Annotated in this window: 236 protein-coding genes, 3 tRNA genes and 5 pseudogenes (2 of these 244 only partly in view); 124 read left to right on the forward strand and 120 right to left on the reverse strand. The window is 62.1% G+C overall.

The features are described 5' to 3' along the window. Positions 1 to 41 carry the 3' portion of a peptidase C39 family protein gene (locus N805_RS03435; protein WP_019473609.1) on the forward strand. Its footprint begins 694 nt before the window's first position, so only the last 41 of its 735 coding nucleotides appear in the window; its start codon lies off the left edge, out of view; it ends in the stop codon at positions 39 to 41. 94 nt (positions 42 to 135) lie between these two features. On the opposite strand, the gene N805_RS03440 is transcribed toward N805_RS03435, so the two are convergent. Next, a complete protein-coding gene (locus N805_RS03440; protein WP_016498973.1) occupies positions 136 to 1,419 on the reverse strand; it encodes an NAD(P)/FAD-dependent oxidoreductase in 1,284 nt (427 codons plus the stop codon). A gap of 203 nt (positions 1,420 to 1,622) precedes the next feature. Here N805_RS03440 and N805_RS03445 point away from each other — a divergent pair. Together N805_RS03445 and N805_RS03450 are read left to right on the forward strand one after the other, a co-directional pair. Beyond that, positions 1,623 to 1,699: transfer RNA gene (locus tag N805_RS03445), tRNA-Val, on the forward strand. 171 nt (positions 1,700 to 1,870) lie between these two features. Beyond that, positions 1,871 to 1,947 (forward strand) — tRNA-Val (locus tag N805_RS03450). A 48-nt stretch (positions 1,948 to 1,995) separates the two neighbouring features. Here the strand turns inward: N805_RS03450 and N805_RS03455 are convergent. Genes N805_RS03455 through N805_RS03470 form a run of 4 tightly spaced genes read right to left on the reverse strand, consistent with a single transcriptional unit; the run spans position 1,996 to position 5,671 of the window. After that, complete coding sequence (locus N805_RS03455) at positions 1,996 to 3,276, reverse strand: TRAP transporter large permease (RefSeq protein ID WP_019473947.1); 1,281 nt, start codon at positions 3,274 to 3,276, stop codon at positions 1,996 to 1,998. Continuing rightward, entirely contained in the window at positions 3,270 to 3,875 is a 606-nt protein-coding gene (locus tag N805_RS03460) for a TRAP transporter small permease subunit (RefSeq protein ID WP_019473948.1), read from the reverse strand. Before N805_RS03460 ends, N805_RS03455 begins: the two co-directional genes overlap by 7 nt. A gap of 25 nt (positions 3,876 to 3,900) precedes the next feature. Continuing rightward, entirely contained in the window at positions 3,901 to 4,950 is a 1,050-nt protein-coding gene (locus N805_RS03465; RefSeq protein WP_019473949.1) for a TRAP transporter substrate-binding protein, read from the reverse strand. 49 nt (positions 4,951 to 4,999) lie between these two features. Beyond that, complete coding sequence (locus tag N805_RS03470) at positions 5,000 to 5,671, reverse strand: RraA family protein (RefSeq protein ID WP_019473950.1); 672 nt, start codon at positions 5,669 to 5,671, stop codon at positions 5,000 to 5,002. 112 nt (positions 5,672 to 5,783) lie between these two features. Between N805_RS03470 and N805_RS03475 the strand changes: the two genes are divergently transcribed. Continuing rightward, positions 5,784 to 6,683 carry a LysR family transcriptional regulator gene (locus N805_RS03475; RefSeq protein WP_016487907.1) on the forward strand — a complete coding sequence of 300 codons (900 nt, stop codon included), beginning with the start codon at positions 5,784 to 5,786 and terminating at the stop codon, positions 6,681 to 6,683. 77 nt (positions 6,684 to 6,760) lie between these two features. Here N805_RS03475 and N805_RS03480 read toward each other — a convergent pair whose 3' ends face one another. From N805_RS03480 to N805_RS03500, 5 genes are read right to left on the reverse strand one after another with little or no spacing between them, the layout of a single operon-like run. Next, positions 6,761 to 7,561 carry an HpcH/HpaI aldolase family protein gene (locus tag N805_RS03480; RefSeq protein ID WP_019473951.1) on the reverse strand — a complete coding sequence of 267 codons (801 nt, stop codon included), beginning with the start codon at positions 7,559 to 7,561 and terminating at the stop codon, positions 6,761 to 6,763. Positions 7,562 to 7,579: 18 nt separating this feature from the next. After that, entirely contained in the window at positions 7,580 to 8,383 is an 804-nt protein-coding gene (locus N805_RS03485) for a carbon-nitrogen hydrolase family protein (RefSeq protein WP_019473952.1), read from the reverse strand. Between the two features lie 51 nt (positions 8,384 to 8,434). Further along, positions 8,435 to 9,430 (reverse strand): TRAP transporter substrate-binding protein, encoded by a 996-nt coding sequence (locus N805_RS03490; RefSeq protein WP_019473953.1) that lies wholly within the window; start codon positions 9,428 to 9,430, stop codon positions 8,435 to 8,437. Between the two features lie 29 nt (positions 9,431 to 9,459). Beyond that, positions 9,460 to 10,743 carry a TRAP transporter large permease subunit gene (locus N805_RS03495; RefSeq protein WP_019473954.1) on the reverse strand — a complete coding sequence of 428 codons (1,284 nt, stop codon included), beginning with the start codon at positions 10,741 to 10,743 and terminating at the stop codon, positions 9,460 to 9,462. Next, a complete protein-coding gene (locus N805_RS03500) occupies positions 10,743 to 11,258 on the reverse strand; it encodes a TRAP transporter small permease (protein ID WP_019473955.1) in 516 nt (171 codons plus the stop codon). Before N805_RS03500 ends, N805_RS03495 begins: the two co-directional genes overlap by 1 nt. Positions 11,259 to 11,587: 329 nt before the next feature. Here N805_RS03500 and N805_RS03505 point away from each other — a divergent pair, with 329 nt between their 5' ends. Both N805_RS03505 and N805_RS03510 read left to right on the forward strand, forming a co-directional pair. After that, entirely contained in the window at positions 11,588 to 12,157 is a 570-nt protein-coding gene (locus N805_RS03505; RefSeq protein ID WP_019473956.1) for an SPOR domain-containing protein, read from the forward strand. Positions 12,158 to 12,404: 247 nt separating this feature from the next. Then, positions 12,405 to 12,830: a bifunctional (p)ppGpp synthetase/guanosine-3',5'-bis(diphosphate) 3'-pyrophosphohydrolase gene (locus tag N805_RS03510; RefSeq protein ID WP_028613309.1), complete on the forward strand. Its 426-nt coding sequence runs from the start codon at positions 12,405 to 12,407 to the stop codon at positions 12,828 to 12,830. 3 nt (positions 12,831 to 12,833) lie between these two features. Here N805_RS03510 and N805_RS03515 read toward each other — a convergent pair whose 3' ends face one another. Beyond that, entirely contained in the window at positions 12,834 to 13,526 is a 693-nt protein-coding gene (locus N805_RS03515; RefSeq protein ID WP_028613308.1) for an endonuclease, read from the reverse strand. Between the two features lie 6 nt (positions 13,527 to 13,532). After that, positions 13,533 to 13,775 (reverse strand): DUF1654 domain-containing protein, encoded by a 243-nt coding sequence (locus N805_RS03520; RefSeq protein WP_028613307.1) that lies wholly within the window; start codon positions 13,773 to 13,775, stop codon positions 13,533 to 13,535. Between the two features lie 200 nt (positions 13,776 to 13,975). On the opposite strand from N805_RS03520, the gene N805_RS03525 reads away from it, so the two are divergent. Beyond that, on the forward strand, positions 13,976 to 16,021 hold the full coding sequence (locus N805_RS03525) for a TonB-dependent receptor family protein (protein WP_028613306.1): 2,046 nt from the start codon (positions 13,976 to 13,978) through the stop codon (positions 16,019 to 16,021). 65 nt (positions 16,022 to 16,086) lie between these two features. Here the strand turns inward: N805_RS03525 and N805_RS03530 are convergent, their stop codons facing one another. The 6 genes from N805_RS03530 to N805_RS03555 form a co-directional block, all read right to left on the reverse strand. Then, positions 16,087 to 17,382, reverse strand: a complete 1,296-nt coding sequence (locus N805_RS03530; RefSeq protein WP_028613305.1) for an NAD(P)/FAD-dependent oxidoreductase — start codon at positions 17,380 to 17,382, stop codon at positions 16,087 to 16,089. 54 nt (positions 17,383 to 17,436) lie between these two features. Next, positions 17,437 to 17,859, reverse strand: coding sequence for a RidA family protein (locus N805_RS03535; RefSeq protein ID WP_028613304.1), 423 nt, complete (start codon positions 17,857 to 17,859; stop codon positions 17,437 to 17,439). 31 nt (positions 17,860 to 17,890) lie between these two features. Continuing rightward, the gene (locus N805_RS03540) at positions 17,891 to 19,030 is read right to left on the reverse strand and encodes a tyramine oxidase subunit B (protein ID WP_028613303.1); all 1,140 of its coding nucleotides are present in this window, start codon (positions 19,028 to 19,030) and stop codon (positions 17,891 to 17,893) included. Positions 19,031 to 19,155: 125 nt separating this feature from the next. After that, positions 19,156 to 20,373, reverse strand: a complete 1,218-nt coding sequence (locus tag N805_RS03545) for a multidrug effflux MFS transporter (protein ID WP_028613302.1) — start codon at positions 20,371 to 20,373, stop codon at positions 19,156 to 19,158. Positions 20,374 to 20,623: 250 nt separating this feature from the next. Continuing rightward, the gene (locus tag N805_RS03550) at positions 20,624 to 21,934 is read right to left on the reverse strand and encodes an alginate export family protein (RefSeq protein WP_028613301.1); all 1,311 of its coding nucleotides are present in this window, start codon (positions 21,932 to 21,934) and stop codon (positions 20,624 to 20,626) included. 177 nt (positions 21,935 to 22,111) lie between these two features. Continuing rightward, positions 22,112 to 23,599, reverse strand: coding sequence for an aldehyde dehydrogenase family protein (locus N805_RS03555; RefSeq protein ID WP_028613300.1), 1,488 nt, complete (start codon positions 23,597 to 23,599; stop codon positions 22,112 to 22,114). Positions 23,600 to 23,863: 264 nt separating this feature from the next. Between N805_RS03555 and N805_RS03560 the strand changes: the two genes are divergently transcribed. The 3 genes from N805_RS03560 to feaR all read left to right on the forward strand — a co-directional run bounded on the left by N805_RS03560 (position 23,864) and on the right by feaR (position 26,966). Beyond that, positions 23,864 to 25,360, forward strand: a complete 1,497-nt coding sequence (locus N805_RS03560) for an APC family permease (RefSeq protein WP_028613299.1) — start codon at positions 23,864 to 23,866, stop codon at positions 25,358 to 25,360. Continuing rightward, positions 25,341 to 25,910, forward strand: coding sequence for a DUF3156 family protein (locus tag N805_RS03565; RefSeq protein ID WP_028613298.1), 570 nt, complete (start codon positions 25,341 to 25,343; stop codon positions 25,908 to 25,910). Before N805_RS03560 ends, N805_RS03565 begins: the two co-directional genes overlap by 20 nt. A gap of 114 nt (positions 25,911 to 26,024) precedes the next feature. Further along, complete coding sequence (gene feaR, locus N805_RS03570) at positions 26,025 to 26,966, forward strand: transcriptional regulator FeaR (protein WP_028613297.1); 942 nt, start codon at positions 26,025 to 26,027, stop codon at positions 26,964 to 26,966. 18 nt (positions 26,967 to 26,984) lie between these two features. On the opposite strand, the gene N805_RS03575 is transcribed toward feaR, so the two are convergent. After that, complete coding sequence (locus N805_RS03575) at positions 26,985 to 28,283, reverse strand: NAD(P)/FAD-dependent oxidoreductase (RefSeq protein ID WP_028613296.1); 1,299 nt, start codon at positions 28,281 to 28,283, stop codon at positions 26,985 to 26,987. 107 nt (positions 28,284 to 28,390) lie between these two features. Between N805_RS03575 and hpaR (N805_RS03580) the strand changes: the two genes are divergently transcribed. Then, positions 28,391 to 28,813, forward strand: a complete 423-nt coding sequence (gene hpaR / locus N805_RS03580) for a homoprotocatechuate degradation operon regulator HpaR (protein WP_028613295.1) — start codon at positions 28,391 to 28,393, stop codon at positions 28,811 to 28,813. 11 nt (positions 28,814 to 28,824) lie between these two features. Here the strand turns inward: hpaR (N805_RS03580) and N805_RS03585 are convergent, their stop codons facing one another. Continuing rightward, a complete protein-coding gene (locus N805_RS03585) occupies positions 28,825 to 29,424 on the reverse strand; it encodes a TetR/AcrR family transcriptional regulator (RefSeq protein WP_033741991.1) in 600 nt (199 codons plus the stop codon). 202 nt (positions 29,425 to 29,626) lie between these two features. On the opposite strand from N805_RS03585, the gene N805_RS03590 reads away from it, so the two are divergent. Together N805_RS03590 and N805_RS03595 are read left to right on the forward strand one after the other, a co-directional pair. After that, positions 29,627 to 30,796, forward strand: a complete 1,170-nt coding sequence (locus tag N805_RS03590) for a p-hydroxyphenylacetate 3-hydroxylase oxygenase component (protein WP_028613293.1) — start codon at positions 29,627 to 29,629, stop codon at positions 30,794 to 30,796. Positions 30,797 to 30,875: 79 nt separating this feature from the next. Beyond that, positions 30,876 to 31,805, forward strand: a complete 930-nt coding sequence (locus tag N805_RS03595) for a p-hydroxyphenylacetate 3-hydroxylase reductase component (RefSeq protein WP_028613292.1) — start codon at positions 30,876 to 30,878, stop codon at positions 31,803 to 31,805. Positions 31,806 to 31,954: 149 nt separating this feature from the next. On the opposite strand, the gene hpaI is transcribed toward N805_RS03595, so the two are convergent. From hpaI to N805_RS03635, 8 genes are all read right to left on the reverse strand, one after another. Further along, a complete protein-coding gene (hpaI, locus tag N805_RS03600) occupies positions 31,955 to 32,758 on the reverse strand; it encodes a 4-hydroxy-2-oxoheptanedioate aldolase (protein WP_028613291.1) in 804 nt (267 codons plus the stop codon). Positions 32,759 to 32,768: 10 nt separating this feature from the next. After that, on the reverse strand, positions 32,769 to 33,572 hold the full coding sequence (gene hpaH, locus N805_RS03605) for a 2-oxo-hept-4-ene-1,7-dioate hydratase (protein ID WP_028613290.1): 804 nt from the start codon (positions 33,570 to 33,572) through the stop codon (positions 32,769 to 32,771). Between the two features lie 17 nt (positions 33,573 to 33,589). Then, entirely contained in the window at positions 33,590 to 34,897 is a 1,308-nt protein-coding gene (locus tag N805_RS03610; RefSeq protein WP_028613289.1) for an MFS transporter, read from the reverse strand. A gap of 55 nt (positions 34,898 to 34,952) precedes the next feature. Beyond that, positions 34,953 to 35,357: a 5-carboxymethyl-2-hydroxymuconate Delta-isomerase gene (locus N805_RS03615; protein WP_028613288.1), complete on the reverse strand. Its 405-nt coding sequence runs from the start codon at positions 35,355 to 35,357 to the stop codon at positions 34,953 to 34,955. Positions 35,358 to 35,419: 62 nt separating this feature from the next. Then, on the reverse strand, positions 35,420 to 36,343 hold the full coding sequence (hpaD, locus tag N805_RS03620) for a 3,4-dihydroxyphenylacetate 2,3-dioxygenase (RefSeq protein WP_028613287.1): 924 nt from the start codon (positions 36,341 to 36,343) through the stop codon (positions 35,420 to 35,422). 193 nt (positions 36,344 to 36,536) lie between these two features. Then, positions 36,537 to 37,997, reverse strand: coding sequence for a 5-carboxymethyl-2-hydroxymuconate semialdehyde dehydrogenase (hpaE, locus tag N805_RS03625; protein WP_028613286.1), 1,461 nt, complete (start codon positions 37,995 to 37,997; stop codon positions 36,537 to 36,539). 5 nt (positions 37,998 to 38,002) lie between these two features. Continuing rightward, the gene (locus N805_RS03630) at positions 38,003 to 38,767 is read right to left on the reverse strand and encodes a fumarylacetoacetate hydrolase family protein (protein WP_028613285.1); all 765 of its coding nucleotides are present in this window, start codon (positions 38,765 to 38,767) and stop codon (positions 38,003 to 38,005) included. Positions 38,768 to 38,777: 10 nt separating this feature from the next. Continuing rightward, positions 38,778 to 39,437, reverse strand: coding sequence for a fumarylacetoacetate hydrolase family protein (locus tag N805_RS03635; protein WP_028613284.1), 660 nt, complete (start codon positions 39,435 to 39,437; stop codon positions 38,778 to 38,780). Positions 39,438 to 39,608: 171 nt separating this feature from the next. On the opposite strand from N805_RS03635, the gene hpaA reads away from it, so the two are divergent. Next, on the forward strand, positions 39,609 to 40,514 hold the full coding sequence (gene hpaA, locus N805_RS03640; RefSeq protein ID WP_028613283.1) for a 4-hydroxyphenylacetate catabolism regulatory protein HpaA: 906 nt from the start codon (positions 39,609 to 39,611) through the stop codon (positions 40,512 to 40,514). Positions 40,515 to 40,668: 154 nt separating this feature from the next. Beyond that, entirely contained in the window at positions 40,669 to 41,091 is a 423-nt protein-coding gene (gene hpaR, locus N805_RS03645) for a homoprotocatechuate degradation operon regulator HpaR (protein ID WP_028613282.1), read from the forward strand. 162 nt (positions 41,092 to 41,253) lie between these two features. Here the strand turns inward: hpaR (N805_RS03645) and N805_RS03650 are convergent, their stop codons facing one another. Next, on the reverse strand, positions 41,254 to 42,342 hold the full coding sequence (locus N805_RS03650; RefSeq protein WP_028613281.1) for an asparaginase: 1,089 nt from the start codon (positions 42,340 to 42,342) through the stop codon (positions 41,254 to 41,256). A gap of 404 nt (positions 42,343 to 42,746) precedes the next feature. On the opposite strand from N805_RS03650, the gene N805_RS03655 reads away from it, so the two are divergent. The 7 genes from N805_RS03655 to N805_RS03685 all read left to right on the forward strand — a co-directional run bounded on the left by N805_RS03655 (position 42,747) and on the right by N805_RS03685 (position 49,778). Then, the gene (locus N805_RS03655) at positions 42,747 to 43,706 is read left to right on the forward strand and encodes a sugar ABC transporter substrate-binding protein (RefSeq protein WP_028613280.1); all 960 of its coding nucleotides are present in this window, start codon (positions 42,747 to 42,749) and stop codon (positions 43,704 to 43,706) included. Between the two features lie 20 nt (positions 43,707 to 43,726). After that, a complete protein-coding gene (locus N805_RS03660; protein ID WP_028613279.1) occupies positions 43,727 to 45,280 on the forward strand; it encodes a sugar ABC transporter ATP-binding protein in 1,554 nt (517 codons plus the stop codon). Next, positions 45,277 to 46,272, forward strand: coding sequence for an ABC transporter permease (locus tag N805_RS03665; RefSeq protein WP_028613278.1), 996 nt, complete (start codon positions 45,277 to 45,279; stop codon positions 46,270 to 46,272). Before N805_RS03660 ends, N805_RS03665 begins: the two co-directional genes overlap by 4 nt. 4 nt (positions 46,273 to 46,276) lie before the next feature. Further along, positions 46,277 to 47,299 (forward strand): LacI family DNA-binding transcriptional regulator, encoded by a 1,023-nt coding sequence (locus N805_RS03670; protein ID WP_028613277.1) that lies wholly within the window; start codon positions 46,277 to 46,279, stop codon positions 47,297 to 47,299. A gap of 15 nt (positions 47,300 to 47,314) precedes the next feature. Beyond that, entirely contained in the window at positions 47,315 to 48,223 is a 909-nt protein-coding gene (gene rbsK, locus N805_RS03675; RefSeq protein ID WP_028613276.1) for a ribokinase, read from the forward strand. After that, positions 48,220 to 48,618, forward strand: coding sequence for a D-ribose pyranase (gene rbsD / locus N805_RS03680; RefSeq protein WP_028613275.1), 399 nt, complete (start codon positions 48,220 to 48,222; stop codon positions 48,616 to 48,618). The genes rbsK and rbsD overlap by 4 nt, the downstream gene beginning before the upstream one ends. A gap of 158 nt (positions 48,619 to 48,776) precedes the next feature. Continuing rightward, complete coding sequence (locus tag N805_RS03685; protein WP_019471871.1) at positions 48,777 to 49,778, forward strand: nucleoside hydrolase; 1,002 nt, start codon at positions 48,777 to 48,779, stop codon at positions 49,776 to 49,778. Here the strand turns inward: N805_RS03685 and N805_RS03690 are convergent. Continuing rightward, a complete protein-coding gene (locus N805_RS03690) occupies positions 49,750 to 49,962 on the reverse strand; it encodes a hypothetical protein (RefSeq protein WP_016487888.1) in 213 nt (70 codons plus the stop codon). The two genes, N805_RS03685 and N805_RS03690, sit on opposite strands and share 29 nt — an antisense overlap. Before the next feature lie 275 nt (positions 49,963 to 50,237). Between N805_RS03690 and N805_RS03695 the strand changes: the two genes are divergently transcribed. Further along, a complete protein-coding gene (locus N805_RS03695; RefSeq protein WP_019471870.1) occupies positions 50,238 to 50,567 on the forward strand; it encodes an I78 family peptidase inhibitor in 330 nt (109 codons plus the stop codon). A 132-nt stretch (positions 50,568 to 50,699) separates the two neighbouring features. Here the strand turns inward: N805_RS03695 and N805_RS03700 are convergent, their stop codons facing one another. Continuing rightward, on the reverse strand, positions 50,700 to 50,912 hold the full coding sequence (locus N805_RS03700; RefSeq protein ID WP_016499013.1) for a cold-shock protein: 213 nt from the start codon (positions 50,910 to 50,912) through the stop codon (positions 50,700 to 50,702). Positions 50,913 to 51,075: 163 nt separating this feature from the next. Then, positions 51,076 to 51,381: a hypothetical protein gene (locus N805_RS03705; protein ID WP_019471869.1), complete on the reverse strand. Its 306-nt coding sequence runs from the start codon at positions 51,379 to 51,381 to the stop codon at positions 51,076 to 51,078. A 338-nt stretch (positions 51,382 to 51,719) separates the two neighbouring features. On the opposite strand from N805_RS03705, the gene thrS reads away from it, so the two are divergent. The 9 genes from thrS to N805_RS03750 all read left to right on the forward strand — a co-directional run bounded on the left by thrS (position 51,720) and on the right by N805_RS03750 (position 59,220). Further along, positions 51,720 to 53,642, forward strand: a complete 1,923-nt coding sequence (gene thrS, locus N805_RS03710) for a threonine--tRNA ligase (protein ID WP_019471868.1) — start codon at positions 51,720 to 51,722, stop codon at positions 53,640 to 53,642. Further along, complete coding sequence (gene infC, locus N805_RS03715) at positions 53,642 to 54,193, forward strand: translation initiation factor IF-3 (protein WP_016499016.1); 552 nt, start codon at positions 53,642 to 53,644, stop codon at positions 54,191 to 54,193. The genes thrS and infC overlap by 1 nt, the downstream gene beginning before the upstream one ends. Before the next feature lie 61 nt (positions 54,194 to 54,254). After that, positions 54,255 to 54,449, forward strand: coding sequence for a 50S ribosomal protein L35 (rpmI, locus tag N805_RS03720; RefSeq protein WP_003250667.1), 195 nt, complete (start codon positions 54,255 to 54,257; stop codon positions 54,447 to 54,449). Between the two features lie 27 nt (positions 54,450 to 54,476). After that, positions 54,477 to 54,833, forward strand: coding sequence for a 50S ribosomal protein L20 (gene rplT / locus N805_RS03725; protein ID WP_009394046.1), 357 nt, complete (start codon positions 54,477 to 54,479; stop codon positions 54,831 to 54,833). 109 nt (positions 54,834 to 54,942) lie between these two features. Then, positions 54,943 to 55,959, forward strand: coding sequence for a phenylalanine--tRNA ligase subunit alpha (gene pheS, locus N805_RS03730; RefSeq protein WP_016487883.1), 1,017 nt, complete (start codon positions 54,943 to 54,945; stop codon positions 55,957 to 55,959). Between the two features lie 31 nt (positions 55,960 to 55,990). After that, positions 55,991 to 58,384 carry a phenylalanine--tRNA ligase subunit beta gene (gene pheT, locus N805_RS03735; protein WP_019471867.1) on the forward strand — a complete coding sequence of 798 codons (2,394 nt, stop codon included), beginning with the start codon at positions 55,991 to 55,993 and terminating at the stop codon, positions 58,382 to 58,384. Between the two features lie 4 nt (positions 58,385 to 58,388). Further along, positions 58,389 to 58,691, forward strand: coding sequence for an integration host factor subunit alpha (gene ihfA / locus N805_RS03740; protein WP_003250679.1), 303 nt, complete (start codon positions 58,389 to 58,391; stop codon positions 58,689 to 58,691). Then, the gene (locus N805_RS03745; protein ID WP_003250681.1) at positions 58,672 to 59,028 is read left to right on the forward strand and encodes a MerR family transcriptional regulator; all 357 of its coding nucleotides are present in this window, start codon (positions 58,672 to 58,674) and stop codon (positions 59,026 to 59,028) included. Before ihfA ends, N805_RS03745 begins: the two co-directional genes overlap by 20 nt. 115 nt (positions 59,029 to 59,143) lie before the next feature. Further along, positions 59,144 to 59,220 (forward strand) — tRNA-Pro (locus N805_RS03750). Positions 59,221 to 59,301: 81 nt separating this feature from the next. On the opposite strand, the gene N805_RS03755 is transcribed toward N805_RS03750, so the two are convergent. The 9 genes from N805_RS03755 to N805_RS30895 form a co-directional block, all read right to left on the reverse strand. Next, the gene (locus tag N805_RS03755; protein WP_230685727.1) at positions 59,302 to 60,450 is read right to left on the reverse strand and encodes a tyrosine-type recombinase/integrase; all 1,149 of its coding nucleotides are present in this window, start codon (positions 60,448 to 60,450) and stop codon (positions 59,302 to 59,304) included. Next, the gene (locus N805_RS30890) at positions 60,351 to 60,767 is read right to left on the reverse strand and encodes a hypothetical protein (protein WP_230685703.1); all 417 of its coding nucleotides are present in this window, start codon (positions 60,765 to 60,767) and stop codon (positions 60,351 to 60,353) included. The genes N805_RS03755 and N805_RS30890 overlap by 100 nt, the downstream gene beginning before the upstream one ends. A 10-nt stretch (positions 60,768 to 60,777) precedes the next feature. Then, a complete protein-coding gene (locus tag N805_RS30690) occupies positions 60,778 to 60,954 on the reverse strand; it encodes a hypothetical protein (protein ID WP_019471865.1) in 177 nt (58 codons plus the stop codon). Between the two features lie 38 nt (positions 60,955 to 60,992). Further along, the gene (locus tag N805_RS03760; protein WP_026034494.1) at positions 60,993 to 61,310 is read right to left on the reverse strand and encodes a hypothetical protein; all 318 of its coding nucleotides are present in this window, start codon (positions 61,308 to 61,310) and stop codon (positions 60,993 to 60,995) included. A 52-nt stretch (positions 61,311 to 61,362) separates the two neighbouring features. Then, positions 61,363 to 61,581: a hypothetical protein gene (locus N805_RS03765; protein WP_019471863.1), complete on the reverse strand. Its 219-nt coding sequence runs from the start codon at positions 61,579 to 61,581 to the stop codon at positions 61,363 to 61,365. A gap of 43 nt (positions 61,582 to 61,624) precedes the next feature. After that, entirely contained in the window at positions 61,625 to 62,197 is a 573-nt protein-coding gene (locus N805_RS03770) for a hypothetical protein (RefSeq protein ID WP_019471862.1), read from the reverse strand. Next, entirely contained in the window at positions 62,194 to 62,445 is a 252-nt protein-coding gene (locus N805_RS03775; RefSeq protein WP_019471861.1) for a hypothetical protein, read from the reverse strand. Before N805_RS03775 ends, N805_RS03770 begins: the two co-directional genes overlap by 4 nt. Continuing rightward, positions 62,442 to 63,236, reverse strand: a complete 795-nt coding sequence (locus N805_RS03780) for a hypothetical protein (protein ID WP_019471860.1) — start codon at positions 63,234 to 63,236, stop codon at positions 62,442 to 62,444. The genes N805_RS03775 and N805_RS03780 overlap by 4 nt, the downstream gene beginning before the upstream one ends. 79 nt (positions 63,237 to 63,315) lie before the next feature. After that, positions 63,316 to 64,173, reverse strand: coding sequence for a hypothetical protein (locus N805_RS30895; RefSeq protein ID WP_019471859.1), 858 nt, complete (start codon positions 64,171 to 64,173; stop codon positions 63,316 to 63,318). Between the two features lie 99 nt (positions 64,174 to 64,272). On the opposite strand from N805_RS30895, the gene N805_RS30425 reads away from it, so the two are divergent. Further along, on the forward strand, positions 64,273 to 64,557 hold the full coding sequence (locus N805_RS30425) for a hypothetical protein (RefSeq protein ID WP_155412667.1): 285 nt from the start codon (positions 64,273 to 64,275) through the stop codon (positions 64,555 to 64,557). A 17-nt stretch (positions 64,558 to 64,574) separates the two neighbouring features. Here the strand turns inward: N805_RS30425 and N805_RS03790 are convergent, their stop codons facing one another. Beyond that, positions 64,575 to 65,498, reverse strand: a complete 924-nt coding sequence (locus N805_RS03790) for a DNA cytosine methyltransferase (protein WP_019471858.1) — start codon at positions 65,496 to 65,498, stop codon at positions 64,575 to 64,577. Between the two features lie 55 nt (positions 65,499 to 65,553). Here N805_RS03790 and N805_RS30430 point away from each other — a divergent pair, with 55 nt between their 5' ends. Both N805_RS30430 and trbK read left to right on the forward strand, forming a co-directional pair. Next, positions 65,554 to 65,811 (forward strand): hypothetical protein, encoded by a 258-nt coding sequence (locus tag N805_RS30430; protein ID WP_155412668.1) that lies wholly within the window; start codon positions 65,554 to 65,556, stop codon positions 65,809 to 65,811. Positions 65,812 to 65,955: 144 nt separating this feature from the next. Then, complete coding sequence (gene trbK, locus N805_RS03800; protein ID WP_019471856.1) at positions 65,956 to 66,180, forward strand: entry exclusion lipoprotein TrbK; 225 nt, start codon at positions 65,956 to 65,958, stop codon at positions 66,178 to 66,180. Between the two features lie 83 nt (positions 66,181 to 66,263). On the opposite strand, the gene N805_RS03805 is transcribed toward trbK, so the two are convergent. The 15 genes from N805_RS03805 to N805_RS03880 all read right to left on the reverse strand — a co-directional run bounded on the left by N805_RS03805 (position 66,264) and on the right by N805_RS03880 (position 75,358). Continuing rightward, complete coding sequence (locus N805_RS03805; RefSeq protein ID WP_019471855.1) at positions 66,264 to 66,887, reverse strand: hypothetical protein; 624 nt, start codon at positions 66,885 to 66,887, stop codon at positions 66,264 to 66,266. A 358-nt stretch (positions 66,888 to 67,245) separates the two neighbouring features. Further along, positions 67,246 to 67,761 carry a hypothetical protein gene (locus tag N805_RS03815; RefSeq protein ID WP_019471853.1) on the reverse strand — a complete coding sequence of 172 codons (516 nt, stop codon included), beginning with the start codon at positions 67,759 to 67,761 and terminating at the stop codon, positions 67,246 to 67,248. After that, on the reverse strand, positions 67,736 to 68,101 hold the full coding sequence (locus N805_RS03820) for a hypothetical protein (RefSeq protein WP_019471852.1): 366 nt from the start codon (positions 68,099 to 68,101) through the stop codon (positions 67,736 to 67,738). The genes N805_RS03815 and N805_RS03820 overlap by 26 nt, the downstream gene beginning before the upstream one ends. Positions 68,102 to 68,182: 81 nt before the next feature. Beyond that, positions 68,183 to 68,716 carry a hypothetical protein gene (locus N805_RS03825; RefSeq protein WP_019471851.1) on the reverse strand — a complete coding sequence of 178 codons (534 nt, stop codon included), beginning with the start codon at positions 68,714 to 68,716 and terminating at the stop codon, positions 68,183 to 68,185. Beyond that, a complete protein-coding gene (locus N805_RS03830; RefSeq protein WP_019471850.1) occupies positions 68,713 to 69,342 on the reverse strand; it encodes a lambda exonuclease family protein in 630 nt (209 codons plus the stop codon). The genes N805_RS03825 and N805_RS03830 overlap by 4 nt, the downstream gene beginning before the upstream one ends. Continuing rightward, positions 69,329 to 70,273, reverse strand: a complete 945-nt coding sequence (locus N805_RS03835) for a recombinase RecT (RefSeq protein WP_019471849.1) — start codon at positions 70,271 to 70,273, stop codon at positions 69,329 to 69,331. The genes N805_RS03830 and N805_RS03835 overlap by 14 nt, the downstream gene beginning before the upstream one ends. A gap of 7 nt (positions 70,274 to 70,280) precedes the next feature. Further along, positions 70,281 to 71,411 carry a hypothetical protein gene (locus tag N805_RS03840; RefSeq protein ID WP_019471848.1) on the reverse strand — a complete coding sequence of 377 codons (1,131 nt, stop codon included), beginning with the start codon at positions 71,409 to 71,411 and terminating at the stop codon, positions 70,281 to 70,283. A gap of 157 nt (positions 71,412 to 71,568) precedes the next feature. After that, complete coding sequence (locus N805_RS30695; RefSeq protein ID WP_019471846.1) at positions 71,569 to 71,745, reverse strand: hypothetical protein; 177 nt, start codon at positions 71,743 to 71,745, stop codon at positions 71,569 to 71,571. Beyond that, complete coding sequence (locus N805_RS03850; RefSeq protein ID WP_019471845.1) at positions 71,742 to 72,284, reverse strand: hypothetical protein; 543 nt, start codon at positions 72,282 to 72,284, stop codon at positions 71,742 to 71,744. Before N805_RS03850 ends, N805_RS30695 begins: the two co-directional genes overlap by 4 nt. Further along, positions 72,281 to 72,475, reverse strand: a complete 195-nt coding sequence (locus tag N805_RS03855) for a hypothetical protein (RefSeq protein WP_019471844.1) — start codon at positions 72,473 to 72,475, stop codon at positions 72,281 to 72,283. Before N805_RS03855 ends, N805_RS03850 begins: the two co-directional genes overlap by 4 nt. After that, positions 72,472 to 72,888 carry a hypothetical protein gene (locus N805_RS03860; RefSeq protein WP_019471843.1) on the reverse strand — a complete coding sequence of 139 codons (417 nt, stop codon included), beginning with the start codon at positions 72,886 to 72,888 and terminating at the stop codon, positions 72,472 to 72,474. Before N805_RS03860 ends, N805_RS03855 begins: the two co-directional genes overlap by 4 nt. A gap of 23 nt (positions 72,889 to 72,911) precedes the next feature. Beyond that, positions 72,912 to 73,199, reverse strand: a complete 288-nt coding sequence (locus N805_RS03865) for a hypothetical protein (RefSeq protein WP_155412669.1) — start codon at positions 73,197 to 73,199, stop codon at positions 72,912 to 72,914. 20 nt (positions 73,200 to 73,219) lie between these two features. Continuing rightward, positions 73,220 to 73,459, reverse strand: a complete 240-nt coding sequence (locus N805_RS03870; protein ID WP_019471841.1) for a hypothetical protein — start codon at positions 73,457 to 73,459, stop codon at positions 73,220 to 73,222. A gap of 440 nt (positions 73,460 to 73,899) precedes the next feature. Further along, entirely contained in the window at positions 73,900 to 74,166 is a 267-nt protein-coding gene (locus tag N805_RS03875) for a hypothetical protein (RefSeq protein ID WP_019471840.1), read from the reverse strand. A gap of 481 nt (positions 74,167 to 74,647) precedes the next feature. Further along, positions 74,648 to 75,358, reverse strand: coding sequence for an XRE family transcriptional regulator (locus tag N805_RS03880; RefSeq protein WP_026034493.1), 711 nt, complete (start codon positions 75,356 to 75,358; stop codon positions 74,648 to 74,650). A 106-nt stretch (positions 75,359 to 75,464) separates the two neighbouring features. On the opposite strand from N805_RS03880, the gene N805_RS29610 reads away from it, so the two are divergent. From N805_RS29610 to N805_RS04105, 46 genes are all read left to right on the forward strand, one after another. Next, positions 75,465 to 75,668, forward strand: coding sequence for a transcriptional regulator (locus tag N805_RS29610; RefSeq protein ID WP_033692338.1), 204 nt, complete (start codon positions 75,465 to 75,467; stop codon positions 75,666 to 75,668). A 30-nt stretch (positions 75,669 to 75,698) separates the two neighbouring features. Then, positions 75,699 to 75,887, forward strand: a complete 189-nt coding sequence (locus N805_RS03890) for a hypothetical protein (protein ID WP_019471838.1) — start codon at positions 75,699 to 75,701, stop codon at positions 75,885 to 75,887. 260 nt (positions 75,888 to 76,147) lie between these two features. Then, entirely contained in the window at positions 76,148 to 76,354 is a 207-nt protein-coding gene (locus tag N805_RS03900) for a hypothetical protein (RefSeq protein ID WP_019471836.1), read from the forward strand. A 20-nt stretch (positions 76,355 to 76,374) separates the two neighbouring features. Then, positions 76,375 to 76,587 (forward strand): hypothetical protein, encoded by a 213-nt coding sequence (locus tag N805_RS03905; RefSeq protein WP_019471835.1) that lies wholly within the window; start codon positions 76,375 to 76,377, stop codon positions 76,585 to 76,587. Between the two features lie 129 nt (positions 76,588 to 76,716). After that, the gene (locus N805_RS03910) at positions 76,717 to 77,511 is read left to right on the forward strand and encodes a Rha family transcriptional regulator (RefSeq protein ID WP_019471834.1); all 795 of its coding nucleotides are present in this window, start codon (positions 76,717 to 76,719) and stop codon (positions 77,509 to 77,511) included. Beyond that, positions 77,508 to 77,822: a hypothetical protein gene (locus N805_RS03915; protein WP_019471833.1), complete on the forward strand. Its 315-nt coding sequence runs from the start codon at positions 77,508 to 77,510 to the stop codon at positions 77,820 to 77,822. The genes N805_RS03910 and N805_RS03915 overlap by 4 nt, the downstream gene beginning before the upstream one ends. Next, a complete protein-coding gene (locus N805_RS03920; protein ID WP_019471832.1) occupies positions 77,819 to 78,016 on the forward strand; it encodes a hypothetical protein in 198 nt (65 codons plus the stop codon). The genes N805_RS03915 and N805_RS03920 overlap by 4 nt, the downstream gene beginning before the upstream one ends. Beyond that, complete coding sequence (locus N805_RS03925) at positions 78,013 to 78,768, forward strand: hypothetical protein (RefSeq protein ID WP_019471831.1); 756 nt, start codon at positions 78,013 to 78,015, stop codon at positions 78,766 to 78,768. Before N805_RS03920 ends, N805_RS03925 begins: the two co-directional genes overlap by 4 nt. After that, entirely contained in the window at positions 78,765 to 79,526 is a 762-nt protein-coding gene (locus N805_RS03930; protein ID WP_019471830.1) for a replication protein P, read from the forward strand. Before N805_RS03925 ends, N805_RS03930 begins: the two co-directional genes overlap by 4 nt. After that, the gene (locus N805_RS03935; protein WP_019471829.1) at positions 79,523 to 79,783 is read left to right on the forward strand and encodes a hypothetical protein; all 261 of its coding nucleotides are present in this window, start codon (positions 79,523 to 79,525) and stop codon (positions 79,781 to 79,783) included. The genes N805_RS03930 and N805_RS03935 overlap by 4 nt, the downstream gene beginning before the upstream one ends. Continuing rightward, a complete protein-coding gene (locus N805_RS03940; RefSeq protein WP_019471828.1) occupies positions 79,783 to 80,112 on the forward strand; it encodes a hypothetical protein in 330 nt (109 codons plus the stop codon). Before N805_RS03935 ends, N805_RS03940 begins: the two co-directional genes overlap by 1 nt. Continuing rightward, positions 80,109 to 80,579 (forward strand): hypothetical protein, encoded by a 471-nt coding sequence (locus tag N805_RS03945; protein WP_019471827.1) that lies wholly within the window; start codon positions 80,109 to 80,111, stop codon positions 80,577 to 80,579. The genes N805_RS03940 and N805_RS03945 overlap by 4 nt, the downstream gene beginning before the upstream one ends. Next, positions 80,576 to 80,875, forward strand: coding sequence for a response regulator transcription factor (locus N805_RS03950; RefSeq protein WP_019471826.1), 300 nt, complete (start codon positions 80,576 to 80,578; stop codon positions 80,873 to 80,875). The genes N805_RS03945 and N805_RS03950 overlap by 4 nt, the downstream gene beginning before the upstream one ends. After that, the gene (locus N805_RS03955) at positions 80,866 to 81,468 is read left to right on the forward strand and encodes a recombination protein NinG (protein ID WP_019471825.1); all 603 of its coding nucleotides are present in this window, start codon (positions 80,866 to 80,868) and stop codon (positions 81,466 to 81,468) included. Before N805_RS03950 ends, N805_RS03955 begins: the two co-directional genes overlap by 10 nt. Then, the gene (locus N805_RS30700; protein WP_019471824.1) at positions 81,465 to 81,614 is read left to right on the forward strand and encodes a hypothetical protein; all 150 of its coding nucleotides are present in this window, start codon (positions 81,465 to 81,467) and stop codon (positions 81,612 to 81,614) included. The genes N805_RS03955 and N805_RS30700 overlap by 4 nt, the downstream gene beginning before the upstream one ends. Then, on the forward strand, positions 81,611 to 82,297 hold the full coding sequence (locus N805_RS03960; protein WP_019471823.1) for a hypothetical protein: 687 nt from the start codon (positions 81,611 to 81,613) through the stop codon (positions 82,295 to 82,297). The genes N805_RS30700 and N805_RS03960 overlap by 4 nt, the downstream gene beginning before the upstream one ends. A 168-nt stretch (positions 82,298 to 82,465) precedes the next feature. After that, the gene (locus tag N805_RS03965) at positions 82,466 to 82,792 is read left to right on the forward strand and encodes a hypothetical protein (RefSeq protein ID WP_026034491.1); all 327 of its coding nucleotides are present in this window, start codon (positions 82,466 to 82,468) and stop codon (positions 82,790 to 82,792) included. Further along, positions 82,789 to 83,100, forward strand: coding sequence for a hypothetical protein (locus tag N805_RS03970; RefSeq protein WP_019471821.1), 312 nt, complete (start codon positions 82,789 to 82,791; stop codon positions 83,098 to 83,100). Before N805_RS03965 ends, N805_RS03970 begins: the two co-directional genes overlap by 4 nt. Before the next feature lie 70 nt (positions 83,101 to 83,170). Next, positions 83,171 to 83,419 (forward strand): hypothetical protein, encoded by a 249-nt coding sequence (locus N805_RS03975; RefSeq protein ID WP_019471820.1) that lies wholly within the window; start codon positions 83,171 to 83,173, stop codon positions 83,417 to 83,419. A gap of 49 nt (positions 83,420 to 83,468) precedes the next feature. Next, positions 83,469 to 83,681: a hypothetical protein gene (locus tag N805_RS29615; RefSeq protein ID WP_026034490.1), complete on the forward strand. Its 213-nt coding sequence runs from the start codon at positions 83,469 to 83,471 to the stop codon at positions 83,679 to 83,681. Between the two features lie 8 nt (positions 83,682 to 83,689). Further along, positions 83,690 to 84,286, forward strand: coding sequence for a putative metallopeptidase (locus tag N805_RS03985; RefSeq protein ID WP_019471819.1), 597 nt, complete (start codon positions 83,690 to 83,692; stop codon positions 84,284 to 84,286). A gap of 31 nt (positions 84,287 to 84,317) precedes the next feature. Beyond that, a complete protein-coding gene (locus N805_RS03990; protein ID WP_019471818.1) occupies positions 84,318 to 84,779 on the forward strand; it encodes a DUF2280 domain-containing protein in 462 nt (153 codons plus the stop codon). Continuing rightward, positions 84,766 to 86,052, forward strand: coding sequence for a terminase large subunit domain-containing protein (locus tag N805_RS03995; protein ID WP_019471817.1), 1,287 nt, complete (start codon positions 84,766 to 84,768; stop codon positions 86,050 to 86,052). Before N805_RS03990 ends, N805_RS03995 begins: the two co-directional genes overlap by 14 nt. Next, positions 86,052 to 87,371, forward strand: a complete 1,320-nt coding sequence (locus N805_RS04000; protein ID WP_019471816.1) for a DUF1073 domain-containing protein — start codon at positions 86,052 to 86,054, stop codon at positions 87,369 to 87,371. Before N805_RS03995 ends, N805_RS04000 begins: the two co-directional genes overlap by 1 nt. Positions 87,372 to 87,379: 8 nt before the next feature. Continuing rightward, a complete protein-coding gene (locus tag N805_RS04005; protein WP_019471815.1) occupies positions 87,380 to 88,483 on the forward strand; it encodes a DUF2213 domain-containing protein in 1,104 nt (367 codons plus the stop codon). A 3-nt stretch (positions 88,484 to 88,486) separates the two neighbouring features. Further along, positions 88,487 to 88,921, forward strand: coding sequence for a structural cement protein Gp24 (locus N805_RS04010; RefSeq protein WP_019471814.1), 435 nt, complete (start codon positions 88,487 to 88,489; stop codon positions 88,919 to 88,921). Between the two features lie 12 nt (positions 88,922 to 88,933). Next, positions 88,934 to 89,860 (forward strand): DUF2184 domain-containing protein, encoded by a 927-nt coding sequence (locus tag N805_RS04015; protein ID WP_019471813.1) that lies wholly within the window; start codon positions 88,934 to 88,936, stop codon positions 89,858 to 89,860. Positions 89,861 to 89,862: 2 nt separating this feature from the next. Further along, positions 89,863 to 90,255: a hypothetical protein gene (locus tag N805_RS04020; RefSeq protein WP_019471812.1), complete on the forward strand. Its 393-nt coding sequence runs from the start codon at positions 89,863 to 89,865 to the stop codon at positions 90,253 to 90,255. A gap of 42 nt (positions 90,256 to 90,297) precedes the next feature. Continuing rightward, on the forward strand, positions 90,298 to 90,816 hold the full coding sequence (locus tag N805_RS04025; protein WP_019471811.1) for a DnaT-like ssDNA-binding protein: 519 nt from the start codon (positions 90,298 to 90,300) through the stop codon (positions 90,814 to 90,816). Continuing rightward, positions 90,813 to 91,814, forward strand: a complete 1,002-nt coding sequence (locus N805_RS04030) for a phage minor head protein (RefSeq protein ID WP_019471810.1) — start codon at positions 90,813 to 90,815, stop codon at positions 91,812 to 91,814. The genes N805_RS04025 and N805_RS04030 overlap by 4 nt, the downstream gene beginning before the upstream one ends. A gap of 1 nt (position 91,815) precedes the next feature. After that, on the forward strand, positions 91,816 to 92,199 hold the full coding sequence (locus N805_RS04035) for a hypothetical protein (RefSeq protein WP_019471809.1): 384 nt from the start codon (positions 91,816 to 91,818) through the stop codon (positions 92,197 to 92,199). Beyond that, the gene (locus N805_RS04040; RefSeq protein ID WP_019471808.1) at positions 92,199 to 92,618 is read left to right on the forward strand and encodes a hypothetical protein; all 420 of its coding nucleotides are present in this window, start codon (positions 92,199 to 92,201) and stop codon (positions 92,616 to 92,618) included. The genes N805_RS04035 and N805_RS04040 overlap by 1 nt, the downstream gene beginning before the upstream one ends. Next, a complete protein-coding gene (locus N805_RS04045; RefSeq protein WP_019471807.1) occupies positions 92,615 to 93,028 on the forward strand; it encodes a phage tail terminator-like protein in 414 nt (137 codons plus the stop codon). Before N805_RS04040 ends, N805_RS04045 begins: the two co-directional genes overlap by 4 nt. A gap of 120 nt (positions 93,029 to 93,148) precedes the next feature. Next, positions 93,149 to 93,328 carry a hypothetical protein gene (locus tag N805_RS04050; RefSeq protein WP_019471806.1) on the forward strand — a complete coding sequence of 60 codons (180 nt, stop codon included), beginning with the start codon at positions 93,149 to 93,151 and terminating at the stop codon, positions 93,326 to 93,328. Continuing rightward, positions 93,321 to 93,521 carry a hypothetical protein gene (locus N805_RS04055; RefSeq protein WP_019471805.1) on the forward strand — a complete coding sequence of 67 codons (201 nt, stop codon included), beginning with the start codon at positions 93,321 to 93,323 and terminating at the stop codon, positions 93,519 to 93,521. The genes N805_RS04050 and N805_RS04055 overlap by 8 nt, the downstream gene beginning before the upstream one ends. Positions 93,522 to 93,615: 94 nt before the next feature. Continuing rightward, complete coding sequence (locus N805_RS04060; RefSeq protein ID WP_019471804.1) at positions 93,616 to 94,779, forward strand: phage tail tube protein; 1,164 nt, start codon at positions 93,616 to 93,618, stop codon at positions 94,777 to 94,779. 76 nt (positions 94,780 to 94,855) lie between these two features. Continuing rightward, positions 94,856 to 95,329, forward strand: a complete 474-nt coding sequence (locus N805_RS04065; RefSeq protein ID WP_019471803.1) for a hypothetical protein — start codon at positions 94,856 to 94,858, stop codon at positions 95,327 to 95,329. 47 nt (positions 95,330 to 95,376) lie between these two features. Further along, positions 95,377 to 95,586 (forward strand): hypothetical protein, encoded by a 210-nt coding sequence (locus tag N805_RS04070; RefSeq protein WP_019471802.1) that lies wholly within the window; start codon positions 95,377 to 95,379, stop codon positions 95,584 to 95,586. Positions 95,587 to 95,596: 10 nt separating this feature from the next. Then, entirely contained in the window at positions 95,597 to 95,755 is a 159-nt protein-coding gene (locus N805_RS30435; RefSeq protein ID WP_019471801.1) for a hypothetical protein, read from the forward strand. 56 nt (positions 95,756 to 95,811) lie between these two features. Then, positions 95,812 to 96,108 (forward strand): hypothetical protein, encoded by a 297-nt coding sequence (locus N805_RS04075; RefSeq protein WP_019471800.1) that lies wholly within the window; start codon positions 95,812 to 95,814, stop codon positions 96,106 to 96,108. 7 nt (positions 96,109 to 96,115) lie between these two features. Further along, complete coding sequence (locus N805_RS04080; RefSeq protein ID WP_230685704.1) at positions 96,116 to 99,760, forward strand: phage tail length tape measure family protein; 3,645 nt, start codon at positions 96,116 to 96,118, stop codon at positions 99,758 to 99,760. Positions 99,761 to 99,772: 12 nt separating this feature from the next. Continuing rightward, on the forward strand, positions 99,773 to 100,225 hold the full coding sequence (locus tag N805_RS04085) for a hypothetical protein (protein ID WP_019471798.1): 453 nt from the start codon (positions 99,773 to 99,775) through the stop codon (positions 100,223 to 100,225). Further along, the gene (locus N805_RS04090) at positions 100,222 to 100,701 is read left to right on the forward strand and encodes a DUF1833 family protein (RefSeq protein WP_019471797.1); all 480 of its coding nucleotides are present in this window, start codon (positions 100,222 to 100,224) and stop codon (positions 100,699 to 100,701) included. Before N805_RS04085 ends, N805_RS04090 begins: the two co-directional genes overlap by 4 nt. A gap of 2 nt (positions 100,702 to 100,703) precedes the next feature. Further along, positions 100,704 to 101,081, forward strand: coding sequence for a hypothetical protein (locus tag N805_RS04095; RefSeq protein WP_019471796.1), 378 nt, complete (start codon positions 100,704 to 100,706; stop codon positions 101,079 to 101,081). Continuing rightward, complete coding sequence (locus tag N805_RS04100; RefSeq protein ID WP_019471795.1) at positions 101,078 to 104,131, forward strand: host specificity factor TipJ family phage tail protein; 3,054 nt, start codon at positions 101,078 to 101,080, stop codon at positions 104,129 to 104,131. Before N805_RS04095 ends, N805_RS04100 begins: the two co-directional genes overlap by 4 nt. 56 nt (positions 104,132 to 104,187) lie before the next feature. Beyond that, entirely contained in the window at positions 104,188 to 106,152 is a 1,965-nt protein-coding gene (locus N805_RS04105; RefSeq protein ID WP_155412670.1) for an SGNH/GDSL hydrolase family protein, read from the forward strand. Between the two features lie 36 nt (positions 106,153 to 106,188). Here the strand turns inward: N805_RS04105 and N805_RS04110 are convergent, their stop codons facing one another. Beyond that, the gene (locus N805_RS04110; RefSeq protein ID WP_019471793.1) at positions 106,189 to 106,647 is read right to left on the reverse strand and encodes a hypothetical protein; all 459 of its coding nucleotides are present in this window, start codon (positions 106,645 to 106,647) and stop codon (positions 106,189 to 106,191) included. Positions 106,648 to 106,789: 142 nt separating this feature from the next. On the opposite strand from N805_RS04110, the gene N805_RS04115 reads away from it, so the two are divergent. The 4 genes from N805_RS04115 (at position 106,790) to N805_RS04130 (ending at position 108,445) form a co-directional block, all read left to right on the forward strand. Further along, positions 106,790 to 107,278 (forward strand): glycoside hydrolase family protein, encoded by a 489-nt coding sequence (locus N805_RS04115; protein ID WP_019471792.1) that lies wholly within the window; start codon positions 106,790 to 106,792, stop codon positions 107,276 to 107,278. Further along, entirely contained in the window at positions 107,275 to 107,790 is a 516-nt protein-coding gene (locus tag N805_RS04120) for a DUF2514 family protein (protein WP_019471791.1), read from the forward strand. The genes N805_RS04115 and N805_RS04120 overlap by 4 nt, the downstream gene beginning before the upstream one ends. A 65-nt stretch (positions 107,791 to 107,855) precedes the next feature. Continuing rightward, positions 107,856 to 108,149, forward strand: a complete 294-nt coding sequence (locus N805_RS04125; RefSeq protein ID WP_019471790.1) for a hypothetical protein — start codon at positions 107,856 to 107,858, stop codon at positions 108,147 to 108,149. Continuing rightward, positions 108,146 to 108,445: a hypothetical protein gene (locus N805_RS04130; RefSeq protein WP_019471789.1), complete on the forward strand. Its 300-nt coding sequence runs from the start codon at positions 108,146 to 108,148 to the stop codon at positions 108,443 to 108,445. The genes N805_RS04125 and N805_RS04130 overlap by 4 nt, the downstream gene beginning before the upstream one ends. Before the next feature lie 292 nt (positions 108,446 to 108,737). Here the strand turns inward: N805_RS04130 and N805_RS30900 are convergent. From N805_RS30900 to N805_RS04145, 3 genes and pseudogenes are all read right to left on the reverse strand, one after another. Next, positions 108,738 to 108,851 (reverse strand): annotated as a pseudogene (locus tag N805_RS30900) (integrase); the annotation flags it as partial. A gap of 470 nt (positions 108,852 to 109,321) precedes the next feature. Next, positions 109,322 to 113,905: an RHS repeat domain-containing protein gene (locus N805_RS04140; protein ID WP_019471788.1), complete on the reverse strand. Its 4,584-nt coding sequence runs from the start codon at positions 113,903 to 113,905 to the stop codon at positions 109,322 to 109,324. Then, positions 113,902 to 118,773: a hypothetical protein gene (locus tag N805_RS04145; protein WP_019471787.1), complete on the reverse strand. Its 4,872-nt coding sequence runs from the start codon at positions 118,771 to 118,773 to the stop codon at positions 113,902 to 113,904. The genes N805_RS04140 and N805_RS04145 overlap by 4 nt, the downstream gene beginning before the upstream one ends. 187 nt (positions 118,774 to 118,960) lie before the next feature. Between N805_RS04145 and N805_RS29620 the strand changes: the two are divergent. The 5 genes and pseudogenes from N805_RS29620 to N805_RS04165 all read left to right on the forward strand — a co-directional run. After that, positions 118,961 to 119,201: pseudogene (locus N805_RS29620) on the forward strand (SbcC/MukB-like Walker B domain-containing protein); the annotation flags it as partial. Beyond that, positions 119,198 to 119,635: pseudogene (locus tag N805_RS31150) on the forward strand (hypothetical protein); the annotation flags it as partial. The pseudogenes N805_RS29620 and N805_RS31150, both read left to right, overlap by 4 nt. 21 nt (positions 119,636 to 119,656) lie before the next feature. Next, positions 119,657 to 120,208, forward strand: a complete 552-nt coding sequence (locus N805_RS04155) for a hypothetical protein (RefSeq protein ID WP_019471786.1) — start codon at positions 119,657 to 119,659, stop codon at positions 120,206 to 120,208. Between the two features lie 23 nt (positions 120,209 to 120,231). Beyond that, positions 120,232 to 120,423 carry a hypothetical protein gene (locus N805_RS29625; RefSeq protein ID WP_080956776.1) on the forward strand — a complete coding sequence of 64 codons (192 nt, stop codon included), beginning with the start codon at positions 120,232 to 120,234 and terminating at the stop codon, positions 120,421 to 120,423. Positions 120,424 to 120,684: 261 nt separating this feature from the next. Next, the gene (locus N805_RS04165; RefSeq protein WP_019471424.1) at positions 120,685 to 121,758 is read left to right on the forward strand and encodes an aldo/keto reductase; all 1,074 of its coding nucleotides are present in this window, start codon (positions 120,685 to 120,687) and stop codon (positions 121,756 to 121,758) included. A 165-nt stretch (positions 121,759 to 121,923) separates the two neighbouring features. Here the strand turns inward: N805_RS04165 and N805_RS30445 are convergent. The 4 genes and pseudogenes from N805_RS30445 to N805_RS04185 form a co-directional block, all read right to left on the reverse strand. Next, positions 121,924 to 122,055, reverse strand: a pseudogene (locus N805_RS30445) (purine permease); the annotation flags it as partial. Between the two features lie 303 nt (positions 122,056 to 122,358). Next, positions 122,359 to 122,628: a DUF3077 domain-containing protein gene (locus tag N805_RS04175; protein WP_019471426.1), complete on the reverse strand. Its 270-nt coding sequence runs from the start codon at positions 122,626 to 122,628 to the stop codon at positions 122,359 to 122,361. Positions 122,629 to 122,790: 162 nt separating this feature from the next. Continuing rightward, positions 122,791 to 123,033: a hypothetical protein gene (locus N805_RS04180; RefSeq protein ID WP_019471427.1), complete on the reverse strand. Its 243-nt coding sequence runs from the start codon at positions 123,031 to 123,033 to the stop codon at positions 122,791 to 122,793. A gap of 481 nt (positions 123,034 to 123,514) precedes the next feature. Beyond that, a complete protein-coding gene (locus N805_RS04185) occupies positions 123,515 to 123,694 on the reverse strand; it encodes a hypothetical protein (RefSeq protein ID WP_019471428.1) in 180 nt (59 codons plus the stop codon). Positions 123,695 to 123,909: 215 nt separating this feature from the next. On the opposite strand from N805_RS04185, the gene N805_RS04190 reads away from it, so the two are divergent. Next, positions 123,910 to 124,626 carry a hypothetical protein gene (locus N805_RS04190; RefSeq protein WP_026034453.1) on the forward strand — a complete coding sequence of 239 codons (717 nt, stop codon included), beginning with the start codon at positions 123,910 to 123,912 and terminating at the stop codon, positions 124,624 to 124,626. A gap of 151 nt (positions 124,627 to 124,777) precedes the next feature. Here the strand turns inward: N805_RS04190 and N805_RS04195 are convergent, their stop codons facing one another. Continuing rightward, positions 124,778 to 125,941, reverse strand: coding sequence for an AAA family ATPase (locus N805_RS04195; protein WP_019471430.1), 1,164 nt, complete (start codon positions 125,939 to 125,941; stop codon positions 124,778 to 124,780). Positions 125,942 to 126,048: 107 nt separating this feature from the next. Further along, positions 126,049 to 126,876 carry a helix-turn-helix transcriptional regulator gene (locus N805_RS04200; protein ID WP_019471431.1) on the reverse strand — a complete coding sequence of 276 codons (828 nt, stop codon included), beginning with the start codon at positions 126,874 to 126,876 and terminating at the stop codon, positions 126,049 to 126,051. A 475-nt stretch (positions 126,877 to 127,351) separates the two neighbouring features. Between N805_RS04200 and N805_RS04205 the strand changes: the two genes are divergently transcribed. Continuing rightward, positions 127,352 to 127,552: a DUF1737 domain-containing protein gene (locus N805_RS04205; protein WP_019472616.1), complete on the forward strand. Its 201-nt coding sequence runs from the start codon at positions 127,352 to 127,354 to the stop codon at positions 127,550 to 127,552. Here N805_RS04205 and N805_RS04210 read toward each other — a convergent pair. Next, positions 127,549 to 128,931 (reverse strand): PLP-dependent aminotransferase family protein, encoded by a 1,383-nt coding sequence (locus N805_RS04210; RefSeq protein WP_019472615.1) that lies wholly within the window; start codon positions 128,929 to 128,931, stop codon positions 127,549 to 127,551. The genes N805_RS04205 and N805_RS04210 overlap by 4 nt on opposite strands. 121 nt (positions 128,932 to 129,052) lie before the next feature. On the opposite strand from N805_RS04210, the gene N805_RS04215 reads away from it, so the two are divergent. Then, positions 129,053 to 129,922 carry a DMT family transporter gene (locus N805_RS04215; protein ID WP_026034595.1) on the forward strand — a complete coding sequence of 290 codons (870 nt, stop codon included), beginning with the start codon at positions 129,053 to 129,055 and terminating at the stop codon, positions 129,920 to 129,922. A gap of 487 nt (positions 129,923 to 130,409) precedes the next feature. Further along, positions 130,410 to 131,318 (forward strand): glutaminase B, encoded by a 909-nt coding sequence (gene glsB, locus N805_RS04220; RefSeq protein WP_019472613.1) that lies wholly within the window; start codon positions 130,410 to 130,412, stop codon positions 131,316 to 131,318. Here glsB and N805_RS04225 read toward each other — a convergent pair whose 3' ends face one another. Then, a complete protein-coding gene (locus N805_RS04225; RefSeq protein WP_026034594.1) occupies positions 131,319 to 132,242 on the reverse strand; it encodes a LysR family transcriptional regulator in 924 nt (307 codons plus the stop codon). A 138-nt stretch (positions 132,243 to 132,380) separates the two neighbouring features. Here N805_RS04225 and N805_RS04230 point away from each other — a divergent pair, with 138 nt between their 5' ends. Both N805_RS04230 and N805_RS04235 read left to right on the forward strand, forming a co-directional pair. After that, the gene (locus tag N805_RS04230; RefSeq protein WP_019472611.1) at positions 132,381 to 133,205 is read left to right on the forward strand and encodes a phytanoyl-CoA dioxygenase family protein; all 825 of its coding nucleotides are present in this window, start codon (positions 132,381 to 132,383) and stop codon (positions 133,203 to 133,205) included. Positions 133,206 to 133,284: 79 nt separating this feature from the next. Continuing rightward, positions 133,285 to 134,676, forward strand: a complete 1,392-nt coding sequence (locus N805_RS04235; protein ID WP_019472610.1) for an amino acid permease — start codon at positions 133,285 to 133,287, stop codon at positions 134,674 to 134,676. Between the two features lie 189 nt (positions 134,677 to 134,865). Here N805_RS04235 and N805_RS04240 read toward each other — a convergent pair whose 3' ends face one another. The 5 genes from N805_RS04240 to N805_RS04260 all read right to left on the reverse strand — a co-directional run bounded on the left by N805_RS04240 (position 134,866) and on the right by N805_RS04260 (position 142,615). Then, positions 134,866 to 135,330 carry a DUF6708 domain-containing protein gene (locus tag N805_RS04240; RefSeq protein ID WP_019472609.1) on the reverse strand — a complete coding sequence of 155 codons (465 nt, stop codon included), beginning with the start codon at positions 135,328 to 135,330 and terminating at the stop codon, positions 134,866 to 134,868. A 347-nt stretch (positions 135,331 to 135,677) separates the two neighbouring features. Continuing rightward, the gene (locus N805_RS04245) at positions 135,678 to 138,890 is read right to left on the reverse strand and encodes a T6SS effector BTH_I2691 family protein (RefSeq protein ID WP_028613273.1); all 3,213 of its coding nucleotides are present in this window, start codon (positions 138,888 to 138,890) and stop codon (positions 135,678 to 135,680) included. Between the two features lie 414 nt (positions 138,891 to 139,304). Continuing rightward, positions 139,305 to 140,594, reverse strand: coding sequence for an MFS transporter (locus N805_RS04250; RefSeq protein ID WP_155412671.1), 1,290 nt, complete (start codon positions 140,592 to 140,594; stop codon positions 139,305 to 139,307). Between the two features lie 126 nt (positions 140,595 to 140,720). Continuing rightward, positions 140,721 to 140,903: a hypothetical protein gene (locus tag N805_RS04255; protein WP_028613272.1), complete on the reverse strand. Its 183-nt coding sequence runs from the start codon at positions 140,901 to 140,903 to the stop codon at positions 140,721 to 140,723. An 11-nt stretch (positions 140,904 to 140,914) separates the two neighbouring features. Next, positions 140,915 to 142,615: an FAD-dependent monooxygenase gene (locus tag N805_RS04260; protein ID WP_028613271.1), complete on the reverse strand. Its 1,701-nt coding sequence runs from the start codon at positions 142,613 to 142,615 to the stop codon at positions 140,915 to 140,917. A gap of 277 nt (positions 142,616 to 142,892) precedes the next feature. Here N805_RS04260 and N805_RS04265 point away from each other — a divergent pair, with 277 nt between their 5' ends. After that, the gene (locus tag N805_RS04265) at positions 142,893 to 143,117 is read left to right on the forward strand and encodes a hypothetical protein (protein ID WP_028613270.1); all 225 of its coding nucleotides are present in this window, start codon (positions 142,893 to 142,895) and stop codon (positions 143,115 to 143,117) included. A gap of 151 nt (positions 143,118 to 143,268) precedes the next feature. After that, a complete protein-coding gene (locus tag N805_RS04270; protein ID WP_028613269.1) occupies positions 143,269 to 143,631 on the forward strand; it encodes a hypothetical protein in 363 nt (120 codons plus the stop codon). Between the two features lie 55 nt (positions 143,632 to 143,686). On the opposite strand, the gene N805_RS04275 is transcribed toward N805_RS04270, so the two are convergent. From N805_RS04275 to N805_RS04285, 3 genes are all read right to left on the reverse strand, one after another. Next, complete coding sequence (locus N805_RS04275; RefSeq protein ID WP_028613268.1) at positions 143,687 to 144,145, reverse strand: GNAT family N-acetyltransferase; 459 nt, start codon at positions 144,143 to 144,145, stop codon at positions 143,687 to 143,689. 205 nt (positions 144,146 to 144,350) lie between these two features. Continuing rightward, positions 144,351 to 145,115, reverse strand: a complete 765-nt coding sequence (locus N805_RS04280; protein ID WP_028613267.1) for a hypothetical protein — start codon at positions 145,113 to 145,115, stop codon at positions 144,351 to 144,353. A gap of 64 nt (positions 145,116 to 145,179) precedes the next feature. Further along, a complete protein-coding gene (locus N805_RS04285) occupies positions 145,180 to 146,457 on the reverse strand; it encodes a bifunctional O-acetylhomoserine aminocarboxypropyltransferase/cysteine synthase (protein WP_028613266.1) in 1,278 nt (425 codons plus the stop codon). A 229-nt stretch (positions 146,458 to 146,686) separates the two neighbouring features. Between N805_RS04285 and N805_RS30710 the strand changes: the two genes are divergently transcribed. After that, a complete protein-coding gene (locus tag N805_RS30710) occupies positions 146,687 to 146,854 on the forward strand; it encodes a hypothetical protein (protein ID WP_165605167.1) in 168 nt (55 codons plus the stop codon). A 65-nt stretch (positions 146,855 to 146,919) separates the two neighbouring features. Here N805_RS30710 and N805_RS04290 read toward each other — a convergent pair whose 3' ends face one another. The 8 genes from N805_RS04290 to N805_RS04325 all read right to left on the reverse strand — a co-directional run bounded on the left by N805_RS04290 (position 146,920) and on the right by N805_RS04325 (position 158,325). Then, on the reverse strand, positions 146,920 to 147,690 hold the full coding sequence (locus tag N805_RS04290; RefSeq protein WP_028613265.1) for an SDR family NAD(P)-dependent oxidoreductase: 771 nt from the start codon (positions 147,688 to 147,690) through the stop codon (positions 146,920 to 146,922). A 119-nt stretch (positions 147,691 to 147,809) separates the two neighbouring features. Beyond that, positions 147,810 to 148,847: an NADP(H)-dependent aldo-keto reductase gene (locus tag N805_RS04295; protein WP_028613264.1), complete on the reverse strand. Its 1,038-nt coding sequence runs from the start codon at positions 148,845 to 148,847 to the stop codon at positions 147,810 to 147,812. Between the two features lie 41 nt (positions 148,848 to 148,888). Further along, on the reverse strand, positions 148,889 to 150,247 hold the full coding sequence (locus tag N805_RS04300; protein ID WP_033741966.1) for an MFS transporter: 1,359 nt from the start codon (positions 150,245 to 150,247) through the stop codon (positions 148,889 to 148,891). Positions 150,248 to 150,619: 372 nt separating this feature from the next. Beyond that, the gene (locus tag N805_RS04305; protein WP_019473957.1) at positions 150,620 to 153,064 is read right to left on the reverse strand and encodes a TonB-dependent receptor plug domain-containing protein; all 2,445 of its coding nucleotides are present in this window, start codon (positions 153,062 to 153,064) and stop codon (positions 150,620 to 150,622) included. Between the two features lie 98 nt (positions 153,065 to 153,162). Further along, positions 153,163 to 153,660, reverse strand: a complete 498-nt coding sequence (locus tag N805_RS04310) for a RidA family protein (protein ID WP_019473958.1) — start codon at positions 153,658 to 153,660, stop codon at positions 153,163 to 153,165. Positions 153,661 to 153,676: 16 nt separating this feature from the next. Further along, complete coding sequence (locus N805_RS04315; protein WP_019473959.1) at positions 153,677 to 155,257, reverse strand: flavin monoamine oxidase family protein; 1,581 nt, start codon at positions 155,255 to 155,257, stop codon at positions 153,677 to 153,679. Between the two features lie 46 nt (positions 155,258 to 155,303). Further along, on the reverse strand, positions 155,304 to 157,463 hold the full coding sequence (locus tag N805_RS04320; RefSeq protein ID WP_019473960.1) for a TonB-dependent receptor: 2,160 nt from the start codon (positions 157,461 to 157,463) through the stop codon (positions 155,304 to 155,306). 391 nt (positions 157,464 to 157,854) lie between these two features. Further along, entirely contained in the window at positions 157,855 to 158,325 is a 471-nt protein-coding gene (locus tag N805_RS04325; protein ID WP_019473961.1) for a MarR family winged helix-turn-helix transcriptional regulator, read from the reverse strand. Positions 158,326 to 158,524: 199 nt separating this feature from the next. On the opposite strand from N805_RS04325, the gene N805_RS04330 reads away from it, so the two are divergent. From N805_RS04330 to N805_RS04350, 5 genes are all read left to right on the forward strand, one after another. Further along, positions 158,525 to 159,355 carry a p-hydroxycinnamoyl CoA hydratase/lyase gene (locus tag N805_RS04330; protein WP_019473962.1) on the forward strand — a complete coding sequence of 277 codons (831 nt, stop codon included), beginning with the start codon at positions 158,525 to 158,527 and terminating at the stop codon, positions 159,353 to 159,355. 73 nt (positions 159,356 to 159,428) lie between these two features. After that, the gene (locus N805_RS04335) at positions 159,429 to 160,877 is read left to right on the forward strand and encodes an aldehyde dehydrogenase (protein ID WP_028613263.1); all 1,449 of its coding nucleotides are present in this window, start codon (positions 159,429 to 159,431) and stop codon (positions 160,875 to 160,877) included. Between the two features lie 74 nt (positions 160,878 to 160,951). After that, positions 160,952 to 162,835, forward strand: a complete 1,884-nt coding sequence (locus tag N805_RS04340) for a feruloyl-CoA synthase (RefSeq protein ID WP_028613262.1) — start codon at positions 160,952 to 160,954, stop codon at positions 162,833 to 162,835. After that, positions 162,832 to 164,073 carry a thiolase family protein gene (locus tag N805_RS04345; RefSeq protein WP_028613261.1) on the forward strand — a complete coding sequence of 414 codons (1,242 nt, stop codon included), beginning with the start codon at positions 162,832 to 162,834 and terminating at the stop codon, positions 164,071 to 164,073. Before N805_RS04340 ends, N805_RS04345 begins: the two co-directional genes overlap by 4 nt. Before the next feature lie 14 nt (positions 164,074 to 164,087). Then, positions 164,088 to 165,818: an acyl-CoA dehydrogenase gene (locus tag N805_RS04350; RefSeq protein WP_028613260.1), complete on the forward strand. Its 1,731-nt coding sequence runs from the start codon at positions 164,088 to 164,090 to the stop codon at positions 165,816 to 165,818. On the opposite strand, the gene N805_RS04355 is transcribed toward N805_RS04350, so the two are convergent. Together N805_RS04355 and N805_RS04360 are read right to left on the reverse strand one after the other, a co-directional pair. Continuing rightward, complete coding sequence (locus tag N805_RS04355) at positions 165,799 to 166,824, reverse strand: formylglycine-generating enzyme family protein (RefSeq protein WP_028613259.1); 1,026 nt, start codon at positions 166,822 to 166,824, stop codon at positions 165,799 to 165,801. The two genes, N805_RS04350 and N805_RS04355, sit on opposite strands and share 20 nt — an antisense overlap. Continuing rightward, positions 166,821 to 168,503: an arylsulfatase gene (locus N805_RS04360; RefSeq protein WP_028613258.1), complete on the reverse strand. Its 1,683-nt coding sequence runs from the start codon at positions 168,501 to 168,503 to the stop codon at positions 166,821 to 166,823. Before N805_RS04360 ends, N805_RS04355 begins: the two co-directional genes overlap by 4 nt. A gap of 249 nt (positions 168,504 to 168,752) precedes the next feature. Between N805_RS04360 and N805_RS04365 the strand changes: the two genes are divergently transcribed. Together N805_RS04365 and mhpT are read left to right on the forward strand one after the other, a co-directional pair. Then, positions 168,753 to 170,144, forward strand: coding sequence for an alginate export family protein (locus N805_RS04365; protein ID WP_028613257.1), 1,392 nt, complete (start codon positions 168,753 to 168,755; stop codon positions 170,142 to 170,144). A gap of 33 nt (positions 170,145 to 170,177) precedes the next feature. Then, positions 170,178 to 171,410, forward strand: a complete 1,233-nt coding sequence (gene mhpT / locus N805_RS04370; protein ID WP_033741959.1) for a 3-(3-hydroxy-phenyl)propionate transporter MhpT — start codon at positions 170,178 to 170,180, stop codon at positions 171,408 to 171,410. On the opposite strand, the gene N805_RS04375 is transcribed toward mhpT, so the two are convergent. Continuing rightward, on the reverse strand, positions 171,407 to 172,417 hold the full coding sequence (locus tag N805_RS04375) for a 5'-nucleotidase (protein ID WP_028613255.1): 1,011 nt from the start codon (positions 172,415 to 172,417) through the stop codon (positions 171,407 to 171,409). The genes mhpT and N805_RS04375 overlap by 4 nt on opposite strands. Before the next feature lie 179 nt (positions 172,418 to 172,596). Here N805_RS04375 and N805_RS04380 point away from each other — a divergent pair, with 179 nt between their 5' ends. Next, positions 172,597 to 173,106: a hypothetical protein gene (locus N805_RS04380; protein ID WP_028613254.1), complete on the forward strand. Its 510-nt coding sequence runs from the start codon at positions 172,597 to 172,599 to the stop codon at positions 173,104 to 173,106. A gap of 174 nt (positions 173,107 to 173,280) precedes the next feature. On the opposite strand, the gene N805_RS04385 is transcribed toward N805_RS04380, so the two are convergent. From N805_RS04385 to N805_RS04395, 3 genes are all read right to left on the reverse strand, one after another. Beyond that, positions 173,281 to 174,258 (reverse strand): D-2-hydroxyacid dehydrogenase family protein, encoded by a 978-nt coding sequence (locus N805_RS04385; protein ID WP_028613253.1) that lies wholly within the window; start codon positions 174,256 to 174,258, stop codon positions 173,281 to 173,283. 61 nt (positions 174,259 to 174,319) lie between these two features. Further along, positions 174,320 to 174,811, reverse strand: coding sequence for a DUF1543 domain-containing protein (locus N805_RS04390; RefSeq protein ID WP_028613252.1), 492 nt, complete (start codon positions 174,809 to 174,811; stop codon positions 174,320 to 174,322). Between the two features lie 215 nt (positions 174,812 to 175,026). Further along, positions 175,027 to 175,938 carry a LysR family transcriptional regulator gene (locus N805_RS04395; protein WP_028613251.1) on the reverse strand — a complete coding sequence of 304 codons (912 nt, stop codon included), beginning with the start codon at positions 175,936 to 175,938 and terminating at the stop codon, positions 175,027 to 175,029. A 94-nt stretch (positions 175,939 to 176,032) separates the two neighbouring features. On the opposite strand from N805_RS04395, the gene N805_RS04400 reads away from it, so the two are divergent. Further along, positions 176,033 to 177,208, forward strand: a complete 1,176-nt coding sequence (locus N805_RS04400; RefSeq protein ID WP_028613250.1) for an MFS transporter — start codon at positions 176,033 to 176,035, stop codon at positions 177,206 to 177,208. 164 nt (positions 177,209 to 177,372) lie between these two features. On the opposite strand, the gene N805_RS04405 is transcribed toward N805_RS04400, so the two are convergent. From N805_RS04405 to N805_RS04420, 4 genes are all read right to left on the reverse strand, one after another. After that, a complete protein-coding gene (locus tag N805_RS04405) occupies positions 177,373 to 179,856 on the reverse strand; it encodes a TonB-dependent siderophore receptor (RefSeq protein ID WP_028613249.1) in 2,484 nt (827 codons plus the stop codon). A 96-nt stretch (positions 179,857 to 179,952) separates the two neighbouring features. Further along, on the reverse strand, positions 179,953 to 180,921 hold the full coding sequence (locus N805_RS04410) for a FecR domain-containing protein (RefSeq protein WP_028613248.1): 969 nt from the start codon (positions 180,919 to 180,921) through the stop codon (positions 179,953 to 179,955). Next, on the reverse strand, positions 180,918 to 181,424 hold the full coding sequence (locus N805_RS04415) for a sigma-70 family RNA polymerase sigma factor (protein ID WP_028613247.1): 507 nt from the start codon (positions 181,422 to 181,424) through the stop codon (positions 180,918 to 180,920). The genes N805_RS04410 and N805_RS04415 overlap by 4 nt, the downstream gene beginning before the upstream one ends. Before the next feature lie 81 nt (positions 181,425 to 181,505). Further along, the gene (locus tag N805_RS04420; RefSeq protein ID WP_028613246.1) at positions 181,506 to 182,129 is read right to left on the reverse strand and encodes a glutathione S-transferase family protein; all 624 of its coding nucleotides are present in this window, start codon (positions 182,127 to 182,129) and stop codon (positions 181,506 to 181,508) included. 198 nt (positions 182,130 to 182,327) lie between these two features. On the opposite strand from N805_RS04420, the gene N805_RS04425 reads away from it, so the two are divergent. From N805_RS04425 to N805_RS04450, 6 genes are all read left to right on the forward strand, one after another. Further along, on the forward strand, positions 182,328 to 182,627 hold the full coding sequence (locus N805_RS04425; protein WP_028613245.1) for a DUF3077 domain-containing protein: 300 nt from the start codon (positions 182,328 to 182,330) through the stop codon (positions 182,625 to 182,627). 79 nt (positions 182,628 to 182,706) lie between these two features. Then, complete coding sequence (locus N805_RS04430; RefSeq protein ID WP_028613244.1) at positions 182,707 to 183,429, forward strand: hypothetical protein; 723 nt, start codon at positions 182,707 to 182,709, stop codon at positions 183,427 to 183,429. A 292-nt stretch (positions 183,430 to 183,721) separates the two neighbouring features. Further along, positions 183,722 to 184,642: a LysR family transcriptional regulator gene (locus N805_RS04435; protein ID WP_028613243.1), complete on the forward strand. Its 921-nt coding sequence runs from the start codon at positions 183,722 to 183,724 to the stop codon at positions 184,640 to 184,642. Positions 184,643 to 184,812: 170 nt separating this feature from the next. Then, positions 184,813 to 185,589, forward strand: a complete 777-nt coding sequence (locus tag N805_RS04440; RefSeq protein WP_028613242.1) for an SDR family oxidoreductase — start codon at positions 184,813 to 184,815, stop codon at positions 185,587 to 185,589. A gap of 93 nt (positions 185,590 to 185,682) precedes the next feature. Continuing rightward, positions 185,683 to 186,132: an antitoxin Xre/MbcA/ParS toxin-binding domain-containing protein gene (locus N805_RS04445; protein WP_016487684.1), complete on the forward strand. Its 450-nt coding sequence runs from the start codon at positions 185,683 to 185,685 to the stop codon at positions 186,130 to 186,132. Then, entirely contained in the window at positions 186,129 to 186,566 is a 438-nt protein-coding gene (locus N805_RS04450) for an RES family NAD+ phosphorylase (RefSeq protein WP_028613241.1), read from the forward strand. Before N805_RS04445 ends, N805_RS04450 begins: the two co-directional genes overlap by 4 nt. Positions 186,567 to 186,573: 7 nt before the next feature. Here N805_RS04450 and N805_RS04455 read toward each other — a convergent pair whose 3' ends face one another. Beyond that, the gene (locus N805_RS04455; protein WP_028613240.1) at positions 186,574 to 187,728 is read right to left on the reverse strand and encodes a cysteine desulfurase family protein; all 1,155 of its coding nucleotides are present in this window, start codon (positions 187,726 to 187,728) and stop codon (positions 186,574 to 186,576) included. A 194-nt stretch (positions 187,729 to 187,922) separates the two neighbouring features. After that, positions 187,923 to 188,849, reverse strand: coding sequence for a LysR family transcriptional regulator (locus N805_RS04460; protein ID WP_046811294.1), 927 nt, complete (start codon positions 188,847 to 188,849; stop codon positions 187,923 to 187,925). A 138-nt stretch (positions 188,850 to 188,987) separates the two neighbouring features. Here N805_RS04460 and N805_RS04465 point away from each other — a divergent pair, with 138 nt between their 5' ends. From N805_RS04465 to N805_RS04475, 3 genes are all read left to right on the forward strand, one after another. Then, complete coding sequence (locus tag N805_RS04465; RefSeq protein ID WP_028613239.1) at positions 188,988 to 190,217, forward strand: acyl-CoA dehydrogenase; 1,230 nt, start codon at positions 188,988 to 188,990, stop codon at positions 190,215 to 190,217. Between the two features lie 163 nt (positions 190,218 to 190,380). Then, positions 190,381 to 191,781, forward strand: coding sequence for a PAAR domain-containing protein (locus N805_RS04470; protein ID WP_028613238.1), 1,401 nt, complete (start codon positions 190,381 to 190,383; stop codon positions 191,779 to 191,781). Beyond that, the gene (locus tag N805_RS04475; RefSeq protein ID WP_028613237.1) at positions 191,774 to 192,163 is read left to right on the forward strand and encodes a hypothetical protein; all 390 of its coding nucleotides are present in this window, start codon (positions 191,774 to 191,776) and stop codon (positions 192,161 to 192,163) included. The genes N805_RS04470 and N805_RS04475 overlap by 8 nt, the downstream gene beginning before the upstream one ends. A 21-nt stretch (positions 192,164 to 192,184) precedes the next feature. Here N805_RS04475 and N805_RS04480 read toward each other — a convergent pair whose 3' ends face one another. The 7 genes from N805_RS04480 to ribBA all read right to left on the reverse strand — a co-directional run bounded on the left by N805_RS04480 (position 192,185) and on the right by ribBA (position 200,319). Then, positions 192,185 to 193,240, reverse strand: coding sequence for a TerC family protein (locus tag N805_RS04480; protein WP_028613236.1), 1,056 nt, complete (start codon positions 193,238 to 193,240; stop codon positions 192,185 to 192,187). A 184-nt stretch (positions 193,241 to 193,424) separates the two neighbouring features. Continuing rightward, on the reverse strand, positions 193,425 to 194,732 hold the full coding sequence (locus N805_RS04485) for a substrate-binding domain-containing protein (RefSeq protein ID WP_028613235.1): 1,308 nt from the start codon (positions 194,730 to 194,732) through the stop codon (positions 193,425 to 193,427). Between the two features lie 185 nt (positions 194,733 to 194,917). Further along, complete coding sequence (locus tag N805_RS04490) at positions 194,918 to 196,066, reverse strand: ABC transporter ATP-binding protein (protein WP_028613234.1); 1,149 nt, start codon at positions 196,064 to 196,066, stop codon at positions 194,918 to 194,920. A 19-nt stretch (positions 196,067 to 196,085) separates the two neighbouring features. Then, positions 196,086 to 196,895 carry an ABC transporter permease gene (locus N805_RS04495; RefSeq protein ID WP_028613233.1) on the reverse strand — a complete coding sequence of 270 codons (810 nt, stop codon included), beginning with the start codon at positions 196,893 to 196,895 and terminating at the stop codon, positions 196,086 to 196,088. Positions 196,896 to 196,901: 6 nt separating this feature from the next. Then, positions 196,902 to 197,819 carry an ABC transporter permease gene (locus tag N805_RS04500; RefSeq protein WP_016499075.1) on the reverse strand — a complete coding sequence of 306 codons (918 nt, stop codon included), beginning with the start codon at positions 197,817 to 197,819 and terminating at the stop codon, positions 196,902 to 196,904. Next, a complete protein-coding gene (locus tag N805_RS04505; protein ID WP_028613232.1) occupies positions 197,816 to 198,841 on the reverse strand; it encodes an ABC transporter substrate-binding protein in 1,026 nt (341 codons plus the stop codon). Before N805_RS04505 ends, N805_RS04500 begins: the two co-directional genes overlap by 4 nt. A 356-nt stretch (positions 198,842 to 199,197) precedes the next feature. After that, positions 199,198 to 200,319 carry a bifunctional 3,4-dihydroxy-2-butanone-4-phosphate synthase/GTP cyclohydrolase II gene (gene ribBA / locus N805_RS04510; protein WP_028613231.1) on the reverse strand — a complete coding sequence of 374 codons (1,122 nt, stop codon included), beginning with the start codon at positions 200,317 to 200,319 and terminating at the stop codon, positions 199,198 to 199,200. A 78-nt stretch (positions 200,320 to 200,397) separates the two neighbouring features. Between ribBA and N805_RS04515 the strand changes: the two genes are divergently transcribed. Then, positions 200,398 to 200,691, forward strand: coding sequence for a DUF1330 domain-containing protein (locus tag N805_RS04515; protein WP_028613230.1), 294 nt, complete (start codon positions 200,398 to 200,400; stop codon positions 200,689 to 200,691). Between the two features lie 153 nt (positions 200,692 to 200,844). On the opposite strand, the pseudogene N805_RS04520 reads toward N805_RS04515, so the two are convergent. Continuing rightward, positions 200,845 to 201,183 (reverse strand): annotated as a pseudogene (locus N805_RS04520) (alpha/beta hydrolase fold domain-containing protein); the annotation flags it as partial. 228 nt (positions 201,184 to 201,411) lie between these two features. On the opposite strand from N805_RS04520, the gene N805_RS04525 reads away from it, so the two are divergent. Continuing rightward, positions 201,412 to 202,299, forward strand: coding sequence for a LysR family transcriptional regulator (locus N805_RS04525; RefSeq protein WP_028613228.1), 888 nt, complete (start codon positions 201,412 to 201,414; stop codon positions 202,297 to 202,299). Between the two features lie 198 nt (positions 202,300 to 202,497). On the opposite strand, the gene N805_RS04530 is transcribed toward N805_RS04525, so the two are convergent. Genes N805_RS04530 through purU form a run of 6 tightly spaced genes read right to left on the reverse strand, consistent with a single transcriptional unit; the run spans position 202,498 to position 209,320 of the window. Then, positions 202,498 to 203,103, reverse strand: coding sequence for a sarcosine oxidase subunit gamma (locus N805_RS04530; RefSeq protein ID WP_028613227.1), 606 nt, complete (start codon positions 203,101 to 203,103; stop codon positions 202,498 to 202,500). 2 nt (positions 203,104 to 203,105) lie between these two features. After that, positions 203,106 to 206,009 (reverse strand): 2Fe-2S iron-sulfur cluster-binding protein, encoded by a 2,904-nt coding sequence (locus tag N805_RS04535; protein WP_028613226.1) that lies wholly within the window; start codon positions 206,007 to 206,009, stop codon positions 203,106 to 203,108. After that, positions 206,006 to 206,311, reverse strand: a complete 306-nt coding sequence (locus N805_RS04540; RefSeq protein ID WP_028613225.1) for a sarcosine oxidase subunit delta — start codon at positions 206,309 to 206,311, stop codon at positions 206,006 to 206,008. Before N805_RS04540 ends, N805_RS04535 begins: the two co-directional genes overlap by 4 nt. Positions 206,312 to 206,322: 11 nt before the next feature. Then, a complete protein-coding gene (locus tag N805_RS04545) occupies positions 206,323 to 207,564 on the reverse strand; it encodes an FAD-dependent oxidoreductase (protein WP_016499086.1) in 1,242 nt (413 codons plus the stop codon). Further along, the gene (gene folD, locus N805_RS04550) at positions 207,546 to 208,457 is read right to left on the reverse strand and encodes a bifunctional methylenetetrahydrofolate dehydrogenase/methenyltetrahydrofolate cyclohydrolase FolD (RefSeq protein ID WP_028613224.1); all 912 of its coding nucleotides are present in this window, start codon (positions 208,455 to 208,457) and stop codon (positions 207,546 to 207,548) included. The genes N805_RS04545 and folD overlap by 19 nt, the downstream gene beginning before the upstream one ends. Next, a complete protein-coding gene (purU, locus tag N805_RS04555; RefSeq protein ID WP_028613223.1) occupies positions 208,454 to 209,320 on the reverse strand; it encodes a formyltetrahydrofolate deformylase in 867 nt (288 codons plus the stop codon). Before purU ends, folD begins: the two co-directional genes overlap by 4 nt. Positions 209,321 to 209,530: 210 nt before the next feature. On the opposite strand from purU, the gene N805_RS04560 reads away from it, so the two are divergent. The 5 genes from N805_RS04560 to N805_RS04580 all read left to right on the forward strand — a co-directional run bounded on the left by N805_RS04560 (position 209,531) and on the right by N805_RS04580 (position 212,815). Next, a complete protein-coding gene (locus N805_RS04560) occupies positions 209,531 to 209,932 on the forward strand; it encodes a hypothetical protein (protein ID WP_028613222.1) in 402 nt (133 codons plus the stop codon). A gap of 257 nt (positions 209,933 to 210,189) precedes the next feature. After that, positions 210,190 to 210,411 carry an MbtH family protein gene (locus N805_RS04565; RefSeq protein ID WP_016499090.1) on the forward strand — a complete coding sequence of 74 codons (222 nt, stop codon included), beginning with the start codon at positions 210,190 to 210,192 and terminating at the stop codon, positions 210,409 to 210,411. After that, positions 210,408 to 211,127: a thioesterase II family protein gene (locus N805_RS04570; protein WP_028613221.1), complete on the forward strand. Its 720-nt coding sequence runs from the start codon at positions 210,408 to 210,410 to the stop codon at positions 211,125 to 211,127. The genes N805_RS04565 and N805_RS04570 overlap by 4 nt, the downstream gene beginning before the upstream one ends. Before the next feature lie 57 nt (positions 211,128 to 211,184). Next, the gene (locus tag N805_RS04575; protein WP_028613220.1) at positions 211,185 to 211,736 is read left to right on the forward strand and encodes a hydrolase; all 552 of its coding nucleotides are present in this window, start codon (positions 211,185 to 211,187) and stop codon (positions 211,734 to 211,736) included. 26 nt (positions 211,737 to 211,762) lie between these two features. Further along, positions 211,763 to 212,815: a DUF1615 domain-containing protein gene (locus N805_RS04580; RefSeq protein WP_028613219.1), complete on the forward strand. Its 1,053-nt coding sequence runs from the start codon at positions 211,763 to 211,765 to the stop codon at positions 212,813 to 212,815. A 173-nt stretch (positions 212,816 to 212,988) separates the two neighbouring features. Here the strand turns inward: N805_RS04580 and N805_RS04585 are convergent, their stop codons facing one another. From N805_RS04585 to N805_RS04625, 9 genes are all read right to left on the reverse strand, one after another. Continuing rightward, a complete protein-coding gene (locus N805_RS04585; RefSeq protein ID WP_028613218.1) occupies positions 212,989 to 213,852 on the reverse strand; it encodes a metal ABC transporter substrate-binding protein in 864 nt (287 codons plus the stop codon). Continuing rightward, positions 213,849 to 214,748 (reverse strand): metal ABC transporter permease, encoded by a 900-nt coding sequence (locus N805_RS04590; protein ID WP_028613217.1) that lies wholly within the window; start codon positions 214,746 to 214,748, stop codon positions 213,849 to 213,851. Before N805_RS04590 ends, N805_RS04585 begins: the two co-directional genes overlap by 4 nt. Then, positions 214,745 to 215,494: a metal ABC transporter ATP-binding protein gene (locus N805_RS04595; RefSeq protein ID WP_028613216.1), complete on the reverse strand. Its 750-nt coding sequence runs from the start codon at positions 215,492 to 215,494 to the stop codon at positions 214,745 to 214,747. The genes N805_RS04590 and N805_RS04595 overlap by 4 nt, the downstream gene beginning before the upstream one ends. Beyond that, positions 215,491 to 216,393 carry a metal ABC transporter substrate-binding protein gene (locus N805_RS04600; protein WP_028613215.1) on the reverse strand — a complete coding sequence of 301 codons (903 nt, stop codon included), beginning with the start codon at positions 216,391 to 216,393 and terminating at the stop codon, positions 215,491 to 215,493. Before N805_RS04600 ends, N805_RS04595 begins: the two co-directional genes overlap by 4 nt. A gap of 16 nt (positions 216,394 to 216,409) precedes the next feature. Beyond that, on the reverse strand, positions 216,410 to 216,979 hold the full coding sequence (locus tag N805_RS04605; protein WP_028613214.1) for a DUF6162 family protein: 570 nt from the start codon (positions 216,977 to 216,979) through the stop codon (positions 216,410 to 216,412). Beyond that, positions 216,976 to 217,296: a hypothetical protein gene (locus N805_RS04610; protein WP_028613213.1), complete on the reverse strand. Its 321-nt coding sequence runs from the start codon at positions 217,294 to 217,296 to the stop codon at positions 216,976 to 216,978. Before N805_RS04610 ends, N805_RS04605 begins: the two co-directional genes overlap by 4 nt. After that, entirely contained in the window at positions 217,293 to 217,832 is a 540-nt protein-coding gene (locus N805_RS04615; RefSeq protein ID WP_028613212.1) for a hypothetical protein, read from the reverse strand. Before N805_RS04615 ends, N805_RS04610 begins: the two co-directional genes overlap by 4 nt. Then, complete coding sequence (locus N805_RS04620; protein WP_028613211.1) at positions 217,829 to 219,022, reverse strand: PepSY-associated TM helix domain-containing protein; 1,194 nt, start codon at positions 219,020 to 219,022, stop codon at positions 217,829 to 217,831. The genes N805_RS04615 and N805_RS04620 overlap by 4 nt, the downstream gene beginning before the upstream one ends. Positions 219,023 to 219,197: 175 nt before the next feature. Then, positions 219,198 to 219,780, reverse strand: partial view of a lysine N(6)-hydroxylase/L-ornithine N(5)-oxygenase family protein gene (locus N805_RS04625; protein ID WP_028613210.1) — the end only. Its footprint extends 752 nt past the window's final position; the window shows 583 of its 1,335 coding nt (coding positions 753-1,335); its start codon lies off the right edge, out of view; the stop codon is at positions 219,198 to 219,200.

Genomic DNA, 219,780 nt, shown 5'->3' on the forward strand with positions numbered 1-219,780 from the left:
AAATTGCGGCGAAGCAGGCTATCAGCAGCCTGAACAAATAGCGGTGCCTGTTCCCACAGGTAGCGCACTGGGTTTGACGCCTGTGCGGTACCTGTGGGAGCTGGCTTGCCGGCGTTAGGGCCAGGCCTGCTTACATCAGAAGCCCAAGCGATCGCGCAGGCTGTAGTACCAGGCGCCAATGGCGCTGAACGGCACGCGCAGCATCTGGCCACCCGGGAACGGGTAGTGCGGCAGGCCGGCGAAGGCGTCGAAACGCTCAGCCTGGCCGCGCAAGGCCTCGGCCAGCACTTTGCCCGCCAGGTGGGTGTAGGTCACGCCGTGGCCCGAGCACCCCTGCGAGTAGTAGATGTTGTCGCCGATACGGCCAACCTGCGGCAGGCGCGACAGGGTCAGCAGGAAGTTGCCGGTCCAGGCGTAGTCGATCTTCACGTTCTTCAGCTGCGGGAAGGCCTTGATCATCTTCGGACGAATGATCGCCTCGATGTTGGCCGGGTCACGCGCGCCGTACACCACGCCACCGCCGAAGATCAGGCGCTTGTCGCTGGTCAGGCGGTAGTAGTCGAGCAGGTAGTTGCAGTCCTCGACGCAGTAATCCTGCGGCAGCAGGGTGCGCGCCAGTTCTTCGCCCAGTGGTTCGGTGGTGATCACCTGGGTACCGCATGGCATGGACTTGGCGGCCAGTTCTGGCACCAGGTTGCCCAGGTAGGCGTTGCCGGCGACGATGATGAACTTGGCGCGCACCTTGCCTTGTGGGGTGTGCACGACCGGGTTGGCACCGCGCTCGATGCGGATTGCCGGGGTTTGCTCATAGATGATGCCGCCCAGCGACTCGACCGCAGCAGCTTCACCCAGGGCCAGGTTCAACGGGTGGATGTGGCCGCCGCTCATGTCGAGCATGCCGCCGATATAGCTGTCGCACGCGACCACTTCACGGATGCGCTTCTGGTCCATCAGCTCGAGCTGGTTGTGGCCGAAGCGTTCCCACAGGCGCTTTTGCGACTCCAGGTGGCCCATCTGCTTGCTGGTGATGGCGGCGAACACGCCACCGTCTTTCAGGTCGCACTGGATATTGTACTTGGCCACGCGCTCACGAATGATGCGCCCGCCTTCGAAGGCCATGTGGCCCAGCAGTTGTGCCTGCTTGGGGCCGACAGTGCGTTCGATGACGTCGATGTCGCGGCTGTAGCTGTTGACGATCTGGCCGCCGTTGCGGCCCGACGCGCCGAAACCGACCTTGGCCGCTTCGACGATGCTCACCTTGAAGCCGTTTTCCAGCAGGAACAGGGCGCTGGACAGGCCGGTGTAGCCGGCACCGATGATGCACACATCGGTTTCCACCTCACCCTGCAGCGCCGGACGTGGCGGCACCGGGTTGGCCGAGGCGGCGTAGTAGGACTGGGGGTAGGGGGTGTTAGCCATGCTGCAGGAACCTCGTGTTTTATATTTTTAACGAATGTACCGATGCTATCAATAATAATAAACACCCGCTAGTCGTCTGGTGAAAATCCTTTACGGCCAACCCTCCAACCAGCCTTTATATAAAGGGTTTAAGATTCAGTAGCTTAGCGCGAAAAAAAGTGTTGACAGGGCTTTTGGAATGCGTAGAATGCGCACCACACGACAGGCACATAGCTCAGTTGGTTAGAGCACCACCTTGACATGGTGGGGGTCGTTGGTTCGAGTCCAATTGTGCCTACCAAATCGAAGAAGGGGTGATCCGAAAGGGTCACCCCTTTTTTCATTGTCCATTGTTGAGGGTAGCGTAAACCGCGGTACGGGCGCGCAGCGCTCACATTCCAAAGTTTTTGATTTTTCTCAAAAAAAAGCTTTACAGGTACGCATCGGATCACTAATATGCGCACCACACGACAGGCACATAGCTCAGTTGGTTAGAGCACCACCTTGACATGGTGGGGGTCGTTGGTTCGAGTCCAATTGTGCCTACCAAATCCCAAAAAGGGCGATCAGAAATGATCGCCCTTTTTGCATTCTCCGCTAGAACGCCTTTGGCAGCCACAGCGCCAGTTGTGGGAAGGCAATCAGCAAGCCGATCAGCACCAGCAAAGCCAGGCAGAACGGCAGCGCGCCGTACACCACGTCCATGAAGTTGCCGCGGCCACGGATGCTCTGCACCACGAAAAGGTTCATGCCGAACGGCGGGGTGATCTGGCCCATTTCGCACAGCACGATCAGCACCACCCCGAACCACAGTGGGTCAAAGCCCAGGGCGACGACGATCGGCACGATCAGCGGCGCCGTGGTGATCAGCATCGCCAGGGTGTCCATGAAGCAGCCGAGCACGATATAGAACACGATGATCGCCAGCAGCGTGGCCGTAGGTGACAGGTTCAGGTCGGTGACGAAGTTGACCAGGGTGGTGGTCAGCCCGATGGACGCCAGCACGAAGTTGAGGAAAAACGCCGACAAAGTGATGAAGATGATCATGCCGGTGGTGCGCAGCGTGGCTTCGAAGGCCTGGCCCAGGCTTTGCCAGGTGAGAGCCCGGCGCCACAGGCCCAAGCCCAAGGCGCTGAGTACCCCCAGTGCCGCCGACTCGCTGGCAGTGGCAAAACCGCTGTAGATCGAGCCGATCACCAGGGCGAAGATGGCCAGTGGCGGCAGCAGGTCGGGGATGCAGGCCAGGCGTTCTGCCCAGCGGGTGTGTTCTTTGCGCCCACCCAATTGCGGGCGCACCAGGCAGGCCAGCACGATCAGTGCGACGAACAACAGGCTGAGGATGATGCTGGGGATGGTTGCAGCCAGATACAGCTTGGGCACCGACACGTTGGCGATCAGGGCGAACAGGATCATGTTGATCGATGGCGGAATCAGGATACCCAGCGTGCCGCCAGCGGCGATCGAGCCCAGGAACAGCGGGGCGTTGTAACCTTTGCGTTCCTGCTCCGCAATGGCCAGGGTGGAAATGGTTGCGGCGGTTGCCACGCTGGAGCCGCTGGTGGTGGCAAACAGTGCGCTGGCGCCGATGTTGGAGTTCATCAGCCCGCCCGGCAGCCAGGACAGCCATTTCTCGACCGCCTGGTACATGCGCCCGGCCACCCCCGAACACACCAGCAGTTCACCCATCAGTATGTATAGAGGGATGGCCACCAGCAGGAACTCGGCGCTGGTGTTCCAGGCGATTTCGCCCATGGCATTGCTCAATGGCAGGGTCGAGAACAACTGCGACAGCGACATCCCCAGCAGGCCGACACTGACGGCGGCGGCCACGCTCAGCGCCAGCAGGGCCAGCAGCAGGAACAAGGTGATGCTCAGCATGGCGTGTGCTCCTTGGCGGTGTTGGCCGCGGGGTGCAGTTCTTCCTCGATTTCCTGCTCGACCGTGTTGATACCGATCAGTGCACTGACCGCCCCCCAGCGCTCGTGCAATAAATGCCCCAGGCTCACCAGCGCCAGGCTGAGCAGGGTCAGGGCGAAGAACAGGTAGCCGGCAAACCAGATGGATTGCGGTATCCATTGCGGTACTTGCAACGGCGTGTTGGACACTGAGCGGTATTCGATGGAGTCCTGCAGCACATTCCAGGCGTGAAAGGCCAGGGTGCTGACCAGCACGGCCATGCAGGCCAGGGCGAACAGGTCGAGCGCCACCCGTGGCTTCAGGCCAAGGCGAGCGTAGAGGATGTCGACGCGGATGTGCGAGCGCTTGAGCAAGGTGACCGGAAACGCCCAGGCGCTGGTGACTGCCAGAACATAGCCGGCAATCTCATCGGCGCCGCCCATGGAGATGCCCAGGGTCTTGCGCAAGATCAGGTCGATGCCAATCAGCAGGGCGCAGCCGAGCAGGGCAAAGCCACCTACCCAGGTGCTGGCCTTGGCGATGGCGGTGATGGCCGCCAGGCCGGAATGGGCCGTATTCATCACTGTCTGCTCCGAGGGAAAGGGCTTATGGGGCCAGGCGCATGCCGATGGCGCGGCCTGCGCTGGCATTCCATTGCTCGACACAAACTGGGCCGCAACGCTTGCCCCAGTTGTTGGCGATTTCCAGCGCCGCCTGGCGCACGCGCTGTTGTTCTTGCGGGTCGGGTGCCGACGCGCTCATGTGCGCCGGTTGGTGGATCTGGCAGTCGGGGCTGCCGATATTGCATGCCTTGGCGTAACGGTTTTCCCTGGCTGTCTCCTGCCACAGGGCATCTTCCAGCACCTTCGACTGCGCCTGCAGCAGTTGCTGCACCTCAGGCGGCAACTGTTGCCAGCGCTTGAGGCCGATGCCATAGAAGCCGACCGACCAGTCCACCGGCAGGTCGTACAGGTACCCGGCCACGTCGTACCATTTGGCGGCGTTACCCGAGCCGATGCCGGTAATGGCGCAGTCGATGACGCCGGTCTGCATGGCGGTCACCACTTCGGCAAAGGGTAGGGTGACCGGGGCAGCGCCAATGGCCTTGACCAGCTCGGCCATGTTGCGCCCGCGCGTGCGGATTTTTCGGCCTTTGAGGTCGGCCAGCGATTGCACGGGCGCGCGGCAGAAAAACACCTGCGCAGTGTACGGCACGGTGGCCAGCAGCTTTATGCCATGGCGCTCGGCCATACGCTGTTCCAGCACCGGCTTGTAGGCGTTGGCAATGCGGCGGGCGGTGCCGATGTCGGCGGCCATGCCCGGCAGGTCGATGCCTTCGAAGGTGGCATCGTCACCAGCGACGAATGCGAACACGCCCATGCCGATGTCTACCGCGCCAAAGCGCATCAGGCGGATGATTTCCGGGCCCTTGAGGCCGCTCTCCGACAGCCCCAGCAGCTGGGCGGTGACCTTGCCGTGGGATGCGGTGGGCAAGGTGTTGGTCCAGAACGGCTGTTCAACGGCGCGGAACGTGTAGTTGTGGCTACCGCCACCGATCACGTTGAAACGGATTTGCGGGTAGTCCTGCGCCTGTGCGGCCGGGCTGCCCATCAGCGCGCCAAGCGCCAGCGGTATGAGCCGGGAGATGAGCTTCACGGTAGTCCTCTTGTTGTTGTTCGGGAGCTACTTCAGGTACGGTCTGGCGCTATTGGCGAGGGCGGGTCGCCGCCTCGATGGTCGACCGCGACCCGACGATATCGGGAAACTTCTCGCCCTTGGCCAGCCGGGCAAGGGTGTGCTTTTCGTTGCGCTGGAAGTCGATTGCCCGTTGCGCCAGTTCCACCACCTTGCCTGGGCGCAGGAATACGATGCCGTTTTCATCCGCCACCACGGCGTCGCCCGGGCGCACGATGACCCCGCCGCACTGGATGGCAGTGCAGAACTCGCCTTCGTGGCCGATCACCCGCGTGGTGATGGCACTGGCACCGCGTGACCATACCGGTACGCCGTGCTCGCGCAATTCGCCAAGGTCGGTGACATAACCGTCGACAATGATCCCGGCTACCCCGGCCTGCTTGGCGGCGTAGGCCATGGCCCCACCCAGCGCGGCGGTGATGCGCTCGCCGCAACGGTCCACGACCAGGAAATCGCCGGGGCGGGCGCAGCCCATGGCGTAGTGCAGGATGCCACCGTCATTGCCGGGCATGCGTACGGTTACGGCGGTGCCCACCGCCCGTACATTCTGCAAGTGTGCCTTGATTTCCGGGTGGGGTATGCCGTGGGTAATGAAATGGCCGATAGTTGCCGGTTCGGCATTGATCAGTATTTCAAGTTCGTGGGCGTTAACCGGGGCAGGTAGAGCTTCGATGATATACATAGGGAGTTGTTGTTATGCCGGATGCTTTTTCGAAGGGTTTCGGTCATCCTAACAAGCGCCCTGAACGGTCGATAATAAAAATCCGTAAGCAGTAGCCGGAGCAGTTTTTATCATGCGTATCACGCTGATGCAGATCGAGGCATTCTACTGGACCGCCCGCCTGGGCGGTGTGCACGCGGCCTCACGGCATCTTCACCTGACGCAACCTGCGGTGTCGGCGCGCATCAAGGAAATGGAGTCGTTGCTCAGCGTCAAGCTGTTCGACCGCAGCAAGCAGCGCATGAGCCTCACCGCCGACGGCCACACCGCGCTGCGTCATGCCGAACTGGTACTGAACAACAGCACGCAGCTGGAGCAGTTTGCTGCCCAGCAGAAGCAACACCGGCGCCTGCGCCTGGGCGCAGACGAGTGCTCGGCCATGGTCGGGCTGACTGCGGTAATAAGCGAAATCAAGGCGCACTTCCCGGAAATCACCCTGGAAATCACCATCGATGTGGGCGCCGCGCTCAACCGCAAACTGAACGATCACGAACTGGACATCGCCCTGCTGACCAACCCGGCCACACGCGAGGATGTGACCGATGTGTTCCTTGGCTGGATGACATTTCAGTGGGTGGCGGCGCGGCACCTGGAGATTGCCGACGGGCCGTTTCTGCCGCAGCAGGCGCGGCAGTATTCGATCGTTACCCACAGCGCGCCGTCGACATTGTATTCGGTGGTGGACCGCTGGTTGCAGGAAAGCGGCTCGGCGAGCCACGCTTTTCATTCCAGCAACTCGCTGGCGTTTATTGCCAAGATGGTATCGGCGGGGCATGCCATTGGCATATTGCCGGTGCCACTGATTCGCGACATGTTGGCGGTGGACATGTTGAAGACATTACCGTGCGACCCGGCGATCCCTGCGGCAAAGTTCTGCCTTTCCTATTTGACTGAACGGCCAGACATGCAACTGGGTGAACTGGTATCGATCATTCGGGCGACACTGGTAAAACAGAACTTTCTGGTGGATTAGTCCCGCACCCGCAGGCACCGTAGCAGCCCGAAACTGCGCGGTGCCTGCAGGCGCCGGTTGTGTGGCGTGTCAGCCGGTCAGGTGAGCGCCTGTTTTACTGCAGCGATATGTTGCCCGGCCTGGTTGAGCCATGACAGATCGCTGCCCATCAGCAGCATGTCGCTGCCCATGTCCAGCAACCGCCTGGCGGTGACCCGGTCGGCCGGAAAGCACGGCACCATCACCTTGATCGAGCGGGCATGGCATTTCTCGATCAGCAACTGCAAGCGTTGCAGCACCTCGGGGTTGCCCAGGCGGTAGTCGACCGGCAACCCGCGTGAAAGTGAGTAGTCCGCCGGCCCGAAGTGCACTGCATCGATCCCTTCCACATCGAGAATCTCATCGATGTTGTCGAAAAACTCATAGCTTTCGGCCATAGGCACGATCACGCTGCGGTCGTTTTCTGCCTGCGTATAGCGCGCCCAGTCGAAACCTGGCCCGGCGAACCCGGCCGAGCGCACCGAGCTGTCGCCACCGCGGCGTCCCAAGGGCGGGAACTTGCTGTAGTGGATGATCTGGCGCATCTGCGCGGCGTTGTGCACTTGCGGCACGATCACCCCGGCAGCGCCCATTTCCAGGGCCTTGCGTATATCCCATTCCAGCGTCCCCCGCACCCGTACCAAGCTGGGGATTGCAGCGCTGCTGGCGGCCAGCAGCAGTTTTTCCATGTCGCGGTCCACGCCCAGCGCGGTGTGCTCGGCGTCAATGAAGACGAAGTCCAGGCCCCAGTTGCCGGCCACCTCGATGGCCATGCAGGCGGTGCTGTAGATGTTTATGCCGAAGGTGGCACCGCGCGCCATGCGGGCCTTCAGCAAGGTGTGTGTGGTGCTTTGGTTCATGTTCGATGCCGCCTTGGGTCAGATGCGATAGGTTTCAGGCAGCCGGTCGCGGAACGGGTGCACTTCGAATATGCCCGGGTCACGGATCAGCGACTTGTTGCGTGCCTTGGCCAGGTCGATCTCGGCGGTGTACACGCCGTCTTCCAGGCCGGCGCGCACCAGGGTGTTGCCAGACGGTTCGATGATGTGGCTGGTGCCGATGAACTGCATGCCTTCGTCCATGTCGTTGCGGTTGGGAGCAACGAAGTACACCATGTTTTCGGCGGCGCGCACGGTGCTGAAAATGTCCGGCAGCATGCGTGCCTGTTCTGGCCAGGCAGCAGGCAATACGACGATGTCGGCACCTTCCAGGGCCAGGGTGCGTACCACTTCGGGGAAGCGGATTTCGTAGCAGATGGCCAGGCCGATGCGGCCGATGTCGGTATCGAACACAGGCGGTGCCCATTCGCTGGGGCGGTCGGTGAAGCGGTCGCCGATCATGAACGGCAGGTGGCGCTTGCGGTGCAGGCCGATGATGCCCTGCGCGCCGATCAGCGCAGCCGTGTTATACACCGAGCTGGCGTGCCGCTCGTAGAAGCCGACCACGATCAGGATGCCGGTCTGCGCCGATACCTCCAGCAGCGGCGCCAGGGCGTCGAGGCTGATGGCGCCGCGCTCGAGGTCTTCACGGCTGTCGAACGCGCCACCGGTGATCAGGCATTCGGCAAAGGCGATCAGCCGCGAGCCTTCTGCAGCGGTCTGGCGTGCCAGCGTGGCAACCTTGTCGACGGTCAGGGCCGGGTTACCGGCCACCGGGTGAATCTGGGCTACGGAGATTTTCATGCTGTTCCTTGATGGCAGTTGAAAGGCGCCGCAATGCGCGGCGCGAGGGCGTCACTGTGGCTGGTAGCCCATGGCCTGGTAGACCTTGCTGACCAGTTCGGGATTGATCTGTGCGGCGTACTTGTCGACCACGGGGCGGATTTTGGCCTGGATGCGCGCCACCTCTTCGGGCGGCAGCTGGTTGACTTGCATGCCCGCGCCCTGCAGCTCGGCGATGGCCTTGCTGTCGGCCTCCCGGGAGATGCGCCGTTGTTCCAGGCGCACTTCCTGGGCAACCTCGGTCAGCAGTTGCTGCTCGTCCTTGTTGAGGCTGTCCCAGAACGTCTTGCTGATCAGCACGATCTGCGGGTTGTAGTTGTGCCGGGTCAGGCTCAGGTACTTCTGCACCTCGTTGAAGCGCGAGGCGAGGATCAGCGCCGCCGGGTTTTCCTGGCCGTCCACGGTGCCGGTCTCCAGCGCCGTGTGCACCTCGGTGAAAGGCAGCGGTGTCGGGTTGGCACCGAGTGCCGCCCACACGTCGAGGAACAGCGGCGATTGCTGGGCGCGAATCTTCAGCCCGGCGATGTCTTCGAGCTTTTGCACCGGCCGCGCATTGTTGGTCAGGTTGCGCTCGCCCAGCTCCCAGAACGCCAGGCCTACCAGGTTTTTTGCCGGCAGCTGGTCGGTGAGCATCTTGCCCACCTCGCCGTCGAGCATGGCATCGACCTTGGCGGTGTCGGTGTACAGGAACGGGAAGTCGAGGATGCCGAAGTCGGTGACGTGGTTGAGCATCAGCCCGGCGTTCCAGGTCATCATTTCCACCACGCCACCCTGCAGGGACGACAGCACCTGCACGTCGCCGCCCAAAACACCGTTGGGGAAGGTGCGCACCTTGATCTTGCCTTCGCTGCGCGCCTGAACCTTCTTGGCGAACAGTTCCATGCCGATGGCCGGTGGCGTGCCCTTGGGGCTGGTGGCGGCGAACTTGATGACGCGGGCGTTGTAGTCGGCGGCCATGCTCAAGCTGCTGGACAGCAACAGGGCGGTGATGAGGGCGAGTTTCTTCATGGGCAGTACCTTTATTGTTATAGGGGGGGTCAATGCCCGAACCACTGGGCGGGAACGGTGACCAGTTCGGGGAAGATGACCAGCAGGAACAGCACGATAATTTCCGCGATCAGGAACGGGAACGTGCCTTTGAGCAGTGCCTCGTAACGCATGCGGCCGATGCCGCAGACCACGTTGAGCACCGTGCCCACCGGCGGGGTGATCAGGCCGATCGAGCAATTGATCATGAACAGCACGCCGAAGTAGATCGGGTCGATGTTCGCAGCAGTCACCACCGGTACCAGGATCGGTGCGAGCAGCAATACGGTGGGGGTGAGGTCCATGACCATGGAAATCACCAGGATCAGCAGCATCAGCACTACGATCAGCAGCCGCGGGTTGTCCATCACTGGCTGGATCAGGTCGATGATTTGCCCGGGGATATCGGCGATGGTGATCATCCAGGCCGGGATCGAAGCGGCAGCCACCAGGAACATCACGGCAGCGGTGGTCTTGCCGGCGCGCAGCAGCAGTTCGTTCAGTGACTTCAGGCTGAGCTCGCGGTAGATCAGCGACGACACCAGCAGGGCATAGACACTGGCCACCGCACCGGCCTCGGTCGGGGTGACCACGCCAAAGCGCAGGCCGACGACGATGATCACCGGCAGCATCAGCGCCCAGAAGCTGTCAACCAGGGCCTTGAGGCGCTCCTTGCCGCTGGCCTTGGGGCTCAGTTCCACATCGTTGTTACGCCGCGACATCAGCCACCAGGCCACCACCAGTGCGGCGGCGATCATCAGGCCCGGGGCGATGCCGGCGAGGAACAGCTTGGTGATCGACAGCCCCGAAGCCACGCCCAGCACGACGAAACCGATGCTGGGTGGAATGATCGAACCCAGCACCGACACCGATGCGATCAGGCCCCCGGAGCGGTCACGGTTGTAGCCGGCGATAACCATCATCGGCAGCAACAGGGCGGTCAGCGAGGCGGCGTCGGCCAAGGCCGAACCGGACAGGCTCGACAGCAGCACGCCGGCAAAAATAGTGACGTAGCCCAGGCCGCCGCGCAGGTGGCCGACCAGGGTGATGGCCAGCTTGATGATGCGCTTGGACAAGCCGCCGCTGTTCATTACCTCGCCAGCAATGATGAAAAGCGGAATTGCCAGCAGCGGGAAGCTGCCCGCCGAGTTGATGATGTTCTGCGCGATGATCTGGCCATCGAACAGGCCCAGCAGCCACATCAACGCCACGCCGCAGAGGATCAGGGCATAGGCGATGGGGGCGCCGATCAGGATGGCGGCCATCAGCACGCCGACGAAAACAGACAGGGCCATTATTCGACTGCTCCGTCATTGAGCGAAGTTTCGGTCTGGGCGGGTGCCGGGAGGGTGCCCGTGAGGTTCCTGACCAGTTGGGTGCAGATCAGCAGCGCGCTGAGGATGCAGAAGACCAAGCCCGCGCCGTAGAACAGCGCCATGGAAATACCCGTGGAGGGAGCGCCGACATGCAGGTTGATCAGGGTCTGCTTCCAGCTGCCGTCGAGAAACAGCCAGGTCACATACAGCATCAGCAGTTGCGTCAGTGCCAGCAGGCAGCGGGCCACGCCAGGCGAGACGCGGCGGGTGACGATGTCGACGCCGATGTGGCCGTGTTCGTGCAGCATCAGCTGCGCGCCAGCAAACACCAGCCAGACAAACGCCAGGCGGGAAATTTCTTCGCTGAAGAACAACCCCGAGTTGAAGCCATAGCGCAGCACGACGTTGGTGAAGATCAGGCAGGTGATGCCGACCAGGCAACCTACCACCAGCGTCTTGAGGATGATGAAGTAACCATCGACCAGGGTTTTCATGGCGCCTCCTGGGGCAGGGCTGCCCAGGAAGCGCCAAAAGCGCCCGGTGCGATCATGCGGACGTGAGCATCCACCTGTATGTATGAACGGGACATGGGTTCACCTTTATTATTATTCGACATACGTCGTCGTATGACTGCCCCGATTCTTGTACGAAACGCCCGGTTTGCGCTGCCTCAAGTTTTTTATCAGCGGGATAAGAAATGGCGATCAGCGCCGCCGTCGGTGGTGTCGTCCGATGACTTGGTTGCAAGGTGTAACGTATGGTCGCGGTCCTTGCGCGGGGCCCTCGTGCTAGAATCCGCCCCTTCGAATCTGGAGGTACACGCGTGCGCAAACTGGCTGTGGTAATGGCAGTGCTTGCCTTGGCGGGCTGTGAGAACGAGGTGGAAGGCGTGCACAAGCAGGTGGCCGAACACCTGCACAACCCCAAGACCGCCAAGTTCGGCAACGTGCGGATCGACACCCAGGGCACCCTCTGCGGCCAGGTCCGCGGCAAGGACGATGCCGGGCAGTACGAAGCCTACCGCAGCTACGTGGCGATCAAGCGCGATGGCCAGTACGACATCATCGTCGACGACACCGGCAACAACCTGCGCATCCGCGAGCTGTGCGGCGGCGCCGACCTGCAACGCCGTGCCGATGCACTGGCTGGCCAGCCGGCACCCGAGGGCTGGGATGTGGAAGTGATCCAGGGCGCCAACATGGGCGCGCTGAGCGACATGACCGCACGGCTGATCGAAAAGGGCATCCCCTCTTCGGTGGAATACCGCAACGGCAAGCCGGTGGTGCTGATGGGGCCGTTCCCTAGCCGTGAAGAAGCACAAGCGCGCAAGGACGAAGTGATGGCCAAGCTGGGCACCGATTCGGTTGTTATCCAGCACGGCGCAGCCCGCTAGAACTGCAGCAGTGGGTGGGAGCCCGGAGCCTTCGCGGCACCTGTTGGAGCGGGCATGCCCGCGAAGAACCCGGCGCGGTGTATGGCACCGGCGTTGCCGGTGTTCGCGGGCATGCCCGCTCCCACAACATTTGCCTTCATAAGGCCGTGCCAACCGGGTGTGTGTAGCTTTGTCAGGCGTGTGTTAGACATTGTTCACACAAGTTTGGCTATGCTTGGGTGGAAGATGCCGAACGGGGAGGGGCCTCATGTCTACACTGGAGCGGGCCATTGCCGTGGCCGCCAGAGCGCATGAAGGGCAATACGACAAGGGTGGGGTGGCGTACATTCTCCACCCGCTACGCGTGATGATGCGGGTGTCCACACCCGAGCAGCGGATTGTCGCAGTGCTTCACGATGTGATCGAGGACACCCCGCTGACCCTGTCCGACCTGGCGCGCGAGGGGTTTGCGCTGAAAATCCTTGCCGCCTTGCTGGCGCTCAGTCGCCGTGAAGGCGAGCCGTACCAGGACTTCGTGGTACGCCTGGGCGACGACCCGTTGGCGCGAACCGTCAAGCTTGCCGACCTGGCCGATAACAGTGACCTTTCCCGCATTCCTTGCCCTGGCCCCGCCGACCTGGCGCGGCTGGCCCGTTATCGGGAAGCCAGCGCCTATTTACAAGCGCTGAGCTGAGGATCAACCACACGCCTTGAGGTTGACCGGCCCCACGAACTCGTTGCCCCGCCCCATCACGCAGGCCACCTGTTGGTTGCGTTGGCGCTCCCATACCTGCGGCGGGTAGGTCTTGTTCCAGGCCTCGAACAACTGCCGGTCCTGTTTGGACAGGCGCAGGTTGTACTGCTTGCTCATGTAGAAGTAGGTGCGGGCGATCATGCCGCGGATCGACGGGCGTGGCATCACCTTCTTGGCCTTGAAGTCGACCTGGGTCAGGCAGCTGCCATACTGGCCGCGTTGTTCCGGCAGCCAGCCGAAACTGAAGTTGCTGCGGTCGCCGTTGACCTCGCCAATGCTTGGCACCAGGTTGTGCAGGTCGGCTTCGGCGCGTTTGTACACTTCGTCATGCTGCGAGCACTGCTTACGCCCGCCGCTCTGCCAGCACTGGCGCTGATGGCCGATCTGCCAGGCGGGTACGATGTGTTCCCACTCGATGCGTGACGCGCGCTGGGGATTCTTGCGAGGGGCATAGCCGCAGGACGCCAGGTCGACCTTGTTGCCCTTGTATTTGCAGCCGCAATAAAACTCGGTCGATTGCGGCGCATAGAGCTTCCAGGCGACCTTCTTGGCTTCCTGGAAGGTGCGTGGGGCATCGGCTTGCACAAGTGGAGTGGTCAGTAACAGGCAGGCTGCCGCAAAAAGCGAAACTCTCATGCGTGGTCAGTCTTCCTTCGGCACAGTCCAGAAAATCTGCACGCCGCCATCGTCGCGGTGGGCGAGTGTGACGTTGTCGTTTTCTGCGATCTCCTCCAGCAGGCTGTCCCAATCTTCCGGGCTTTCCTGTTCCAGCCGAAAGATCAGCGCCGCACGGCTGCGCTGGGCGGTGGGGCTGTTGATGATCTTCTGGATGCGTACACCCAGCTGTTCATAGCTGCTCGGGGTGGCGGAGGCGGTGCTGGACACAGGAAATTCCTTGTTTTGCTGTATGCGTATACAGTATTTCAGCGTAAGTAAATTCGCAACAGCTTGCCAGGAAAAATCCTGCGTTCGCGCTGCCGCTGCTGGTCTGGTGTAATACCGGCAATTTCTGGAAGCTGCGCATGTATCGATTTCTTTCTCGTTTTCCCTCATCTACAAGCCTGGTCCTGCTGTTTGCAGGTGGCATGAGTGCCAATGGCGATGCCAAGGCCAGTTCACCCGATGTAGTCGTCATGGCACCGCTGGTGGTGACCGGTGCCTATGCGCCCACCAGCACATTCGACCTGCCGTTTTCGGTGGATACCGTTGACCTGTCCCACGGCACCGATGGCCAACTTGGCGTCAACCTGTCGGAAGTGCTCAGCAAAGTACCTGGGCTGGTGGTGCAGAACCGGCAGAACTATGCGCAAGACCTGCAGATTTCTTCACGGGGTTACGGTGCACGCTCGGCCTTCGGCGTGCGTGGCATCAAGCTGCTGAGTGACGGCATACCGGCCAGTACGCCCGACGGGCAAGGCCAGGCCGCTACGCTGAACCTGGACGTGGCCGACCGTATCGAAGTGCTGCGCGGCCCGGCAGCGACGCTGTATGGCAGCAACGCCGGTGGTGTGATCCAGATGTTTACCCGGGACGGGCAGGGGCCTGCACGCGTGGGGGCCGAAACCACCTTTGGCAGCGACGGCTTCAACAAGAACCACCTCTCGGCAGAGGGCGGTAACGACAGCGCAGGGTTCGTACTGGATGCCTCGCGCCTGGATACCGATGGCTACCGCGACCACAGTGCTGCGCGCCGTGACCAGACCTTCGCCAAGGTCAATTTCAAGCCCGATGAAGACTCGCGCATGGCGCTGATCTACAGCAGCCTGGAGCAGAACAACACGCAGGACCCGCTTGGGCAGACCTGGGATGCCTACAAGCATGACCCACGTTCCACGGCGGCAGTGGCCGAAACCTACAACACCCGCAAAAGCATCGACCACCAGCAACTGGGCATGAACTACGAGCGCTACTTTGGCGATGCCACGCTGCAGTTCAACCTGTATGCGGGGCGGCGCAGCGTGGTGCAGTATTTGTCCATCCCCAGAACGGTAGCCTCGAACAGCCAGCGTGGCGGCGGGGTCGTAGACTTCGACCGCGAGTTCCACGGCGGCACCCTGCGCTGGATACAGCCGGTTGCGGACGTGCCCGGCAATCTCACCTTCACTGTCGGCGCCGATTACGACCAGAGCAAGGACGACCGTCGCGGTTATCAGAATTTCAGCGGTGACCAACTGGGCGTCAGAGGTGAGCTGCGCCGTGACGAGAAAGACACCGCTACCAGCCTGGACCCGTACCTTCAGGCGCATTGGGAAATCGGCAACTGGACCAGTGAGCTGGGGCTGCGCTACAGCACCATGGAAATGCGTGTCGACGACCACTACCTGGCCAACGGTGACTCAAGCGGCTCGAAGAAGTACCAGCAGGCCACGCCATCGCTGTCGGTGATGTACGCGTTCACGCCTGATTTGCGCGGTTACGTGAGCGTCGGCAAAGGCTTCGAAACCCCCACGCAGGCCGAGATGGCCTATGCGCCGGGCGAGGTCGAAAGCTTCAACTTCGGCCTCAAGCCCGCCACCAGCATGCAGTACGAAATGGGCGTGAAGTACCGGCTTGGCGAGCGCACGCGCCTGAATGCGGCGGTGTATGAGATTCACACCGATGACGAAATCGTCGTTGCCAGCGCTACGGATGGTCGAACCAGCTATCGCAATGCGGGGCGTACTGTACGACGCGGCTTTGAGGCGAGCCTGCAAAGTGACTTGGGCGAGCAGTGGCAGACCACCTTGGTGTATACCCGCACTGATGCCCGCTATGCCGATGACATCAGCCAGACCATCGAAAGTGGCAACCGCTTGCCCGGTGTGCCGCTGGACAACCTGTATGGCGAGCTGGTCTGGAAGCCGGTGTCGTCCATCAGCATGGGGGTTGAAGGGCAGTACCGCAGCAAGGTGTATGTGGACGACAGCAACAACGCCAAGGCCGCACCTGCGTATGCGGTATTCAACTGGCGGGCCCGGTTCGAGCAACATGTGGGGCCCTGGACGTTCCACCAGTTGCTGCGGCTGGACAACCTGTTTGACCGGCAGTATGTGGGGTCGGTGATTGTCGGCGACGGCAACGGGCGTTACTACGAGGCAGCGCCTGGGCGGTCGTGGTATGCGGGGGCGGGGTTGGAGTACCAGTTCAGGTAGCCGGCAACATCCTCACCAGGCAGGCCGCGCGGTGTATTGCACGGGCTTGCCCACTCCCACAGGTGTCAGGCAAAACGCTCGAAGCGGTACGGGGCCGGGTCGATCAGCGGGGTGGCCTGGGCCACCAGGTCTGCCGCCAGCTGACCAGCCGCAGGCGAGGTGCCGAAGCCATGCCCGGAAAAGCCGGTGGCCAGGGTCAGGCCCGGGATACTGGCCACCGGGCCGATGACCGGATTGGAGTCGGGGGTGACGTCAATCGTGCCGGCCCAGGCGCTGGCGATACGGGCCTGTTCGAACACCGGCCAGGCCGCTTTCAGGTTGCGCATGGCCTCGTCGTTGAGTGCCGGGTTGGCGTGCGGGTCTTGTACCCGTACACGCTCGAAGGGGGTTATATCCGTGGCCTTCCAGCGCCGGGCCAGGGCCAGGTCCTTGAAGAAGTATTTGCCAAAACTGATCCGCAAAAAGTCCCGCTGGGCACGCAGCTGGGGCAGGTAACGCTTGCCCAGCAGCAGGTGATCGAGGGTAAGGAAGGCATCCAGCGCGCCACGCTGAGTGATGATGTAGCCGCCGTCCTTGTGCTTGCGGAAGGAAAAGTCTGGTGCGCCAACGGCGATGTCGGTTGGCCCGTCCAATGGCTGTGTGCGCAGCACGGAACAGGTCAGCGGCAAGGTCGGCAGGTTGATGCCCAGGTTGCCGAGAAACTTGCGCGACCACAGGCCACCGGCCAGCAACACCTGGTCGCAGCGGATTTCGCCTTGCTCGGTGACCACCCCGCTGACACGGCCGGCTGCGGTGACCAGGGTGCGTACTGCGCAGTTCTCCACCACCACCGCACCTTTGGCAATCGCCGCTCGGGCGATGGCGCTGGCGGCCAGGGTCGGTTCGGCGCGGGCGTCGGAGGGGGTGAAGATGCCACCAGCCCAATCCGCCCGACCACCCGGCACCATCTGCGCGATTTCCCGCGTGCTCAGCAGGCGCGAATCCAGCCCCAGCGCCTCGACGCTTTTCAGCCAGCCTTCGTGCATGCCCATCTGCGTGTCGTTACGGCCGATGAACATGATGCCGGCTTGGCGATAGCCAACGTCGCTGCCAACCCGTGCGGGCATCTCGGCCCAAAGCCGATCAGCCGCCAGTGCCAGGGGAATGTCATGGGCGTGGCGGTTGGTCTTGCGCACCCAGCCCAGGTTGCGCGACGACTGCTCGCCAGCGATGCGCCCCTTTTCCAGCACCACCACCGGTATGTTGCGTTCGGCGAGGCTCAGTGCGGCGGTGAGGCCGATAATGCCGCCACCGATGATCACCACGGTAGTGGCGTCGGGCTGGCGGGTGCTGGTTTGCACAGGGGCGATCGTGGGAGACATGGCTTTACTCTTTGTTGTTCGTGCAGGGGGAGTGCTCAGCGCCAGCCGGTGGCCTCACTGGCCAAGGCGGATCAGGGTTACTTGCGCTTGCCCCGCACCGCGGTAGGCGGTGACCTCCAGCTCGACCTTGTAAACGGTGGAGCCCAGCGGCGGGCAGGTGACCGTGGTGGCCGGGTCGATGCCGCGGAACTTCTCGCCGATCACGTCCATGACCCGTGGTACATCGGCAGGGTCCTGGATGAACACGCGTGAGTTGATGACATCGGCCAGGCTGGCATCGACTGCGGCCAGGGCGGTTTCGATGTTGGCGAACACCTGGTGGGTCTGTTCGATGACGTCCTCGGGAATGACCTGGGTGTGCGGGTTGCGCCCGGCGGTGTTGGACACGTGAATCCAGTTGTCCACCGCCACCAGGCGGGAGTAGCTGGCCATGTCTTCGAACTTGGAGCCGGTTTTCAGTTTGATGATCTGTGTCATGGGCTTTGCCTTGTTATCCGGTTGCGGGGGATCAGCTGAGAACGGGGGTTTCCCAGAGGTTGAGCTTTACGCCGATGCCTTGCTCGAGCGCCTTGCGGTACACCACGGTGCCCCAGGCCACGTCTTCGACGGGCATGCCGCCCACCGACATCAGGATGATTTCGTCGTCATGCAGGCGGCCCGGCGCGTCGCCGCTGATGATCTTGCCGATGTCTTCGACCTGCTCGGCGGCCAGCTTGCCTTCGGCAATCATGTCCATGAAGCGCACGCCTACCAGCGGCACATGGTTGTGCGCAGGCTTGGGCAGCTCTTCGAACCAGGCCTCGTAGAGGCCGGTGTTGTCTACCACCTTGCGCACGTCGTCCTGCTCCATGCCGGCATCGATGCTGCAGGGCGCCGGCATCGCCAGGAACGCGCCAGGCTTGACCCATTCGCGGCGTACCAGCGGGTAATGGCTGGGGTCGCCGACTTCGCCTGAGCTGCAGTAGCTGACCAGGTCGGAACCGCGCACCACCTCTTCCAGGGTGTCAACCACCTGGACATGCGTGATTTGCGGGAAGGTGGTGTTCACCCAGGCGACAAACGCATCCAGGTTCTTCTGGCCACGGCCCTTGATCTTGAGGGTGTCGATCAGCGGGCAGACGGCCATGAACGCGGCGACCGTGGTCTTGCCCATCACCCCCGGGCCGGCCAGGCCGATGACCTTGGCGTCCTTGCGCGCCAGGTGGCGGGCGCCGACACCCGGGATGGCGCCGGTGCGGTAGGCCGACAGCAGGTTGGCCGACATGTGCGCCAGTGGCGCGCCGGTGTCGGCATCGTTGAGGGTGAACATCAGGATCGAGCGGGGCAGGCCTTTCTCGCGGTTGGCGATGTTGGAGCCATACCACTTGGCGCCTGCGGTCTGGAAGCTGCCGCCCAGGTACGCCGGCATCGCCATCATGCGCCGGTCGGCGGTGGGCTTGGGCATGTTGGGAAACGGCGAGTGCTCGGGGAAAGTGATCATGGCGCCATGCGAGTCGCTGTTCGGGCCGGCCATGCGGTAGTCGCCCTGGTACAGCAGGCCGAACATTTCTTCCATAGTGTCGACACACGCGGGCATGTCGGTGACGCCGGCGCGGATCATGTCCTGCTCGGACAGGTAGATGAAGTCAATTCTGGTATCGAGGGTCATGGCGGGTCTCGCAGGGCTGGCTGCCGTCGGATTTATTGTTGGTATCGAGGCAACCAGTTTCGCTAACGACTGGTAGGTCGTCTTGTGCCTGCCTGCCAGCCGAGTTGACCGTCAGTGCCAGGGCTTCAATGGCCAGCGAGCGAAAAGCTGGCCGGGTTGTCGCGCAGGCTGAGGGCAGTCAGCAGGCACACCGCCAGGGTGCACAGGGCCAGCAGCGCGGCCCACGCGGTCGGGCCGTGGTTGAGTACCACGGCGGCCAGAGGGGCTGCGCCGGCTGACGCCGACAGCTGGATGGCGCCCAGCAGCGCTGCGGTGGAGCCCAGTGCTTTTTCTTGCGAGGCCATCACCAGCGACATCAGCGTCGATTCGGCTATCCCCAGGCCGAACAGGGCTATCACCATGCCGCCGGCCACACCTGGCAGCCCTAGGCCGGTCAGTGCACCAAGCAGGCTGAAGCAGGCACCGCCGGCCATGCACAGCACGCCCACCCGAGTCAGGGTATTGAGGCCCAGCCGGCTGATCAGGCGGCTGGCCGTCATGGCGCCGAACAGGATCGACACCCCTGTGGCGCCAAACAGCAGGCCGAAGGCCTGGGCGCTCAGGCCGTAATGGGTCTGGTACACCAGGGTGGCACCGCCGATGTAGGCGAACAGGAAGAAGAACACCGCAGCCACTGCCAGGGTCGGGCGCAGGAAGCGGCGGTCGGTGAGGATGGCCAGGTAGGTGCGGCAGGCGTGGCCCAGGCGAAGGGGTTCGCGTTTGCTGGGTGGCAGGGTTTCCGGCAGGTTCAGCAGGCTGTTGACCAGCACCGCCAAGCCCATCCCGGCGAGCACCAGCATCACCGCGCGCCAGCCGAAATGCGCGTCGATCACGCCACCCAGGGCGGGTGCAAGGATCGGCGCCACGCCTTCGATGGTCATCAGCAGGGCGAACAGCTTGGTCGCGGCTACGCCCTGGCTCACATCACGCACCATGCTCATGATCACCACCAGGGTCAGCGCACTGCCCAGGCCCTGGAAGAAGCGCAGCATGATCAGGGTGTCGAGGCTGGGGGCCGCGGCGGCGCCGAGCGAGCACAGGATGAACAGCAGCAGGCCGGCCAGCAGCGGTTTGCGCCGGCCATAGGCGTCGACGATGGGGCCGAAGACCAACTGGCCGGCACCCATGGCCAGCAGGAAGAAGGTCAGTGTCAGCTGCACACGGGTGAAGCTTGCCTGATAGTGGCTGGCGATTTCCGGCAGGCTCGACAAGTACATGTCGACGGCGGAAGGGCCGAGGGCGCCGATCAGGCCAAGGCCCAGGGCGAAGCTGAAGGGTATGGGAGGGGAGGGATTGTTCTGCATGGTTTTCTCTGGCTGATTTTTCGCCTACCGTCCGGTAGGTTGGCGAATGTTATGCGCCGAGTCGGCCAAGGTCAAACCCTTCCGCAAGGCCACTGATTCCTGTGGGAGCGGGCATGCCCGCGAACACCGGCAAAGCCGGTGCCATACACCGAGTCGCCTTCTTCGCGGGCATGCCCGCTCCCACACTGACCGCATCGCCTTCAAGTCATGCGCATGCAGCACAAGACAGAGGTTGGTTAGCGTGGTTGCTTCAGAACGGCACAGCCACGGTCAGCTGGCTATACACATTGGTACCATTCCCTCCCACCTGGTTGCCGCCGTTGCGCTCGTCCTTGCGGGGTTGGTACAGGCCCACCAGCGGGCTGATGATCAGGTGCTCGTTGACTGCCCATTCCACATACAGGTCCAGCTCCCGGGCATCGAGGTTGAGGCTGTCGCGGGTACGCACGGTGTCGAAGTCGAAGTACAGCGCGCCGACCGTGAGGTTTTCCAGCGGCGTCGCCTTCACGCCCACATGGTGGATGCCGGTGTTGCTGTTGAAGGGCCCGGCGTAGTTGGCGGCGACTTCACCCTGGAACCAGGTGCCGTAACCGCTGGACAGGCCGCTGAACAGCGAGTCCCAGCCTGCTGAGTAGCGGGTGTAGCGGTAGGTAATCTGCGGTGCCCAGGGCAGGTCGGCGAAGGTGTAGCCGGCCTGCAGGTACCAGGCTTGCTCGGGGCCGTCGGTCTTGTCCTGCCAGGCGTACTCGAAGGCGAAACTGGCATTGTCTATGCCGGCGCTGCCTTCACCGCGCACGCTGTACACGTCCATGCCTTCGCGGGCTTTCTGGAAGTCGCTGGCCCACTGGTCGGCGACGTCGATGCCGTGAATCCAGGTCAGCCCCAGGGTGCCCAGGGCGTGGGTGTAGTCCAGCGTGCCGGCGGCCAGTTCGGTTTCGGCCTGGGCGCGGTTGTCCGATTTCAGCCACAGCAGGCTGCCATGCAGGCCATCGCTGCCACCCAGGCGCAGCATCGCGGTGCGGTCGAAGGCATGGCGGGCCGCCAGGTAGTAGGCGCCACCACGGTCCAGCGCACCGTCGGCGACGCCATTGCCCAGATTGGGGCCGTCGTCGTTGATCAAAAAGCCACTGCCCAGGCGAATAGTCTGGCGGCCGGCGGAAACGTCCACGCCGTCCTTGCCCAGCACCGGGAACAGATCGCCCGAGCGCCAGCCGAGGAAGGCGTCTTCGATCTTGGTGGTGCGTTCGGAGCCGTCAGTGTTGCCGGCTGCATCGCCGTCGCCCCAGGTAGCCGAGCTCACCCAGTTCAGGCTGCCATACAGCGTGCCGTTGCCGGCCAAGCCCTGGTCACCGCTGAGGCCATATTTGATAAAGCCTTCACGCCAGGTCGAACCACCTGTGGTGCCGTCGTAGTTCTTGCGGCTGTTGAACATGCCCCATACCGCCAGCATGTCGGCGTTCAAGTGGCTGTCATCGTCCGCGTAAAGCTCGATGGCCGTCGCGGCCTGGCTGGCCAGCAGGGTGGCCAGGGCCAGGGTGGACAGCGTTTGCGGTTTGACCATTACACATCCCTCGATTGTTCTCGGCCACCTGCACTGGGGCCTTTGTTGTTCGGGAGCACCCTCGGTCTGGCGAGGGGCCATCGCGGTTGGCGGCGATGGCCTATTAGGGCGTGTGCGGTGGGGCGGGGTCTTGTTCGTGGCTGCCAAGACGCTTGCACGCCTTGGCCAGGGAGGCGATCAGTAGCGGATCATCACCGACTTGAGCTCGGTGAAGTCATCGATGAAGGCCGAGCCGAACTCGCGGCCAATGCCAGAGGCCTTGATGCCGCCAAACGGCACAGCCGGGTCAAGCAGGGTATGCATGTTCACCCACAGGGTACCGGCCTGGATTTGCGGGATCATGCGCATGGCCTTGCCCAGGTCGTTGGTCCACAGGCTGGCGCTGAGGCCGTAGGGCGAGGCGTTCATCAGTTGCAGCAGTTCGTCTTCGTCGTCATACGGCAGGAAGGTCGCCACGGGGCCGAAGGTTTCCTGGTTGAGCAGGGTGTCGCTGGCCGACCGGGCGAGGATGACCGTAGGTTCAACGAAGCAGCCGGGGCCGTCGCCCAGCGTGCCGCCATGAATGATCTGGCTGCCTTCGGCGCGGGCGATGGCGAACAGTTCGGCCAGCTTTTGCTGGTGCGGCTTGTTGGCCACCGGGCCGAACTGGGTGGCCTCGTCCAGTGGCGAGCCGATTTTAAATTGGCCCAGGCGCTGGGACAGGGCGTCCAGTAGCGGGTCGATGCGCGAGCGGTGCACGTAGAAGCGCTCGCCAGCGGCGCAGATCTGCCCCGAGTGCAGGAAGCCGGCCTCGATGATGCCATCGACCGCTTTGTCCACGGCCACGTCGGGCAGGAAGGCCACCGCGTTCTTGCCGCCCAGTTCCAGTGTCGCGCGGGTCAGCTTGGCGCCCATGGCAGCCTGGCCTACGGCGATGCCAGTGGGCACGGAACCGGTGAACGAGACCTTGTCGGTACCTGCGTGCTCAATCAGTGCCTTGCCCACCAGGCCACCACCGGTCAGCACGTTCAGTGCACCGGCCGGCAGGCCTGCTTCGGTGGCCAGTTCGGCAATGCGCAGCAGCGTCAGCGGGGTGAATTCGCTGGGCTTGAGGATGATGCTGCAGCCGGTGGTCAGGGCTGAGGCCAGCTTCCAGATGGCGATCATGGTGGCGAAATTCCACGGCACGATGCCCACCACCACACCGATCGGTTCGCGCAGGGTGAAGGCGCTGTAGCGTTCACCGGCGAACGAGGGCAGCGACGGGGTGATGGTCTGGCCGGTGATCTTGGTCGCCCATCCGGCGTAGTAGCGCAGGAAGTGCGCGGCCTGCTCTACTTCGAAGGCGCGGGAAATGCCGATGAGCTTGCCGGATTGCAAGGTTTCCAGCTGCGCCAGTTCTTCGCGGTTGGCTTCCAGCAGGTCGGCCAGCTTGAACAGCACTGCGGCGCGGGCGGCGGGGCTGGTGTGCGACCAGGCGGTAAAGCCTTGGCGCGAGGAGCTGACGGCATGGTCGACATCGGCCTGGTTGGCGTCGGCGATGTGGGCGATGGTCTGGCCATTGGCCGGGTTGACCACGGCAATGTTCGACGACGACTGGCTGGCGAGGTGCTGGCCGTGGATGAACACGCCATGCTCGCGGGCCAAAAAGGCCGTGACGGCAGGTAGGAGGGTGATGTCGCTCATGCAGACTCCGGGGCAGGTGGCCAAAGCTTGCAGCTTAGTGAGCGGGGCAGAGCGGTGCTTGCGCCTGCGTGACAGGTGCATGACTGTGGCTGCCAAGCTATGAATCAGCCTTGCGCGATCCCTTGTAGGAGCGGCGCCAGGGTCTGGAGCTGATTGCTGGCAGGCAGCAACAAGCCCGGCGGCAGCCATTGGCAAGACGCCATGCCACCTGCAGCGCACAGTAATCACTCGTTCAACGCCACAAAAACAAGCCGGGGCATAACGATGTCACTCAATAACAAGCTCACCGAGCACCTCAACCGCGGCACGGTCGGTTTCCCCACCGCACTGGCCAGCACCGTCGGGCTGATCATGGCCAGCCCGGTAATCCTCACTGCGACCATGGGCTTTGGCATCGGCGGCAGCGCCTTTGCGGTTGCCATGGTCATTGCCGCACTGATGATGCTGGCCCAGTCCACCACCTTTGCCGAGGCCGCGGCCATCCTGCCGACCACAGGTTCGGTGTACGACTACATCAACTGCGGCATGGGGCGTTTCTTCGCCATCACCGGCACGCTGTCGGCCTACCTGATCGTGCATGTGTTCGCCGGCACCGCCGAAACCATCCTGTCGGGGGTGATGGCGCTGGTGAACTTCGAGCACCTCAATACCTTGGCAGAGTCCGCTGGTGGCTCGTGGCTGCTGGGGGTGTGCTTCGTGCTGGCGTTTGCGGTGCTCAATGCCTTTGGCGTCAGCGCTTTCAGCCGCGCGGAAGTGGTCCTCACCTTCGGCATGTGGACCACCTTGATGGTGTTCGGCGTGCTGGGCCTTATCGCCGCTCCCGCAGTGGAACTGGACGGCCCGTTCGGCGTGTCGCTGGTGGGCACCGACCTGATGACCATCCTCTCGCTGGTCGGCATGGCCATGTTCATGTTCGTCGGCTGCGAGTTCGTCACGCCGCTGGCGCCCGAGCTGCGCCGCTCGGCCTGGGTGCTGCCGCGGGCCATGGCGCTGGGCCTGTTCGGTGTGGCCAGTTGCATGTTCATCTACGGTGCTGCGATGAAGCGCCAGGTGGAAAACGTGGTGCTGGATGCCGCCAGTGGCGTGCACCTGCTGGACACGCCCATGGCCATCCCGCGCTTCGCCGAACAGGTGATGGGTGATATCGGCCCAGTGTGGCTGGGTATCGGCTTCTTGTTCGCCGGCGCGGCCACCATCAACACGCTGATGGCCGGTGTGCCACGCATTCTTTACGGCATGGCGGTCGACGGCGCATTGCCCAAGGTGTTCACCTACCTGCACCCGCGCTTCAAGACGCCGCTGCTGTGCATCTTGGTGGTGGCGTTGATCCCTTGCCTGCATGCCTGGTACCTGGGCGGCAACCCGGACAACATCCTGCACCTGGTGCTGGCCGCCGTATGCGCTTGGAGCACCGCCTACCTGCTGGTGACCCTGTCGGTGGTGCTATTGCGCATCCGCCGCCCAGACCTGCCGCGTGCCTACCGCTCGCCGCTGTTCCCGTTGCCGCAGATCTTCTCCAGCAGCGGTATCCTGATCGGCATGGCGTTCATTACACCGCCAGGCATGAACCCTGCCGATGTCTATGTGCCGTTCGCCATCATGCTTGGCGCTACGGCGGCCTATGCATTGTTCTGGACGCTGTGCGTGCAGAAGGTCAACCCGTTCAAGCCGGCGCGGGTGGAGGATGTGCTGGAAAAAGAGTTCGCCGCCGAGCCTGGCCATGTCGTGGAGCACGTGCTGCATGATCAGAAATTTGCGTGAACGCCTGCTGGCGCCTCGGGCGCCTTCCGGTTACCGCCCCGGGGCGACGCTGGCATGCCTGGCGCGCAACTTGGGGCAGCAGGGCCTGGCTGGTGGGGTGATGCACGACCCGGCACAGGGCTGGCAAGCCAAGGTGCACGAACGGGTCGAAGCCCATCTGCTGATGCACATCGTCACCTGTGAGTTCCAGTTGCAGCTGCCTGCCCCGCATGGGCGCGAGGTCAGCCTGGAACTGCGCCATACCGGTGCGCTACGCCGCACCGGCCTGGCCTGCGTGTACCGCAAGGGTGACCGGGCGCGCTTCACCCAGCTGCGTGACCGGTTGCTGCAGCAGGCAGCACTGGTGGCGGCGCTGATGCCGCTGGATTTCAAGCGCTTGACCCTGGCCTGGCGCGACGGCCAGTGGTTACTGACGCTGGAACACATGGGCGGCAGCGAAGTGGTCAACCGCATGCCGGCGTTTCGCCGCTACGTCCCCGTCAGCCCGCAACAGCGGGCGCACCTGATGGCCAGCCTTGCCCAGTTCAACGCCCTGCTACCCAGTCTTTGACGCAACCTGGCATACGCCTTGCTATGTCTACCGACGAATGATGACAGTTGTGCGCACATAGATAACATGTTAACAATGTGCGCATAACAACAAAATCCTGCGTCGAGGGCAGCCATGCATACTCAACAATCCACCCGTCAGGGGCTGGAACGCTGGACCACGGCCATGCAGCAGATCTGCGGCCGTTTCGAGACGGAGCTTGCGTCCAATCACTCGCTGTTCATCGGCGAAATTTCCACCTTTTCCCGCGCCGGCCTGCCGCTGGCCAACCTGCGCACCAACGCCGGCAACATCCGCCGGCTGGGCGAAAACTCCACGCTTGACGATGACCAGCATTGCTTCCTGGTCAGCCAGCGTGCGGGGCATTCCACCGTGGCCCAGGGTGGCGTGCAGGTCAGCCTGGCGCCGGGTGAACTGCTGTTGATGGATTCGGTCGGGCGTTGCGAAATCACTCCCAGCGGCCTGATCGAGCATGTCTCGCTGGCCCTGTCGCGTGAGCAGGTGCGCAAGTATGTGCAAGGCAGCGGCCCGATGTTTGGCAAGATCTCCTCGAGCAACGCCTGCGGGCGCATGCTGCATGTGCTGATGGACCAGCTGTGCAAGGACGGTAACGTGAGCGGCGATGGCGCCCAGGGTGATGCGCTGCAGACCGCCTTCATCGCCCTGCTGGAGCCGGGCTTCGAGCGCAATGGCGAAGCGCCGGGCAACTTTGGGGCCTTGAACGGTGCCAACCTGCGGGGCTACGTGCAGCAGGTGATCGACGAGTCGCTGTCACAGCCTGGGCTGACCCCGTCCAACCTGGCCGGGCGCCTGAACATCTCGGTGCGTCACCTGTACCGGCTGTTCGAGGAGGAGGGCGATAGCGTGTGCCGCTACATTCAGCGGGCGCGCCTGAAGCGCAGTGCGGATGACCTGGCCAACCCGTTCTTCAGGAGCGAGTCGATTACCTCGATCGCCTACAAGTGGGGGTTTACCGACTCGGCGCATTTCAGCCGCTCGTTCAAGAAACAGTTCGAACGCTCTCCGAAGGACTACCGGGCGCAGGCGATGGCGTGAGTGTGATGGGCTCTGGTCTCAGCGACGGCCGTTGAAGTAGCCCGACAGCTGGTGCAGGGTCTTGCCGGCAGTGAGCAGCAGCGGGCGGAAATGGTCTTTGCCGAGGATGCGTGCATGCTTGACCGAGCTGACCAGGTCATAACGCTTCGATCCTTCATGCATGCCTTCGGCGAGTATCTTGCAAATGATGTGGCTGGGCGTGACGCCAAAGCCGGAGTAGCCCTGCACAAAGAAGGCGTTGGGGCGGTTGTCGAGGGTGCCTATCTGCGGAAACAGGTTGGCACTGGTGGCCATCGGGCCGCCCCAGGCCAGGTCAATGCGCACGTCTTTCAGGTAGGGGAAAATCTTCAGCATCAGGGCGCGGTTCCAGGCCTTCAGGTCCAGCGGGAAGTGCTCGACGAAGGGCGTGGCGGCGCCAAACAGCAGGCGGTTCTCGCGGGTGACCCGGTAGTAGTCGATGACCGGGCGGATGTCGCTGTAAGCCCCGCGTATCGGGCTGATGCGCTCGATCAGCTCATCCGGCAACGGCTCGGTCATCATCTGGAAGGCATAGGTGTTGATGGTGCGTGCGTGCAGCTGCGGCTCCAGCTTGTTGAGGAAGCTGTCGCACGCCCACAGCAGCTTGCTGGCGCGTACCGAGCCACGGCCGGTGCGTACCGTGATGCGCTCGCCGTAGGTCACTTCCAGGGCCGGGCTGTGTTCGAAGATGCGCGCACCATGGCCGACCAGTGCCTGCGCTTCGCCCAGCAGCAGGTTCAGTGAATGCACATGGCCACCGCCCATGTGCAGCAGGGCGCTGCTGTAGGCGTTGCTACCGATGATCTGGCGCACTTCGCTGCCACCGAGAAAACGGATCTGGTCGCGTGTATTGATCGCCTTGAACGCCTTCTCCCATTTGCGCAGGGTCTGTTCCTGGCGGCGGTTGAAGCCCATGTAGCCATAGCCGTGGCAGAAGTCGGCGTCTATGGCGTAGCGGGCGATGCGGTCCTTGATGATGCCGGCGCCCAGTTCGCTGATTTCGAAGATATCCCTCACGCCCTGATCGCCGACGCTGCTGCGGATCTTCTCCAGGTCGTGGCCGATGCCCGCCATGATCTGCCCGCCGTTGCGCCCGCTGCCGCCGTAGCCCAGGTAACGGGCCTCGAGCACGACGATATTGGTCACGCCTTGTTCCGCCAGCTCCAGGGCGGTGTTAATGCCGGAGAAACCGCCACCGATCACCACCACATCGGCCTCGATGTCGCGTTCCAGGGTAGGGAAGCTCAGGTTGTACTTCTTGGTCGCCGAGTAGTAGGTGGGGCTCTCGAGGGTGATCATGACGCAGCCTGCTGACTGGAAATGGGTAGAAACCATTCTATTAATGTATTAATGATTGTGCACTGGCATACTCGCCGGTTTGCTATTTCCAGCCTCCTTGAGCCCGCATGACCACACCAAGACCCTCCCTGACCCTGACCTTGCTGCAGGCGCGCGAAGCCACCATGGCGTTCTTCCGCCCGGCATTGAATGCCCATGACCTGACCGAGCAGCAATGGCGGGTAATTCGTATCCTGCGCCAGCAAGGCGAGCTGGAAAGCCATCAGTTGGCGGAGCTGGCCTGTATCCTCAAGCCCAGCATGAGCGGGGTGCTCAAGCGCCTGGAGCGTGACGGCATCGTGGCGCGGCGCAAGTCGCCGGAAGACCAGCGCCGGGTGTTTATCAGCCTGACCGAGGCCGGCCAGCAAGCGTTTCTGGCGATGAGCGAGGAGATGACACGCAACTACGACAAGATCCTCGCCCAGTTTGGCGAGGACAAGCTGCAGCAACTGATGCAGCTGCTGGATGAAATGAAGAAGATCAAACCCTGACGCACCCGCCGTCAGCGGTTGAGTGACAGCGAGTCTTCCAGCACTTTCAGCAGTGCTGCCGCGCGCCGCTCATAGGCGTCGGGGCCTGCGTACATCAGCTCCACATACAGGCTGTCGATGATGCCCAGGTAGGCATCTGCATACAGCGCCAGGCGGCTGTGCTGCTCATCAGCCCAGCGGTGGCGAGTTTGCAGGGCCTGGCAGAACCCTTCTCGTATGCCGTCCAGGTATTTTTCGAAGCCCGAAGTCACAATCGGCTTGATACCCGATGGGGGCAGGAACGCTGTGCGCAACACAAAGCGCAGCTCGGCCGAGTCGCGATAACGCTCAGCCAGGTGCAGCGCCAGCCAGTGCCCCGGCGCCAGGCCGTCGCGGGCTTCCTGCGCAAAGCCGTGCTCGACAAAGGCCGTTTCCTGCACCAGCGCACGCTGGAACACCTCCACGAACAAGGCGTCCTTGTTGGCGAAGTGCGCATACAGCGATGCCTTGCGCATGCCCGCCAGCTGGGCGATTTCGTTCAGCGAAGAGGCGTCGTAGCCGTACTCGGCGAAGTGGCCGACGGCGGCATCGCACACACGCACCGCAGAAGGGGAAAGGTCTTTCAACAGCATCGCTCCGTCAGGGGCGCGGCGGGCCGCGCGCGTCTTGAGGGTTGGATTGTGGTGATCGAAAATGCACGGGTCAATGCTTGTTGCAGTGCAATTTCAGCGCGCCATGGAAAGTGCAATGTTCCCCTCGTAACGTGCATTCCGCCGCCCCATCGCCCCTCACATACTGACCGCGTCTTCGAATCCAATAAGAAAGAGACCGCTCATGAAAAAGCCAAACCCCCTGCTGGAAGACCTGAAATCCGTCCTGCCGACCATCGCCGCCAATGCCATGCGTGCAGAGCAGGACCGCAGTGTGCCGGCAGAGAATATCGCCTTGCTGAAAAGCATCGGCATGCACCGCGCTTTCTTGCCCAAACACTTCGGCGGCATGGAAATCACCCTGCCGGAGTTCGCCCAGTGCATCGCCTTGCTGGCGGGGGCCTGCGCCAGCACCGCCTGGGCCATGAGCCTGCTGTGCACCCACAGCCACCAGATGGCAATGTTCTCGCCCAAGCTACAGCAGGAGGTGTGGGGCAGCGACCCGGATGCCACCGCCAGCAGCAGCATCGCGCCGTTCGGCCGCACCGAAGAGGTTGAGGGTGGCGTGTCGTTCAGCGGCGAAATGGGCTGGAGTTCCGGTTGCGACCACGCCGAATGGGCGATTCTCGGTTTCCGCCGCAAGAATGCCGAAGGCGCTCAGGATTACTGCTTCGCCATCCTGCCTCGTGGCGACTATGAAATCCGTGATGACTGGTATGCCGTGGGCATGCGCGGCAGCGGCAGCAAGACCCTGATCGTGCGTGATGCCTTCGTGCCCGAGCACCGCATCCAGAAGGCCAAGGACATGATGGAGGGCAAGTCGGCGGGCTTTGGCTTGTACCCCGACAGCAAGATTTTCTTCGCCCCGTATCGCCCGTATTTTGCCAGCGGCTTCTCCACGGTCAGCCTCGGTATTGCCGAGCGCATGCTGGAGGTGTTCCGCGAGAAAACCCGCAACCGGGTGCGTGCCTACACCGGTGCCCCTGTGGGCGCCGCCACCCCGGCGCTGATGCGCCTGGCCGAGTCGACCCACCAGGTGGCTGCCGCCCGGGCACTGCTGGAAAAGAGCTGGGACGAGATTGCCGAGCACAGTGCCCGCCACCAATACCCGTCGCGTGGCACGCTGGCGTTCTGGCGTACCAACCAAGGCTACGCCGTGAAGATGTGCATCCAGGCCGTCGACCGCCTGATGGAGGCGGCCGGTGGTGGCGCCTGGTTCGAGAGCAACGAACTGCAGCGGCTGTTCCGCGATTCGCACATGACCGGTGCCCATGCCTACACCGATTACGACGTGTGTTCGCAAATCCTCGGCCGCGAGCTGATGGGCCTGGAGCCTGACCCGGCGATGGTCTGAGCCGCCACCTGTTTTCACCCATCCCCTACAAGCACAACAACAAACAGGGCAGGCTGCCAGGCCTGCCCGGGAGTCTTGCATGTCCAACGAAACCTTCGATTCACGTGCCTTCCGCCGCGCCCTGGGCAACTTCGCCACCGGCGTGACCGTGGTGACTGCCGCCGGCCCCAGTGGCCGCAAGGTTGGCGTTACCGCCAACAGCTTCAACTCGGTGTCGCTGGACCCGCCGCTGGTCCTGTGGAGCATCGACAAGCGCTCCACCAGCCATGAAGTGTTCGAGGAGGCCTCGCACTTTGCCGTGAACATTCTGGCGGCGGACCAGATCGACCTGTCCAACAACTTCGCCCGCCCGAAGGAAGATCGCTTTGCCGGTATCGACTACGAGACCGGCGCTGGCGGCGCGCCATTGTTCGCCGATTGCGCGGCGCGCTTCGAGTGTGAAAAGTACCAGCAGCTGGACGGTGGCGATCACTGGATTTTGGTGGGCAAGGTGGTGGCCTTTGATGACTTTGGCCGCTCGCCGCTGCTGTACCACCAGGGCGCCTATTCAATGGTGCTGCCGCATACCCGCATGACCCAACGCACAGAGGGGCAGGCACCGAGCAGCCACTTCCAGGGCCGCCTACAGCACAACCTGTACTACCTGATGACCCAGGCGTTGCGTGCCTACCAGGCTGACTACCAGCCACGCCAGTTGTGCACGGGCCTGCGCACCAGCGAGGCACGCATGCTGATGGTGCTGGAGAACGATGCGGGCCTGAGCCTGAACGACCTGCAACGCGAAGTGGCGATGCCGGCGCGGGAGATCGAGGAAGCGGTGGCCAACCTCAAGCGCAAAGGGCTGATTGCCGATGACGAGGGGCGTGTGCGGTTGTCGGTGAAGGGCGTGGACGAGACCGAGGCGTTGTGGACCATTGCCCGGGAACAGCAGGACAAGGTGTTCGGGCAGTTCAGTGAGGCGCAGCTGGAGACTTTCAAGACCGTGCTGAAGGCGCTTATCAACATCTGAACATTGCTTTGGATGGCACCGGCTGTGCCGGCGTTCGCGGGTGAACCCGCTCCCACAGGTCCAGCGCCAGTAGCAACTACGGCGCGGCCCCTGTGGGAGCGGCTTTAGCCGCGAACACCGGCAAAGCCGGTGCCATCCAACCAGAAGCCTCAGTAGACACCACCCCCGGTACTGGGGACTACCACTGTACCTTTGAACTTCCCCGCCAGCTCGCGCAGCCCGCGCATCAGCACCGTGGTATCCACACCCACTGCCACAAACGCCGCACCCAGCTCGATGTAGCGCCGCGCCAGCTTCTCATCGGCACTGAGAATGCCCGCAGCTTTGCTCGCCTTGCCAATGCGCACGATCGCGTCCTCGATCGCCGCCTGCACGTCCGGGTGCCCGGGGTTGCCACGATGCCCCATGGCCGCACTCAGGTCCGCAGGCCCGATGAACACGCCATCCACACCTTCCACCGCAACGATCTCGTCCAGGTTGGCCAGGCCTTCCTTGTTCTCGATCTGCACCAGCAGGCACATCTGCTCATCGGCGTGGTCCAGGTAGCCGGGGATGCCGTTCCAGCGCGAAGCCCTCGCCAGCGCGCTGCCCACCCCGCGAATGCCCTTGGGCGGGTAATGCATGGCCTTGACCAGTTGCTGCGCCTGTTCGGCAGTTTCCACCATCGGCACCAGCAAGGTCTGTGCGCCGATATCCAGCACCTGCTTGATCAGCGCGGTATCGCCGATCACCGGGCGGATCACTGCCTGGCTGGCATAGGGCGCCACCGCCTGCAACTGCGCGAGCATGCCGCGCAGGTCGTTGGGCGCGTGTTCGCCGTCGATCAGCAGCCAGTCGAAACCGGCATTGGCCGCCAGCTCGGCGCAGTAGGCATCGGCCAGGCCGAGCCACAGGCCGATTTGCGGTTCACCGCTGCGCAGGCGTTGCTTGAAGTGGTTGATGGGCATGTCCATGGGCAGGTCCTTAAACGAAGCGGCAGGCGATGGAGCCGAGCATGTCGTAGTCGACGTGGAAGGTGTCACCTGGGCGAGCGGCGACCGGGCGGGTGAACGAACCCCCGAGGATGATCTGGCCGGGCTGCAGGGTGACGTCGTACGGCGCCAGCTTGTTGGCCAGCCAGGCAACGCCTTTGGCCGGGTGGTTGAGCACGGCAGCGCTGACCCCGGATTCCTCGATCACGCCATTGCGGTAGAGCACCGCCGGCACCTTGCGCAGGTCGATTTCGGTGGGGCGTACGGCCCGCCCGCCCATCACCACGCCGGCATTGGCGGCGTTGTCGGAAATGGTGTCGAACACCTTGCGGGTGGCCTGGGTTTGCGGGTCTACCTGCTGGATGCGCGCGTCAATGATCTCCAGCGCCGGGATTACCCACTCGGTGGCGTCCAGTACATCGAAAACGGTGACGTTCGGGCCTTTGAGCGGCTTACCGAGGATGAACGCCAACTCCACTTCAACCCGCGGCACGATGAAGCGCTCGAAGGGGATGTCGCTGCCTTCATCGAACAGCATGTCGTCGAGCAAGGCGCCGTAGTCGGGCTCGGTGATGTTCGACGACACCTGCATGGCGCGCGAGGTCAGGCCGATCTTGTGGCCCACCAGCTTGCGCCCGGCGGCGATCTTTTTTGCCACCCAGGCGCGCTGGATGGCGTAAGCGTCTTCGATGGTGATTGCCGGTTGCTCCAGCGAGAACTGGCGCACTTGCTCGCGGGAGCGTTCGGCCTGGTCGAGGCGTTCGGCGGCGTGCTGGATGAAAGCGTTGTCTAGCATGGGGGCGGTCTCTTGATTCAAGGGTTGACGATGGCAGCCTGGGTGCGCAGCACCAGCAGGCCGCCCAGGGCGATGAAGACGGCGAGTACGTACAGGGCCAGGCTGGCGCTGTGGGTGGTGTCGCGCACCCAGCCGATGAAGTAAGGGGTGAAGAACGAGGCGATGCTGCCCAGCGAGCTGATCAGGGCAATGCCGGCGGCCTGGGTGCGGGCGTTGAGAAACGCCGGCGGCAGTTGCCAGAACATCGGCAGCGCGGCGCTCGCGCCCATGCCGGCCAGCACCAGGCCGGCCATTACCGGCACCGCCTGCCCGGGCGCAATCGCGGCAATGGCAATGCCGGCGGCGGCCATCAGCAGGGGTACGCACAAGTGCCAGCGGCGCTCGCGGTGGCGGTCGCTGGAGCGCCCGCACGCCAGCATGAACACGCAACCGGCCACGTACGGCACAGCGCTGAGCAGGCCGACACTGGCGTCGCTGGCCACTCCGGCACTGTGAATCAGGCTGGGCATCCAGAACGCCAGGGTGTTGACCGCCAGCATTACCGCGCAATACACCGCCACCAGCAGCCACAGCGCCCGGCTGGCGAAAATGGCGCCGAACGAGGTTACTGGCTTGCGCTGTTCTTCCTCACCGAATTGCGCGCGCAGCGTGGCTTTCTGCTGCTCATTCAGCCAGCTCACCCGCTCGAAGTGTTCCGGCAAAACGGCCAGTACCACCAGGCCAAGCAACACCACCGGCGCACCTTCGAGCAGGAACATCCACTGCCAGCCACGCAGCCCGCCCGTGTCGTGCATGAAGGCCAGGATGGCCCCGGACACCGGCCCGCCGACCACTCCGGCCAACGGCACGGCAATAGCGAACAGCGCGGTGACCTGGGCGCGGCGCCCGGCCGGGTACCAGCGGTTGAGGTACACCAGGATCCCGGGGAAGAACCCGGCCTCGGCCGCGCCCAGGGCAAAGCGCAACAGGTAGAACGCGCTGCTGCTTTCGATCAGCAGCATGCTGGTCGACAACAGCCCCCATACCACCATCAGGCAGGCGATCCAGCGGCGTGGGCCAACGCGGTCGAGCATCAGGTTGCTGGGGACGCCGAACAGCGCATAGGCAATGAAGAACAGCCCGGCGCCCAGGCCATAGACCGTGTCGGACAAGTGCAAGTCCTGGCTCATCTGCATCTTGGCGAAGCCGATGTTGATGCGGTCCAGGTGGGCGAACAGGTAGCACACCAGCAGCAGCGGCATCAGCCGCCAAGTGACTGCCCGATGGGTACTGTCGGCCCTTACAACGTGTGCCTCGCGCGGCGAGGCGTGTTCGAGTGTGCTCATGTTTTTGTACTTGTTCTGTAATGAGTCAGGGAGGGCTTGGTTTTGAGCCGGTGCGCTAGCGGTTGAACAGTGGGTGCAAGGTGCTGTGCTTGGCGTCGTAGACCTGGGCGGTGCTGTGGTCGATCTGCACGGTGATGCCGATTGGGCGCTGCTGCAGCAGTGGGTCCAGGCGGGCTTTCAACACCGCCAGCAAGCTGTCGCCCACGGCTTTGTGCACCTCGGCGCTACGGCCGGTAGCCATGCGCAGGTTGGCGTACAGAAAGCCGTATTCGCCTTTGCCGTCGGCCACCGCGCAATGGGCGGCGGGGTAGGCCAGCACGCGGGTACCGCCGGTGGGGAACACGGCTTTGCCTTCGGCATCGCGCTGTTCGAGCATGGTGTCGGCCAGGGCGCGGCACAGGCCGCGGATGTCGGCGTCGGTTTCCAGGTCGGGGGTGTAGAGCAGAACCAGATGTGGCATGGGGGCTTCCTCGTGAGGCGCAGCAGGCCACCCGTGAGGGCGGCCGGGCGCAAACGGGCGGGTTACAGGCGGCTGGTGGACATCACTGCAGCCGGGTTGGCGGCCTGGGCAGCAGGGATGGCCGAGCCGTCCTGGGGCGTGACCGGGAAAATCGCGTTGATCTGGCCGGTGCCAGAAGACCCGAAGTAGGGCGTTACCACTTCGGCTTTGCCGTCGTAGTCGGACCAGCCCAGCGCACCCAGCAGCATTGCCGTGTCGTGCATGAAGCCTTCACCATGGCCCTTGGCGGCGTACTCCGGCAGCATCCCGCAAAAAGCTTCCCACTCGCCGTCTTGCCACATTTGCACCACACGGTGGTCGAGGGTTTCCAGGAACGGGCTCCACACCTTGGTGGCGAAGTCCGGCGCCTGGCCGTTCTGCGCAAAGCGGTGCGACAGCGAGCCGCTGGCCAGGAACGCCACAGTGCCGTCGTAATGGTCTTCCACGGCCTTGCGCATGGCCCAGCCCAGGCGGGCACTGTCGGCCAGGTAGTGCGAGGTGCACAGTGCCGAGACCGAGACCACCTTGAAGTGCTGGTCCTGGTTCATGTAGCGCATGGGCACCAGGGTGCCGTATTCCGGGGCGAGGGTGGTGGCGTGGTGGGCCATGGTTTCGACGTTGAAGCGGTTGCACTCATCGGCCAGCAGCTTGCCCAGCGCGGGGTTGCCGGGGAAGGCGTAGGGCATGTTGCTGATGAAGTGCGGCAGTTCGTTGCTGGTGTACACGCCCTCGAAATGCGGCCCGCACAGCACGTGGTAGTTGGCGTTGACCAGCCAGTGGGTGTCGAACACGACGATGGTGTCCACGCCCAGCTCACGGCAACGGCGGCTGATTTCGTGATGCCCGTCGATGGCCGCCTGGCGAAAGCCCTGGCGCGGGCCTGGCAGTTCGGACATGTACATGGACGGTACATGGGTAATCTTGGCAGTGAGAGCGAGTTTGCCCATGGGGGTCTCCGATAAGACGTTGTTGTTGTTTTGGGGCTGACGCGGTCCCTTGTAGGAGCGGCCTTGTGTCGCGATGGGGCGCGCAGCGGCCCCTGGATTTCAGCCATGCCGCAGATATTGCCGGGGCCGCTGCGCGCCCCATCGCGACACAAGGCCGCTCCTACAGGGACCGCATCAGCCTTGCAGGGTCAGGTCACACGCCCCAGCGCGGGATGTGGTGGCTACCCATGGAAATACACACGTTCTTGATCTCTGCAAAGACCTCGAAGCTGTACTGCCCACCCTCACGCCCGGTACCGGAACCTTTCACGCCGCCGAACGGCTGGCGCAGGTCGCGTACGTTCTGGCTGTTGATGAACACCATCCCGGCCTCGATGCCACGGGCCAGGCGATGGGCCTTGCCGATGTCCTGGGTCCAGATGTACGAGGCCAGGCCGTACTCGGTGTCGTTGGCCAGTTGCAGCGCCTCGGCTTCGTCCTTGAACGGGATCAGGCACACCACCGGGCCGAAGATTTCTTCCTGGGCAATACGCATCTTGTTGTTCACGTCGGCGAACACGGTGGGCTGGATGAACTGCCCCTTGGCCAGGTGCGCAGGCAGGTTGGCCGGGCGCTCCAGGCCCCCGGCGACCAGGCGTGCACCTTCTTCGATGCCAATGCGGATGTAGCCGGTAACCTTGTCGTAGTGCTGCTGGGTGATCATCGAACCGACCTGTGTTTTCGGGTCGGTCGGGTCACCTACGATCAGGCGCTTGGCGCGCGCCGCAAACTCGGCGACAAACTGCGGGTACACGCTTTCCTGGATGAAGATGCGGCTGCCGGCGGTGCAGCGTTCGCCGTTCAGCGAGAAGATGGTGAACAGCGCGGCGTCCAGCGCACGTTCCAGGTCGGCGTCCTCGAAGATCAGCACCGGCGACTTGCCGCCCAGTTCCATCGAGTACTTTTTAAGGCCGGCGGTCTGCATGATCTTCTTGCCGGTGGCGGTACCGCCGGTGAAGGAAATGGCGCGCACATCGGGGTGGCGCACCAGTGCGTCGCCGGCGGTGGCGCCATACCCCTGGATCACGTTCAGCACGCCGTTGGGGATGCCAGCTTCAACCGCCAGGCGGCCCAGTTCGTTGGCGGTCAGCGGCGACAGTTCGCTCATCTTCAGCACGGCGGTGTTGCCCAGCGCCAGGCACGGCGCGGTCTTCCAGGTGGCGGTCATGAACGGCACGTTCCATGGGCTTACCAGGCCGCACACACCCACCGGCTGGTACAGGGTGTAGTTGAGCATCTGGTCGTCGACCGGGTAGGTGTGGCCATCCATGCGCGTACACACTTCGGCGAAGAAGTCGAAGTTGTGCGAGGCACGCGGGATCAGCACGTTCTTGGTCTGGTGGATCGGCAAGCCAGTGTCGAGGGTTTCCAGCTCGGCCAGTTTCGGCACGTTCTGCTCAATCAGCTCACCCAGCTTGCGCATCAGCCGGGCACGTTCCTTGGCCGGGGTGTTGGCCCACTTGGGGAAGGCTTCCTTGGCAGCAGCCACCGCCTGGGCCACTTCCTCGGCGCCACCGCTGGCGACTTCACAGATGGCGTCGCCGGTGGCCGGGTTGTAGTTGATGAAGGTGTCTTTGCTCTCGACCTCACGGCCGTTGATCCAGTGCTTGATCATGCTGCTCATGCCTTGTTGTTCTTGAAGAAGTCAGCTTCGCTGACGATACGGTTGACCAGGCGACCGACGCCTTCCACTTCCACCACCACTTCATCGCCCGGCACCACATCGGCCAGGCCTTCTGGCGTACCGGTGGCGATCATGTCGCCCGGTTGCAGGGTCATGAAGCTGGAGAAATATTCGATGAGGTGCGGGATGTCGAAGATCATGTCCGCCGTGGTGCCTTCCTGCTTCAGCTCACCGTTGATCCAGGTATGCAGCTTCAGGTTGCTGACGTCCGGCACATCGGCCGCATCGACGATCCATGGGCCGACCGGGGTGGTGGCGTCGCGGTTTTTCACCCGCAGGTTGGGGCGGTAGTAGTTTTCCAGGTAGTCGCGGATGGCGTAGTCGTTACACACGGTGTAGCCGGCAACGTAGGCCAGGGCGTCCTCGCGCTTGACGTTTTTCGCCGCTTTGCCGATCACCGCCACCAGCTCGCACTCGTAGTGCATGTATTCGACGTTGTCCGGGCGCCAGGTGACCTGGTTGTGGCCGGTGTAGGTGCCCGGCGACTTGATGAAGGCCAGTGGTTCGGTGGGCGGCGCGAAGGCCAGCTCCCTGGCGTGGTCGGCGTAGTTCAGGCCCAGGGCAAACATGCTGCCGGTGGCGGGTGGCAGCCAGGTGACCTGGTCTTGATGCACCAGGCGGCCGTCGGCCAGGCGCAGGTGATCGTCTTCGACCGTGACATCGTGGGCCTGGCCGTCGAACTGGATACGGGCGTGTTTCACAGGTAATTCCTCACTCGGCGACGATGTGGTTGGTCAGCTTGCCCAGGCCGTCGATTTCGATATCGACGCGGTCGCCTGGCTGTACATCGACGCGGCCCTCGGGGGTGCCGGTGATCAGGATGTCGCCGGCGTGCAGGGTCATGAACTCACTGATTTCGGCAATCAGCTGCGCCACCGTGCGTACGCAGTTGGCGGTGTTGTTGTGCTGGCGCAGTTCACCATTCACATACAGGCGCACGCCCAGGGCATCGGGGTTGGCCACTTGGCTGGCGGGCACCAGTTCGGGGCCGACCGGGCAAAAACCATCACGGCACTTGGCCTTGACTGCGGGGCGGTAGTAGCTGTCTTCGGGCAGGCTCACTTCGTTGACGATGGTGTAGCCCGCCACATGCTCCAGGGCTTGCGCCACGCTGACGCGGCTGGCGTCCTTGCCAATCACCACGCCCAGCGCCGGGCCGGGTTGCACGCGCTGCACGCCGGCCGGGAACACCACCTGGCCTTCATGCTGGTTGCGGGTGTTCGGGGTCTTGACGAACAACACCGGCTTGACCGGCAGTTGCTTGTACGGTGCTTCGACGAACGCCGCTTGGTGCTGCTGCAGCAAACCCTGGTAGTTCAGCGCGACGCCGAACAGGGTGCCGCTGGCAACGTCATGCAGGGCATGGCTCATGCTCTTCTCCTGGCAGTGCAGGGCGGTGGCCGTCCTGCGAATTTCGTTAATGTGTTAATGTTATAGTTAATATGTTAACGATGGTCAAGGGGTGGCCAGTGGCGCCTGCCAGCAAGGCAAGGCACCATGGGCCATCGTCAACAGGGTCAAGCGATTTGCGAGCAAGCAGCCATGAGCGACCGGCATCCGATTCCGAACATCAACATCGGCCAGGTGTACGACCAGCGCTACAGCGACAGTGAGGTGCATTACGACCGGCTGGGCAACCTGGCGGGCTTTTTCGGGCGCAATATGCCGGTGCACCGGCATGACCGGTTCTTCCAGGTGCATTACGTGAAGTCGGGGACGGTGCGGGTGTATCTGGACGACCAGCAGTACATCGAGGCAGGGCCGATGTTCTTCCTCACACCGCCCACGGTCGCCCACGCGTTCGTCACCGAAGCTGACAGCGATGGGCATGTGCTGACCGTACGCCAGCAACTGGTGTGGCAACTGATCGAAGCCGATGCCAGCCTGCTGCCGGCAGGCATGCAGGTGCAGCCTGCCTGTGTGGCGCTGGGCAACCTGCCGGCCGAATTCAAGGCCGAGGCGCAGCGCCTGCAAGGCTGGCTGGAAGCGTTGAGCGACGAATTTGCCACGCAGCAACCGGGGCGCGAGGCAGCGCTGCAGTCGTTGACCCGGTTGATCATGATCAGCTTGCTGCGCTTGTGCCCCCACTCGCTGGAATCGACCCCGGCGCGGCATGAAGACTTGAAGATCTTTCACCGTTTCAATGCGCTGATCGAAGCGCATTACCTGGAGCATTGGCCGCTGGCCCGCTACGCGCAGCAGATCGGCGTCACCGAGGCGCGGCTGAACGATGTATGCCGGCGCATCGCCGACCTGCCGTCCAAACGCCTGGTGCTGGAACGGCTGATGCAGGAGGCCAAGCGCTTGCTGTTGTTTTCCGGTAGCACGGCCAACGAAATCTGTTACCAGCTCGGCTTCAAGGACCCGGCCTATTTCAGCCGCTTCTTCAACCGCTACGCCAAGCTCACGCCCGGGGAGTACCGGCAGCGGCAGGCCGCATTGCAGTGATATGGCCACGTTGGCTCACCCGGTTGCTGTTGTTGTTTGTACCGGATGGTGGCAGCTGGAGCGCGTGGCCTGAATGGGTTTTCCGTGGAACAGATTGCACTTTCCAGCCTGCATGCCCTTAAATTTGTGAATTGAGAAAACCACAGGCTTGACCATGACCAAGACACAACCTTCGCTCACGCTCAGCCTTTTGCAGGCTCGCGAAGCCGCGATGGCATTTTTCAGGCCGCTGCTGAACGAGCACGACCTGACCGAGCAGCAATGGCGGGTAATCCGCATCCTCAAGCAGCAGGGTGAGCTGGAGAATTACCAGCTGGCGGAGCTGGCCTGCATCCTCAAGCCGAGCATGACCGGGGTGCTGGGGCGATTGGAGCGCGACGGGCTGGTGCGGCGGCAAAAGGCGGCGCAGGACCAGCGGCGGGTGTTCGTCAGCCTGACCGAAGGCGGGGAGGCGTGCTTTGCCTCGATGAAGGAAGGGATGGACGCCAACTACCAGAAGATTCAGGCGCAGTTTGGTGAAGAGAAGCTAAAACAGTTGATGGGGTTGTTGAATGACCTGAAGCGCATCGTGCCATAACGTTCTTCAGGCTTTGTGCGAGCTTCTGTAGGAGCGGCCTAGTGCCGCGAATGGGCTGCACAGCAGCCCCGGCGATTTCCGCGGCGAAGCTCAAATCCTGGGGCCGCTTCGCCGCCCATTCGCGGCACAAGGCCGCTCCTACAGGGGATGGCGGCGAGGTACTCAGTACTCCCAGAAGATCCGCTGCAGCTCTTTGCTGTCCTGGGTCTTGGTCATCGCCACCATCGCCAGAATCCGAGCCTTCTGTGGGTTCAGGTCGTGGGCCACCACCCAGTCGTTCTTGTCATCCGGCTGTTCGGCGTTGCGCAGCACGAAGCCACCCTGGTTGACGTGCGACGAGCGGATGATCTGCACGCCGTTCTTGCGCAGTTCCTGCAACGCCGGCACCACCCGCGACGACACCGAACCGTTGCCGGTGCCTGCGTGAATCAGGGCCTTGGCACCGTTCTGCGCCAGTGCCTTGTAGGCGGTGTCGGTCACGTTGCCATAGCCATAGGCAATGTCCACCTGCGGCAAGCTGCTGATCTGCTTGATGTCGAACTCGGAGTTGACCGTATGGCGCTTGGCTGGCAGGCGGAACCAGTAGGACTTGCCTTCCACCACCATGCCCATCGGGCCCCAGGCGCTCTTGAAGGCTTCGGTCTTGATGTTGACCGACTTGCTCACGTCACGCCCCGACTGGATCTCGTCGTTCATGGTCACCAGCACACCCTTGCCACGCGACTGCTTGTCGCTGGCCACGGCCACGGCGTTGTAAAGGTTGAGCATGCCGTCGGCAGACATGGCGGTGCCCGGGCGCATCGAGCCGACTACCACGATTGGCTTGTCGGTCTTTTCCACCAGGTTGAGGAAGAAGGCGGTTTCTTCGAGGGTGTCGGTGCCGTGGGTGATGACGATACCGTCGACATCCTTGCTGTCGGCCAGCTCGGCGACGCGCTTGCCCAGTTTCAACAGGTCGTCATTGCTGATGCTTTCAGAGGCGATCTGCATCACCTGCTCACCGCGCACGTTGGCGATGTCGGCCAGTTCCGGCACGCCGGCAATCAGCTTGTCGACGCCCAGCTTGGCGGCCTGGTAGGTGGCGCTGTTGGCAGCGCTGGCGCCGGCGCCGGCAATGGTGCCGCCCGTGGCGAGGATGACCACGTTGGCGAGTTTCTGCTGGGTTTCGGCTTCTTTGGCTGAGGCGGAGGTTGGCAGAATCAGCAGCAGGGCGAGTGCGCTGGGGGCGAAGGTTTTAAGTGCGGCATTCATCGTTATTGTTCTCTCTCTTTCTAGTGAGATAGTTATTGAGTCGCGCAGGGCTACAGGCATGTTTCGTACCAGCTTGCGCGGACGGCTTTTTGTGTGGGAGCGGCCTTGCGTCGCGATGGGCTGCGCAGCAGCCCCAGAATGCTGGCTTCAGCACACATTGCCGGGGCTGCTGCGCCGCCCATCGCGACACAAGGCCGCTCCTACAAGGGCAGTGTTTCATTCGTAATTCCGAACAAGCATAGGAAAAGGTGTTCGGTTTTTCGGAAAAATCTGCATAATCGGCCACAGCAGTGCTTGGCCTCCGACAGCCAAACGGATTTGACAAACCGCGGTCCTGTTTCCATAGTTAGTCAACGCAAACGTTTGCGATCCGATAAAAAACACAAGATTCGGAGTCATCGTCCATGAAACTGCCGTTCCCCGGTCGTCTGCTGGCCCTCGCTGTCGTTTCCTCCCTTACCCTCGCACTGCCCCTGTCTGCTGCCCACGCCGAAGACAAGCCCAAGGTCGCCCTGGTGATGAAGTCACTGGCCAACGAATTCTTCCGCACCATGGAAGACGGCGCCAAGGACTACCAGAAAGCCCACGCCGACGAGTTCGACCTGGTTGCCAACGGCATCAAGAACGAGACCGACACCGTCGAGCAGATTCGCATTGTCGAGCAGATGGTCAATGCCGGCGCCAAGGCGCTGGTGATTGCCCCGGCAGATTCCAAGGCGCTGGTGTCGGCGGTGCAGAAGGCCATGGCCCAGGGCGTGGTGGTGATCAACATCGACAACCGCCTGGACCCTGACCTGCTCAAGAGCAAAGGCATCAGCGTGCCCTTCGTCGGCCCTGACAACCGCAAGGGCGCGCGCCTGGTCGGCGACTACCTGGCAAGCCAGAAGCTGAAGGCCGGCGACCAGGTGGGCATCATCGAAGGCGTGCCGACCACCACCAACGCCCAGCAGCGTACCGCCGGTTTCAAGGACGCCATGGACGCCGCGCAGATGAAAATCGTCTCGGTCCTAAGCGGCAATTGGGAAATCGACAAAGGCAACGGCGTCGCCGCCGCCATGCTCAACGAATACCCCGACCTGAAGGCCCTGCTGGCCGGCAACGACAGCATGGCCCTGGGCGCCGTGTCGGCCGTGCGCGCCGCCGGCAAGGCCGGCCAGGTGCAAGTGGTGGGCTACGACAACATCAACGCCATCAAGCCGATGCTTGCCGATGGTCGCGTGCTTGCCACCCTCGACCAGGCCGCCAGCCAGCAGGCGGTGTACGGCATTCAGGCTGCGCTGAAAATGGTCAAGGGCGAGAAACCGGATGTGGATGCCGACAACGTCATCCAGACCCCGGTCGAACTCATCACCAAAAAGCCCTGACGGTGCCAGGAGAAACGGCCATGCCTGCATCGGCCAATGAAGTGGTGCTGTCCGCCAGCGGCTTGGGCAAGACCTACGCCCAGCCCGTGCTCGGCGAGGTCAGCCTGAACCTGCGGGCCGGCGAAGTGCTGGCCCTGACCGGCGAGAACGGCGCGGGAAAAAGTACGTTGTCCAAGCTCATCAGCGGCCTGGAGGTGCCCACCACCGGGCACATGACCTACCGCGGCCAGGCCTACGCGCCCGGCAGCCGCAGCGTGGCCGAGCGCCTTGGGGTGCGCATGGTGATGCAGGAGCTGAACTTGCTGCCGACGCTGACCGTGGCGGAAAACCTGTTTCTCGACAACCTGCCCAGCCGCTTCGGCTGGATCAGCCAAAAGCGCCTGCGCCAGTTGGCCACCGCCGCCATGGCGCAGGTCGGGCTCGATGCCATCGACCCGGATACCCCGGTGGGCGAGCTGGGCATCGGCCATCAGCAGATGGTCGAGATTGCCCGCAACCTGATCGGTGACTGCCATGTACTGATCTTCGACGAGCCCACTGCCATGCTCACTGCGCGCGAGGTGGAGTTGCTGTTTACCCAGATCGAGCGCCTGCGCGAGCGGGGCGTGGCCATCGTTTATATCTCCCATCGTCTCGAAGAGTTACAGCGCGTGGCCCAACGCATCGTTGTACTGCGCGATGGCAAGCTGGTGTGCGACGAGCCGATCCAGCGCTACAGCAGCGCCGAACTGGTCAACCTGATGGTCGGCCGCGAGCTGGGCGAGCATATCGACCTGGGTCGTCGACAGATCGGTGCGCCGCTGCTCAAGGTCGACAAACTCAGCCGTGCTGACAAGGTGCGCGAAGTGTCGTTTGAGGTCAGGGCAGGGGAGATCTTTGGCATCTCCGGCCTGATCGGCGCCGGCCGTACCGAGCTGTTGCGCCTGATCTACGGTGCCGATCGCGCCGACAGTGGCAGCATCGCGCTGGGCCAGCCGCCGCAGGCGGTAAGCATCGACTCGCCCAAGGCCGCAGTGCGGGCCGGTATCGCGCTCATCACCGAAGACCGCAAAGGCGAGGGCCTGCTGCTGACGCAGTCGATCAGCGCCAACATCGCCTTGGGCAACCTGGGTGCGGTATCGCGGGCGGGCGTGCTCGATGGCGAGGCGGAACAGGCCTTGGCCGAGCGCCAGATCCAGGCCATGCGCATTCGCAGTGCTGGCGCGCAGCAAGTGGTGGGCGAGCTGTCTGGCGGCAATCAGCAGAAGGTGGTGATAGGCCGCTGGCTGGAGCGCGACTGCCAGGTGCTGCTGTTCGACGAGCCCACCCGGGGCATCGACGTGGGTGCCAAATTCGACATCTACGGCCTGCTGGCCGAGCTGGCGCGCCAAGGCAAGGCACTGGTAGTGGTGTCCAGCGACCTGCGTGAGCTGATGCTGATCTGCGACCGCATCGCCGTGCTGTCGGCCGGCCGCCTGATCGACACCTTTGAACGTGACCATTGGAGCCAGGACCAGCTGCTTGCTGCCGCTTTTGCCGGTTATCAGAAACGTGACGCACTGCTGCACGATGCAGCCCCCAGGATGGATGCATGAAAACCTCCCCGCTGGACACTCAAGGCGCCACCCCGGTGCGCCGCAGCGGCACGTACTTTGGCCTGGGCACCTACCTTGGCCTGGCCGGCGCCTTGCTGGCGATGATCGTGCTGTTCTCGTTCTTAAGCAGCCACTTCTGGTCGTACAGCACCTTCAGCACCCTGGCCAATCAGATCCCCGACCTGATGGTACTGGCCGTGGGCATGACCTTTGTGCTGATTATCGGCGGTATCGACCTGTCGGTGGGCTCGGTGCTGGCCTTGGCTGCTTCTGCAGTGAGTGTGGCGATTCTTGGCTGGGGCTGGGGCGTGCTGCCGTCGGCGCTGCTGGGCATGGCTGTGGCCGCGCTGGCCGGCAGCATCACCGGTGGCGTTACCGTGGCTTGGCGTATTCCCTCGTTCATCGTCTCGCTCGGGGTGCTGGAAATGGCCCGCGGCCTGGCCTACCAGCTCACCGACTCGCGCACCGCCTACATCGGCGATGCCTACGCCTGGTTCTCCAACCCGGTTGCCTTCGGTATTTCGCCAGCGTTCATCATCGCCTTGCTGGTGATTGTGCTGGCCCACCTGGTGCTGACCCGCACGGTGTTCGGCCGTTACCTGATCGGCATTGGTACCAACGAAGAGGCCGTGCGCCTGGCTGGCATCGACCCGCGCCCATACAAAGTGCTGGTGTTCGCCCTGATGGGGTTGCTGGCAGGCCTGGCTGCGCTGTTCCAGATTTCGCGCCTGGAAGCAGCCGACCCCAACGCCGGCTCCGGCCTGGAGCTGCAAGTTATCGCCGCCGTGGTAATTGGCGGCACCAGCCTGATGGGCGGGCGTGGCTCGGTCATCAGCACCTTTTTTGGCGTACTGATCATTTCCGTATTGGCGGCCGGGCTGGCGCAAATTGGCGCCAGCGAGCCGACCAAACGCATCATCACCGGGGCGGTGATCGTCATCGCCGTGGTGCTCGACACTTACCGTAGCCGGCGTGCAGGCCGGCGGAACTGACACTATGGCAACCATCAAAGACGTCGCGGCATTGGCGGGCATTTCCTACACCACCGTGTCCCATGTATTGAACAAGACCCGCCCGGTGAGCGAACACGTGCGGCAGAAGGTTGAAGCCGCCATTATCGAGCTGGACTACGTGCCCAGCGCTGTGGCGCGCTCACTCAAGGCGCGCAGCACAGCCACCATCGGCCTGCTGGTGCCCAACAGCGTCAACCCGTACTTCGCCGAGCTGGCAAGGGGCATTGAAGACGCTTGCGAACGCAACGGCTATTGCGTGATTTTGTGCAACTCCGACGACAACCCACAGAAGCAGCGCAGTTACCTGCGTGTGCTGCTGGAAAAGCGCATCGATGGCCTGGTGGTGGCCTCGGTGGGCCAGGACAGCGACCTGCTGCAAAGCCTGGCCTGCGTGCGCACGCCGATGGTGATCGTCGACCGTGAGCTGGAAGGCGTGGATGCCGACCTGGTGCGCATCGACCACGAGCACGGCGCCTACCTGGCCACCCAGCATCTGCTGGAGCTTGGCCACCGCGATGTCGCCTATATTGGCGGCCCTGCAGAAACCGGGGTTACCCAGTTGCGCCTGAACGGCTTCCGCCGTGCCATGGCCGAAGCCGGCGTGCCGGTGCTGGGCAGCCGTGTGCTGCACTGCGACTTCACCAGCCCAGGTGGGCACGCAGCAGCGGCGCAGGTGCTGGAGGGCAAACGGCCCACGGCGATTTTTGCCGGCAACGACATGATCGGCTTTGGCGTGCTGCGTGCTGCAGCCGAACGCAATATCAGCGTACCGGGCGAGCTGTCGGTGATCGGTTTCGACGACATCGAGCTCAGCCGCTATGTGTACCCGCCGCTGACCACGGTAGGCCAGTCGATTCGCGAGCTGGGCGAAAGCGCCGCCTCGCTGCTGCTGTCGCGCATCGGCACACCCCGCCACGGTGCGGCGGAGCAACGCATCGTTGCCCCGCGCATCGTGCTGCGTGAGTCCACCGGGCCGCGCCCGGACCTGTTCAACGATTACCGCTAACGCTAAGGAAACGTCATGAATGCCAAGGTTGTGGTGGTCGGCAGCCTCAATATGGACCTGGTGGCCCGCGCCCAGCGCCTGCCCCGGGCCGGCGAAACACTCCCCGGCGAAAGCTTTTTCACCGTGCCGGGCGGCAAGGGCGCCAACCAGGCCGTGGCGGTGGCACGGCTGGGCGGCAGCGTGGCGATGATCGGCAACGTGGGTGACGATGACTATGGCCGGCAACTGCATCGGGCCCTGTATGTCGAGGGCATCGACTGCCAGGGCGTCAGCACCTGCCCAGGGGTGTCCAGCGGTGTGGCACTGATTACCGTGGATGCTGCCAGCCAGAACTGCATCGTCATCATTCCTGGCGGCAACGGCCTGCTGACGCCGCAGTCGGTACAGCGCTTCGATGCCTTGTTACAGGCTGCCGAGGTGGTCATCTGCCAGCTGGAAGTGCCAACCGACACCGTGGCCTGGACACTGGCCAGGGCCCGTGAGCTGGGCAAGCAGGTAATCCTGAACCCGGCGCCGGCCACCGGCCCCTTGCCGGCGGACTGGTTTGCGTGCATCGATTACCTCACGCCTAACGAAAGCGAGGCCGAAGCCCTGACCGGGGTGGCAGTCACTGACCAGGACAGTGCCCGGCGTGCTGGCGAGCGCTTGCTACAGCTGGGGGCGGGTAAAGTGATCATCACCCTGGGGGCGCAAGGGGCCTTGCTGATTACTGCGCAGGGCCATCGGCACTATCCGGCGCCGGTGGTGCAACCGCTGGACACCACCGCTGCTGGCGATACCTTCATTGGTGGCTTTGCTGCCGGGCTGGTGCGGGGGCTGGAGGAGGGCGAGGCCATTGCCTTTGGCCAGCGCGCCGCCGCCTTGTCGGTTACCCGTGCCGGTGCCCAGCCGTCGATTCCTTACCTGGCGGAGCTGGCCCCATGAAGAAAACCCCGTTGCTGAACGTTGCCCTGTCGCGGGTCATTGCCGGCATGGGGCATGGCGATATCCTGGTGATCGGCGATGCCGGGCTGCCGGTGCCACCGGGCGTGGAGCTGATCGACCTGGCCATCACCCCCGGCCTGCCGGATTTCGCCAGCGTGTTGCGGGTAGTGCTGAGCGAGTTGCAGGTAGAACGGCATGTGCTGGCTGAAGAAATGCAGAAAGTGGTGCCGCCCGGGCTGGTCGAGATCGAGCGGCTGAAGGGCAAGCTGGGCAAGCGCGAATGGCTGAGCCATGAAGATTTCAAGGTGCTGTCGCGCAGTGCCCGCGCGGTGGTGCGTACCGGTGAATGCCAGCCTTACAGCAACATCGCCCTCATCTCCGGCGTCACCTTCTGAAGGCGGGGGCTATGCCCCCGATCGCCGGCAAGCCAGCTCCCACAGGGATGTCACCAGCCTTGAAGGCGGCGCTGTACCTGTAGGAGCTGGCTTGCCGGCGATTGGGCCGCACTGCGGCCCCGGAACCCTCTACCTAGGCAACAGGAGTGCCCCCCCCCATGCTCAAACCCCTGCTACAAGGAATCGCCTTCATGGCCACAGCCACCACCCTGCAGGCCGCCCCCATCGACCTGATCATCGACACCGACCCCGGCGCCGACGATGTGGTCGCGCTGTTCCTGGCCATGGCCTCGCCCGACGAACTCACTATCCGCGCCATCACCACCGTGGCCGGCAACGTGCGCCTGGATAAAACCTCGCGCAACGCCCGCCTGGCCTGCGAATGGGCGGGGCGCGAAGACATCCCCGTGTACGCCGGCGCCGGCCGCCCACTGGTGCGCGCGCCGATCTACGCCGCCGACGTTCATGGCGAAGAAGGCCTTACCGGTATTCAGGTGCACGAGCCCAAAACCCCTCTGGCCCAAGGCAATGCCGTGCAATACCTGGTCGACACCCTCGGCACAGCCAAACCGCACAGCATCACTGTCGCTATGCTTGGCCCACAAACCAACCTGGCCCTGGCGTTGATCCAGCGGCCGGACATCGCCAAGGGCATCAAGGAGGTGGTGGTCATGGGCGGTGCCCATTTCAACGGCGGCAACATCACCCCGGTGGCGGAATTCAACCTGTACGCCGACCCGCACGCTGCAGAAGTGGTGCTGGCCAGCGGCGTGCAACTCACCTACCTGCCGCTGGACGTCACCCACAAGCTGCTGACCAGCGACGCCCGCCTGAAACAACTGGCAGCCGTGAACAATCAGGCCAGCAAGCGCGTGGTCGATATTCTCAATGCCTACATCACCCACGACATGGACCTGTACGGCATGCCCGGCGGCCCGGTGCATGACGCCAGCGTCATTGCCTATCTGTTAAAGCCTGAGCTGTTCAGTGGCCGGCGCATTCACATGAGCATCGACAGCCGCGAAGGCCCAACTTTTGGCCAGACCGTTGCCGACTGGTACGGCGTACTCAAGCAGCCGGCGAATGTGCTGTGGGTGGAGCAGGGCGATGCCCAGGGGCTGTTCGACCTGCTCAGCGCCCGTCTGGCGCGATTGGAATAGCCGCGTGCGGCGCGTAGCGCTCGAACACCTGGTCGATGAAGCTGCGTGCCGCCTCGGCACCGTTGTCGCGTACCAACAGGTCAATGGCGATCAACAGCAATTCTTCCGGTGTGCCAGGGCTGTACGCGCTCTGGCCCTCCGCCCATTTGACCTTGATGTCGGCATCGATGCTGTGGGTACTCATGAAAAGCTCTCGCTTGGGGCCCGGTACGGAAGGGTGAACACCTGACCCTGGTGTTCGATGGAGGCGGGATGCGCTCCACTTCTTGCAGCAAATCATGGCTTTGCGCCAGTGACCGTGCGCGCTAAGCATATGGCAAACGCGGTGGGTTGTGCAAAATCCAGTCACGATTGCTTTTCGCCTCGGTGCTAGAGTTCAGGCAGACTTGACCGGTTTTGCAACAAATACCCAGCGGAGCTGTCGGAACAGACAGTTCCCGGACCCATTTAGGAGGCTTCATGTTCCGTACCCGTGCTTACCTGGCAACCCTGGCGGTGGCTGCTGTCCTGGCTGGTTGCAGCACTGGTGGCAATGCTGGCGGCAACGCTGGCGGCGATGCCCCGGCGGCATCGGCTGGCAACGATGGCCGCTGCGAAGCCAGCGGCGCCGATTTTGCCATTGGCAAGCCCGCCAGTGCCGAGCTACTGGAGCAGGCGCGCAAGGCCAGTGGCTCGCAGATGGCACGTATTCTCACGCCGCACGATGTGGTTACCCTGGAGTACCGCTCCGAGCGCCTTAACCTGAACGTGGACGAGCAGGGCAAGGTGACCCGCGTCAACTGCGGTTGATGCAGCTCCAAAGGCCCATGCGGTCCCTGTAGGAGCGGCACAAGGCCGCTCCTACAAAGAGCAGCGTGTGCCGCCTGATAAGCGCCCATAAAAAAACCCGCCACAAGGGCGGGTTTTTTCACAGCTTCCGAATTACTCCGGACGAACCTGAGCAGCCTGCATGCCCTTCTGACCGCGCTCGGCGACGAAGGAAACTTGCTGACCTTCTTTCAGGCTCTTGAAGCCGTCGGATTCGATGGCCTTGAAGTGAACGAACAGGTCGTCGCCGCCGCCTTGTGGGGTGATGAAGCCGAAGCCTTTCTCATCATTGAACCATTTGACGGTGCCGGTTTGGCGATTGGACATGGGATGAATCTCCAGAAACTTGAAATTTTTCGAAGTGCCTAGACGCCTGAGCTGTCTGGCACAGATGACATCATAGTCTAATTCTGCGGAAGTAGCGCCTTTTACCTTCACCGGATGTTGATCCAGCGCAAAATAATGGTCAGCCACCACCGGCTTTAAGGTTTCAGCGCTTCGGTGCGCAGGCCTGTTGCACCACGGTCTGGGCCTTTTGCATCAGCTTGGCGTCAACGCCATCCTGGCTGTCCAGGTCGGCAATCTCGGCGTCGGTGAAATTCTTTTTGATAGCTTGTGCGCCGCAGTCGCAGTGTTTTTTCGCGGTGGCAGCGTCAACGCCCTGGCTGCCGGCCACTTGCGTGCACTGTGCGGTGTAGGCGGCCTCCTTCCCTGCAGGGAAGTTGCCGGCGTTCGCAGCCACGGGCAGCAGCAGGGCGCCAGCGGCCGCCAGGGCCAGAAGGGACGGAACTCGCATAACCAGTTACTCCTTGGGTTAAGGTCTCATCAAGAGTAGGTTGCTTCCCAAAGTCTGAGCGGTATTTTTCCGCGTTAGTTCACCGCTGCGGTTCAATTTCCAAATATTTCTGCCTGGGGTGCAACCCGCGTGCTAGCATGCTCGGCTTGTGGTCGCGCCTGTGCCGGCTGCAGCTATCTTTTTTCTTTCCAGTCACTCTGGTTCGTCCCTTGCAAGCCGAAAGGCTTCTGCCACTGTGAGGCAGGCTTCCTTATGAAGGAAGGCAGGCCGGATCTTGTACTGGCTCATCCCAACCCACGTGACCTTTGGTAGGGGTCACCACTAGGAGAGGAGGCGCCATGCCCGTTATTACTCTTCCCGATGGCAGTCAACGTTCGTTTGATCACGCCGTATCCGTAGCCGACGTTGCCGCTTCCATCGGCGCCGGCCTGGCCAAGGCCACCGTCGCCGGCAAGGTCGACGGCAAACTGGTCGATGCTTGCGACCTGATCAGCCACGACGCCACCCTGCAGATCATCACCCCTAAAGATGAAGAGGGACTGGAGATCATCCGTCACTCGTGCGCCCACCTGGTCGGCCACGCAGTGAAGCAGCTGTACCCGACCGCCAAGATGGTGATCGGCCCGGTTATCGACGAAGGCTTCTATTACGACATCGCCTACGAGCGCCCCTTCACCCCTGAAGACATGGCCGCCATCGAAAAGCGCATGATGGAGCTGATCGAAAAAGACTACGACGTGGTCAAGAAGGTGACCCCGCGCGCCGAAGTCATCGATGTGTTCAAGGCCCGTGGCGAAGACTACAAGCTGCGCCTGGTCGAAGACATGCCGGACGAGCAGGCCATGGGCCTGTATTACCACGAAGAATACGTCGACATGTGCCGTGGCCCGCACGTGCCGAACACCCGCTTCCTCAAGGCATTCAAGCTGACCAAGCTGTCCGGTGCCTACTGGCGCGGTGATGCCAAGAACGAGCAGCTGCAACGCGTGTACGGCACCGCCTGGGCCGACAAGAAGCAGCTGGCAGCTTACGTCCAGCGCATCGAAGAAGCCGAAAAACGCGACCACCGCAAGATCGGCAAGCAGCTCGACCTGTTCCACCTGCAGGAAGAAGCCCCGGGCATGGTGTTCTGGCACGCCAACGGCTGGACCGTGTACCAGGTGCTCGAGCAGTACATGCGCCAGGTTCAGCGCGCCAACGGCTACCTGGAAATCAAGACGCCGCAGGTTGTCGACCGTATTTTGTGGGAGCGCTCCGGCCACTGGTCCAACTACGCCGAGAACATGTTCACCACTTCGTCGGAAAGCCGTGACTACGCGGTAAAACCGATGAACTGCCCGTGCCACGTGCAGGTGTTCAACCAGGGCCTGAAAAGCTACCGCGACCTGCCGCTGCGCCTGGCCGAGTTCGGTGCCTGCCACCGTAACGAGCCGTCCGGCGCCCTGCACGGCATCATGCGCGTGCGTGGCTTTGTGCAGGACGACGCGCACATCTTCTGCACCGAAGAACAGGTGAAGAAGGAAGCCGCCGACTTCATCAAGCTGACCCTGGACGTGTACAAGGACTTCGGCTTCAGCGACATCGCCATGAAGTTGTCCACGCGCCCGGCCAAGCGTGTCGGTTCTGAAGAGCTGTGGGACCGTGCCGAAAGCGCACTGGCCGACGCCCTGAACGAATCGGGCCTGGAGTGGGAATACCAGCCAGGCGAGGGCGCCTTCTACGGCCCGAAAATCGAGTTTACCCTGCGCGACTGCCTCGGCCGTAACTGGCAGTGTGGTACCCTGCAGTACGACCCGAACCTGCCAGAGCGTCTGGACGCCAGCTACATCGCCGAAGACAACAGCCGTATTCGCCCGGTCATGCTGCACCGCGCCATCCTCGGTTCGTTCGAGCGCTTCATCGGTATGCTGATCGAACACTACGCTGGCGTGTTCCCGGCGTGGCTGGCTCCGACCCAGGCGGTGATCATGAATATCACCGACAAACAGGCCGATTTCGCCCTCGAGGTTGAGAAATCTCTGAACGGTAGCGGTTTCCGTGCCAAGTCGGACTTGAGAAATGAGAAGATCGGCTTTAAAATCCGCGAGCATACTTTGCTCAAGGTCCCGTACCTTTTGGTTATAGGGGATCGCGAAGTCGAAACGCAGACCGTTGCAGTGCGTACTCGCGAAGGCGCAGACCTGGGCTCCATGCCCGTCGCCCAATTCGCTGAGCTTCTGACACAAGCGGTTTCCCGGCGTGGTCGCCAAGAATCGGAGTAATGACTATTAAGCGTGAAATGAGAAACGATAAGCGTGCTGTACCGAAGGCCCCGATCAACGAGAATATCTCGGCCCGCGAGGTTCGGTTAATTGGCGCAGACGGCGAGCAGGTTGGCATCGTCTCGATTGATGAAGCGCTGCGTATCGCTGATGAAGCGAAGCTGGACCTGGTAGAAATCTCTGCAGACGCGGTACCGCCTGTCTGCAAGGTCATGGACTACGGCAAGCACCTCTTCGAAAAGAAGAAGCAGGCCAACGAAGCCAAGAAAAACCAGAAGCAGATCCAGATCAAAGAAATCAAGTTTCGTCCAGGGACGGAGGATGGGGATTACCAGGTAAAACTACGCAACCTGGTACGTTTCCTTACCGATGGGGACAAGGCCAAGATCTCTCTGAGATTCCGTGGTCGTGAGATGGCCCACCAGGAGCTGGGCATGGAGCTGTTGAAGCGGGTTGAAGCTGACCTGCTTGAATACGGCACCGTTGAGCAGCATCCGAAGATGGAAGGACGCCAGCTTATGATGGTCATCGCCCCCAAAAAGAAGAAGTAATCTCCCGGGCACGGCAGGCCTGATGATTATTGTGTAATTTTTTTCGAATGCGGAGTTCAACATGCCAAAAATGAAAACCAAGAGCGGTGCTGCGAAGCGCTTCCTGAAGACAGCTTCGGGCTTCAAGCACAAGCACGCTTTCAAGAGCCACATCCTGACCAAAATGTCGACCAAGCGTAAGCGTCAACTGCGCGGTGCCAGCTTGCTGCACCCGTCTGACGTGGCAAAAGTCGAGCGCATGCTGCGCGTTCGTTAATTCTGGTTAAGATAGAGGAAGTTACTCATGGCTCGTGTTAAGCGTGGCGTCATCGCTCGTAAGCGTCACAAGAAAATTCTGAAACTGGCTAAAGGTTACTACGGTGCACGCTCGCGCGTATTCCGCGTAGCCAAGCAAGCGGTCATCAAGGCAGGCCAATACGCCTACCGCGACCGTCGCCAGAAGAAGCGTCAGTTCCGCGCACTGTGGATCGCTCGTATCAACGCCGGTGCTCGCAACAACGGTCTGTCCTACAGCCGTCTGATTGCTGGCCTGAAAAAGGCTTCGATCGAAATCGACCGTAAGGTTCTGGCCGATCTGGCAGTGAACGAAAAAGCGGCGTTTGCTGCGATTGTCGAGAAAGCTAAAGCCGTTCTGGCTTAAGTACCCGCGACAATCACCCGGCGGCGCTAGCGCCGTCGGGCATTGAACGTCATCGATAGGGGAAGAGCCTTCAAAGCTCTTCCCCTATTTTCGTATCTGGAGTCTGTACATGGAAAACCTGGATGCGCTGGTCTCCCAAGCCCTAGAGGCCGTGGAGCGCGCTGAAGACATCAATGCCCTGGAACAGATCCGGGTTAATTATCTCGGCAAGAAGGGCGAGCTGACCCAGGTGATGAAGACCCTGGGCAACCTGCCAGCCGAAGAACGGCCGAAAGTCGGCGCGCTGATCAACGACGCCAAAGAGCGCGTCACCGTTGTGCTCAATGCCCGCAAGGCCGCCTTTGAAGAAGCCGAGCTCAGCGCTCGCCTGGCTGCCGAATGCATTGACGTCACCCTGCCAGGCCGCGGCCAGGCCACCGGTGGCTTGCACCCGATCACCCGTACACTCGAGCGCATCGAGCAGTTCTTCACCCACATCGGCTACGGCATTGCCGAAGGCCCAGAGGTCGAAGACGACTACCACAACTTCGAAGCGCTCAACATCCCCGGCCACCACCCGGCCCGGGCGATGCACGACACCTTCTACTTCAATGCCAACATGCTGCTGCGTACCCACACCTCGCCGGTGCAGGTGCGGACCATGGAGTCCACCCAGCCGCCCATCCGCATTGTGTGCCCAGGCCGCGTATACCGCTGCGACTCGGATATCACCCACTCGCCGATGTTCCACCAGGTCGAAGGCCTGTTGATCGATCGCGATATCAACTTCGCCGACCTCAAGGGCACCATCGAAGAATTCCTGCGGGTGTTCTTCGAAAAAGAACTGGCGGTACGTTTCCGCCCATCGTTCTTCCCCTTCACCGAGCCGTCCGCCGAAGTCGACATCCAGTGCGTGATGTGTTCCGGCAACGGCTGCCGCGTGTGCAAGCAAACCGGCTGGCTGGAAGTGATGGGCTGCGGCATGGTGCACCCAAGCGTGCTGCGCATGTCCGGCATCGACCCTGAAGAGTTCCAGGGCTTCGCCTTCGGCATGGGCGCCGAGCGCCTGGCCATGCTGCGCTATGGCGTCAACGATTTGCGTCTGTTCTTCGATAACGACCTGCGGTTCCTTGCCCAATTCCGCTAGGCCCAATCGACGCACATTCTAGGAGAACAGCATGAAATTCAGTGAACAGTGGCTGCGCGGTTGGGTAAACCCGCAAGTCTCCCGTGACGAACTGGTCGCCCGCCTGTCCATGGCCGGCCTCGAAGTCGACAGCGTTACCCCTGCTGCCGGCCAGTTCAGCGGCATTGTCGTGGGCGAAATCCTCGCCACCGAACAACACCCGGACGCCGACAAGCTGCGCGTGTGCCAGGTGACCAACGGCCAGGAAACCTTCCAGGTCGTGTGCGGCGCCCCTAACGCCCGCCCAGGCATCAAGATCCCGTTCGCCATGATCGGTGCCGAGCTGTCTGGCGACTTCAAGATCAAAAAGGCCAAGCTGCGCGGCGTCGAGTCCTTCGGCATGCTGTGCTCGGCGGCCGAGCTGGAAATCAGCGAAGAGAACGACGGCCTGCTGGAACTGGCGGCTGACGCCCCGGTTGGCGAAGACATTCGCAAATACCTGAGCCTTGACGACGCCAGCATCGAAATCGGCCTGACCCCCAACCGCGGTGACTGCCTGTCCATCGCAGGCCTGGCCCGCGACGTCAGCGCCCTGTACGACACCCCAGTCACCCGCCCGGTGGTGCCTGCCGTAGCGCCTGCCCACGACGAAGTGCGCCCGGTCGAAGTCAGCGCCCCGGCGGCCTGCCCACGCTACCTGGGCCGCGTTATCCGTAACGTCGACCTCAGCAAGCCGACCCCACTGTGGATGGTCGAACGCCTGCGCCGCAGCGACGTGCGCAGCATCGACGCCGCCGTCGACATCACCAACTACGTGATGCTCGAACTCGGCCAGCCGATGCACGCCTTCGACCTGGCAGAAATCAACGGCGGCATCCGCGTACGCATGGCCGAAGAGGGCGAAAAGCTCGTCCTGCTCGACGGTCAGGAAGTTGCCCTGCGTGCTGACACCCTGGTCATCGCCGACCACACCCGCGCCCTGGCCATCGCCGGCGTCATGGGTGGCGAGCACAGCGGTGTGAACACCGAAAAAACCCGCGACCTGTTCCTGGAAAGCGCCTTCTTCGAGCCGATTTCCGTTGCCGGTAAAGCCCGTTCCTACGGCCTGCACACCGATGCCTCGCACCGCTACGAGCGCGGCGTGGACTCGCAGCTGGCCCGCGAAGCCATCGAGCGCGCCACCCAGCTGCTGCTGGACATCGTCGGTGGCGAAGCCGGCCCTGTGGTCGAGGCTGTCAGCGAACAGCACCTGCCGCAAGTGGCCCCGGTTACCCTGCGCGCTGAACGCATCACCCAGATGCTCGGCATGGAAATGGACCCAGCCCAGGTCGAGCAACTGCTCAACGCCTTGGAGCTGACCACGACCAAGAGTGGCGGCTCTGAAGGTGTAGCGCAGTGGACCGTCAACGTCCCAAGCCACCGCTTCGACATCAGCCTGGAAGTGGACCTGATCGAAGAGCTGGCCCGCCTGTACGGCTACAACAACCTGCCAGTTCGCTACCCGCAAGCCCGCCTGGCCCCACAGGGCAAGCCGGAAACCCGCGGTGACCTGCCAACCCTGCGCCGCCTGCTGGTTGCCCGCGGCTACCAGGAAGCCATCACCTACAGCTTCATCGACCCGAAACTGTTCGAACTGTTCAGCCCGGGCGTAGAGCCGCTGTTGCTGGCCAACCCCATCTCCAGCGACATGGCCGCCATGCGTGCGTCCCTGTGGCCGGGCCTGGTCAAGGCACTGCAGCACAACCTGAACCGCCAGCAAGACCGCGTGCGCCTGTTCGAAAGCGGCCTGCGCTTCGTCGGCCAACTGGGTGACCTGCAGCAGCAGCCAATGATTGCCGGCGTTATCACCGGCAGCCGCCTGCCAGAAGGCTGGGCCAACGGCCGCGACGGCGTCGACTTCTTCGACGTAAAAGCCGACGTGGAAGCCCTGCTGGGCTACTCCGGTGCCCTGAGCGACTTCACCTTCAGCGCCGGCAAACACCCAGCCCTGCACCCAGGGCAAACCGCCGCCATCGAGCGCGACGGCAAGCTGGTCGGCTACCTCGGCGCCATCCACCCAGAGCTGGCCAAGGCCCTGGGCCTGGACCGCCCGGTGTTCCTGTTCGAGCTGGTGCTGGGCGACGTGGTCGAAGGCCGCCTGCCGAAATTCAGCGAGCTGTCCAAGTTCCCGGAAACCCGTCGTGACCTGGCTTTGATTGCAGGACGTGATGTAGCTTCTAGCGCGGTGCTTGAATTAATTCGTGACAATGCAGGTGAATGGCTCACAGACCTCAGGCTGTTTGATGTCTACCAAGGTAAAGGCATTGATCCTGATAGAAAAAGCCTTGCCGTTGGCTTGACCTGGCAGCATCCATCGCGCACTCTTAACGACGATGAGGTGAACACTACCCTGCAAAACATCCTCACCTCGCTCGAACAAAGGTTGAACACCACGTTAAGGAAATAACGGCATGGGTGCTCTGACGAAAGCTGAGATGGCCGAAAGGCTGTACGAGGAGCTGGGGCTTAACAAGCGTGAGGCCAAGGAGCTGGTCGAGCTGTTTTTCGAAGAAATTCGGCACGCACTTGAAGAGAACGAGCAGGTGAAGCTGTCCGGTTTCGGCAACTTCGACCTTCGCGACAAACGCCAGCGGCCGGGCCGCAACCCCAAGACAGGGGAAGAGATCCCGATCACTGCACGGCGCGTCGTCACCTTTCGTCCAGGGCAGAAGTTGAAGGCCCGGGTTGAGGCCTATGCTGGAACCAAGCCATAACGACGAACTGCCCCCCATACCGGGCAAACGCTACTTCACCATTGGTGAAGTAAGCGAGCTGTGTGCGGTAAAACCGCACGTGCTGCGGTATTGGGAGCAGGAGTTCGACCAGCTTAATCCTGTGAAGCGGCGGGGGAACCGGCGGTATTACCAGCGGCAGGATGTGCTGATGATCCGCCAGATTCGTGCGCTGCTTTATGACCAAGGGTTCACCATTGGCGGGGCTCGATTGAGGCTTTCCAGTGATGAGGCTAAGGATGAATCCAGCCAGTACAAGCAGCTGATTCGGCAGATGATTGTTGAATTGGAGGATGTGTTGGTGGTTTTGAAGAAGTGAGCTGGACTTTTCTGATGAGTGGAAATTTTTTTGAGAAAAAGCTTTCATTTATCAGAGGGTTAGGGTACATTCTTCAACGTTCTTGGCAAGATTGAGAATATGCTTCAAGCCCAGTCGGGGCGTAGCGCAGCCCGGTAGCGCACTTGCATGGGGTGCAAGGGGTCGAGTGTTCGAATCACTCCGTCCCGACCATATATTTCAACGACTTAGCCACCTTAGGGTGGCTTTTTCGTTTCTGGGCATAGTGACTTTTCGAGTGACTTCGCCTTTTCATCACCCAATTCTCCTCTTCAGTATTGTCAGTACAGGTCCGCGTGAATCTGTGGCCGATACCTTGTTTGCTGCCTCGATCAGTTGACCGATCTCCGCGCCGGAGTAGTGACTGGTCACGCTGCCGTTCTTGTGACCCAGAAGCGACTTGCGATCTTCTTCTGAAACACCGGCTGCCTTCAGGCGCCTGCCGAAGGTATGCTTAAGGTCGTGAATCCTGATAGAAGCGAACCCAGGGTGTGCCGGCCGTAGATGCTGCTCCTGCCAGAGCTTTGCCGCGCGCACCCGCGCTTTCTTCCAGGCCGAATCGTTCATCCTGTGCATCGCGGTGCCGTTGTAGGGGAACACCCATTCCCGTGAAAGCCCGCGCTGCTTCTCTATGATCGACCTGGCCACGTCGTTCAGCACCACCAGACGCTCGTCCCGGTTCTTAACCCCAGAGTTCTCATGCCTGCCGCCGAACTCGGCCGGTATGAGGAACACACTGGTGCCCAGCTCTGGTACCGAGATCTCCCAATCCCACCTCAGTTTGCAGACCTCCTGCTCGCGGCAGCCCGTGTTCACCTTGAACAGGGCCATCCGCTGCAAATGGTCTGGCAATTCACCGAAGAGAACCGATTGCTCCTCCCATGACATGGGGTAGGGCTTTCGGCTCGCCTTCTTCTCTTCCAGCTTGGTTAGCAGCGGCACGCTGTCCAGCCACGGCCGGCGCTCCTCGTCCCGCCATTTCCTGCACGCCAGCGATAGAACACGGATCGCTCGTTCGATTGCGATGTTAACTGTCCTGTTGCTCACTCCCTTTTTCACCTTCCCATCCGGTAGTACTACATCGGCCTTCCTGTCGCGAATGAACGGGGCCAGGGCCTCATCATCGATATGCGTCAGCGGCAGGTGGCCGATATAGTCGTCCAGCTGGTTCAGGTACAGCGCAGTGATCCTGAATGAGGGCTGATCCTTGTGCTCGACCAAGTATTTGGCCGCTGCGGCGCTGAACGTCTTGATCTCGCGCACGCCATAGACTTTGCGCAGGCGCATCTTCTCCAGTAAATGGATCAGGTATTGCTCTGCTTCTTCCCGGTCACAAGTGCCAGTGCTTTCTTGAATTCGCTCTCCCCTGTAGATTTTGTCGATTTTCCAGATGCCGCTCGGCATTTTCTGGAGGCCTGTGATTGCCTTTTTGGCCATGGATTCTCCTTGGAGGTCACGGCCAGACGCTCGCTGCGAGGCCGATTGTTGTCTTGATCGGCGGCCTTTTCAACGGCCATCGCCTCGATGTACGCGTCGACCCAGGCGTCCAGCTCAAGTCGATCAAACCCAATGCCTTGCTTTCCAATCGGAAATTCGCGCACGAATGGGCGGACGGTGTTCTTGAATTCGTCTCTGCACATGCCGAGATATCCGGGCGCATCACCGGCCCGGATGATTCTCGGCAGCAAGCCTGGCTGAACTGCAGCGGTGGCGTTTGCCATGTGGGCCTCCTCAGGCCAAAAAGTGGTGCCCGACCTTCGCCGCCCGGGCGGCTTCCTCTGTGCGGAACATGAGTTCTTTGGTTCCAGGCCAGCCCTCGGCCGTGTATTCCACGGATACCCACCAGTGTCCGAACTTGCGGTACGGCTCGCCGAGGATCTTCGGGACGTAGCAGTCGATCAGGTTCATGGGTGGTCTCCATGCCGCCGGTTGCGGCAGGTTGGTGGTCAGTCGCAGCTGCTTGAGCTGGATCCGCTGTCGCTGGAGCTGCTGCTCTCGCTCGATGAATAGCTGCTGCCGCCGTCGTAACTGCTGTAGTCACGACTGGAGCAGGAGCTGCTGGTGCTGCGCGATGTTTCGTAGCTGTCGGTCTGGTAAGCGGGATGCAGCGGGCTGAAGGGGCTCAACGGGTTGAGCGGATCAAGCATCGGATCTTGCCTTCCGGCTGCCGGGCTGTGGCCGCGTGCGTATCCTGTCGGTGCCAGCGCCGGGCGCGGCTCGGGCTTCTTCTTTCGCTTGAACATGCGAGTCAAGAAATTGAGCATGAGTCTCTCCATGCCCGCAAATGTCGGCGGGCTTGAGTTGTAGGGGGAGGGGTTAGGCGCGGTGGCCGCGCTTGATGAACCAGTCGAGCGCTTCGCAGATCAGCAGGTTTTCGTACCAGTCCTCAATCTCGCGCCGCTCATTGCGGTCGCGGAAGAACATCGGCCCGAGGTAGTTGTGCCAGCTCATGAATACCCTGGTGCCGTCGGCCAGCGGTAGGCGGAAGAATGGCGAGCGACAGACAAAGCCGTGCTCGATGCGGATGCAGGTCATCTCGACCTCCTGTAGATCAGGTAGGCCATGTAGGCTAGGGCGATCATGGCGCCACCTGCTTGCGGTAGCCGGCGTCATGAAGAGCAGCGATAGCGCACTCGACATACTCGCGGGCAGTGAGGAGCTCACCTGCACTGAAGTCCAGCTGGGCATCAGCTGCCATCGCATCGATAGCCGCCTTTCGCTGTTCCGCCGCGATCTGCTCAGGCGTGCGGATAGGTCGGAACCTGATGCCATCAGGGTTCATGGAGCCCTCAAACTTTCCGTCGCCCTTGCTGCTCTCCTGCTCCATGAAGATCATCTTCTCGCCGTAGCAGAGGACTTTACCTTTCAGCCAGTATCCCCAGGAGTCGAAGGTGCACTCGACTTCAAGACCGACTGGCGGCAGGCCTTCTCCATCCCAGCTCGCCGGCCGCGGCGTGATGTACTGGATCTGGCCTCGGGTGAAGTTGTGCCGGTGATCGCCGGTACCGCCGCCATAGGGATAAGCGCGATCCTCTGCGCCGACCACAGCGTACTGGTCCGTGTTGATCCACACCTCGGTGATGCCGTGATGGGCGACTAGGCCATGGCCGTCTGCCCATTCTGGCGCTTTGCTCCAGTCGATCTTGCTCACAGCTGATACCTCTCATCAATCCAGCGCCCAGGCGCCAGAGCGGGTGTAGGTTCGGGTTGGGTTTCGTGCGGGGAGAGCTGACGCTCGTTGCCGGCCTGGAGCTGGCTGTCGGGGATGCAGCTGATGCCGACCCCGTTGAGCAGGTAGCAGGTGACGCCGCGCTGGCTGTCGTGCTGCACGTCGATGACGTTCTCGCTTGCGCTGGCGCCGGTGGCCAGCAGCAGGAGGCAGAGGGCGAGGCGGGTCATGCGGTGAGCTCCAGTTGTGGGTCGGCTTTGGCGGCCAGTTCAGCAACGACAATGGCGTAGGCCTCGGGGTGTTGCTTGTCGAACGGCGGCATGTTCTCTGTTTCGATCCAGGTGCCACGCACTGACCCGCGATCGAGCCAGCCAGGGTCTGTGCCCTTTGGTCGCGTCCAGGCGGTCGGGCTGATGCCGAGCTCCTGAATCTGCTTTGCCGCGATGTGGCCCTGCGAGCGCATCAAGGCGATCACCCGCAGCGCCGCTTCCTTCCAGGGTGTGAGGCTAACCGGGGAGGGGACGCCGGCCTGGTGCGCACCAACCACCATTGGCACCCGACATCGTTCTGCCGGGTTCCAGTCGAACAGGTGCAGGTACTCTTCGTTTACGAAGAACGACATCCAGTCCCGGTTGTCCACGCAGCGCACATCGAATTCCCATCCGGACTTGTCGCCGCCACGAGACATCCAGCGGGGGAGCACAACCGGAACACCGAGCAGGCCCAACATGCGGCTGATTCCGTGACTGGCATCGCTGGCCTTGCCGACGATCACCAGGCGATGGTCCGGGCCGGGCCTGCCGTAAAAGTTCTCGTAGTCCTTCGGCAGGATCTGGTCGGCCACCTTGGCGTTCAGGCTCATCTTCGCCTCGACGCCGATCTGTCGACCGCTGGTGTGCACGGCCAGGATGTCGAAGCCAGCAGCTTCGGGGTAGCAGGTCCAATCGGCCTGCTTGTTCATCGACTGGATGAAGGCCGCGCACAGTTCGGCCTCCGTCTTGATCGGTGTCCTTTCGAGCATGTCGATTCCTTGGCCGCCATATCGCGGCAGTGAATAGAGGGGAGAGGGGTTACATCTGAGTGGTACGGATGTAATCCTGTCAGGATTTGCAGGCCAGCGCGTTGCACACTGCGTCGTACAAGTCGAATGGATCGTCGGTGCGGAACAGGGTTTTCATGCGCTGCAGCAACGAATCCCGCTCGGCGAGCTCGGACTTGTAGCTGCTGGCGGTCGTGGTCATGCATTCCAGTGCTGCATCCCGATCGTCAAGCTGGGTACGCAGGTCTTGCGCCTCTTTCTTACAGCTGTCGCCCGCTTCGATTTCGGTTCTCAGACAGTTGCGCAGCCGATCAACCTCGCCAGGGTCGGTGTGGGCGTAGAAATTTTCGACAATGTACCCATCACGCAGGGCTATCTCTGCGCTGCGCTCGTGCACCGTGTAAAACCAGCTTCTGGCAGGGGTCTTCCTGTATCGCCAAAGCACAGGCTCGCCCTGGCGCTGCTCGGCAGGCGTTGCGCCGATCATCGGCCCCAGGCCAACAATCGGCAGCCCAGTCGCCGCCGCATCCCGCTCTGCCTCTTCTTTGGTCCACCGGATGGCAGTACCAACCATCCACGCTATCGGCTCGGCGTGGGGTTGTTCTGGGTTAGATGGCAGTTGTCCACCTGCAAGTTCGTGCCAGCTATCGACCTCGAACTCCGCCGGACGCAGGCCGAGGCGGACGCCGTTCCCCACTACCGCTGTGACGGCGCCGTGGCTATTCGTCCACACGGGGTAGGTTCGACCCTCTTTAGCAACCGGCGCATCGCCCTTGATGTAGGCGAGGCCGATGCCAGGCATAGGGTCGGCGGTGACGGTCTTCAGCATCCGGACTGTCCGCGGCACTCGATCGCCGAACGGGTAGCTGCCACTGCGCTTGTGGAGTGCTGGGCAATCGATTTTGTTTTCTGTGGGCATGGGGATACCTCTATTTAGTTTTGTGCTGGATGCGAAACGGATGGGAGAAGGGGAGCTTTCAGCTACGCTAAAACTTCAGGCGTATTGAGGAGCATTGAAATGCTTGAAGCTTCCACAGGAATGAAGCCAGGGCTGCGGTACTGCTTGGAGAATCCAGCAAACGGGGTTGTCTTTGATGGGTTTTTCCAAGATGGGCAGTATTTCGACTCAAAACAACATCGAGTACCAATTGGGTGGCTCGAAGGAAACAATTTCATCTACAACTGGACTGATAGAAGTGGAACTCCGCGATTTCCGAATCGTCTGGCTGGTGTCTTGAAAAACCTCGTACTCACCATGTACGACGGGACTACGATACAGGCACGAGAAGTTCAGAACGGCTAGCGCCCCCGAGGATCAGGTCATGCGGCCTTTAGGAGCGCCTCGATTACTCGCTGACCCGCAAGAGGCGGTACCGCATTGCCGGCCATGTGCATGGTCAGCCGGTGGCTGTCCGGCCGCAAGGTGTCAGCTGGGAACGACATCGCGGCCAGGGCCTCGCTGGCGCTGAGCATGCGCATGCGGTCACCGTCGACCAGGGCCCAGCGGTCCAGGGTGGTGATGGTGCCGATAGGTCGGTTTATGTCCCGGCCGGTGGTGCCGGAGCCCTTGCCGTAGTAGGGCATGATGAACCGTCCGCCGAAGCGCTGGCGGCCGTTGCGCACCCGGTCGAGCGTGGCCTGGGCTCGGCCTGGCTTCTCGATGGGCGACCAGCGCCCGGCGTCGAAGTCAAGGAAGCTGCTCGCCGGCACATGCCGCTCGCGCTGCAGCTGAAGCATTAGTGGAGCTTTGCTGCGGGTAAGCACCATGAATAGCCGCACGCGGTGCTGTGGCACCCCTAGGTCCGCGCAGTCCACGATGTGCGGCGCACACTGGTAGCCCATCGCTTGGATGGCCTGCAGCCAAGCCGGGTAGAGGAGCCAGTCGGTGAACTCCGGCACGTTCTCGATCACCGCCGCCTGCGGCCGGTGAAATTCAAGGGCCGATACCGGCGCCCATGCCGTCGAGCGCGATGCGTCGTGTTCAGGGTTGCCCGACTTCTTGCCGCGGGCCTTGGCGTGGCCCTGGCAGCAGGGCGAGGCAAGCAAGATGTCGTGCGCCGGCACTTGCTCCCAGCGGGCCTGGTGCAGGTCCTGGCAAACGTGCTGCGTGTCGGGATGATTGGCGCTGTGCCATTCAACGGCCACCGGCCAATGGTTTGCGGCCCAGAGAACCTGGACGCCTGCGGCGCGCGCGCCGGTGCTCCATCCGCCGAGGCCGGCGAACAGGTCGATTGCGGTGGGCATGGGAAAATCTCAAGTGCATGCTAAAGTGCCACCACTTACCAACGGAGGGTTAGAGATGGTCCATGTAGTTGAAGTCATTGCAGAACTGAAGGCTGACGGGTTCATCAACGTCGGTCGTGGGACTCAAGGCCGCGTGATCCGCGCGGTTGGCGCAAAACAGTTCTCGATCGAGGTTGATCATGTAGTGAAGGGTGTCGCGATCCCGTCGGGCCTGTTTGATACGCCCGAAGAAGCAAAAGATGTTCTTCTTCAATTTTGGGAAGAGTGCAACGAAGCGCTTCAAAACAACCCCTCTTGGATGCAGCTTCGATAGCTATAGCGCCGCGACGATGGCGCCGCCCTCGCCGGGGAGGCGTTATCGTTGAATAGGGAAGGCGCTGGCGGGCAGCGCTGAGAGGTCTTTGCGATGCTGGTCGAGGTTTGCTATAACGCCCGACCACTTCAAAGGAATGAGCTTATGCCCCACAAAGCATTGGTTTTCTTCTCTGCCGCCGCATTCTCTGCAGTGGTTCTGGCGGGCTGCAAAGAAGACGCCGTCGACACGGCAGCCTATGAGCCGACTAGCGAACACTGTCAGCCCGACTACCTGAAAACGCTTCCGGACAACAAGGCTCGCGAAGACCTGGTCGAGAAGTGCATGACCGGTGGTTCGTACAAGAAGTCAGAGCCGAAGACCTGGTAACACCTGCTCTTGGTCATTCAGCGCCACCTATCAGGACGGCGTTTTCGTTTGCGGGGAAGGCGCTGGCGAGCAGCGCCGGAGGGTCACGGGCAGTTGTTCGCGCCGCAGTTCTGGCAGTCGCTGAGGAATCGGCCGTCCCAGCTGATGAAGCGTCCGCAGCCGTGGCAGTTGAGCGGTCGGTCACAGGGCTTGCGCTGCTTCCGCGGCTTCGCTATCTCAATGCCAGTGCCACGGAGGGCTTCTTTGATATTCACGTCCCGCTTGTGCACCAGGCGCCTGGCCTTGGCCTCAAGGTAAGACAAGGGCCAGATCACCGCTTCCTCTGGGGTGTTGCCGATCGCTTCGGCAGCCTCGAGGGTTAGGTGATGTGCCTTCTCGAATCGGAACGTGTGGCCTATTGGCCACCTGGCAAATGCAATGTCGTTACCGTTCCAGTGCCCTGGAACTTGCAGGATAACAGTGCATCCCGGGCGCAACTGGTCGCGGGCTTCGTCCAGGCTGATGTACTGATGGTCTACGCCGAGGTGTGCGCGGGCGTCGACGTAGTCCTTCGGCCATGGAACGTCTGTTTCCCGGTGGCCACAGGCCTGCTCCTGGGTGAACAGCTCGGCCTTGTCGAGGTTGGTGGTGTACCCGCCGCCCAAGGCCCAGAACATGAGGCCGTCACCCACATGGCTGCGACTATCCTGAAGGTAAAACTGGCTCATGGCTTTCTCCATGCATGCGCCGCCCTCCCTGCTGGTGGCGACATGGTGGCAATTTGGTTAGGGATGGGGTATTACGGGTGACCGGCATGGGCCGGGTCAGGGAGGATGAGATGCTGGCTATTCAAGAGAGACAAATCGCGGAGACTGCTCTGCAAAGATACCGACTCATCTACGTTGCGGATCAGCGAGGCGACAACCCAACTTTGATCTATGAGGCCCGCCCATTGGCTGAACTGGTCACCAGTGCGAGCAGCGGGACTCGGTTAGCTTCTGAGACCGCAGTGATCTGCATTGATGATCCGACGCCCGAGGCGTGCGAGAGGGTTCGGGCTGCTGTATACGCAAAGCTAGGCCTAAGCTAGGCTGTAGGGCTGACGACCTCATCGCCCGGATCCTGCTGAATCATCAGCATGCTCTTCCGGTCGAAGGCCAGGGCCAAGCTGGGTGATATGCTGATCTCGTGGCGCGGCGGGGTGACAAACTTCGCCGCTTTCATCCTGCCGAGCGCGTGGATTCCGTGAATCAAAGCCTCGATCATCTGGCTGTAGGTGGCATCAGCCCAGCCGCATATCGTTCGCAAGTGCTGGCCGGTTCGCTTCCGAGCTGATAGCCGCAGCGGCTCAGTCCGCGCCACAGATCGGTGAGCTTCAATTTCGTGGCGCGCGACCCTGAAAAGTGCGTGATGCCCGAGCGCTTCGATGTGATGAATCATCAGCGTCATCGCCTCGCCCTTTTCCTCGATCCTGGCCCACTCCATCAGCTCCAGCAGGGCCTGTTTAGTCCCTGGTCGTACCTTCAAGCGCAGGTCCTCCTCCTGCAACCGCTCGGCCTTCTCGCGCCGGCGCTCATCACGCTGCTGCTGCGTCAGAGCCATCATCTTCTCCATTACGCACAAAGCGGGTGCCAGGCCCGATGTCGAGCAGGTCGCACACCCGGTTGATGATCTTGAGCGCTGCAGCAAACACCTCTTCGTCGTCCAGCTCCCGGGCCAGGCGCTTCATGTTCGGCTGGTGCTCAAGGCAGACTTTGTCGACCAGGCGCCTGGCCAGGCGGCGCAGGTGGTCGGCGCTGTCGTCGAAGCGCAGGCTGAGCGCAAAGGCCAAGGCCACATCGTCAGGCCGGTACTGGCCGCCGCTGCGGGTGATGTACAGCTTCTTGACCGGCCGATTCATCCAGGCCGGCAGGGTTACCACTCCAGAGGATGCTTTCTGCATTTCGGTGCTCCGTGAGGCCGCTGGGCGGCAGGTGGAACTGTTCTTGCCGCCGGCGCTGGCGGACCAGGTTGTTGATGCGCTTCATTTCCTGATACGCACCCGCGGGAAGTCGATGTCGTTGCGCTCGATGATGTTCACCAGCGTCCCGTAATTCAGGTCCAACTGCTCGGCCACCTGGGCCCGGTGCAGTCCTGTATCGCGCAGGGCGCAGATTTGCTGAACCACCTTCAGCTCCTCGATCCGCTTCAGGTTGCGCTGGATCTGGCGCTGAGCATCGCGTTTGCTGTTGGCCGACTTCTTCCGCTCGGCCCGGCGAAACACGAAGTTTCCTTCCCGCGAGGCCCGGAATAGGGCCTGCTTGGAAATGCCAGTGGCCTCATGGACCTGCTGGCACGTCATGGTCTTGGCCATCTCGGCTACCTGGTCGGCGCGGGCTTTCATTTTTTCCTTGCGGGGCGATGGTGCGGCCTTCTTGGCAGCCACCGGCGCTGGCTGCGCTTCTGGGCCTTTGCGCGGCGGCAGCGGCCGATAGTTGAAACCCTCCAGCACCACCAGCTGGCCACCAGAGGCAAAGAAGGCCGCTTGTGCGGCCTCCAGGTCGATTGATTGGTTCATGCAGCCTCCTTCATCCGCTCGCGCATCTCCTTCTCCAGCTCGTTGAGCTCTTCCAGAAAAGCCCTGATCTCGGACTCCATTTCGCGGATGCGCTTGAAGTCGCGCTCGAAGCGATGGCACACGTACTGAAGCGGCTCAGGCAGGCGGTCGTCGTAGCTGACGAAGTCCGCCCAGGCCCTGCCGGTGCAGGCCATCTGGGCCAGCATCTGCCACTCGTACTGCGGGTCGTGTCGTTCGGACTGCATTGTGGCGATGTGGGTGGCTGTGTTCGGGCACTTGATCTCCAGCACACCATCATCACCCACCAGTCCGTCCGGCGAAGCGCCAAAGCCAGGAATGCTTGGGTGCATGACCAGCCCGGTTTCAATCACCATCAGGCCTTTGTCAGCCTCGTAGGCCATGCACGCAAACGGCTCAAGCTCGACGCCGCGCTGCACGGCGGGTTTGCTGGACAGGTCTGGACCGCTCTGCTGACCGGTGAGGCGCTCGCACAGCAGCTCCATCATGTAGTTCTTGCGGGTAGCAGACGGCGCGCCACCGCGGCCGCTCGCCATCACGTCTTTCACCCGGCTCGCCGTGACACAACCAAGGCGTGCCGCGAACCATTCAGCGCTACGCTGCTCCATCTAACACCTCCTCAGATTCGCCATCGATGGGCGCCGATTCTGCCTTGATGGCATCGGCGCGCTTTGTGACCTCGGCCTTGAATCGGGCATGGCCTGTCGCGTCCTTGGTCTGCCTCATTGCTGCGGTTCCCTGCTGGTACACGTCGGTCAGTGCCTCCAGGCTCCCGGCCTTCTGTGCCAGCGAGATCCAGTTGTTCACCATCTCTGGGTCGGTAGGCGCCGAGCCAGCCACGCTGGCCAGGCCCTCGCCGCCATCGGTGTTCAAGTGGTGAATGGCTTGCTCCAGGCGCTCGGTCTTTGGCCAGTATTTGTAACCGCGTTTCACCACGGTCTTCTTGGCCATCTCGCCCGGGTCGGTGACCCATGGGCAGGACTTGTTCTTGCTGACCCAGGCCTTCCAGGCACTGGAACGATCGCGAATCGCATTCACGTCCTCCATGCTCATGGTCTCGGTGAGGTAATCGCCGTCTGCAGTCTTCACGACCACGTATACGCCGATCACTTCGCCGCGGTCTTTGGCGAACGGGTTGTAGGAGTGGGTGGGTGGCTTATCGAAACCGTTCAGGCTGAAGGCATCGGCGGCGTACACCAGCTCAGCCTGAGCCCAACGGATGGCGCCGGTCGACATGGCCAGGTCCATCAAACCGATGTAGCTGATGTCCAAGCAGATGCGGCCGTCGCGCGGAACCAAGTAGGCCTGCTTCTTGGCCGGATTCAGGCTGATGCCGATGGCGGCGATGTTGGTTATCGCGTTAGCCACCGACTGCCGATTCTGCATTGCAATCTTGGTGGCGTACTCGCTCGAGGTGATCACCTGGATGGCGAATTCAGCCTCACGCTCGAAGTTCAGCGATCGGTCGGTCAGCACGTTGGCGAACTGGTTCCGCTGCGCGTAAATGTCCTGCGAGATAATGGCTACTGCTTGGCTCATGGCGACCTCAGTAGGAGATGGCGATATTCGGGATCTTGCGCTGAGCGATTAGCTTGACCGCCTGCTTGGCGCAAGACTCAGGCATGCCCTCGGCCATAAAAGCTTCAAGAGCAGCACGGTTGATGCTGCGGCGGTGCGCTTCGTCGCGCTCGCGGGCTTCTTGCTGGCGCACGATCTCGGCGGCAGCTGCATCGGCGCGGCGGCGTTCTTCCTGGCGCGCCTGCTCGGTTGCCTCCTCTTGCCGTCGAGCGGCGTCCTGGCGCTCCTGCTCCATCCGCTGCTCGGCGGCAACGCGGTCGGCCTCGGCCTGAATGCGAGCGCGCTCGGCTTGTTCGGCCTGCAGCTTGAGTTGCAGGCGCTGGTTCTCGGCTTCGCGCTCTTGTGCAGCGGCTTGGTCAATCAGCTCCTTCTCGCGGCGGGCTGCTGCTTCGCGGGCTGCCTGCTGTTCCTGGGCCACGCGCTGGCGCTCAGCCTCGACAGCGGCTTCTTGTGCCAGGCGAATGCGGTCTTGCTCGGCGCGCTCATCTGCTTCGCGGCGCAGGCGGGCCAGTTCGGCTTGCTCCGCCTCGAACTGCTCGCGCTTCTGGAGCGCTGCCCGCAAGCTGGTCAGCACCTTATCCTTGGTGTTTGCCGCTTCTGCCTCGAATTCCTCCCAGTGAGCCCCCAGTTGCATGCCTTCGGCTTCGGCAATCAGGCCTTTGAGTTGCAGGGAGTTCAGTTCGCCCAGGTCGTCTGCTAGCGTCTTCAGCCAGTTCAGGCGGTCGTTGTGGCGGTCGATCCGCGCATCCTCGGCGGCCTGCCAGTCATCCAGAGGTTTGCGCACCTCCTTCTGCCAGGATTCAAGAATGTCCCAAACCCGCTTGCGCTCAGCATCGATGCGGGCTGGCACCTTCTTCTGCTCGGCAGACAGCTCCTTGCCCTTGTTTTCGATTGCAGTCTTGGTGCGTGCAACCTCATAGGCCATCGACGCAATTTCTTTGCGGCCTTTGACCGTTTTCAGGTCCGGCACAACTGCCAAGAACTCGTCGATCTTGACGCGGATCTGCTGCAGCCAAGGCTCAAGGCCCTTTTCAGCGCTATACACCGCCAGGGCTGTTTCCTGCGGAGGAGCGACGATCAGTTCTTTTTCTGCGGACATGCGTTTCTCCCGCGCCATCCATGCGGTGGGCGCTGATTATGTGGTTACTGGGTGATGGTGCCGGCCAGGGCGCTCAGGAGGAGCCAGCCGGTGCAGAAGGTGAGGGCGATGAAGGAGCCGCGCAAAGTTGCGATGCGGCGGGCGCGCTGGTAGCTGGTCATGGGCATGGCCTCGGCCGCGCGATAGGGCGGCGCTTCAGCCAGTCAGCTTTGATCGGGTAGGGTAGGTCGGCGACGCGCATGCCCAACGGAAAGCGCAGAGTCCCGCGCACCTGGGCGGCCTGAATTTCCTCGACCTGCTCTTCGACAAGCGACTTTACGATTGGCGTGGTCATGTTGCCTCCTGCTTGCGGTAGCCCTTGTCGAAGATCTCGGCGCAAATGCGCCGTGTCTCGCTGGCGTTGCTGTGCGACAGGCCTTGGTACATTTCGTCGATCAGACGCTTCCTGTCTTCAGCAGCTTTCTGCTCGGCGCTCAACTGCTCGGCTGTCCTAGCTGGCCGGAAGCGCTTGAACTCCGACGAATCAGCAAGCTCTTGGAGCTTTGGCACGAACTCTTGACCGGATGGGTCGCGGAGCACCACGCGATCAGTGCCCACATACATGACCAGCGAGTTGACCCAGTTGGCATTGATGTCGAGGCGCTCGACTGTTTCTCCAGCCGAGGGCAGGCCCTCGCCACTCCACTCGGGGCGCTTGATCAGCGGGCGATGGCAGTCTTCGATGCGCAGGCCGTACGCGGTATACAGCGGCACTGTCCACCCACGCTTGTTGTTGAACAGCAGCAGCGCCTCACCAACCTCGCGCAGGAAGTTCTGGTCCACAGGGTCAAAGTGGGTTGCCTCAGGGCAACGAGCCCAATCAATCTTGCTCACGCGACCTCCTTGCGCCCATCAACGATCTTGTTGAGGCGCCCGCAGTAGTGGTTGAATTCTTCGATGGTGATGCGCTGGTCGGCCAGCATTTCGGTGAGGAGCTTGAGGACCATGGCCTGCCAGGACCGTGGTGTCTCAGGGTGAGCCATGGCCTCAAGCTCTTCGTCGATCAGGACGTGAGGGCTTTTCATTGAGCCTCCTCGGCCTGAGCCAGCACCCCTTCTTTGGCGAAGGGTTCCAGAAGATCGCGGGCCAGCTGCTCGAACAGCTTGGCTGGGTCACGAACCGACAAGATCTCGATAGCCGAAATCTTGGCGTCTCCCTGGGTGCCTATCGTGGTGTCCAGCAGCAGGCGACCAAGCACCGTATTGCTGCCGCTTCCGCTCAGCTCGCACATGGCGTGCTCATCGACTGCCAGAGCCAGCCGATCGAAGGTGACGCCGACCTGCTTGCCCTTAAGCGGGAACAGGTAGTCCCGGCGTGCCAGCAGCTCGGCAACGCCGTTGTCGATCCAGATGCGCACAGCTTCCTCGTCGGCGCTTTCACTCACCGCCGGAGGCAACTGCTCGTCGTAATGCCATTGTTCTGCTCGAAGTGCGCCCATGGTCGCCTCCAGGTGGTGGTGGGTTACTTGATGACGATCGATGCCAGATAGGCGCGACATTCGCGGACGCGCTTCTCTGCTGCATCAAGCTCTGCGCCGAGCGCCTTGAGGGCGCCGAGGTGGATCATTTCCCGGCCTCTGATCAGCGTTCCTTGATAGGTGCGGCTGTCGCACTCCGAAACCGCCACAGTCACGCCGTTGACCGTGACCGAATATCCGCGCTGCCCGCAGTGTCCGCGAACAGCAGCGAGCCGCTCTTTCGCGAGCTTGTGGGCGGCCTCAGCTTTCTCCAGCGATTGCGCAGCACTCATGACTGCCTCCGTGTATTGGCTCATGCTGCCTCCGGGTGTTTCTCGCCGTAGAACATGCAGTAGTTGCCAAGTACGTTGATGGTTGCCTTGGCCTTGACCTCTTTGCCTTTGGTGGTGTTCCGGGTTCCAACGACCTCGCACTCCGCATACTGGCGCCCAGCTGGGATAAGCATGTAACCCTGCAGGGTCGCCTTGGCACCGGTGATTTCCGGGTACCGCTCTACTGCGGCTTGCTCGAATTTCTGTCTGCAATCGCACATTGCGAAGTCCTCATGAGCCGCATTGGTCGGATGCCAGGCGCAGTGACCAAACTGGGCGTGAAAAGCCAGCCTGGCACCCGCCAATGCGGTCGAAGTGAAGGGAAGGGTGCAGGCGGTGAGCGCTACCTCACATGCATCTGGTCTGGCCGGGTAGGCCCCGGATTCGCCTGCGTGAACGTCGATTAATGTTTACTTTGGTGAGCCTTAAGTTGCATAAGGCTCACGTTGATGCGCTTTAAATCGATGAAAGCTGCATCGGTGATGTGACTTGGCGGGGATTCGAACCCCAAAGACTTACGCCAGCTTCGGCAGCGCTACCTGACTGGCCGCACCAGCTTGGTGTGGCGCCCCTGATCCGCCGAGGCAAACTACAAGTCACATCCCGATGCAGCCTGCGATGGGGAGCAGGACATCGGGCCGTCTTTCCGGCTGTCAGGAAGTCAGGCGGAGAGGCCAGTTGGAATTGTTGCCAGCGCCTCAGATACCAAAACTCGTGCCTTTTCCCGGTCGATCATGGCGAAAGCTTTTTCAGCCTTAAGCCACTCACCATCCTGCGCATCAGGCTTGAAGGTCATCGCGATAGAGCAGACGCCGAACCCATCAGGCACGAAATAGGTCCGCACCTCTGGACCATCATCACCATCATCAAGCTTGATCAGCACCTGCCCCAGGTCTTCAAACTCAAAGAGTTTTGCAAACTGGCTCATCTATTTGCCCTCCAGGGCGGTTGATTTCCCAATGCAGCCTGTCGCCAAGCTGCATCAGTGAAATCTCTTTTCTCCACCACCCACCGCTACCGAGTCGTCTCTCACCGGCGCCGCACATTTCGTGTTCGATGCATTGCCAGTTTGGGCGGGTGATTTCGCGTGCTTGCATGTGGAAGCACGGCAGCTATCCAGAGGCTGCATGGTCGACGGTTTAGCTTGGTTGCCACCGGCGGCTGCCGGTACGTCGAGGGGTTCACGTCAGGTTGTGTAAAGAGCGGTGAGGCTAGAGGGCCTCCGCAGTCCCTGGTGAGTGACTGCTTGCAACCAAATCTACAACCAAGAGTTACAGAGCGCAAGTCCTTGGTTGTAATTTTTTCGACTGAAAGTTGTATGCGGTTCATCTTCTTGGATTTTCAGTTGTAATTCGGGGCATGAAAAAGCCCGCAGGAGCGGGCTTGAGTGGATCTGGTCCGAAAATTCACTACCAAAGGACGGACGACCAGAAGACCTTGCCCTTGATGACGATGTTTTGATCGATCATCTGTTGAGCCGTGTACTCCTCATCCGGGTGCTCATCACGGTTGAAGCTGCGCATCCTGATGCCTCCCCCGGGAAGGCGATAGAGCATCTTCACGCGAAGCTGCCCGTCATGGTCGAGCGCATACATCTTTCCGTCCACCACAGAGGTGCTGCCCTGGTCCACGCCGACAGTGCTCTTGTCCGGGAGTACTGGCTCCATGCTGTTGCCGCTGACTGTGACGCATACGGCATCGTCTGGTTGCACGCCCTGCTTGCGAAGAGTGAGCTTGCCGAATCTAAGCTTCTGCTTATGAGACTGCTCCACAACGGTTCTGCCGCTGCCGGCCGAAAGCTCAACTTCCTTGAGGAATGGCACATACACCTCGTCGTCATCCAATGGGGTGTCGTCATCCCATGCATCGATAGGGCCTATCAGCTTGGCATTGGACTCCGCCCGATCGCTTCGAGCCAATAGCTCACCAGTAACCAGGTAGGCAACCGAGGTGGACAAGGCTGCTGCGATGTCATCCAGCCTCTTGCCCCTGGGCACTGATGCCCCGGACTCCCATTTCTGAACGGCTTGCGGGGTTACTGAAAGCCGGCGGGCCAGCTCTGACTGATTCAGGCCGGCCTGTTCTCTTTTGCGCGCGATGCGCTGACCTAGTGTGCTCATCCTCGAATGATGCAACCGCAAGTTGTAAATATCACTGTGAATCTCAGTTGTAGTTTTCGCATTCGTGCGATAACCTTTGGTTGTAGTTGTAACTTTGAGGCCCAAAATGGAAGAGCTACCGATCTGCAAGGCGGCCAAGGCCGCAGGCGGTCAATCCGCCCTCGCTCGACTCCTCAAGGTCACACCTCAGGCAGTGCAGAAAATGTGCGCCTCGGGGCGTGTGCCAGCCGAGCGAGTTCTTGAAATTGAAAAAGCCACTGGCGTTTCACGTCACGAGCTGCGTCCCGACATCTACCCACAAGCTGCATAACCACTTTCAACTGCAAGGAGCCATCCCCGCATGTACGCCAACCCCAAGCACCTGCATGACCGCGAGATCAAGGTCCGGGTCGATGAGGACACATTCAACCTGATCCAGGCACTGGCCGCGTATCACCGCACCCAGCGTGCAGTGCTCTGCCGCGAACTGCTGGAAGCGCAGCTGGCTGCATTGGCTTCGGAGAATACCGGCGATCAGAGCGCAGCCTGAAGGCCGCGAGGAGGCCCTATGCCGATCCAAGAGGTCGGTCTGGATCAGCGATTGATGGAGCAGCTGGAGCGAGAGGCGGAACGGAGGGGAATGACTCCCGAAGCACTCGCAGCAGAAATGATCGATCGAGAGCTGGCCAGCCGAACCAAGCTCCGCTTCACGCGGGGAACCGTAACACCATTCCATCGCAGGGCCTGAACCGGCCCTAACACGTAACTGATAAGCCCGAACGACTCACCCAGCGAGCAGGGGATCACCCGATGGCCTACGACGACAAAGCACACCGCCACGACCACCAGGTCAAGGTTCGCTTGGATGACGAGGACTTCAACGAGCTGAAAGGGTATGCCCTGGAGCTCAAGGCTCAGCACAGCGTGCTGGCCCGGGAAATCATCCTGGCCGCGCTGGCGTTCAAGAAAGAGCACGGCCACTTGCCGCTGATCACCGAAAAGAAGGCCAGGGCCTGAATAGGTCCAGGGGAGGATGAATGTCGCCTGCAAACGAAGCAGCCCAGCAGCACGACGTGGAGATCGCCCGGTTCCGCCGGAATGACTTCGCGGACCTTGAGGCCTGGGCAGAGGAGGTTGGTGTCAGCACCGACGAACTCGCTGCGCAGATCCTGAAAAAGGCCACGCACTTCCTCGGTCAGCGGGGGAAGCCCAAGAGCAGCAATGTGGTGCCGTTCTCGGCGCCAAGGTAACCGTCCGATCCCTAATTAGGGACCCGGGCGCCAGTCCCTCATAAGGGACGCCAAATCGCAGAGACAAAAAAGCCGGGTTCGCGGCCCGGCTCTCTGCAAAACACAAAACATGTGAGGTGAATTATGCATATGCAGACCACCAGTGTACAGGCCCTCTCAAGGGCCGCGCCACAAAATGCAAACCACGATTTCGTGGCGCGCATGTCGTCGCGGGAGATCGCCGAGGTAACTCAGAAGCGCCACGACAACGTGTGGCGGACCATTGAATCCCTCCACGCCAAAGGCCTGATCGGACTCCCTCAATTTGAGGAAGTCCAAAACCCAGGCCCCGGCCCACTTTGCATCAAGCAGTATTTGATCGGGAAGCGCGACAGCTTCGTCGTTGTCGCACAGCTGTCGCCGGAGTTCACTGCCGCGCTGGTTGACCGCTGGCAGCAACTGGAGGCGCATGCCGCCCAGCCAACGCCCGCCGACCTCAGCAAGCTGGAAATCCTCCAGATGGCCCTGGAGTCGGAGAAGGCCCGCGTACTGCTGACCGTCCAGGTCGAGGCCCAGGCCACGAAGATCGAGCACCTTGAAAACCTGTTCAAGGAGGGCATGACCGCCACCCAGTTCTGCAAGGGCCTCAACGGGGTCAACGTCATGCAGATCGGGCACTACCTGGAAGGCCGCAGCTGGCTCTACAACGAGAGCAGGACCGGCACCCGCTGGCGTGTCGGCTCGTACGCACGCGACAAGTACATGACCGAGCATCAGCACGAGGTCGCACCGCACGGCAAAGACCCGTTCATCTCCTTCACGCCGATCCTGCTACGAAAGGGCGCAGCACGCCTCTACGACCTCTACCTTGCCGGCGAGCTGCCAATGAAGAAGAACTGGGACGGCCTGCACACCCACGACAAGGCCGTGCGGGGTGCAGCATGAGCGAGCAGCTGATGCGCGAGCAGTTCGAGGCATGGGTGCTGCGCGAGTACCCAAATCAGATCATGGCCAAGTTCAGTGATGGCGACTATCAAAGCTGGGCTTTGCAGCACTGCTGGGTTGGCTGGCGCGCCTCTCGCGAGGCTTTTGCGGTAGATCTGCCTTCAGCTTCAGCATACGAGGGCCTTACTCACCACCTGGGCTGCGCAATCGAGCTCACTTATGAGAAGCCCGAGCACGACCCCGTGGCACTGGTACGACTGCCTGATGTCGTGGCTGCGATTGAAGCCTGCGGCCTGAAGGTGAAGCCATGATCTTTACCCTGGAAATCGACGGAAAGCTCAAGAAGTGCAATGTGCATGAGCCGTTCCTCTCGGCATTGATCGAGTGGAACGAGTTAAGGCAAATGCTCCAGCCGGGCAGCAAGCAGGACGACTTTGCAAAATCCCGGGTAAGGAACATCGCTCGCAAGTGCGTTCAGGCAGGCGCCTACGAGGTGATTCCATGAGCATCATCCGTGCGCCTCGTCCCGAGGCCAATTTCTACATGCTCAACAAGTCGATCAGCGAGGACGGGCGCCTGAGCTGGGCTGCCCGCGGCCTGCTGGTCTTCCTGTTGGGCAAGCCGGACCACTGGGCCGTGTCCGTCACCCACCTGCGCAACGAGACTGCCAAGTCGTCGAAGCCTACTGGTCGTGATGGCGTGTACGGCTTGCTGCAAGAGCTGATTGCCGCCGGCTACGTCGAGCGTCGCCAAGACCGTGGCGAGTCGGGTTTGCTGGGCGAAACCCACTACGTCGTCTCGGAAACACCGCTTCCGGCTTTGCCGTATCCGGTTGAACCGCTTCCGGCTCAGCCGTATCCGGCAAATCCGACACTAGTAAGTATTGAAGGTAAGCAAGGACTGAAGGGAGTAAGGACTGACTCTCGCGAAGGCGAGTTGGCCGACTTCGAACGGTTCTGGTCGCTGTACCCGCGCAAGGTGAGCAAGGCCGACGCCAAGAAAGCCTGGGCGAAGATCAAGGTCACCGCTGATCTGTTCGACCTGATGGCCAAAGCCCTGGCTGCCTGGACCGTGTCGACCGACTGGACCAAGGACGGCGGCCAGTTCATCCCGCACGCATCCACCTGGCTGAACGGCAAGCGCTGGGAAGACGAACTGCCCCAGCCGGCAGGCGCCGCCCCGTTCGCATCTCGCCGCCCGGCCAGCGGCCCTGACTTCAACGACACCAGCTGGGCTGATGACCTGGGGGGCTTATGAGCGCACAACCGAAACTGCGCAGCGTGACGCAGATCATGGCCAAGGCCGGCAACCTGCCTGCCGAGGCGCACGCCCCGGCCAAGCAGCTGGACCCAGGCACCACCGAAGTGGTCAACGCCCTGTTCAAGGAGCTGCAGGCCATCTTCCCGGCGTGGAAGCAGGCCTGGCCGGACGATGACGCGCTGAAGGCTGCCAAGCGCAGCTGGATCAAGTCCTTCGTCGCCGCGGGCATCAACACCCTCGAGCAGATCCGCTTCGGCATCCAGAAGTGCCGGGTGCTGGGTACCGACTTCGCCCCGAGCAGCGGCAAGTTCATCAAGCTGTGCCAGCCGACGCCGGAAGAGATGGGCATTCCGCCGCTTGCGCGGGCCCTGGCAGAAGCGCTGGAAAACTTCCACCCCAGCAGGGCAGGTTCCCGCACCTGGACGCACGCAGCGGTGCGCCACGCGGCCCTGCAGTGCGAGGCGCAGAACCTGGGGTCGATGGAGGTGGAGCGAGCCGAGAAGGTGTTCGCCCGGGCCTACGACATCACCATCCGCATGCTGGTTGCTGGCGAGCCCCTGGGCGACATCGCCACCGGCATCGGCCACGACAGCCAGAAGAGCCTGATCGAGCTAGCCGACGAGTATGCAAGCCAACGGCAGGCCCGCCTGCTGGACCTCCAGCAGATCCCATCGAGCGCCGCCGCGTGCCGGGCACACCTGCTGGCCAAGTTGAACATCAAGCGCGCCGGGCAGCCGGCCGGGGAGGGGGTGTGAGCCTATTCCAGTGTGAAGAGTGCGGTTGCCGCGACAACACCGCTACCAGTGGCTACTGGTTCCGCAATGACGCTGGGAACCCATGCCAAGGCCGCAAGCTGTGCGCGGCCTGCGACCCAAGCATCGGCAAGTGGCATGGCGTGTTCACGCGTGAATACCTGCCCAAGGGCGAGTTCTTCACCAACCGCCAGGGGAATCTTGAGCACAAGACCACCGGCAAGCTCTGCCACGAGTACCTGGCCGAGGAGAAGCACTGATGGACGCCAACAAGATGCGCGAGCAGTTCGAAGCTTGGGCGGCAAAGAACTACGTTGTTCCCCCAGGGGTAGGCCATTTGTTCGTGCGTGCCGAGCTTGGTGATGGATACCGACTGAGCAACATCAACCACGCCTGGCACGGGTTCAAGGCCAGTCGTGAATCCCTGATTGTGAAGCTGCCGCCAGTCCGTCCTGAGCCGGTATTGACTGGTGAAGCGCAAAAGGCTGATGGAGAGGCCGCAACTTGGAGTATGTGGGCAGGTGAAAAGTTAGCCAAAGAGGACTGCCGAGCAGCCATTGAGGCCCAGGGCCTGAAGGTGGCGCCATGAGCGAGAAGATCAGCGTCAACAGCCAGGCCAAGCTTTCCGAGGCCATCACCATGCTGACCCGGATATACCGCGACAAGAAGTTCGTCGTGGTCAGCATGCGCCCGGGCAAGGACCGCACCCTGGACCAGAACGCGCTGTGGTTCGCGTTTTACAAGCGCATCGCAGAGATGACCCAGATCGGTGACGCGTCGGAGGCCCGCAAGTACTGCAAGCTGCACCACGGCGTGCAGATCCTGATCAACGAGGATGAGGACTACCGCGCCGCCTGGCACCGGACCACCAAACACCTCAACTACGAGGAGAAGCTCGATCTCATGGGCGACTGCAAGCTTCTGGGGCCCGACGGTTTCCCGGTGACCAGCCTGTTCAATCGCGCCCAGGGCATCGCCTACACCGACCGCGTGGTGGCGGACTTCACCGCCCGCGGCGTGGTGTTCAGCGACCTGCTTGGGGAGGAGGCGGCATGAAGAGCCAGGAAGCAAACCTCAAGCGGAACAAAGACCAAGGCGTTTTCGCCGCGCCTGGTTGGAGAGGCATATACGGCCAGGGCCTGACCCGGCGCGGAGTGCAATGCGTTGTTCTCGCTGCAACAGGGAAGAGTGGCAAGCAGATCGCTCGCGAGCTCGGCATTTCGCCGGGCACGGTATCCAGCAGGATGGCTGATGCCCGCCTGCACTTGAAGGCCTCCAACCGCACGGAGCTGGTCGCTAAGGCAGTTGCGGCAGGAATCATCTACGCCTCGGAGGACGAGCCATGCGCGTAGCCCAGATCAAGCCGAAGAAGTGCAAGGCGCCGGGTTGCGGCAAGCCCTTCAAGCCAGCCATGACCACGCAGAAGGTGTGCAGCATCGCCTGTGCCAAGGCCATGGCCAAAGATCCGAAGCTGCAGAAGATTGCGGCCAAGGCAATCACCAAGCAGGCCCGCCAGGACCTGCAGGAGCGTCGGGAGAAGCTGAAGACCCGCCGCGAGCACATGGCCGAGGCACAGACCGCGTTCAATGCCTACATCCGCGAGCGCGACGCCGGCTTGCCGTGCATCAGTTGCGACTCGAACCCGAGCGACCACGACCTGATTACCGGCAGCCGCTGGGACGCTGGCCATTACCGGTCGGTGGGCGCCTGCCCCGAGTTGCGATTCGAGCCGCTCAACGTCCACCGCCAATGCGTGAAGTGCAACCGGAACCTGTCGGGCAACGCGGTCGAGTACCGAATCCGTCTGGTGAAGCGCATCGGCGCCGACCAGGTTGAATGGCTCGAAGGGCCTCATAAGCCCCAGCGCCTGACCATCGAAGACCTGCAGGCCATCAAGGCCCTGTACAGGCAGAAGCTCAAAGACCTGAGGAGGGCGGCGGCATGACACCAGCATGGGGATTTCTGATTTTGGCCACCCTCATCGTGGTGGGTGGGGTGGCGTTGTCCTGGGCTGGGGCAGTGCGCCGCAAGCGCTGCTACGAAGAATTTCTGCTGAAGAAGACCAATCGCATCCAGGGAGAACGACCATGAAAGTAATCAGCGCTCGCCAAGTTTGGCACGACGCACTGCACGAGAACCGCGCATCCGCCCTGGCCGTGGCCGCAGAGCAGGCGGCCCTGGGTAAGAAGGGTGGCTCCGGCGATGTGAAGATCATGGTCATGCTGGAGAACCACGACGGGAAGGAGGTCTGCAAGGTGTACGAGGTTCGCAAGGAAGGGGTGCAGGAAACCCGCCCGGGCCGACGCCTCACCAACGACCGCTGCGCCCACATGCTGACCGCCGGCCTGGTGATCCAGGCGATCGACTCCTTGCCGAAGTCGCTGCGCCACCTTGGGCACTTCCTGTACTCGCCCGTGGCCAGCGGTAACGACCTGAGCATCTCCCATGGCCTGGTATGGCTCGGGAGCGGCCTGGAAGCGCTCACAGACCGCAAGAAGCAGCGAGCCTACTGGATGGCTATGGCTGCCCTCCAATCGCACAAGATCCTCGTCCACGGCGGCGAGGCGATGGGTCCTGGTGCGGTGTGCATGTTCGTCGAGGACCGAACCGGCGAGAAGATGAACCCGCAGAACTGGGCAAGGGATTGGCAGGAGGTGTGGGATGCTCTCTGCGCTCAGGTCGACAAGCTCGACAAGCAGGCGCTCAAGCCTGTTGCCCGGGTGGTGGAAAGGCTTCGTGAACGCAATGACGAGACGCAGGAAATAGCCGCTTGACTGTTTGAGGAGTGTTTTGGCACTATATCGCCATCGTCATAATTTCGCCTTTGGCGAAAACATCCTAAACCCGGCCCAAAAAGCCGGGTTTTTTATTGCCCTTTGAGGCCCTCAAGAGTCCCGGCCAGCGCGCCGGGTTTTTTGTTCATGCACAGCGAGAGGTCGAGCATGGAGTTCTTCCACCGCCTGCTCGAGAAGTTCGACTGGATGATTGCGGGCCTATTGGGGGCCTTGGTTGCGACCCGGTGGCATAAGGACGACCTGACCGACCGAAAGGCCTGGCTGCTGTTCCTGTTCACCGGCATGGCCTGCGCCCACTACCTCACCGGCATGGTCAGCAATTACTTCGGCATCACCGAGCCCCGCAGCGTCGCGGGCGTGGGCTTTCTTCTCGGCACCTTTGGCGGTTCACTTATTGCCGCCATCAACCGAGCGATCAAAGCCGCCGATCTATGGTCTGTCATCAGGTCCAAGTTCGGAGGGCCTAGCTCATGACATACGAATACATCAACGCCATCGCGGCCGGGGTCATCGCCATCTGGGCAACCTGGTGCGTGCTGAGCGGAAAGGTGCGTGACGGGGTGATCGGCAAGGTGCTGTACGCCGTCATCGCCATCAGCGGCTACGCCATCCTGGCCCGGTCCGAGCGCATGTTCTTCACCGCCAACACGGCCTGGGCAACGCTGATGGTGTCCCTGGCCCTGGCGGGCATGCGGCACATGTTCATGCTCACCTACTGGCCCCGGGTCAAGCGCTGGATCTGCCGGCACTTGGACTGCGAGCGCTGCAAGCCGGCGGAGTGATCCGCTACCCAAATCTATGCGCCGTCCTGGCGTGCCACCCCTCAGCCTGTGCGCAGGCCGGAGATATCCCATGAAGACCGAATACCAAGTTCGCCCGGTTACCCGTTACATCGTCACGCGTTACACCCTTGATGGTCCAAGCGAAGGCGGCGCACAAGGGGCTTCATCCGTGGCGGTCGGCGAATTCAGCAATGGCCAGCAGGCCGACCTGGTTGCTGACGCGATGGTGACAAAGGATAGGGCTGATGGAATCGAGTCCAGCCGCTCTCGCCACGGGCTTAGCCTTGGCGAGGTCATCAGCGGCCAGCGTATCGAGTAATCCGCGCCACAAAATCTAGGTGCGCCGTTTCGTGGCGCGAGGAGGTCGCATGCCTGCGCCATCCAGCTTTCACCATGCCGGTGATGGTCGCGGTGCTCGCCGCGTATTCGTCAACGGGATAGAAGTTCAGCGCGCCATCTGGTGCGACACTGCTGCTGGGGTGTGCGTGTATGCGCCGATGCCGATAAAGCCTAAGCGCCCGGCTCGGGAAGAGATCTACACCCGCAGGCTGCGAGGGGTGGTCACGGTGCAGCCGGCGTGACCCGGCCAATGCCGCCGGCCGACCTGCTAGAGTCGCCATTTCTGATCCTCGCGCCTGCTCCCGAACTGTGGGAGTGGATACAGCGCGAGATCCTCGCCACCACCGGCAGCATCCACAACCCCGAGCACGGTCACCTCATCGACGCCAGTATCGGCGTGCTTTGGGCATCATCATCCTTCAACAAGAAGGGTCGCGGCGTACTGGGGCAGGCCGAGCAGCTGATGATCCGCGCGGGCGGCTGGCAGAAGGCTCGCCAAGAGCAACAGATGCGGGACTGGTTCGGCGAAGAGCCCGAGTTTCTCATCACCCTGGCGGCCGACTACTGCTCCCAGTGCACCGAAGCCGAGTTCTGCGCTCTGGTAGAGCACGAGCTCTATCACATCGGCCACAAGCTCGATAAGTACGGCGCCCCAGCGTTCACCCAAGACGGCATGCCCAAGCTTGAGATGCGCGGCCATGACGTTGAAGAGTTCGTCGGGGTGGTTCGCCGTTATGGGCCGAGCCACGACGTACAGCAGCTTATCGACGCTGCAAGCCGGCCGCCTGAGGTGGCCAAGATCAACATTGCGAGGGCCTGCGGAACCTGTCTACTGAGGTCGGCCTGATTCCAGACAGGCCCAAGACGGATGACACCATATGGCAGCCCTGAAAAACGAGGTGAAGGGCTTCATCGTGCAGGCCCTTGCGTGCTTCGACACGCCCTCTCAGGTGGCGGAGGCGGTCAAGAGTGAATTCGGCCTCGTCGTTACCCGGCAGCAGGTAGAGAGTCACGACCCAACCAAGGCAAGCAGCAAGGGCCTGGCCAAGCGCTGGGTGACCCTGTTCGAAGACACCCGTAGGCGTTTCCGTGAGGAGACGGCCGATATCCCGATCGCCAATCGCGCATACCGCCTCCGCGCACTGGGCAGGATGGTGGAGAAGGCTGAGAGCATGCGCAACCTTGCCCTGACCGCCCAGCTGCTTGAGCAGGCGGCCAAGGAGGTCGGAGATGTGTACGTGAACCGGCAGACGAAGGTGGATAGCCCGCTCGACAATGCGGTACCCACCTCGGTGCAGGTCACGGTGATGGATGCGAGGAAGCGCGATGCCGACGCTTAACGTCCCTCAGGCCACCTTCATCAACATGCCCCACAAGTTCCGCGGCTTCGTCGCCGGGTTCGGCTCAGGCAAGACCTGGGTAGGCTGCGCAGGCATCTGCAAGCACGTGTGGGAATGGCCCCGGATCAACTCAGGCTACTTCGCCCCGACGTACCCGCAGATCCGCGATATCTTCTTCCCGACCATCGAGGAGGTCGCCTTCGACTGGGGCCTAAAGGTCAAGACGAAGGAGAGCGACAAGGAGGTCGAGTTCTACAGCGGTGGCCAGTACCGCAGCACGACCATCTGCCGCTCGATGGAGAAGCCTCAGACCATCGTGGGGTTCAAGATCGGGCACGCCCTGGTCGATGAGTTGGACGTCCTGCCCAAGCTCAAGGCTGAGCACGCCTGGCGCAAGATCATCGCCCGTATGCGCTACAACGTGGACGGGCTCAAGAACGGTGTAGACGTCACCACGACCCCTGAGGGGTTCAAGTTCGTCTTCCAGCAGTTCGTGAAGCAGCTGCGCGAGAAGCCAGCGCTGAACGCGATGTACGGCCTGGTGCAGGCGAGCACGTTCGACAACGAGCTGAACCTGCCGCCGGACTACATCCCGTCGCTGATGGGCTCGTACCCAGAGCAGCTGATCATGGCCTACCTGAATGGCCAGTTCGTCAACCTGACGTCCGGGACGATCTACACCGCCTACGACCGCAAGTTGAACGGCAGCCAGGAGACCATCCAGCCTGGTGAGGTCCTGTTCATCGGCATGGACTTCAACGTCGGCAAGATGTCGGCGGTGGTGCATGTGAAGCGCCTGGGCCTGCCGCACGCAGTCGACGAGATCATCAACGGCTACGACACACCAGACATGATCAAGAAGATCAAGGAGCGGTACTGGCTGTACGACGGTAATGACTACCGCAACACACGCCAGATCCGGGTCTACCCCGACGCCTCTGGCGATTCGCGCAAGTCCGTCAGGGCCAGCGAGACCGACATCTCCCTGCTCAAGCAAGCGGGCTTCATCGTATCGGCCCCCGGCGCAAACCCGCCGGTGAAAGACCGCATCAACTCCATGAACGCCATGTTCTGCAATGCCGCCGGCCAGCGCCGGTACCGCGTCAACGCCGACAAGTGCCCGACCTATGCCGATGACCTCGAGCAGCAGATCTGGAACGACCAGGGCGAGCCGGACAAGAAGCAGGGCAACGACCACCGGCCAGACGCCGGCGGCTACTTCATCCACAAAGAGTACCCAATCAACAAGTACTCCCTCGCAGGTGTTTCCTAATGGGCGCTATCCGATACCTCAGCGACAAGCTGGTGAACCTGGTGGCGAACCTGGGTACCGAGCGCGACAAGGCTTCGAGTTCGATTTATGCGCCCACGCTGTTGAGCGAGCAGGAGCTCAGCAATGCCTACCGGGGCGCTTGGCTGCCACGCAAGATCATCGATATCCCCCCTCTGGACGCCACCCGGCGCTGGAGGGGCTGGCAGGCCAGCAAAGAGCAGATCGAGAAGCTGGAAGCCGAAGAGAAGCGCCTGGACGTTCGGCGCAAGGTGAAGCAGGCCATGACGCGGGCGCGACTGTTCGGTGGGGCGGCCATCTACATAGGCACCGGCGACCGCGATACCTCGCTACCGCTTGATCCTGAGAAGATAGGCCGGGGGGGTATCAAGTACCTGACCGTTCTGAGCAAGCGTAAGCTGGCGCCTGGTGACATCGAGCAAGACACTCAGTCCGACCTTTTCGATCGACCCAAGTGGTACACACTCACCGGCAGCCAGATAAAGGTTCATCCGTCGCGGCTGATCATCTTCATCGGCGCCGAGCTGCCTGACCCAGAACTTGACGTCGGCGTTGAGTATGGCTGGGGCGATTCGGTGCTTCAGTCGATCCTCGACACGATCAAGCAGTCGGACAGCACCATGGGCAACGTTGCCAGCCTGGTGTTCGAAGCCAAGGTCGACGTCATCAAAATTCCTGACTTCATGCAGCAGTTGCAGGACTCTGCATTCGAGAAGCGCGTACTGGAGCGCCTGCGACTCGCGGCAATGGCCAAGGGCATCAACGGCCAGATTCTGCTGGACGCGCAGGAAGAGTACGAAAGCAAGTCTGCCAGTTTTAGCAGCCTCCCAGACGTCATGGACCGGTTCCTTCAGGCTGTGGCCGGCGCTGCTGACATTCCACTTACTCGCCTGGCTGGCCAGTCCCCTGCAGGCATGAGCAGTACGGGCGAATCGGACCTGCGCAACTACTACGACCGCATCCAGGCCATGCAGGAGCTGGATATGCGGCCCGCGCTGTCCACGTTCGACGAGTGCCTGATTCGATCGGCCCTCGGCGCCCGCGACCCGAAGATCCATTACGCATGGTTGCCGCTCTGGCAGCCGACCGCCGCCGAGAAGTCGGAGAACGGCAAGCGCACTGCAGAGACCATCAAAACGCTGAAGGAGTCTGGCCTGTTCCCCGAGGAGGCGCTGAGCAGAGCCGCCACCAACGTGCTGGTCGAGGAAAGCGTTCTGCCTGGCCTGGAGGCTGCTATTGCCGAGTACGGCGCGCAGCTGCCTGACGAGGAAGAACCAGAAGAAGCTCCAGCCACGCCCTGAGGTAAACCATGCACATCACTGACACAGTCAGCCTGGGCGACACCAGGCTGAACGATTCCGGCTACCTGGAAGCTTTTGCACTCACTGCCCGCACCGGCATTCAGCAGTACCTGGGCGCGGAAGTAGGCCGGCCAGATCTGAAGGTCGTGAACGTCTACCGCGACGAGCATGAGGTCTTCTCCAAGCGCTCTCTGGAGTCGTTCTCGAAGATCCCGATGACCAACGACCACCCTGGCCAGCCGGTCACCGCCGCCAACTGGAAGCAGGTGGCCGTAGGCACCACCGGTGACGAGGTCCTGCGCGACGGCGAGTACCTCAAGATCGGCCTGAAGATCACCGACGGCGAAGCAGTGGCTGCGGTGCAGGCCGGCAAGCGCGAACTCAGCGTGGGCTATAGCTGTGAACTGGTTTGGGAGGACGGGGAGGCCCCCGACGGCACCAAGTACCAGGCCAAGCAAACCAACATCATCGCCGACCACATCGCCATCGTTCAGCGCGGGCGGGCCGGCAGCCGGGCAAGCATTGGCGACTCCTGGCCACAACACACCCCAACCCCCGAGGAAAAACCCATGACCCTGAAGACGGTTACCGTCGACGGCATCCCGGTTGAAGTAACCGACCAGGGCGCCGTTGTCATCGCCACCCTGCAAGGCCGCCTGGCCGACGCTGCTACCAAGCTCAGCACCACCGAGGCCGCTCACGCCACGGCGATGGCAACCAAGGATGCTGACCTGGCCAGGAAGGACGCCGAGATCGACGACCTGAAGGCCAAGCAGATCACTGACGCGCAGATCGACGAGCGCGTGAAGGCCCGAGGCGACCTGATCGCCAAGGCCAAGACCATCGCGGACGGCGACTACGCCGGCAAGAGCGATGCCGAGATCCGCAAGGCGGTGGTGATCGCCAAGCTGGGCGACGCAGCTGTAGCCGGCAAGCCCGAAGCCTACATCGACGCCCGCTTCGACATCCTGGCCGAAGACGCGGCGAAAGACCCGGTTCGTCAGCACCTGCTGAGCCAGGACGGTCGGCAAGCCCTCGGCGACAACGGCCAGGCTGCCTATGAGCAGCGCACAACTGACGCCTGGAAAACTCCAGCACAAAAGGGGGCCTGATCCATGCCAGCCATCCAGACCAACTACACCGCGAACATTCCGGCCAAGAAGCTCGGGCACATCCCGGACATGACGCAGGCCGACCTGATCTCGCGCACCGTTGAAACCGTGGCCGGTATCGGCTTCGGCCTGCCGGTCGCGCAGGGTGCAGACGACAAGGGCTGCATCCTGTTCGCCGGATCCGGCTTCATCGGCGTGACCACCCGCGACCGTTCCGTGCTCGCCGGCGAGCAGTACGCCCGCTATGAGTCGGCGCGGATCCTGAAGAAGGGCCCAATCACCGTCACCGCATCGGTCGCGGTGGTCGCTGGCGATCCGGTCTACCTCACCCCGGCCGGCGCCTTCACCAACGTCTCGACCAGCAACGTCGCCATCCCGAACAGCCGATTCGACACATCGGCGTCCGCGGGCGCGCTGGCCAACATCTTCATCAAGTAAGGAGCGTCTAGCATGTCGCAAATCAAACTGCTCGATGCCCAGGCTGCGCTTGGCTTCGTGCTCAGCCAGACCACGCACATCGAGCGTCAGGTCAACCAGATCGTCTACGGCGATATCCAGTACGCCGAGCTGATCCCGGTCGACAACACCGCGCCCGAGTGGGTGAAGACCGTCACCTACTTCTCCAGCGACAAGTTCGGCAAGGCGGACTGGATCAACGGCAACGCCGATGACATCCCGCGCGCCGGTTCCGAACGCTCCAAGCTCGAGACCAGCGTTTACACCGCCGGTATCGGTTACGGCTTTGGCCTGGAAGAGATCAGCCAGGCTCAGATGCTGGGCCTGCCGCTGCAGGCAGAAGACGCCGCCGCCGCTCGCCGCGCGTACGAGGAGATGGTCGACAACGTCGCGCTGCGCGGTGACGCACGCAAAGGCTTCCAGGGCCTGATCTCCAACAGCAACGTGAGCGCCATCGTGGTGCCCACCGGCAACTGGGCCACTGCAACCCCTCAGCAGATGATTGCCGATATCAACTCGGTTCTGATGCCGACCTACTCCAGCACTCTGTACACCTCGATCGCCGACACCCTGCTGTTGCCGTTCGAGAAGCTGCAGCAGCTGGCCCAGACCGTAATGCCGAACACCACCATGACCGTCCTGCAGTTCGTCATGCAGTCGAACATCTACACCCAGACCACTGGGCGCCCCCTGATGATTCGCGGCATCTACGGCCTGCTGACTGCCGGTGGCAGCGGCGCGGCACGCATGGTCGGCTACCGTCGCGACCCATCGGTGCTGAAAATGCACATCCCGATGCCTCACCGCTTCCTGCCTGCCTACCAGGCTGGTCCGATCCGCTGGGAAGTTCCGGGCATCTTCCGCCTGGGCGGCCTGGACATCCGTCAACCGAACCTCGTCAAGTACGGGGATGGGATCTGATCATGGCCAAGATCACCAACAACGGTCGAAACCCGCTGCACCTGCCAGACGGCACCTTCCTGCCCCTGGGCGAAGAGGTAGAGGTAAAGGGGTGGGGCAAGCTCAAGTCCCACCACCTCATCTCCGCCTTGGTCGAGGAGGGCTCCCTGGCTGTCAGTGACGCCACTGACTCCCGAGAGCCTGAAGCCGACAAGGAAGTGCTCTTCGCCAAGCTGAAGGCGCTGGGTATCGAGGCTGGCAAGAACTCCAGCCTGAAAACCCTGCAAGAGCGCCTGATTGAGGCTGAAGCCAAGGCCAAGGAAGAGGCCATCGCCAAGCTCAAGGAAAAGGGCATTGATGTCGGCGACGACGTCACCCTGGAAGAGCTGCAGGCCGAACTGGCCAAGCAACCGTAACAACCCCGGGCGGTTCGCCGCCCACTTATTCGAGACATCCCGATGCCAGAATTCTACGGATCCGTCGCAGGCGCCGACGCCTACCACTCTGCCCGGGCGAATGCTGCCTGGGCCGGCAGTGACGAAGCGAAGCAGGCGGCGCTGATCAGGGCATCGGCCTACATCGACGGAAAGTACCAGCAGCAGAACAGCTGCGGTCGCTGGGAGTCGATGTTCCCCGGCGTGAAGACCGGTGGCCGGGCGCAGGAGCTCCAGTGGCCCCGCACCGGCGCAACGGACAACGAAGGCGCGGCTATCCCGCCTGACGAGGTGCCAGCGGAGATTGAACGGGCCACCTACGAGGCGGCGCTGCGCGAACTGGTGAATCCTGGCAGCCTGAGCCCTGACTACGTGGCTGCCGAGGCCATCAAGCGCCAGAAGGTCGACGTGCTGGAGATCGAGTACCAGGCCTCGACTGATGGCGGCGTCCCGACGCGCCCGGTGTTGACCGTAGTGGATGAGTTGGTGGCACCGCTCCTGCGCAGTAACAGGCTGTGCGGTGTGGCGGTGTTTGTCGTATGAAGGCCTCCGAGGTAGAGGCTGAGATCGAGCGCCTTGAAATCGAGGTGCAGCAGGCCTACCTGGAACAGGTCGCGCAGACTGTGCGCTATGTGAGCATCAGCGAGCTCGAGCAGGCGGTATCGGACAACGACGAAGACCGGATAGCCGAAATCCTGTCCCTCGGGCTATTCGCTCTGCTGGTCGAGCGCCTGCGCGCAGTGTATGCCAGGGGCGCAAGCAAGGAGCTGGTGGCGGTCATCATCCCGGGCGTGCGCCGTGAGGTCGACATGGGTCACCCTGACGTTACCTCGTTCCTGGCCAGCCAGGCCGCCGCGCTGCGCGATCAGGCTGCCCGCGAGCAGGCCGAAGCTGTGCGGGTGGTGCTGTCCATGGGGCGTGACCGGGGCGATACGGCGCGAACCGCTGCGCTGAGCCTGGCAGGTCGGATGAGCAAGCAGACCGGGCGTCGCACCGGCGGTGTAGTGGGCCTGAATGGGCCGGCTGCCGAGGCATCCCAGCGAGCGCGCGACCAGCTGGCCAGTGGCGACCCGGCGCGCATGCGCGAGTACCTTACCCGGCTGCGTCGTGATCCAGCCTTTGACGCTGCAGTGCGCGAAGCGATCGAGCAGAAGCGGCCGGTGGCGAAGGCGATCATCGACCGGGCGGCCTCAGCCTACGCTCAGCGCCTGCTTGGCACCTATGCCGAGGCCCTGGCCCAGACCAATACCTCCGAGGCCTACAACAAGGGCCGGGAGGAGGGCTGGAAGCAGCTCACGGCGCGCAGCAATGGCATGTACACCTTCGCCAAGACCTGGCGATCCATGCGGGACAACAAGGTCAGGCACACCCATGCAGCAATGAATGGACAGGTGGTCATGGCCGACCAGCCATTCACCTCGCCGAGCGGCGCGATGCTGATGTTCCCGTGCGACACATCGCTGGGCGCTCCACTGGGTGAGCGCATCCGCTGCCGCTGCGTCGTCGAATACTCACTCAGGAAGATCAGCCAGGCGGTGTGACATGCCGATCAAGAGCACCATGCAGTCGTCGTTCGGGCGCCTGTTCGATACAGCATTTGCTGAGGCGGTGCGCGACTTCACCGGCACCTACCCGGGCGAAGGCGTCTGGGATCCGGTAGAGGAGGTGACCACCGCCCAGCCGGTCACCTACGACGGCCGCGGCGTGCTGAGCCGCTACAAGAAGGATCAGGTCGATGGGGTCAACATCCTGGCAACCGATGTCCGCCTGATTGCCTTGGTCAACGAAGTGACCGACAAGCCGGCGCCCGAGCACATTGTCAGCGCGCCGGATCTGATCACTGGCCAGGCCAAGCAGTACCGGGTGATGGAGGCCGTCACAGACCCGGTTGGCGTGCACTACCAGATTCAACTGAGGGCAACCTGATGGCCGGCTGGTCATTGTCGCCAGTGCTGTTCGCGGATCAGGTCGAGGAAGACCTTGTGGAGATGCAGCGCAGCATCGTCATCGAGCTGGTCGACGAGATCACGATCAATGCCCCTATCGATAGCGGCGACTACATGGGCAACAACATCGTGTCGATTGGCTCCGAGGACTACAGCGTCAACGCCAAGCTGGACATCCTTGGTACCGAGACCAGAAGTGCGGCCCGTGCTGCGCTGACAGATTTGAAACCTTTCAGCACGGTCTTCGTGCAGAACAACAGCGTGTACGGCGAGATCATCGAGTTCGGCGGCTATCCGAGCGGCCCGAGCATCAAGATCACGCCTGACGGATACAGCCGCATGGCACCCAAAGGCGTGTACGGGATTTCCTTCATCGCCGTTACCGAGAAGCTGAGATGACCGTACCTTTCGAGACAGTCCGCAAGACGCTCGCTGCCCGGATGGCTTCGTTCACCGGAATCGAGCAGGCCCGGATTGAGTACCCGAACGCCGAATATCCGAATGGCGGGGTGTTCAATCCCCCCGCAACCGGCCTCTGGTGCGCATTCGAGATCCAGTACGCCACAGCCGGGTTTGCCGGCATGGCAGAAAAGCCGCATTACCGCCGGCCTGGCCAGGTTGTGATCCAGTGCTTCTGCCGCCGATCAACCGGGCTTTCAGCCATCAACAAGCTGGCCGATGCCCTGTCTGAGCACTTCCAGTCCTGGCAAAGCGGCCACATCGAGTGCCTTGAGGCATCCCAGCAGGAGGTGGGCGACTTCGAAAGCTACCACCAGATCAACGTGAACATCCGGTTCCGCGCCGGCTGACCAGCGATACAGAGGATTCCATGTCCAAGACAACCGTGGAGCTGCACCGCAGCTTGATCCGCGCGGCTAAGGCTGCGCTTGCCGCATGGGAGCGCTGGCTCTCGGCGAAGGAGGGCGGCGATGCAAGTTCGAATTGATGGAAAGGTCGTAGAGCGCACCAGCTACTTCGTCCGCGATGACAAGCGCGGCCCGTTCGGCAGCGCAACACGCGAAGAGCCTGATCTGCTTGATGGGGAGCAGGTTGTGTGGGCGCTTGGCGACCCAATCCCAACAATCATCAAGGTGAGCAGCCATGAGTGAAAGCATGACCATCGAGCAGGTGCGTGAAGAGCGCCGCATCCTGGCAGAGCAGATTCATGGCGCGATAAAGGCCTTCAACGAGAAGACCGGGCTCAGCGTCGAGTACGTCAATCTCCAGTACACCGACCTCACCACCTTCGGCGAGGTAAGCCGGCAAATCCTGACCTCGGTCGAGGTCGAGCTGAACATCTGAATAACCTGAACCACCGGGCACGCTGACCAGACACGCCGAAAGGCCCCTCTGGTCGCCACGCCTCCCCGGATCACTACGATCTAAGGAGGCACCGATGAGTTCGGGCGCACGCGTCACCAGTTACCTCATTCCCGAGGTCACCCCCGGCATCACCCCGACCACAGGCGACTGGGATACCCTGCGCCTGACCAGCAACACCTTGTCGCCGACCGTCAACACCCAGGTCAGCGACGAGATCACCGAATCGCGCATCAGCCAGGGCTCGGTCGTTTCCAGCACCGATATTCAGGGTGACCTGGTAGGCGAACTGTCCTACAGCACCTTCGACAAGTTGCTGGAAGCGGCCTTCTACGGCACCTGGGACGATGACGTTCTGACCGTAGGCAGCACGCGCCGGACCTTCACCGTCGCGAAGAACTTCAACGACGTGAACGTGTACACCCTGTTCAAGGGCATGCACGCCTCGGTCTTTGCCCTGGATATCCCGTCTGACGGCAAGATCACCGCCACCTTCACCATGGCCGGCCTGGACTACGCCGATGGCGACACCAATACCGTTGCGTCCATCAGCCCGCCGACCACCACGCCGTTCATGAGCAATCAGAACGTTGGCTCCATCACGGTGGATGGTCAGAGCCTGGAGGGTCAGGCGTGTGTGTCTGCTTTGACCGTCAACCTCGACAACAGCCTGCAGGCGCAGCGCTGTATCGGTAACGGCAAGCTCGGCCCAGGCGCGCAGATCGCCACCGAGGCGGCCATCACCGGGACCATCACCATGGCCTGGTCGAATCGCGCCTGGCAGATCTGGAAGAACACCTTCAGCCGCAAGACCATCGCGGTGGCGTTCCCGATCACTGACAGCTTGGGCAACCGCTATGACCTGTCGTTTCCGGCGCTGGAGGTCGATGGCGACCTGCCGAACGGCGGCAAGCGCGATCTGATCGAGGTCACGCTGAACTACACCGTTGCCAAGCAGGCCCCGACCATCACCCGCATGCCGTTCGTGCCTGTCACCAGCGTGTCGGTGACCCCGACCACTGCTTCGATTGCCGTAGCAGCAACCCGCCAGCTGACCGCCTCTGCGCTTCCATCGGGCGCATCTCAGGGCGTCACCTGGAGCAGCTCGGCCCCGTCGATTGCCACGGTCAACTCGTCCGGCCTGGTCACCGGCGTGGCCGCGGGGTCGGCCGTCATCACCGCCACCAGCGTGTCGGACCAGACCAAGACCGCCACCTCGGCGATCACGGTCACCGCATAACTCGCATCACCTTTGGCCGCTCCGGGTAAACGCCGTCCGGAGCGGCCCTTTTTATGGCGTGGCGTGAGGATGATTCATGGCTCTCAAGCTGAAAAAGGTCGACTCCAGCAAGAACGCAGAAGCGCGCTGGGAAGAGTTCGATGCCGACACCAAAGTTCTGCTGATGCCGCTGGACAACCAGCAGTACCAGATCGCCCTGGAGCGTATGCGCCGCCGCCTGGCCCGCAACGATGCCCAGTTCGGCCAGGAGGCGGTGGGCGTGATCGAGGGCGAAAAGACCGAGCACGATAACCACTGCCTGCTCCTGGCTTCCTTCATCGTCCAAGACTGGCAAGGTGCCCAGGACGAGAACGGCAAGCCCCTGGCCTACAGCGAAAACACCTGCGCCGAGATGCTGCGTGGTGATTCCGAGTTCTTCTACTTCGTCCTGCGCCGAGCCGCGGCCATTGCCGCCGACAACCTGGCTGAGCAGGACGAGATCAAGGGAAAGCTGTCGCCCGCTTCGAATGGGAGCGGGAATGGGGCCAGCGAACCGAAAAACGAAGCCTGATCTACCAGAAGCTGCGCATCGCGGTACCGGATGAGCCGGAACTGGATGTGATCACCGGCAGCCTGCTGAACGCGTTCCGAAATGCGGCGCGCGGCCGGCGCTACCTGGTCGGTGCAGCATCAGTACAGCCGCTGAGGCTATCTGCGCGGGAAATCTCTGACTGGCTTGAGGTACACCCGTTGCCCCTGCCCAGGCGGCTCGTCGACGAGGTGATATTCGCCCTGGATGAGGCCGCACTGGCGGAAGAAGACGATTAACGGAGGAGTCATGGCAGAACAGCAGAGCCAGGCGGAGGAGGGAACGGGCGAGCTCGATACCCCGCTTTCGCCTGAAGCGATGATCGAGGAGAAGCGCAGGGCAGATGAGCTGCTTGAGCGCCGCCTGTCCCGGCTTGAAGAGGCTGCGGGGTTGTCGAAGCTGACGTAGTCGTGCAGGCACAGGTCTCCTGGTGATAGATTTGAGCAAAACCAAGGAGGACCGTAGTGAAGAAATTACTGATACTTGCCCTCGCTGTCTTTTCTCTGGCTGCCAACGCTGACGAGAACATGAACAAGTGCAAAAAGATCTCTGCCATGGCAGGAGAAGCTATGGAGGCTCGTCAACGTGGAGACCTGCTGGAGGATGCCATGGCCTCCGTTGGAGATCAGAGCAAGTTTTCCAATGCTGTCGTCATGAAGGCATACGGCGCGCCTATAGGATTGAGCGCGCGGCTTAAAGAAAAAGCCGTTGTGGAATTCAGAAACGAGGCGTTTGCCGAGTGCTACCAGGCATTCAACTGAAGCCCCGATGAACAACAACCCGCTTCGGCGGGTTTTTTTATGCCTGGAGAAAGCCATGGCGTTGAAATCCCGCCTCGAATTGGAAGTTGATGGCCGCAGTGCGGAGCAGCAGGTAAACGACATTCGGTCGGCCCTCGAGGCGCTGGAGCAGGCTGGCGTGAGGGCAAGCTCTACGCTCAGGAAGTCCGGCGGTGACTATTCGAACCTGGCCATGTCGCTGGCGAAGGTCCAGGCCGCCAACGACAAGGCAGTATCATCGAACGATGCAGCGACCAAGAGCGCTGACGCAGCAGCGAAAGCCGCCGCAAATCAGCGAAAAGAGCTTGATAGCCTTCTCGGCAAGATCGATCCACTCACCAAGAAGTTGAACGACTTGGCCGCCCAAGAAGCAGCCTTGGCTCAGGCTCGTGATTCTGGGCAGATCAACTCAGCCACCTTTGACGCCTACAGCCGAAGGCTGCAGGATTCTCTGAACTCGCTTGCCGGCGTGTCGAATGCCCAGAAGGTGGTGGGCGAAACGGCTGAGCAGGCCAGGACCCGTATCCTCGCGATTGCTGACGCTTCGGTGAAGGCCGCGCAGGAGCAGCGCAACCTCGCAAGCGTAGCTACCGGGCTTTCTGAGGCAGAGCAGGGCCTGCTGTCCGGGAACATGGTGCTCGCGGCCAATCAAGGACGCTTGGCTGAGTCGACTCAGAAGGTAGCAGCCGCCAATCGGCAGGCAGAGGTGGCCACCGAGGCGCAGGCCGAAAGCCTGAACGATCTTCTCGCTGCAATCGACCCGACCACCCGAGCCCTCAACCGCCTGGATGAGCAGGAGCGCAAACTGGCGCAACAGAAGAAGATCGGCGCCCTTGATGCCGACACCTTCGCTCAATATCAAGGCAAGATTGACCAGGCGCGCGCTGCCCTGAACGGTTTCGACGATGGGCTGAACCGCACCGGCAACACTGCAAAGCAGAATGCAGCCGCACTGCGAATGCTGCCGGCGCAGTTCTCCGACATCTTCATCAGCCTACAAGGCGGTCAAGCACCGCTGACGGTCTTCTTGCAACAGGGCTCGCAGATCAAGGATTCGTTCGGAGGAATTGGTGCCGCCGCGAAGGCCATGGGCGGATACGTGCTCGGGCTGGTAAACCCATTCACGTTGGCTGCTGCCGCCGTCGCTGCTCTCGGTGTGGCGTACTACCAAGGGTCGAAGGAGCAGGATGAATTCCGCAAAGCTTTAGTAGTCACTGGTAACGCAGCGGGCACCACCACTACCGAGCTGGCTGCCATGGCAGAGCGTGTCGGCGCAGTTACTGGAACCACTGGTGGAGCAGCCGCGGCCCTGGCTCAGATTGCCGCCACGGGCAAGATAGCCATAGATCGATTCGAGGAAATTGCGGTTGCCGCTGTTTCGTTCGAGAAGGCAACCGGCAAGGCAGTGTCCGAAACCGTAGCCGAGTTTGCGCGGCTGGCTGACGACCCGGTACGCGCCGTAGCCGAGCTGAACGATAAGTACAACTTCCTCACCGCTTCGGTATTTGAGCAAATAAAGGCCGCCAAGGAGCAGGGTGATAGCGATGCAGCGGCGGCGATAGCGCAAGAGGCATTAGCAAAGGCGTTCACCGAGAGATCTTCGACAATTAAGGAGAACCTCGGGACTCTTGAACGGGCCTGGAATGATGTGGCTGGTGCGGCCAAGGCTGGCTGGGATGCGATCTTGGATATCGGCAGGGAGTCTAACCAAGGCCCTGATATCAAGGCCATCCAGCAAAAGATCAACTACCTGAAGTCGAACTTGGATACTGGCTATGAGGGTCTGAACGACAGGAAGCAAATCGCAGCGCTTCAGGCCGAACTCGACGCATACGAGAAGAAAACCAAGGCCGAGCAGGAGTCAGCCCGCGCGGCAGCCGAGAACGCCAGGATTCAGCGCGAAGGCCAGATTGCCTATGAGCAGCACCAGAAGAACATCGAGCAGAATTTCACCAAACAGCAGAAGATGAACAAGGCGCTTGAGGATGAGCAGAAGCGCATAAACGCAGCCCGGGCTGCCGGCTACGTCATCACCAGGCAGGAAGAGGAAGCAGCGCTCAAGGCCATCCGCAACAACCCGGTCTACAAGGATTCGAGCACCACCAAGCCGGTCAAGGAAGACGCCGGCCAGCGCATGCTGGACGAGGCACGCCAGCGCTACGCCGTGCTGCAACAGCAGAGCCGCGTAATTGCGGGGGAAGTCGACCAGACCCAGAGGCTCGGCACCGAAGCCAAGAAGCTGATCGAGCTCGAAACCGAGATCGCCAACCTCAAGGAGCAAAAGACCCTCACTACGTCGCAGAAGCAGGTTCTGGCGATGGCTGAGCTGAACCTGGCCCAGCAGAAGCAGAACACTGAGCTTGAAAAGGCCAACCAGCTGACCCAGACCCGCTTGGAGAACGAGGCCAAGCTGAAGGCTTTCACGGATAACCTCCAGTCACAGTTGGAGCTATCGCGCGAGGGCCAGGAAGTAGAACTGGCCGGGGCAGGGCAAAGCGACAGGTTGCGCCGGCGACTCCAGGACGATCTGAAAATCCGCCAGGACTATCAGAAGCAACTGGACAAGCTCAGCCGCGACTACAACCAGATCAAGAACCCTACGTCCGAGGACACGGATCTCTACAAGGGTGAGACAGAGGCCCTGCGGGCTGCGCTAGCAACCCGGCTGGTCGATCAGCAGAACTACTACACCGCGCAGGACGCGATGCGTGGCGAATGGCTGATTGGGGTTTCCGAGTCGTGGCAGAACTACGTCGACATCGCCACCAACTACAACGAGCAGGCACGGGCGGCTACCGAGTCGATCCTTGGCGACACCACTTCGTCGATCTCCGGCAGCATTCAGGGGATCATCAAGGGTACGGAAAGCCTTGGCGATGCCTTCGGCAACCTGGCGGGCACCATCGCCAACTCGATGCTCAGTGCATTCGCCGACATCACGGCGCGCTTCCTTGTCATGCAGGCTCTGAAACTCGCCGGAATTCAGACGGAAGCCACTCAGACGGTAGCGGCGGAGGGGGTCAAGACCACCGCCAAGCTGACAACGGACGCGGTCACCACGACCAGCAGTCTGGCATCCATCGGCACCGTGCTTACTGCCAACCTGGCGGCAGCTGCTGAAACTCTGGCCTCCTGGGCTCCAGCCGCACTCGTGGCATCGATCGGTACATTCGGCGCCGCTGCTGTTGTGGGCGGCACCGCGCTGGTCGCGGCCTATGCGTTGCTCAAGGGATTCTCCGAAGGCGGCTACACCGGCTCAGGCGGAAAGTACGAACCGGCGGGAGTGGTGCACAAGGGTGAGGTGGTCTGGTCTCAGGCTGATATCCGTCGTTTCGGCGGCGTGTCTGCGGTCGAGGCGCTGCGCACCGGCAACGTCACGCCGATCACTGCGGCGCGCATGGCTGGCGGCTCGCAGAGCCAGTCCGGCACAGCTTCAGCTTCTGGCATCCAGCAAAGCATCAACATCCACAACTACAACAACAGCCAGGTCGAAACCCGCCAGCGCTCAAACGGCGATATCGACGTGATCGTCAAGGCAGCCGTCGAGGAAGTGGCCGGCCAGTTCTCGGCTGGCTACGGACAGGTGGTTGATGCGTACGAGGGCGCATACGGGTCTCGGCGAACTGGCTCCTAACGAGGAATGGCAATGATTAAATACCCGGCAGAATTGCCACTTCCTCTGCAGGAGGGGTATGGCCTGAGCACGGTTGATCCGATGCGGGCCACCCAGATGGTCACTGGGCGGACGCGGTATCGTGTTCGGCACCGCTACGTCCCGACCGAGGTGCGTTTCAACTTCAACTTCAGCCAGGCCGAGGCCGGACTTTTTGAGGCGTGGTATGCCCGGACCATCAACAACGGTCTGGAGTGGTTCGAAATCCAGCTCCAGACGCCTGCCGGTTTCACGACCTACCAGGCTCACTTCAAGAGCATCCCGTCCGGGCCCGACCTGACACAGATCACCAGATGGCGCTACTCGGCAGCGGTCCAGCTGAAAGAGCGCCCGCTGATCCCAGAGGGCTGGGAGCAATTCCCGCAGTACTGGCTGAACAAGAACGTGATCGACCTCGCTATGAACAAGGAGTGGCCGGAAGCATGAGCCTAATCGAGGAGTGTTACGCCTCGGGCAGGGGCGAGCTGGTCGATACCATCGAGGCCAGGAAGGAGGGCGGCACCGTATCCCACCTGTACTGCTCGGGATGGGAAGACCGGGTGTGCACCACCGAGGACGGCCGCACGCTGACGTTCATTGCGATGGCCATGGACCTGGCCCTGCCAAAGAACGACAACAGCGCTTTCCAGAACCTGGTGCTTGGGCTGGACAACGTGACTGGCGAGGTGCAGGAGGTCGTGGAGGAGGCCAAGGCGGCCGACGACCGCTTCATCATCACCTTCCGGCGCTACCTGGCCGAAGACCTGACGTTCCCCCAAGAGCGGTACCGCATGACGCTGCTCAGCCGGGAGTATGAGGACGATGTTGCCAAGCTGACCGCCGGCTTCTTCGACCTGCTCAACACCAACGGTCTGCGCACCGTGCTGACCACCACCTTGGCACCTGGCCTGAAGTACCTCTAACCATGATCGAGAAATTCATGCGCGCCCCGTATCGCGAGGGTGCACGGGGGCCTATCGCCTTCGATTGCTGGGGGATGTGCATCACCGTTCGCCACGAGGTGTTCGGCCTGCCGCTGCTGCCCAGCCTCGGCGCCGTGGGCAAGAACAGGCTCAGGGCCAATACCGCCGCCTATCACGACCTGAGCCAAGGCATGGAGGAGTGCGCCCCGGAGCCTGGGGCCATTGCTGCCGTGTTCCGCGGTTCGCTCTGCCTGCATGTTGGGGTGGTGGTGGAGAGCGAAGGGCGCCTGAAGGTGCTGGACACAAACCCCGGCGGCGCCTGCCTCCGGACGACCGGCGAGTTCGAGGCCGCTCACCCGAAAGTGGTGTACTACCGATGATCGAGTTCTATCCGAACAAGCTGAGTGACACGGCGCCGCTCGGCACCTGGAAGACCGACCGCCGCATGTCTATCGAGGAATGGCTGAAGTCCCTTGCCCCATCCTATGAGCGCCGGGAAAGCCCGCCGATCAGCGTTGTGCTCAATGATGAGGTGATCGATCAGCGCCTGTGGCACAAGGTGAAGTTTAAGCCTGCCGACCTGCTGCAGATCTACCGCGAGCCGAAGGGCACCGACCCGTTTTCCATCACCTTCGCGCTGTTCAAAGGCGCCAAGGCGGTGCTGAAGTCCATCATGCCCAAGATGCCCGGCATGCCATCCAGCGCCGGCACCCAGCAGGGTGACCCACTGACAGAGGCCAGCGCCAAGGGCAACAAGGTCAAGCTGGGCGAGCCGGTGCGCCAGATCGCGGGCCACCAGCGGGTATATCCGTCGTATCTGACCCAGCCCCGACGGGCGCATGTCTCTCCGCGTGACCAGCGCGTTGAAATGCTGCTGTACATCGGCGAGGGCGAGTACGACGTGCCGCTGGCCAAGGTGAAGGTGGGCGAAACCCCGCTGATCTCCCTGGGCGCAGACGCGACGTTCACCATTTACCCGCCGGGCGCTGACCTGTCGGCCGATCCTGCCCATATCAACTGGTTCAACGTTCCAGAGGTAGGGGCGAGCTCCAGCGGCTCGGCCGGCCTTGAGCTGACCGTGGCCACCGACCTCACCAGGTCGGCAACGGCTTCGGCCTACCAGTTCGTTGACGATACGATCAGCGTGCCGTCCGGATCCGGCCAGTTCCCGGCCGACTGGTCGAATGGGATCATCATCCGTGTGCTTGCGCCGTACACCTACACGGTGATCGACGGCGGCGCGGGGCGCGATATCGTGCGTGGTCCGCTGGAAATGCTGAACCCAACGGCAGGCATGCTGATCGAGGTGGCCGGTGCAAATGCGGGCCTGTATGTGGTGCACAGCTACACGCCATACAGCCCAGGCGTTCCGGCAGACCCTGGCACCGCTTCGACGCTGACCGGCTCATCCGCACCGAGCCGGTACGACTTCGACGTCACGCCGCTGAGCTTTAGCCTGGTCCGTGGAGCATCTACTTACCCGGTGACGCTGAACACAGCAACGACCGACTTCACCGGCCTGGTCTCTGCCCTGAATACTTTGCTCAGCGGCACGCCATTCCAGGCGCAGCAGAGCAGCGGGCTCCTGCGCTTCGTTGAGCTCACCCCGTTCGCTGGGCAGGCCATCACGGCGACCGGCGCATCAACCATCCTGGGATCGTCTCCGGTCGGGGTGACTGGCACGGCCACGACCAGCGGAATTCCCGAGCAGCCAGCGGAAATGACGCTGGACTACGACGGCGGGTCGCCTGTGGTGGGCCTGGCGCTGGGCCAGGGCCTCGCAACCATAGGGCCCCGTGGTCTTCGCTACCGGATCACGGCCTTCAGTACGAGCTTGCTCGAGGTTGAGCGCCTGACCTCGTCCGGGTCTACCGACGCGGGCTGGCCTGGATTCAGCTCCATGCAGACGGTGAACGGCCTGATCACGCTGGACGCATCGAACCTTCAGGGCGGCTACCGAGGTCCGTTTGCACTATGCCCGGAAGGGGAAAAGATTACCGATATCGAGTGGACCGTCACCTTTGCCAATGGCCTATGCGGAATTGGTCGAGAGGGACAGATCTACGAAGTCACTGCATATCACGTGTTCGAGTATCGGGACATGGATATCGCCGGCGACTGGACCGTTATCGAAAAGGCCCACACAGGAGGGTCGCTTGATGCGCAGGGATTCACAAATAGGACTACTGCGCCTTACCCGATGCGTGGCGAGGCAAGGATTAGAGAGCTTTACGTTGATCGGCCTGGCCGAGTCAACGACGAAGCGCGGGATGACGCCACCTGGACAGACCTGCGCGGGCGCATGCAGAACTCGCCCACCAGCTACCCGGGACTGACGGTGATGACCTGCAACATCCGTGGAGGTGACCGGCTGTCTGCGCAGTCGGAGAGCCAGGTCAGCGTCGAGGCAACCCGCATCCTGCCGTTGATGGAGGGCGGTGCTGGGCCAAGCCGCGACATCGTGCCATGGTGCATCTATCAGCTGAAGCAGCGCGGGTACACGGACGATGATCTGGATCTGCCCGAGTGGCAGGCATTCCACAACAACTGCGTTGCCCGCGGCGATACCTACGATGAGACGCTGGACTCGACGATCACGGTCAAGGACATGATCAACAACGCCTTGGCGTGCAGCTTCGGTGAGCTGGTGACCTTCAGGGGCCTGCTGCGACCGGTGCGAGACAGCGCCCGGGCAGCGTTCGACGTCACCTACGGCCCGAAAACGCAGACCTACTCGCCACAGAACATGACCAAGATGCTGAAGATCAGCGGCGCCATGCCGTCGATCAACGACTTCGACGGCGTGGATGTGGAGTACTTCTCCCGCGAAACATGGGCTTGGGAGACGGTTGAGTGCCGCTGGCCAGGTGACCTTGGCACAAAGGTCGAGAAGATCAAGATGCCGGGTGTCAGCGACCGAACCCGGGCGTGGCGCATCGGCATGCGTCGGCGTGGCCATCAGAAGTTCCGCACCGACGTTTACACCTGGGAAACCGAGATGGACGGCAGCAACAGCGGCTATCTGAGCTTCGCGGCCGTTGCTGATGACGCTCCAAAGCGGTGCCAGAGCGCAATCCTGCTGGCCTTCGAGGTAACCGGATCGGGAACGCTGCTGACCTCATCGGAACCGCTGGACTTCAGTGCCGGCGGCGAGCACCGGATCGGCGTGCGCAAGCTGGACGGCACGCTATCCGGGCCCTGGACTGCCACGCAGGTGGATCCGTACACGGTCCGCGTCGATTCACTCGACTTCACCCCAGAAGTGGATGGCCCGCTTGAGCCGCCTCACATCCTGTTCGGACCGGCCTCGCGCTGGGCCTACCCGGTGCTGATTACCAGTTCCGACCCAGCCAACGGCAACAGGGCGATGAAGGGCATGCCATACGACGCCCGCGTTTACACCTACGACGACCAATTCCCACCGGCCTGACCGGACCTTATCGAGCATGCCCGCCTTGTGCGGGCTTTTTCATGCCCGGAGAAAATATGCGATACAGCACTGGAAACCCAGTTGAGCCGGACGGTTCGAGCAGTCCATTCGATCTTCATGACAATGCGGGAAATTTGGACCTCGCAGCTAATGGGACTGCGCCGACCTGGATCGACAGGCTTGGCGTGACAAGGAAATCCTTCGCAGGCATGGAGCAGCTGTTTGATGCAGCCCAGGAGGACAGAAAGGCTGCATTTGACCAGTTCATGGCTGATAGCGCATACCAATTCATGGGCGACTATGCAGCCGGCATAAATCTGACCGCCTATAACCAGATTTTCCGAAAAGATGGTGAATTTTACCGGGCAAGCCCAGTGCTCAGCCTTCCCTACACCACAACCGGAAACTGGACCACTGAGGGCGGTAGCTTCGTTCCAGTTGGCGACGCCTATCTGCGCCAGGAACTGGCCCTAAAGCTTGTTCCCAACGCTCGTGATTCAGGCGCAACTGGTACCGGATCCGCTGACCAGGCAGGCAACTTGAATGCAGGAATCAACACAGCCTGGGCGTTTGACATCAACGCGGGCGTTTACCCGATTTCCACGACCGTCACATCCAAAGGCAAGGACATGGAGACCCGTGGATTCGTACGTGCAATGGAAGTAGGTGGCGACCCGACTATGGCCCACGATCAGATCACGAAGGGCATCCTGTTCCCGCAAGAGGCTTTCCAGAAGTTCGATGCTTCGTATTTCTGGCGCGTAGGCCCAGTTATCGCGTTCTGGGGGGATTCGAACACTGCGTTCTGCGACGCCAGCGCGAATCGCGTCACGGCGCTGGGGGAGGGATCCACCCCGGCCAACGTCGAGATGAAGCTCCGCGAATACGTCTACTACGCCGAAGGTCGGGTGCGTGGTGATGGTTCGCCTGGTGAGACTGCTCAGTTCGGCTGGAACGGCCTGGAGAACGCCATCACTACCTTCCAGCCGCAGGTGATGGTTCTGGCGTGGGGCACCAACGATATTGCCCAGGGCTTTTCTCGTGAGCAGTACCTTGAATACATGAGGCTTCAGATTGATCGCCTTCTGGTCGGCGGCATTCGACCTATCGTGCAGTCGATTCCGTACCACGGCACGCAGGCGAATCGAGATAAAGCAGTGGCCTGGAACAGCAGCCTGAAGCGGCTGTGCGACTTCTACGGCGTCCGGTTCGTCACGCTCTACAACCTGTTCGCCAACACGCCCAGCTACTACTTCTGGTCGGACAACGTGCACTACCAGGCGCCGGCCACCCGGATGATCTCGCAGATCATGTGTGATGCCATCCTCGACGAATACGGTCTGCCGCGTGACAAGTTCAAGGTCAACAAGGCCCGCCGAGGCGCGATCGGCATTGATGCTTCGTTCGGTCTGTCCGGACTTCGTCATAGCCTGGGCAAGCCACTGACCGTGGTGCAGACGCCGAACATCTACCTGCGGCAGTTCTATCCGTACTCGGTCAAGATCCCGACCGGTACCGAGGTTCATTTCCAGGCAGCAGGGCCGTTCTCGGCAATCTTCAACCGCCCGGATGGCCCAGCCTCCGGGTATCTGGTGAACGGCGGATCAACTACCACCCTGACGCGGGGCAACACGATTGCTATCAACTCGATTGCATCGCGCTTCGACGGCAGCTATTCGAACTTCCGTGTCTCGCACGCCACGTCGGACCTGTACCTGGTGGCCACGCACTCGTCGGCCGAGTTCCCGGTAGATCTGTGCTATTCGGCGGCCGAGGTATCGAGCTCGCAGTTCATCCCGGGGCAGGTGATAACCGTTACGGACGGCGCCAAGGCCATACAGACAGTGATGCAAGACGTAGCGCTTGGACTGAAAGGGACGGCAGTAAACAGTTCAATCCCTAACGTGGGTCCGATTGCAACCAGAGCGGCTATAACCGCCGCTCCTGAGGGCTTCCTGTTCTTGCAGACCGGGACTGTCGGATGGTGGCGCTGGACCGCTGGTGCCTGGGTAGCGATGTAGCGAAAAGCAGGTGCTCAGGCGCCTGCCATTTCTTTACTACCAGGGCGACTTAATCGTCGTCAGCAGATCCTCGCAGGATTTGATCAGAACCTGGATGGTCGCCTTATTACCGAGATGGTAGCCGTGCTCATCAACGTATGCTGACGTCAGGTCCGCTGACACCCCGTTCTTTTCAACAACGAATTCGGCTTGGCGCTTGTGGTTGCCGTCAATGTATTCGTCGAAGTGCTCACGCTTATTTCGGACATCTCTGGCGTCTGTAGATTTATCAAAAAAATCTACTGCAGCTTTCACCTCATCCTGGTCTGGCGAGTTTTCAGAAATGTACTTGCAGATCCTGTTTAGCATTGTGATTGAGGTTAGGAAAAAATGCTCATCAAGAACAGACCTCATCCTTGGGGTTGATTCGCTACCGCCGATCAGCTCATTCCCAATCCTGATAGCTTCGTTAGCCCAGTTCACTGCCTGGAATTTCGTGGATTCGTAATTGGACATGACGGCACCTGACATTGGTTGGGCAAAGAATAGTAGATGAATTGTTATGGAGTGAAGAATGCCAATTGCCGAGCAGCAGATGCTGCAGATCCTCCCCAAAGCCCGCCCAGAGCGGGCTTCTTTTTGCCCATAGGAAATGACCATGGCCCGAATCTCCGAAGCCCAGGCCGGCGGCGCGAACGTTCTCCGGTTTCTGGATCTCATCGCCTTCTCAGAAGGCACCTCGACCATCAGGGCAAGCGACGACGGCTACAACGTGCTGTATGGCGGCAGCCTGTTCACTGGCTACGCTGATCACCCGCGCAAGAAATTGACCTATCCAATAAACGGGAAACCGGTGACCAGCACGGCCGCCGGCCGCTACCAGCTTCTGGCCAGGTACTGGGACGCATACCGGGTGAGCCTGCGCCTGGCTGGCGGCTTCACTCCGGAGAACCAGGACCGCGTTGCCCTGCAGCAGATCCGTGAGCGCAAGGCGCTGGACGACATAAAGGCCGGTCGACTCCAGCAGGCCATCGCCAAGTGCTCGAACATCTGGGCCAGCTTCCCTGGCAATGACTATGGGCAGAACCCGCACCGCCTGGACAAGCTCCTGGCCAAGTGGAAAGAGCTCGGCGGATCACTGGCGTGAATTGGCTGGCAGCGGTGCCGGCCTGGTGCTGGTGGCTGATCGCTCTGGTGATGGTGGCCGGTGGGCAGCAGTACAGGATTGTGTTGGCGCATGGCGATGTCGCGACAGCCAGGGCCGAACTGGCCGACTACCGCCTGGAGGTGGTCGAGCGCGACCGGCGCGCCGCCGCTCAGGCGAGACAGGAAGAACAGCGTCGCCAGGCCCTGGCGGATGAGGAGGGTGAGAGTGCACGACAACAACTGGAAGTGGCCCAAGGCCGCGCCGCTGCTGCTGAGTCTGCTGCTGGTGGGCTGCGCGGCGAAATCGCCCGACTGCGCGCCGGCCGAACAGCAACCTGCGGTGCCATCGCTGCCCAGCAGCGCCAGGCAGGAGCCTCTGCCGTCGTGGTGCTCGGGGGATTGCTTGAAGACGCTGACCGAATGGCGGGCAGCTGCGCAGCAGCGCTTGAGCGAAGCCGAATAGCCGGCCTGGCCTGTGAGTCGGTGGTCGATGGCATAAAGACCATCCGCTGATCGGCAATTCCCCGCACCTGGATCCGCCTATAAGATACTGTGTTTTTGTACAGTATCGGTGCCCTATGTATTTCCTCCTCGTCCGCCGCCGCGTGAATGGCGTGGCCATCCCCACCAGTCAGCTCGGGAAGATCACTCCGCTCCGGGCAGACATCCACATCGGCGACCACCACAGTGAGCCGCTGGGCCGGGTCGCGACTCAAGCCTGGGTGTTCAACCCGACCCCTGGGCCTGACGTGATACCCCGGCTTCACGATGCCAGGGTCAACGGCATGGCCCAGCTCGGCATGAACATCAACGGCATCGAGGAGATCGACGGCGTGATGTACGCGCAGTCGTGGTGGTGCAGGGCGGAATGATGGCCGGGCTGCCAAAGGGGTGGCTGGTCGAACTGGGCGACCAGACCGCGCTGATAACCGATCCCGATGGCCGCGCTGCGGTGCTCAGTGAGATGGCCTACGCCGCTCACCGGCGCCGGGATGTCGATGACAATGACCTGGTGGACATGCTCGAGCTTGCCGAGGCGGGCAGGATGTGGGCGCTGATGGAGCACGAGGAGGCCTGGGCTATCGGTCTCTTCGGCGATTACGAGCCTGACCACCATGCCGGGTACCAGGTGATCAAGGGTGCCGGAAATCCGCACAGTTGTGAGTAGCTATATAAAGGAAGGGAAACGGTCGGCAGAGCGCCGTGGGCGGGCTGGCGGGGGCCAGTGACTTTTGAAGTGACTTTGTTCTGTTCGGTTCTTCATCGTTAGACATCGTTGCAGCGAGCGTCTGGCGGAAAAACCAATGCTTTCAAGCAGCTACGGCTGCCTGCCACGCATGGGGTGCAAGGGGTCGAGTGTTCGAATCACTCCGTCCCGACCATTATTCCTGATTAAAATCAGACACTTAAGCCGGTTAGCTAAACCGGCTTTTTTGTGCCCGCGCAAAACATGCGCAAAACTATCCGGCGATTTCGCCGATATCGAGGTCAGCTTCGACCTCCGACCACACCACGTCCTCATGCCCCTTCTGGTAGTTTTTGGTCATACCTTCGGTGGCATGACCGGCGATCTTTCCCCGTATTTCCCTGAGTGGAAGGCCTTGGTCAGTCGATGCTTGATGGCGTTGCTCGTGACAGACACGATCAAAAATGTGTCCACCGAACCAATTGGTCGCGCCATTGCGATACCGGGGCTGCTCTGTGAACGCCACACCGTTGTCAGTCAGGACGGTGTGGCTCTTGTATGGAAACGTTTGTACGACCTGACGTAGGAACTCAGCGCCATTGCGTTTGGTCGCGAAATCGAAGAACGCAACGTAGGTGAACTTCGTGACGCGATCAATCGCCACGAACAGGTGCTGCTTGCCACTCCAGGGGCATCCGAACTTCCTCCGGGCTGCCACGCCCGCTTTGCGGCTCTTTCGCGATAACATCTTCAAGTATCCTGACATAAACCAGTGCAGAATTGGCCGTGTCAAGGCCAATGCTGATCACTGGTCTGCGCCAGGCAGGGCATAGCAACTTTTCAAGGTTTGAAAATTAATTAAGTAATAGGGTTTGACGGTCTTGGTAAGGTTCTGTTAGGTATGCCGAGGTTCAGGAAGTCTTTCATTTCTGAAGCCCTGCAGTGGCCAAGCTCATACAGTTGGTAATTGATGTTTGCATCTTTTAAACCCTGGAAAATCTGCGCGGATGAAACGGTCTCACCGGGTTTTATTCTGATGACGTCTACAGTGTAAGTCTTTGCAATTTCTCTCAAGTAAGGTTCTGAGTTATGCTCAAAGTGCGTGAGACTGAAGTTTGCCATGTAGTGCCCGCCTGGTATGGTTTTTGTTGGCTGTACGGCTCCGCTGACCATGGTCTCCGCTGCCGACCATTCCTTTGGTAGGAAACCTGCGGTTTTGGTGCTGATCATATATCCGCCAACGGTGCCGGTAGCAGGTGCATAAGTGCGTGCTATCGATCCTGGAGGTAGCTTGGTTTTGCCACCGAGAATAAAGTTGCTTCCATGGGCTGACAGATAAGCTGTTGAGTTATATTTTCCGGCAGGATGAATAAGTTCGAATTTTCCAAAATCCGTCGTGGTCATCGTCGTCATCCTGCGCCTGAGTGCGGAGGTTCGAGTCGGCGTTCCCGGAACGGAACTCGGAGGCGTCGCTGCGGACGAAGTATTGACCAGGTTTCTTATAGGTTTGGGGACGGGCACTGGTATTTTGCTTGGTCTTCCTGCAAAAACCAAGTCAGCATTATTGCCGGATTGGAAATCCTGGGTCCAGCGATGTTTAAGTTTGTTGCGCAGTGCGCGTAGTTCGGTCAATGACTCAGTCTTTATTTTGGAGGCTAAGGAACCTAGCTTTCTAACGCCTGCGTACGCCAGGACAGCCAGACTAGCAGCCAGGGCCGCCCATCCCAGCTTCTCTGCCAGTTCAGGGTTGCTCTGTTGCACCGACACCTGCGCGATGGTCAAACCTGCATACGCCATCGTCGATCCATACATCACTGCGCTTGCCACCACGGCCATCTTCGAGGCTGCCGCCGGCGCACTGGCCAGTGCCATCATCACTTGTCCCACAGGTTCCAATATCCGCGACAACTCCGGATTCGACTGCCTCAACGCCATTCCCGTCGCCGTGACGGCGGCACCTGCTGTATAGACGATCATCAGGCCGGCGATCACCGGCGCACTGAGGGTGCCCGCCGAACCTATGATCAGCACTGCGCCCAAAACCGTCAGGGCCCCGAACAACAGCCACTCCCCGACGCTGGCAGCCTGGGGCGGCGCTGTCTCCCTGCTGGGAGACAGCGCGGCAAGAATGGTATCGAGCCTTGCCAGGCTGTCTGCCTGGGCCTGGCGGCTGAGCATGATGTGGCCACTGGGGTCCTCGAAGTTGACCGGATCGGCTTTCGGGCAGTAGGCGCGGTCATTCGGGCCAGCCGCACCCAGGGGACTCCAGTCGTCGGGCTGGCAGAACACTTTGTGCTGGGCGTCGTAGACGCGGTAGCCGTCGCCCAGATGGAACCCCCCCGTCACCCGATCCACCCGCTGGCGGTTGTAGCCGACGCCCACCGATTGAGTGTTGAGAGTGGCCAGATGGGTTACGCCCCAGGGCGTGAACGTGACCGAATCGCGAACCCAAGCGCCATCCTTGAACTGGTATTCGTCACCCCCCCCTGTCTGCGGGTCGCCGAGCACGAACAGCCATTGATCGTCCAAGGCAACCGCAAGGCCTGCCTGGTCATCCAGCGTCACGCGCTTGAGCACCTTGCCTGCCCCATCTAGCCAGGTTTCCCCACTCAGACCATTGGCACCATAGTTGAGGATCCGCCGCTGGTTGTTGACGACATCACACTGGGCGATCAGCCGGTCATGTTCGTCGTACTCGTAATAGGTCAGCGGCGTCGTGCCATTCTTGGCAGTCACTGACCTCAGGCGACCGCTGTCAGTGTAGGCCAGGGACTGTTCCCGCTCGTTGGTCGCCAGGTTGCCGTTGGCGTCGTACGTAAGAGAGACCGTGCGGCTACTGGTCTTGCCGGCAAGGGTTGGGGTACAGGTGATCGCGGTACGCCGTGTTGGATGCATTGCATCGTCGTAGGCATAGTCGCGTACCAGCGTGTCGTTGTTGCTACGCGTGGTCGAGCATTTAGTCATGCTGCCCAGTTCGTCGTATTGGTAAGTCTCTTCCTTAATGGCATAGCCTTCGTCATCCTTGACCTCTTCGCCCGCCACTGCGTCCACCGTCCATTGCTGCAACTCATCGCTGGTACCGGTCACGCTAGTGTAATAGACGAATGTCTCGGTTCTCGCCCGAGTGCCGTCACGGTACAGCGTCTTGCTTAGCAGCTGGCTGGCCGGTGACCAGGTTTGCTCGTAGCGCACCTTTTCCTGGCCGTTCAGCGCATAATTGCGCTTGGTCTCGCGGCCGAAGGCGTCGTAGTCGGACTGCACCTGCAAGCACTGGCCGGTGCGCATGTCCTGCACCGTCAGGCAGGCCAACTGCCCCAGTGCGGTGTATGTGTAATGGTATTCGAGTGATCCCCGGCGCAGCCGGCTGCGGTAGCCTTGGGCATTGTCCCAGGCCTGCAGGGGCAGGCCGTTGCTGTGCCATGTGCCGGTCTGGACGCCGCGCAGGGAGGCAGACCCCTCATCGCGCTGCTGTTGCCCGTGCACTGTCCGTTTGAAGCGCCAGGTGCCCAGCAGCAGCGGCTGCAAGGCTTCGCTGGTGACCAGGCTTTGATAATCCCCCTGCACCGGGCGTTCGGCTTGCATGGCCTGTGTGACGGGGCTCAACTTGAAGGTCACCAGGGGTGTCCTGCTCGCGGTGCTGCTGCCGCTTTGTGCATACCAAGACAGGCTGCCATCGTCGTTGCGTGCATGGTAAAGGCTGGTGCCATCTGGCTTCACGTAACCGTCTGGTCGGGTTCGCAGCGTTTGGTTGGTATCGCTGCCCCTGACCAGCGTCGACACGGTGCCCTCATTGAACGTGCGGCTGGCCAGTACTCGTTCCGGCGCCTTCGCCGACTTCTTCACGCTCATGCGGGTCGGGGCGTCGTTCAAGCCTTCATAGGCCCAGGCAATGATCGATTTGTCCGGTTGGATCAGCGTCTTTGGGCGCCCCAGGCCGTCGTAGGTGATATCCCAGGTTCTGGTTTGCTTCGCATAGCCGGGAATGTCCTCGGTCACCCGCGTACGTTGGCCTTTCTGGTTGAGGGTCTGGGTGGTCGTGATGGCAGCACCGGCGGCAGATTTCTCCAGGCCTTTCCAGGTTTCCTGCGTCAGGGTGACCGACCCGTCCGCCAGGTTGCGCTGGGTGGATTGCTGGGTGGTCAGTGCGCCTTGCGAGATCAGCCCCAGGGTGGAGCGGGTGGTCAGCGACACATTCCGGTTTGCATCGGTAACCACCGGGTCATGCCCGTGGGCCTGCCAGAACCAGTCCTTGCTCTGCTGGGGCAGTGCTTTGACGTTGTCGATGCGCAGGCCACCCGGCAAATAGTCGAACATCACTTGGCTGGCCATTTGCCCATCGCTGTCCCAGGATGTTTCTTCCACCGTGCAATAGTTGTCGGCACTGTGGTCAGGCCCTGGCACGCGTTGCAGCTCACGGCGCACGATGCGTTGTTGGCCATCGTAGTAACACTGCTGGTGACGCCCCTGGGCATCGCAAGTCCTGACCCGCTGACCCTTGCCGTCTTCCGCGTAATGGACGGATTGCGAGTGGGTGGCTTTTAGCTCAGTAACCAAGCCCCTGGTAAAGGCCTCTTCATTGAACGCATAGGTGTCACTGCGTACGCCCCGGCCCAGGCTGTCGTATCGATGGCAGGTGAACGCTATGGCCTTGCCCTCGTTGTCTTGCTGGCTTTCACGCAGTAGGAGGCCGGTGCGCGCCGACACGATCTGGCGTTGCAGGATGGCCGTTGACGCCGAGTAGGGCGTGGTGCGCAGCAGTTCGTAAGTGGCGGCTTGTTGGCCGGTGGCCACCACCTCGGTCACGGTCTGGGTGCTGCGAGCGTTGTCGTTCTGGTACCACTGGGTGGCGATGCGTTCGCTGCTGCGGACCGCGCCGGCCTGGTGCTGGTAGTTGGCCTGCACCAGGGAGACGGACAGCGCTGTCGGTTTGGCCAGCTTCACGTCCTCCAAGGCTAGGGTGTCGCTGTCGGCAAAGGCTTCGAAGCCTTCAAAGGTCAGCACGGTGTTGGGCAGCAAGGTGCCGTGCTCGTCGCGCTGGTTCAGGGCGTAGCCGAACAGGGTCAGTACCGGGGCCTGGCGGGTACCGTCGGGCAGCAGCAGGTACTGGTATTGCGCGCATAGTGGCAGCAGGCCTTTACCAGCCTCCGGGCGCTGGGTGCAGCTGAGCTGGGTGGCATCGGCCAGTGCCCTGCCGGTGCTGCCCGCCGTGGCGTTGGTACCGGTGGTGACCTTGGCCAGTGTCAGCCCTGCAACCAGCTTGCTGATGTCCAGTGGATGGGCGTCGGTTTCGTAGTACCAGAGCCGTGTGTGCAAGCCGTCATCAGTGATGAACTGTATAGGTTCCAGGCCGCCTGGGCGGTAGCGGGTAAGCGCGGTTTCCGTGAGCGAAGTCGCTGCAAGGGTGGGCGATGAGCTGGAGGTGGTCTGATCCGTGCTGGTCATGGCTGCTGTTCCTCGGCAGTGGCGGCGACGCGGAGATCTTCGACGGTGATGTGCTGCTCTGTTTGCCGCGGCTGGCGCAGCGGCTCGGGCACGGCGTTGTCGGTTTGATAGACATGACGCGTGATGCGCTGCTGCTCGCCGGGGACCTTCTCGATCACGCGCGCAAGTTCCGTCGCACCGTCACCGCTGTGAGACCACTCCCAGCGGGTGGATGGGATCTGTTCCAGGTCGCTGCCGACTGGCGCGTGTGCGTAGCGGGTGGCTGCGGTGATTCGCTCTTCACCTTCCCAGGCCCAGGCGTGGTGGGTATTCGGTTGTTGGCCACCAGGGATCAAGGTTTGCAGATCGACGCGAGGTAATGAAAAGGGATGCGGCCAGTCGTAGGCGACCACTTCCCGTGAACCATCGTCCTCGATAACGCCGCACAATATATTGTCGAGCACTGGCGTCACCGCGTACTGGAAGTGCAGGCGCTGGTCGGGCTGGTCGGGCTGGGAGCCGCTGGATCGAGTCAAACGCCTGAGCAGGCAGTCCTTGATGTCCAGGGTGATGCAGCAACGCTCATCAGTCTCTGGCCAGAGGGTGAAAACGCTCTGTTGGCTACCCTCCAGCATTGGCTCGGCGGAGTGTTCGGCCTTGAGCAGAACGTTGACGCCGTCGTTTATGCTCGTCAGGCGGACATGGCCCTTTACGCCTTGCCAGGCCAGTTGCAGCGCTCGGCTGTCGGCCTTGAGTTGCAGGGGCACCAAAATCGAGGCATTGCGCTCTACATCGGCAAGTAGCAACGCCATTTCGGTTTTCAGTTTGTTCAGCTCTGTTCTATTCGCGGTGACTTGTTGTTTTTTTTCCAGGTCCTTACCTAACAAATCGGCGCCCCACGTGGCGTTCATAAAGGTCGCAACAACGGAAGAGAGGTGTATACTTCGGGTTTTTTCGTGTTCATCAATTCCTGAACCAGCCGTGACACCCACGCCTCCGGCAAGCAAACCACCGAGAATGGACCATATCGGCACTGCATTTTTTGATGGTGTTTTCAGCTCTTCCAATGCTTTATCGATTTGCTTGACAATCCTATTGATCGTGCTTTTAAGGCGGTTTTTATATGCTTCGCCACTTTCCAAGTTGTCATGAGTCTGGGGGAGGCCCAATACTTCCTCGTGGCCGTTCAGGAGTTCGATCGTGAGAGTGCTCAGGTGATAGACGTTTCGCTTGCCACCTCCAGCGCTCAACTCTTCGGTGGTCCCTTGGCCTGCTTTGAGGGTATAGCCAAGGCGTACTATCGGCTCGCCATCGATCAGTTGCTTGATGTTATCAATGCTGAGCTCATCTACGGTGCCGTTGCTCAATACCAGGCGCCGGTTTCGATTGTCGTAAGAAGAAAAACCGGAGAGCGCAAAGCCATCGCCGAGAGCGCTTTCGTTGGCACGTAACGGCGAGTAGTTGAACGCCAGTGGGATCGCCGGCGTGTTGCCGGAGAGGCTGGACAGCGTTGCAATTGTATGATGGAAGTGGAACAGGCCTGTCTGGGGCGAGACGCCATGGGGCTGCGAGCCGCTAGAGGCAAAGAGCTCGACCCCTGCGGTATTGGCCATATCGGCACACAGTGTGTCCTGCGCAGGCATTTCAAAAACTTCTTTCGTTGTGGTGCAGCTTTGAATCTTCTTCCAAAGAGAAGTTGGCGATAAGATGCCGATCAAGATGCGTGCTGTAGCGCTCTCTTCATCTGGTGCGAAAGGGAAGTTTAAATCGAGTGTGAGTTCACCGTCATGTTGGCTGCAGGAGGCTAGAGAAAAGCCTTTTTCGATGGCTTGAGTGTCGAGTGCAATGCAGAGTTGCTCCCGTGGTGAGGAGGTGAGGATTTCGATAGTTGCGAGGTGGCGTTGGATGGTTGCTATATCTGAGAGGGTATTTTTGATGAGCTTTCTGCTAAGAAAGGCCTGAGCAAGACGTTGAAGGAACGGGCTACCTGGAAATGTAAGCAAGTGCCAGTACCCGCTTATAATATAGCTGAAGGCATCAGGCGTATTCTGAGGGATGGGGTCGATGGTGGGCATGACTGAGTTATGTAAGTACGGTGCTTCGCAGTGTGATTTAACGAGCTCATCCATGTCGTGTCTTGTTGGCATTCGTGGAATGCTTATATTGATTTTTATCGGTTTTTCCATGATTTCTCTTGCGAGCCCAGGCCAGAAGTCTAATCCTTTCTGATAGATATCCAGGTATAAGTAATATACGGGGTCTATGTAATCTTCGTAAAATTGCATGTCGGCGCCAACGTTCGCGAAGATGGAAATGTGATCGTTATATTTCTGGATTGGTCCAGCCGTGGCGAGTTCTTCAATGTAAAATGGAGTGCCGTGATTGTCAGCCGCCATGGGAGCTGGAATTATTTTTTCCAGTGTTGTTTGTAAATGAAGCGTAGTGGCTTCGCGTAATTTCCAATGGTTCAGGGAGGTGCCGGAAACATTGGGTTCGATGCTGAGTCCAAGCCAAACAACCCCATTTTGTTTCAAGTGCCCTTCAAGCGTTTTCGCCAGATTGGCCCGCTTTGCTGCCTGATCGAGTGAAGACTCCATTGCCGACAAAGTAATGGATGAAGCGTGGCAGAGGTGCCCCGTGCGCGTGTCGCGGCTCTCAATGAGCAACTGGATACTGTCGTCGTCAAGACAGGCGTCAAGCACGTCATCGATATCCGCGCCGGAGCGGCTTGACCAGGCAGGTGATGCCAAGGGCTCGCTCATCCAGACGCGAAGTGGCACCGCTGCGCGTAGGCAACGCCAAGTCGAAGCAGGGGCCGTGCCGCCGCTGCTTGTCTGTTCCAGTTTTATGTAGGGTGCCAAGGGACTGGCAGCCAACTGGCTGGCCAACGCGCTCGGCCACTGGTCTAGCGCTTGTGTTGCAACACTTGGGCAGAACGTGAACGGCGATCCCGGTAGCGGTGCGCCCGTAACATGATCGTGTACCGCAATCATCACCTCGTTTTCCAAGGCCAGGCCCGAGTTCACGCTGAATGATGCGTGCTCAAGCCAATTGACGGATTCAAGTTGCACAGAAAGGTCGGACAGTTGCGGTATCCAGAGCTGATTACCCTGCTCCGCGGGCGTGATGCTGATGCCATCGTCTTGGAGTATGCCGGCTCTTAGCATCGCACTGTGCTGGTTAAGGAATTCGCACATCTGTTTGTTCCAGCTGCTGCGGGTGCTGTTCGCTTCGGGCTGGTAAAAATGAGATTCGTACAGGTGCTGGCTGGTCCTGTGGCGTACTTGTATGCAAATACGTTCTCCCAAAGGCGGCGCTGCATCTGGAAGCCGGAGTGCACTGACCTGGTTGGCCTTGAACGGAAGGTTGCTGAGCAGCTTGCAATGCGAATCAAATGCCCACAAACGATCGACCTGGCTTTTCTCGATGTTGTTGTAACCCGTGAAGGCTTGCGAGGTGGGGGCATCGGTGTTTTCGGTAAATTCGGCGTCGTCCGAGAGATGCCCGGCCTGGAGCAGCACGGAACCCTCGACCAGCGTGCGGTCGGCTTGGATCGCCTTGACCAATGCAGCCGGCCAGGCCACGCGGGCTTTGTTGGCTTCGGTCGCTTTTAGCGAGACGGTTTTCAGCACGCGCCCGTCGATGGGGTCGACGGCCCACACGTGAATCTGCTCGTCGGGCTGCAAATCTCGATCTGCCAGGACATAACATGGGCTGGTCCATAGGCAGGGATCTTCGCCGAGCAAGGCTGGTGCGAATCCGGTCATCTCTGGCAGCGTGTAATTAATAAGTGACGCTGCGCTGTCGCCCGACTCATCAGGTGGAGAGCTGCCGGGCTCTTGAGGGGCAGCGCTCTGATCCGGTCTGGAGCCTTCTTCGATAGCTGCCTCAATCAGTCCGTCCAAGCCCGGTATTTCGAAATAATAGGGAACTTCTGGAAATGGCAACGCTTGGTTGATCTGATCGATCAGGCCTTGCTCCTGCAAGGATGACCTGCGCGCAACCATGATTACTGAAAGCCTGGCTTCTGTAGTGGACGCTTTCCAGTACCTTTCCTGCCTGACAAGTGTGTCTAAAAGATCGTATTTCGCGTGAACCTCATGACTCGGCCCGAAGTCCTCATCATTCAGCCCGAAGAGGGCCTCGCCAGTTTCTTGATTGAGTTCATTAGGCGCCAGTTCATGCTCGAATTGCCATTGGACCGGCGCTGCTTGTACATCGCTATTATCTGTAACTGATTGAGAGATCTCCCAGGCTACAAACGCTTTAGGTAGCTTCGACAAATAGTTTCGGGCAACGGTGTGGGACAGCGTGGTGGGGGATTTCATGCCCTGATAGAAGTCGTCGGCAAATTCTAAAATGCCGTAGAGGAAGTCACGGTCAGTGATCAGCCGGCGTTGCTGCAGTAGCGCGCGGACTTGCTCCTTGTTGGGCGAGCTTTTGAGCATGAGCTTGTGGCGGCTCTTTACATCAACCTCTGTACACGCCAAAACCTGATCAATGTCGGATTCGGTTCCCCATAGGAACCTAGGAGCACCTTCATCAATTGTGTAAGTGCACACAAGCCGGACAGTGGCTTCCTTACCAAACAGGATATCTTCATCAGGCGAAAGCACGGTGGGCAGCGCAAGTTTCTGGCGTCTCGCAGTGAGCGCTTCATCCGCTTCGCGGATGTTGAAAGTTGACCCAAAAGACAATGTCTTCCAGTACTTCCTTGCGACGTTGAAATTTTCTCTATTTTCACTGGAAAGAACTTCGATACGGTCCTCATGTAGGGCTTCAATAAAACAATCATAACCAGCCTTGTTGGTAGACAAGAATGAATTCAATATGTGCACATGGCTTCCCTGCTTTACGCCAAGTACTTCAAGTATTGCTTTGCTGTACATGCGCACCTCCATTGACTCTGCATGACACCAAGCTACTCATGCAGGCGGCTTGGCAGTTTGTCGAGCAATGAAGATATTTCGGGATAATTTAAAGAGCGGCAACTAGTAGAAATATCAGTTGACAGAGTAGGCCGTAGGCGCAATCCCTTGCCTCTGCCGAAAGTAGGGCATCGGATTCGATGGGCCTTTGGTGATGGCGGTGTCGGTCATTGACAGGGAAACCCGAGAGGTCATCGAGACGCGCACTGGCTCACAAGGGGGGAGCGGTGGCGAAAAGGAAATCATCGCATCCTATGTGCTGACCGCTTCACTGAGCTATGCCCTGTGCCCGGATGGCAGTAGTCGGCCGCTGTTCGGCACCATTGTGCTCGATGAGGCGTTTCCGCGCAGTTCTCATGGCCGGGCGGATCATCGCGGCGCTGAGGGAGCCTACAACAAAGACCGCCAACGCCCTTCAATCAAGTCCAGCGGTGGCGAGCCGCCAATTCCGATCGTCTACGACGGCCGCCAGGCCTACATCACCTTCGAAGACGGCTCCCGCCTGAACGCGCGGCCCGCGCTTTACCTGGGCATCAACGAAACCTACGACTTTCCGGTCGTGTACGCACCCGCCGCACGCCCATCGCCTTACCACATCAACAGCGACGAAGTGCAGCGCAACATCCCCAAGATGACCAACAACAAGCGCTACGGCTCTGCCTGTGTGATTTTCCAGACCGACAAGTTCGATGCCGATTCCAAATGGACCATCCACCTGGGCGCGCTCTAGGTGCAAGGCCAGAAGCTACCGATACCACCGCTGGAACTCTGCTACCCCCCCGTGAAGAAGTGGATGGGTATCGAGCCTTTGATGCGGCCATGAGCTGATGGAATGTCCCCAAAAATGACGATTGAAGCCTTCGCCCCGTACCAGCATCTTGCCGCCGAGCTGCTGAAGCATCTGCCAAGCGGGCAGAAGGACGGCTCCCACGACCTGTCCCACATCCATCGCGTATGGGTCAACGCTCAGCGAATCTGGCAGGTAGAAGGCGGCGACATTGAAGTGCTGTTCGCGGCCACGGTGCTGCACGATTGCGTGGCCGTGGAGAAGAATTCGCCACTTCGCGGGCAGGCAGGCGCACCCGATCCTGGCGCAGGCCACTGCTCGGGGCTGGAGCAAGCCGAGTCCGAACCCAAGCAAGGCGTTGGTGAGAAATGGTCGGAGAACCGGCCCGAAGACTGGAACCCGCCACCTGGCAACCCCGGATCGGATCAGGATGCCCAGGTCGAACGGGACAACGGCACTGCGCGCACGGACGAGGACAAACTGCAGCAGCGCGGGAGCAGGGAAGGCGAAGTGCCGCTGCCTGCCGACGATCAGTCGCCGGTAGATGAAGAGATGAGGGATGTGGACGCCAACAATTCGGTCTCCAGCGAGCACCCGAAACCCCGCTGAGCAACGCGACGAGGGATGCAGCGATGAACATCGAGCAAACCGTAGCAGGTGGCAGCGACCGCGACATGCCCCCTTCACCCGACCCGGCAGTGGACCCTGACCACCCCACGGTCCCTGATCCGGATGACGATCCGCTGATCAATGAGGAAGAGGGCGGCGACCGGCAGGGGGCTGATGATGACGCACAAACGGTCAGGCAAAGCGTCGAGCGGTAACAAACACAGGTCCCGGTGATATCCCTGTAGGTGCGGACTTGTGTCGCGAAAGGGCTGCGCAGCAGCCCCCGATTTATGCAGCATGGCCGAAATCCTGGGCTGCTGCGCAGCCCTTTCGCGACACGAGGCCGCTCCCACACACATCCACACGCACATCCCCAAAGCCTCATCCAGCTCAAAGCGCTTGAGTCATCCGATTGAACGTTTCAGCACCCCACGCCGTCGGTACTTCCAAGTCTTTGGCATTTGGAGGCAATCCCCATGAAGTACCGCGCACTCGGCAACACCGGCCTGCTCGTTTCCGAACTGGTCATCGGCACCGTCCCATTCGGTGGGCGGGGCGCGTTCGAAAAGACCGGTAGCGTCGATGTAACCCAAGCCAAGCGCATGTTCGACATGGCCTTCGACGCCGGGGTGAACCTGGTCGACACCGCAGACCTTTACTCACAAGGCCTTGCCGAGGAAATCGTCGGCCAGGCCCTGGGCCAGCGGCGCGATTCGATCATCCTGGCCAGCAAGGCGCGCAGCCCGATGGGCGACAACCCCAACGACAGCGGCGCCTCGCGCTACCACCTGATCCGCGCCTGCGAAGCCAGCCTCAAGCGCCTGGGTACTGACCATATCGACCTCTACCAGATCCACAACTGGGACGGCATCACGCCGGTGGAAGAAACGCTGACGGCCCTGGACCACCTGGTGCAAAGCGGCAAAATCCGCTACTTCGGCACCTCCAACTACACCGCCTGGCAAATGATGAAAACCCTCGGCAGCGCTCAGCTCAACGGCTGGCAGCAACCCGTTTCCCAGCAGATCTACTACACCCCCGAAGCCCGCGAGGCCGAGTACGAGCTGCTGCCCATGGCGCTGGACCAGGGCTTCGCCACACTGGTGTGGGGGCCGTTGGGGGAGGGGTTGTTGACCGGCAAAGTGCGGCGCGGGCACAAGACGCCGGCCGGCACGCGCCAGGGCAATGACTGGCCAGAGCCCTACGTGCACGACAAAGAGCGTGCGTACGACATCATCGAAGCGCTGATCGAGGTTGGCCAGCGCCACGGCTGTTCGCCGGCGCGGGTGTGCCTGGCTTGGCTCAAGGACCGGCCGGGCATTACCAGCGTGATCACCGCCGGGCGCACGGTGGAGCAGTTGCAGGACAACTTGCAGGCGGTGGAGCTGGTGCTGACGGCTGAAGACCAGCAGCAGATCGAGGGGGTGACGCGCATTGCGCCCCAGTACCCGTACTGGCACCGGATTGCGGCGGGCATGGACCGGATCGACCCGGCAGAGGCGCCGTTCATCGAGCTGCACCGGCAAACGATGAAGCTGCAATCGGAGTAAAAGGCTGAAGCGGCGGGGCGGCGCTTGTCATTCAAGGCTGCCCCGTGCCCGCCGTATCAGGCACCGCCGCGGAAACAGCTCACGCCCCATGCCGTAAGCTTGAACGGCAGATGAAAGTGCGCCCAGCACCGGCGTGGGCACGGCGGCGATCAGTGCGCCGAGTTTCAGGCTGCCGATTACCACGTGCGGAAAGAACCGCAGCAGCCGGCTGAACAAGGGTGCGATGGCGATGGTGATGGCCCCCGCGGCGATCACCGCGCCAAACACCTCCTGCAGGCCGAACTGCTTGCCGATTAGCCACAATCAGCTGGACTTTTCTACGGAAGCAGGGGGGCAGTTTTATCGTTCGGGTCTTCAAGCTTAGCGGTGAGTCAAAACTTTTCATTCTCCGAGGTGATTTGTCGAGCCAGCTGTACTTAAATCCGTTGGACTTCATGGCCAGCCTCCGCGAGCACTTTAAATAGCGCTCGATTAGTTTCTTGCCTTGCCAGGCGAGTTCGCCTGGCCTGATGTCTCATTTGCCGGGTCCGCATGGCGGCCGTCTGTGCGCAGGCCCACACCTTTAAGGCGCATGTAATGGACCTGCTACAGAGCCTTTGATCACGGGGTCTTCATCATGCCCAACTCGGCATCATCCATAAGTGCTTTGGCCAAGGCACATAGGTAGTGAGAGGCCCAGATCAACTGTGGTTTGTCTTCCATCAAGCCATCCAAGGTCATATCCCGTGCGTAGCCCATCAATTCCGATGCCTGTTCACGGGCACTCTGGCAAGGTATGCCGGCTTCGATGCGAAACAGCGGATGGGTCTGGTTTTCACCTTGATAGAAGGTGGTTTTGCCGACGGTGAATTTGGTTTCTTCTGTGGACATTGGTCAATCTCCCCGAAATCTCTAGTGCCTGGGCTGGCCTCTCGCCGGCAAGCCAGCTCCTACAAGTGCTGCATAGGCTCCACGATCTGCGACATGGCTCAGATCCATGTGGAGGTTCGGCTTGCAGGCGTTTGGGTGCCTGGGCGACACATCAATTTGGCTTCAGTGCGAAGTCTCAGGCTCAGTGGTCATCTGCACTTGGACTATTGCGGACTCCAGTAAAGCCCGCAGCGTCTCCAGTTCATGCATCGAGGTCATCATCAAAATCGATGCTGGCGACTTGGGCTGTAGTAGCATTGCCTGATGCACGACAGTCGCAGCGCAAAGCGCGTAGTCCGAGGCTTCGATGAGGGTGTCTTCGAGGCAGAGAGTCTTGTGTGGTGGATCAGGAACTATCTTCAGCATGCTCACGCTCCAACAATGGTTGAGCTGCTATCCGCCCCGCTGTCAAACGGGAGGGTGGCAGCTGTACGCGGGTTGACAGACCGAGATTGTTGGCACTCGGCGCACACGAGGGTGCCCGCACGTACAGCCGCCATAAGCGTTTGCACACGGACAACAATCGACGGTCTGTCAAAACCGGTCGCTGAATTGGCAGCGACGGATCGAGACTAGGGCTGACTATTTCCATGTGCAACGAAAAACAGGCGCGAGGAGTATCTTTGGGAAATGGCCTACAAGGAAGGGATTATTTCTGATTTTTCGACCCGCTGCCGTTCCTCAAGACGTCGACAGGAAACATGCGGGCAAAAGAAAGCCCGCCGAGGCGGGCTAAGTACTATCACGTAGGGATAGCTTGATACTGCCCAAGCCACTGTGAAAATTGGGTGAAAGAAAAGTCCCCAGAACGTGATCAACTAGCGACGTTAGCGGGGCCCCGCGCCCTTTACAGCTGGGCTTTTTGCCGCTGGTAGCGCTGAAAACGGGTAACAGCGATTTGGACGGCAGCTGCCACGAGGCACAGCAGGCCGATTTTCCAGCTGCCCTCCAGGCCGTAATGCTCGGCGATTTTCCCAGTGAGGAGGACGCTAACGAAGATGGCGAAAGGCAGGATCAATTTGTTCATCGGGTCTTCCAGCAGGCTACAAATGGCTTGGGTGAGGATGCAGTTCACCCAGCGGAAATGACGCGATCTTAGCAAATTCGTTTGCGGCTTTGTGGTCACATCCACAGCGGCTGCACGGTCTGCTGTCTGTAGCGCGATAATGGCAAAGGGGCAGCATGGACTTCCGCCATTCGGCCCTCGAAACTTATCCTCTCTCATCTCGACCAGGGCAGGTCATGAATAACCTGAAACGGACCACCTTTCTCATGCTACTGCTGGCAGTAGCCTCGTTAACCGCCTGCGTCCCTTGGAAACGCGAACGCGCCGCCTACGCGGACCTCTGCGAGTCCGAGTTCCAGTTCAAGGTGCCAGGGCCGCTGGGCGAGACCACGCTCTACCTGGAAACCTACCTCTACGACCACGCCGCTCTATGGGGCGAAAAGGCCTACAAGCAAGCCCTGTACGTGCAGTACCCGGGCGAGAAGTACTCGCGGCAGGAATTTTATGTGCAAATGGTCGCCTACAACAAAGACCGTCAGCGCCCGTCGATTGATTCCAGGCGTGGCGAGCCGCCGATACCGGTGCTGTACGACAGCCGCCAGGCCTACATCACCTTTGAAGACGGCTCGCGCCTGAATGCACGGCCCGAGGTGTACGTGGGCGTCAACGAGACTTACGACTTTCCGTTGGTGAATGAGAAGACCGCCCGGCCATCGCCGTACGACATCAACAGCGATGAAGTGCACCGGATGATTCCCAGGATGACCAACAACAAGCGCTATGGCTCGGCGTATGTGATTTTCCAGACGGACAAGTTTGATGCGGACTCCAAATGGACGATTCATCTGGGGGCGCTGGATGTGCTGGGCCGGAAGGTGGAGATTCCGCCGTTGAGGCTCTGTTATCACCCTGTGAAGAAATGGATCGGGATTGAGCCGCTGATGAGGCCTTAAGGGTATTTCCGAATTGGGCCGGGGTGGGGCTGGGCCTGAGGTCGGACAGCTATGGCCAATGGGGCCGCTTTGCGGCCCATCGCAGGCAAGCCAGCTCCTACAGGTATGGTGCATGCCTTGGCATTTGGGGCTGAGGCTTGGTCAGCCGTGGTCAGTCAACCCACCGCCACAGTGGCTCATCCAGCAAACCGACCCCTCGCAACTGCGTTTGCCCGTGGTGCTTCTCAAGCTCCAGCACATTGCACCCCTCGCACGCGGTCAATGTGTCGATCAGCGGATTGCTGTGCGACACCACCCACACTTGGCTACGTTGCGAGGCGCGGATGATCAGGCGGGCCAGCGCAGGTAGCAGGTCGGCATGCAAGCTGGTTTCCGGTTCGTTCAGCACCATCAGTGACGGCGGCCGCGGTGTCAGCAGCGCTGCCATCAGCAACAGGTACCTCAAGGTGCCATCCGACAATTCAGCACCCCCTAACGGGCGCAGCAGCCCATGCTGGTGTAGCCGCACGCTGAACAGCCCGCCCGGCGGGGCATCAATCGCCAGACGGCTGCCGGGAAACGCGTCGTCCAGCGCCGCTACCAGGTCTTCGACATCACCAATCTCGATAATGGTCTGCAGCGCCGAAGCGAGGTTGCGGCCGTCGTGATGCAACACTGGCGACCGGGTACCCAGCTGTGGCTGTCGACAAGGCGCGTCGCGGTCGATGCGAAAGTGGTCGTAGAACCGCCAGCTGTTGATGAACGCGCGCAGCTCACCAATCTCCGGCGCCTGGCGGGGCCGGCCGACGATGTTGAAGAAGCTCTCGCCGCTGTCAGCATGCTGATCCAGCACTGCCCAGCCGTTGCCCTCGCGGGCCCGCACCATGGCGTTCTTGCGCTCGACCAGCAAGGAGGCGGGCCGATAGGCACCAGCGCCCCAGATGGCTTCGCACTTTATCTCAGGGTCGAGCATGAACGCAGTCGGATACGGCAGGGGGATCGGCAGGCCGAGGGAGATGGCAAAACCGAAGTCCTCGGTGGCAAAGCCCAGGCGCAGGCGCCTGGCTTCGCTCGGGTGCTGGCCTTGGATGGGCACTTCGCCGCGCTTCATCCGTGCGCTGGTTGCCGGGCCGGCCCACCAGGTCGAATCCAGCCCGCCTTCACGGGCGAGGGCTTCGATCACGCCGCCCTGGGCGGTTTCGGCCAGCAGGCGCAGGGCCTTGTACAGGTTGGATTTGCCGCTGCCGTTGGCACCGGTCACCAGGTTGAGTTGGCCCAGCGGCAGTATCAGGTGGTTGATCGAGCGGTAGTTGCCGATGGCGAGGGTAGTGAGCATGCAGTGCTTTCCAGCGTGTACCAAGCGACCGATTGTGGCCGAAGCGGGGCTGCCTTGCCAGCTTCATCAGGTGCTCCGCGGCGTGCCTGCAAGGTCGCTGGCTGGCGTTAATGCACCTGGCCAGGCCACTTGCGCTGGGTAGCCAGCGCCAACAACTCACGCTGCCCCGAAATACCCAGCTTGCGGTACAGCCGCTTGATATACGTGGCCGCACTGGACAGCTGTATGCCCATGCTCGCGCTGATGGCCTCTACCTCACAGCCGGCCAGCATCAGTTGCAGCAGCTCCTGGTCGCGGCGGGTCAGTTCCGGGTACAGGCTGACAACCCGCTCGCTGAGCAGTGCTGGCATTTCATTGGCTTCGAGATAGGCCCGGTAATGAAGGCGCGAGATTTGTACGATCAGCGGGGCGGCTGTTTCGATGACGTTGATCTCGTTGGGTGAGAAGCGGCCGTGTTCGCGGCCTCGGTAGAAGTTTACCGACAGCCAGCGGTTGCCCTCGCAATGGGTCAGCAGGGCGATCCGTTCGGAAATCTGCGGCAGCTCGTAGCAGATGCGTCGGTAGTCGCGGTGGGCGATGTCTTCGATGCCCTGGCGTTGCACCATGATGCGGTCGGCTTTCGACAGGGCAGGGCGCGCTGTCATCGCCTGTTGGTTGCCGTCCATGCTGTAGAAGCGTTCGGCGTAGTTGCTGGAGATTCTGGGTAGCTCGATCATCCGTGCGCGGTCGGCGAATGAAATGATTTGCGGGCTGCGGTTGGGGCTGTAGGCGAAGATGGTGCACTGGGCCAAGGGGACTTGGGCGCTGACCAGCTTAAGCATGTCGGCGGCCAGCAGCTTGCCGTGGCGTTCGCTTGTGCGCGAGAGCAGGGTGGCGGTTTGCTCGATGGGGAGGCGGAAGTCGGTAGTGGAGGGGCGTAATGGCCAGAATTCCATGCGGTACTCCCTGGGGACAAGGCATGACTTATTGTTATAGGTGGCCGCTGGGGCTGGGCTGTTGGGCAGGATAACCAAATTGGGAGCGAGGCGCTTGGCTTGGGCGCGCGTCCTGGGCTCAAATGTGTAAACCATGTCCCCGGTTTACGGTGTGAAGGGTCTCCGGTCATGCACTGCTGAGAATCTGACACGGTGTATGGCACCGGCTTCGCCGGTGTTCGCGGGTGAACCCGCTCCCACAGGTACTGTGCAGGTTTCGGGCTCGTCTTTTACTTGTGGGGGGGCCAGGGCCGCAGCCTGGACCGCGTCGCCTGTTTCGCGGCCTTGGCCGCGAACACCGGCGAAGCCGGTGCCGTGCACCGCGCTGTCTGCAGCATCAGGTCTGAGAAGGTTGGGAGTGGAAGGGCGTGTAGCCGTAGCCCGGCAGTTACCAGTACTCTTGGAGGACTCACCGACTTCTTCAAGGACCGAACAGATGACTCAACCACCGGATGGGCTGCCGATTTACCGGGTGCTGACTGGCCCCGATGACGCTTCGTTTTGCCATAAGGTCAGTGATGTCTTGAAGCTGGGATACCAACTCCATGGCGGACCTGCGCTCACGTTCAATGGCAAAGATGTGATCGTTGCGCAGGCGGTTACCTGGCCCAGGGCGCAGAATGGGGCCCGCGACTAAGCACTCAGGGCCCGTTTCAACACTTCATAGATTCTGGCATCACCCGATTGCGCCACGTTGAAACGGAGAAAATCGCCCGCCGTCATCGACTGGCTAAACGCATTTCCGGGCGCCAGCACTACACCTTCATTCAAACAGGCCCTGGCCAGCGTTGCTGCGTCCTTGCCTTGAGGCAGCTGGCACCAGAGGTACAGGCCTGCCTGGGGCATTATCCAGGGCTTGATACCGATGGCTCGAAGCTTGGTTGCCGTCTTGTCCATTGCCTCGGCTAGCCGAAGGCGCACACTCTCCATGTGCTTTCGGTAGCCGCTATCGGTAATAGCGTGATGGATGATGTCTGCGGCCAAGCGTCCACCGCCGAATGTAGTCGCAATCTTGAGGTCGACCAGGCTCTCGATCCATTCACCACGCGCAGCGATGTAGCCGCACCGAACCGATGCGGAAATGGTCTTGGAAAAGCTGCCTATCTGAATGACACGAGAGAGGCCATCGAAGGCAGACAGCCGTGGCGCGGGATTAGTCTCGAAATCCCCGAAGATGTCGTCCTCTACAATCACCAGGCTAGAGGTGTCGGCCAGTTTTAGCAGCCTGTGCGCTGTGACCGGCGACAGGGTGGCCCCGGTGGGGTTGTGGATGCCGGAATTTGTTATGTACAACCGCGGAGCGTGCGCGAGCAGGGCAGCGCCGAACGCATTAACGTCCGGGCCCGTCGCCGTGTAGGGTACGCCAACAATCTTCACCCTGTGTGCTTTCAATAATGCGTGAAAGTTGAAATAGCAGGGGTCGTCCACCAGGACAGTGTCGCCCGGTTCCAGCAGAAAACGGCAAATCAGGTCGATGGCGTGCGTGCTGGATTCCGTGAGCATGATCTGTTCAAGCGTGGCTTCGGTCCCGATGCCTGCCAGCCGCCGCGACAAGAATTGCCGAAGGGGCGGGCTGCCAAGCGGTGATGCGTACTCAGCCAGTTTGGCTGCGTCAGAACGGGCAACGACCCGGAGCGCTTTACGCATGCCAGCTTCGTACATCCAGGAGGGAGGAAGCCACCCGCACCCTGGTTTCAACGCATCGCTGGCGGTTTCAAGCGACTGGCGGGAGATCCATAGCGGGTCGACAACACGATCCAGTTTGGGGCCGAGTTCGGTCAGTGCCAGTGGCGCCGCTGGCCCGGCTACGTAAAAGCCGGAGCCAGGGCGAGAGCTGAGCACACCTTCTGCCATTAACCGTTCATAGGCCTCAAGCACGGTAGAAACCGAAACTTGCATGGTCTGCGCCATTGCGCGGACTGAAGGAATTCTGGCCCCTGGTGTGTAGGTTCGAGCGGCTATCCTGGACTGGATTTCACCCATGACAGTGTGAATTCGCGTGCCGTTGCGTTTCATTGCACCCTCAACTGTGCTGGATAAATATGCATAACAGTTCGGTTAAATTGTATTGGATTGTACGTGGCCTTGGTGAGCCTGTCAGTGATGTACTGAGCCCTGAATTGTCGAGGGCTTACCGATGGAAAAATCAACAAGCGGGTGGATCAACGGCTTTATAGGCGTCGCAATCTTTGCGGGCTCTTTGCCGGCAACCCGTGTGGCAGTGGCGGCCTTCGAACCTACGTTTCTGACCTGTGCCAGGGCAACCATTGCCGCCTTGTTGGGTGCTCTTTTTTTGATTGTGCTACGCCAGCCACGCCCTTCACGTGGTGATTTGTCGTCATTGGCTTTAACCGCGTTTGGCGTTGTTATCGGCTTTCCGCTGCTGACGGCATTGGCCCTGCAGCACGTCACCTCCGCCCATTCCATTGTTTTTGTCGGGCTCTTGCCGCTCTGCACCGCAGGGTTTGCCGTTTTGCGGGGCGGTGAGCGGCCTCGGCCACTGTTCTGGTTGTTTTCGATGGCAGGTGCCGGGCTGGTGGTTGGCTATGCGTTGATGAATGGAGGAGAGGCGTCGGTGGTGGGCGATCTGCTGATGATGGCGGCGGTGGTTGTGTGTGGGTTGGGTTATGCGGAAGGGGCGCGTCTGTCGCGCACATTGGGGGGGTGGCAGGTGATCAGTTGGGCATTGCTGGTGGCATTGCCGTTCATGCTGCTGCTGACAATCGCTAATTTCCCGGCGCCGGATGCCTTCGCCAAGGTAAGCGCCCCTGCGTGGTTCAGCTTCGGCTACGTTTCACTGTTCAGCATGCTGATTGGCTTTGTGTTCTGGTACCGAGGGCTCGTGCAGGGTGGCATTGCGGCAGTGGGCCAGCTGCAACTGGTTCAGCCGTTCATGGGGCTTGGGCTGGCAGCGTTGCTTTTGCATGAGCACGTCAGCTGGATGATGCTTGTGGTGACGCTGGGGGCAGTCATCTGTGTGGCCGGGGCCAAGAAATATGCCCGGTAGATGAAGCGTCTACGTAATACCTCAGTACAAAGACCGCGAGCATACCGCCACACCCTGTGGGAGCGGGTTTACCCGCGAACACCGGCGTAGCCGGTGCCATACACCGTGTTGGATTCTTCGCGGGTGAACCCGCTCCCACAGGGTCGGCGGCGCGCGCTCAGTCTTTGTCCTCCACGCGGCAGCGCGCCGCTCGATCTCACAGGCACTGCAAATCTACAGGCCTGCCAATGCGCATTAGCACCGAACCGTAACCCCCGCATTCACCGAGTGGAAGCGTGCACCCGAACCGAATGTAGCCAAGTCTGCGCTCACGCGCAGGGCATCGAGCTGGGCGCCGGTGTACAGGCCCAGGTGGTAGTTGTCGCGGTGGCCTTTGGCGTCGCGGTCGTCGGCATGTTCTTGCCGAATGTGTGATCAATGCCGCTCAGTCTTCGTCAAGCATGCGACCCCTTACCGACGTCTGAAGGGGATTGAGCCAGGGCCTTTCATGCAAACGCTGTTGAACGAGATTCTTGAAGAAGTACGCCCCTTGATCGGCAAGGGCAAAGTGGCTGACTACATCCCAGCGCTGGCCGATGTACCGGCGCAGCAGTTGGGCATCGCGCTCTATAGCAACGATGGCAGCCATTACTGCGCAGGCGACGCAAGGGTGCCTTTTTCGGTGCAGAGTATTTCCAAGGTGTTCAGCCTGGTTCAGGCAATAGGCCACTCAGGTGAAGCCATTTGGGAGCGGCTTGGCCATGAGCCTTCAGGCCAGCCGTTCAATTCGCTGGTGCAGCTGGAGTTCGAGCGCGGGCGCCCGCGCAACCCGTTTATCAATGCGGGGGCGTTGGTGATCTGCGATATCAACCAGTCACGCTTCGCAGCACCCACGTTGTCGATGCGTGATTTTGTTCGACGGCTTTCGGGCAACCCTCACATTTCGATCGATGCCCGTGTCGCAGATTCGGAATACCAGTTCCGCGCGCGCAACGCTGCCATGGCTTACCTGATGCAGTCTTTTGGTAACTTCCATAACGAGGTCGAGCCGGTGCTGCGCAGTTACTTCAGTTACTGCGCGCTGCAAATGAACTGCCTGGACCTGGCCCGGGCATTCTGCTTCCTGGCCAACGACGGGTTTTGCAAGCACAGCGAAGAGCAAATTCTCACCCGGCGCCAGGCCCAGCAGGTGAACTCGATCATGGCCACCAGCGGGCTGTATGACGAAGCCGGTAATTTCGCCTACCGAGTGGGGTTGCCAGGTAAGAGTGGCGTGGGTGGCGGCATTGTGGCGATTGTGCCGGGGCAATTTACCGTATGCGTTTGGTCCCCCGAGTTGAATGCTGCGGGCAACTCCCTCGCGGGCATGGCGGCGCTGGAGTTGCTGAGTTCACGGATCGGGTGGTCGGTGTTTTGATCAGTGGGCGGGCTCGCGGGTAACGGAGCCTGCTATCTCCTGAGTCACCCAACCCTTGAACGCCTCCGCTACCGGCGACGGGTGCATGGCGCCTGACTGGGCCAGCACCACTTTTTGCGGTGATACCTCTTCCAGCAATGGCCGGCATAGCAGCGGCGTACCGTCATAGCAGTGGTCCCCGGCGGGGCGGGTACACGACAGTGCAACCCCATAGCCATGCGCGACAAGGCCTCGTTGCATCTCGAAGGTCTGGGTGTATTGCTGAGTGCGTGGTTGCAGGTTATGCGCCCAAAACAGTGAAAGGAAGTATTCACGCGTTTGTGCGATGTCCTCAAGAATCAGGCATTCCTGTGCCAGTTCATGCAGCGGTATGGCTGCCAAGTGGGCCAGGCGATGGTCTGTGGCGATGAGCGCGTAAGGTTTCAACTCGGCCAGCACCTGGCGCGGCAGCGAGGGATCAAGGCCTATGTCGTAAGTAAGCGCAAGCTCCGCTTTGCCGGCACTCAGGTGGCGGTGCACGCCTGCCAGGTCCGTTTCGAACAGCGTTACCTCGACATCGGGGTACTGCTTGCGAAAGCTCGATAGCAGCCGGGGTGCGAAGTAAGGGCCTAAGTCTTGAAAGCAGATAAGCGACAGGTTGCCGCGCAGCGAGCCTTGCGCCGTATCGGTGTTCTGATTCATGGCGATGGCCATGCCAATGATATCGCGGGCCTGGGCCAGCAAACGCGTGCCCGCTGACGTCAGCTCCAGCCCTCGGCTGACCTGGCGCCGGAATAGCCGCTCATTCAACGCCTCTTCAAGTTGGGCAATAGCGACCGATACCGACGGCTGTGAAACGTGGCGGGCTCTCGCCGCAGCGCTGATGCTGCCGTGTTCGGCCACGGCGACGAAATACTCTAACTGCCGGAACGAGAAACCTATCATTTTTTCCTATACTCCGGATTAGGAAATATATTCTTTTCCTATTGGTGCCGAAAAGCAATACTCGCCGTGCACCATGCTTATCCCGCTTAACTTCTGGCAGTGGTGCTGTTGCCCAATAAAAAGACCAAAGGGTGCTCTATGAAACAGTCCGCCGAATTTCAACTCAGCGAAGAAACCATCGAAGCCTTCCAGCGTGATGGTGCTGTCTGCGTACGTAATCTGTTCACGCCGGAGGAAGTTGCACTGCTCGAAACCGGCATCGAACAGAACCTGAAAACCCCCAGCGAGCGCGCCAAAGTGGCGAGCCGCCCCGACGACCCGGGTTGGTTCTTCGAGGACTTCTGCAACTGGGGCGATATCGCGGCCTATCGCCAGTTCATCTTCGAGAGCCGGGTGGGTACCGTTGCCGCTCAACTCATGAACAGCGAAACAGCCCGGCTTTATCACGATCATCTGCTGGTCAAGGAGCCCAACACGCGTCAGCGCACGCCTTGGCACCAGGACCAGCCGTACTACAACATCGATGGGCGCCAGAACTGCAGCATGTGGATGCCTATCGACCCCGTCGCAAGGGAGTCCACCCTTGAGTTTGTAGGGGGCTCGCACCTGGGGCCGTGGCTGATGCCGCGCAGCTTCCTCGACAGCCAGGCGCAATGGTTCCCGGAAGGTAGCCTGGCTGACTTGCCGGATATCGAGGCCGATCGCAGCGCCTGGAACATCCTCGGCTGGGAGCTTTCCCCAGGCGACGCCGTGTTCTTCCACATGCTGACCTTGCACGCTTCTGGAGGTGTCGGGGGCAATCGCCGGCGCCGTGCCTTCTCGGTGCGTTTCCTAGGCGACGACATCACTCACGCACCGCGCCAGTGGAAAACCTCGCCCCAGTTTCCTGGGCTCGAAACAGAATTGGCCAGCGGTGCCCAGATGAACCATGAGCTATTCCCGGTGCTGTGGCCAAGGGCTTGATGATTGAAACATGCGTGCCTGATTAAAACGCACAGCATCTGCGTTGTGCGGACCTGATAATAAAATCAAGAAGGTATCTATGAGCGCTCAATCTTCACAACAGCTGAAGCGGGGTCTGTCTACCCGGCATATTCGTTTCATGGCGTTAGGTTCTGCCATCGGTACGGGGCTGTTCTATGGCTCGGCATCGGCAATAAAACTGGCAGGGCCATCAGTTTTGCTCGCCTATTTGATAGGGGGGGCAGCCATTTACATGATGATGCGCGCCCTTGGCGAAATGGCGGTTCATAACCCGGTGTCAGGCTCGTTCGGCCACTATGCCAGCCAATACCTGGGCCGCTATTTTGGCTTTCTGACAGGTTGGAGCTACGCGTTCTCCATGTTGGTGGTGTGCCTGGCAGACGTGACGGCGTTTGGCGTCTACATGGGGCTGTGGTTCCCGGAAACACCCGCCTGGATCTGGGTGCTTGGAATAGTGTTCTTCATCGGGTCGTTGAACCTGTGTAGCGTGAAAGTGTTCGGCGAGATGGAGTTCTGGCTGTCGTTGCTGAAGGTCACCGCTATCGTTGCCATGATTGTAGCGGGTGGGGCCGTGCTGCTGTTGGGTATCCAGTTGAATGACGAGGCAGGCACTGTTGCCGGCATCTCGAACCTGTGGAGCCACGGCGGGTTCTTCCCTAATGGCATCGGTGGGATGATTGCTTCGTTCACCGTTGTGATGTTCGCTTTTGGCGGGGTCGAAATGATCGGCATTACCGCAGGCGAGGCAAAGGACCCGAAGCGCGTGCTGCCTAAGGCCATCAACTCGGTGCCTCTGCGCATTCTGCTGTTCTATATCCTTACCTTGTTCGTGCTCATGGCCATTTACCCCTGGACCAGCATTGGCAGCCACGGTAGCCCATTCGTTCAGATCTTCAGTGGCCTTGGCATCAGCTCAGCGGCAACTGTGTTGAACATCGTTGTAATTTCCGCTGCGGTATCAGCCATCAATAGCGACATCTTCAGCGCCGGGCGAATGATGTACGGCATGGCTCAAAACGGCCAAGCCCCTGCCGGCTTCGCATCACTGTCGCGTTTCGGTGTGCCGTGGATGACGGTTGCAGTGATGGGCGTCGCTCTGCTTTTGGGCGTGGTATTGAATTACCTGGTCCCAGAAGACTTGTTCCTGGTGCTTGCCGCGGTGGTCACGTTCTCCATTGTCTGGGTCTGGTTGATGATCCTGCTATCGCAGGTGGCCATGCGGCGCGGCATGAGCAAGGAGGAGGCTGCGGCACTGGATTACCGAGTGCCGCTGTGGCCGGTAGGTCCAGCTTGCGCGATTGCGTTCATGGTGTTCATCTTTGGCGTGCTCGGTTGGTTCCCGGCCAGCCGCACCGCCCTGTATGTTGGGGTTGGCTGGTTGGTCGTTCTGTCTTTGGGCTACTGGCTGTGGGGTGTACGTACACCGCGACCAGTGTCAGCGAGTGCTTGAGGCATTGAAGCGTTCGCGTCCGCATTGCGAGCTTTGTCTGGGCAGCTGCTCTTGCAGAAATATCCAAGTCATGGGCTGTACCTGTGGGAGCGGGTTCACCCGCGAACACCGGCAAAGCCGGTGCCATCCAGCGCGCGGTTTCGTCCTATAGGCATGATCTCGAATCGCCAGCACCGAGAGCGGTAGTTTTCAGGAGACCTCATCCGTTGCTGGCGCAGTGCGAGACTCAAGGTCGATTTCGGTCGGCCACTGGACTTTCGGCGCCAAGCAATGCATGTGGCTCAGGCCATCGTCATCGTTCCAGTCGCGGGGTGGGTGCACGAACTTGGGCAGGGCTTCAGGGCCTTGCTGCATGAAGAGCCGGGCGATGGCCCAGTAAGCCTTGCCCTCATGCAGGGTATGAGTGAAGAAGACACGATCAATGACTTCGTCAGTCTCAGGATTACGGACTGACAGCATGACGTTTTCGATCAGGCCACCATGGCCAGGGGCGTAGATGCGGTATACCTCGGCGGTGACGTCGTCCCAGTTGTAGGCGACGGGTTGGACACCCCAGCGTTTACGGCTGAAGATGAAGATGCGGTCGAAGCGGTACTGGTAAAAATAGACTTTCCGACGCAGGCGATTGAAGCGAATGGGTTCGTCTCTGGGCAAGACAAGATCCTCCTTTATGTAAGGGATGAGGGCCCAAAGAGCTGCTGGTGGACCGAGCACTATAAATACACTCATCAACCAGTCCCGCTGCCAGCCGTATACGAATAAATCCCAGTACAAAGAAAGTGTTAATCCGGCGCAAAAACATAAACCGGGAATACCGATTAATGCTGAAAATCCGCGAAGGCTTATTGTTTTTCTCGGTAGTTCAAGGTATGTGTCGTCAAAATAATTAGGCGAGGGATTTACCGTCTCTACCCAGCAGCGATCATCTGGCTCCTCTCCCGTCGGAGGCAGGTCATAGCTCCAACCTATGGCGCGCTCCCATAACACCTTGGGCTTAAATGTCATTCATTCATTCCTCGAGAACAAACTTCAATATAGGCGTCCGGCAAATTGCGGTCAGGCCAATACATAACCAGTAGGGTGGCGGCGCTTAAGCTGTGGCTCCCAATCGTAGGTACTAGCGGCACAACTCCTGAGATTTCAAGCTGAAAAACACCGCCATCTTCACTGTGATAAGGTCTTTGATATTCATCAGTGGAAAAATCACTCACATAGTCTGGATGTCGCGGGGGTGTAAACTTAGAAAAAGAGGATGACGGGGAAAGTGGCCTTATTGGGTGCGAAAAGTAATCACCCGAGGCAATACTTTCTCCGCCAACGTAATCTGGAAACGCTCCATCACCGACACGATGTGCTATCAATTTCCAGCGATATGCGGATTTCGCTTTATTGAAACTGGGTAATACGACGAGAAACTTGAGCTGTTGCACCGTGCTCAAGCTGACCAAGCCTCCTATTTTTGGGAGTGTAGGATCCGTAGCCATACTTGACTCAAAATTTAGCCTTGCCTGCACGCCCAGCGTCGCAGCATTGAGTTCTGCGAATGCTATGTCTGAAAATTCCGGAGCGTTCCAGTGTATGGAAGGTGTTTCATTAGCAAGCCCGAAATAGCACCGACGCGCCCAGCGTTCGAGAGCATTTGATTCGTTTTTTTCTGCTCGCTTGCTCAACTCATAGGCGACTAGAGACAATGATATTGCTAAACCTAAAGGGCCAAATACGAAAGGTCTGAAAACTGCAAGCGCAAATGCTACTGTACCCGCCCCAGATGCTAACGCGGCATATTTATATTGCAGAGCAGCTTTAGTGTCGCCAATGGCTAAAGTGCGCTTTCTTGCCAAATTGGCTTGTGCCGTGTCAAAAACCCCTGCGACTGCACTCAGTACCGCACCGATTTTTATGATGGCCTCTCCAGTGATTGCAATTCCCTCAGCCCATGGTCTACGTATGGCGCTGACACTGGAGCGCATTACGAGTCCAATCACCTCAATTTGCCCGCCCAATATTCCTAATTGGGACCCATGGAACGCCAGCTTGGCTTCATGAGCCTTTGGCCCAATCTCCACTTCCGCTTTTGCCTGATTTCTGCTCAGGCTGTCATGCTGTAAATACAACCCACCTACAGCCAGCAGCAAGTCCCAACTACCTGCCACTCCGCGCAATCCGCTAAAGCCAGTCCGCACAAGCTGTGCCGCCTGCTGCGAAGTGATGCGCATGTCCTGCAACACCTTTCGTGCATTCGCCTCCAGGGTTCCCGCCGCGACCGAGATATCCATTAAGGCAATCTGCGCCGCGCTGCTCGCTTGGGTCACCCTCATGCTGGCTTCGTCAATCAACCGGCCACGCACGTCTTCAGCGGTACCCTCGACCCACACCGACACACTGATCATGGTGTTGGTAAACCGCGGGTCGAGCACTGCCAGGCTCATCAGCCCGTGCTGAATGATCGGCCGCACCTTGTTCCAGGCCTTGGTCGAATGAATGTCGCTGTCAGCGATGGTGCGAGGCATCCGGTCCCTAGCCTCGGCAATCGAGGCATTGGCCTTGTGCTGCAATTCGCGTAGATGAGCACTCTGCAGGGCGTAGTACTCGCCCAGCTTCATCTTCACTTCCAGCTCGATGAGGTGCACGCCGTTGTAAAGGAACTGGGTTGCACTGTTCAGGTGCCGCACGGCGGTCTGAATACCAGGTGGCAAATTGGGCGCCAGACGTTGGCTCGCCGCGTTGAGCGCGCCCTGGGTTTCGGCAATGGCCTGCTTCAAGGTATTGCGCATGCGCAAGCCGGCATCGTCGCTCGCAATGATCTTGCTCAGCATGCCGTAGAGCTTGTCGCTGTCATTCCAGTTGGTGACATCGGAAAAGCTGGGAAGCAGCCCGGCCAACAACGCACGGTCACGCATCAACAACGCGCGATAGGGAGGGCTATCAGGATCCTGTAGCCATTTCTGCCAGAGCGTTTCGGTGGTGTCGGCAGCGGGACTCACATCGGGCGCCACCGCCTCGGTAATACCGCCACCTAGGCATAAGGCCATGGTCTTGGCATACGCCACGCCAGACTCACGATGATCACCGTCGTAGTCGTACTGCTCGGCCACCTTGAACATGGGCGTGTCGAACAGCGCGGCGTAAGCACGGGCGTCCTTGTCGATGAAGCGCTGGAACTCGGCTTCCTGCTGGTCGTACTCGGCCTGGAACGCCGCTCGCTTCGGTTCGTGGTAGCGCTCTTCAAGACGCTCGTCACTTTCCAGCTGGGCTCGTTCTACCAACCGTTGACGCTCCACTGCCGGGTCGACGAACACCGGTGGCCCATCGCCGGTCATCGGTTCCAGCGACGGTACCTTCTGCGCTGCCCACTCGCGCTGCGTGGCGCGAATGGCCTGGAGGATCTGCGAGGTCTGCAACTGGTAGGCACGCATGTGGGCCTCACGCCAGACTTGGCGCTTCACCACCCAGTTCAACCGCTGATGGTTGAATTCCTGAATCAGGCCAACGGTATCGTCGAGCACCACTGCCAGCACGCCGTTCTCCAGCGTGTGCCGGTTCATCGCGTTGACCAGATAGCCGCGCATCGCAAACCGGCGCAGCCAGCGGCTGTGAAACCCATGTGCACTGTCGAACGGTGAGCAGCCGCGCTGTACGTACTCGAACACCTCCTTGTCGACCTGCAGATTGTCGGGCGTCATGGCGATGCCCAACAATTCGGGATTGTTACGCGCCTGGGTCAGGTCAACCCCCTCGAAGCGATGCGCAGGTGCCTGGCCCTTCTTGTAGGCGTTCAAAACGCTTGCCGGCCAAGGGTCGCTGGAGAAAGCCAACCAAGCGCTGCCATACCGGTCGGTATCGATGTTCAGGAAGGATGAAGGAATGTCGTGGTTTTCATTCACGCATTTTTCGGGCAGCGACGCGGGTAGGCCGTCTGAAGGTTCGTAAGGATTGAAGCGGCGCAGGTGGCCCTGTTCGCTGACTTCGTAGGCATGCCAGACCTGCTGATCGAGCAGCACATACAGGTAACCCATGCGCAAAGTGCGCAGGCCCATCTTCGCCGAGATATGCAGGCTACCCGCCACAGTCGTGATGCACTCCGGTCGTGTATCCGGCACCAGGGCGCGACGTAGCGGCAGGATCGGTAGGCCCTGGCGTTCGCAAGACATGCACTGGTCAGAAGGGAGCCCGGCTTCGGCTGCCGCAATGGCGATACGTTGGCTGATTGTCAAAAACGACCTCGCGTTGAAAGGGACTGTGATGGTCCCTGAACACTAACGAGGAATCGCTTGCCGGAGGTTCCTGGGGCGTCCTAAAACCTTGTAGGAAACGTCTCTAAATGAGCCATTGGACACTCATAAAACTGTCCACTCACAGGCCTTGGAGTCATGCGGAGGCTTGTGGGAGCGGGCGCGCCCGCGAACACCGGCAGCGCCGGTGCCATCCACCGCGTCGAATTCTTCGCGGGCATGCCCGCTCCCACAGGTGCTGCGCAGGCTTCAGGCGTTCGTAATACCTGTGGGAGCGGGCGCGCCTGCGAACACCGGCAGCGCCGGTGCCATCCACCGCGTTGCATTCTTCGCGGGTGAACCCGCTCCCACAGATTTTGCGTAAGGCTTGGCTTTATCGAGGCGGCCAACCGCCGGTTACAGCTTTTGTGCATGCTTGGGGACCAAGGCGGGCGAGGGCAGGGGCAGCATGAAGGTCAGCAACGCGCCTATCACCAACAGTACCGTGGCATAGACAATCCCGGCCGTGAAACTTTGGGTCAGGTCTTTCAACCAGCCAACCATCAGCGGGTTCAGCGCCGAACCTGTGTTGCCGAAGGCGTTGATCACCGCAATGCCAATGGCACGCGCTTGGAACGTGAGCGCCTGGTCCGGGGTAGTCCAGAATATCGACATGGCGGTGTACGACCCCGTAGCCGCCATGCAGATGCCGCACAGTTGCACCACCGGGTTACCGGCATAGGCGGCAAACATCCAGCCGGCAGCGGCCATCAGCATGGGCAGCACCAGGTGCCATTTGCGTTCCTGGCTGCGGTCGGAATGCAGCCCCCACACCACCATGCCGATGATGGTACACACCTGCGGGATCATCGCCAGAAAGCCAATGGTGCTGTTGCTGCTGTCAGCGGCACTGATGCTCTTGATGATCAGCGGCGTCCACACGGCGATCATCGCCAGCGTGTTGACCAGGCAGAAATACACCAGGCTGAACATCAGCACCGTGGGTGAGAGCATCTCGCGCAGCAGGCTGCCGGGGCCGTCTCCTGTTGTGTGGTTGGAAGTGGAGTTGTCTGCGGCCAGGGCATGCTGCAGATGTTGCTTGTCTTCGGGGCTCAGCCAGCGGGCCTGCTGCGGCGTGTCGTTCAGGTAGCCGAACACCACAAAGCCCATGATCACCGAAGGCAGGCCCTCCAGCAGAAACAGCCACTGCCACCCGTGCAAGCCCCACACGCCATCCAGGCCGAGTATCAGCCCCGAAACCGCCGAGCCGAAGCCTGCGGTAAACGGCATCGCGATCATGAACAGGGCGTTGGCGCGTGCCCGGTAGGCCGCCGGGAACCAGAACGTCAGGTACAGCAGCACACCGGGCAGAAAGCCTGCCTCCGTGATACCGACCAGAATCCGCAGCAGGTACAGGCTGCTGGCATCGGTCGCGAACAGTGTCGCGGTCGAGGCCAGCCCCCAGGCGATCATCAGGCTCCCGATCCATTTGCGCGCACCCACCCTGGCCAAGGCCATGTTGCTGGGGATACCACAGGCGATATAGGCGATGTAGAACAGCGTGGTTGCCATGCCGAACTGGGTACTGCTCAGGCCCAGGTCACCCATCATGGTCAGGCCGGCAAAGCCGATGTTGATCCGGTCGAGAAACGACAGCACAAAGCACAGGAACAGAAAGCCGAGCAGGCGCCTGGACACTTTGCGCATCACGGCTTGCTGGGGACTGCTGGCGGTTTTTATCGTTGTAATGGGGGCAGTGGTCTGATGCATGTGGGCGCCTGATTATTATTGGTTCCAGCGGCACCGGCTCCGGTGCATTGGCAAGTGCAGGTGCTACAGGTCTTGAAGCGCGCACTGGGCAAGTTCGGTGAAGGCCTGGGCATCGCCGAGCGCATGGGCGCTGAGCAGCGCCAGCTTGGTCAGGAACAGCTCGGCCTTGGCCGGTGTGGCCTGGTCCAAAGCGTCGGCCAGTACGTCGTAAACCACTTCCAGGTCTGTTGCGGTCAGGGTGTGCATGGCGCTTCCTCTCAGTGCTTGCCCAGGGCGGTGTCGATGGCGGATTGCAGTTGTGCGGCCGATACCTGCAGCCAGCGGGCGCAGATGTGCTGGTCTGGGCGCACCAAGTAAGCGCCATTGCGGGGGATGCCATACTTGGCGGCGATGCGGCCGGTGCTGTCGTCGATCAGTTGGTCTGCACCGGTGATGATGGCCTGGGCGTTTTGCGCAATCGCGATGATCTGCAAGGGCACGCCGCTGCTGCGAATGGCAGTCGCCTGCTCGACCACGTCATTTGGGATGCAGTCACTGTCGGTGAAATAGAGCAGGTAGAAGCAGGCGCCCAAGTGGTCGAACAGGTAGTCGTCTTCGGCCAGCCTGATGTTCAGCAGCGGGGCGCCGTTGCGCGGGCCGGCAGAGAAATGTTCATTGTCGTCAGTTGCACAGTTGAGCACCGAGCCCGCGTAGTCGTGTGGCCGCGAGGTGCGCCAGTGATACAGCGGGCGGACGAACGCCTGGGTCAGCGACAGCGACAACACCGCATCGCGTACCAGGCGGTAACCCGCAGTAGGTGGCGCCATGAACCGGGTGCTCTTGCCGGCCTCGCTGATGATTTCCCGCGCGGCACTGACACGTTCGCTGGAGTAGGACGGCAGCAGCTTGGGGCCTGCCAAACCCTTGAGGACGAAGGCCAGCTTCCAGACCAGGCCATGGCAATCCTGGAACCCCGTGTTAGCGCCACGCACACCAAAAATCGGCAACAGGTGCGCCGCGTCCCCGGCGAATATCACGCGCTTGTGGATGTAATTTGGCAGGGTCAGCGCGCGCGCTGAATAGACCGAGCTCCAGTCCATTTCCCACTGTGGGTCTTCAACGCCAAGCATGTGTAGCTGGGCATTGATACGTTCGCGCAGCGACTCCGGCTGCAGCGCCTGTTCCGGCGTTTCGTTTTCGGGCAGTTGGTAGTCAATTCGCCAGATATCACCCGGTTCGCGGTGCATCAATACGGTGTTGCCCGGGTTCCAGTCCGGGTCGAAATAGGCCAGGCGCTCGGTGGGCAGGCCCAGGTCGATCTTGATATCAGCAATCACGAAGCGCCCTTCGTAGGCGGTACCCTCCAGTTTCAGCGCCAGCAGGGTGCGCAAGGTCGAGCGGGCGCCGTCCGCCGCTACTACCCAGTCAGCGTCCAGCTCATAGCTACCGGCTGGGGTATCGATGCTCAGCCGGGCGAAGTCGTCATGCTGCGCCAGGCCGGTTACGCGGTTGCCCCAGCGCAGGTCTACCAACGGATCAGCCTCGGCGGCCTCGACCAGCAACTGCTCCAGGCAGGGCTGCTGCAGGTTGGTCATGGGCGCGTAGCGGTCGTCTGGGTCGTGTGGGCTTTCCATACGGAACACCCGCTGGTCGCGGTAGAACGAATTGCCACAGCTCCACGGCAGGCCAAGCTCGCAGACCCGCTCGGCGACGCCTACCTGCTGCAGGATTTCCAGCGAGCGGCGGGTGAATACGATCGCCCGGCTGCCCTCGCTCACTTGCCGTTCCGCCGCCAGTACCACGCAGGCTATACCATGACGGGCAAGGTCCAGTGCAGTGGTCAGGCCGATCGGGCCGGCGCCTACCACCACTACAGGTTTACGTTCAACGCGGGCGGCCCCGACGCTGGCCGTATGGGCGGGGAAGACTTGATAGTTGAAATAGAGGGAGCGACGCGGCTCGCTGTGGGGCTGATGCATGCGGTGCACATCCTTATTTTTGTAGCTTTTCAGGTGTGCGAGTGACTGTACTTGAGGCGACAGCCAGCGATGTCCCCTTGAGGGGACAACTGCATACCCTTTGCTGATTACGCTCGCCGAGCAGGCGCATTACAGCTGTCAGCCACGGTCCTCAAAGAGGAAAATGATCGACCAGAAGCCTCTCGCTGACCTGGTAGCGGCAAAGTCCAGTTCGGGATGAATTAATTCCTGCCCGGCCGGTCAGGTAGTGAGTCCCTTATCTGCTTTCGAGGTTCTCATGCACGCGTACACAGTTCGCTACCTGCTCAATGGCCAATCTGCCAGTCATACCTTCGAACTGAAGCAGCCCAACCTCGCCCTACACGAAGCGGCGCTTCACCTGATGGTGCTGCACTTTGGTGATGGCGAGAACAGCTTGGTCATGCCGCCCGCCGACGCCACCCCTCTGCAGATTCTCGCGCAGGCAGAGGTACTGGGTTTATCGCAAATCCAGCTGGCTTGACCGCTGCCAGTTCAAGCCGCCTGCACCCTGGCAAGCAAAAGCCGCGATCCCGGCCTTTTGCACCACCGGTCGAACACAAGGCACTCTTACCAGCCCGTTTCTCTCTGAACAACAAGCGCACCGTCGCTGCGCTGCAACCAGGAGAACGCCCATGGCAATCGACCACAATGGCCCCGACTCGCCCTACCCGGGGCCAATGGAAAATACCACCGACGCAGAGGCGGCCCACGGCTCGGGCCTTGAAGAGGCTGAGTCCGAGCCCAAACAAGGTGTCGGTGAAGCCTGGTCCGAAAAGCGCCCGGTAGACTGGGACCCACCTCCCGGCAATCCCGGTTCGGACCAGGACGGGCAGCTCGACCGGGACAACGGTACCGCAAGAACCAACGATGAGCAGGCGGGTGCAGGTGACGGAGAGGTTCCATTACCCGCAGATGATGACGGCCCGATTGAAGAGGAAATGAAAGACGTGGAGGCCAATAACTCGGTATCTGCCGAGCATCCTCAACCGCGTTGATGGCGTTTGCCTTACAGGGCCTGATGCCAAACTTCAAGGCGTCCAGGCCCTGCCATCATGGCTTGATCAGCCGCTTCTCCATGATGATCGTGCGTTCATCGCCGTGGTATTCATCACGTACTTTGCTGTACCCCAAGCGCGTGTAGAAACCCTGCGCCGTAATCGAAGAGGGCACTCGCAACCGTTGTGAGCCACGCATCAGCGCCTCGTTTTCGACTGCCAACATCAACTGCTCGCCGATTCCTGACCGCTGATATTCGGGGGCGACGAATACGCTTCTGACTACATCGTCTTCAAGGCTGGCAGTGGCCACGACCTCATCGTGATCGGCCGCAACGAAGATCAGGCGTTTCTCAAGCAGGTCAGCAATGCGCGGTTCGCTGAACGATTGCTCGACCCTGGCAATGGTCGCGGCATCGTAGTCCGCTGCGTTTGTCTGGCGCAGGGCGGCGATGATCACTCGGCTGATGCCAGCAGCATCTTCTGGTGTCGCCCTGCGGATCTGATACTTCATGGGGTTACCTCAATTCATTGATCTGGCACGGCCACTGTGGGAACGGGTTTACCCGCGAAGCAGCCTGCGCGGACTATGGCACCGGCTGCGCCGGTGTTCGCGGGCAAGCCCGCTCCCACAGGTATGGCGCCAGGCGCAGACGTTGCACCGCCCCTGTGGGAGCTGGCTTGCCTGCGATGGGCTGCGCAGCAGCCCCTCTGGCGCATCAACGCCGCCGTAATACGGTAGCCAGCCCAACGGTCAGCACTACGGCGCAAAGCATGGCCAGCCCGATGGTAACGCCAACGCCCCACGTTTCGAGCAGCCCCGCCAAAACCAGATAAAACGCGATCACCCCCACCGCCCCGATCGCATTGCCCCGTACCATCGCAACCATCCCGGCCCGCCCGCCTTGTACATGGGCGAACACCACCAGCGGCCAGGCAATCACCGGTATCGGCGCGAGCATCCCGCTGGTCGCCGGGCCCAACCAACTGGCCAGGCTGGTGATGATCATCAGCAGGCAAGTAGCAGACACCATGCGCAGCGGGATCTCCCAAAATCGCTGACGGGTGCGGCTCAAAGTGTCGGGCTTGGGCTCACGGCCGCTGGCGCGTATCAGCACGCCTATCAGCATAAGTGCCACGGCAATCGACAGGTACAGGTTGCCCCAGTGGGTAAACGCATAGGCGGCCACGCCATAGCACAGCAATGCCAGCAGAACGGCCGCGGCGGTGCCGAGCCTGCGCGTGGCCAACAGGTAGAAGGTGTAGGTGGCCTGCACCGCCGCCAGGCCGCCCAGTGCGCCGGGTATCGCGCCCAACGCGAAGGCATTGCCCTGTTCCAGGCACAGGAAGGTCATTACCAGTGCCGAGGTGATCGGCAGGCCGGACAGCAACCCACCCAGCAAACCGCCCCAGCGCCGCGAGGCGAGGGAGATGGCCCACATCAGCAGGGGGGTGACGATAAGTTTCAGGTAGAACAAGGTCATTGCGGATGTATCCAGGCTAGATGACGGGGCGCCCGCCGTCGGCATTGGGTAGGGCGCGGCTGAATCACCCGCGGCTGGCCTCCAGGGCCTGGGCCAGGTCGGCGATGATGTCGTCGCTGTGCTCGATACCGATCGACAGGCGCACCATGTCCCGCGGCACGCCGGCCTTTTCCAGCTCCTCGTCGTTGAGCTGGCGGTGGGTGGTGGAGGCGGGGTGGCAAGCCAGTGACTTGGCATCGCCGATGTTCACCAGGCGCACCACCAGTTGCAACGCATCGATGAAACGCGCACCGGCAGCCTGGCCGCCCTTGATGCCAAACGACAGGATCGACGCCGGCTTGCCGCCGGTATAGCGCTGGGCCAGTTCATGCTCGGGGTGGTCGGGCAGCCCGGCGTACTTCACCCATGCCACCTGCTCGTGGGCTTGCAGGTAATGGGCGACTTTCAGCGCGTTCTCGGTGTGGCGCTCCATGCGCAGGGCCAGTGTTTCCAGGCCTTGCAGGATCAGGAAGGCGTTGAACGGCGACAGCGCGGCGCCCATGTTACGCAACGGCACCACGCGGCAGCGGCCAATGAAGGCGGCGGGGCCGAAGGCTTCGGTGTAGGTGACACCGTGGTAGGACGGGTCGGGGGTGTTGAGCAGGGCGAAACGCTCCTTGTTGTCGGCCCAGGGGAACGTGCCGGCGTCGATGACGATGCCGCCGATGCTGGTACCGTGGCCGCCGATGTACTTGGTCAGCGAGTGCACGACGATGTCCGCGCCATGCTCGAACGGTCGGCACAGCACCGGGGTGGCCACGGTGTTATCGACGATCAGCGGCACACCGTGGCGGTGGGCGGCTTCGGCCAGTGCGGCGATATCGACGATATTGCCGGCGGGGTTGCCGATGGATTCGCAGAACACCGCCTTGGTGCGCGCATCGATCAACGCTTCGAGGGCAGCGATGTCGTCATGGGCGGCGAAGCGGGTTTGGATGCCCATGCGCGGCAGGGTGTGGGCCAGCAGGTTATAGGTGCCGCCGTACAGCTTGGCCACCGAGACAATGTTGTCGCCGGCCTCGGCGACGGTCTGGATGGCGTAGGTGATGGCCGCCATGCCCGACGCCACCGCCAGCGCGCCGACCCCGCCTTCAAGGGCTGCCATGCGCTGCTCGAGCACATCGTTGGTAGGGTTCATGATGCGCGAATAGATGTTGCCGGCCACTTTCAGGTCGAACAGGTCGGCGCCGTGCTGGGTGTCGTCGAAGGCGAAGGAGGTGGTCTGGTAGATCGGTACGGCCACTGCCTTGGTGGTCGGGTCGGGGCTGAAGCCCGCGTGGATGGCGAGAGTTTCCAGCTTCATGCAGTCGTTCCTTGAGCGTGGGGTGGAAGCGTTCGAGCATGCGGCGGTGGGGGGAGTGGGTCAAGGACGCTTTACCGAGCCATTCTCTCGCCTTCGCCACGCCGTTGTGCCTGCACCGACTGTAAAGATATGCAAAGTTTCCCCGGGCCATCATGCCGCAGCTCTAGAATCCGCCCGCTGCCCAACCGGCTACTGGCAGGCAGCAGATCTAACCCTGTGGAGCGTTCCAATGAAGTCGAAACATTTTTTCCGTGCAGCCCTGGTTGCAGTCCTGGTATCTAGCCTGTCGGGTTGCTGGATGTTCATGCCGCCGGGCGGTGGCGGCGGTCACGGTGGTGGCCACGGCGGTGGCGGTGGCGGTGGCTTCGGCGGCCATCAGGGCGGTGGCCCTCGCTGATCTGACCTCGCGATGGAACGCACTGCCTCGGCCGGGCTGCAGCAGCGCACCCGGCGCGAGCGCGCTCACCACGCTATCCGCTCGCCATCCCACCCCCAAAAACTGCCACTCTCCGACGGCCCAAGCCGCCCCACCTGATCAATCACACACTGTGCCGCAAACGCCGGCTCAAACAGCTTCCCCTCCGGCACATTCCCTTGAAATGGCCGCGACAGCTCGGTATTGGTAGTCCCCGGATGCAGCGCCAGCACTGTGGCGTTCGGGTTCAGGCGTTTCAGTTCGATGCTTGCCGTGTGCAGCAGCTGGTTCAGCGCCGCCTTGCTCGCACGATAGCTGTACCAGCCGCCCAGTCGATTGTCGCCGATCGAACCAACCCTCGCCGACAGGGCTGCAAAGGTGGCGGGCTGTTTGCGCAGCAGTGGCATCAGGTGCTTGAGCAACAGGATCGGCGCGAATGCATTGGTGACGAAGCTGGCCTGCAGGCTGGTGAGGTCCAGTTGGGCCAGCGATTTCTCGGCTTTGGTGCCCTCTTGGTGGAGGATACCGAGTGTACTGATAACCAGGTGAAGGTGCGGGCAGGCAATGCCCACCTCGTTTGCAAGCGCCGCCAGCGCCAGCTCGTCGCGCGCATCGCACTCCAGCAGTACCACGCGTTCGCCATGTGCCCGGGCAAGGGCAAGCAACCCGTCAGCGGTGCTGGCGTGCCGCGACACAGCCCAGACCCGGCTTACATCATCGCGGGCCAGCAACGCCGTACACAGTGCCAGGCCGATACCTCGGCTGGCGCCACATATCAGCACGCGGGCATTGTCAGATAATCCGGGGATCAGGCTCATAAGATGCGCCTCATGTCTCGAATGAATCTAACTCAATGGCACAGACTTTTGTAATAGGGGCCGTGCCGTTCGGATGGGCTGCGCAGCAGCCCCAACATCTCGCAGGCCACTCAGCTACTTCAAGGTGCCGGGTTCGGCTGTTGTTGGTGAATAGCCTCGATCCCCGCCAGCAGTTCGTCATCCAGCCGCAATTCCACACTGGCCAGGTTGCTGCGCAACTGCTCCAGCTTGGTAGCACCAATGATATTACTGGTCACAAACGGCTGCGCAGTCACGAACGCCAGCGCCAGCTGCGCAGGGTCGAGCCCGTGTAGGCGGGCCAGTTCCACATAGGCGCTGGCGGCCTTTTCAACCTGCGGGTTGTTGTATCGCTGGAAGCGCTCGAACAGGCTCAAGCGTGCCCCGGCCGGGCGGGCGCCGCCCAAGTACTTGCCAGACAGCACGCCAAAGGCCAGAGGCGAGTACGCCAGCAGGCCGATCTGTTCGCGCAGGGCAATTTCCGCCAGGCCCACTTCAAAGCTGCGGTTCAGCAGGCTGTAAGGGTTCTGGATCGACACCGCCCGCGGCCAGCCGCGGGTTTCAGCCAGTTGCAGAAACCGCGAGGTGCCCCAGGGCGTTTCGTTGGACAGGCCGATATGGCGGATTTTGCCGGCCTTGACCAGGTCGTCCAGCACTTCCAGGGTGTCTTCGATGGCGGTGGCTTGGTCGTCCGGCTCGTGCTTGTAGCCTAGCTGGCCGAAGCAATTGGTTTTGCGGTCTGGCCAGTGCAGTTGGTAAAGGTCCAGGTAGTCGGTTTGCAGGCGGTCCAGGCTGGCGTCCAGGGCGGCGACGATGTTCTTGCGGTCCAGCCGCGGGTTGCCGTCGCGAATGTGCTCGAGGCGGCCGGGGCCGGCGACCTTGCTGGCCAGCACCCAATCACTGCGGTCGCCATGGCGGCGGAAGTAGTTGCCAATGATGGTTTCCGTGCTGCCATAGGTGGTGCCGTTTGGCGGCACGGGGTACATCTCGGCGGTATCCAGGGTGTTGACCCCGGCATCTTTGGCCAGGCGGATTTGTTCGAAGGCTTCGGCTTCGGTGTTTTGCTCGCCCCAGGTCATGGTACCGAGGGTGATGGCGCTGACCTTGAGGTCGGTGCGCCCGAGGGTACGTTTTTGCATGGCACTTCCTTGATGAATGGTTCGGGAAAAAGGTTCCAGCCTTAGCCGCTCGCAACGGCCTGCCCAGACTCCTGCCCAAGCCGGCTGAAGATCAGCGCCGACAATACGCAAAGCAGGCTAGCCAGCGCCATGGCCAACCCGATGTCTTCAATGGCGGGCACGCCATGGCCATTGGTGTGCTGGATGAGCCCCAGCAGCAGGGCCGCGATGCACACTGCCAGGCTCATGCCCAGCTGAACCGACATGGCCGACAAGGTGCTGGCCTGGCCGGCTTGTTCGCGGCTGACGTCGGCGTAGCCAAGCGCCCCCAGAGTGCTCATCTGCAAAGAGCGCGACACGCCGCCCGAAAACAGCAGAAGCAGCGTCAGCACCATACCGGTATCGGGCCGCAACAGGGCACACAGGGCCATGCAGGCGGCACTGATGATGGCGTTGCACACCAGAATGCGGCGAAAGCCAAAGCGTCGCACCAGGCGCACCGAGATGAACTTGATGACCAAGGCGCCCGCGCCCCCGGCAAAGGTCATCAACCCGGCCTGCAAGGCGCTCAGGCCAAAGCCTACCTGGAACAGCAGCACCAGCAAAAAGGGCAGGGCAGCGCTGCCCAGCCGAAACAGCATGCCGCCCAGCAGCACGATACCGAAGGTGGGGATGCGCAGTAGCGAGAGGTCCAGCAGCGGCGTGGGGTAACGCTTGGTGTGGTGCAGGTAAAAACCGCCGAACACAATGCCAGTGGCCAGTAGCAGCGCAGGCCAGTAACCGCCAAGCAACTGCCCGTGGCCGAGTGATTCGAACGCCAGCATCAGGCTGGCCAGCGCCGCACTGCTGAGCACGAAGCCGACCTTGTCCAGTGGATGCTGCTGTTGGCCGCAGTAGTCGGGCACATGCCGTATTACCAGTACGATACCCAGCAGGCCGATGGGCAGGTTGATCAGGAATATCCAGTGCCACGACAGCGCGGTCACCAGCAGGCCGCCCAGGGGTGGGCCAAGCACGGGGCCGAGCAGCGCCGGCATGGTCAGAAACGCCATGGCACGCATCAGGTTGGCCTTGCTGGTTCCGCGCAGCAGGATGATCTGCCCGACCGGCACCATCAGTGCGCCGCTTGCACCCTGGCAAAAACGCGCCAGCGACAGTTGCAGCAGCGAGGCTGATGCGGCGCAGGCCAAGGAGCAGAGCATGAACAGGCAAATGGCGGTGATGAACACGCGCCGTGGACCGAAGCGCTCGGCCAGCCAGCCACTGATGGGGATGAAGAGGGCGGCGGCCAGCAGGTACAACGACACGATGAGGTTCATGCGCACGCTGGCTTCGCCAAAGTCAGTGGCGATTTGCGTCAGGGCTGTGAGCACGGCGGTGGAGTCGAGCAGCTCCATGAACAGGGCGCAGCCGATAATCATTGGTACCTTGCGGTCCAGCGGTGCATCGGGGGCACTGGTTGCAGGCCGGGGGGTGGCTGGCGCGTTCAGAGGACGCAACCGTTGTTGTCTGGCAGCCGGGACGTGGCGTGTGGCATGAAGGGCGGCTCCTGGGAAGATGGCGCACCTTAGCGATTATTCGACAGACCTGTGAAATACCCAGCGGTGCTATGTTAATAATTAAAATAACTGATGTTGAAATACTTTAAATATGCGTTTTGTAATAGGTTTTTCGGGGCCGCTTTGCGGCCCGTCGCGACACAAGGCCGCTCCTACAGGCGATCGCGATTCCTGTAGGAGCGGCCTTGTGTCGCGATGGGCTGCGCAGCAGCCCCAGTCTGCAAACGGTGCATATCAGAAGTTGTAGGTCAGCCGGGTGAAGTAGTAACCCCCGGTAAAACCATACGGCGAATACGCCCCATACCCCTTGGTCATGGTCTTGCTGCTGGGGTTCTGCCGTTCGGGGTAAACATCAAACAGGTTCTGCGCCCCTACGGCCAGGTTGAGGTCTTTGGTCAGCTGATACCCCACATCGATGTCGGTAATCCAGCGCGCCTTGTACTCCCGGTCCAGGCTGCGGTCGGTCGCCGAGTTCACTTCACGCCATGAACCATAGCGGGTCAGGGTCAGGTTGCTGGTCCAGCGGTCGCGTTGCCAGTTGGCGCCCAGAATCAACTTGGTGTGCGGCTGCACCTCAGTCAAAAAGTTGCGCGCCTGGCGGTCCATCAGGCTGTAGTTCGTGCCCTGGATGTTGACGTTCTCCTTGTAGCTCAGGATCTGCGTCTGGTTCCAGTTGAAGGCGGCTGTCCATTTCAGTTGCCCCCAGTTGCCCAGGTTCTGGTCGAAATTGCCGACCAGGTCCAGGCCCTTGGTGCGGGTGTTTGCGCCGTTGGTGAAATAGCGCCCGCCAGAGGTGGAGTCGATCCCGTTGTCCAGCAGCGTCTGGGTCACTTCGTCGCCCAGCAGGGTGCCGGTGAGGGTGATGCGGTCGCGTACGTTGATCACGTAAGCATCTGCGGTAAACGACAGTTGCGGGGCGGGCTGATAGGTCAGGCCCAGGCTGTAGTTGGTCGAACGCTCGGGCTTGAGTGAGGTGGCGCCCAATGCCTTGGCTGCCGCCGAGTCCACCGGCAGCACGCCGTAGTTGATCGATTGGTACACACCATTGACCACACCGTAGGTAGTCGAGCGGGCGCTGAACAGGCTGTTGGCCAGCGACGGTGCACGAAAGCCGTTGCTGACCGTGGCGCGCACGGCCAGCTCGGGGGTGAACTCGTAGCGCGTGGTCAGCTTGCCGCTGCGGGTGGCGCCCACTGCGCGGTTGTAGTGTTCGTAGCGCAATGCGCTGCCCAGGTACCACTGCGGCAGCGGGTTGAAGCCGACGTCGATGTAGCTGGCCACGCTGTTGCGGCTGGTGCTGGTGGCTTCATCCGGCGAGATACCGTTGGTGACCTGTGCACCGGACGCGGCGCAGTCGCCCGGCGCACGGCAGTAGCCGCCGTTGGCCCACGAGGCCCAGTCGCCATCGCGTACCTGGTAGGTGTCACGGCGGTGCTCCAGGCCCCAGGACAGGTCAAGCGGCTTGTCCAGGCCGATGTCGAAGCTGCGTTGCAGGTCCAGGTTGCTGGTCAGCTGTGTGGCGATCCAGGTGCCCGATTCGAAATGGTTGGGCGTGGCCTCGCCCAGCGAGGCGTTCTGGTTGTGTGTGGTGCCCTGCAGCGCCGCGTTGCGCCCGTAGGTGCTGGACAGGTCCCAGGCCCACTCGCCGGCATTGCCCTTGGCGCCAAAGGCCCCTTGCACATCATCTTCCTCGATGTACCAGGTGGGCGTGTAGCCACCGGGGTAGCCGTTGGGGCCGGTGGTGATGGTGTTGGTGATGGTCGGCAGGCGGAAGTTCTGGCCCTGCTCGGCCTTGCGGTGCGAATAGGTGGTGAAGGAGTACAGGGTCAGGTCGTCGCTTAGCGGCAGTTCGGCGTTGTAGCCCAGGGTCAGCAGGTTGATCTTCGGCGTGCCGTAGCCGCCGTAGGTCGACTTGCCGGCCTTGTCGAAGGCTTCGGCATAGCTATAGCCGTTGGCGCTGGCCTTGTTGTCGTCGTTCTGGCTGCGCGCATCCAGGGCCAACTGCACGATGCCGCTGTCACCGATCTCGAAGCCCTTGTTCAAGCCTTGCTGCACGGTCTGCTTCTTGCCGTCGTAACCCTGGCCGGCGTTGGTCACCGAGGTGCCGGTAGCGTCGGCCTTGAGGATCACGTTGATCACCCCGGCGATGGCGTCGGAGCCGTACTGGGCAGCCGCGCCATCGCGCAGCACCTCGACGTGGTCGATGAGGCTGATGGGGATCAGGTCAAGGTCGGTGGGCGCAGCGCCCGCATGGATGCCGCTGATGTTCAGGGTAGCGCTGGTATGGCGGCGCTTGCCATTCACCAGCACCAGCACCTGCGCCGCATTCAGCCCGCGCAGGCTGGGCGCACGGGCCATGCCGCTGGCGTCCCAGCCGGTTTTTTCCGGCAGGGTGAAGGACGGTACGCTGGCGCTGAGCGCTTCCATCAGGCCGGGTTTGCCGGTTTGCTGCAATTGCTTGGCGCTGATCACATCGATCGGCACCGGGCTCGTGGTGACCGTGCGTTTTTCCGAGCCACGGTTGCCGGTGACGATCACGGTGCCGAGCTGTGACGGGGCCGTGGCCTGGGTAGCGCTTTCGGCAAATGCGTCAGGCGCGGCCAGGCAGGTGGTACCAAGGGCCATGGTCAGCAGTGCGGGTTGCAGGCGCGGGCTGGGCAGTTTCAAGGCGTGAAGCATGTTCGCTCTCCATGAGCGCTGTCGAACAGCGGGTGCACAGGGGCCGCCCGCCGGGTAGCCCCGGCAGGCAAGCAACAAGGGGGTGGGTTAGCGGCGTATCAGGGCGCTTTTGCAGCGACCGCTTCGATCTCGACCAGGGCGCCCGGCAGGGGCAGGGCAACCACTTGCAAGGCGGTGCGGGTTGGTTTTTTCGGTTGCTCGGCAGTGGCGAAAAACTCGGTGTAGGCGGCCTGCAGCCCGGCAAAGTCCAGCTTGCCTTCGGTGGCCGGGTCGCCTACCAGAAACACCCTCAGCTGTACCACGTCACCCAGGCCCAGGCCCTGGCTTTGCAGGGCTGCCTGGATCTTTTTCAGTACCGAGCGGGCCTGGGTTTCGGTGTTGCCATAGGCGGCAATGGTCTGTGGTGGTGCGTTGGGGTCGGCAACGTCGGGCAAGGTGCCGCTGACGAAGGTCAGCGAGGTACCGGCGGGTACGGTGACCAGTTGCGAAATGGGGAATTTCGAACCTGGCGGGTCGACACGCTTGATGGTGTCGGCCTGGGCGGTAAGTGCGGACAGTGACATGAAGGCTCCAAGCAGCAGGGCAGTTGTGTTCATCAGAAGGCTTCCTTGTTCAGGCGGCGACGCCGCGTTGCTGTTGCAGGGCGTGCCGGGCGATCTGCCCGACTACATGGCGTGCCGAATCCGCAGCGCTGTTCTGCCAGATGCCCACCCCGCCATGGGCCAGTGCATCGCTGGCCAGCCAGGTGCGGCCCTGGGGCAGGTTGAGGTGCGAGTAGCCGGGTTCGGCCAGCACGTCGTGGACGATCCATGGGCTTTCGCTGAACGGCACCTTGGACCAGTTCACCGCCACCCCGCGCTGCAACTTGCCGGCATGGCCCGGGTGCAGCGACTCCACGGCCTGGCGCGACGACGCCAGTTGCTGCTCTGTCGAACGCGTGGCAAATGTGCGCGCCACTTCGCCGGTGTTGTAGGTGCCCACCAGGATGCCTTGCGCACTGTTCAGGTGGTCGCTGGGGTACCACAGCAGCCGCGCTTCGTGGTTGATGTAGGAGAGCCCGCCATAGATCTGGAACTCGCTTTCCCAGAAGCGCGGTGCCTGCCACGCCACCTTGTTGGCCAGGTCCGGCTTGGCCTGGGCTATGGCCGCCTGGGTGGTCTTGCCAAAGTTGTGGTCAACCCGGGCCAGCAGTGGCAGGGGGATGGTGACGATGGCGTAGTCGGCTGTTTCCACCTGGGTCTTGCCGCTGCGACGGTCACGCCAGGTAACCTGGCTACCGTTGTCGCCGGTGCGGATCGCCTGCACTTCGGCGTGCAGTTGCACCTTGTCCTGCACCTTGGCGTACAGGGCCTTGGCAATCTGGTCCATGCCGCCGACCGGCTGGAACATGGTGGCGGAAAACTCCGGGATCTCGTCAAACACCAGCGGCAGCATCAGGTTAGGGTTTAGCAGTTGCTTGAGTGCTACTGGCTGGCGCTGGATCGGTGTCTGGTCGCCCGCCCCGGCGAAGCGGGTGTAGCCGGCGCGGACCGAGCCCTTGTAATGGCGCTGCTCGTCGAGGTCGCCATACACCTTGAGAAAGTCCAGCAAGGCCTTCTGGTCGCCGGTGTCCAGTTCCTTGTCCAGCGCTTTGCCGCTGATGCTGCGCGACAGCAGTTCGCTGAGGTGCCCACGGGTGTCATTCACCGCCTGGCGCAGCAGCAACGGTGGCTGGGCAAGGTCTGGTTGGGCGAGGGCGTTGCGGCTGCTGTTGACCAGCACTTCCAGCGGCACGCCCAGCTCGCGGCAGTAGCCGAGGATGGTCAGGTGGTGGCTGGGCAGCCGTGCGGGGCCTGCATTGAAGTAGTGGCCGTTGTCGAAACGCACCTGCTGGCGGCTGCCGTCATTGTGCAGTACCTCGTCGCCGTTGCGCAGCGTCCAGGCGCGCCCGCCGATTCGCTCGCGGGCTTCCAGCACGCGCACCTCAAAACCGGCTTTGCCAAGTTCATAGGCTGCCACCAGGCCACTGATGCCAGCCCCCACCACCAGCACGCGCTTGCCGTTGCCGGACGTGGCTGGCAGGCCCAGCGGCTGGAAGGTGCTGGCCGTGGCTGCAGTGGGCAACAGGCCCAGGGCGGACAGGCTGCCAAGCGCGGCGCCATAGCTGCCAGCGGCCATCAGGTGGGCAATAAGGTCTCTACGGGTCAAGCCCATGGTGTGTTCTCCTTGCAAGTGAAAAGTGAGTCCGTTCAGCGCGGCGCTACAGCTCGTAGCGCACGCTCAGCAGCACGGTGCGTGGGTCGTTCACCGAGTAGTAGGCGGTGCGGCTGGCGGCCGAGTAGGCGATGCTTTGCGGGTAGGCGCGGTCGAGCAGGTTCTTGACCGACAAGGTGGTGGTCCAGTGGCCGTCGGCGCTGGCATAGCTGGTGCTGGCATTCCAGAAGCCCTGGGCAGGTACTTCGTAGATATCGGCGTTCAGCGGGTTGGCGTAGGAGCGGGTCTGGTACTGGTAGTCGGTGTTGGCCACCAGCTCACCCGGCAGGTTGACGGGCACCGTCCAGTTCAGGCCAAGGCTGGCGTTCCATTCCGGTGCAAAGATCATTTCCTTGCCGTCGGCACTCACGCCTGGGCCACTGGCATTCTGGAAGTCGTCGTACTGGCTTTTCAGGTAGCCCAGGTTGGCGGTCAGGCGCAGGTCGCGCGCCAGCAGCACGGTATTTTCCAGCTCCACGCCGTAGGTGTGGGCACTGCCAACGTTGGTACGCAGGTTGGCGCTGATGGCCGGGTCCCAGGCATTAGTTTGCAGGTCGTCGTAGTCGTTGTAGAAGAAGGCGATGTTGCTGCGCAGGCGGCCATCGGCAAAGTCGCCCTTCAAGCCCACCTCATAGGTGGTGACGTTTTCCGGATCAAAGCCTTGCTCGGCAGCGGCGCGGGTTGGCGCGCGGTTGTCGAAGCCGCCAGCCTTGAAGCCCCGGGCCACATAGCCGTACTGCACCAGGTTGTCGCTCCAGGCGTACTCCAGGCCGATCTTGGGGCTGAGCGATGCCCAGGAATCGCTGGTTTCGGCAGCGAAGTTAGTGCCGGTGATTGCCCGGTCGGTGGTGATGGCGTAGTTGGTGTAATCGAAGTTCTTGTGCTCGTGGGTGAAGCGCAGGCCGGTGGTCAGCGACAGGCGAGGGGTCAGCTTGTAATTGCTCTGCCCGTACAACGCGTAGCTTTCGGTGTCGGTGGTGCTGTATTGGCCGCTGGTATTGACCCGGTTTTGCGCCACCGAAAAGGTCAGGCTGTCGCGCTCGGCGCGGAAGCGTTCCTTGTACAGGTACACACCGAGGGTGTAGCTGAACCTGTCGTATTCGCCGTTAAGCTGGAATTCCTGGGTGGCGTAGCGCTGCTTGTAGGTGATCAGGTTGTTCTGGATCGGCGACGCGGTGCCGCTGTTGGCCTGGCCGGAGTTGTCGTAGTCCACCGGCTGGTCGAATTCCGACCAGGCCGTGACCGACTTGAAATTAAGGTGGTCATCGATGTTGTAGAGCGCACGCAGCACCGCACTGCCCTGGTCCAGCTTGTTCTTCGGGTCGAGGCTGCTGTAGGTCTTGAACTTGTCGAAATGGCCATTGGCCGGGTTGAAGGGCGTATAGCTGGTGGTATCGCCGCGGTCGAAGGTGCCGGCCAGGGTCAGTTGCACGTCCCAGGGCGAATCCTGCGGGGCCAGGCGCAGCTTGCCGCGGTAGGACTGGATGTCGATGTTGTTGACGTCCTTGTGGCGGGTGCGGTTGTACACGGTGCCGTCGCGGGTCAGGCGTATGGCCGAAAAGCTGCCGAACAGGGTGTTGTCCACCAGCGGCCCACTCACCAGCAGGCGCCCGTTCTGTGCGTTGTAGTTGCCGGCACCCAGCTCGACGAAGGCGCGGGCCTGCTGGGTCGGGTCGCGGGTGATTACCCGTATCGCGCCGGCTGCACTGTTGCGCCCGTACAGGGTGCCTTGTGGGCCGCGCAGCACTTCAACGCGCTCCACGTCGTTGAAGTCCAGCATCGAAGAAATCGCCCGCGGGATGTACAGGTCATCGGCGTATACCGCAACGGCCGCTTCCTGGATCGGGTCGGTTTCGCCAATACCGCGTATGCCGTAGGTTTGTGCGCTGTAGGAAATGGACTGGCGGTTCAGCGTCAGGTTGGGCACCCGCCCGGACAGGTCGCGGATGTTGTTGATCTGCGCATCCTGCAGGGTGCGCTCGTCGAAGGCGCTGATCGCCAGCGGGGTTTTCTGCAGGTTCTCTTCACGGTGCTCCGCCGTGACAGTGACGGTTGGCAGCTTGTCGCCTGGCGTTTGGGCAGGCTCGGCGAAGGCCGTGGGCGTGAACAGGGCGAACGCAACGGCGGCGTACAGGCGAGGGCGAACAGGGTAGGGCAAAGGCTTCATGCTGCAGCTTCCAGATAACCAGCATCGAATGGGATTTCGGATACCTGGATACCGCAGCCGGGTGAGGTGACCTGAGGCTGAAGGAGGTATTAGGTTCCTTTGCCTCCGCCAGTCAGGGGTCGGTCTGGTGAGAACATATCTCTATGAAAAAACGTTTTGAAATACTTTTTGCGTCTAAGCTAATATTATTAATATGAATTAATAAAAATGCTTAAAATTCAATAAATGCATTTTATGGTTGATGTAGAGGTGGTTTTTCAGGCGCCGAGTGGTCAGTCGGACTAAACCTCCACATCCACGAAATACGTGCACGGTAGCGACCGCGTGCGGTCGCTACCGTGCGCGTATGTGGTGCGGTCTTGTAGGCTTCGTCGACCCCTGCGCCTGAGCGTCACTCCAGGTAAATCTTGGTCAACAACCGCAACAACTGGTCCCGCTCCTCATCATCCAGCGCCGAGGTCGCCTCGCGGTCGCTGTCCTTGGCGATCTGCTTCAGTTCCTTGAGCAGCGCTTCTCCCGCCTTGCTCAAGAAGATTCCGTAAGACCGCTTGTCCGGCTTGCACCGCACGCGCACGGCCAAGGCCCGTTCTTCCAGCTTGTTCAGCAGGGGCACCACCTGCGGTGGCTCGATCGCCAACGACCGCGCCAGGTCCGCCTGCATCAACCCAGGGTTCTGCTCGATCACCGCCAGCGCCGAAAACTGCGCCGGGCGCAGGTCGTGTGCCGAAAGCCGGCCAATAAGGTTCTGAAACAGCTTCAATTGGGCGCGGCGCAGGGCGTAGCCGATCAAGTCCTCAAGTACCCCATCCGCAGCTGCAGCGGGCATGGAAGCGGTTTCGGTAGTGCGGGCAGACCTTGCCATGGGGGTACAGGCTCCTGGCTCATGGATAAGAAAGTTACTCAGTCTGCCTGCCTTGGTGAAATCCGGCTAGGGGAGTGACTGGCAAATAACCGCCACACCGGCAGCGGTGGAAAGATAATTTTCATAATAGTTAATTGACATAACTAATTGGCTCGCTTAGCTTGGTGTTCACCACCTCGAACAACAAGAGTGCAGAACCATGAGCAAATACGAAGGCCGCTGGGCTACCGTGAAGGTCGAACTGGAGTCGGGCATTGCCTGGGTCACCCTCAACCGCCCGGAAAAGCGCAATGCAATGAGCCCCACGCTGAACCGGGAAATGGTCGACGTGCTGGAAACCCTGGAACAGGACAGCGACGCCGGGGTGCTGGTGTTGACCGGCGCAGGTGAGTCGTGGACTGCAGGCATGGACCTGAAGGAATACTTCCGTGAGGTGGACGCCGGCCCGGAAATCCTGCAAGAAAAAATCCGCCGCGATGCCTCGCAATGGCAATGGAGGCTGTTGCGCATGTACGCCAAGCCGACTATCGCCATGGTCAACGGCTGGTGCTTTGGCGGCGGCTTCAGCCCGCTGGTGGCCTGCGACCTGGCCATCTGTGCCGACGAGGCTACCTTCGGCCTGTCGGAAATCAACTGGGGCATCCCGCCGGGCAACCTGGTCAGCAAAGCCATGGCCGATACCGTTGGCCACCGCCAGTCGCTGTACTACATCATGACCGGCAAGACCTTTGGTGGGCCCAAGGCCGCCGAGATGGGGCTGGTTAACGAAAGCGTGCCGCTGGCGCAATTGCGTGACGTTACCCGCGAACTGGCGCTCAACCTGCTGGAAAAGAACCCGGTGGTGCTGCGTGCGGCCAAGAACGGTTTCAAGCGCTGCCGCGAACTGACCTGGGAGCAGAACGAAGACTACCTGTACGCCAAGCTCGACCAGTCCCGTCTGCTGGACACCGAAGGTGGGCGAGAGCAGGGCATGAAGCAGTTCCTCGACGACAAGAGCATCAAGCCAGGCTTGCAGGCCTACAAGCGTTGAGTTCAAGCGGGCTGGGCCATTACCGGCCACAGCCTGCAGGTATTCCCTATAAGTACAAAAAAGAGGAATAAGCATGTTGCAGGTGCCTTTGCTGATAGGCGGGCGGTCGTGCCCCGCCAGCGATGGACGTACCTTCGAGCGGCGCAACCCGGTCACCGGTGAAGGGGTGTCGCAAGCCGCCGCTGCCACGCTGGCCGATGCCGATGCGGCGGTGGCCGCTGCCAGTGCAGCGTTCCCGGCCTGGGCCGCCTTGGCGCCCGGCGAGCGTCGCAGCCGTTTGCTGGCCGGTGCAGACTTGCTGCAGGCGCGGGCAAACGAGTTTATCGCGGTGGCGGGTGAGACCGGGGCCATGGCCAACTGGTATGGCTTCAATGTGAAACTGGCCGCCAATATGCTGCGCGAAGCCGCAGCCATGACCACGCAGATTACCGGTGAAGTCATCCCTTCGGATGTACCTGGCAGTTTCGCCATGGCCTTGCGCGCGCCCTGTGGCGTGGTGCTGGGCATCGCGCCCTGGAACGCCCCGGTCATCCTGGCTACCCGGGCCATCGCCATGCCGCTGGCCTGCGGCAACACGGTGGTGCTCAAGGCTTCGGAACTGAGCCCGGCAGCGCACCGGCTGATCGGCCAGGTGCTGCACGATGCAGGCCTGGGCGACGGCGTGGTCAACGTGATCAGCAATGCCCCGCAAGACGCCCCGGCCATCGTCGAGCGGCTGATCGCCAACCCGGCCGTGCGCCGTGTCAATTTCACGGGTTCTACTCATGTCGGGCGCATTGTCGGTGAGCTGGCCGCCCGGCACCTCAAACCAGCTTTGCTGGAGTTGGGCGGCAAAGCCCCGTTGCTGGTACTGGACGACGCTGACCTGGATGCAACCGTCGAAGCTGCGGCGTTTGGCGCCTACTTCAACCAAGGGCAGATCTGCATGTCCACGGAGCGGCTGGTGGTGGACAGCCGCATCGCCGACGCCTTTGTCGACAAGCTGGCGGTGAAGGTGGCCGGGCTGCGCGCCGGCGACCCGCTGGCCAGCACATCAGTGCTCGGCTCGCTGGTCAGCGGCGCGGCCGGTGAGCGCATCAAGGCGTTGATCGATGATGCCGTGGCCAAGGGCGCACGCCTGGTATGTGGCGGCCAGCTGGATGGCAGCATCCTGCAGCCGACCCTGCTCGACCACGTCGATAGCAGCATGCACCTGTACCGCGAGGAGTCCTTCGGGCCGGTGGCGGTGGTGTTGCGCGCCGAGGGTGACGAAGCCTTGCTGAAGCTGGCCAACGACTCTGAATTCGGCCTGTCGTCGGCCATCTTCAGTCGCGACACCAGCCGTGCGCTGGCCTTGGCCCAGCGGGTGGAGTCGGGCATCTGCCATATCAATGGCCCGACCGTGCACGACGAGGCGCAGATGCCGTTTGGCGGGGTCAAGTCGAGTGGCTACGGCAGCTTCGGCAGCCGCACGGCCATCGATCAGTTCACCCAGCTGCGCTGGGTCACCCTGCAGCATGGCCCGCGGCATTACCCCATCTGAGCAACACGCAATTGGCCGCCACCGGCAGCGCCGGGCGGCGGCAGGATGTAAAACAAGAACAAGGAGCAACCTGCGTGAATACCGAAGCCCGCTTACGGTCGTCCGACCCTGGCCAATGCCCGCCCTACCGGCAGGTGTCCATCGGGCACCCTCAGGTGCAGGTCAGTGAAGCCGACGGCATCCTGCGCATGCAGCCGGTCGAGCCCCTGGCACCGCTGCCTGCGCGTTTGCTCGACCGGCTGCTGCACTGGGCGCAGATGCGCCCTGATACTGTGTTTATTGCAGCGCGTGAGCCTGACGGTGCCTGGCGTGAAATCACCTATGCGCAAATGCTCAGCCAGGTGCGCACCATTGCAACCCACCTGCTGGGCTTTGGCCTGAGCGCCGAGCGGCCGCTGGCGCTGTTTTCCGGCAATGACATCGAGCATCTGCAGATTGCGCTTGGCGCCATGTATGCCGGCATCCCGTATTGCCCGGTATCGCCGGCTTATGCACTGCTGTCGCAGGATTTTGCCAAGCTGCGGCATGTGTGCCAGGTGTTGACCCCCGGCCTGGTGTTCACCACCGATACTCAGCCGTTTTTGCGCGCCTTCGATGCCGTGCTTGATGCGTCGGTACCCGTGGTCAGCATGCGCGGCGAAGCACCGGGGCGTGGGCACTTGAGCTTCGACAGCCTGCTGCAACCCTGCGACACCGCTGCTGGCGATGCAGCGTTTGCCGCAACGGGGCCCGACACCATCGCCAAGTTCCTCTTTACGTCGGGCTCCACCAAACTGCCCAAGGCGGTGATCACTACTCAGCGCATGCTCTGCGCAAACCAGCAGATGTTGCTGCAAACCTTCCCGGTGTTCGCCGAAGAGCCGCCGGTGCTGGTGGACTGGCTGCCCTGGAACCACACCTTTGGCGGCAGCCACAACCTTGGCATCGTGCTGTACAACGGTGGCAGCTTCTACCTGGACGCGGGCAAACCCACCCCGCAAGGCTTCGGCGAAACCTTGCGCAACCTGCGCGAAATCTCGCCAACGGCCTACCTGACCGTGCCCAAGGGCTGGGAAGAACTGGCCAAGGCACTGGAGCAGGACGCCCAGTTGCGTGATGTGTTTTTCGCCCGCATCAAGCTATTTTTCTTCGCCGCAGCGGGCCTGTCGCAAAGCGTGTGGGACCGCCTGGACCGCATCGCCGAGCAGCACTGTGGCGAGCGCATCCGCATGATGGCTGGCCTGGGTATGACCGAAGCGGCGCCGTCCTGCACCTTCACCACCGGGCCGTTGTCGATGGCCGGTTATGTGGGGCTGCCGGCGCCGGGTTGCGAAGTGAAGCTGGTACCCCAGGCCGACAAGCTGGAGGCGCGCTTCCGTGGCCCGCACATCATGCCGGGGTACTGGCGTTCGCCGCAGCAAACCGCCGAGGCCTTTGACGAGGAGGGGTTCTACTGCTCGGGCGATGCACTGAAGCTGGCCAATCTGCAGCAGCCCGAACAGGGCCTGATGTTCGATGGCCGTATCGCCGAGGACTTCAAGTTGTCGTCCGGGGTATTCGTCAGTGTCGGCCCGCTGCGTAACCGTGCGGTGCTGGAAGGCTCGCCCTATGTGCAGGACATTGTGGTAACCGCGCCGGACCGCGAATGCCTGGGGCTGCTGGTGTTCCCGCGCTTGCCCGAGTGCCGGGCACTCGCTGGCCTGCCGGCCGATGCCAGTGATGCCGAGGTGCTGGGCAGCGACACGGTGCGCAACTGGTTTGCCGCCTGGCTGGCGCGCCTTAACCGTGACGCCCAGGGCAACGCCAGCCGCATCGAGTGGCTGGCGCTACTGGAAGAGCCGCCGTCGATCGACGCGGGCGAAATTACCGACAAGGGTTCGATCAACCAGCGTGCGGTGCTGCAGCGGCGGGCCGCGCAGGTAGACGCACTGTACCGCCGTGAAGGCCCGACCCAGCTGCACGCGCAGGGGCGGCCATGAGCAGCGCCGGCCTGTGCACAACGTTCGATGACGCGGCCATTGTGGATATGGTGCGCACCCCCTGGGTAGACCTGGGCGGCGCACTGTCCGCTGTGTCGCCCATCGACCTCGGCATCAAGGCCGGGCGCGAGGTACTGGCACGGGCCGGCATCGCCCCGCAGGCGGTGGACAGCGTGCTCGCCGGCAGCATGGCCCAGGCCAGTTTCGATGCCTACTTCTTGCCGCGCCATGTAGGGTTGTACTGCGGTGTGCCGCAGGCCGTCCCGGCGCTGGCGGTGCAGCGTATCTGCGGCACCGGGCTTGAACTGTTGCGCCAGGCTGGCGAGCAGTTGCGCAGTGGCGCCCAGCAGGTGCTGTGCGTGGGCGCCGAGTCGATGTCGCGCAACCCGATTGCGGCCTACGAACACCGAAGCGGTTTTCGGCTGGGTGCGCCGGTCGGGTTCAAGGACTTTCTCTGGGAGGCGCTGTACGACCCCGCTGCCGGCGTGGACATGATCGGTACTGCGGACAACCTGGCGCGTGAATACGGCCTGCACCGTGAATGCGTGGATGCCTGGGCCTTGCGCAGCCACCAGCGCGCCTTGCACGCCCAGCAGCAGGGCTGGTTCGATGAGGAAATCGTCGGCGTCACGGCGCAGGCATTCGACGTTGAAGGCTGCCTGCCACGCGGCATCGACTTGCCGCGTGGCGTGAGCGAAGTCAGCCGGGACAGCCATCCACGGCCTACCGATGCTGCAGCGTTGGCCCGGCTGCGTGCCGTGCACCGTGACGGCGTACAAACGGCGGGCAACAGTTGTGCAGTGGTCGATGGCGCCGCCGCAGCGGTGGTAGCGCGCTCCTCAGCCTGTACCCGGCCGCCGTTGGCGCGCTTGCTGATGGCCACGGCGGTTGGCGTGTCGCCGCACACCATGGGCATCGGGCCCGCTCCGGCCATCGCGTTGCTGCTGGAACGCAGCGGCCTGCGCCTGGAACAGATCGACCGTTTCGAAATCAACGAGGCCCAGGCTGCCCAGGTGCTGGCCGTGGCCCGGGCGCTGCAGCTCGATGTGGAAAAGCTCAACGTTCAGGGTGGTGCCATTGCCCTGGGTCACCCGCTGGCCGCCACCGGCCTGCGGCTGGTGCACACCCTGGCTCGGCAACTGCGCCGGGATGGCCTGCGCTACGGGATTGCCGCCGCCTGCATCGGCGGTGGCCAAGGCATGGCGCTGCTGATCGAAAACCCCCAATTCACGGTTTGAACGCGAGGTAGCCCATGCCCTGGAAGGCGCCATTGGCGGACATGCAATTCGTGCTGCAACACTGGCTGGGGGCCGAGCAGGCCTGGCAGGCAATGCCTCCCTATGCAGATATCGATCTCGACCTGGCCACTCAGGTGCTGGAAGAGGCCGCCCGCTTCAGTGAACAGGTGCTGGCCCCGCTGAATGCACCGGGCGATCGCCAAGGCTGCCGCCTGCACGAAGGTAATGTGCGCACACCGGAGGGTTTCCCGGCGGCCTACCGTGCCTATGTCGAGGGTGGCTGGCCGGCGTTGGCCTGTGCCCCCGAGCTCGGCGGGCAAGGGCTGCCGATGGTGCTGGACGCTGCCTTGCAGGAAATGCTGTTCGCCAGCAATCATGCCTGGGCCATGTACACCGGCATCGCCCATGGCGCCTACCTGTGCCTGAAAACCCATGCGTCTGTCGAACTGCAGGCCCGTTATCTGCCGGGCATCGTCAGTGGCCAAACCCTGCCGACCATGTGCCTGACCGAACCTCAGGCCGGCAGTGACCTGGGCTTGCTGCGCTGTCGCGCCGACCCCTTGGGCGACGGCCGCTACGCCGTCACCGGCAACAAGTTGTTCATCTCGGGCGGCGACCACGACCTGACGCACGACATCGTGCATCTGGTGCTGGCGCGGCTAGCGGATGCACCGGCGGGCAGCCGTGGTTTGTCGCTGCTGCTGGTGCCGAAATGGCTGGACGATGGCCAGCGCAATGCCGTGCACTGCGATGGCCTTGAGCACAAGCTGGGCATTCGTGGTAGCGCCACCTGCGCGCTGCGCTTCGAAGGGGCCAGCGGCTGGTTGGTGGGGCAGGCGCACGGTGGCCTGGCCGCCATGTTCGTGATGATGAACTCGGCCAGGCTGCATGTCGGCCTGCAGGGGCTGGCGCATGCGCAAGCGGCTTGGCAGTACGCCAGGGAATACGCTTTGGAGCGCCGGCAGATGAATGCACCGGGGCAGCCCAAGGGCGCTGCCGACCCCATTCACCTGCACCCTGCCATGCGCCGCATCTTGCTGGAGCTGCGTGTGCGCACCGAAGGCATGCGGGCCCTGGGCTACTGGGCAGCGCACTGGCTGGATATTGCCGATGCATCAGCTGACCTCGCACAACGGGCCAAGGCCTCGAAGCTGGCAGCGCTGTTGACGCCCATCCTCAAGGCCGTGTTCACCGACCTCGGTTTCAACCTGGCCAGCAAGGCGCTGCAGGTGTTCGGTGGGTATGGCTACACCTGCGAGTTCGCCATCGAGCAAACGCTACGCGACAGCCGCATTGCGATGATCTACGAAGGCACCAACGAAGTGCAGGCCAACGACTTGCTGCTGCGAAAGGTGCTGGGTGATGGGGGCGAAGGCTTTGCGCTGCTGCTGGTCGAGCTGCGGCGGGAAACTGGCGCGGGCGAGGAGGGCGATGCGCTGCGCAGGGTTTGCGACACGCTGGAAGTGGTGCTTGCCAAGGTGCAGCTCAGCGCAGCAGAAGACCCAGAGTACCCGTACCGCGCTGCGGGCGACTTCCTGCAACTGTGCGGCACAGCCTTGCAGGCCTATGCCTGGGCCCGCACGTGCCGCTGCATTCAGGCACTGCCTGTAGACGCGCCGCAGCGCCTGGAAAAGCAGGAAAGTGCCCGTTACTTCTTGGACTACCTGCTGCCCGATTTCGACCGGCAGGTGGCGGCCATCGAAGCGGCCGCAGCACCCTTGCCGTTTATTCACGAACCGTTCTGAACCCCACGTGCGAGGTCGCCATGAACACCGCCTGCGGTTGCCGCGCCGAGGGCCGGTAGCGCATGCAGCGGTCTGCCGAGCACAGGTGCGAACCGCCCTTGATCACGGCCACTTTCACCCCAGGTTCGGCGGGGTCGAAGCTTTGGTCCAAGGTGGGGCCTGGCGGGTCGAGGGCGGCGTCACGCTGCGGGTCGTGGCCAGGGCGATAGCCCGTTCGGGTCAGTTCCCACACATTTCCCCCGGCATCGAACAGGCCAAACCGGTTGGCCGGGAAGCAGCCCACCGGTGAGGTGCCGGTGAAGCCGTCGGCTGCCGCGTTGTGATAGGGAAACTGGCCCTGCCAGGTGTTGGCCATGATCCGGCCTTTGTGCAACTCCGTTTTGCCCCAGCTGAAGTCGGCATCCTGCAAGCCACCGCGCATGGCGTACTCCAGCTGGGCCTCGGTGGGCAGCGTGCGCCCGGCCCAGTGTGCATAAGCCTGGGCATCCTCAAGCGCCACCTGCACCACCGGGTGGTTTTCCAGCCCCGCCACGCTGCTGCCAGGGCCTTGCGGGTGCCGCCAACTGGCCCCCGGCACGAACTGCCAGCCTGGGTTGAGTACATCCGGCCCTTGCTGGAACACCATCGCGCCAGGCACGCGCAGGTGCTCGGGGAGGGTAGGGTCGTCCTTGAAGCTGATGCCCCGTTCGGCATGGGTGAGGTAACCGGTAGCGGCAACGAAGCGTGCAAACTGGGCGTTGGTGACCGGATGCACATCGATCCGGAAGGCCGACACGCTTGCCGCCTGTGGCGGGCCTTCTTCGTCGTAAAAACGGTCCGAGCCAAAGCTGAACGTGCCGCCTGGCAAGCGCACCATGCCCTCACGCCAGGCGCCCTGGCGCGCTGCGGGCAGGCCACTGTAGCCGTTGCACAGCAGCACCGGCGCCGGGGCTTCTGGCCAGGCGCTGTAGCCCACGGCGAGCAGGCCGGCGGCGACCAGTGCGCAGCCGGCTACTCGGGCAATCATGGCTTGCTGGCCACGGCCGGGCTGGCCAGTTTGGCAGGGCTTGCGGGGCGGCCATCGGCGTCGATAGCGATATTGCTGCGCTGCGCATACGCCTTCCAGTCGCGCAGCATGCTGGCGACCTGCTCGGGGTGATCGGCAGCGATGTCGTGGTGCTCACCGGGGTCTGTGCCCAGGTCGTACAGGTGCCAGGCCGGCTTGCCATCGGTGGCATCCCACAGCAGCTTCATGGGCCCTTTGCGCAACGAGGCGCTGCCGTTGATTTCCCAGCCCAGGGCTTCGTCCTCGGCGTGAATGCGCGTGTCCTGGCCCTGCAGGTAGCCCAGGGCCGAGGTGCCTTGCGGCGGCACGATATCGCGTTCCCGGTATTTGATGCCGGGCATGGGGGCACCCGCCAGTTGCAGCAGGGTTGGCATGATGTCCCTGACACTGGCCAGTTCTTCGCTGCGCCCAGGCTTGATGGTTGCCGGGTAGTAGACAAAGGCTGGCACGCGGATGCCGCCCTGGTAGGTCGTCATTTTGTAGCGGCGGCTGGGCAGGGCGCTGACCTGGGCCCAGGCCGCGCCGATCATCAGGAACGAGTCACGTTTGCCGTAGTTGTCCAGGTTGTTGTCGAAATGCTGCTTGATCCAGTTCGGGTCGACGCGGGTAGCGTTCTCCGGCCCGTTGTCGGACATGAACAGGATCAGCGTGTTATCCAGCTCGCCGGCCTTGCGCAGGTGATCTACCAGCCGACCGACTTCGGCATCCAGGGCAGCGACCATGGCCGCATACACCTCCATGGTGCGCGCTGACTGGCGTTGCTGCTCAACGGTCAGTGATGCCCAGCTCGGCACACCCTCCAGTTGCGCTTGCAGCGGGAAGTCCGCCGGCACCAGGCCGGCCTTGCGCTGGCGCTCCAGGCGTTCGTGGGCAATGGCCTCGTAGCCCTGATCGTAGCGGCCGCGGTACTGCGCCAGGTATTTGTCCGGGGCCTGCAAGGGCCAGTGGGGCGCGGTGTAGGCGGCGAAGGCGAAGAAGGGTTTTTGACTGGCCTTGCCTTCGTCGATGGCGGAAATCAGGCGGTCAGTGAACCAGGTGCTGGAGTAGAAGTCGTCGGGCAGTTCGATGGGTTTGCCGTTGTGCTGGAACGTTGCGCTGTAGTTCGACTGCAAGTCCATGTTGGCTTGCTTGAAGTGCGCAGCGCCCCCTTCCAGCAGCACGTAGGCCTGGTCGAAACCACGGTTTTGTGGCTGCTGTGCGGCCTGCATGCCCAAGTGCCATTTGCCGGAGATGTAGGTGCGGTACCCGGCATCGTGCAGCAGTTCGGCCAGGGTGGCGACGTTGGCACCGAGCACGCCTTCGTAGCCCGCACGCACTTCGGCGCCGGCCGGCAGGCGCTTGCGTGCTTCGGCCATCATGCCCAGCCCGGCAATGTGCGGGTCATTGCCCGACATCAGCATTGCGCGGGTGGGGGAGCAACTGGGCGCGGCATGAAAGTCCAGCATCAGGCGGCCGTCGGCCAGCAGCTTGTCCAGGTGCGGGGTCTGGATCTCGCTGCCCAGGGCGGACAGGTCGGAAAAGCCAAGGTCATCGGCGACGATCAGCAGAATGTTTGGTTGCTTAACTGTTTGCGCAGCCATGGCCTGGCTGGCGCCGAGCATGAGCAGGCCGAGGGCGGCAAGGGGTTTGAGGCAGTTCATGTAGGTGCTCTTGTTGTTTTAATGAGTGTTTTTGCACGTACGACGGCGGATCAGACGCCGCGCAGGACAAATACTAGCCACCAATGGCGCCTTGTCGCAGCCCCTGTGCGCATTAGTGTTCGATCAGCGAACGCAGAATGGCGCCTGCCTCTTGCGGGCGTCGATTGGCTATTGACGGCAAGATGATTAACAAAAATAATCGTTAACAGAGTTATCCAATTTTATAAAAACAAGTAAAGGGAAATTCTGATGACGAGGCCGTTGAACCGGGCGTTGGTGCCCGTTGTGCTGCTTTCGCTGTGCCAGTGCGTGCAAGCGGCCAGTCCGCTTGAAGACAGCCGGCCAGGCCGGCCCGGCGCCCCGCGCTGGGTCGAGGACTACCGTTTTCTGGATGACCCCGCCAAGGCCAGCGACCCGTTCGACGGGCTGCGCTACCATCGCTTGTCCGAGTCGGCCTGGCTGCAACTGGGGGCCGAAGCGCGTTACCGCGCCGATGCACTGAACAAGCCGTTCTTCGGCTTGCGTGGCCTGAAAGACGATTCCTACCTGTTGCAACGGCTGCAAGCCCATGCCGACCTGCACCTGTTCGATGATGCCCTGCGTACCTTCGTACAGGTGGAGAACACCCGTGCGTTTGGTAAAGACCTGTACTCACCCAATGACGAAGGCCGAAATGAAGTCCGCCAGGCATTCATCGACTTCAACCACGACTTCGCCGCAGGGCGCTACACCACGCGGGTCGGGCGCCAGGAAATGGCCTTTGGCGACCAGGTGTTCGTCACATACCGGGATGTCCCCAACCTGCGCCTGAGCTTCGATGGCGTGCGTGCCAGCCTCAACCTCAAGGACGGGCGCAAGCTCGACGCCTTTGCCGTCAGGCCGTTGAAAACCGGCGAAGACAGTTGGGACGACGGCAGCAACAATGCGGTGAAGTTCTACGGCCTGTACGGCACCCTGCCGCTGACGGCCGTGTGGAACATGGACCTGTTTGCGTTCGGCCTCGAAACCGACGACCGCAGCCTGGCTGGCGAGACGGGGGATGAGCAACGCTACACCTACGGCACCCGCCTGTTCGGCCGCTATCAGGCCCTGGACTGGAGCTGGAACCTGGCCGGGCAGGGTGGCCACCTGGGCGGCGCCTCGATCCGTGCCTGGGCGGTGTCGAGCGACAGCGGCTACACCTTCGACCGCCCTTGGCAGCCACGCCTGGGCATGCGTGTCGACGCCGCCAGCGGTGACAGTGACCTGGGCGACGGCAAGGTCGGCACCTTCGACCCGCTGTTCCCGCGGAACGGCGTTTACGGTGAGGCCAGCCTGACCACCTTGAGCAACGTGATCGTGGTCGGGCCCACGTTCGGCTTCTCGCCCTGGCGCACGGTGCGCTTCGAACAAGGCGTGCTCGAGGTGTGGAAGCAGCGCGAAGAAGATGGCGTGTACATGCCTGGCATGAGCCTGCTGGCCAACACCCGTGGCACTGGCCGGCATGTGGGCACCATCTACCGCGCCAACACCCGATGGCTGGCGACACCCAACCTTACGCTGGATCTCGACATGAAGTACTACGACGTCGGCGCTGCCATCAAGGAAGCCGGCGGCGAAGACTCGTCGTTCGTTTCCTTGCGTGCCACGTTCAGGCTTTGACTTCCCGACCCATAACAACAAAAGGGGCCACACATGAGTGATTCATCCTCATCTTCAAGCAAGCCGGTGCTTACCATCGGCCTGTGTTTTCTGGTGGCGCTGCTGGAGGGGCTGGACCTTCAGGCCACCGGGGTTGCAGCGCCGCACATGGCCAAGGAGTTTGCGCTGACCCCGGCCATGCTTGGCTGGGTGTTCAGTGCCGGGCTGCTGGGGCTGCTGCCCGGCGCGTTTATTGGTGGCTGGCTGGCCGACCGGCTGGGCCGCAAGGCCATCCTGATCGTGGCAGTACTGTTGTTCGGCGGCTTCTCGCTGGGTACCGCCCACGCTGATACGTACACCACGCTGCTGATCGCACGCCTGATGACCGGGTTGGGGTTGGGGGCCGCCTTGCCGATCCTGATTGCCCTGGCCAGCGAGGCCGCGCCGCAGCGCCTGCGCAGCACGGCGGTAAGCCTGACTTACTGCGGCGTGCCCCTGGGCGGGGCGATCGCGTCGGTCATCGGCATGGCCGGGCTGGGCGAAGGCTGGCGGACGGTGTTCTACGTGGGTGGCATTGCCCCCATCGCGATTGCCTTCGTGCTGATGGTATGGCTGAAGGAGTCCCAGGCGTTCCGTGCCCAGCCCGCGGCCAGTGCAGCCGGCAACGGCATGCTGGGCCAATTGTTCGGGCCGGGCCAGGCAAGCCGCACCTTGTTGCTGTGGGTGGCGTGCTTCTTCACGCTTACTGTGCTGTACATGCTGCTCAACTGGTTGCCGTCTCTGTTAATTGGGCAAGGCTATAGCCGGCCACAGGCGGGCGCGGTACAGATTCTGTTCAACCTGGGCGGCGCTGCAGGTTCGTTCCTCACCGGGCGGATGATGGACCGGGGCTTCGCCGGGCGGGCCGTGTTCATCGCTTATGCCGGCATGCTTGTCTCGCTGGCGGGCTTGGGGTTGTCGAGCACTTTTGGCTTGATGTTGCTGGCCGGGTTTACTGCGGGCTATTGCGCCATTGGTGGGCAGTTGGTGCTGTATGCGCTTGCGCCAACGTTGTATTCGACCCAGGTGCGCGCCACAGGTGTGGGTGCTTCGGTGGCGGTAGGGCGCCTGGGGTCGATGGCCGGGCCGTTGGCAGCAGGGCAGATCCTGGCGGCGGGGGCAGGCGTAGGTGGCCTGCTGCTGGCGGCATCACCTGGCCTGGTGGTGGCGGCATTGGCGGCGCGTGCGTTGTTGGGCCAACGTAGCCGCCCGACCGCCGATGCCCCGGTTGAGGAAGTTGCTCGCTAGACAGGTTGGATGGCACCGGCAGCGCCGGTGTCTTCCGGTTCCTGCACAGGCGTGGCGAGCGGGGAGAGCGTCGTTGAAAGCCCCCTGTTGGCCACCCCGAACGGCACATGCACCATCGGCAAATCCCCCGCCGGCGACTGCAGGTGGCTGCGCTGGTCGTCAAAGAATACATGCGGCTTCAGGATCGACAGCACCCTGGGTTTCTCCATCCCGCCGAGAAAGAAGCACTCGTCCGGCGACACCCCCCAATCCTTCAACGTCGTCACCACCCGCTCATGCGAAGGCGCATTGCGCGCCGTGACAATGGCAATCCGCAAGATCCGCTTGTAGGCCGGGTCCTCGGCCAGCTTGCGGTCCTCCAGCATGCGTATCAGCGAAAGCTTGCGGTACAGGTCCGCCAGCGGCCCTGGCGAATGGGGTATGCCCTTGTGCACGCGCTCGTGCTCCTGAAAGTCGTCCAGGTTGTCGTTGCGCTTGTACACGCTTTCCGCCTCGTCGTCGGCAATCACGCCATCGAAGTCGAAGGCCACCCGCAATTCAGTGTCGATCTCGTCATCGTAAATGCGCGTCGGCAGCACCCTGCCGGCGGGGTAGTTGGCATCGATGGCTTTCTGTACGTCTTCCTCATTGGCACTGAGAAACAGCGAGGCATTGAATGCCGGGATGTACTCGTAGGGCGAGCGGCCGGACATGAACGCCGCGCGGGTGATGTCCAACTGGTAATGGTTTATCGAACGAAACACCCGCAGGCCGGTTTCCGGGGAGTTGCGCGAAAGCAGCACCACTTCTACCGGCAGTTGCTCGGGAAAGGCCTGGTTGATACTCAGGAAGCGGCGAATGAACGGGAACGCCACGCCTTTGGGGAATGGCTCGTCCAGGTTCTGCTGTTGGTGCTGGCGGTACGCCTCGACACCCTGGGACTTGTAGATGTCGTCCGAGACGGTGAGGTCGAACAGCGCACTCGAGGCAACGCCAATGACCAGTTTCTGTTCGATGGGGTAGGGCATTGAGCAACTCCTGAGCCTGTGCTGATGGCAAGTGTACGCCTGCGCGCTGACGAAAGCCCTCAGGCCTCTGGTACCACGGATACCTGATCAACCGCTCAATGCTCTCGTACGCCAGTGGATTCAGTGATGCCAATTTGATAGCTTTCCGCACTTTACCGCTGTATCCGGGGCAGGAATTGATGAACCAGCTAGACGAACCCAAGCAACAGCTCGACGAACTGCTGGCGCTGGCCGAGGGCCATGCCTTCTGCAGGCAAGAGGTGGAGCGCCTTGAAAGTGTGCAGGGCCAGCTTGCAATCGAACTGGCCGCGCTGCAGGCCAGTGGCGAGGTGCAGAACCGGAAACTGGTGGCAAGTACCCTGGCCCGCGTGCAGAAGGAAGGGGCGATCCGCAAGACCCTTGAGCAGCACCAGGAGCAGCTGGCCGTGAGCAACCTGGCCCGGGAAGCGTTGTCCACCACTGTGACTACGGCGTTGAAGAGGCTTGCGCTGGCAACCAGTACCCAGGCTCAGCGCGTTGACAGCGTCGAGGCGCGTTTGGCCAGCCTGGCTGAGCGCCAGCGTGAATGCGAGCTGCAATTGCAGCAGTTGGCCGGGACGGGCTGGGCGGCGTATCTGGAGCGCAATGCCGTGCCGCTGGTGGCGCTGGCGGTGGCTGTGTTTGCGCTGGGGCTGAACCTGTTCGGTTGAACGTTGCTTAAAGGCAAACCTGAGGCCTGCGCGGTCCTTGTGGGAGCGGGTTCACCCGCGAAGAATCCTGCACTGTGGATGGCACCGGCTTCGCCGGTGTTCGCGGGCATGCCCGCTCCCACAGTGATCGCGCAAACTCTGAAATTTTAAACAAGACAGTTGCTCCCGCAGGGCTCAGCGTCGAGCCACCAGGGCCTCAGGGTTGGCAACGTTCTTCGGCTCGCCTTCGAAAAAGGCCAGCACATTGTCGAAGGCGTCGCCAAAGTACAGCTCGTAGCCGTTCTTCTCCACGTACCCCAGGTGCGGTGTACTGAGTACACGTGGGTGGCGCAGCAGCGGATGGGCGGGGTCGAGCACCGGCTCTTCCTCGAAAACATCCACTGCCGCGTAACCAGGCCGACCGGCATCCAGTGCCTGCAGCAATGCCCCCGGGGCAATCAGTTCTGCGCGGCTGACGTTCACCAGCAAGGCGTCGGGCTTCATGTGGGACAGGTCGTCGAAGGTCACCCCGTGGCGTGTCTGGTCGGACAGGCGCAGGTTCAGGCTGACAATATCCGCTTCGGCAAAAAATGCCTCACGCGAGGCGGCTGCGCGGTGGCCATCGGCTTGGGCTGCGGCGCGGCTGGTGTCGCTGCCCCACACCAGCACGGGCATGTCGAACGCCTGGGCATAACGCGCCAGACGCTGGCCGATCTTGCCGTAGCCCCAAATACCCAGCAGCTGGCCGGCCAGCGCCTGGCCCAGATTGACCTGCCATTGGCCTTGGCGGAAGGCATCGATGGCCGGCACCAGTTGCCGGCGGGCATTGAGGATTAGCGCCCAGGCAAGTTCTGCAGGCGCCACCGGCGAGCCGCGCCCCTCGGTTACAGCAATGCCGCGCGCCGTGCAGGCAGCCAGGTCCAGGTGGCTGGACACCTTACCGGTCTGGCTGATCAGCTTGAGGTTGGGCAGGCGGTCGAGCAAGGCGGCGTCGATGCGGGTACGTTCGCGGGTGAGTACCAGTGCGTCGGCATTGGCAAAGCGTGCTGCAAGTTGCTCCAGCGTGGCCGGCTGGCGCTCATGAAGCACGCTGACCGCGTGCCCGCTCAGCTTGCCGAAGCAGTCGAGCGTGCGGATCACATCCTGGTAGTCGTCGGGTATGACAATGCGCATGGTGGTCTGGCCCTGGCGGTACGGTGAAGCGTCGAAGATACCCCAACTGCAGGTATCAACGTCAGATCAGGATGTAGTCGCTGCGCACCACCACCGGCTCATGCGCCCCTTCGACCAGGTGCACGAACTGCCCGCCCACCTGGTCGATTGCCAGGCAGTCGTCGACATCGAGCAAGGCGTCGGTGTGCGGCTTCAGCCAGTGTGCCTGCATGCGCTGCTTGCCCAGGGCCTTGGCTTCGGTCTTGTTGTGGGCGGCAACCAGCAGGTAGCGGTGCGCCTCGCCGAACACATCGCGCTCGTAACCGCCGAGGTTGATGAAGTACAGGCGCAGGGCCCCCCGGGCGGGGGCATGCGGGCGCAGTTCGACGCGCTGGCCGTCTACGCCGTGCACCTGCAGCCACGAATCGACGTGCAAGCCTTTCGGGCTACCGAACCAGGCCTGACGCAACTGCGGGTAGGCCTGTTCGAAGGTGTCGGCCTGGGCGAATACCACGTCGTGGACTTCAATCTTGGCGCCGGGATGGCGGCCTCCGAGCATGACGACGTAAAGCATGGGTGGTCCTTTGCATGGCATAAAATGAACATGCGCATTGTACCCAGGCACAGCCCGTTCCATGAAGCGATGACCTAGCATTGTGGGAGCGGGCATGCCCGCGAAGCAGGCAGCGCGGTGGATGGCACGGGCTTCGCCCTTCTCGCCCTCGCTGCCGTTGGCTTCTTCGAACGCCACCGTGGCACTGTGATGCCTCGGCCGGGGCGAGTCATCGATTACAAGGGATTGCGCAGGCCGCCAGCCAGGTGCTCTACAAGAAAGTCCACAAACACCCGCACCCGCGCCGGCATCGCCTGGCCACCGACGAACACCGCATGGATCGGCTCGCGGTCGTCAGGGTTGTACGCCTCCAGTAATGGCACCAGCCGCCCGCTGGCCAGGTCGTCCACCACCGTGAAGGTACCGATGCGTGCCACGCCGGCACCGATCCTGGCCAGTTGCGCCAAGGCTTCGCCGCTGCTGCATTCGATGTTTCCCGTCACCTTCAACGAGAACACCTGCCCGTCGCGGCGAAACGGCCAGTCGGGCGCGGCACGGCGGAAGTTGAAGCGCAGGCAGTTGTGCCGGGCCAGGTCCTCGGGCTCAAGCGGGGTGCCGCAGCGTTGCAGGTACTCGGGCGAGGCAACCACCACCTGGCCGGTTTCACCAATGGCGCGGGCGCTCAACGAACTGTCCGGCAGGTGCCCGAAACGCAATGCTACGTCGGCCTGGCCGCCGAGAATGTCGGCCACTTCGTCACTGAGGGTAAGGTCAACCAGCACTTGCGGGTAACGTGCGCTGAAGGCCGCCAGCAGGGGTACCACGGTCAGCCGGGCATGGCCCAGCGCAGCGCTCACCCGCAAGCGCCCGCGCGGCACGCCCTGGTCGGTGATGGCTTCCTCCACTTCGAGCATGTCGGCCAGCACCCGCCGTGCACCGCGCAGGTACGCCTCACCCTCGGGGGTGAGGGTGATCGCCCGGGTGGTGCGCAGCAGCAAGCGGGTGCCCAGGCGCTGTTCGGTACGGGCGATGATGCGGCTGACCGCAGAAGGCGTCAGGTTCAGTGCCCGCGCGGCGGCCGACAGGCTACCTTCTTGCGCCACCCGGGCAAATATCTCCATCTCGCCGGATCTTCCACTGAAGTCCATTTGTGCCTCGTACGCAAAGGTGGTTAGCAAAAAAGCAGTCTAGTGCGATTTTGAAATGGATCGTAGCATTTGCGGCATAGATAAGGAGCTTGCCATGCGTATCAATCCACCTCTTGTCGCACTCGCCATCGGGGCCTTTGGCATCGGTGTCACCGAGTTCGCCCCCATGGGCATGTTGCCCAGCATCGCCACTGACCTTGGCGTTTCCATCCCTGCCGCGGGGCTGCTGGTCAGCGCCTATGCCCTTGGCGTGCTGATCGGCGCACCGCTGATGACCCTGGCCACGGTGAAGATTCCGCGGCGTTATTTGCTGATCGGGCTGATGGCCATTTTCACGCTGGGTAACCTGATGTCGGCCCTCGCCAGCGATTACACCAGCCTGCTGGTGGCCCGTGTGGTCACCTCGCTCAACCACGGTGCCTTCTTTGGCATCGGCTCGATTGTCGCGGCCAGCGTGGTACCGCCCGAGAAGCGCGCCGGGGCGGTGGCGGCAATGTTCATGGGCTTGACCCTGGCCACCATCGGCGGCGTGCCGCTGGCGACCTGGTTTGGTGAAATGCTGGGTTGGCGCACGGCATTCTGGGGTATTGCCGGGCTTGGCCTGGTGGCGATGACCACGCTCTGGTACGCGCTGCCCAATGTGCCGTCGCCCAAAGGCGACGGGGCTATGGCCGAAATCCGGGTGCTGGGCCGCGGCCCGGTACTGGCGGCGTTGCTGCTGACAGTGGTGGGTTCCAGTGCAATGTTCACGGTGTTCACCTACATTGCGCCGATCCTGCAGAGCGAGGCGGCAGCGTCCACCACGTTCGTGACAGCCATGCTGGTGTTGTTCGGTGTGGGCCTGACCTTGGGCAACGTGTGGGGCGGCAAGGCGGCAGACCGCTCGATCGACCGCACGCTGATCCTGTCGTTGGCGTTGTTGATTGCTGTGCTGCTGGTGTTCCCGCTGGTGCTGGACTGGCCGCTGCCGACGGCATTGGCGATCCTGCTTTGGGGCGCGGCCAGTTTTGCACTGGTCCCGCCACTGCAGATGCGGGTGATGGAGGCAGCCAAGGATGCGCCGAACCTGGCTTCGGCGGTGAACATTGGTGCGTTTAACCTGGGCAATGCGATTGGCGCGGCGCTGGGTGGCGCAGTGATCAACGCAGGTTTGGGCTACCCGGCGATTTCCCTGGCGGGCGCAGCGATGGCGGCGCTGGGCTTGGTGATGGTGTTGCTGTTTGCCTGGCGTGGGCGGGTGGTGGCAGCGGCGGGGCAGGTTGTGGTGTAACAAGCTGAGATCGCCGGGGGCGCTGTGCGCCCCTTTCGCGGCACAAGGCCGCTCCTACAGGGAAAATGCGATCCCTTGTAGGAGCGGCCTTGTGTCGCGATGGGCTGCAAAGCAGCCCCAGGATCCTACAGGTATCATCGAATTCGCGAGCGACACTGCTCGACTCAGAACTTGCCGCGCAAGGTCAGCATGTAGTTGCGTGGCGCGCCGTACCAATTGCCGGTGTCGCTGGCATCCACGGTCTGGTAGTACGTCTTGTCGAACAGGTTGTTGCCATTGAGCGTGGCCGTCCAGTGCTCATCGATGCGGTACTCGACCAAGCCGTTCCACACCGCATAACCGGCCTGGCGGAACGCATACGGGTCTTGCTGGCTGAGCCCACCGTCGGGCAGGCGGCGCTGGATGAAGCCACTCTTGTAGCTGTCGCTCTGGATGGTGGCACCCAGGCCGACCTTCCAGCGCTCGAACTCGCCGGGCAGCTGGTAGGTGGTAAAGAACTTGAACAGGTGCTTGGGTGTTTGTGTGCTCATCGGCGTGCCGTTGTTGGCGGCATTGCCGGCAACACGTTGCCTGTTGATGTTGAAGGTGTAGCCGGCCATGGCCTGCCAGCCTGGTGCCAGCTCGCCGGAGATTTCGCTATCGATACCCTTGCTGATCACTTCACCAGAGGCGCTGTAGAAGCCTTGGCCAATGCTCACCGCTTCGTTCAGGCGCTTGGTGTAGTAAAGCGCGCTGGACAGGTTGAGGCGGCCATCGAGCAGCTCCCCCTTGGTACCGAACTCGTAGGTTTCGCCCTCGATCGGGTCCAGCGGCTGGCTGCTGGAGGATTTGAAGGCGGTTTGTGGCTGGAAGATCTCGGCATAACTGGTGTACAGCGACCACTGCCGGTTCAGGTCGAGCACCAGCGCGCCAAACGGGGTGATGACGCCGCGGTTGCTTTCCTTGACCCGGGTGCCTTCATTGTTCAAGGTCGGCACCACGGTGCGGGTGTTGTCACGGTAGTCGGAGTAGCGTGCGCCCAAGGTCAGGTGCAGTGGCTCGGCCAGCTGCGCCTTGAAGGTGGCATACGCACCGGATTTGCGCTGGTTCCAGTCGGGGTTGTAGTAGTAGCTGGGGGGTGTGCGCGGCTTGGGCATGCCACCGGCGTCACCCGTGGTGATATCGAAGGGCACGTTGATGTCGCTCACTTGCGACAGATCGCTGTCGTCGGAGTAGCTGCGCATCACTTCTTCATAGTCGGCGCCGACCAGCAGTTCGTGGGTCAGGCCAAAGGCGTCGAAGGTGCCGGACAGGTTGGCATCGAACAGGTCCTGCTCGTTGTTGTAACCGCGGATGAAACGCTTGAAAGTGGTCTGGTTGGTGTTCGGGTCGACGGCGGCGCTCACTTCGCCAATGTCCTGGGTTGAGTCGAACTTGCTTTTGGTGTAGCTGGCCTTGAGCTTCCAGTTGTCGTCCAGCGCGTGCTCGACCTTGGCGAAGTACTCGGTGCGCTTGTAGTTGTTGGCTGACCAGTCGGCGGCCAGCGAGCGGCTGCGTGAGGTGCCGATCTCGGTGCCGTCCTTGTAGCGCACCAGGCCGCGGTCCCAGTATCCATCCATGTCCCGCCATTCATAGGTGCCGCCGATGCTCACCAGGGTGGCCGGGCTCAGGTCTGCCTCCAGGGTACCGAAAATCACGTGCTTCTCGCTGTCGGCATTGTCGTAGAAGTATTTCTTGTCCTCGAACGACATCGCCACGCGGCCGCGAAGTGCACCGTCGAACCCAAGCGGGCCGGTCAGGTCGACTTCGGAGCGGTAATTGTCCCAGCTGCCCGCCGACTGGCTGATGCTCAGCTGGTTGAACGGCAGGGCGCGTTTGCGCACCAGGTTGATGCTGCCGCCCGGGTCGCCAGTGCCGCCGAACAACCCGTCGGAGCCACGCAAGACTTCGACGTGGTCGTACGCGGTCATGTCGGGCAGGGTGTCGAAGGCTTCGTTGCGCAGCATCGGTGCGCCGCCGTCGGTCTGGATACTGCGGATGACGAAGCCACGCGAGTAGATCTGGTTTTTCGTGTCGTTACCGCCGACCACGGTGATGCCGGTGGTCTGGTCCAGCACCTGGGTCAGGCTGGTGAGGTGCTGGTCATCCATGCGCTGGCGGGTCATAACGCTCACCGACTGCGGGGTTTCGCGCAGGCTGCGAGGTGTCTTGCCGCCGGTGGTGATCGCACCTGTGGTGTAGGAACCGGTGTTCTCGGTCTGCTCGCCGAGGTTGGCAGTGCCGGTCACGTTGGTCGGGTCCAGTGCCACAGCACCCAATGGCAGCGGTTCGCTGGCGGGGATCAGGCGGTAACCGCCGTCCTGCGGCATGGCTTGCAGGCCGCTGCCGACCAGTAGCTGGTGCAGGGCTTGCTGGCTGCTGAAGCTGCCCCGCAGCCCGGTGCTGTACTTGCCGGCCAGGTCACCGGGGGTGAAGGCAATGTTCAGGCCGGTGCTGCGGCTGAGGGTGGTCAAGGCTGAATCCAGCGAGCCGGCTGGGATGGCCAGGTCGTAGCGGGTGGTGCTGCTGGCGCTGTCGGCGGCATGGGCCAGGGGCAGCGTAGCCAGGCCAAGGCTGGTGCAAAGCAGGGCTTGGCGAATGGCGAGGCGCAAGGGGGCGGGTCGGGTCACGTGGGGTTCTCGTTGGCAATTTGAGTGTTCTGCTGTGTATGCCGGGCGAGATTGCAAACCCCTTCACCCGGCGAGCACTTTTTTTGCCAGGTTGTTTCAGGCGCTCAGGCGTACCCAGTAACGCGTCAGCGCCTGTACACGCAAGCCATGGGCCTGGGCGATGAAGGCCAGGGTGGCGTCGGTGTCGGTGAGGTTGAAGTTGCCGCTGATGGTGCGCTGTGCAACCTGTGGGTCACAGCCCAGATAGCCGTTGCGATAACGGCCGAGCTCGTCGAGCAGTTCAGCCAGCGGCATCGCCCGTGCGGTCAGCAGGCCGTCGCGCCAGGCGGCGGCGTCTTCGGCGTTGCCGGGCAGGCGCAGCACGTTTTCGCGGGTTACCTGCCAGGTTTCTCCGGGTTGGGCAACGGCACCGGTACCCGAGCGTGGCTGTATGTTCACGGTGCCTTCGGCAACGCCCAGGCGGCAGGCGTCGGCGTACTGACGTATGTTGCAGCGGCTGCCGTGGGCGGTGAACGTGGCCAAGGTGGTGGTGACCTGCAATGGGCGCTGTTGCAGGCTGGCGCTGTCGGCACCACTGACCAGGTACAGCTCGCCGCGCAGCAGGTCGATGCGCCGTTGCCGGGCATCGAAATACACACGCACGGCGCTGTCGGTATTTAGCTCCAACTGGCTGCCATCGGCCAGGGTCCAGCGCTGATGTTCGCCGACACGGGTGCTGTAGTCGGCCATCAGCCGCTGCCAAGGCGCGGTTTCGCGAGTCCCCCAAGCGGTGCTGCCGACTGCCGCGAACAGTGCCAGCAGTTTCAGCACCTGGCGCCGTTGCAGGCGCGCTTCAGGCAGTTTATCCAGCGCCTGGCGCGCCAGCCCGCTCGGCACACCGGCAAAGTGCCCGCTCAGGCTCTGCATGCGCGCCCAGGCCAGGCGGTGGGTTTCGTCATCCGCCAGCCAGGCCTGGAAGGCCGCCCGGGTGGCAGGGTCGGGGCGGTTGTAGGTGAGACGGATCGACCATTCTATGGCCTGGTCCACCGTTGCGCTGGGTAGTGCCGGCAGTGTGCTGGCGCTCATGGCATGGTCTCGAAGACCAGCTGATAGCAGTGGCGCAAGGCTTTGCTGAGGTCGCGCTCAACGGTGGACAGCGACACCCCCAGCTGCTCGGCAATGCGCGGGCAGGGCATGCCATCCAGTTGTGCCAGCAGGAAGATGGTACGCGTGCGGGCGGGCAGCGCGTCAAGTAGGCGGTCAATGGCCACCAGTGCCTCGATGGCCAGGGCACTGGTCTCCGGTGACGGCACTTCGGCCTCGGGCAATTGCGCCAGCGTCTCCAGCCAGGCCCGCTCGATGTCGCGATGGCGCCACAGGTCGATGACCAGCCCGCGGGCGATCGTGCGCAAATAGGCGCGTGGCTCCAACAGCGCCTTTGCCTGGCGCCTTTGCAGCACGCGGACAAAAGTGTCCTGGGCAAGGTCGGCAGCATCCGCTGCATTGTTCAGCCGATGGCGCAGCCAGCCTTGCAGCCAGCCGTGGTGCTCGACGTAAAGATGCTCGATGGGGTGTCTGCTGCCGGGCATGCCACTCTTCCGTGTTCGCGCACTAATGGTAATGACTCGCATTATTACCCAATGCCCGGCAGTGAAACCAGTGCTGTACGTTTACGGCGTACCGTTACGGCCGTGCAGGTGATAGGCCGGGCGCTCGCTCAGGCGCTCGTAATAATCACGCACCGCTGGCAGGTGCGGGTGTTCGAACGGCGTTTCGAACCAGCGGTTGACCGACAGGCCGATAGGGATGTCGGCCAGGGTGAACTGGTTGCCGGCCACATACGCACCGGTGCTGGCAAGTTGGCGGTCGAGGATGTGCATGTAGCGTGACCAGTCCGCGCAGCCGGCGGCAAGCGCTTGCGGGTCCTGATGGGCGGGCGAGTGCCGGACCAGTGACATGAACGCGTAGCTCCACGAGCGGTTCAGGTCCGAGGCCTGCCAGTCGATCCACTGATCGATCCTGGCCCGCGCCTGGGCATCGTCGGGGTAAAACGCGGTGGCACCATAGCGGTTGGCCAGGTAGCGGATGATGCTGTTGGATTCCCACAAGGTGAAGTCGCCATCCTGGATCACCGGGATCATGGCGTTGGGGTTCAATGCCAGGAACTCTGGGCTGTCAGTGGCCTTGAAGCCAGAGCCCCAGTCTTCGCGCTCGAATGCGACCTCGAATTCGGCGCAGGCCCACAGGACTTTTCGTACATTGATGGAAGAAGCTCTGCCCAGTATCCGTAGCATGGTGTTCGTCCTGGTGTGGGGAGGTGAAGATCGTCCGACACTGCCAGGCGCCGGTCAAGGGGCTGATCGGTAGCAGAGAGCCCACGTCAGGGGATCTTGTAGTCCATTTCCGAAAGTGACCCTTGCCACCCTCCGGGTCATTGTGATGGGCGAGGCTGCGTCCTAGTCTGGGCATGCTCGTAACCCCGAGGAATGGACATGGATAACGACACCCCCAAAAGCAACAAGCTCAATGTCGTGCGTGCAGCGAGCCGGTTTGGCCACGCCGACGCCGAACTGGTGCAGATGAAACCGCAGCTGCCAATGAGGACCGCACTGACGGAGGCCTCGAGCATCATGGGCTGCATCACTGAAATTACCCGCAAGGCCATCGACCGGCCAGGCGACCGCAAGGTGATGATGCAGGCCACGTTTTACCTGGCAGGCATGGCCAAGGCACTGATCGATGGCCAGCTGCTGCAGATGCGTCAGGCGCGCGAAGGCGAGCGCGAACCCTAGTCAAGCTTGCCTGGGGGGCCTGAACTTGGCACCCTTGGGCGGTTTGAATCGTCTGTATCACCACAGAAGGAAGTTTGCATTGAGCTGGGACAAGGTGGGGAAACTCCTCGTAGCCGTGCTTGTTGGCCTGATGGTCCTTTTGGCCGCCTACGTGTTGCTCAGGGGCAACCCGCGTCTGGAGGCGTCACTGAGCTATGCCTACCTCACCTATCCCACCCAGTTCAGCGAGCGTATCAGCAAAGCCAGCGAGCAACTCAAGTATGAGCAGTTGCAGGGGCGCATCAACAGCATCGGCCAGGGCGAGCTAAGCCACGACCAGGTCGAGAGGCTGATCGAAATGGCCCAGGCACCCTATGCCCAGCTGTTCGCCAAGCCTTTCGAGGCCGGGCTGGTCGATCACCGTACTGGCTTGCTCATCGAACTACGCAACAGTGGTGACGCGCCGGTACGCGAGGTAAAGATCCGCCTGCCAGCCAAGGGCCTGGTGCAGGTGCGTGATGCTGCCGGCAACGACACCCTGCTGGAGACCGCCACCGCGCAGGTGGACATCCCGGCCATTGAGCCGGGTGGCACGTGCAAGGTCTGGGTCTATTTCGATGCAGACTATTTGCAGATCCGCCAAGGCGGCGTCAGCATCAGCCACGCCGACGGAGTGGCCAATGTGCGGGTGTACCACGAGGTCATCGGTTTTCCAGCCATGGTGGCCCGCTACAGCCGGGAGTTGATGGTGTTGCTGGGTGTACTGGCGGTCAGCGTGCTGGGCCTGGGTTATGCCTGCCTGGCACGGCGTAGACCGCGGTAAACGCGTTACTCGAACATAAATACCTGATTGGGCGGGGCACCTGTGGGAGCGGGCAAGCCCGCGAACACCGGCGCAGCCGGTGCCATGCAGCGCGTCGCACTCTTCGCGGGCGCGCCCGCTCCCACAGGATAAAGCGGCGCTTGCCGAAGCCTTGTTCCACGGGCGACAGCGCAGCATAACGGGCTGGTATGCGTGTTCTGCGATCAAGGGTCATTTGCTTGAAACTCAACACTCCCCCGTTGACGACCCTCTATAGTGCTCGGCATTACAAGACCCATGTCGAGCCTGCCTGATGATCCCTTCCCTGGATTCCATTTTTTCTCGCCTGCGCCTGCGCCAGTTGCGCCTGCTGATCGAGCTGGATCGCTGTGGTTCGCTGCACAAGGCGGCCGAAGCCATGGCCATTTCCCAGCCTGGGGCTACCAAGGCGCTGCGCGAGGTGGAGGAGGTGCTGGGGGTACCGTTGTTCCAGCGCCTGCCCAGCGGGCTGGTAGCCAACGACGTGGGCCGTTGCGTGGTGCGCTATGCGCGGCTGATCCACAGCGACCTGGGGCATCTGCGCGAAGAGGTGTTAGGCATCGTCCAGGGCCAGGGCGGGCGCCTGGCAGTGGGCAGCATCATGGGGGCTATGCCGACACTGGTCAGCGCCCTGGGGCGCTTGCGCCGCAAGCAGCCGCAGTTGGCGGTGGAAATTGCCGAGAATACCAGCGCCAACCTGCTCGCCCAACTGGACGAGGGGCGCCTGGACCTCGCCATCTGCCGGCCCGGGCTGGGCCGTGACGCGGCGGACTATGCCTTTGTCGAGCTGGCCCAGGAGCCGTTGGTGGTGGTCGCGCACCCGCAGCATCCGCTTGCCGGGGCAGCGGCACTGGCGATCAGCGATTTGAGCCATTACCGCTGGGTGGTCTACCCGGTGAACATGCCCATGCGCCAGGCGCTGGAGCGCGAGTTGAGCGAAGCAGGGGTGCAGGTGCCCCGCTATCCGCTGGAAACCTTTTCCACCTTCGCTACGTTCATGCTGCTGGAAGATGACCCGACGCTGGTGGCGGTCATTCCCAGTGCCGTGGCGGCCTTTGCCGAGCAGCGCGGGTTGCTGGTGTCGCTGGCGGTGCAGCTACGGGCGTTGAGCGAGCCCTTCGGCATCGTGCACCGTGTGGCGGCGCCGCTATCGCCAGCGGCGCGGTTGCTGGTAGAAGAATTGACGGCCAATTGAAGTTTGACGGCGCTCGCCCTCCAGCCCATTGCTGGTGGGCTGGTGGGGATAAGCGATGGTTATTGGTGGATCAGCTCTTTTCATTATCGGCGGCCTTGCCTGTGCTCTAGATTACCCCCGGCACGGCCTGCCAGTACCCCTGTAACCCTATTGCATCAAGGAGCAACCCAATGGATCTAGGCATTACCGGCCGCTGGGCCATCGTCTGTGCGGCCAGCCAGGGCCTGGGCAAAGGCTGCGCCGAAGCGCTTGGCAAAGAAGGCGTGAACCTGGTCATCAATGCCCGCACCCAAGCCACCCTGGAGCAGACCGCCAGCGAGTTGCGGGCGGCCTGCCCAGGCATCGAGGTGCGTACTGTGGCCGGCGATGTGGCCGATGCCCAGGTGCGCCAGGCGCTGTTGGCGGCCTGCCCGCAGGTCGACATCCTGGTCAACAACGCCGGTGGCCCGCCACCGGGGGACTTCCGTGACTGGGGGCGTGACGATTGGCTGAAGGCGCTGGACGCCAACATGCTCACCCCGATAGAGCTGATCAAGGCGGTGGTCGACGGCATGGCCGAGCGCGGTTTCGGCCGGGTAGTGAATATCACCTCTGGCGCGGTGAAGGCGCCGATCGACATTCTTGGACTGTCCAACGGCGCCCGTAGCGGCCTGACCGGGTTCATTGCAGGCCTGGCCCGGCAGCAGCGCCTGGCGGGCAGCAATGTGACACTGAACAACCTGCTGCCTGGGGCGTTCGACACCGCACGCCTGCAAAAGACTTTGCAGGCGGCGGGTAGCGATGTGCAAGCCACTGCCCAGGCCCGGCGCAAGGCTATCCCGGCGGCGCGCTTTGGCGATGCCGGGGAGTTTGGCGCGTACTGTGCGTTCCTGTGCAGTGCGCATGCCGGTTATATCACCGGGCAGAACCTGCTGATCGATGGCGGGGCGTATCCGGGTACCTTCTGAAAGGTTCGGGGACAACCAAGGGGGCCAGGCAAGCTGGCAATGATCCGGCGAATACCGCATACTTGTCGGCAAACGCCGTAACAGGAGTCTGCCATGCTTGCCGAAGTGCTTCGCGACAACGGTTACCACGAGTACCGGGCGCGCCTGCAGGCGCTGCTGGAAATACCCGAACTCGCCAGTGACTTCGAAATCCACACCCGCATCACCCATGGTTTTGCTGCCACCTGGCTGGTGAAGCTGACCGAGCGTGGTGTGTTCACGCCGGTGGAGCGGGACCAGATCATTCCCCTGCGCACCCTCAAAACCCGTATCGAGCGTGACCAGCCGCTGACCGTGGAAGAGAGTGATCGGCTGTTCCGTTCAGCCCACATCACCGCCATGGCCGAAGCCGTGTTCGGTGAAGCGGACAAGGCCAAGCGCTGGCTGTCCAAGCCCAAGGAACGCTTCTCGGGGCTGACGCCCATGCAGATGCTCACCACCCAGCAAGGCACCACTCAGGTGGAAGAGATGCTGCTGCAGATTGCCGAGGGCTTTGGCCTGTGATTTTGTGGCGTATCAGCGCCTATGCAGATTTGAGTGGCACTGGGGGGTTGCGTGTAAGCGGCCGGTGGCACCAGGCGGGCCGGCCAGTGGTGTATGCCGCCACCAGCCCTTCCGGGGCCATGCTCGAGGTGCTGGTGCACCTGGAAATCGACCCCGAGGATTTTCCTACCACCATGCGCCTGATCCGCATCGAATTGCCCGACACGGTTTCACAGGCGCAGTTGCCCGTCTTGCAGCCCGGTTGGTCCGCTCAGCCTGAGTTGACCCGGGCGCTGGGCAATCGCTTTCTGGATGACTGCTCGGCATTGTTGCTGCCGGTGCCGAGCGCGATCATGCCCAGTACCATCAACTACCTGTTCAACCCACGGCACGCGCAGGCGCAGCGTGCGAAAATCCAGGTCGAGGATTTCACCCCGGACAGCCGCTTGTTCTAGCGCGCGTTCACCACAGTGCAGCCGATGCCGTGGTCAACACCCGGCTAAACACTGCGAGCGCCTGGTCCACTTGCGCCTCGGTGGTGAATCGGCCGATGCTCAAGCGCACGCTGTTGCGTGCCTGACAGTCGTCCAGCCCCAGTGCCAGCAGCACATGCGAGGCAGCGTTGCTTGCCGAGTTGCAGGCCGAGGTGGTCGACAAGGCCAGCTCGCTGGCCAGGGCCGCGCTGTTGAAGCCCTTGCTGTCGATGCACAAGTTCAGGGTATGGGGGATGCGTTGGTTGGCGCTGCCGTTGAGGGTGACGCCGGGTAAAGCCAGCAGGCCTTCGCGCAGGCGTGTGGCCAGTTGCTCAAGGCGCTGGTGCTCGCTGTCACCTGGTTGGCCGGCCAGGGCAAAGGCGCTGCCCATGCCGGCGATCTGATGGGTTGCCAGGGTGCCGGAACGCAGGCCCTGCTCATGGCCGCCGCCATGCATCTGCGCACGCATCAGCGTACGGGCGCGTGGCCCGACATAGAGCGCGCCGATCCCTTTTGGCCCGTACACCTTGTGCGCCGAAAACGACATCATGTCCACGGCCATCGCCTTCAGGTCGATGGCCAGCTTGCCTACGGCCTGTGCGGCATCCACGTGCAGCAGGGCACCGTGGGCACGCACCCGCTGGCCAATGGCGGCAAAATCGGTAACCGTGCCCAGCTCGTTGTTGACCGCCATCAGCGATACCAGGCGGGTATCGGCGCGCAACGCTGCCTGCACGCTTGCAGGCTGGATGAGGCCGGCGGCATCCGGCGCCAGGCGGGTAACGGCCCAGCCTTGGCGCTCCAGTTCGGCCACCGTGTCGAGCACGGCTTTGTGCTCCAGCTGGCTGGTGATCAGGTGCCCGGGCTGGTCGAAGCCTTGCGCAATGCCTTTGAGTGCCAGGTTGTTGGATTCGGTCGCGCCCGAGGTCCAGACCAGGTTGTCGGCTTGCGCGCCGACTCGCTCGGCCACTTGCTGGCGGGCTTGCTCCACGGCCTGTCGGGCGGCCTGGCCGTAGGCATGGCCACTGGACGCCGGGTTGCCGAAGTTGGCCTCGCTGCCAAGGCAGGCCAGCATGGTTTCGATGACCCGATCGTCGACGGGGGTGGTGGCGGCGTAATCGAAATAGAGTGGGGCGCTGGGCATTGGGGCGGGTCCATGTCTGTCGCCGTGAAATCGGCGATTGTTGGGCTAAGCGTATCCGCCATGGGCGAGATATGTTTCGCTTCCCGCCACGTTTTTCTCAATTGATGTGAGAAAAATTTCTCTCTATCTAACTGTTTGCAGAATATTTTTCTACGGGAGGGGCGGGGCTGATCAACCGCCCCTCGCAGGCGGCTTCAGGCAGGCTGCAGGGCTTTCTCTTCCTCGGCTACCACGCGTTCGCACAATTCGGTGATCTGCTCGCGCATCCAGCGGTTGGCCGGGTCCTGGTCGGTGCTTTCATGCCAGTACAGGTGCGTTTCCAGTGCGGGCACCTCCACTGGCAGTGGCTGGTAACGCAACTGATGGCGACGGGCGAAGCGCTCGGGGACGGTCATCGCCATGTCGGTCTGCTGCAACACCTGCGAGGCCATCAGGTAGTGCTGCGAACGCAGGGCGACCTTGCGCTGAACACCCATCTTGCCCAGCGCCAGGTCGACGTAACCCAGGCCGTTGCGGCGGCTGGAAATATGGATATGGGTCATGCCCAGGTAGCTGTCGAGGGTCAGCTTGCTGTCAGCCAGCGGGTGGCCCTGGCGCAGGGCGCACACATAGCGGTCTTGCATCAGCTTGATGTGGCGCACCTGGGGGTCGGTGTTCAGGGGGGCGTCGATGGCGAAGTCCAGGCGGCCGGCGGCGAGCTCCTTGGTGGTCTCGCGGCGCTTGCACAGGAAGCTTTCGATCAGCACCGCAGGCGCCAGGCGGCGCAGGCGCTGGAACAGCGGCGGCAGGATGACCGCTTCGGTCAGGTCGGTCATGCTGATGCGGAAGGTTTTGTTGGCCTGCTGCGGGTTGAAGATGCGGCTTTCCTGCACCGAGGTACGCAGCAGTGCCAGGGCGTTGCGCACCGGGCCGATGATGTTCTGCGCCATCGGCGTGGGCACCATGCCTTGTGCGGTGCGCACGAACAGTGGGTCGTTGAAGGTTTCGCGCAGCCGCGAAAGGGCGTTGGACACCGCTGGTTGGGTAATGCCGACAATCTGCCCGGCGCGGGTCAGGTTGGCTTCGGTGTAGATCGCATCGAACACGATGAACAGGTTGAGGTCGACCTTGGTGAGGTTCATGGGCGCCGCTCTTGTTGGAATTATTGGCCGATCATATATCGGTTATGAATGTTTATACACGCGGAAAATAGACTAGGTGGATGGGGCTACGCTGCTCTAGGCTCTGCCCATGTACTCCGAACCGTGAAGGTAGCCCCGATGGATTTCGCCTATTCGCCCAAGGTCCAGGCACTGCGCGAGCGCGTTACTGCGTTCATGGACGCCTACGTGTACCCCGCCGAAGCCGTGTTCGAGCGCCAGGTTGCCGAGGGCGACCGCTGGCAGCCCACGGCAATCATGGAAGAACTCAAGGCCAAGGCCCGCGCCGAAGGGCTGTGGAACCTGTTCTTGCCCGAATCGGAATACGGCGCCGGCCTGAGCAACCTGGAATACGCCCCGTTGGCGGAAATCATGGGCCGCTCACTGCTCGGGCCAGAGCCCTTCAACTGCTCGGCGCCGGACACTGGCAACATGGAAGTGCTGGTGCGTTATGGCAGCGAAGCGCAGAAACGCCAGTGGCTGGAGCCGTTGTTGCGCGGTGAGATCCGCTCGGCGTTTGCCATGACCGAGCCGGACGTGGCCTCCTCGGACGCTACCAACATGGCCGCCACTGCCGTGCGTGACGGCGACGAATGGGTCATCAATGGCCGCAAATGGTGGACCTCCGGCGCCTGCGACCCGCGTTGCAAGGTGATGATCTTCATGGGCCTGTCCGACCCCGAAGGGCCACGCCACCAGCAGCATTCGATGGTGTTGGTACCAACAGATGCGCCGGGCGTGAAGATCGTCCGCCCGTTGCCGGTGTTCGGCTATGACGATGCCCCTCATGGCCACGCCGAGGTGCTTTTCGAGAACGTTCGGGTGCCTTATGAAAACGTGCTGCTCGGCGAGGGGCGCGGCTTCGAGATTGCCCAGGGGCGCCTTGGCCCGGGCCGTATCCACCACTGCATGCGCTCGATCGGCATGGCCGAGCGTGCCCTGGAGCTGATGTGCAAGCGCTCGGTGGAGCGTACTGCTTTTGGTCGGCCACTGGCACGGCTGGGTGGCAACGTCGACAAGATCGCCGACTCACGCATGGAAATCGACATGGCGCGGCTGCTGACGTTGAAAGCGGCGTACATGATGGACACCGTCGGCAACAAGGTGGCCCGCAGCGAAATCGCGCAAATCAAGGTGGTGGCGCCGAACGTGGCGTTGAAGGTGATCGACCGGGCGATCCAGATGCATGGCGGGGCAGGGGTGAGCGGCGATTTCCCGCTGGCCTACATGTACGCCATGCAGCGCACCCTGCGCCTGGCCGACGGGCCGGATGAAGTGCACCGGGCGGCGATTGGCAAATATGAAATTGGCAAGTATGTGCCGGTGGAGCTGTTGCGTAGCGGGCGGTGAAGTCGTCAGCCTGCGCCGGCCTCTTCGCGGGTGAACCCGCTCCCACAGTGATCGCGCAAACTCCCGCAATGTGTAGGAAGTATCTGGATTTCGGCTGAGGCCCCCTGAATCTCCCTTGCTGGTGATAGGTTTTCAACCCTAACCAGATACAGGGAGTTTAGAGATGCGGGTCAATTTGGAGGGAAAGGGTCAGGCGGTAGATGGTGATGTCACTACTACGGGTGCTGTCTGTATTGCGACCGGGGCGGGCTACCTGGACGAAGGCCGGATGGTGCTCCGTGAAGGCGACCACACCACGCCATGCCCTCTTTGTGGGCAGGTGGGAACCGTCGCTGAAGGTGTGGATCACTTTATTTCCGATGGCCAGCGGGTGGCCATGGATGGCGCGCTGGTTGCCTGTGGCTGTTCGCCGGGCAGCAACCGGGTGGTCGCACCGTTATATGAAGCACCGCCGTCCATGTATTCCATTGCGGGGGGTACCAATACCCACTTTAACCAGCCGTCAGCCACTGCCTACCCCGGGCGCTTCTCCCGACCCGTCGTAGGGGCACTGCCCGATTCGCTAGAGCCTGGCTTCTATGTAGTTCCTCGACGCATGTCGTTCCCCCAGGTGCTGCTGCAACTGGCCGAGCACGATGCCACTTTGCCGATCTCCCGGTTGCAGCGGCTCAACCCGACGTTTGAGCAAGGCTTCAAGGCTGGGGAAATCTTCGTTATCGGTGATCCTGACAACGCAAATGCCTGTACGCGGGAAGAGGGAGAGCTGATGGCGGCTGCGCAGCATGCACGACGTGCTTTGGAGGTGCTCGACTACGCCGAAGCGGATTTCATGATGCAGCACCAGGCCGAAATCGCCGGCTTGCTCAGCAACGCCAGTCTGTCCATGGGCGTCGGCAAGGACATGCTCGATCAAGGTTTGAAACAGGTCAGTCATACATTGACCAGTATCGAGCAGTTGCATCAGCGGGAGTTCATGCGCCACGGCCATTTGAACAGCCCGGGCTTTTTCGCTGAACGGCGGCGGCTTCTGCAGCAGCTGGATGGACAGTTGAAAACGGCATTTTTGAACAAGCAGTTGAACCTTGGGAGCTATGAGCGCTTGAGGAGGAGCTTGAATATTTCGACCAAGAGTCTTGTGCATCATTGGTCCAGGGCCGGTGGTCCGGGGCAGATTCCGGGGTACGCGACGCATCTGGATAAGGTGGCGGGGCTCAGCAAGTACCTTCAATATGGCGGGCACGCTGCAATTGGGCTGGGGGCTACGTCATCTTATCTGAAAGTGCAAGAGGTCTGTGTTGCAGGTGAAACTGATGACTGCCGGAAAGTCCGATTCACCGAAACGGGTAGTTTCGCTGGTGGCTTAGGAGGAGGGATGGTGGGAGGTTACATCGCAGGTGCTGCCGCTGCCGCGCTATGCGGTGTTTTCGCGGTGGGTACCGGCGGCCTTGGTGTTCCCGTATGCGGGATTGTCCTGGTTGGCGCCGGCTCTGCGGCAGGCTCTATGGGTATTGGCGCAGCTGGCGAGAAGGTCGGTGAAGTGATTTATGAGGTGATGGATGATTGACTTTGATAGCTGGTCGCCATACTTGCGAATAGCTTTCTTAGTTGCGCCCTTCATTATCGGCCTTGTCGGTATCGCTATGAATGTACAGATTGCGCTGTCGACGGATTTTGATATCGCTCTTTCAGCGATTACCAGCAATCCCTACCTGGAACAGATGAAGCCCGTGTGGGGCGGAGGGAATCTGAGGTCTCGATGTCTACTGATGAGCACGGTAAGCGCGTTGGTTACATTTCCTTGGCTTCATTTGCGCTTGGGATGGTTGGACGAGGCGGAACTTGAAAGGTTTCCGCCCAAGTTGAGGCGAAAATTAGGGGCAGCTCTTTGGCTGATCCTGATCTCATCAGTCTGGGCGGGGGTGGGTTATTTCATTATAAAGAAATGATCTCCGCCCAGATTCGTAACTTCAGACCCGCATCTGCGGGTCTTCCTTTTTATTGCTAAATTCACCACCGGCATTCGCAGGCTGTTTGGGTTGAATCTCCGCCTTCTCCCCCCGCGTCTTCACCAACGAAACCACCACCCCACCCAGCAACAACCCGAACGTCACCCCCAACGACAGCAGCGCCGGTACCTTGCCCACCATGCCGTGATAGAAAATCTTGCAACCAATAAAGATAAGCACCAGCGCCAACGCATACTTGAGGTAAACAAACCGGTGCATCAATGCCGACAGTGCGAAGTAAAGCGAGCGCAGCCCAAGAATGGCAAAGATGTTCGAGGTGTAGACAATGAACGGGTCCTGGGTAATGGCGAAAATCGCCGGCACGCTGTCGACGGCAAACACCAGGTCGGCCAACTCGATCAGCACCAGCGCCAGGAACAACGGGGTGGCATAGCGCAGCGCCTTGCTGTGGCCGGCTGGGGTCTGGTGTACGAAGAAGTGCGAGCCGTGGATCTGGTCGGTGACCCGCATGTGGCGGCGCACGAACTTGAGGATCGGGTTGTTGGCCAGGTCAGGGTGGCTGTCTTCTTTCGAAAGCGCCATCTTCACTCCGGTAAACAGCAGGAAGGCACCGAAGATATACAGCACCCAGGCAAAGTTCTGCACCAGCGCGGCGCCCACACCAATCATGATCGCCCGCAGGAACACCACCCCCAGGATGCCCCAGAACAGCACACGATGCTGGTAACGGCGGGGGATGGCGAAGTAGCTGAAGATCATCGCCATGACGAACACGTTGTCCATCGACAGCGATTGCTCGACCAGGAAACCGGTGTAGAACTCCAGCGCCGATTGCGCGCCCAGCTGGTACCAGACCCCGACGCCGAACAAGACGCCAACGCTGAAGTAGCCCGAATACAGCAGCAGGCTTTCGCGCATTTCGATTTCCCGGTCGTGGCGGTGCAGCACGCCCAGGTCGAGCACCAGCAAACCGATGACGATGGCCATGAACACCAGCCACATCCAGGCGCTGGTGCCGAGTACAGGGGTGGTGAGGAATGCTTGCAGAGCTGTCATGAGCCCCTCCTTGAATGTCGACGTTGCATGGCAACAGTGATCCGACATGGCGGCTTGGCAGCCGTCAGAGGGGCCCGGTATCACATGAATTTGAGCCTAGACCCGAATGCAGAAGATACCGAATGGGGAGCTGTTACATTTCTTTGCCAGCACCCCTGGAGGAGCACAAGCCCGCCCCCTCAATTCAATACACCCACACCTCGACCCGCCGATTGCGCAGCCGCCCTTGCTCCAGCTCATTGCCGGCCACCGGCAGTTCATCGCCCATACCCGTCACCTCCAGCAACTCCACGCCATCGCGTGCCAGCTCGCGGCGCACTGCCTGGGCCCGAAGGCGCGAGAGCAGGGCGGCGCGGCCAGGCGTTTCCTTGGGGTCGCCAAAACCTACCAGCACCGCTTTGCTCTGCAGCTTGCCAGCCTGGCGCAGGTATTCGGCCACCCGCTGCACATCACGCAGGGCCTTGTTATCGAGGCTGGCGCTGCCTTCCTGAAAGCGGAAGTTCACACTCAGCCGCTGCGCCTGTTGGGCCAAGGTACGGTAGCGCGGCGGCATGTCGGCCTGGGGCACTACTGGCTGGGCCTTGATCTGCTGCGAAACAAAGCCCTGCTGGGCGACGATGGCCTGGCCGGCCGGGCTCTGGGCAAAGTCGGCCAGGGCCCTGGCCTGCGGCTTGGGGTTGGCCGGCAGGTAGAAGTACAGGCGTCGTGACAGCGGATAGTCTTCGCTGGCCACCAGCGCGCGCTCCGGCAGCATGGCCGGTGCGTCGCCTTCGGCTACCGCCAGCACCTTGGCCCCGTGCACCGCAGCCAGGCTGCTGAAGCCGATGGCCTGGCGGTCGGTGGCCACCTGCGCGGCCAGTTCGTCACTGGACTCGAAGCGCCGGGCCTTGGCTGACAAGTCGTGGTGCTGGGGCTCCAGCACCAGTGCCTTGAACGTCTCGAAGGTGCCGGAGCGGTCGTCACGGGCGTATAGGTGAATGGCGCCGCCAGCAATACCCAATTGCTCCCAGCATTGGATCTGCCCGGAGAAAATCTGCGCCAGTTGCTGTGTGTTCAACCGAGGTAGCGGGTTGTCGGGGTGGACGATGACCGCGACACCGTCCAGCCCGATCACTTGCTCGGCGCTGGCAGCACGCAGGTCGCCTAGGGCCCGAAGTTGGCGCACTTCGCTGTCGTTGATCGGTCGCGAGGCGGCTGCCAGGTCGGCGTCGCCACGGCCGAGGGCGGCGAAGCCGGTGCTGGAACCGTGTGCGGCGATGTCGACACGCAGGGGTTGGCCATGCGCATCGCGTGCGGTGATCACGGTCTCGTTGGCCCACTTGCCAGGTTGCTGCTCGATGGCGGTGGCTTGCTGCGCGCGCAATTGCCCTTGTACCAAGGCAGGCAGCAGTGCTGCACCGATGGTGTTGGAGCCTTGAACGCGCAGGTGCACAGGCTCGGCCAGGGTGGCCAGCGGTAGCAAGGTGAGCAGCAAGACAAACAGGCGGGGCATGCCGGGTGGCCCTGTGGCATAGAGTTGGCCGGCAGATTACGACAGTGGCGTGATGATAATGTGACAGTCCGTAGGGGAGGGCTCTGCCCTCCATTCGCGACACAAGGCCGCTCCCACAGGCGACCGCGATGCCTTGTGGGAGCGGCCTTGCGTTGCGATAGGGCCGCAAAGCGGCCCCGGTTATCTCAATGCGCCCCGGCAGACTTGCTCAAATCACTCTCGGCCCACTCGGTGTAGATGCAGGCATCCGCCACCGCCCAGCGCACCTTCACGCTGTCGCCCGGCTGCATCGGCATGCCCGCGGCCGACAGTGCCTTCACCGTCAGCTCGGTACCCCCTGCAGTCACCACATGGCAGGTCTGGCTTTCACCCAGGAACAGCACTTCGCCAACCTTGGCACTGACCTCGTTCCAGCCCGCCGGCAATGGCTCGCGCGCAGCCTGTTCGGCGGTCAGGGCCAGGGCTTTTTCCGGGCGCACCATGATCAGCGCATCCTGCCCAGCGGCCAGGCCCGGGGTCAGGCGAATGGCCACTGGCTGGCCCTCGAAGCTGCCGGCGCCATTGCTGCTGGCCTTGATGCGCAGGAAGTTGGAGTTGCCCAGGAACGAGGCGACAAAGGCATTCGGTGGGTTCTGGTACAGGTCGTAACCGGTGCCCAGGCCGACGATCTTGCCATGGCTGAAGATGGCGATGCGCTGGGACAGGCGCATGGCTTCTTCCTGGTCATGGGTGACGTAGACGATAGTGATACCCAGCCGGCGGTGCAGCTGGCGCAGCTCGTCCTGCAGGTCTTCGCGCAGCTTCTTGTCCAGCGCGCCGAGTGGTTCGTCCATCAGCAGGATGCGTGGCTCGTACACCAGCGCCCGGGCAATCGCCACACGCTGCTGCTGCCCGCCGGACATCTGCGACGGCTTGCGGTGGGCGAACTGCTCCAGTTGCACCAGCTTGAGCATCGCGTCGACGCGCTTGTTGGTCTCACTGGTGCTCAGCTTGCGGATGGCCAGCGGGAAGGCGATATTGTCGCGCACGTTCAGGTGTGGGAACAGCGAATAACGCTGGAACACCATGCCGATGTCACGCTTGTGCGGCGGTACATTCACCAGCGACTGGCCATCGACCAGGATTTCGCCGCTGCTGGGCGTTTCGAAGCCGGCCAGCATCGACAGGGTGGTGGATTTGCCCGAGCCGCTAGAACCGAGGAAGGTCAGGAACTCGCCGTCCTGGATTTCCAGGTCGAGGTTGTCCACGGCGGTGAAGTCGCCGTAGTGCTTGTTCAGGCCGCGCAGGCTGACCAGGGTCTTGCCTGGCGCGTTGTCTTTGATCACTGCACTCATTGTTGTTTTCTCCGCGCGCTCAGGCGTTTGTTTCGGTGCGCCGGCGCAAGGCGGCGGCAATGAACATCACAAGCAACGACAGGCCGATCAGCAGGGTCGAGGCCACGGCGATGACCGGGCTCAGGTCCTGGCGCAGGGTGGTCCACATCTTCACCGGCAGGGTCTGCAGGTCGGGGCTGGCCATCATCACGCTCAGCACCACCTCATCCCACGACACCAGGAAGGCGAACAGGCCACCGGCGATCATCCCCGGGCGAATGGCCGGGAAGGTGACCTTGAAAATCGCCTGCAGGCGCGAGGCACCGCAGATCACCGCGGCATCCTCGATCGACTGGTCGAACAGCTTCAGCGAGTTGATGATCGAGATGATGGTGAAGGGCAGGGCGACGATCACGTGGCTGACCACGAAGGCGAACAGCGTGCCGGTGTAGCCCAGCTTGAGAAACAGTGCGTACACGGCCACGGCGATGATCACCAGCGGCACGATCATCGGCATGGTGAACAGGCCGTACAGCAGCTCGCGGCCCGGGAAGCGGCCACGCACCAGGGCGAATGCGCTGGGCAGGCCCAGCAGTACGGCGGCGACGGTGGTCAGCACGGCCACCTTCAGGCTGGCCAGCGCGGCGTCCATCCACTCCGGGTTGGAGAAGAACTGGCTGTACCACTTGAAGGTCCAGCCCGGTGGCGGAAACACCAGCCACTGGGACGAGCCGAACGACAGCAACACGATGAACACCACCGGCAGCAGCAGGAAGGCCGCAATGACCCCGGTGGTCAGGTACAGGCCCGTGCGCAGCGGGCGGCCCATGGCATTGGGAGACAGGAGCATGGCGGTTTACCTCGCGTTGCCAACCGGGGATTCCGGCTGCAGCTTCAGGTACAGGTAGAAGAGCACCAGGGTGATCGCCACCAGCAGTGCGGCAGCGGCGCTGGCCAGGCCCCAGTTGAGGAACGACTGCACCTGCTGGATGATGAATTCGGGCAGCATCATGTTCTGCGCCCCGCCCAGCAGTGCCGGGGTGACGTAGTAACCGAGCGACATCACGAACACCATCAGCGCGCCGGAGAACAGCCCCGAACGGCACAGCGGCAGGAACACTTTCCAGAAGTTGGTCCACGGGCTGGCGCCGCAGATGGAGCCGGCCTGCAGCACCATCGGGTCGATGGCGTGCATGGTGGCCTGCAGCGGCAGCACGATGAACGGGATCATGATGTAGCTCATGCCGATTACCACGCCGGTGAGGTTGTGCACCATTTCCAGCGGGGTATCGATGATACCCATGGCCATCAACGCCTTGTTGATCACCCCCGAGCTTTGCAGCAACACCAGCCACGAGTAGGTGCGCGCCAGCAGGCTGGTCCACATCGACAACAGCACGATGTTCAGCAGCCAGCGGCCCCAGCCCTTGGGCACCAAGGTGATTGCCCAGGCCAGCGGGAAGCCCAGCAGCACACTGATCAGGGTGACCACGCCGGCCACCGAGAAGGTGTTGAACAGCACCCGTGCGTAGGCCGAGTTGGCGAACAGCTGCTCGTAGTTGCCCAGCCCCGGCGTTGGCTCCAGCACCCCACGCAGCAACAGGCCGACCAGCGGGGCAAAGAAGAACAGGCCAAGGAACAGCAGGGCCGGCAGCAGGTTGCGGCTGCCCTTCCAGCGCTGGCTCAGGCTGGCGCGGCGGGGGGCCGTTCCGGGGGCGCCGGTGCCCGTGGGGGCACCTTGCGCGTTATGCAGGGCGTTGATGGCGACTTTCATTTGACCAACCACTCATTCCAGCGGGCCGCGATGGCCTGACCGTTCTTGGCCCAGTAGGCGAAGTCGAGGGTGACCTGGTCCTGGGCGTAGGCAGTGGGCAGGTTAGGCGCTAGGTCTTTGTCCAGCTTGGCCACGCTGTCGACGTTCACCGGGGCGTAGGCGGTCTTGTTGGCGAACTCGGCCTGGCCTTCGGCGCTGCTGGCGTTGGCCAGAAACTTCATGGCCGCGTCCTTGTTCTTGGCGCCTTTGGGGATGACCAGGAAGTCGGCCATGACCAGGTTCTGTTTCCAGCTTACGCCCACGGGTGCACCGTCTTGCTGCAGGGCGTAGACACGGCCGTTCCAGAACTGGCCGAGCGAGGCTTCACCCGAGGCCAGCAGCTGCTGCGACTGGGCGCCACCGCCCCACCAGACGATGTCTTTCTTGATGGTATCGAGTTTTTTGAAGGCGCGGTCCAGGTCCAGCGGGTACAGCTTGTCTGGCGCTACGCCGTCGGCCAGCAGGGCCAGTTCCAGCACGCCGGGGCTGGGCCATTTGTACAGGGCGCGTTTGCCCGGGTAGGTCTTGGTGTCGAACAGTGCGGTCCAGTCTACCGGCTTGTTGGCACCCAGCTTGCCTTCGTTGTAGCCCAGCACGAAGGAGAAGAAGAACGAGCCGACGCCATGGTCGGACACGAAGCGAGGGTCGATCTTGTCACGCTTTATCTGGGTGAAGTCGAGGGGTTCCAGCAGGCCTTCGCTGGCGGCGCGCAGGGCAAAGTCGGCTTCGACATCGACCACATCCCATTGCACGTTGCCGCTTTCGACCATGGCCTTGAGCTTGCCGTAGTCGGTGGGGCCGTCCTGCACGACCTTGATGTCGGTGGCTTTGGTGAAGGGTACGGCCCACGCTTCTTTCTGGGCGTCCTGGGTGGTACCGCCCCAGCTGACGAAGTTCAGGCTGTCAGCGGCCTGGGCGGCTTGACATGCCAGGGTCAGCAGGCTGGCGGACAGCACTGCGGTTACACGTTTGCTCAACAGCATGGTTACGCCCTCGTTGCTTTTGTTATTCGAGGCGGGGCTTTTGATGCGCCCGCCAACAGTGTTCGGGGAGCAGCTAAAACAAAGTGTCTTGGTGGCCGTTTTTAATTGTAGGTGCCGGCCTACAGATTCAAGGTCTACGGGATATCATATTATGGTATTCCAAACTTTTGGCAAGGGGTCTGAGGCGACCGGCCATCACCCCGGCCTTTGCCAACTGCCGCAACCCTTTGTAGGAGCGGCCTTGTGTCGCGAAAGGGCCGCACAGCGGCCCCAGGGTTTCAGCGTCGACACACCAATTGACGGGGCCGCTATGCGGCCCTTTCGCGGCACAAGGCCGCTCCTACAACGGGACTGTGTCAGGTCGGAAGGCCTGGCTCGAACGGAATGCTCTGCACCACCTCCAGCTCATACCCCGCCAGGCCGGCGTACTTCAGTGGTGGCCCCAGGTGACGCAGCTTGCCCACGCCCAGGTCCTGCAGAATCTGCGCCCCGGTGCCTACTTCGGAGTACACCTTCGACTGCCCGCGCTGGTACGGCCTTACCGGCTGGGTCAGCTGCGGCACACGCTCAAGCAGGGCCTGGGAGGATTCATGGTTGGCCAGGATCACCACCACGCCTGTACCTTCGTCGGCTACCTTCTGCAGCGCCGCCCACAGCGTCCAGTTGGCGGGGCCGGCGTATTCGGCACCGACCAGGTCGCGCAGCGGGTCGATCACGTGCACCCGCACCAGGGTCGGTTGCTCGCGACGGATGTCGCCCATGACCATGGCCATGTGCACGCCGCCTTCAATGCGGTCCTCATAGGTGACCAGACGGAAGGTGCCGTGCACGGTCGGCAGTTCGCGCTCGCCGATACGTTTGATGGTCTGCTCGGTGCTCAGGCGGTAGTGGATCAGGTCGGCGATGGTGCCGATCTTGATGCCATGCCGGGCGGCGAACACTTCCAGGTCGGGGCGGCGGGCCATGGTGCCATCGTCGTTCAGCACTTCAACAATGACCGACGCCGGGCTGAAGCCGGCCAGCCGTGCCAGGTCGCAACCTGCTTCGGTGTGGCCGGCGCGGGTCAGCACGCCGCCTTCGCGGGCGCGCAGCGGGAAGATGTGGCCAGGTTGCACCAGGTCTTCGGGGCGGGCGGTCGGGGCCATGGCCGCTGCCACGGTGCGTGCCCGGTCGGCAGCGGAAATGCCGGTGGTGACGCCGGTGGCTGCTTCGATCGACACGGTGAACGCCGTGCTGAAAGCGCTGCCGTTGGCCGGTACCATCTGCTCCAGGCCCAGGCGCTGGCAGTGTTCGTCGGTCAGGGTCAGGCAGATCAGGCCGCGCGCTTCGCGGGCCATGAAGTTGATGGCCTGGGCGTCGCAACGCTCGGCGGCGATCAGCAGGTCGCCTTCGTTCTCCCGGTCCTCGTCATCCACCAGCAGGACCATTTTGCCCTGCCGGTAGTCCTCGAGAAGCTCCTCGATGGTGTTGAATGCCATGTTGCACGCTCACTGTGGTGGGGTGATTTTTATGGTATACCATCATACACAAATATCGCCGTAACAGGAGAGCAGCGCATGAAGGCCTATTGGATCGCCCATGTGGACGTGACCGAACCCGAGCAGTATCAGCAGTACACCCAACGCGCGCCGGCAGCCTTCAAGTCATTCGGCGGCCGCTTCCTGGCACGTGGCGGGCGCAGCGAGGCGATGGAAGGGCGGCCTACCCCTCAGCGTAGCGTGGTGATCGAGTTCGATTCGTATGAGCAGGCGGTGGCGTGTTATCGGTCCGCGCTGTATCAGGAGGCTTGCAGCCATCGCCAGGGGGTGGCGAAGGCTGAAGTGATCATTGTCGAAGGGTTTGAACCCTGATGTAGGGCTGATGGCCCTTTCGCGGGTAAACCCGCTCCCACAGGTGCACCACAAATTTCCAGTTCTGTGGTGTACCTGTGGGAGCGGGTTTACCCGCGAAGAGGCCTGGCCTGCCTTACGGCACGCCAGCCTCTGCCGCATGGGTGGGTAAGGTTATTGAAGGTGGGCTTTTAGTTCACCGGCCGCCTGGCGCATGGCTGCCTTCACCGCTGGCACCTGGCTCAGCGGATTGAGCAGGCCGTAGTCGTGGATCATGCCGTTGTAGCGCACCGAGGTAACGGCTACACCAGCAGCATTAAGGTTGCGGGCATACGCTTCGCCTTCATCGCGCAACACATCGAACTCAGCCGTTTGCACCAGCGCCGGCGGCAGGCCCTTCAACTGCTCGCTACTGGCTCGCAGCGGCGAGGCGTAGATCTGTTCCCGCGCCTTGGCATCGGTGGTGTAGCTGTCCCAGAACCACTTCATCATCCCGGTGGTCAGGAAGTGCGACACCTGGGCTACCCGCAGCGAAGGCGCTGGAAACGGACAGGGCCAGAAGAGAGGCGGTAAGGGTTTTGTGGACAATGTTCATGAGCGAATCCTTTTCCATGCAAGTGTTAGTAGTGGGCGTCTTGCCTGGCCTGCTGGGCCGTCGCTGCGACTTGTGCATAGGTTAGGCAGATGCACTGGCGGGAAAAAGCCGCTATAAAGCGTTTGACTGTCACCATGAGCGAGACAATGAACCCCTACGAAGACATGCGTATCTTTGCCCAGGTCATGGAGGCCGGCAGTTTCACCGCTGCCGCCGACCGCCTGGGCATGTCCAAGCAATCGGTCAGCCGGCGCCTGATGCAGCTTGAAGAGCGCCTGGGCGTACGCCTGCTCAACCGCTCTACCCGGCGCCTGGACGCCACGCCGCTGGGCCAGCACTACTACCAGTCGGCGCTGCGCCTGCTGGGCGAGGTGCAGCAGGTGGAGCACGACATCAGCGGCCAGGCCCACGCCCTGCGCGGCACTTTGCGGCTGAGCGCACCGCTGTCGTTCGCCATGTCGCACTTGGGCTGCCTGCTGACCGAGTTTCTGCAATTGCACCCGCAAGTCGATGTAGAGGTGGACCTCAGTGACCGCGCCGTGGACCTGATCGGTGAGGGTTACGACCTGGCGCTGCGGATTGGCGCGCTGGAGGACTCCAGCCTGATTGCGCGGCGTATTGCCAGTGTCGAGCGGGTTTATTGCGCAAGCCCGGCGTATCTGCGGGCGCGGGCAGTACCGCTAAAACCGGAGGATCTGGCCGGGCACGACTGCCTGCCCTATGGGCATGCGCGACAGGTGCAGTGGCAGTTCCGCCAGGGCGGCAAGGCGCAGGCGATTCAGGTGGTCGGGCGCATGCGTGCGAACAACGGCGAGTTGCTCAGGGATGCCGCTATCGCCGGGATGGGCGTGACCTACCTGCCCACCTTCATAGTCGGCCAGGCGCTGGCGGATGGGCGGCTGGTGAGGGTGCTTGAAGCCTGGACGCCGCCGGCGTTGCAGTTATCAGCGGTGTACCCGCAGCACAGGCAGGTGGCGAGGCCGGTGCAGGGTTTTGTGAGCTTTCTGCACGAGCGCCTGGTGCACTTGCTGTGAAATTCACGCGCGAACGCCTTGGCCCATGGCTTGATATCGCGTCATGCAAACAAGGCGGTCGCGCGCGCCTGCCACAGGCATGATTGGCCCGAAACAAACGTAGGCGCTAGCTTCGCTCGCGATGCGCCGCGCGGGCGGCGCTCGATCTCCCAGGCACCGAAACTTCTGCGGCGAACCCTCCGCACACCGCACCGCGTATCACCCCAGCAACACACCCGGCTCAATCAAACCGCCATCGAATTCATCCATGGCATCCAGCATCGCTTCGCGCAAGTACCCCAGTGATGCCCGATCAAACAGCAGCTGCAACGCCGGCCGCTCATCACTGCCCACATTCACCACAATCACATTGATGCGTGCCACCGAAGTCTGTGCCACCGCCCCAACCGGAAATGCCCCGGCACGCAAATCCACCCCGCACAATTTGGCCATTACCGCGCCGCCACACATCCCTGACAGCTGCAGCCAGGCATGGCTGTCCTGGCGCGGCAGCAGGTAATTGCGCCGGGCATCCTGCACCCACCCGGCCTCCAGGCCAGCCACCCGCGCGCCATCGTCGGCCAGGTTGCCCAACAGCAGGTACTCGGTCTGAGACAACCGTGCCACCCAGCTTCCGTCATCCTGGCGCACGGCATGGTTCGGCTGTACAGGCAAATCGTAGCCAAGCTGCTGAAGATAAGCGGCGCTGTCACTACCGCGAAATCCGACTCGCGCCAACTCGGTCAGGTCAGTCAACGCACAGGTGTGCAACAACTCGGCCCGCGGGCTGCGAGGGACAAACGCTTCGGCTTGCAAACTGGTCATGGTCAGAGCTCCTGGCGCAGGTTGTCGGGGTCGTGGAAGGGCAGTTGCACCACCTTGGCATGCACCATCGCGCCGCCCTCCACGCGGATCGGGATGTGCATGCCTGGGGTGGCCTGGTGGGCGCCGGCATAGGCCAGGCCGATGATCTGGCCCAGGGTTTGTGAGTACTCGCAGGAAGTGACGTTGCCGCTGATGTCCAGCCCGTCCAGTACCAGGTGCCCCTCCAGTGGCTGCGGGCTGCCTTTGGGCAGGGTGAAACCGACCAGCTTGCGTTTGAGCGGCTGCGCCTCAAGGATTTCGATGGAACGCTTGCCGACAAAGAACGGCTTCTTGCGGCCGATGGCCCACTGCATGTCGATCTCTGCCGGGTGGGTCATGCCGTCGGTATCCTGGCTGATGATCACATGGCCTTTTTCCAGGCGCAGCAGGCGCTGGGTCTCCACGCCGAAAGGGCGAATACCCAGGCCTGCACCGGCTTGCATCAGTTCGTCCCACAGGCGCTCGGCATGGCGCGCTGGCACATGCACCTCATACCCCAGCTCACCGACGAAGCCGACCCGCAGGATGCGTGCGGATATGCCGGCCACCTTGCCCTGGCGTACGCCGAGGTAAGGGAAGGCTTCGGCCGACAGGTCCACGTCACCGCACACCTTGGCCAGCACCTGGCGTGACAATGGCCCGGCCAGGTTGACGGCAGCCAGGGCGGTGGTGACGTTGGTGATGTCTACGTCCAGGCGCCACTGCGCATTCCATTTCAGCATCTGCTGATAGATGCCCTCTACGCCGCTGGTGGTGGCGGTGACATAGAAGTGTTGCTCGCCCAGGCGTGCGCAGACACCGTCGTCAATCACCACGCCCTGTTCGTTGGTCATCAGTGCGTAGCGGGTGCGGCCGACCGGCAGCTTGGCAAAGCCGAAGGTGTAGACGCGCTCCAGCAGTTCTGCGGCGTCGGGGCCGCGTACGTCCAGGCCACCCAGGGTAGACACGTCGATCAGGCCGACTTTCTCGCGCACATGGCGGGCTTCTTCCTGCATACAGCGCTCACGCTCCTCTGGCTTGCCATAGTAGGCCGGGCGTTGCCAGGTCCCGGCAGGCATCATTTTCGCCCCCGCTTGCAGGTGGCGGCGGTGCATTGGCGTTTGCCGGTACGGGTCGAAGGCACGACCGGCCACATGCGCCAGTTTTTCTGCCTGGAACGGTGGGCGGGCGGTGGTCACCCCGGTCTCGCTGATGCTGCGGCCGGTGGCATGGGCGACCAGGCGTGCCGTGGGCAGCGCCGAGTGGCGCCCCTGGGACGGGCCCATGCCGACCGTGGAGAAGCGCTTGACCAGTTGTATGTCACGGTAGCCACTGCGGGTGGCGTTGACGATGTCGCGCACTTGCAGGTCTTCATCGAAGTCGACGAAATCCTTGCCTTTGGGGTGCGGGAAAATCGGCCAGGGGAAATTGACCCTGGCTTCGGCGCTGAACACCGGCTGCGGCGGCGCTTGCCGGCCCAGCGCTGCCAGTGCATCGGCGGCCGCGCGCGTGGCATCGGCCAGTACGTTGGCCAGCGCGTGACGGCCGTTCACCGAGCCTGCGATATCCAGCCCGGCCGGCAGGTTGCTGAGGGTGAACTCGTCGCGGTTGACGTCATAGGCCAGCTTGCCACCGGCCTGGCACAGCAACTGGTACACCGGCATATAGCCCGCCGACATGCACAACAAGTCGCAAGCCAGGCGCAGGCCATGCGGGCCGACCGTGCCTTGGCCGGTAATCGGGCGAATGTCCACGCCATTGACATGGCGCATGCCTGTTTCGTGCAGCGCTTCGTACACCGTGCTGCCCAGGTGCACGGGGACATCGCGGCGCTTCAGTTCGGCGGCCAGTGCGGCATCGGCTGGCGCGGCGCGCATATCGACCACGGCGGCCAAGGCTACGCCTTGCTCCTGCAGGTCGAGGGCGGCCAGGTAGCCGTCATCGTGGCCGGTGAGGATCACCGCACGCTGGCCCGGCTTGACTGCGTACAGCTTCATCAGCCGCTGGGCGGCGCTGGTCAGCATCACGCCTGGCAGGTCGTTATTGCGGAACACCACCGGCTGATCGAACGAACCGGCCGCCACCAGGCAACGGCTGGCGCGCACCTTGTACAGGCGTTTGCGCTGGATCACCGGCAGGTAGTTGTCGGTGAACCAGCCGTTGCAGGTGGCATCCAGCAGCACCTGGATGTTCGGGTGGCCCTCGATGGCGGCCAGCAGCTCCTGGCGCAGGCTTGCGGCGCGGGTGCCGGCGATGTCGAAGCGGGCGTAGGTGAGCGAGCCGCCCAGCACCGGCTGTTGTTCGATCAGCAGCACCTTGGCCCCGGCATTGGCCGCGTCCAGCGCGGCGCGCAGGCCGGCGGGGCCGCCGCCGATCACCGCCACATCAACGAACAGATAGGCTTTGTCGTAATACTGCGGCTTGAAGCCAAGGTCGAGCACGCCCAGGCCGGCCTTCTTGCGAATCAGCGGCTCCCACACTTTCCACATGCCCTTGGGCTTGTAGAACGAGCGGTAATAGAAGCCCACCGGCATGAAGCGGGAAAACTTGCCCAGGTAGGCGTCGCGGTCATGCTCCAGGCTGCCGTTGAAGTTCTGCCCTTCGACCACCTGGCCCTCGCGGGCAAGCTCCAGGTCGGCCAGCACGTTGGGCTCTTCAGGCAACTGCACCAGGGTGTTGGCATCCTGCCCGGCCATGCTCAGCGGGCCGCGTGGGCGATGGTATTTGAACGAGCGTGACAGCAGCCAGCGACCGCCACCAAGCAGGGCGCTGGCAATGGTGTCACCGGCAAAGCCCTGGCAGGCCTGGCCGTCGAACTGGAAAAGCAAGGGCCGCTCGCGGTCGATCAGCAGGCCCATGGGTGCGGGGAGGCGAGTGTGGCTGTTCATCCGGCGATCTCCGGGGTGGCGGCGGGGGTGAAGTCGACCCGGCGGTCGAACAATGCTTTCGGGTCGAAGGTGCGCAGCACCTGGTCGCTCACCGTGTGGCGCTCGGCCAGAAACCAGTAGCTGGAGGCGTTGTGCAGCCACCACTCGGTCACCACCCCGGCCAGGTTGTCGCTGTTGAACACATAGTCGGCCCACTCGGCGTCGCTGCAACTGGCCGGGTCGGGCATGTGCTTGAACTCGCCGCCGTAGGTGAACTCGCTGATGTTGCGCGGGCCGTTCAAGGGGCAGGTCAGGATCTTCATCGTTGATGCTCCTAATGGCTGGCCGCTGTGGCGCCCATTTCGTTGACTTGCTGAAAGCGGCTGAAGCGCTCCAGGGCGAAGGGGGCGATCATTTCGGGTACCTTGCCGCCGCTGGCGACCAGCTCGGCCATGGTCTTGCCGCAGATGGGTGTAGCCTTGAAGCCCCAGGTGCCCCAGCCGGCGTCCAGGTAGTAGTTGTGCACCGGCGACAGGCCCATGATCGGGCTGTAGTCCGGGGTCATGTCGGTCATCCCGGCCCACTGGCGCATCAGCTTGGCGTTGGCCATGAACGGGAACATCTCGATGGCGTGGGCCAGCAGGCTTTCCTTGAGGTCGAGGGTGGAGCGGGTGTTGTACAGCGGGTACGGGTCGGAGCCGCCGCCAAAGACGATTTCGCCCCGGCTGGTTTGCTGCACATAACAGTGCAGCGCCGAAGAACTCACCAGCGGGTCGAGAAACGGTTTGAATGGCTGGGTGACCATGGCCTGTAGCGGGTAAGTGTGGATCGGCGCACGGATGCCAGCCTTGGCCATCAGCAGCGAACTGGCGCCGGCCACGGCCTGGACCACGCAGCCGCACTGCACCGTGCCCCGGTTGGTCTTGACCGCTTCGATACGGCCATTGCGAATCAGCAGGTCCTGTACTTCGGTCAGTTGGTGGATTTCCACGCCGCGCTTGGCTGCCTGCTTGGCGTAGCCCCAGGCGACGGCGTCGTGGCGCGCGGTGGCACCGTCGATGTGCCACAGGCCCGCCAGTACCGGCAGGTGGCCAGGGTCGAGGTTGAGGCTGGGCACCAGTTCGCGAATCTGTTGGCGGTCGATCATTTCGGTGCGCCCGCCAAAGTGTTTGTTGACCTCGGCACGCTGGCGGAAGGCGCGCACGGTGGCATCGGTGTGCGCCAGGGTGAGTTGGCCGCGCTCGGAATACATGATGTTGAAGTCGAACTCGTTCGACAGGTTCTGGAACATGCGCACCGATTCTGCGTAAAAGCGCACACCCTCGCTGGTGAGGTAGTTGGAGCGGATAACCGCGGTGTTGCGTGCGGTGTTGCCACCGCCCAGGTAGGCCTTTTCCAGCACGGCGACGTTGGTGACGCCGTGGTACTTGGCCAGGTAGTAGGCGATGGCCAGGCCGTGGCCACCGCCGCCAATGATCACCACGTCATAGCGTGGCTTGAGTTCGCACGGTGGCGGCAGGTCGACCTCCACCGGGTAGTCGGCACTCAGGCCGTATTTCAGCAGGGCGAAAGGCATGCGGTGCGCTCCTGGTGGGCGGCCTGTTGCTGCAGGTCGAGGGCGAGCAGGGTGTTTTTCATCAGGTAGGCGATGGTCATCGGGCCGACGCCACCGGGCACCGGAGTAATGCCGGCGACCTGGGGCAGGGCAGCGGCGAAGTCGACATCACCGACCAGGCGGCTGTGGCCGCCGTCATCGACGCGGTTGATGCCGACGTCTATCACCACCGCGCCGGGCTTGAGCCAGTCGGCACCGATCAGCCGTGGCTTGCCCACCGCGGCCACCAGGATGTCGGCCTGGCGGCACAGCGCCGGCAGGTCGCGGCTGCGCGAGTGCACCACGGTCACCGTGCAGTCGGCCTGCAGCAGCAGGGCAGCCATGGGCTTGCCGACAATGTTCGAGCGGCCGACCACCACTGCATGCTTGCCGCGCAGCTCGCCACAGGCGTCGCGCAGCAGGCGCATGCAACCGCTGGGGGTGCACGGGGTGAGCACATCGCGGCCCTGGGCCAGGCCACCCACGTTCTCGCTGTGGAAGCCGTCCACGTCCTTGAGCGGGTTGATGGCCTGCAATACACGGTGCTCGTCGATGTGCCCGGGCAACGGCAGTTGCACGAGGATGCCGTTTACCTCCGGGTCGCAGTTCAGGCGGTCGATCAAGGTCAGCAGGTGGGCCTGGGTGGTGTCGGCGGGCAGGCGATGTTCCAGCGAGCGGATGCCCACCTCTTCGGCGCGCAGCACCTTGTTGCGTACGTACACGTGGCTGGCGGCATCGGCGCCCACCAGCACCACGGCCAGGCCCGGTTGCACGCCGCCGTGGCGCAGTTGCTGCACTTGCTCGCGCACTTCGGCCAGCACCCGCGCGGCGGTAGCCTTGCCATCGATCAGCTTGACGCTGGGAAGGGTGTTCATTTGAAGATCACCGTGCGGTCGTGGTTGAGGAATACCCGGTGTTCAAGGTGGTATTTCACGGCGCGGGAAAGGGCGATGGTTTCGGTGTCGCGGCCGATGGCCACCAGGTCCTCCGGGGCGTAGGCGTGGTCCACGCGCTGCACTTCCTGCTCGATGATCGGGCCTTCGTCCAGGTCGCTGGTCACGTAGTGGGCGGTAGCGCCAATCAGCTTGACCCCGCGCTGGTAGGCCTGGTGGTAGGGCTTGGCACCTTTGAAACCGGGCAGGAACGAGTGATGGATATTGATCGCCCGGCCCGACAGCTGGCGGCACAGGTCATCAGAGAGGATTTGCATGTAGCGCGCCAGCACCACCAGTTCGGTGCCAGTGTCCTCGACGATGCGCAGCAGCGCGGCTTCCTGTTCGGCCTTGGTGTCTTGGGTCACCGGCAGGTAGACGAAGCGGATGCCCTGGCGCTCGGCCATCGGGCGCAGGTCCAGGTGGTTGGAGACCACGGCGGTGATGTGCATGTCCAGCTCGCCCTTGGCGTGGCGGTACAGCAGGTCGGACAGGCAGTGGTCGAACTTGCTCACCATCAGCAGCACGCGCATCGGCCGGGCGCTGCTGTGCAGGCTCCACTGCATATCGAAGCGCAGGGCCACGTCGGTAAAGCCAGCCTCCAGTTGCGGCGTATCACCACTGACACCGGTGTTGAAGCGGAACACCGCGCGCATGAAGAAACGCCCATTGTCCTCGTCGTCGAACTGCGCCATCTCGCTGATGTAGCAACTGTGCTCGGCCAGGTAGGTGGTCACCGCGGCGACGATGCCGGACACGGCCGGGCAACTGACGCGCAGGATGAAGTGATCGGGAGCAGGGTGCATGTCGGATAGGCCTCGTGATGGAGTGGGGCAGGTCGGGCACAAGGGCAAAAGTAACTTCGAGGGGGCGAAGAATTGTTTCTTGTTAGGAATATAAATTTCCTTTAGGCGATTTATAGGCGAATTGAGAGGACGCGGTCTAGTGGTTTGTGAAATTTTTTATCCTGACAGGAAAGTTTTTTGCTGGGTCTCTGGCGGGCTATGCTTGCTCCAATGACCACATCACCCCCTCTGCGCCAACCTTGCCCCCCTGGCGCCTGCGACTGCGGCCGCGAACACTTGGTCGAACAGCCGCAGGCTGCCCAGCGCATCCTCCTGCTGACCCGTCAGGAAGAAAAACGCCTGCTCGAGCGCCTGGAAAACCTCAAGGACCTCGAAGACCTGCAACGCCTGCAGCAACGGATGTATGAAAACCTCGGCATCCGCGTGCACATTGCCCCCGGCTACAACGAAGTGCGAACCATGCGCGGTATCGTCATTGAACTGGATGACCAGCCGGGTCTGTGCCGCAAGACCCGGCAGTCCATCCCTGCGGCAATTCGGCGCGGGCTGGAGCGCAACCCGCAGGTCGCCTTCCGCCTGCTCGATACCCACGACCTGCTGCGTGATGCCTGAAGTGGTAGGCGGTCTTTTGTAGGAGCGGCCTTGTGTCGCGATCGGGCGCGCAGCGGCCGCAATTCAGGCAACCGAGGCTAGTCAGGAAAATCGGGGAGGCAGGTTTTACGGCCGCTGCGCGCGCGATCGCGACACAAGGCCGCTCCTACAGGGGCTCGAGCCAGGCTTTCACTAATTTTTTTGCCACTTGCTACGTCTACTTGAAAGCCCCCCTGCACCAGGTGTGCAGCGGCACTCATCATTCAAGGAGACAGGCAATGACTTCCGTTTTCGACCGCGACGATATCCAGTTCCAGGTAGTGGTCAACCACGAAGAGCAGTACTCGATCTGGCCGGATTACAAAGCCATCCCCAACGGCTGGCGTGCCGTGGGCAAGAGTGGCTTGAAGAAGGACTGCCTGGCCTATATTGATGAGGTGTGGACCGACATGCGCCCGCTGAGCCTGCGCCAGAAAATGGCCGAAGCCGCTACTCAGTGAATCCACTGAACCTGCTGTGCCTGCCGTATTCCGGGGCCAGCGCCATGGTCTACAGCCGCTGGCGACGCAAGCTGCCAGCCTGGCTGCAAGTACGCCCGGTGGAGCTGCCCGGGCGTGGTGCGCGCATGGCCGAGCCGCTGCACACCGACATGCAAGCCCTTGCCCGGCAACTGGCCAGCGAGCAGCGCCTGGCGGCCAATGCCCCCTATGCGCTGCTCGGGCACAGCCTGGGCGCGCTGCTGGCGTTCGAGCTGGCCCATGAGCTGCAAGCGCTGGACTGCCCGCCGCCACTGGCGCTGTTCGCCTGTGGCACGGCGGCGCCCACGCGGCGTGAGGACTACGACGGCAAGAACTGGCGCGAGCCCAAGAGTGACGCCGAGCTGATCAGCGAGTTGCGCGAGCTTCAGGGTACCCCCGAGGAAGTGCTGGCCAACGCCGAACTGATGAGCCTGACCTTGCCTACCCTGCGCGCCGACTTTCTGCTCTGCGGCACCTACGCCTACCGCCAGCGGCCGGCGTTGCAGTGCCCGCTGCACGTGCTGGGCGGCGCGCAGGACCGGGCCAGCGACGAGCAATTGCAGGCCTGGCGCCAAGAGACCCAGGGCGAGTTCTCGCTGCAGATGTTTCCCGGTGGCCACTTCTTCATCCATGAGCAGGAAGACCACGTGCTCGGCGCGCTGACGGCTTCACTGGAACCGCTTCGGCTTTCTGCCTGATTGACGTCACCGCTTGCCTGGTGGAGGCTAGGCCTTTTCCCAGGCAAGGGGCGGACAATGCTGATCGATCCACACAAGGCCACGCTGCTGGTCGTCGACATCCAGGAAAAACTCATCGGCGCCATGAGCGACCCCGAGGGTACTCAGGCGCGGGCACGCTGGTTGTTGGCGGCGACCGCCGAGCTGGAGTTGCCGACGGTGATTTCCGAGCAGTATCCCAAGGGCCTGGGCCATACTTTGGCGCAACTGCTCGCCGCAGCACCGGCCGCCGAAGTGGTGGAGAAAAGCCATTTTTCCTGCGTGGCCGCCGAGTGCCTGCCGGCCAGCCTGATGGCGCGTGAGCAGGTGATCGTGTGTGGTATGGAAACCCATGTCTGCGTGCTACAGACGGTGCTTGGCCTGCTGACACTGGGCAAGCAGGTGTTCGTGGTCGAGGATGCCTGCGACAGCCGCACCCCGGCCAGCAAGGCGGCGGGCCTGGCGCGCATGCGTGCCGCCGGGGCGCAAGTGGTGACCCGTGAGATGGTGTTGTTCGAATTGATGGGCAGTGCCGGCCACCCGCTGTTCCGCCACATCAGCAAAACCTACCTGGTCGGTGAACAGCCCTGAACGGCCGGTTACTGGCTGCCGGGTTGATGGCCCTGGCACTGCTGCAAGGCTGTGCCGGGCGCCGTGAAGAAGCGCCAGAAGCTGATCCGGCCAAGGTCCGTGCCCAGCTGCTGCGGTTGCTGCCTGCCCAGGCCAAGGACCGCGAGGGCTGGGCGAGGGACATTCAAGTGGCATTCGAAGCCCAGCGCATTGCACCGAGCAAAAGCAACCTGTGTGCCGTCTTGGCGGTGACCGAACAGGAATCGACCTTCACTGCCGATCCGCAGGTACCCAACCTGGGCCGTATCGCCCGTGAGGAAATCGACCGCCGTGCCGCACGCCTGCATATTCCCAGGCTGCTGGTCGACGGCGCTCTGAAAACCCCTTCGGGCAACGGCCAGAGCTACCAGCAGCGTTTGCAGGCAGTGCGCAGCGAGAAGCAGCTGAGCGAACTGTATGACGAGGTCATTGCCCGTGTGCCGCTTGGCAAGACCTTGCTGGACGGCCTGAACCCGGTGCACACCGGCGGGCCGATGCAGGTCAGCATCGACTTCGCCGAAAAGCATGCGCAGGCGTACCCCTACAGCCATGACGGCACGATTCGCCAGGAAGTGTTCACCCGGCGCGGCGGCATGTATTTCGGTATTGCCCACCTGCTGGGCTACCCGGCCAGTTATGAACGCCAGCTGTACCGTTTTGCCGATTTCAACGCAGGCTGGTACGCCAGTCGCAACGCGGCGTTCCAGGCGGCATTGAGCAAGGCGACCGGCGTGCCGCTTGCCCTGGACGGCGACCTGGTTGCACCGGGGGCGATCATGCCAGGCACCACCGAGCAGGCCGCGAGAAAGTTGGGGGTGAAGCTGGGGCTGCGTAACCCGCAGATTCGCAGCCAGCTGGGGGAGGGTGACAGCCTGGCGTTCGAGGACAGCAAACTGTACAGCGGAGTATTTGCCCTGGCGGATGCCAAGGCCGGTAAACCGGTGCCACGGGCGGTATTGCCGGGGATCGAGCTGAAGAGCCCGAAGATCACCCGCAAGCTGACCACGGCATGGTTTGCCGGGCGGGTGGATGAGCGTTATCAGCGGTGCATGAAGCGTTAGTCATGTGTTGCCTGTGCCGGCCTCTTCGCGGGTAAACCCGCTCCCACAGGGTTATCACTCACCGTGAGGTCAGCGCAGTACCTCAAGGCCTTCGCAGGGATACCATTGGTTCGGAAGGCAGTGAGGTCCCTGTGGGAGCGGGTTTACCCGCGAAGAGGCCGGCGCAGACACCATCAGCTTTCGCCCAATGCCCCAACCACCTGGTCGACACTGGCCTTCAACCCTGCAAACGCATCCTCAGGGTCACTCTCCACCACCACCAGCTTCGCCCCGGCTGCCTTGATCACTTCGGCCACCGCCGCGTCCGGCTGGCGGTGGTCCAGCACCAGTGCCACATCCTGCGCTTTCAGGTTCTCCTCCAGCGCCTTGAGCGCGGCAGCATCCCATTCGGTCGGCAGGGGCTGCTCCACCACATCCAGGTTCAACCCGCTGGCAAGGTAACCCAACCGTTCGGACAGGCTCACCACCGTCAGGTTGTCGACCTTGGCCAGGCGTGTCTGGCTGGCGGCAGAAAGCTCCAGCAACTGGCGCTTGAGCCCCGCCAGGTTGCCCTGGATCTTCGCTTTGTCACCCGGTGCCAGGCGCTCCAGGTCGTTGGCCACCACATCGGCCATACGCCCGAGGTTGGTCGGGTTGAGCCAGGGGTAGGCGCCATAGGCATCATCGCCCGAGACCGCAATCCCTGGCAGCGCACCGTCCACTGGCCGTGCGGCATCGATTTCGACGATGCGGATGTTGCTGCGCCGGGCCATCGGGTACAGCGGGTCGTCACGCCAGATCGAACGCACGCCGATCACTGCGTCGGCCTGTTGTGCGGCCTTTTCCAGGCTGGCGCCACCGCGCCCGCTGAAGTACGACGGCTGTCGGCTGGCCGGCAGGTTGGCCGGCGCCGCACTTTTTAGCTGTACTGCAGTGCCGTCGAGCAGCGCGCTGGCCAGGCTGTGGGTGACGGGCAGGGTGGTCAGCACTTGTGTGGCAAAAGACAGCGACGGCAGGCCGGCCAGGGCCAGCGCCAGGGTCAGGCGTTTGAAATTCATGCCGGGTTTCCTTGCAGGCGGGGGACGAGGGCGCGGGCCAGGGCGGCCAGGGCAAAGCAGATGCCGGCGACCAGGATGATCGCGGCGCCTGACGGCACCGGCAGGTCGAAAACGATCGGCAGCAGGATGCCAAACAGGGTGCTGATGGTGGCAATCACCACCGACAGGAAGAAAAAGCCCTTGAGCGACTGGCTGACCAAGCGTGCGGCGGCAGCGGGGATGACCAGCAGCGCACCGACCAGGATGGCCCCGATTACCTTCACGGCGGCCACGGTCACCAAAGTCACCAGCACCACGAACAGGTAGTCCAGGGTCTTTACCGCTACCCCGCGCACCGCGGCCAGCTGTGGGTTGAAACTGGCCAGCATGATGCGGTTGTACAGCGGCAGCGCCAAGGCCAGCACCAGTACCGCGACGATGCCCAGCACCACCAGGTCCTGGCCACTGACCGTCAGCACCGAGCCGAACAGCACGTTCTCGAGGATGTGCACGTTGATCTTGCCTGCCAGCATCAGCAGCAGGCTGGCGCCCAGCGCCAGCGACACCGACAGGAAAACGCCGATCAGCGTGTCCGGCGACAGCCCGGTGCGGTTGCGCAGGAAATTGAGCAGGATGCCGAACAGCAGGCAGTAGCCGAACAGGCTGCCGTAAGGGCCGGTGTAGGGCTCGCCCAGCAGGATACCGATGGCCACGCCGGTCAGCGCGGCATGGCCCACGGCCTCGGAGAAGAAGGCAAAGCGCTTGACCACCACCAGGGTGCCCAGGCCGCCCAGCACCGGGCCGATCATCAGGCCGGCCAGCAGGGCGTTGACCACGAAACCATAGGCCAATGCCTCGGGCAGGTAACCAGCGGTGGCCCAGTCCTGGACCAGTTGGCGAAATGCTTCAAAACTCATGAGGCAAGGCTCTCGCTACGCGGGTGAACGGAGAACAGGCCGAGCAGGCGCTCCGGGGTCAGGGCCTGTACGGGTGGGGCGTCGAACAGCACCTTGCGGCTCAGGCCGGTTACCCGGTCAGCAAGGCGCAGCACGGCTTCCAGGTCGTGCTCGATCCACAGCACGGTGGTGCCAGCCTGGCGCCAGCCCTTCAGCAACTGCTCGAACACCTGGATACCGGCTTCATCGAGTGCCGACATGGGTTCGTCCAGCACCAGCAGCTGCGGCTCGGGGATCAAGCCTTGGGCCAGCAGCACGCGCTGGCGCTCGCCCCCGGACAACGCACCCATGCGCCGCTTGCGCTTGTCGAGCATGCCGACCTGCGCCAGGGCCGCGTCGATGGCCGGCTGCACACGTCGCGACAGGCCGAGAAAGGCCGGGCGGCGCTGGCACATGGCGGCCATGAAGTCGTCCACGGTCATCGGCAGGCCGCGGTCGAACTCCAGGGCCTGCGGCACATAGCCAATCACTTCGCGTTCGCTCGGCCAATGCAGGGTCAGCTGGCCCTGATGCGGCATTTGCCCGAGCAGGGTCTTGATCAGCGAGCTCTTGCCGCCGCCATTGGGGCCGACGATGGCGTGCACGCTGCCTGGGGCCACGCTGAAACCGACCTGTTCAAGGATGCGTGTGCGGCCTAGCGTCAGGTCGATGCCAGCGAACTCGATGCGCGGCCCGAAAGCCGTCACCAGGTTGGCCGCGGCGGTCATGCGCGGTTCTCCTGGATGGCGCGGACCACGGTGTCGAGGTTGCGCTTCATTTCCACCTCGTACTTTTCCTTGGTGTATTCGCCATAGGAGATGTGCGTCAGCGGGTACAGGCGCACGCCAGATTCGCGCTGGATGGTTTCGACATAGGCCGACGGGAAGTCCATTTCCGAGAAGATCACCCGCACGTCCAGGGCCTTGAGCTGGTCGATGGTCTTTTTCAGCTGGGCTGGGCTGGGTTCGATGCCATGGGCCGGTTCGACCACGGCGGTCACCTCCAGGCCAAAGTCGCGTACCAGGTAATCGTAGGCGGCGTGGATGGTGGCAACCCGGAAGGTGGCGCTGGGGGCCTCGGTGACCTTGGCCAGGGCTTCGGCACGCAGGGTACGCAGACGCTTGGCGTAGGCCCGGGCATTTTGCGTGTAGAGCTTGGCGTTGTCCGGGTCAAGCTTGCCCAGTTCGCGGGCGATGTTGTTGACCTGGGCGATGGTGGTGCTGATCGACAGGAAGGTGTGCGGGTTGACCACTTTGCCAGCGCCGCGGGCGGCAATGCCGGTGGCGGCCAGCAACGGAACGTTCTGGTTGGCTTCGATGGTGTTGATACCTGGTTTTTCGCTGGCGGCGATCATGCGGTCGGCGAAGTCGTCGTGGCCGACGCCGTTGAGCACCACCACATCCAGGGTGCCGATGCGCTTGATGTCCTCGGCCCGTGGCTCGTAGGCGTGGGGGTTGAAGCCCGCTGGAATCAGCGGCACCACTTCGGCTTTGTCGCCGACGATGTTGGTCACGTAGCTGTAGTAGGGGTGCAGGGTGATGCCGATGCGCAGCGGCTTGCCGTTATCGGCCAGGGCCATTGCCGGCAGGGCAAGGGCCAGGAGCAGGGCGAGGGCGGAGCGGAACATGGGGAAGTCCTTGGGTTCAGTGACGGTGTTCGCGGGTGACCCCGGCGTCGTAGTGGCTGACCACCTGCTGCCAGCCAGCGGCAATCAGTGCCGCCTGGGCGAGGTCGTCCGGGGACATGGCGGCGCTGTCGCGACGCAGCCAGACATCGGCCTGGCCAGTGCTGTCGGCCGGCAGGATCAGCAGCAGGCTGCCGGCGACTTCAGGGGCCTGACTGCGGCCCAGGTAGGCGCCGGGCTCCAGCCATGACCATTGGTGGCCGCCACGGCTCTGGCTGCCGGCATCGACCACGAAGGGCGGCAGGCCTTCTTCGGCCAGCGCCTGCACGCTAGGCACGGCAGCGTTTTCTTCACGCAGCAGCTGGATCTCGTCGAAGGCCACCCGCAGATCGGTGTACAGGCCTTGCTCGGCGGCGGTGAGGTCGCGGCGGGCGTCAATCTGGTGGCTGGCGATGGTCTGTTCGTCTTCGCGCTCACCACGCAGCAGCACCACGCTGGCGGCGAGCACCACGATCAGCAGGCTGATCAGCAGCACGTACAGGGTTTCGTGGCCGGCGCCGGCCGGGCGAATTACTTGGGCGCGGCTCATGGCTGGGCGATATCGGCGTAGTCGACTTCCACCACATGCCCGGGGCCGGCGTCGAACAGCACGTAGAACTCGCCGTCCGGGCGCTTGAAGGTGAGCGTCGAGTCGTCGCCAAGCTTGCCGCCGACCAGCACCTGCTCGTCATAACCGATCACATCCAGGGTCACCCCGGGGGCACCGCTGCCGTCCGAGAAACCGCCGGTGCACTTGACCTGGCCGCCGGCCGTTTCTTCGCATTCGCACATCGGGTTATGCGCCAGGGCGGGGCCGGCGGCCAGCACCAGCAAGGGCAGGGCGAGGGTTCGCATCAGCTGTTTCATTTCTTGCCTCCTTGTTTTTCGAGCCAGGCCACGGTGGCTGGCGATGCTTTGGCCAGGGGGACCGACGCCTGGTGCATGCTGCCGTCCCAGCCTTCCAGGGTGATCCAGATCTGTGCGTCGGTTTTGGTGCGCGGCGAGATCGGCAGCGAGGTGCCCATGTTGTAAGGCGCGCCGAAGAAAATCGTGCCGGCGGCGCGCAGGCTGCGTGGTTTGCCAATACGCAGGTAGGCTGCCTTGACGTCCTTGACGCACGCCTTGCACAGCGACGCATTGAACGACTTGAAGTAGCCGGCGGGGCCGTCGGCACGTGGCGCCTCGTCACGCAGTTCGGCCAGGTCGAGGCTGTACGGGCCAACCTGGATATTGCTGATCACGTTGGCGCCAAGGCCGGCTTCGCCGCGGAACAGTTTTGCGTCGGCGAAGTACTTGGGCATGAAGCCCAGCGGGATGAGGATCAACAGGATGTTCAGGTGAAAACGCCACTTCAGCCATAGCTGCTTCAGCGGGCTGGCGGGCAGGGCTTGGGCCTGGCTCATGAGTGGATCTCCACGGTGGTTTCACTGCGTGCCGCACGGGGGGCTCGCTCGCTGCGTTTGAGGGCGGCGGCGGTGGCCTGGGCGGTGCGTTTGGTCCAGATCAGCAAGCCGCTGAGCACCATCAAGGTCAGGATCAGGCCGAAGAAGAACCAGATCAGCTTGATCGGCAGGCCGCCGAAGTCGCCGGTGTGCAGCGGGCGCATGGATTCGGTGACGAACTCCAGCGCCGAGCGGTCGCTGATCAGGAACTGGCTGTCGACATTGCTTGTGTACGGGTTTACCGAAGCACTCTGGAACATCAACGGGTACCAGCCCGGGCCGGACAGGGTGATGTGGCTGTAGGCGGTGGCGGGAAGCGAGATGGCATTCACCTCCAGCCCCGGGATCGCCAGGCCGGCGATGCGCGCTGCCTCATCCAGGTCGATGCGTGAGGCCGGGCTGCCATCTTGGGTCTGTGGCACTTCTTCACGGGCAATCACCGGCACGATGGGCCGGCTGGATATGGTGATGTGGTTGTCGAACAGGATCGCCTGGATCAGGAACCAGGTGCCGGTGATGGCAATGACCGCAATGAACCAGATCGACCACACCCCGGCCAGGCGGTGCACGTCACCCCAGAAAATCCGCGAGCCATGGCCGGTGCGCACGGGTTTGAAAAAGCCCTTCCAGAACTTCTTGTACACCACCAGGCCGGTGACCAGCGAAGCCAGCATAGGCAGGCCAAGCAATGACACCAGGTACCAGCCCCAACTGAAACCGTTGGTGAACGGCACCAGCCACCAGCCATGCAGGGCGCGGGTGAAGGCTTCGAAGTTGAAGTCCGGGGTCTTGCCCTGAATGGCCGCTGTGTAGGGGTTTACATACAGCGTTGGGCTGGTGCCGTCAGGCAGGGTGACACTGGCTTTTACTGCGAAGTGCGAACCATCCGGCTGGCTCAGGCGCTCTACCACCATGTCCGGCTCGGCCTTGTTCAAAGCTTCCAGCACCTGCTGAAAGCTCAAACGCTCGACGTCTGCGTCGGGCTTGTTGGCACGCACGGCCGGGTCGGCAAGCCAGACGATCTCCTGGCTGACCACGGCGAGCATGCCGGTAAAGCAGACGATCAGCACAAAGAACCAGATCGGCAGGGCGAGCCAGCTATGGACCAGGAACCACAGCCTGGATTTGGATTTTTTCGGTGATTTGGCCATCAGACGGTCTTCTGCAATGGGTGGTCGAGCGTATGCCCAACCAAAGAGGGCTGTACTGATAAGGACGAATGAGAATTGAAAACCTGCCGATTTAAATGCAAGCAAATGTTTCTAAATGCAAAGCCGGCCTGCGCGCGAGGCGTCAGGCCGGCTTTGAAGGCATGCAGTAGAAAGGTCAGGCGCGGGTCAGGGCCACGGCCGGTTGCGGTTTACCGTGCACCTGCGCCAAGTCCTGATACAGCGCTCGGCCGATTTCCGCAGCGCGGGCCGGCAGCACCGAGAGCAGGGTGTCGCTCAGGCCGTGACTGGTCTCGCAGAAGCCCTGCAGGTACACCGAGGCCTGCAGGTCGGGGCTGGCCAGTACGCGGTAATTGCGATCGACGCTGAAATCGTCCAGGTAACCGGCCAGCGGCGCCAGTAGGTCACGGTGCGAGCGGCGCTCGTAGCCGGTGGCGAGGATCACGGCATCGTAGCGGTGGGTTTGCTGCTGGCCGGTGGCGAGGTCGCGCAGGGTCAGTTCCAGGCCTTCGCGGGTAGCTACCACAGCTTCGACCTGGCGGCGGCACAGCACGTTGTGACGGTGCTGGTGGGCGACCTTCTGCCGGTACAGGATGCCGTAGATGCGTTCGATCAGGTTGAGGTCCACCACCGAGTAGTTGGTGTTGTGGTATTCGCCCAGCAGTTTGCTGCGCTGGTCGGCCGGTTCGTTGTAGACCAGGTCGGTGTAGTCCGGCGAGAAGATCTCGTTGACGAACGGG

Origin of the sequence: Pseudomonas putida S13.1.2 (assembly GCF_000498395.2) — a bacterium.
Classification (GTDB): Bacteria; Pseudomonadota; Gammaproteobacteria; order Pseudomonadales; family Pseudomonadaceae; genus Aquipseudomonas; species Aquipseudomonas putida_Q.

Bases quoted from the DNA above. Each gene is read 5' to 3' on its own strand.
- N805_RS03440 (WP_016498973.1), bottom strand. From the start codon at position 1,419: ATGGCTAACACCCCCTACCCCCAGTCCTACTACGCCGCCTCGGCCAAC.
- N805_RS03455 (WP_019473947.1), bottom strand. From the start codon at position 3,276: ATGCTGAGCATCACCTTGTTCCTGCTGCTGGCCCTGCTGGCGCTGAGC.
- N805_RS03460 (WP_019473948.1), bottom strand. From the start codon at position 3,875: ATGAATACGGCCCATTCCGGCCTGGCGGCCATCACCGCCATCGCCAAG.
- N805_RS03470 (WP_019473950.1), bottom strand. From the start codon at position 5,671: ATGTATATCATCGAAGCTCTACCTGCCCCGGTTAACGCCCACGAACTT.
- N805_RS03475 (WP_016487907.1), top strand. From the start codon at position 5,784: ATGCGTATCACGCTGATGCAGATCGAGGCATTCTACTGGACCGCCCGC.
- N805_RS03480 (WP_019473951.1), bottom strand. From the start codon at position 7,561: ATGAACCAAAGCACCACACACACCTTGCTGAAGGCCCGCATGGCGCGC.
- N805_RS03485 (WP_019473952.1), bottom strand. From the start codon at position 8,383: ATGAAAATCTCCGTAGCCCAGATTCACCCGGTGGCCGGTAACCCGGCC.
- N805_RS03490 (WP_019473953.1), bottom strand. From the start codon at position 9,430: ATGAAGAAACTCGCCCTCATCACCGCCCTGTTGCTGTCCAGCAGCTTG.
- N805_RS03495 (WP_019473954.1), bottom strand. From the start codon at position 10,743: ATGGCCCTGTCTGTTTTCGTCGGCGTGCTGATGGCCGCCATCCTGATC.
- N805_RS03500 (WP_019473955.1), bottom strand. From the start codon at position 11,258: ATGAAAACCCTGGTCGATGGTTACTTCATCATCCTCAAGACGCTGGTG.
- N805_RS03510 (WP_028613309.1), top strand. From the start codon at position 12,405: ATGTCTACACTGGAGCGGGCCATTGCCGTGGCCGCCAGAGCGCATGAA.
- N805_RS03515 (WP_028613308.1), bottom strand. From the start codon at position 13,526: ATGAGAGTTTCGCTTTTTGCGGCAGCCTGCCTGTTACTGACCACTCCA.
- N805_RS03525 (WP_028613306.1), top strand. From the start codon at position 13,976: ATGAGTGCCAATGGCGATGCCAAGGCCAGTTCACCCGATGTAGTCGTC.
- N805_RS03530 (WP_028613305.1), bottom strand. From the start codon at position 17,382: ATGTCTCCCACGATCGCCCCTGTGCAAACCAGCACCCGCCAGCCCGAC.
- N805_RS03535 (WP_028613304.1), bottom strand. From the start codon at position 17,859: ATGACACAGATCATCAAACTGAAAACCGGCTCCAAGTTCGAAGACATG.
- N805_RS03540 (WP_028613303.1), bottom strand. From the start codon at position 19,030: ATGACCCTCGATACCAGAATTGACTTCATCTACCTGTCCGAGCAGGAC.
- N805_RS03545 (WP_028613302.1), bottom strand. From the start codon at position 20,373: ATGCAGAACAATCCCTCCCCTCCCATACCCTTCAGCTTCGCCCTGGGC.
- N805_RS03550 (WP_028613301.1), bottom strand. From the start codon at position 21,934: ATGGTCAAACCGCAAACGCTGTCCACCCTGGCCCTGGCCACCCTGCTG.
- N805_RS03555 (WP_028613300.1), bottom strand. From the start codon at position 23,599: ATGAGCGACATCACCCTCCTACCTGCCGTCACGGCCTTTTTGGCCCGC.
- N805_RS03560 (WP_028613299.1), top strand. From the start codon at position 23,864: ATGTCACTCAATAACAAGCTCACCGAGCACCTCAACCGCGGCACGGTC.
- N805_RS03565 (WP_028613298.1), top strand. From the start codon at position 25,341: ATGATCAGAAATTTGCGTGAACGCCTGCTGGCGCCTCGGGCGCCTTCC.
- feaR (WP_028613297.1), top strand. From the start codon at position 26,025: ATGCATACTCAACAATCCACCCGTCAGGGGCTGGAACGCTGGACCACG.
- N805_RS03575 (WP_028613296.1), bottom strand. From the start codon at position 28,283: ATGATCACCCTCGAGAGCCCCACCTACTACTCGGCGACCAAGAAGTAC.
- hpaR (WP_028613295.1), top strand. From the start codon at position 28,391: ATGACCACACCAAGACCCTCCCTGACCCTGACCTTGCTGCAGGCGCGC.
- N805_RS03585 (WP_033741991.1), bottom strand. From the start codon at position 29,424: ATGCTGTTGAAAGACCTTTCCCCTTCTGCGGTGCGTGTGTGCGATGCC.
- N805_RS03590 (WP_028613293.1), top strand. From the start codon at position 29,627: ATGAAAAAGCCAAACCCCCTGCTGGAAGACCTGAAATCCGTCCTGCCG.
- N805_RS03595 (WP_028613292.1), top strand. From the start codon at position 30,876: ATGTCCAACGAAACCTTCGATTCACGTGCCTTCCGCCGCGCCCTGGGC.
- hpaI (WP_028613291.1), bottom strand. From the start codon at position 32,758: ATGGACATGCCCATCAACCACTTCAAGCAACGCCTGCGCAGCGGTGAA.
- hpaH (WP_028613290.1), bottom strand. From the start codon at position 33,572: ATGCTAGACAACGCTTTCATCCAGCACGCCGCCGAACGCCTCGACCAG.
- N805_RS03610 (WP_028613289.1), bottom strand. From the start codon at position 34,897: ATGAGCACACTCGAACACGCCTCGCCGCGCGAGGCACACGTTGTAAGG.
- N805_RS03615 (WP_028613288.1), bottom strand. From the start codon at position 35,357: ATGCCACATCTGGTTCTGCTCTACACCCCCGACCTGGAAACCGACGCC.
- hpaD (WP_028613287.1), bottom strand. From the start codon at position 36,343: ATGGGCAAACTCGCTCTCACTGCCAAGATTACCCATGTACCGTCCATG.
- hpaE (WP_028613286.1), bottom strand. From the start codon at position 37,997: ATGATCAAGCACTGGATCAACGGCCGTGAGGTCGAGAGCAAAGACACC.
- N805_RS03635 (WP_028613284.1), bottom strand. From the start codon at position 39,437: ATGAGCCATGCCCTGCATGACGTTGCCAGCGGCACCCTGTTCGGCGTC.
- hpaA (WP_028613283.1), top strand. From the start codon at position 39,609: ATGAGCGACCGGCATCCGATTCCGAACATCAACATCGGCCAGGTGTAC.
- hpaR (WP_028613282.1), top strand. From the start codon at position 40,669: ATGACCAAGACACAACCTTCGCTCACGCTCAGCCTTTTGCAGGCTCGC.
- N805_RS03650 (WP_028613281.1), bottom strand. From the start codon at position 42,342: ATGAATGCCGCACTTAAAACCTTCGCCCCCAGCGCACTCGCCCTGCTG.
- N805_RS03655 (WP_028613280.1), top strand. From the start codon at position 42,747: ATGAAACTGCCGTTCCCCGGTCGTCTGCTGGCCCTCGCTGTCGTTTCC.
- N805_RS03660 (WP_028613279.1), top strand. From the start codon at position 43,727: ATGCCTGCATCGGCCAATGAAGTGGTGCTGTCCGCCAGCGGCTTGGGC.
- N805_RS03665 (WP_028613278.1), top strand. From the start codon at position 45,277: ATGAAAACCTCCCCGCTGGACACTCAAGGCGCCACCCCGGTGCGCCGC.
- N805_RS03670 (WP_028613277.1), top strand. From the start codon at position 46,277: ATGGCAACCATCAAAGACGTCGCGGCATTGGCGGGCATTTCCTACACC.
- rbsK (WP_028613276.1), top strand. From the start codon at position 47,315: ATGAATGCCAAGGTTGTGGTGGTCGGCAGCCTCAATATGGACCTGGTG.
- rbsD (WP_028613275.1), top strand. From the start codon at position 48,220: ATGAAGAAAACCCCGTTGCTGAACGTTGCCCTGTCGCGGGTCATTGCC.
- N805_RS03685 (WP_019471871.1), top strand. From the start codon at position 48,777: ATGCTCAAACCCCTGCTACAAGGAATCGCCTTCATGGCCACAGCCACC.
- N805_RS03690 (WP_016487888.1), bottom strand. From the start codon at position 49,962: ATGAGTACCCACAGCATCGATGCCGACATCAAGGTCAAATGGGCGGAG.
- N805_RS03695 (WP_019471870.1), top strand. From the start codon at position 50,238: ATGTTCCGTACCCGTGCTTACCTGGCAACCCTGGCGGTGGCTGCTGTC.
- N805_RS03700 (WP_016499013.1), bottom strand. From the start codon at position 50,912: ATGTCCAATCGCCAAACCGGCACCGTCAAATGGTTCAATGATGAGAAA.
- N805_RS03705 (WP_019471869.1), bottom strand. From the start codon at position 51,381: ATGCGAGTTCCGTCCCTTCTGGCCCTGGCGGCCGCTGGCGCCCTGCTG.
- thrS (WP_019471868.1), top strand. From the start codon at position 51,720: ATGCCCGTTATTACTCTTCCCGATGGCAGTCAACGTTCGTTTGATCAC.
- infC (WP_016499016.1), top strand. From the start codon at position 53,642: ATGACTATTAAGCGTGAAATGAGAAACGATAAGCGTGCTGTACCGAAG.
- rpmI (WP_003250667.1), top strand. From the start codon at position 54,255: ATGCCAAAAATGAAAACCAAGAGCGGTGCTGCGAAGCGCTTCCTGAAG.
- rplT (WP_009394046.1), top strand. From the start codon at position 54,477: ATGGCTCGTGTTAAGCGTGGCGTCATCGCTCGTAAGCGTCACAAGAAA.
- pheS (WP_016487883.1), top strand. From the start codon at position 54,943: ATGGAAAACCTGGATGCGCTGGTCTCCCAAGCCCTAGAGGCCGTGGAG.
- pheT (WP_019471867.1), top strand. From the start codon at position 55,991: ATGAAATTCAGTGAACAGTGGCTGCGCGGTTGGGTAAACCCGCAAGTC.
- ihfA (WP_003250679.1), top strand. From the start codon at position 58,389: ATGGGTGCTCTGACGAAAGCTGAGATGGCCGAAAGGCTGTACGAGGAG.
- N805_RS03745 (WP_003250681.1), top strand. From the start codon at position 58,672: ATGCTGGAACCAAGCCATAACGACGAACTGCCCCCCATACCGGGCAAA.
- N805_RS03755 (WP_230685727.1), bottom strand. From the start codon at position 60,450: ATGCCGAGCGGCATCTGGAAAATCGACAAAATCTACAGGGGAGAGCGA.
- N805_RS30890 (WP_230685703.1), bottom strand. From the start codon at position 60,767: ATGGCAAACGCCACCGCTGCAGTTCAGCCAGGCTTGCTGCCGAGAATC.
- N805_RS30690 (WP_019471865.1), bottom strand. From the start codon at position 60,954: ATGAACCTGATCGACTGCTACGTCCCGAAGATCCTCGGCGAGCCGTAC.
- N805_RS03760 (WP_026034494.1), bottom strand. From the start codon at position 61,310: ATGCTCAATTTCTTGACTCGCATGTTCAAGCGAAAGAAGAAGCCCGAG.
- N805_RS03765 (WP_019471863.1), bottom strand. From the start codon at position 61,581: ATGACCTGCATCCGCATCGAGCACGGCTTTGTCTGTCGCTCGCCATTC.
- N805_RS03775 (WP_019471861.1), bottom strand. From the start codon at position 62,445: ATGACCCGCCTCGCCCTCTGCCTCCTGCTGCTGGCCACCGGCGCCAGC.
- N805_RS03780 (WP_019471860.1), bottom strand. From the start codon at position 63,236: ATGCTCGAAAGGACACCGATCAAGACGGAGGCCGAACTGTGCGCGGCC.
- N805_RS30895 (WP_019471859.1), bottom strand. From the start codon at position 64,173: ATGCCCACAGAAAACAAAATCGATTGCCCAGCACTCCACAAGCGCAGT.
- N805_RS30425 (WP_155412667.1), top strand. From the start codon at position 64,273: ATGCTTGAAGCTTCCACAGGAATGAAGCCAGGGCTGCGGTACTGCTTG.
- N805_RS03790 (WP_019471858.1), bottom strand. From the start codon at position 65,498: ATGCCCACCGCAATCGACCTGTTCGCCGGCCTCGGCGGATGGAGCACC.
- N805_RS30430 (WP_155412668.1), top strand. From the start codon at position 65,554: ATGGTCCATGTAGTTGAAGTCATTGCAGAACTGAAGGCTGACGGGTTC.
- trbK (WP_019471856.1), top strand. From the start codon at position 65,956: ATGCCCCACAAAGCATTGGTTTTCTTCTCTGCCGCCGCATTCTCTGCA.
- N805_RS03805 (WP_019471855.1), bottom strand. From the start codon at position 66,887: ATGAGCCAGTTTTACCTTCAGGATAGTCGCAGCCATGTGGGTGACGGC.
- N805_RS03815 (WP_019471853.1), bottom strand. From the start codon at position 67,761: ATGGCTCTGACGCAGCAGCAGCGTGATGAGCGCCGGCGCGAGAAGGCC.
- N805_RS03820 (WP_019471852.1), bottom strand. From the start codon at position 68,101: ATGCAGAAAGCATCCTCTGGAGTGGTAACCCTGCCGGCCTGGATGAAT.
- N805_RS03825 (WP_019471851.1), bottom strand. From the start codon at position 68,716: ATGAACCAATCAATCGACCTGGAGGCCGCACAAGCGGCCTTCTTTGCC.
- N805_RS03830 (WP_019471850.1), bottom strand. From the start codon at position 69,342: ATGGAGCAGCGTAGCGCTGAATGGTTCGCGGCACGCCTTGGTTGTGTC.
- N805_RS03835 (WP_019471849.1), bottom strand. From the start codon at position 70,273: ATGAGCCAAGCAGTAGCCATTATCTCGCAGGACATTTACGCGCAGCGG.
- N805_RS03840 (WP_019471848.1), bottom strand. From the start codon at position 71,411: ATGTCCGCAGAAAAAGAACTGATCGTCGCTCCTCCGCAGGAAACAGCC.
- N805_RS30695 (WP_019471846.1), bottom strand. From the start codon at position 71,745: ATGACCACGCCAATCGTAAAGTCGCTTGTCGAAGAGCAGGTCGAGGAA.
- N805_RS03855 (WP_019471844.1), bottom strand. From the start codon at position 72,475: ATGAAAAGCCCTCACGTCCTGATCGACGAAGAGCTTGAGGCCATGGCT.
- N805_RS03860 (WP_019471843.1), bottom strand. From the start codon at position 72,888: ATGGGCGCACTTCGAGCAGAACAATGGCATTACGACGAGCAGTTGCCT.
- N805_RS03865 (WP_155412669.1), bottom strand. From the start codon at position 73,199: ATGAGTGCTGCGCAATCGCTGGAGAAAGCTGAGGCCGCCCACAAGCTC.
- N805_RS03870 (WP_019471841.1), bottom strand. From the start codon at position 73,459: ATGTGCGATTGCAGACAGAAATTCGAGCAAGCCGCAGTAGAGCGGTAC.
- N805_RS03875 (WP_019471840.1), bottom strand. From the start codon at position 74,166: ATGAGCCAGTTTGCAAAACTCTTTGAGTTTGAAGACCTGGGGCAGGTG.
- N805_RS03880 (WP_026034493.1), bottom strand. From the start codon at position 75,358: ATGAGCACACTAGGTCAGCGCATCGCGCGCAAAAGAGAACAGGCCGGC.
- N805_RS29610 (WP_033692338.1), top strand. From the start codon at position 75,465: ATGGAAGAGCTACCGATCTGCAAGGCGGCCAAGGCCGCAGGCGGTCAA.
- N805_RS03890 (WP_019471838.1), top strand. From the start codon at position 75,699: ATGTACGCCAACCCCAAGCACCTGCATGACCGCGAGATCAAGGTCCGG.
- N805_RS03900 (WP_019471836.1), top strand. From the start codon at position 76,148: ATGGCCTACGACGACAAAGCACACCGCCACGACCACCAGGTCAAGGTT.
- N805_RS03905 (WP_019471835.1), top strand. From the start codon at position 76,375: ATGTCGCCTGCAAACGAAGCAGCCCAGCAGCACGACGTGGAGATCGCC.
- N805_RS03910 (WP_019471834.1), top strand. From the start codon at position 76,717: ATGCAGACCACCAGTGTACAGGCCCTCTCAAGGGCCGCGCCACAAAAT.
- N805_RS03915 (WP_019471833.1), top strand. From the start codon at position 77,508: ATGAGCGAGCAGCTGATGCGCGAGCAGTTCGAGGCATGGGTGCTGCGC.
- N805_RS03920 (WP_019471832.1), top strand. From the start codon at position 77,819: ATGATCTTTACCCTGGAAATCGACGGAAAGCTCAAGAAGTGCAATGTG.
- N805_RS03925 (WP_019471831.1), top strand. From the start codon at position 78,013: ATGAGCATCATCCGTGCGCCTCGTCCCGAGGCCAATTTCTACATGCTC.
- N805_RS03930 (WP_019471830.1), top strand. From the start codon at position 78,765: ATGAGCGCACAACCGAAACTGCGCAGCGTGACGCAGATCATGGCCAAG.
- N805_RS03940 (WP_019471828.1), top strand. From the start codon at position 79,783: ATGGACGCCAACAAGATGCGCGAGCAGTTCGAAGCTTGGGCGGCAAAG.
- N805_RS03945 (WP_019471827.1), top strand. From the start codon at position 80,109: ATGAGCGAGAAGATCAGCGTCAACAGCCAGGCCAAGCTTTCCGAGGCC.
- N805_RS03950 (WP_019471826.1), top strand. From the start codon at position 80,576: ATGAAGAGCCAGGAAGCAAACCTCAAGCGGAACAAAGACCAAGGCGTT.
- N805_RS03955 (WP_019471825.1), top strand. From the start codon at position 80,866: ATGCGCGTAGCCCAGATCAAGCCGAAGAAGTGCAAGGCGCCGGGTTGC.
- N805_RS30700 (WP_019471824.1), top strand. From the start codon at position 81,465: ATGACACCAGCATGGGGATTTCTGATTTTGGCCACCCTCATCGTGGTG.
- N805_RS03960 (WP_019471823.1), top strand. From the start codon at position 81,611: ATGAAAGTAATCAGCGCTCGCCAAGTTTGGCACGACGCACTGCACGAG.
- N805_RS03965 (WP_026034491.1), top strand. From the start codon at position 82,466: ATGGAGTTCTTCCACCGCCTGCTCGAGAAGTTCGACTGGATGATTGCG.
- N805_RS03970 (WP_019471821.1), top strand. From the start codon at position 82,789: ATGACATACGAATACATCAACGCCATCGCGGCCGGGGTCATCGCCATC.
- N805_RS03975 (WP_019471820.1), top strand. From the start codon at position 83,171: ATGAAGACCGAATACCAAGTTCGCCCGGTTACCCGTTACATCGTCACG.
- N805_RS29615 (WP_026034490.1), top strand. From the start codon at position 83,469: ATGCCTGCGCCATCCAGCTTTCACCATGCCGGTGATGGTCGCGGTGCT.
- N805_RS03985 (WP_019471819.1), top strand. From the start codon at position 83,690: ATGCCGCCGGCCGACCTGCTAGAGTCGCCATTTCTGATCCTCGCGCCT.
- N805_RS03990 (WP_019471818.1), top strand. From the start codon at position 84,318: ATGGCAGCCCTGAAAAACGAGGTGAAGGGCTTCATCGTGCAGGCCCTT.
- N805_RS03995 (WP_019471817.1), top strand. From the start codon at position 84,766: ATGCCGACGCTTAACGTCCCTCAGGCCACCTTCATCAACATGCCCCAC.
- N805_RS04000 (WP_019471816.1), top strand. From the start codon at position 86,052: ATGGGCGCTATCCGATACCTCAGCGACAAGCTGGTGAACCTGGTGGCG.
- N805_RS04005 (WP_019471815.1), top strand. From the start codon at position 87,380: ATGCACATCACTGACACAGTCAGCCTGGGCGACACCAGGCTGAACGAT.
- N805_RS04010 (WP_019471814.1), top strand. From the start codon at position 88,487: ATGCCAGCCATCCAGACCAACTACACCGCGAACATTCCGGCCAAGAAG.
- N805_RS04015 (WP_019471813.1), top strand. From the start codon at position 88,934: ATGTCGCAAATCAAACTGCTCGATGCCCAGGCTGCGCTTGGCTTCGTG.
- N805_RS04020 (WP_019471812.1), top strand. From the start codon at position 89,863: ATGGCCAAGATCACCAACAACGGTCGAAACCCGCTGCACCTGCCAGAC.
- N805_RS04025 (WP_019471811.1), top strand. From the start codon at position 90,298: ATGCCAGAATTCTACGGATCCGTCGCAGGCGCCGACGCCTACCACTCT.
- N805_RS04030 (WP_019471810.1), top strand. From the start codon at position 90,813: ATGAAGGCCTCCGAGGTAGAGGCTGAGATCGAGCGCCTTGAAATCGAG.
- N805_RS04035 (WP_019471809.1), top strand. From the start codon at position 91,816: ATGCCGATCAAGAGCACCATGCAGTCGTCGTTCGGGCGCCTGTTCGAT.
- N805_RS04040 (WP_019471808.1), top strand. From the start codon at position 92,199: ATGGCCGGCTGGTCATTGTCGCCAGTGCTGTTCGCGGATCAGGTCGAG.
- N805_RS04045 (WP_019471807.1), top strand. From the start codon at position 92,615: ATGACCGTACCTTTCGAGACAGTCCGCAAGACGCTCGCTGCCCGGATG.
- N805_RS04050 (WP_019471806.1), top strand. From the start codon at position 93,149: ATGCAAGTTCGAATTGATGGAAAGGTCGTAGAGCGCACCAGCTACTTC.
- N805_RS04055 (WP_019471805.1), top strand. From the start codon at position 93,321: ATGAGTGAAAGCATGACCATCGAGCAGGTGCGTGAAGAGCGCCGCATC.
- N805_RS04060 (WP_019471804.1), top strand. From the start codon at position 93,616: ATGAGTTCGGGCGCACGCGTCACCAGTTACCTCATTCCCGAGGTCACC.
- N805_RS04065 (WP_019471803.1), top strand. From the start codon at position 94,856: ATGGCTCTCAAGCTGAAAAAGGTCGACTCCAGCAAGAACGCAGAAGCG.
- N805_RS30435 (WP_019471801.1), top strand. From the start codon at position 95,597: ATGGCAGAACAGCAGAGCCAGGCGGAGGAGGGAACGGGCGAGCTCGAT.
- N805_RS04080 (WP_230685704.1), top strand. From the start codon at position 96,116: ATGAACAACAACCCGCTTCGGCGGGTTTTTTTATGCCTGGAGAAAGCC.
- N805_RS04085 (WP_019471798.1), top strand. From the start codon at position 99,773: ATGATTAAATACCCGGCAGAATTGCCACTTCCTCTGCAGGAGGGGTAT.
- N805_RS04090 (WP_019471797.1), top strand. From the start codon at position 100,222: ATGAGCCTAATCGAGGAGTGTTACGCCTCGGGCAGGGGCGAGCTGGTC.
- N805_RS04095 (WP_019471796.1), top strand. From the start codon at position 100,704: ATGATCGAGAAATTCATGCGCGCCCCGTATCGCGAGGGTGCACGGGGG.
- N805_RS04100 (WP_019471795.1), top strand. From the start codon at position 101,078: ATGATCGAGTTCTATCCGAACAAGCTGAGTGACACGGCGCCGCTCGGC.
- N805_RS04105 (WP_155412670.1), top strand. From the start codon at position 104,188: ATGCGATACAGCACTGGAAACCCAGTTGAGCCGGACGGTTCGAGCAGT.
- N805_RS04110 (WP_019471793.1), bottom strand. From the start codon at position 106,647: ATGTCCAATTACGAATCCACGAAATTCCAGGCAGTGAACTGGGCTAAC.
- N805_RS04115 (WP_019471792.1), top strand. From the start codon at position 106,790: ATGGCCCGAATCTCCGAAGCCCAGGCCGGCGGCGCGAACGTTCTCCGG.
- N805_RS04125 (WP_019471790.1), top strand. From the start codon at position 107,856: ATGTATTTCCTCCTCGTCCGCCGCCGCGTGAATGGCGTGGCCATCCCC.
- N805_RS04130 (WP_019471789.1), top strand. From the start codon at position 108,146: ATGATGGCCGGGCTGCCAAAGGGGTGGCTGGTCGAACTGGGCGACCAG.
- N805_RS04140 (WP_019471788.1), bottom strand. From the start codon at position 113,905: ATGACCAGCACGGATCAGACCACCTCCAGCTCATCGCCCACCCTTGCA.
- N805_RS04145 (WP_019471787.1), bottom strand. From the start codon at position 118,773: ATGTACAGCAAAGCAATACTTGAAGTACTTGGCGTAAAGCAGGGAAGC.
- N805_RS04155 (WP_019471786.1), top strand. From the start codon at position 119,657: ATGACGATTGAAGCCTTCGCCCCGTACCAGCATCTTGCCGCCGAGCTG.
- N805_RS29625 (WP_080956776.1), top strand. From the start codon at position 120,232: ATGAACATCGAGCAAACCGTAGCAGGTGGCAGCGACCGCGACATGCCC.
- N805_RS04165 (WP_019471424.1), top strand. From the start codon at position 120,685: ATGAAGTACCGCGCACTCGGCAACACCGGCCTGCTCGTTTCCGAACTG.
- N805_RS04175 (WP_019471426.1), bottom strand. From the start codon at position 122,628: ATGTCCACAGAAGAAACCAAATTCACCGTCGGCAAAACCACCTTCTAT.
- N805_RS04180 (WP_019471427.1), bottom strand. From the start codon at position 123,033: ATGCTGAAGATAGTTCCTGATCCACCACACAAGACTCTCTGCCTCGAA.
- N805_RS04185 (WP_019471428.1), bottom strand. From the start codon at position 123,694: ATGAACAAATTGATCCTGCCTTTCGCCATCTTCGTTAGCGTCCTCCTC.
- N805_RS04190 (WP_026034453.1), top strand. From the start codon at position 123,910: ATGAATAACCTGAAACGGACCACCTTTCTCATGCTACTGCTGGCAGTA.
- N805_RS04195 (WP_019471430.1), bottom strand. From the start codon at position 125,941: ATGCTCACTACCCTCGCCATCGGCAACTACCGCTCGATCAACCACCTG.
- N805_RS04200 (WP_019471431.1), bottom strand. From the start codon at position 126,876: ATGGAATTCTGGCCATTACGCCCCTCCACTACCGACTTCCGCCTCCCC.
- N805_RS04205 (WP_019472616.1), top strand. From the start codon at position 127,352: ATGACTCAACCACCGGATGGGCTGCCGATTTACCGGGTGCTGACTGGC.
- N805_RS04210 (WP_019472615.1), bottom strand. From the start codon at position 128,931: ATGAAACGCAACGGCACGCGAATTCACACTGTCATGGGTGAAATCCAG.
- N805_RS04215 (WP_026034595.1), top strand. From the start codon at position 129,053: ATGGAAAAATCAACAAGCGGGTGGATCAACGGCTTTATAGGCGTCGCA.
- glsB (WP_019472613.1), top strand. From the start codon at position 130,410: ATGCAAACGCTGTTGAACGAGATTCTTGAAGAAGTACGCCCCTTGATC.
- N805_RS04225 (WP_026034594.1), bottom strand. From the start codon at position 132,242: ATGATAGGTTTCTCGTTCCGGCAGTTAGAGTATTTCGTCGCCGTGGCC.
- N805_RS04230 (WP_019472611.1), top strand. From the start codon at position 132,381: ATGAAACAGTCCGCCGAATTTCAACTCAGCGAAGAAACCATCGAAGCC.
- N805_RS04235 (WP_019472610.1), top strand. From the start codon at position 133,285: ATGAGCGCTCAATCTTCACAACAGCTGAAGCGGGGTCTGTCTACCCGG.
- N805_RS04250 (WP_155412671.1), bottom strand. From the start codon at position 140,594: ATGCGCAAAGTGTCCAGGCGCCTGCTCGGCTTTCTGTTCCTGTGCTTT.
- N805_RS04255 (WP_028613272.1), bottom strand. From the start codon at position 140,903: ATGCACACCCTGACCGCAACAGACCTGGAAGTGGTTTACGACGTACTG.
- N805_RS04260 (WP_028613271.1), bottom strand. From the start codon at position 142,615: ATGCATCAGCCCCACAGCGAGCCGCGTCGCTCCCTCTATTTCAACTAT.
- N805_RS04265 (WP_028613270.1), top strand. From the start codon at position 142,893: ATGCACGCGTACACAGTTCGCTACCTGCTCAATGGCCAATCTGCCAGT.
- N805_RS04270 (WP_028613269.1), top strand. From the start codon at position 143,269: ATGGCAATCGACCACAATGGCCCCGACTCGCCCTACCCGGGGCCAATG.
- N805_RS04275 (WP_028613268.1), bottom strand. From the start codon at position 144,145: ATGAAGTATCAGATCCGCAGGGCGACACCAGAAGATGCTGCTGGCATC.
- N805_RS04280 (WP_028613267.1), bottom strand. From the start codon at position 145,115: ATGACCTTGTTCTACCTGAAACTTATCGTCACCCCCCTGCTGATGTGG.
- N805_RS04285 (WP_028613266.1), bottom strand. From the start codon at position 146,457: ATGAAGCTGGAAACTCTCGCCATCCACGCGGGCTTCAGCCCCGACCCG.
- N805_RS30710 (WP_165605167.1), top strand. From the start codon at position 146,687: ATGAAGTCGAAACATTTTTTCCGTGCAGCCCTGGTTGCAGTCCTGGTA.
- N805_RS04290 (WP_028613265.1), bottom strand. From the start codon at position 147,690: ATGAGCCTGATCCCCGGATTATCTGACAATGCCCGCGTGCTGATATGT.
- N805_RS04295 (WP_028613264.1), bottom strand. From the start codon at position 148,847: ATGCAAAAACGTACCCTCGGGCGCACCGACCTCAAGGTCAGCGCCATC.
- N805_RS04300 (WP_033741966.1), bottom strand. From the start codon at position 150,247: ATGATTATCGGCTGCGCCCTGTTCATGGAGCTGCTCGACTCCACCGCC.
- N805_RS04305 (WP_019473957.1), bottom strand. From the start codon at position 153,064: ATGCTTCACGCCTTGAAACTGCCCAGCCCGCGCCTGCAACCCGCACTG.
- N805_RS04310 (WP_019473958.1), bottom strand. From the start codon at position 153,660: ATGAACACAACTGCCCTGCTGCTTGGAGCCTTCATGTCACTGTCCGCA.
- N805_RS04315 (WP_019473959.1), bottom strand. From the start codon at position 155,257: ATGGGCTTGACCCGTAGAGACCTTATTGCCCACCTGATGGCCGCTGGC.
- N805_RS04320 (WP_019473960.1), bottom strand. From the start codon at position 157,463: ATGAAGCCTTTGCCCTACCCTGTTCGCCCTCGCCTGTACGCCGCCGTT.
- N805_RS04325 (WP_019473961.1), bottom strand. From the start codon at position 158,325: ATGGCAAGGTCTGCCCGCACTACCGAAACCGCTTCCATGCCCGCTGCA.
- N805_RS04330 (WP_019473962.1), top strand. From the start codon at position 158,525: ATGAGCAAATACGAAGGCCGCTGGGCTACCGTGAAGGTCGAACTGGAG.
- N805_RS04335 (WP_028613263.1), top strand. From the start codon at position 159,429: ATGTTGCAGGTGCCTTTGCTGATAGGCGGGCGGTCGTGCCCCGCCAGC.
- N805_RS04345 (WP_028613261.1), top strand. From the start codon at position 162,832: ATGAGCAGCGCCGGCCTGTGCACAACGTTCGATGACGCGGCCATTGTG.
- N805_RS04350 (WP_028613260.1), top strand. From the start codon at position 164,088: ATGCCCTGGAAGGCGCCATTGGCGGACATGCAATTCGTGCTGCAACAC.
- N805_RS04355 (WP_028613259.1), bottom strand. From the start codon at position 166,824: ATGATTGCCCGAGTAGCCGGCTGCGCACTGGTCGCCGCCGGCCTGCTC.
- N805_RS04360 (WP_028613258.1), bottom strand. From the start codon at position 168,503: ATGAACTGCCTCAAACCCCTTGCCGCCCTCGGCCTGCTCATGCTCGGC.
- N805_RS04365 (WP_028613257.1), top strand. From the start codon at position 168,753: ATGACGAGGCCGTTGAACCGGGCGTTGGTGCCCGTTGTGCTGCTTTCG.
- mhpT (WP_033741959.1), top strand. From the start codon at position 170,178: ATGAGTGATTCATCCTCATCTTCAAGCAAGCCGGTGCTTACCATCGGC.
- N805_RS04375 (WP_028613255.1), bottom strand. From the start codon at position 172,417: ATGCCCTACCCCATCGAACAGAAACTGGTCATTGGCGTTGCCTCGAGT.
- N805_RS04380 (WP_028613254.1), top strand. From the start codon at position 172,597: ATGAACCAGCTAGACGAACCCAAGCAACAGCTCGACGAACTGCTGGCG.
- N805_RS04385 (WP_028613253.1), bottom strand. From the start codon at position 174,258: ATGCGCATTGTCATACCCGACGACTACCAGGATGTGATCCGCACGCTC.
- N805_RS04390 (WP_028613252.1), bottom strand. From the start codon at position 174,811: ATGCTTTACGTCGTCATGCTCGGAGGCCGCCATCCCGGCGCCAAGATT.
- N805_RS04395 (WP_028613251.1), bottom strand. From the start codon at position 175,938: ATGGACTTCAGTGGAAGATCCGGCGAGATGGAGATATTTGCCCGGGTG.
- N805_RS04400 (WP_028613250.1), top strand. From the start codon at position 176,033: ATGCGTATCAATCCACCTCTTGTCGCACTCGCCATCGGGGCCTTTGGC.
- N805_RS04410 (WP_028613248.1), bottom strand. From the start codon at position 180,921: ATGAGCGCCAGCACACTGCCGGCACTACCCAGCGCAACGGTGGACCAG.
- N805_RS04415 (WP_028613247.1), bottom strand. From the start codon at position 181,424: ATGCCCGGCAGCAGACACCCCATCGAGCATCTTTACGTCGAGCACCAC.
- N805_RS04420 (WP_028613246.1), bottom strand. From the start codon at position 182,129: ATGCTACGGATACTGGGCAGAGCTTCTTCCATCAATGTACGAAAAGTC.
- N805_RS04425 (WP_028613245.1), top strand. From the start codon at position 182,328: ATGGATAACGACACCCCCAAAAGCAACAAGCTCAATGTCGTGCGTGCA.
- N805_RS04435 (WP_028613243.1), top strand. From the start codon at position 183,722: ATGATCCCTTCCCTGGATTCCATTTTTTCTCGCCTGCGCCTGCGCCAG.
- N805_RS04440 (WP_028613242.1), top strand. From the start codon at position 184,813: ATGGATCTAGGCATTACCGGCCGCTGGGCCATCGTCTGTGCGGCCAGC.
- N805_RS04445 (WP_016487684.1), top strand. From the start codon at position 185,683: ATGCTTGCCGAAGTGCTTCGCGACAACGGTTACCACGAGTACCGGGCG.
- N805_RS04455 (WP_028613240.1), bottom strand. From the start codon at position 187,728: ATGCCCAGCGCCCCACTCTATTTCGATTACGCCGCCACCACCCCCGTC.
- N805_RS04460 (WP_046811294.1), bottom strand. From the start codon at position 188,849: ATGAACCTCACCAAGGTCGACCTCAACCTGTTCATCGTGTTCGATGCG.
- N805_RS04465 (WP_028613239.1), top strand. From the start codon at position 188,988: ATGGATTTCGCCTATTCGCCCAAGGTCCAGGCACTGCGCGAGCGCGTT.
- N805_RS04470 (WP_028613238.1), top strand. From the start codon at position 190,381: ATGCGGGTCAATTTGGAGGGAAAGGGTCAGGCGGTAGATGGTGATGTC.
- N805_RS04475 (WP_028613237.1), top strand. From the start codon at position 191,774: ATGATTGACTTTGATAGCTGGTCGCCATACTTGCGAATAGCTTTCTTA.
- N805_RS04480 (WP_028613236.1), bottom strand. From the start codon at position 193,240: ATGACAGCTCTGCAAGCATTCCTCACCACCCCTGTACTCGGCACCAGC.
- N805_RS04485 (WP_028613235.1), bottom strand. From the start codon at position 194,732: ATGCCCCGCCTGTTTGTCTTGCTGCTCACCTTGCTACCGCTGGCCACC.
- N805_RS04490 (WP_028613234.1), bottom strand. From the start codon at position 196,066: ATGAGTGCAGTGATCAAAGACAACGCGCCAGGCAAGACCCTGGTCAGC.
- N805_RS04495 (WP_028613233.1), bottom strand. From the start codon at position 196,895: ATGCTCCTGTCTCCCAATGCCATGGGCCGCCCGCTGCGCACGGGCCTG.
- N805_RS04500 (WP_016499075.1), bottom strand. From the start codon at position 197,819: ATGAAAGTCGCCATCAACGCCCTGCATAACGCGCAAGGTGCCCCCACG.
- N805_RS04505 (WP_028613232.1), bottom strand. From the start codon at position 198,841: ATGCTGTTGAGCAAACGTGTAACCGCAGTGCTGTCCGCCAGCCTGCTG.
- ribBA (WP_028613231.1), bottom strand. From the start codon at position 200,319: ATGGCATTCAACACCATCGAGGAGCTTCTCGAGGACTACCGGCAGGGC.
- N805_RS04515 (WP_028613230.1), top strand. From the start codon at position 200,398: ATGAAGGCCTATTGGATCGCCCATGTGGACGTGACCGAACCCGAGCAG.
- N805_RS04525 (WP_028613228.1), top strand. From the start codon at position 201,412: ATGAACCCCTACGAAGACATGCGTATCTTTGCCCAGGTCATGGAGGCC.
- N805_RS04530 (WP_028613227.1), bottom strand. From the start codon at position 203,103: ATGACCAGTTTGCAAGCCGAAGCGTTTGTCCCTCGCAGCCCGCGGGCC.
- N805_RS04535 (WP_028613226.1), bottom strand. From the start codon at position 206,009: ATGAACAGCCACACTCGCCTCCCCGCACCCATGGGCCTGCTGATCGAC.
- N805_RS04540 (WP_028613225.1), bottom strand. From the start codon at position 206,311: ATGAAGATCCTGACCTGCCCCTTGAACGGCCCGCGCAACATCAGCGAG.
- N805_RS04545 (WP_016499086.1), bottom strand. From the start codon at position 207,564: ATGCCTTTCGCCCTGCTGAAATACGGCCTGAGTGCCGACTACCCGGTG.
- folD (WP_028613224.1), bottom strand. From the start codon at position 208,457: ATGAACACCCTTCCCAGCGTCAAGCTGATCGATGGCAAGGCTACCGCC.
- purU (WP_028613223.1), bottom strand. From the start codon at position 209,320: ATGCACCCTGCTCCCGATCACTTCATCCTGCGCGTCAGTTGCCCGGCC.
- N805_RS04560 (WP_028613222.1), top strand. From the start codon at position 209,531: ATGACCACATCACCCCCTCTGCGCCAACCTTGCCCCCCTGGCGCCTGC.
- N805_RS04565 (WP_016499090.1), top strand. From the start codon at position 210,190: ATGACTTCCGTTTTCGACCGCGACGATATCCAGTTCCAGGTAGTGGTC.
- N805_RS04575 (WP_028613220.1), top strand. From the start codon at position 211,185: ATGCTGATCGATCCACACAAGGCCACGCTGCTGGTCGTCGACATCCAG.
- N805_RS04580 (WP_028613219.1), top strand. From the start codon at position 211,763: ATGGCCCTGGCACTGCTGCAAGGCTGTGCCGGGCGCCGTGAAGAAGCG.
- N805_RS04585 (WP_028613218.1), bottom strand. From the start codon at position 213,852: ATGAATTTCAAACGCCTGACCCTGGCGCTGGCCCTGGCCGGCCTGCCG.
- N805_RS04590 (WP_028613217.1), bottom strand. From the start codon at position 214,748: ATGAGTTTTGAAGCATTTCGCCAACTGGTCCAGGACTGGGCCACCGCT.
- N805_RS04595 (WP_028613216.1), bottom strand. From the start codon at position 215,494: ATGACCGCCGCGGCCAACCTGGTGACGGCTTTCGGGCCGCGCATCGAG.
- N805_RS04600 (WP_028613215.1), bottom strand. From the start codon at position 216,393: ATGTTCCGCTCCGCCCTCGCCCTGCTCCTGGCCCTTGCCCTGCCGGCA.
- N805_RS04605 (WP_028613214.1), bottom strand. From the start codon at position 216,979: ATGAGCCGCGCCCAAGTAATTCGCCCGGCCGGCGCCGGCCACGAAACC.
- N805_RS04610 (WP_028613213.1), bottom strand. From the start codon at position 217,296: ATGAAACAGCTGATGCGAACCCTCGCCCTGCCCTTGCTGGTGCTGGCC.
- N805_RS04615 (WP_028613212.1), bottom strand. From the start codon at position 217,832: ATGAGCCAGGCCCAAGCCCTGCCCGCCAGCCCGCTGAAGCAGCTATGG.
- N805_RS04620 (WP_028613211.1), bottom strand. From the start codon at position 219,022: ATGGCCAAATCACCGAAAAAATCCAAATCCAGGCTGTGGTTCCTGGTC.